Raw genomic sequence first — 230,686 nt, forward strand, 5'->3', positions numbered from 1 at the left:
ATGTTAGGAACAACGCGTAATGGTAACAAGTTTACCTATTTTCCTTTAGTAGAAGAACGAAAAAGTATTGAGGCACTTTCTAAGGAGATGTTGACCAAAGTGTGCAGCAAAAAAGTTGGCAGTGTTCTTGAATCAATAATTCATGATAGTATATTGAGCTTTGAGGATATCGATGAGTTAGAAATACTATTGAAAGAAAAACGAAAGTCAGCTGTAAAAGAAGTCCCCTGCAACTGTGTACCTGGACAATGTCAGTGTCACTTAGTTAGTTAAAGCAATACCAATAAAAAAATTACAAGGAGTGTTTACCAATGGAAAAAACAGTAACGATCAACGGAATGAAATGTGATGGTTGTGTGAATATCGTTAAAGAAAATTTCGAAAAAATTTCAGGTGTTCAATCTGCAAGTGTTGATTTAGAGAAAAAATCAGCTTCAGTAACAAGTGATAGAGAAATCTCAAATGATGAATTACAAAATTCATTGTCAGAAACAAAATTTACTGTTGCATAAAAAACTATACAAAAAAAGGGCCTTCTCTGAAAATATTTCAGATGAGGGCTCTTTTTGTACAGTAAAAAAATTGGGCAAAATCAGTTGCTTAATTTTTATCTTGACGATAAACCATCAAATAATTCATAAGCATAACACCGTTGCGGTATTTAACCTTTTGTTCCACTAATTCAAATCCAAGAGATTCAAAAAATGGTTTAGCTGTGATGGAAGAGTATACAGTAAGTTCTTTTGCTCCAGCTTTTAATGCATGATCCATTAAATCTGTAGCCAGCATTTTTCCTATGCCATAACCGATCCATTTTTTATCTACATACAATAAATCAAGTTCACCAGTATCCGTAATATTGCCAAACCCAATAACTTCCATTCGATTCAAAGCGACCATACTATAGCTTGACGAAAGTCTAGCATGCCATTTTTCATAATCAGGTTTTAGTTGAACCCATTGATCGATTTGTTGTTGTGTATAGTCTTTTTTATTGATTGCTTGAACAGTTCCGTTAAATATAGCAAGTATGTTTTCTAAATCAGATTTTTGATATTTTCTCAAACTGAATACAGTCATTATTCCTTCACTCCTATTCATTATGATTAGTTTAATCACATAATAGGAATATGTCAAAGTATAATTGACAGAATATAGTCTTTTTTAGAAAAAATATTCCTCTCTAGTCAAATCCACTAAATTTGTGAGGGGGGTTCTAGAGGATCAAGCAACTTTTTCATTGAAAGAAATGAATAGTAAGTATGAGCTGAGAGGAAAAGTTGAACTATATTCGTTTTCCTAACTTATTCTTATTTTCTTCGAGTATCCTGGATAGTCCGATAGTATTTTTCAGTTAAGCTACTATCTTTATTTGTATAGTAGTACAACTTATCTTTAGTCTTGATTTCTAAAATTGGTTTTTTATCTGTTAAAACAAGTAAATAAGCCGGTTCAGAATTAACCTGAAATTCTCCAGTTAAATAATTTTCTGTTGCTGTTCCGAAAATACGGAGTTTGTCTTTCGGGAGGTTATCAACCAATTTTACGGATTCAATTTCATTCCAAGCAATCTGTTTATGTTGACTTAATGGAGCGGATAATGAGATGCCGTTATGAGTTGTAGTCAATTCAAATGGATTACTCGAAAAATCACTGATCAGCATCGGGATACTTGCTCCAACTAGAGCAACCAAAACTAAAATTCCGGTTAGACCTAAAGTTAATTTTCCAACGGGTCTGCCTAAATTGACAGAGATATTCATCCCAACGCGATCTGGTACCATGATTCTTTTATCATTCGGATTAATATAGATTCCGTATTTCCAGTATTGATCTTCATCACTGTAACGGTATTCCTTCGCTTGTGCAATCAAGTCATCTTGTTTTTTTCTAGAGGAGAATAAATAATAAAAAGTGAAAATGACAAATACAAGTATAAGGATAGTGTAACCAATTGAAAATGCCATCATTTGTTCATAAGGAACTACTAGAGAACTAGTTGGCAAAAAAGCCAAAGGACTCAAAACAAATGCTGAAACAGCCATCAAAACAGACCAATGATGACGCATTTGGTCATTGACCTTTTGATTGATTGTTCCATTGCTTGTGACGGATTTAACTGGAAAACGTGCAATAAAATAATAAAAAAGTAAAAACATTCCCATTATAAGGAGAGAAATAAGGCAAATAAGCCAAGTGCCATTAGACAATCCAAGGGTTGTAAATGCATAAATACAACCTGAAAGAGTAATCAAAATGCTAGGTAAAAACCACCAAACAGAAATCAATTTACGATTTTTATTGGCTACTAACGTTGTATCAACTAAAATTGGGCTTGTTGGTAAAATCCAATTATTTTTGACTTTTACTGTCGTCATTTTACGAATATAGACAACTTGTAAGTAAAAAGAAGCCCCAATCATGCCAATGATCATTACCAGAAAATAGAGCAATGTCAAAGAATCATAAGGAATCAAAACAATCGGCAGAGCGATAATAGTGAAAACTAACGCCAATTGCAGCAATCTTTTTTTGTACGTTCTACTAACCAATAAAACTTGATCATCTTGCAGTTTATCTTTAGGTAAAGTCGTTTCTAAAAGAACATTCTTATGCGGATTTGCAGGAATTCTCCCAGCAAATGCCATTAAAAAGTTGACCCCAACAAGTAATAAATAAAGAAAAAAATTCATTTTCAACACACCTTTTACTGTTCAAATTTTTGATAAATCTGTTTCACTTTTTCTTGTACCATACTTTCTGAAAGTTTGTGAATAGAAGCTTCAGCTAATAAAAGTTCTAACGCTTTTGAAAAACGCTCCTGAAATGGCGGATCAATCGTTTGTTTTTCAGCCACTTTGGTTCCGTTTCTACGATCGGTTAAAATGTAGCCATCATTTTTTAACAACGTATAAGCCTTTGAAACAGTCATCATATTTACACCAATTTCGTCAGCCATTTGTCGAACAGATGGCAAAATTTCTCCAGGCCGCAGCTTATTTGTGGCAATACCAAGAATCAATTGGTTACATATTTGCTGATAAATCGGCATTTGGCTTTGAGTATCTATTTCTAATAACATATTTTCACCTCTTTTTTAATCCTTTGTATTACATATAATAATACAAGTGATGCAAAGAAGCAAATTTATCTTATCAAAAGCTTGAGGGATTGAAGATTCAGGCATATAATAAATAAGGAATAGGATGAATGAAAGGATGAATCAATATGTCAGTAATCGAACCAACAGTAACACAAAAATTTCACGATACCTTTGCGAAAAACAATAAACATAATGCCTTACAACGCGGGGTTGTCAAAAATGGTATTACCGCTTCAGCTCAAAATCAAAGTGCCGAAGTAAATAATGTCCCTGTATTTTCAGTTGACATCACAACTGGAAAAGTAGCAAATCAAAAACAAAGTGGACGTTGCTGGATGTTTGCTGCATTGAATACGTTTAGACATAAAATGATCAACAGTTTTAATTTAAAAGATTTCGAACTTTCTCAAAACTATACATTTTTCTGGGATAAATATGAAAAATCAAATTACTTCTATGAAAATATTATTGCAACAGCGGATCAAGAATTAGACAGTAGAAAAGTAGCTTTCTTATTAGCAACACCTCAACAAGATGGTGGACAATGGGATATGATCGTTTCTCTTTTCCAAAAATATGGCGTCGTGCCGAAAACAGCGATGCCTGAAAGTAGCAATAGCTCAAATTCTCGTGACCTAAACAATTATTTAAACAAAAAATTAAGAAAAGATGCAACAGTTTTACGTGAGTTGATCGCGAGCGGAAAAACAGCTGCAGACGTTCAAACAGCCAAAGAAGCAATGTTAGAAGAAATCTATAACTTTTTAGCAATTTCATTAGGAACACCTCCAGAAACATTTGACTTTGAATATCGTGATGAAGAAAAAAATTATCATCTAGATCAAAATCTAACACCACACTCTTTTTATGAAAAATATGTGGGTGTGAATCTTGATGATTATGTGAGTATAATCAATGCGCCAACAGCTGACAAACCATACAATCAAACGTATACTGTAGAAATGCTTGGAAATGTTGTAGGCGGCAAAGAAGTCAAATATATCAACGTGGATATGACTACATTCAAAAAATTAGCAATTGCTCAATTAGAACAAGGAGAATCTGTTTGGTTTGGTTGCGATGTAGGTCAATCTTCAACAAGAGATAGTGGGATTATGTCTCTAGATGCGTACGACATGAATGATTTATTCGATATCGATTTCACTATGACTAAAGCACAACGTTTGGATTTTGGTGAAAGCCTAATGACTCACGCGATGGTTTTAACTGGTGTTGATATGATCGATGGTGCGTCAACTAAATGGAAAGTAGAAAATAGTTGGGGCGAAAAAGTTGGCGATAAAGGATTCTTTGTGATGAGTGATGCGTGGATGGATGAATATACGTATCAAATCGTTGTTCGTAAAGAACTTTTGTCACCAGAATTACAAGAAATATGGAAACAAGAGCCAACTGTTCTAGCACCTTGGGATCCAATGGGCGCTTTAGCGTAGTAATGGTTTTTGTTTCGTGAAGAAGAGTCCAAAAATTGAAAAAATAAATGCGAGAGCGCGAAATAAAACGAAAGATCAGTTTTGTTTCGCGCTCTAAATCCGAATAAATCGTTTATTTAACGAAACAAAGGAATAGAATAAAACGCATAATAAATGAACTTTAAAAAGGAGTAAAACCAATTTATTTTAACTATATGTAAAATAATTGAGTTAGGTTATTGACTTTTTTTGAATATCAAGGATAATCATAGTTAGAAAGCGCTTTCTTTTTTGTTAGGAGTGAGACAGTGGAAAATAAGAAAACAAGAAATATTAGTTGGATGCTAGCAGCTATCTTTTTGGGATACACGTGTATTTATGTAGATAAAACGACAATTGGTATGTCACTAGTAACGATTGCAAATGATTTAGGCTTTGATCCGCAGCAAAAAGGATTAGTATTGAGTGCTTTTTTTCTAGGATATACGATCTTCCAAATACCGTTTGGCTATTTATCTAATAAGATTGGAACGAGAAAAATGATGATCACCTCCGTTTTTTTAGTAGGAATTTTCCTCTTTTTATTTGGATTCGGCTTTTCTTTATTATATTTGATTTTGATCCGTTTTATGACTGGAGCTGTGGCACATTCTGGTTACCCATCTTCAGTAAGTACGTTTATTTCACAAGAACTGCCTATGGAAAAGCGAGGTCCGGCACAATCCACAATGATTGCATCATCAGGTTTTGCAGCAATCGTAGGTCCATTATTGATTGCCCCGTTATTACTGCAAGTTGGTTGGCATAAGACATATTATTTTTTAGGAGTGGCTGTTTTATTGATTGCCGTTGTAATGTCTTTTGTAATTCCTAAAGATTTTGGGGGAGTAAAAGACCAGTTAAAAAATAAGAATGTTATTTCATTTCGAGAAGTGTTGAAGGACCGAAATGTGTTGATTTTGATTTTTGCAGCATTTTTTATCAATGCTGCGCTATATGGACTCAATGGCTGGATGGCGACATATCTTGTTGAAGCACACGGGTTGGCATTAACCCAAACAGCCTATGTAGCAGCTATTATTGGTTTTTTCACAATGGCTGCAGCTATGTTGGGCGGTCTTATAGTGAATAAATATTTTATTGGAAAAGAGAAAAATGTGATTTTTGTAGCAACGATCGGTGGGGGGCTTTTTTCTGTTCTAGTTTCAATTGTCGGAACATTTTTGATGAGTATGATTGCGTTAACATTCTCTGTGGTTTTTGCTAGTTTAGCATTTGCTACGCTAATGAGTATCCCGGTGAAACTATTTCCATCGGATGAAGTATCTGCAAAATATGCAACGATCAATGCAATTGGTGTATCAGGTGGTTTCGTTGCACCTACGATTATAGGGGCTCTAATCAAACTTTCAAATGGTACTTTCTTCAGTTCCTTTTTATTTATAGGAATTTCATTCGTTGTTGCAGGAGGAATTACCTTACTGGTTCAAAAAAATAACGAATCTTAGTTCAGGATTTTGAAAAAATGGAAAGGTTATGAGAAAATGTTTACAGGAATCACAAGTAAGTTTAAAGTAGGAAATCACTATTAGAATTGAATCCAAGAACTCATTTATTGATAAACTATGATATTCTTGTAGGCGTTTTAACTCATTGCCCTAAGTTGATTGGCACTTAACCATTCTTCAAAATCAGGTAGAAGTTAGTGAGGTGATAGCGCCCGATATTCAGATGTAAAATCGCCATTCTTTAACAAGCGCGTGATCTAAACATTCTCCTTAAATTCTGGCATAATTAAGCACCACAATAGTTTGAATAAAGAAAGAACGGTAATAGTTTTCAATGCCTAAAAAAAGATAGAAGTTAGGTATAATCTAAATTAGATGGAAGAGAATTACGGGAGAGACTAGTCATAGCACCGAAGGAATAAATGATCAGTGGCGCAAACTATTGATTGTGAAGATCTCAGGTAAAAAGGACCGTAATTGGACATCACTCTGGAAAGCGGAAGCACCGAAGGAGCAACTCTTCAATATGAAGACGAATCTCTCAGGTTTTTTACAGAGGAGCAGGCATTTTTTAAAGATGCCTGCTCCTCTGTTTTTATATCGTTATTTTAGTTTGGAGGTGTCTTAGTAAAGAACGAAAAATAAAAAGAAGCAAAGGAGTAGAAAAGATGGATTTAAAAACACCTTTATACGATGCACATCTTAAAGCAGGCGGGAAAATGGTTTCATTTGCTGGCTACATGCTACCTGTCCAATATAAAGATGGCGGTGTGATCAAAGAACATTTAGCCGTTCGAAATCAAGTAGGACTATTCGATGTTTCCCATATGGGGGAAGTTGTTTATGAAGGAAAAGATGCGTTAGCAAATTTGCAGTATGTATTAACAAATGATTTTAGTAATTTGGAAATTGGTCGTGTTAGATACACTTTGATGTGTAACAAAAACGGCGGTGTAATTGATGATTTACTCGTATATAAATGTAGCGCTGAAAAATATTTATTAGTGGTCAATGCAGCAAATAGAGAAAAAGATGTAACTTGGATGAAACAGCACTTATTCGGTGAAGTTGAGTTTTCAGATCAATCAGATCGGTTTGTTCAGATTGCATTACAAGGACCAAATGCCAAAGAAATTATTGGACAACTAACCAAAGAGGAAGAGATTCCTAAAAAGTATTATAGCTTTGTTGAAGACGCTAATGTTGGGAGTGTGTCCTGTATTTTGTCGCGAACAGGCTATACAGGTGAATTTGGATATGAATTATACTGTCGACCAGAAGATGGACTTAAATTATGGGACTTGTTATTAAAATCAGGTCAAAAATATGGCATTATTCCATGCGGATTGGGCGCTCGTGATACGTTACGATTAGAAGCTGGAATGCCGCTTTATGGTCACGAAATGACGGAAGAAATCACGCCACTTGAAACGGATCTGAGCTTTGCTGTCAAAATGAATAAAAAAGAATTCATCGGTAAACAAGCAATCCTTGATAAAGGAGAGCCCAAAATCACTAGAATCGGTCTACAGCTAACAGAAAGAGGAATCGCACGTGAAGGGGCGAATATTTATTTCAATGGTAAAAAAATTGGACAAATAACCTCTGGTACAATGTGTCCGTTTATTAATAAAGCTTGTGCGATGGCTTTAGTTGAAAAAGGCATCGTAGAAATAGGTTCACCTATTGATGTAGAGGTAAGGGGCAAGAAAATTACAGCTGAAGTTGTCGCAATACCGTTTGTAAAAAAATAATTGGAAGAAAAGGAGTCGTTTAATATGGCAAATACAGCAGAAATGAAGTTTTCAAAATCACATGAGTGGGTACTGTTTGATGGAGATAAAGTAAGGATCGGCCTTTCCGATTATGCACAAGATCAGTTAGGGGATATTGTTTTTATTGATTTACCAGATGAAGGCGACGAGGTAATCAAAGGTGAGTCATTTGCTGATATTGAGTCTGTTAAAGCTGTATCAGAAGCATATTCTCCAATCACAGCGACGGTTTCAGCAATCAATGAAGAGTTGATGGATAGTCCAGAACTGATTAATTCAGCACCTTTAGAGTCATGGTTGATCGAGGTGGAAGGAGTCGAAGAAATCGAAGACTTACTGAGCGCTGATGAATACAAGAAATTCTGCGAAGAATCTGAGGAGGCATAAGGAATGGGTAACTATCTTGGATCAACAGAACAACAACAACAAGAAATGCTAAAGACGATCGGCTTAAAAGAGATGAGCGATCTTTATCAAGTTCTTCCAAAGGAAATGATCGTAGAAAAACTAGATATTCCAGCAGGGAAGTCAGAGTTTGAAGTGCGACGTATTTTGGAAAACATGGGGAAGAAGAATAAAGTTTTCTCAAGTATTTTTCGTGGTGCAGGTGCGTATAATCACTATATCCCGGCTATTGTAAAACAAATCTCAGCGAAAGAAGAATTCATGACATCATACACACCTTATCAACCTGAAATCAGTCAAGGCTTATTGCAGTCGATTTTTGAATATCAAACGATGATTTGTGAAATCACTGGAATGGATGCTACGAACGCTTCTGTTTATGATGGTGCAACAGCGGCAGCAGAAGCAATCAATATGTGTTTAGAGAAAAAACGGTTGAAAGTGCTGATTTCAGAAACGACTAATCCCATGACGATCCAAACTGCATTGACCTATTTTAGTTCTAGAGATATTGAATTTATCATGATTCCAGAAAAAGACGGGCTGACCGATTTAGCTGTTTTACAAGAAAAATTAGATGATACAAGTGCTTGTTTCATCGTTCAACAGCCAAATTATTATGGCGGGATCGAGCCTGTGGAAGCGATAGCTGAAATGGTTCACACAGCAAAAGCTAAGTTCATTATGAGCGTGAACCCAGTTGCTAGTACAATTTTGAAAACAGCTGGCGAAGTTAATGCTGATATTGCAGTAGGAGATTCACAACCATTTGGGTTGCCGTTAGCTTTTGGTGGACCCTATATTGGTTTTATTGCTACCAAAGAAAAATTGATTCGAAAATTACCAGGTCGTATCGCTGGAGAAACGGTAGATGAAGCTGGTAACCGTGCGTTCGTTTTAACGTTGCAAGCACGTGAACAGCATATCCGCAGAGAGAAAGCAGCTTCTAATATCTGCTCAAATCAAGCACTTTGCGCGTTAACGAATGCTGTTTACATGAGTACGATGGGTGCACGCGGGATTCAAGAAGTAGCAGAGCAATGTTATAGTAAAGCACACTATTTTGCTGATCAATTAAGTCAAATCAATGGCGTAAAACGAAATAATGAGAACCCTTTTTTCCATGAATTCGTTACAACATTTCCAGTAGCAACTGAATCTATACTAGCTAAATTAGAAGAACATGATATTTTAGGTGGTTATCCTACAGAGCAAGGGTTATTATGGTGTGTTACAGAAATGAATACTAAAGAACAAATAGATGAAGCCGTTGAATTGGTGAAGGAGGTATGTGTTCAATGAAATTGATTTTTGAACGTAGCGTAGAAGGATATTATAATGAAATGATTTCACCTTGTGATGTGCCGACTACCGATCTCCCAGAAGAACTAAAACGTCAAACAGAACTGAATCTACCTTCACTTCCTCAACCGGAAATCAGCCGTCATTACACAGAATTAGCCAATGCAACTTTTGGAATCAATAATGGATTTTACCCACTGGGCTCATGTACGATGAAATATAATCCTAAAATAAACGACGAAATGGCCGCTTTTCCAGCTTTCGCTGCTATTCATCCATTGCAGCCGGAACATACTGTTCAAGGATCACTAGAAGTTTTTACCATGACAGAAATGCTGCTAAAAGAAATTACTGGAATGAATGCGATTACTTTTCAACCAGCAGCTGGAGCTCATGGGGAGTTTACGAGTTTATTGATGATCAAAGCATATCATGAAAAAAATGGTCAGGGGCAAAGAAATAAAATTATTGTACCTGATTCTGCTCACGGAACAAATCCTGCAAGTGTGGCGATGACTGGCATGACTACGGTCAACATTCCTTCCGATAAATACGGATGTGTCGATATCGAGGCCTTAAAAGCTGCAGTTGGAGAAGACACGGCCGGCTTGATGCTGACAAACCCTAATACAGCAGGGATTTTTGATAAAAATATTTTAGAAATCACAAAAATCGTTCATGATGCTGGTGGGTTGAATTATTATGATGGTGCAAATTTAAATGCCATTATGGGTGTTGCACGTCCGGGAGATATGGGGTTTGATATCATTCATTTAAATTTACACAAAACTTTTTCAACTCCGCATGGCGGCGGTGGACCAGGGTCTGGCGCTGTAGGGTGTAAAACTTTATTAAAACCATTTTTACCTAATTATTATCCAGTCAAAGAAGGTTCGCAAATCACTTTTACCAAACCGGAGTATTCAATTGGGATGGTTAAAGGATTTTATGGTCAGTTTTCGGTGTTCTTGCGGGCATTGACTTATATCTTATTTCTAGGATCAGAGGGGATCTCATCAGCTTCTAAAAGTGCAGTGTTGAACGCTAATTATATGCTCCATGAATTAAAAGATATTTTTGAAGTGCCATATGGTGAATCTTGTATGCATGAGTTTGTTATGAGTTTAGATAAATTGAAGAAAGAAACAGGTGTTTCAGCATTAGATGTAGCTAAAGGAATTCTGGATCATAATATGTATCCACCAACAATGTATTTCCCACTGACGGTGCCAGAAGCGTTAATGGTAGAACCTCCTGAAACTGAGTCAAAAGAACGAATGGATGATGCAATTGCAGTTTACCGTAAGCTTTATGAAGAGGCACATAAAAATCCAGAAGCCTTTCATGCTTACCCATTACACGCGCAAATCCATCGAGTAGACGAAGTAAGAGCGGCTAGACATCCAATTGTTCGGTATGATTTTAAAGCGAATTAAGGAGAGGAGAATAAAAAGGTGAAGTATGATTTGATTGTGGTCGGTGCGGGTCCAGGTGGTTATGTTGCGGCAATCAAAGCAGCTCAGTTGGGCATGAAAGTAGCGCTTGTTGAAAATGATCGTGTTGGTGGTACTTGTTTAAATAAAGGGTGTATTCCAACTAAAACATTATTACATTCGGCTGAAACAGTCCGTGAAATCAAAAACGCTAGCGAAAATGGTATCAAGGTCAGTAATCTTCAAATCAATATGGAAGAACTCTATGCGAAGAAAAATAAAGTCGTCGATAATCTAGTTCAAGGAATTGAAGGCTTAGTCAAAGCAAATAAAATCGAATTGATTTTTGGGAAAGCTCAAGTTATCAAAGCAGGTGTAATCAAAATAGATGAAACTACTTACGAGACCAAAAAAATCATGATTGCGACAGGTTCCACCCCAACTATTCCACCGATCCCAGGAATTGATCTACCAGGCGTATTAACGAGCAATGAACTTTTAACAGAACCAAATGATTATAAAAAAATGACTATTATCGGCGGTGGCGTGATCGGTGTAGAGTTTGCTATGATTTTTAATGAGTTGGGCTGTGAAGTAACGATTATTGAAACGGCGGCTACATTATTACCGAATTTTGATAATGAGATTTCAAAGAAATTAGCGTTGGTTTTGAAGAAACAAGGCATCAAAGTGGTTACAAAGGCCGTTGTTACAACTATTTTTAGAGATCAGTATTTGACATGTACTTACACTACCAAAGGGAAAGAAAATACTGTAGAAGCTGATGCAATTTTGATTGCTACAGGTCGGAAATCAAATTTTGAAGGGGTTTTTGCACCAGAGTTGAATGTGAAAATTGAAAATCAAAGCATTTGGGTTGATGATTATTTTGAAACATCCATCAAAGGTATTTATGCGATTGGAGATGTAGCGAGTCGTGGCATACAACTCGCACATTTGGCTTCTGCTCAAGGTGTGAATGCTGTTTTAGCAATGAATCAACTTCCTGTTGAGTATGACTTAAATGTTGTTCCTTCTTGTGTCTATACAACACCGGAAATCGCGTCTGTTGGTATCACAGAAACTAGGGCAAAAGATCAAAACAGTTCAGTAATAGTCGGCAAATACAATATGGCAGGCAATGGGAAGACGATGATTGCAGGGGCTTCTTTAGGCTTTATCAAAGTCATTGCAGATGCACAGAGCAAAAAAATTATTGGCGCACAGTTGATGTGTGATCGAGCAACGGACATGATCAGTGAGTTTACAACTGCGATTGTTAATGGATTAACGATTAATGAAGTGACTGCCATCATTCATCCGCATCCAACTTATAATGAAGGTATAGGAGAAGCGTATGAGAATCTTCAAGGTCTTGGAATCCACACAATTCCTAAAAAATAAAAAAATAGGACCAATAATCTGAAATCTTTGGTACTATAATAAGAGAAGCTTCTTATCCGTTAGTTTTGTTTGTATTATTGGTTTTTACAATGGCATCAGAAGCTACTAGCTTTAAATGAAAAGGAGAAAAATAATGCTGACAGAAAATCAAAAGAGATTTGCCGATAGCTTAGAAGACGAACTGATTCAAATTAGAAGACATCTTCATCAAAATCCAGAAATCGGTATGAAGTTGCCAAATACGGTTGCTTTTGTAAAAGAGAAGCTCACAGAGTATGGTTATGAGCCACATCCTTGTGGAGAATCAGGTATCACAGTTATCGCTGGTAAAAAGACTGGGAAAACATTTTTACTGCGAGGGGATATGGATGCACTACCGATTCGTGAATTAACTGATCTTCCGTTTAAATCTGAAAATGGCTATATGCATGCATGTGGTCATGATATGCATACAACGATGTTACTTGGAGCCGCTAAACTTTTAAAAAATTTCGAAGATGAACTTGAGGGTCAAGTAAAATTACTATTTCAACCAGGTGAAGAAATTCTTTCTGGCTCAAAAGACTGTATCGATAATCATGTATTGGAAAATCCTAAAGTAGATGCAGGGATGATGATCCACGTTTTTCCTTTTAAAGGATATAAAGCCGGACAAATCATGCCGACACCAGTTGGAACTTTTATGGCCAGTGCTGACTGGTTTGAAATCAATATCAAAGGACGAGGTGGGCACGGCTCTCAACCAGAGACATCGATCGATCCAATCAACGTAGCCGTTCATATTTATACAGCCTTACAAGAACTTTCAGCGAGAGAAATCGGTTCAGAAGAACGTTTTGTACTAACGATCGGTGAGTTTACTGGAGGTACCCCAGGTGCTTCGAATATTATTCCAGAAACAACCGTGATGAAAGGGACACTACGTACCTTAAAAGAAGATGTTCGTACACAAGTCAAAGAACGAATGACAGTCATGGCAGAAAATATTGCGAAAGCGTTTCGCGCCGAAGCGGAAGTGATCTTCACCAATGGTTGTACAACGAATGTGAATGATCCACAGTTGACGGCTTTTACGAAAGAATCATTAACAGAAACCTTCGGAGCTGAACGAATTGTTGCTATTCCAACATCAACTCCTCTTATGGGGAGTGAAGATTTTGGTGAGATCAGTCAATTGATTCCAACAACGACCGTTCTATTGGTGGCATCAGAAGAAAATATCAATCTTCACAATCCAGCGATTATTTTTGATGAATCAGTCTTAGTCGAGGGAACGAAAGTTTACGCAGATACAGCAATGTCCTGGTTGAAAAAAGACTAAAATTCGTGATACTTTTTAATAAAAAACGGGTAATGAAGCGGAGGAGAAAAAGTGGTCAAAACAGATATTAAAATTGCACAAGAAGCAACCATGTTACCTGTCACCAAAGTAGCAGAAAAAATTGGGTTGGATGAAGACCAGTTTGAATTATATGGAAAATATAAAGCAAAAATCGAAGTTGAAAAAATAACAGCCGACAAAAAAGGGAAAGTTATTCTAGTTACCGCCATCACACCAACACCAGCTGGTGAAGGAAAAACAACAACGGTTGTTGGCTTAGGGGATGCGTTAAATCGAATTGGCAAAGATGCAATTATTGCATTGAGAGAGCCTTCTTTAGGACCTGTTTTTGGGATCAAAGGAGGAGCCGCTGGCGGTGGCTACGCTCAAGTTGTGCCGATGGAAGATATCAATCTTCATTTTACCGGTGATTTTCATGCAATCGGTGCAGCGAACAACTTGCTAGCAGCTATTATTGATAATCATATTTTCCAAGGAAATGAATTAGGAATTGATAATCGCCGAATTACATGGAAAAGAGTAGTCGATATGAACGATCGTCAATTAAGACATGTGGTTGATGGTCTAGGTGCTAGGGTCAATGGTGTTCCTAGAGAAGATGGGTTTGAAATCACTGTGGCATCAGAAATTATGGCCATTTTATGTTTATCTAATGATATCGAAAATTTAAAAACAAACTTAGGTAATATTATTATTGGGTATACGTACGACAATCAGCCAGTTACAGCGAGAGAATTAAATGCCCAAGGTGCAATGACGGCTTTATTGAAAGAGGCAATCAAACCTAATTTAGTTCAAACATTGGAAAATAATCCTGCCTTGATTCATGGCGGACCCTTTGCAAATATTGCTCACGGTTGTAACAGTGTGATCGCAACCAATGCTGCTAGAAAATTAGCTGATTATGTTGTGACGGAAGGTGGTTTTGGTGCAGATTTAGGCGCAGAAAAATTTATCGATATCAAATGCCGAAAATCGGGTATTCGTCCTTCAGCTGTCGTTGTAGTAGCAACTGTCCGTGCGCTTAAAATGCATGGTGGCGTGCCCAAAAATCAACTTGGCGACGAAAATATTGCGGCATTAACAGCTGGATTGCCAAATCTTTTAAAACATATCGAAAATACAACGACTGTGTTTGGCTTACCAACGGTTGTGGCAATCAATAAATTTCCTACAGATACAGATGCAGAGCTTGATCTTGTGAAGAAAGAATGTCAAAAACGCAATGTGAATGTGGTTCTTTCAGATGTCTGGGCAAATGGCGGAGCTGGTGGAGAAGAACTAGCAAAAGAGGTTGTTCGTTTGTCAGAGCAAGAAAATCATTTCTCTTTTGCTTATCCAGATGAACTGTCAATCAAAGAAAAAATTAGTGCAATTGTGGAAAAAGTGTACGGTGGAAGCGCTGTAAGGTATGACCCGATTGCTGAAAGAGAAATCACTAAACTGGAAAAACTTGGTTTTGGTCATTTGCCAATTTGTATGGCTAAAACACAATATTCATTGTCAGACGATCAAACTAAATTGGGAAGACCAACTGACTTTACGATTACGATCAGTAACATCAAGATTTCGGCTGGAGCAGGATTTATCGTTGCGTATACAGGAACAGTGATGACGATGCCTGGATTACCTAAAAAAGCAGCTTATGAAAAAATTGACGTTGATTCTGATGGGAAAATTGTGGGTCTTTTCTAGAATGAATCCAACAATTAAGTGATAAACGAAAACCTCAATCATTTGATCAAGTACAGATCGAATGATTGAGGTTTTTAATGATAGTGGTTCAAAAACCGAATTTAGCGTGGGACAAAACTAAAAAAAAGTTTTGTTTCGCGCTCTAAATCCGAATAAACGGCGAGAAAAAAACAGATCCTTCGGAAATAAGCTGGAATTCACAAAAATTTGAAAAGCCATTTTCGTGAATTCCCTCTTATTTCTCGGAGCTAAACGCTTTTGTCTCGGCTTCCTCTAATTAAATAAACGGATATGTGTCTTGACACATAAGTGTTTCTCCCTTAAAATAAATAGTATCATACATGTCAAGACACATCGGAGGAGAGCATGAAAAAGAATTCAGTCAGACATTTAACGATTTCAGCTTTACTTGTTGCAATGGGGATCATCATTCCAATGGTTATGCCGCGAATCACGATAGGACCAGCTTCTTTTACATTAGCTAGTCATGTACCAGTATTTTTAGCGATGTTTTTTTCACCCGGAGTTGCAATTGCGGTTAGTTTAGGTACAGGCTTTGGTTTCTTTCTGTCGGCAACACCGATCATAGCTTTAAGAGCACTTTCTCATTTACTTTTTGCACTCATAGGGGCGTTTTATTTGGAAAAACATCCAACGATCGTTTTGACTAAAAATAAATTTGTTATATTCAATGGTCGTTTTCAATTATTTAATTTTGCAATTGGCTTAATACATTCTGCTGCTGAATTAGCTGTAGTAAGTGTTTTTTATACAATGGGAAATATGCCGGAAACTTATTATTCACAAGGGTACATGTACTCGATCTTTTTGTTGATGGGGATTGGCGGATTGATCCATAGTTTGATCGATTACAACATTGCTTATTTTGTAGCGAATGCATTAAGTAAACAATTTGATATTCCAATATTTAGTCAGGCTAAAAAATTGGAACAAGCAAAAGTAAACATCCTTCCCCAAGAGACAGAAACAATGGTATAAAAAAATGAGTAGCGGATTTATACGCTACTCATTTTTTTATATAGCAATTAAGGCAATTTAATCACTTGTTCCGTTTCTGGATCGAAGAAGTGCGCTTTATTGATATTGAATGCTAAATCGACCATCTCTTCAGGTTTATGGAAATCACGAGCATCTACTTTTGAGATGAATTCTGTATCGCCTAATTTTGTATAAAGCATTGTTTCAGCACCTAATAGTTCAGATACCACAACTTCAGAGCGAACCACCGCATCGTTCATTGTGTCTAAGGCAACTTGCTCGCTGTGAATATCTTCTGGTCTGATGCCAAAAATAACTGATTTTCCTTCATAACCTTTTTCAACTAATAATTTATTTTTCCCTTCTGGAATGATAAGTTCCAATCCATGTCCATCACGAATGACTCCGTTGTTTAATGTAACGTTAAAGAAGTTCATAGCAGGTGATCCAATAAAGCCTGCGACAAAGATGTTATTCGGTGTATTGTAGACTTCTTTTGGTGATCCGATTTGTTGGATAAAGCCGTCTTTCATGATAACGATCCGATCAGCCATAGTCATAGCTTCTGTTTGGTCATGGGTAACATAAACGGTCGTTGTTTCTAGACGACGATGTAATTTTGCGATTTCAGCGCGCATTGCGACACGTAATTTTGCATCTAAGTTGGATAAAGGCTCATCCATCAAGAACACTTTCGCGTCACGCACGATTGCTCGACCTAAGGCGACACGTTGACGTTGCCCACCAGATAAAGCAGCCGGTTTACGGTGTAAATATTCAGTCAGCCCTAAAATTTCTCCCGCATTTTCTACACGTTTTTTGATTTCAGCTTTGTCATATTTACGTAGTTTTAAACCAAAAGCCATATTGTCAAAAACAGTCATATGAGGATATAGCGCATAGTTTTGGAAAACCATTGCGATATCCCGATCTTTTGGTGCAACGTCGTTCATTACTTTATCCCCAATTGAAAGTTCACCTTCTGTGATATCTTCTAGTCCTGCGATCATTCTTAGTGTAGTTGATTTACCACAACCAGAAGGACCTACAAAAACGATAAATTCACGGTCAGCAATTTCTAAGTTAAAATCAGTTACAGAATAATTTTCTGCATTATCATATTTTTTATAGACATGTTTTAACGCCATTTCTACCATCGTCGTCACTCTTTTCTTTTTTATTGTATCCTTAGTATAAATGAAAGCGCTGTACATTCTCAACGGAAGGTTGCACAAGAAAGAATGCAATTTTTCGTCAAAGTGACAAAGAAGCAAACATTCCTTTAACTCTATAATGGAAGAGTTTGTTATAATAAGAAAAAGAAATGAATTGAGGGATCACGGATGAAAATTGCATTGATAGCACACGATCGTAAAAAAGAATTGATGGTCAAGCTGACCTTAGCGTATCAACCGATATTAAAAGAACACGAACTTTTTGCTACGGGAACGACTGGTTTGAAAATTTCAGAAGCTACTGGACTCCCTGTTCATCGGTTTAAGTCTGGACCATTAGGTGGAGATCAGCAAATCGGGGCAATTATTTCAGAAGATAAATTAGATATGCTGATTTTTTTACGAGATCCATTAGCAGCACAACCTCATGAACCTGATGTTACAGCGCTGATTCGTTTGAGCGATGTGTATGAGATTCCTTTGGCAACCAATATCGGAACGGCTGAAATTTTATTAAGAGGATTGCAAGCGGGGTTTGTCGACTTTAGAAATGTGGTTCACGAAACAGATAATAGACCATTATCGTTTTAACTATTTTAGTCAAAGTTTGTTGCAGCAATGTAGGGAATATGCTATATTTCACTTAGGCTTAGGCCTAAATAAATCAGAGTAGGAAATAAAGCGTTAAGTGCTGAAAGGATGGGATGTTGCCTTTCGGACGAAGAATACATAAGAATAGTGAAATGGCTAGACCAGTTTTATGATCTAGCTACACGAACTAGCTCTTCGGAAAAAAGATGAATAATGCTAGTGGCAAAAAGCGCCACAATCAGTATTCCCTATTTTTCTGTCAGAGCTGAACGAGTTCGTTCCGCTTTTCTGTATTCGCGGTTTTGTTTTCGCATTCGCTGCATATTTTGTGTAGCAGCTCTTAGAGGAGATGCTAGAAATGAAGAAAAGAAAAATTGATACACGAACCATTACGCTGATGAGTTTATTGATTGCGTTAATGGTAGTTTTCACACGATTTATTTCGTTTGAAACCCAATTTTTACGAGTTAGTTTGACCTTTATTCCAGAGTCATTGATGGGCATTCTTTTTGGGCCATTCTGGACTGGGATAGGCAGTGCCGTAGCGGATACAGTCGGTATGTTGTTATTTCCCAAAGGACCCTATTTTCCTGGGTTCACATTGAATGCATTTATTTCTGGTGCAATTTATGGGTTCTTTTATTACAAGAAGGAATTAACTTGGAAACGAGTAATCATGGCGACGTTATCAGTCACTTTGATTATTCACATGTTTTTGACCCCATTGTGGCTTGGACTGATGTACGGTGTGAATATTTCCAATCTTGCTTGGTGGGCACCTAGAATCGTGAAGAATATCATCTTTTTCCCGATACAAGTAGTTGCTACTTACTATTTAGGGAATAAAGTTCCTTATAAGCAATTTTTGAGTAAATCCTTAACAAATTTTAAATAAAAAGAACCTCAAACTATCCTACATCCCAAGGAAGTTTGAGGTTTTTTAATACCTATTCTACTTATAATTGATTTTTAAACTGAGCGTCATATAACGCATGATAATAACCATCTTCTTTATGGATCAATTCATCATGACTACCGATTTCAACCACAGAACCTTGATCCATGACTAAAATTTTATCTGCGTTTTTAATCGTGGAAAGACGGTGAGCGATTACGAAGCTTGTACGGCCATCCATCATCTGTAAGAACGCATCTTGAATGTTTTTTTCCGTCAACGTATCAACAGAACTAGTCGCTTCGTCTAAAATCAACATGGGTGGGTCACTGATCATTGTTCGAGCAATTGTCATCAGTTGTCTTTGGCCTTCGGAAATTTTGATTCCGCTAGCACCAATCAACGTATCTAAACCTTCAGGTAGACGGGTGACAAAATCAAAAATATAGGCTTTCTTCATAGCTGCTTCAATTTGCGCATCAGTTGCATCAGGTTTTCCATAAGTCAGATTATCCCGGATCGTACTATCAAATAACCAAGTGTCTTGTAGAACCATTCCAAAACTTTTCCGCAAGCTATCCCTTGTGACTTGGGTGATTTTGTGATCATCGATCGAAATTTGCCCGTTGTCTACTTCATAAAAACGCATTAATAAATTAACTAGTGTTGATTTACCAGCACCTGTTTTTCCGACGATAGCAATAGTTTCTCCTGGAAGAACCGTTAAGTTAAAATCTTGAATCAATGGATTTGATGGTGTATAAGCGAAATCTACATGATCGAACACCACTTTACCAGTAACCTCAGTTAACGCAAATGCATGTTCACCATCTGGTTTTTCTTCAGGTTGACTGATAATTTCAAAGGTCCGATCAAGTCCTGCTAAAGCAGTTTGAATTTGGGTTGTGATTCCAGATAATTCGATAAAAGGTTTAGAGAATTGGCTAGAATAAATCGTAAAACTAGAAATAACACCGATCGTGATAGCTTGATGACCACTTAACAATAACAAACCTCCAACAAGACCAATAGATAAGTAAGCTAAATGATCGATAAAACGTGACAGTGGGTTTGTTAGTGAAGATGAAAACTGTGCTTTTTGACCACGTACATATAACGTTTGATTCAAAGCTTCAAAGCGTTGCTGAGAAACATTTTCTTGCTGAAAGGCTTTGACGATTTTTTGATTACCAACCATTTCAGACACATATCCAGAAATTTCACCTACGATTTTTTGCTGAGCGGAAAAATTTTTCTGTGATGATTTTGCAACGACCCAATTAACTAGAAAAATAATTGGTGTCGCAATCAACACAACTGCAGTAAGGATTGGGCTTAATTTAAGCATAAAGAAAAATGCAATGATCACCACAGATAATCCTGAGAATAATTGGTTAAAAACAGCAGAGCTAGCCACAGAAATATTATCCATATCATTTGTAAAACGGCTGACAATATTACCATGAGAAGTTTGGTCATAATAATTTAAAGGCAGACGATTTAAATGAGCGAAGGCATCTTTTCTCAGTTCTGCAACTGAAAGATAAGAAACACGGTTACCTAAACGCTGAATCAACCATTGGCTGATCACTGTAATCACTAAAATAACAGCTAAAGTGCTCAGAAATTTCAAAAGAATCGAGAAATCAACATTACCTTTTGCAATCATTGTATCAACTGATTTTCCCATATAGTAAGTCATCAAAACAGTTGTTAATCCACTAAGAATACCCAGAATAACGGCAGCAATCATTTCCTTAGGATATCGGAGCAAATAGGGCATGAAACGAGTAAATGAACTAATTGTTGTTTTTTTCGTTGTCATGATATAGTTTCCTCCTCTTGTGAAGCAACAATTTCTTGGTAGGCTTCTGAATAGTGTAATAATTCTTCGTGAGTTCCTAGACCAACTTGTTTTCCACTAGCCAAAACTAGAATTTGATCCGCTTGTTGAATCGAACTGATTCGTTGTGAAATTAAAATCAGGGTCGTTTCTTTTAAATCTTGACGTAAAGCTGTTCGCAAGTTTAGATCTGTTTGATAATCTAGAGCACTTAAAGAGTCATCTAAAATTAAAACGTCTGGTTTATGAATCAAGGCACGGGCAATCGTTAAACGCTGTTTTTGACCACCAGAAAAATTTTTCCCGCCTTCGTATACGATTGTATCTAGACCGTCACTTAGGTTTTCAACGAAATCTTTGCACTGAGCAGTTTCTAATGCTTGCCAGCATTCTTCATCCGTCGCGTTTTCTTTGCCCCATTGAAGATTTTCTCGAATCGTTCCCGTAAATAAAACAGCGGTTTGAGGTGTAATTGCGATTTTTTTGCGTAGTTTATCTAGAGGCCAGTCACGGACATTGAGACCATCAACAAATAGATTTCCTTCGCTCGTATCATAAAAACGAGGAATTAATTGTGTTAAGGTGCTTTTACCACCGCCAGTGGGTCCAGTGATACCTAACACAGAATTTGCTGGAATCTTCAAAGAAATATCAGTCAGTGCTAATCCTGCAGATGGTTGATAGCGAAATGAGACATGATCGAATACAATTCCTGCTGTTTGTCCTTTTATAGAAATATCCTCATTATCTGATTGAATACTTGGCTCTACAGATAATACTTCACTAACTCTTGACGCAGAGGCAGAAGCACGAGTAAAAATGATAACCAAATTTGACACAACAATCAAAGCAAGCAACATTTGATTCATATAGTTGATCAAAGCCAATACCTCACCTTGTTGTAATCCACCAATTTCGACTTTGATACCGCCGAGATATAGCAAAGCTAAAATACCAAGATTCATTACTAGGGTAGTAGCAGGAGTTAATAAGGCTGAAATGTTAGAAACACGAATATAAATAGAAGAAAGATCATCCGTTACTTCATTGACATGCTTTTCTTCGGTTTTTTTTCTAGCAAAAGCCCGAATGACACGAACACCACTTAAATTTTGACTGATTTGTCTGTTTAACAAATCCAACTTTTCTTGTACTTTTTTATATAAGGGCACTGTCGTTTTTATAATGAAATAAAGAATAAGGCAAAAGATTGGCAGCATAAGTAGAAAAATCAATCCCATTTGCACATTGATATAAAAAGCCATTATGACAGAACCAATACTTAAAAAAGGTGCACGAATCACAAGGCGAATCAACATGGCTAAAGCCAATTGTAACTGATTGATGTCATTGGTCATACGCGTAATCAAAGTGTCAGTTCCAAAACTATTTAATTCCGCATGGGAAAGCTGGTTGATTTTTTTCATTAACTGATTTCTCAACTCTGTTCCAAAACCTTGAGACGCAACTGAGGAATAATATTGACAGATCATGACACAGATTAATCCAATCACAGACATCAAAAGCATCCATCCAGCCATTTGTAGCACATAAGATCGGTCATTATTTCTGATCCCTTGATCCACTAAACGAGCCATAAATAAGGGCAAAACTAATTCAAAACAAGCTTCTAAAAACTTGAAAAAAGGTCCAAGAATAATTTGCTTGCGGTATTTCTTTGCATAAGTAAGTAGACTGAACATGGGATTCCTCCTAAGTTTAAAAGTGTGCCGGCTCAATTATCTTTTCCGAGAAGTTAGTCTGCAAAACGAAAGACTACATGCTAACATCTTTTTGTTTTAGCTGAAAATAAACGGATAATGAGCGGATTATTCTTATAAAAAGATTTCTCTTCTATTGTATATCAATTTTTCTTGATAATAAAGTTGCTCGCACAAACCTATAGTTCTTTGATACAATAAATAGCAAATGCTTATTTAAAGGAGAAAATATATGAATGAATTTATTAAAATCGTTTTATTATTTTTTATCTACTCGTTTATCGGTTGGTTGTGGGAGACCGTTTATTGCTCATTAAAAGCTGGTAAGTTTGTGTATCGAGGCTTTTTATTAGGACCCTATTGTCCAATCTACGGTTTTGGTATTTTAGGCGTTCTCTATTTTTTAGAGCCACTAAAACAAAATATTGTCATTTTATATTTATTATCAACGATTTTAGTTACTATTTTGGAGTATATCACGAGTTACGGGTTAGAAAAGTTATTTCATGCTTCTTGGTGGGATTATAAAGATGTACCACTGAATATTAATGGGCGCGTCGCTTTGCCTGTTTCGTTATTTTGGGGAATCGGTTGTGTACTGATCGTACGTGTCATCCATCCCAAAGTGATGTTATTCGAACGATTTTTATCTGAAAAATTTGGTATTCTGCTACCAATTATTTTATTGCTCCTGATCGTGAGTGATTTGTTTTATACTTTAGTAAACATGCAGTCTTTTAAAAAAGTCACGGCACAAATCAGTACAGCGGTAGAAGATCGCAAACAAGAACTATCTGCTGTGTTGACTGAAAAACGGGATGAACTGTCTGCTAATCTAACCGAACTAAAACAATCTGTGTCAGAAGAATTCAATGAGCGCAAGCAGCTAAAAGCAGCTGAAAGAACTTCTTGGTTGGAAGAGTTTAAAGACACACCAACAATCAAAAAATTATTAACACATATGAGCTTCAATCAAAAACGGTGGGTACGAAATTATCCCAATTTAAAGTTGAAAAATGTGAAAAATCCTTCTGAAGTTCAACAAATCATCAATAAAAACAAAAAAAATAGTAAGTAATATGTATTGAGTATAACAGTCTGTTTTAGTGTTCCATAATTGATAGAAACCTTGATTTATATGGGTATTTATGAGACTATCAGAAATAAAATGAGGCGAATTAAAGCGAACAATGTTACAGGAAAAGGGCTGTTTTCGCTAAAACGTAACAAATTGTAACAGTATTGAAATAAAATAAGCCCTATAGATTAGTATAATAGGTGGAGTTGGATTTAGTTAGGAAAGGTGTTGGATTCAGTGAAAGTAAAAAAATTGATACCATTTTTAGCTGCTATCATGCTAGTAAATGTCGCTCTTCCAATTGGAGCCGCAGCAGAGTCATTAGACGAGCTGAAGGATAAAGAGGCGCAAGCTTCACAAACGGGAGCATCACTTAGCGAAGATATCAATACAGCTTTGAATGATGTTAATGAAAAATACGCTGAAATTGAAAAACTCAAATTAGATATTTCAAAAGCTGAAGAAACAATCAAAAACTCTGAAGCTGAAATCACAGTGACAGAACAAAGTATTGCACGCCGTAAAGAAGTCGTTGGAAATCGTATGAAAGATGTCCAGCTAAGCGGGGAACAACGTACATGGCAAGTATTATTAGATGCTGAAAGTGTATCAGATTTCTTTAATAAAGCGTATGCGATGACTATTTTACAAAATGCAGAAAAAGAAAAAATCGATCGTCTATCTGAAGATAAAGAAAAATTATCTGAGCTTCAAGAAACTGTAAAAAATAAACAAGAAGAATTACAAACCAACGAATCAAAATTACAGGATGAAGCATCAGCAATGAATGAACAAGTTGTAACCTTAAAACAGCAATTATCTGATAATCAAGAAGCGTTACAACAAATTGCCAGCCAAAAACAGACTGAAGAAAAACGAATCACTGATGAGAAAAAAGCAGCTGAAGCTCGCAAACAACAAGAGGCAGCTAAAGAAGCTCAAAGAAAAGCTGATATTGTTTCATCGTCAAGCTCAAGCAACAGTTCTTCATCAAGTAGTGAGTCAAGCGACAGTTCAAGCTCTAGTTCTAGCAGTGAAGAACAACCAGTCGTTACACCTCCATCTCAACCAGAAGAAGTACCAAGCACTGGTGGAGAGACGGGGAATGGTGAAGCAAATGGTCGTGTTCTATACATGCAATCAACAGCTTACTCATGGAGAGAAGCAGGTTCTGGCTTTATTACAGCAACAGGGATTGATCTTCGCTCACAAAGCAATGTGATTGCAGTTGACCCAAGCGTGATTCCGCTAGGTTCACTTGTTCAAGTAGAAGGCTATGGATTTGCAGTTGCTGGTGATACTGGCGGCGCAATCAAAGGCAATATCATTGACGTTCATTTCCCTACAGTTGACCAATGTTTAACATGGGGACGTAGAAATAATGTTAAAGTCACAATTCAATAAAACAATGAAGACGCTCATTGAGCGTCTTTTTTTTGTGGGTGGAACCAAAACTAAAGATTAGTTTTATTTCGCGCACTAGATACGAATAAACGGCGAGAAAAAACAGCTACTATGCTTCGATCACATCGAATTCTAAGTGCTAAAGCACTAAGTTTTGAAGGCTTCGGAAATACGCTGAAATTGTTGTAAAACACAGTGAATATAATGAACTGATGTTGCGCAATACTACTCGTTCACAAAAATTTGAAGAGCACCAAGTAGGTACCAACTATCATCAGTTCACAAGCTCACTGTGAAACTTGGCAATTTTCGTGAAGACCCTCTTATTTTTCTGATCTAAACGCTTTCGTCTCGACCTCATTTTGTAAGAAAAGCAATTTTTGTTAGAGAACTGAATGGAATCACAAGCGCTTCATTCTAATTATTAAAACAAATTAAAAAAAAAGTGAATGTAATGCATTAAAGAAAAATAAATGTTACACTTCAATAAAGAAAGTGAGGAATAACAATGATTCGTTTTGCAACAAAAGAAGACGGAGAGGCTATTGCTCCGTTAATTTTAGTTATTTTAAAAGATATGGAATTACCTTTATTGGAAATCATTCCAGAAGAAACGCTTTTGGCTGTCTTGGCTGAAGCAGTAGAAGATCCAATCTATCGTTATGGCTATAAACGAGGATTAGTGTATGAAGAAGATGGACAGGTTGCTGGAATTGCATTTGGTTATCCAAATGAAGATGAGCCAATAATTGATGAACCACTAAAAAAAGTTTTAAGTAAATACAATTTGGATGAAGAAATCAGAATATTTATCGACCCCGAAACATTGCCGAATGAATGGTATTTAGATTCGATTTCTGTCGATGAAAAATATCGTGGAACAGGAATTGGGTCTAAATTACTAGATGCTTTGCCAAAAATGGCTAAAAGAGATGGTAAAGAGATTATTGGATTAAGTGTGGATAAAGGAAATCCTAATGCTAAAAAATTGTATAGCCGTAAAGGCTTTAAAGATGTTACTGAGATGATGATCAGTGGCCATCTGTACGATCATATGCAGAAAAAAATCAGCGAATAACACTCGCTGATTTTTACTTTATATTAACAAGTTCCCCAACCAATGATTGGTTTATGATTCTGATTCTTTTTTTTATTATACAACCAATAATCTAAGACGGCAGCAACACAAATACATAACGGCGCATCTTCATCATCAGCAACTTCCAAGCTAAAGTAATTACCAGAAAAAAGAGTTGCTTTACTCATTTCCATCACTTTGCGATTGACTTGATAAATGGAATAACGATGATTCCTAATATCGCCTAAAACAGTCCAATGCATATGTTGAATATAATAAAAATCAGCATTTAAATTTAAGATTTTTCTTAGGACACCAACTTTTTCAAATCCTTTATACAAATCAAAACGTGAACCAAAGGCAAATGATGTCTGCCTGATACTAGCAACTAACTCACCACTCATCGTGTATAAAGAAAGTGCGTCTCCACGTGTTCCCCAGCGGCCAACAAGTAAGAAAATGGACTTGCCGTCTTCGTCTTTGACAAGGGTTCTTGTGACCTTACTCAATTGTTGTTCTTGAATAAAAAACTCAGACACCATATCTCACCTCTTTTCGTTATTGTTAAGCAGCTTGAACGATTATAAATCTTCCCTGATTGCTCGTAAAATCGCTTCACCTACACCATTATCTAAATTGGTAGAAGTAATATATTTGGCATGATCTTTTACTTCCAACTCGGCATTTCCCATTGCGAAACTAACGTCGGCCCATTGCAACATACTGACGTCATTAAAGTTATCACCGATCGTCATGACTTCTTTTTCGGAAATCCCACGTTCTTTTGCGACATGAGCCACTGCAATTCCTTTTTGTGCATTTTTATGATTGACTTCAATATTATTTTGAGCAGAAGAAGTAACAACTAAGTCTGCAAGTCCCCTGATTTGAGTACTTGCAGGAGCTAGTACTTTAGGTCCTTCCATGCTAAAACCAATGATTTTCAAAACTTCGATATCTTTTTGTTGAATCAAGGTACGCATATCTTCGATATAAGTAATATCCAACAATGATAAATGAGCTGCAGCCATCGCAATTGCTACTTTATAGGTCAAATGTGGCATTGTAGTGGCGATATGAGAAGCAAAATTTTCAATTCTTTTTTCTTGTTGTTCAGAGTATATCCCTTTATTAGTCGACACTTCAAAATAAATGTCATTGGCATCTAATATATCTAAGATGTCATTGGCTGTCTTTTTTTCGATTCCAGCAGTGAATAGTGAGTTACCTGCTTTATCAAAAACTTTAGCACCATTTAAAGTAATCATCGCGCATTCGATCCCAGCTTCTTCTAAAGCAGGTTTAGCCTCTGCGTATGCTCGGCCAGTGGCAACCATAAATTCGATCCCTAGACGTTCGGCTTCTCTAATAGCAGAAACATTGTCCTTTGAAATCCCCATTTTTGAATCCAGTAGTGTTCCATCCATATCTGAAGCAATCAATTTAATCATAAAATTTTCTACCCCTCGTTTATTTAACTTATCTATAGTTTACCATGTTTTTTCCATTTCAGTGCAGAAAAAATTCTCTTGTCACATCTTAAAAAATCAGATATGCTAAAAGTGTAAAAGAAAATTGTCAGAATAGAAGCTTTACTTATTAAGAGTTAAATATTGGAATCAATCTAATCAAGGAGGGCAACTAATGAAAGCAATCATTCATAATAGTTGGCAGGAAGTTTTAGAAGAAGAATTTACGAAAGAATACTATTTAAACTTACGAGAATTTTTAAAACAGGAATACAGCGTTCAAACGATTTATCCAGATATGTATAATATTTACTCAGCATTAGAACTAACGCCATATGAAGAAGTAAAAGTTGTGATATTAGGGCAAGATCCTTATCATGGACCGAATCAAGCACATGGCTTAAGCTTTTCTGTACAACCTGGGGTCAAAACACCACCTTCTTTAATGAATATCTATAAAGAACTTCAAGCAGATTTGGGGTATCCGCCTGTTTCACATGGTTTTTTAGAAAGTTGGGCGAAGCAAGGAGTCCTTTTATTAAACACTGTTTTAACTGTTCGCAATGGCCAAGCCTATTCGCACCGGGGACAGGGCTGGGAAAACCTTACAGATGCCATTATTAAAAAGTTAAATGAGCGTGATAAGCCAATCGTATTTATCTTATGGGGCAAACCAGCACAAGAAAAAATCAAGATGATCGATACAAACAAACATATTATCATCAAATCGCCGCATCCAAGTCCGCTAGCTGCTCATCGTGGTTTTTTTGGATCAAAGCCATTTTCTAAAACTAACCAAGCGTTACAACAATTAGGAGAGACTCCAATCAACTGGCAATTGCCTGATACAGTGTCATAAAACAGGACGCTCTGTTATAGTGCAGTATGGTAAGTTTGTGAAAATAATATCAGAATCAACATTTTTTACACTAATACAGCTATAAATAACTGTTATTTTCTTGGAGAATGGTGTATGATTAGATTGTATAAATAATCAGTTGGAGGGTATATCGTGGAATTATTCGATAGCTTAAAATTTAAAGTCATTCGCCGTAACATCAAAATTGTTTTCCCAGAAGCAACAGATCCTCGTATTTTAGGAGCTGCAGCTCGTTTGAAAGCAGAAGAGTTAATGGAACCTATCTTGATCGGAAAACAAGAAGCCATTGTTGAAGCAGCACATGCTCGTGGAATCAAGGCATCTAACTTTACGATTATCGATCCAGATAATTATGATGGATGGGAAGAAATGGTTACAGCGTTTGTTGAACGTCGTAATGGTAAAGTCACTGAAGAAGATGCACGCAAGATTTTGAAAGATGTCAACTATTTTGGAACAATGCTAACTTACATGGGCCTTGCTGATGGGATGGTCAGTGGTGCAATCCACTCAACTGGAGACACAGTTCGTCCAGCCCTACAAATCATCAAAACAAAACCAGGTGTTAGCCGTACAAGTGGTGCGATGATCATGGTTCGTGGCCGTGACCAAGAAAAATACATTTTCGCAGATTGTGCGATCAATGTGAATCCAACAGCGCAAGAATTGGCTGAGATTGCCGTTGATAGTGCAAAAACAGCTGAATTATTCGATATCGATCCAAAAGTTGCAATGATGAGCTTCTCAACAAAAGGTTCTGCTAAAGCACCTGAGGTTGATAAAGTTGTTGAAGCAACTAAAATTGCTAAAAGCTTAGCACCTGAACTTGAAATCGATGGAGAATTACAATTTGATGCTTCATACGTAGCCTCTGTTGCTCAATTAAAAGCACCTAATTCACCAGTAGCTGGACAAGCAACGGTCTTTGTTTTTCCAGAATTACAATCAGGAAATATTGGCTACAAGATTGCACAACGTTTAGGTAACTTTGAAGCAATTGGACCAATCTTACAAGGATTGAACAAACCAGTTTCTGATTTATCTCGTGGAGCAAATGAAGAAGATATTTACAAATTATCTATTATTACAGCTGCACAAACATTAATGAACTAATAAAAGCTATAGAGAACTAAAACAAAACGTTTAGCGTTATGTCTTAGTTCTCTAGTTTTTTTTGCAAAAATTCGGTATACTACACTACATAGAAATACGAAATGTTTAAATAGGCAGGTGAAAAAATGGATAGTAGGATCAATAATCCAAAAGAAACGGAAGCAATAGCAAAGATCATCGGTTCAGTCGCTGATCAAGGAGACACGATTATTCTTTCTGGCGATTTAGGTGCAGGGAAAACTACAATGACAAAAGGGATCGCATTAGGTCTAGGGATCGATCAGATGATCAAGAGCCCGACGTATACTATTATACGCGAGTATCAGCAAGGACGTTTGCCACTGTATCATATGGACGTCTACCGTATTGAAAATGGAGCAGACGATCTTGGTTTAGAGGAATATTTTGAAGGTGATGGCTTATGTGTTGTTGAATGGGGGAAATTATTAGGAGAATTTTTACCAGCTGACTATTTAGATATCACGATTGAAAAAGATCCAGAAGACATGGAAAAAAGAAAACTACTAATTCAAGCTTTTGGGGAAAAATCAGAACAGTTTTTAAGCCGTATTGAGCAAAAAATGGAGGAACGTACATGACAGAGGTTGAATTTACAATTCGAGAAGCAATTCCAGATGATGCTGCAGATATTCTACAAGCCTTAAGAATCGTTGGAAAAGAGACTCCCTATCTTGTAATGGATGAAAAAGGCATGGAAATGACGACAGACGAGATGAGTGAAAACTTGGCAAACTTGTATGAATCTCCCAATAACGTGTTGATGGTTGCTTTAGCAGACGGGAAAGTCATAGGAACGGCTTCTGTCAAAGCATCAGCGAAAAAGCGCATGGAACACATTGGAGAGATTGGTATCAGCATTTTAAAGGATTTTTGGGGCTTTGGTTTAGGGAGTTTAATGATGGAAGAACTAATTTCATGGGCGCAAGAAAGTGAAGTTATTCGCCGCTTGGAATTAACTGTCCAACATCGAAATCAACGTGCAGTTCATGTTTATGAAAAAATTGGTTTTACGACAGAAGCAATCATGCCTCGAGGTGCGAAAACGGATGACGGAGAATTTTTAGATGTTCATTTAATGAGTATGATGATTGATTGAGTTAAAAAGGATTGAACAAGAAAGTTTGTTCAATCCTTTTTTTGTAACACCTCGTTACTCAAATGTCACAGGTTACTTCTTCCTTTACTATGTAACCACTTTCTTCTTCTCTATATATTCTTACTTGGTAAAAGGCTATACTTAGGTCAGATAAAACACTTAAGGAGCTGAAGGAAATGTCAAAAGGAATTAAAATCGTGACTATCGGTGGAGGATCAAGTTATACACCAGAATTAGTTGAAGGCTTTATTAAGAGATATGATGAATTGCCAGTACGCGAGTTATGGCTAGTTGATATTGAAGCAGGAAAAGAAAAATTAGAAATCGTTGGTGCAATGGCTAAACGTATGGTCAAAGCAGCTGGGGTGGATTGTGAAGTTCATTTAACATTAGACCGTCGTGAAGCATTAAAAGATGCCGATTTTGTGACAACACAATTACGTGTAGGACTTTTAGATGCACGGATTTTAGATGAGCGCATCCCATTAAGCCATGGATTGATTGGTCAAGAAACAAATGGAGCTGGCGGTATTTTTAAAGCGTTGAGAACCGTTCCTGTGATTTTAGACATCGTAGAAGATATGAAAGAACTTTGTCCAAACGCTTGGTTGATCAACTTTACCAACCCAGCTGGTATGGTAACAGAAGCTGTATTACGTTATGGAAACTGGGATAAAGTTGTTGGATTGTGTAACATTCCAGTTAATGCAGTATTTGAAGAAGCAGCATTGTTAGGAGAAGACAATCGTGATTTATTCTTCCAATTTGCTGGGATCAATCATTTACACTGGCATACAATTACAGATAAAAACGGGAAAGACCGTACAGATGAACTAATTAAAGTAATGTACGGACAAGACGATGCAAAATCGATCGTAGCCAACATCAAAGACAATAATTTGATTTGGGAACAAGTTGAAAATCTACACATGGTTCCTTGTCCTTACCACAATTACTATTATTATACAGATAAAATGTTAGCAGAAGAATTAGAAGACTTCAAAAACAATGGCACACGTGCTGAAAAAGTCAAAGAAATCGAACATGAATTGTTTGAATTATATAAAGATCCAAACTTAGACTACAAACCAAAGCAATTAGCAGAACGTGGCGGTGCTCGCTATAGTGATGCGGCATGTGAAATCATCAACTCTATTCATAATGACAAACGTACAACAATGACAGTCAGCACGAGAAATAACGGTACAATCACAGATCTACCAGCTGAAAGTGCAGTAGAAGTAACCTGCACGATTACTGGCAAAGGTCCAGTTCCTTATAACTTTGGTAGCTTCAAACCACAAGAACGTGGCTTGCTACAAGTGATGAAATCAATGGAAGAATTAACGATTGAGGCAGCCGTTACAGGCGATTACGGTACATTGTTACAAGCATTTACAATGAATCCATTAATTACAAGTGGCGATGTTGCTAAAGAAGTAATGGATGAATTATTGGAAGCGCACAAGCAATATTTACCAGCCTTTTTTAAAGAAGGTAAGTAAGTAAAAAAACAAGATCACTCATTTTTATGAGTGGTCTTGTTTTTGTTTTTGGACTTCTTTTGCTAAATATTCAACTGTGTAAAGTGCAGGAACTTGCGAAGTAATATCGCTATCGCCAATTCTTTCTGTTGAAATATAATAAGGAATATTCACATCTGAAAGTGCGGCTATTGGTGATTTTTCACTATTTGTAATCGAAATGATCGAACTGTCATTTGTAATAAAATGATTCAGATAATTGATAATTGCTTCATTTTCCCCACTGACAGAAAGAGCAATCACGCACACATTTTTCGCCATACTTTTATTAAAAAAATTGACTGGATGATTGATCGGATCTTCAATATGAAAAGCCATACTAAAAATAGAAGAGAAATACAATGCACCATATTCAGCAATAATATTGGATGAGCCTGTTCCGATAAACAAGACAAGATCTTTTTCAGATAGTAATTTTGCTGCGGCCTGAATCCGTTCTTGATAAAACGCTTCAGTAGATCGCTGGATAAAATTAGTAAAAGAAGTTTCATCTACGGCGTGCGTCGTGACAGGTTCAGCTAAGGATTTTCGATATAAATTCAATTTGATTTTAAATTCAGAGAACCCTTCGCAACCAAATTTTCGGCAAAAGCGTAAAATACTGGCGGTGCTGCTATGGGTTTCTTTCGCTAATTCACGAATACGCATATAAACAACTTCATCAATATGAGAGGCAATATATTTATAAATTTCTAAGTCGATAGGACTCAAATCTGGACTGTGATCTAAGAATAACAAGATATCCACTACTTTCTTCTTAACTATTATTTAATTAAATCAATACTATAAACAAAATGACGAACAGGCAGACCAGAATAATCTTTATCAAATTGTTTGATGATGGTCATACCATTTTTTTCTGCAACTTTTCGAGAAGAGAGATTCGTCTCTCGAATGATTGAACAGATTTTTTCAGCTTTTAATTCATCTTTGGCATAAGCGATACATAGTTGGCTGGCGGAACTTGCATAGCCTTGATTCCAGTATCGCTTGTTCACTAAATAGCCGATTTCTAAGAGGGATTCATCTTCGACATCAGAATAGACAATCCCACATTGACCGATAAAGTCTTTACTTTTTTGATCGATGATAGCCCATAGACCAAATCCGTGTTCTTGATAGCTTTTCAAATTCCAGCTCAACCAATTGTTTACTTTTTCTTCTGTAAAAGCTGCTTCATAGGCATACATCGTTTCTTCATCTTGGAGAATCAAACATAGATCCTCAAAATCTTTGGATGTGAATTCTCTTAAATAGAGTTGGTCATTTTCGATTATTCTATTCTGCATCACTTGTCTCCTTTAATCCAATCTTACACTCATGATATATAAAGGGCCATATTCTCCATCAACGATTCTGTTTAGCCGTTGATACCCAGTTTTTTCATATAGACTTTGCGCTGCTATATTTTGTTTATTTACTGCAAGAATAATTTCATTCGCATTTGGAAAATGTAGATGAACAAATTCCGGTAATAACTGGAGCGCTTTTTTCGCATAGCCTTGTCCTTGGTATCTTTGATCCGTGGAGAAGGTTCTAAGTAAAAGTGCTTGCTCATTGCTTGTATATAAGGCAACATCCTTCTTTTCATCTAAGACAAAAAAATTCGTCAAGCGATCATTAGCGATTCCTATTATCGGATGGATAAACGGATTTTTCAAAGAAATCTTGATAGGCATTTCTGGCGTTCCTGTATAGCGCAATTGTTCGTCATTTAATTGGTATTGCTGGATCATCTTTGAAAAATCGTTGGTATATTTTTGTAAGAACATGATTCAGCACATCCTTTTTTGTCGTTTCCATTATTTTACCATAGTAACAGCTTTTATCAGAAAAAAAGAAGGTTTAAAACTCTAAATAGTGAAAGAAATGTAACAGTATCTTGGGATAATTTTGACAGACTCCTGGGAGTTTGAACTCACTATTTCTTTGTATACTAGGTTCATCAAGTAATAACTGCTGTAAATATTTGATTCACAGAGTCGCCCGTGACTTTAAATGAGAGGAGATGTCAAAGTGAAAGTAGAGGATGTTGCTTTGCAAAATAAGATGTGCGTAACTTTTGAGCAGCAAGATAAGGCAATCAAACAACAGTTAAAAATTATCGAAAAACTGCAACGAAGAGTAAAGGCAGAACAACGACGGAAAAATCAATTGGCATCTCAATTAAAAAAAATAACACAGCAGTAAAACACAAGGAGGAAATGAACAGATGACAGCATTAAGTGGAGTAGATGTAGTGTGGCGTTTTCGTTTAGCCGAAGATGAAGGAAATGAAAGTGCGTGGGGCTTAGCATACAGCACAGAGAATGGTTATTCAAAATCAAAAGAAAGTGAATCCACTGTTACGAAAGATGGCAGCGTGGTCACACCAGGAGCGACTGAAACAACAGTGACGGCAACAACATTGTATAAAATCGGTTCAACTCAAATCGACAAATTGGAAACGGCAATGGATGAAAACAAGCGTGTTCAGATTTGGCGTATTAATACCAAGGAAATTGGTACTGGCAATGATGAAGGCAAGTTTAAAGCAAAATATTTTGAAGGCTATTTTACTTCATTTGAAGAAACTGATTCAGCAGAAAATAAAGTTGAATACTCTTTGGAGTGGGCAATCGAGGGCGCAGGTAAGAATGGTTTTGCGGCATTAGAGCTAGATACATCAGAAGGTGGCGATTATGAATTTAAAGACACTGTAAAAGTGGAACAGAAAGCATAATCGCAATATTTTATAACTATTATGAAAGAGGTTAATTTCTAGCCTCTTTCACATTTTATAGAGTGAGACAATTATTGTAGTTTTTAAATTTTATTGAGCTTCCCAGGCTAGCTCTTCGGAAAAAAGATAAAAATAGAGTGAGATAAAAAGCGTCTCAATCAATTTTTCTTATTATTAAGTCAGAGCTGAACGAGCCTGTTCAGCAATTAAAACTATCTAGCTGCACAAATCAATCCTTAGGAAAATAGATAAATCGTCATTGAAACATAGGAACGTTTCAATGCCAATTTTCTAATTTTCTACAGGCTTAACCGATTTGTTCTGCTTTTAAAATTAGGAGGAAAAGATATGGAATTAGCAATGGACGAAAAAGTTTTTGGCTGTAAATTTGGCTATGGTTTTTTAAAAGAAATCAATAAACGTTATTCAGTAGAACGTGGTGGGATGCAGTTGAAATTAGGTGTAGGAGCAATTGTTTCAAATCTGCTTTTATCTGATGTAGATACTCTTTTTGAAGTTTTATTGATTGCAAATATGACAGAGAAACCTCGGATGACGGTTAAATTTTTAGAAGATTACGTTGAACAAAATGGTACAAAAAATCTGTTTGAAGAAGTGATCGATGAGCTAAAAAAGTCGGAATATACCGGGATGATGACCAGCAAGATGTTGGAAGAAGCACAAGCGTAACCACCGTAGATTTTGATGAAGTATACGAGCAAGTTCGATTAAACTGTTTACGTTTCTTGAAAATCGAGGATTTTAATGAAATAGATCGTTTGACGATTCCGAATTACGAACTACGTATGAAGGCCTATCAATTAAAACAGTTGGATCGACAATATGAGATTCATCTACAAGCTTGGGCAACTGTTATGGCGGGACAAACACGAAAAGGCAAACCTGTTTTTAGAACCTTTGATAAATTCTTCGATTATCGTAAAGCAGAAGAGAGATTATTAGGCAGACAAAAACATACTTCTCCTGATAAAGAAAAACTTCAAAATTGGATCGCCAATTTTAATTCATAGGAAAGGAGGAGGAAGATGGAACATAAACAAAATGTGACGACAGTTTTATCAGCAGTAGACAATAATTTTTTTAAAACATTAGCTAGCGCTGATGATGCACTTAACAACACTAAAGGAACATCAAATCGTTTATACGAATCTTTTACTAAATTAGCATCATATAATATCTCACCTCAGAGTTTCGAGATTTTCAAGCAAAGTGCACAAGATGCTTCAACTATGGTGGATAACCTTGGGGAAAAACTCAAAAAAAGATTTACTCCAGTTATTGAAAAGCCAAATTTGACAGGGATGATAGAGACTGTCGATAAAACAATTGCTGATATCAACAGCAAGCTGAAACAATTTCACATGCCTAGCTTGGGAAAAATGATGAGTGGAGACGACTCGGTTTTTGGGAATATTAACGGCAATATAGATAAAGTAACACAATCGTTTAGCGGAATGACTCAAAGTTTTGGTGATAAGCAGAAACAAATGATTTCAGGTATGTCAAACTGGAAACAAAATCTTACTGGATTTACAGAAAATACTAAATATCAAATGAAGTTATTTACGATGGCTATGCGGACAGAAGGTTCTCCCATCGATAAATTAGGTACCGCGTTTGATGCAGTTTCTACAAAAGTTTCAACAGGTTTTTCAAAAATGTATCAAAGCTCTGGAATGATGGGTTCAGCATTTAGGCAAGTTGGTGAAGGCTTCAATGGTGTAAAAGATTATATGAGTGGTCTACCTGAAAGTGCAAGATACCAAATGAAGCTCTTAGGGATGCACATAAGAAGTGAGCATCCAGCTTTGGCTGAATTAGGAGCCAAGTTTTCAGATATGTCTTCTCAAGTTGGTGGAACGATTTCTAATGTTACTTCTAAATTTGGTGCTTTGGGAGGGAAATTCACCGATACAATTACAAATTCCAAATTGTTAAAATCAACATTTAGCGGAATAGGAACAACCTTACAAGGGTCTGCTAATGTAGGAACAACAGCTATGACTTCTATGGTTCAGGGATTATCATCTGTTTTTGGATTTGCTTTAAAAGCCTTAGGACCAGCGGCTATTTTAGGTGTTGCTTTAGCTGGTTTTGGATTGCTAGACAGCCAGTTTGATGGTCAAATCGGCAAGATGATAGAAACAGCAACCACAAAAGGCCCAGCTATTATTGCAGGGTTTGTACAAGGAATTATAGAAAAGCTTCCAGAGTTGATGGAGACAGGTACGCAATTAATAGCCGGCTTGGCAGAAGCTATCGCTGTAAATCTACCTGTAATCATGCAAAGTGCAGTTGATCTGATTGGCGCACTAGTTCAAGGTGTAATTGAAAGCTTACCTACCTTGATTCCAGCAGCACTGATGTTGATTGAATCATTAGCCACTAGTTTATTATCGGCAGCACCACAACTATTATTGACGGGATTAGATTTGTTGATTGCTTTAGTCGATGGGATTTTAGCGAATAAGGATCAGATTGTTACTACTGTAACAACTATTATTGAAGCATTCACCACAAATATCACGAATAAATTACCAGAAATTATTAAAAAAGGTGTTGAGGTTTTAACAAAACTTGCAGAAGGGATCGCCTCTGTATTACCCACTTTGATACCAGTCGCTATAGAAGCAATTGCAACTTTAGTAGGAACACTATTAGAGCAGTTACCAACATTAATTGATGCAGCAATAAAAATTGTTGCAACGTTGTGCAAAGGATTATGGGATAATCTACCAGAAATTTTATCAGCAGCTGGTAAGTTGTTGGGGACTTTTGTTGAAGGGATTATTGGACTTTTACCAGATATTGCTAGTGCAGGATTGAGAATGGGTAACGAAATAATCAAAGAACTTACAGGAGTAGATTTATTTGAAATTGGTGGCAATATAATTCAAGGCTTGATCGACGGTATCGGAGGGATGGCTAAAGCAGCATTAGATGCAGTTATGAACATTGGTAAAAGTATTGGAGATGCATTTAAAGGTCTTTTCAAAATCCATTCACCATCTCGTTGGATGCGAGACGAAATCGGCGCAATGTTACCAGCAGGTCTAGCTATTGGTATTGAACGAAATGCTCATGTAGTTGACCAACCAATGGATAAATTAGCTTCTCAAATCATGCTGCCAAGCTTAGATAGCCTAGATCAACAGTTAGAAACGATTCAAGATGTATCTGTCCAATCCAGCAGCAAACAAATGATGATCCAAACTAAACAACCTGCAACCTTCAATATCAAACTCGGCAATCAACAATTCAAAGCCTTTGTTTCTGATATTTCAGAAGCAATGGGACAAGATTCTGCTATTAACTTAGCATTTTAGAAGGAGGGAAAACATGTATTATTTTGAAGACACAACTAAAAAAGTCCATAAAGATGATTTGATCCTTCCTTCTTCAGCCATGATGTATGATGGTGTTTATCTCGAAAAAATGATCGATGGTTATCGTACTTTAGCGGTAACAGGTAGAGAAATGCTGTCACTTACGGTAGAAACGCAAGAAACCCAAGTTGGAAGTATTAAATTAAATCAAAAATTACCCGCTCGAACAATTAAAGTGACCTATCAGTTGATTGGAAAAGATGCTAAAGAGGTTCAAAAAAAATACCATCAATTGATGCAATTGCTTTATAAAGAGTCGGCTGTTGAAATTCGCTTTAAAGATGAATTAGATTATCATTATCACGGACAATATATGACAACAGATGAAGTTCGTGGAGATACTAATAGTATCATTGCAAGCTTTGAAATTCTTTGTACCGATCCCAAGAAATATTCGGTGTTACTGAAAACGGACGGACCCATTACAACCTATTTACCCTATCAAACGATACCAGAAAAAATCAAAGTGACGATTGTCGCTTTTGGTCCTTTAAAGATTACAAACGGCGACCAAACAATTAAAATCACTAGCTACAATTTAAGCGCAGGCGATCAAGTTGTGTTTGATTTTTTAAAAGGCAAAGTTTTTGTAAATGAATTGGATCAAACTTTTTTACTCGATTTAGAAAGCGATTTTGAAAATTTTAGTATTAAAGAAGGTCAAACTGTTCAGTGTAATAATGGCAAAATGACCATCTCTTATCGGGAGGTACAGCTATGAATAAAAGCGTTTATTTTTTTGATGAGCGGCAACATTTACTCCGAATCGTTAAAGAAAATGAGCTGATAGAAGTCATCCAGGAAAAAGAAATTACATCGAGTAAAAACGAATTGATGAATGATACGCTAAATGTATCTACCGTATATGACGAAGAGCTGAAACAAGCGGTCTACATGGCTGTGAAAGAAGTAGCAACTTCATATAGTTTATATAGAATTATTTTAGATAGTGAAGAGGAAAATCTTTTATCCTTTGTAGGTATTAGTTTTGCACCTGACGAGTTAGATTCTTATGTTGTCAAAAATGTTCAAGTGAAAAATGGCTCAATTAAAAATACGATTCAAAAACTGTTGGCAGAAACAGAATGGCGTTTGGGTAAAATCGATTCAAATTTGCCTTCATTAACAGAAGATTTTAGCTTCCTATCTGTGCGTGATGCATTAAAAAATATTCAAGCACAAGGGTGCGAAATTCTGTTCAAATATAAAATCGATGGTATCGGTATTACGGATAAGTGGCTGGAAGTCTATCGTGAAATTGGGGAACAAAGCAAACAACGTTTTACCTATGGGGAAAAAGCGTTAAGCATTGTAAAAGAACAAGACCGTAATCAGGTTTACACAAGTTTAATCGGTCGCGGACGTGGCGAAGATGTGGGCGATGGTAAAGGCAAACGAATCGAATTTACTAATGTAGAGTGGAAAAAAGCCAATGGCAAGCCTTTGAATAAACCCAAAGGACAAAATTGGCTGGAATTTCCCGAGATGACCAAACAATATGGTATCCCGCTAAAAAATGGTGGGATGCGAAGACGGGAAAAAGTCATTACATTTGATGAAGAAGAAAGTCCAGAAAAATTGCTACAAAAAACATATGATTCGCTTGTTGAATATTCTCGTCCGCTCGTTCAATTTAAAACTGAGATTTTAGGTGGAGACACGATTGGTAATACCGTAACGATTCATCGTCATGATCGAAACTATCATTACCAAACTCGAATCTTCAAGGTGAAAATTGATCGTTTAACAGGGAAAGTCGAAGCAGGTTTAGGAGATAATATTAAGAAGAGCATTTCAAAAGTTACTTCGGATCTCAAAGGAAATGTAGATTCATTGGAAGAGAAAAAGATGACTTTTTATGATTCTGAAGAAATTTCCAAATGGCAAGATGATATTATTCGTGGTGCCAAAGGCGGTTCTATAAAATTAATGAATGGAATTGAAACAGGAAAATCCAATAACCGTGAACCTTATCAACAAGTCTTTATGGATGGAAATTCGTTAGAGAATAGTAAACATTTTTTAATCATGAACTCTGATGGCATAGGCTTTGTTAAAGATAAATTTACAAATACGCCTAAAACAGCTTGGACGATTGATGGAAAGTTTAATGCTGACTTTATTCAAGCTGGCACCTTAGAAGGCGTTACTGTTCAAACAAAGAAAGATAATGATTTTCAAATCAAATTACAGTCAAATGGAACCATTGCTTTTAGAAATCAAAAAAAGAATGAAGAAGAAGGCTGGATCGGTGCTGTAATAGATGGGAAAACGAAAGAACCAGTGGGTGTTGCCATTTGTCAAATTCCGGGATATAAGTTTTCAATTGGTTCAGCGGTTTCTAAAGAAGAAAGAGCACCGAGTGCGGTGTTTGAAATCCCTAAAGAATCAAACGCAAATAAGAAAATATGGCGATTACACGGTCAAGGAGAAATTAATGGTGACTTAAATATTACTGGCAATCTAAACATTAAAGGGAAATTGTTCCTAAACGGCAAAGAAATCACCAGTAATGGGAATGGCAGTGGTGGTAACGGAAGTACTGGTGGTGCATATCCGCCTGAGGTAAACACTCAAACAGATAAATTTGCTTGGGATTTGTGGAGCTTTCTAATCGCTAATGGTTATAGCCAAGCAGCTGCCGCTGGTATTTTAGGAAATGTTCAACAAGAAACTGGTGGAACGATGGACCCAAATACAGACCAAATTGGTGGACCAGCCTATGGTTTGGTGCAATGGGATGGCTCAAGTTATCCGCTAATTGGCAGCCCAACTTGGGATGGGCGCGAGTACGTTAAACGTTTGATTGGAGCGGCGGGTATCACAAATGATTATCAATCAACATTAGCGCAAGCTAAATTAATTGATTGGTGTATGTACAACGGACAGTGGATCGGTGCGGTTAATCCAACAAGTGTTAGCAGTTTTAAGGTGATTTCAGATCCAGCCAAAGCTGCTTATGCTTTTGAAATGAATTTTGAACGCCCTAAAAATGCACACCCAGAAAGACAGGGCTATGCACAAGAATGGTATAACAAATTTAAAGAATTAAAACCGTCAAATGGAGCAGGAAAAGCAGGACTGGATCATTTAGAATCCTTAGTTGGTCGTTATTGGGGGAATGGTCAATGTTATGCTGTACCAGCAGAATATTCAGGTTTTTTAGGAGGCTGTGGTTTGGGCGCTCAAACGAACTATCCTTTAAGTCATGTGATTGGAAATACAGAAGCGGCAGCTGATATTGGTAGCTCGTATGATTGGGCTGCGCTTGGCTGGAAAGTTATCTATCAACCTGAGTATAAAGACTTGATGACAGGTGCCATAATCAACTGGAAACGTGGCGGAAATATTGGTGGCTTCAACGTCGACTATACGTATGGACATACAGGCGTCATCAGAGGAGTAACTGCTGGCGGATTTCAGACGTATGAACAAAATATCGGAAAAGGTCAAATTATCGAAAGATACGACCGCGTATGGGTCGGGTCAAGCGAAATCAGTTCGATCGTAATCCCACCCAAATAAGCAATTTTTAGAAAGGAGTGAGCAAATGTCAATTATATATCCAATTTTTTTATCAATCACACAACCAAACGATAACATTCCATCAATCATGATTCGTCAATTCGATGAAGGAACGCAAGTTTTGGATGTGACCGTAACAGAGCACGGAAAACCAAAAGACATTTCAAATTTAACCCCATTTTTTTGCGTCAAACAAGGACATCATGCAGGTCTTGGTTTATCTGAGCAAAAAGTCACGAAAATCATTGATGCAAAAAAAGGTAAATTACAATACACATTAACTAATTACGATATGCAAAATGTCGGAGAAAATATAGCTTATTTCAGCTTTAGAGAACTTCAAAAAGATCTAAGTTGGCGACAACAATTTTCCACTCGAGATTTTGCTTACCAGGTTAAAGAAAGTATTTACGATGAAGGAATCAAAGATAGTAACTATATTTGGACGTTTGAAGAAATTTTACGCTATTTCACAGAATGGGTGAAAACCTGCCAAGAGATTTATGATGACTGGTATCTAGTCGCACAAGAAGAGCTACAGCGCATCATTGCGGAGTTTCAGACATGGATCACAACCAGTCAACAGCGCTATGATCAATGGACGGAAGTTCAACGAGCTACATTTGATCAATGGTTTGCTACAATCAAAGGGATTTTAGACGAAAATGTTGCAGGAAATCTTTTGAATCTGATTGAGGAGCTAAAACAAGCACATTTTACGTTGAAAAGTGGAGAGACAGGTGTTCTTAGAACGATTCGCGATGATAAGTTTAGCTTGAATCATACTGTAACTAAAGTCAGAACCGTTACTCATAAAAAAGAAGTATCGGCTTTGGTTATAGCTGAGATCGACAGTCAAAAGCAAAATACCTTCTTTATTCGAAAGGTGGGATCAGTATAATGGCTCATGAAGTAGAGATCAAAAAAGTGATGGAAACAGATGAAGCGGGCGTACAACGTCAAGTATTTCCCGAGACGCATGTTAGTGCAATCCTCGGTTTAGATAAAATCGAAACAGTAGGAGCCGGCGTAACGTCGATCAACGGAAAAACGGGCGATATTACATTAACGGCCAAGGACTTAGGGGTTCAAGGCACAAATATCACAATAGATAAGGTGGGAACAGTATGACAGATATCGTTGAATTAAAAAGTGATGGAGCTGTTGTTTATCCTAAAACACACGTCAGTGCAGTTGAAGGGATCACAACAATCAAAGGTGAAAAAGGAGATGCAGGTCCTGCAGGGCCACAAGGTGCAGTTGGAGCAACAGGAGCGGTTGGTCCACAAGGTTTAAAAGGTGCTACTGGAGCTACAGGTCCTCAAGGTCCAGCTGGAACAAACGCAACAACAACAGCTGCAGCAACACAAACAGTCAATGGACTAATGAGTGCCGCGGATAAGAAAAAATTAGATACATTACCAACAATAACATTTAGTAAGGTGGGAGCAGTATAATGGCAGATATTGTACAATTAGAAGAAAAAGGAAATTTACTTTACCCGAAGACGCATACAAGTGCGATTGATGGTTTTGATGAGACAGTGGTGAAAAAGACTGGGAATGAAGATATTGCTGGGGTTAAGAATTTTAAAGATGGTATACAAGTGAATAACCGTGAGATAGTTAATAAAACTTATTTTAAAGAAATTACTAATGCTGATAGAACAGGTAATGCAGCTTCGTTTGGTAATTTATACGGTAATATTTATAGAGTAGGCAATTTAGTCAAATTACAACTAAGAATTAATTTGATAAGCAATAACAATGATGGGCAAATGATTTACAAACTACCTAAAGGATACAAAATGATAGATCAACATGCAGAAAATTTTTATATTACGCCATGTAGTTGTATAATGTGGAATACAGTTAGCCGTTCTAAACTTTGGGGATTTGTCGAATGGAATAAAGGTGATAGCGGTTTAAGATTTTTTACTGGAGATGTAAATACCGGAAATTCTTACGTTGAAGCAACTTGGATTACAAATGATCCGTACCCGATTGATGATAAGTTTGTATAAATGAGGCGACCCAACTATTAGATGAAATCTAATAGTTGGGTCATTTTATTAGTAAATAATGGTGTTTCTTAGAATATTTTTTATAAAAATTTTTCTTGACCACTTCACAATATCTGTCGTAATATAGTTAGGAACCGAACTATTAAACAAGGAGGTAAATCATGGACAGAAAAATCGGTCTAAAAATCAGAATACTAGCCAACGAACTTAACCGAAAAGCAGCAGAAATTTTAAAAGAAGACGATGGCGAAGCCTCCTCAAGCATCCAAATGCGCATCCTCAACTTTATCCATCGACGCAATAGCCAACAAGTACCAGTCTATCAAAAAGACATAGAACAAGAATTTGATATTCGTCGATCCACTGCGACAGGTGTTCTACAAACAATGGAAAAACGCCTATTTATCCAACGAAGCAGTTGCAAAGAAGACAACCGCTACAAAACGATCATCTTAACTGAATTAGGGCAACAAAAAGTCAAAGAAAACATCGTGAAGCTACATAAATTCGATGAGTTACTCGTCCAAGGAATACCAGAAGAAGAATTAGTAATTTTTTTTAAATTATTGGACAAACTGTCTGAAAATAGCAAAAAAATAAATAAGGAAGGTGAACGGATTACATGATAAAAAAACTGATCGCCAATATCGGTGTCTATAAAAAAGAAAGTATCATTACGCCGCTTTATGTAACTGGAGAAGTAATTTTAGATATCATTATCCCATTGGTTATGGCAATGATGATCGATAACGGCATCGAAAAAGGCGATACCAAAGCCATTTTGATGTATGGAGCAATTCTATTTGTTTGTGCCATCATTGCGTTATTTTTTGGTGCGATGTCAGGTCGCTATGCCGCCGTTGCTTCAGCTGGATTTGCGAAAAATTTACGAGATCAATTATTTGTTCGCATCCAAGGGTTTTCTTTTTCAAACATTGATCGTTTTTCAACGTCTAGCTTGATCACACGAATGACAACGGATGTGACCAATGTTCAAAATGCGTATCAAATGATTATTCGACTTTTAGTCCGTAGTCCATTGATCATGATTTTTTCATTAGCGATGGCTTATAGTATCAACAAGGATCTGTCCTTGATTTATTTAGGTGTTGTACCGTTTTTGATGATCGGTTTAGCGCTAGTTATTTATTTTGCTCATCCTAATTTCAATAAAGTTTTTCGTATTTACGATAAATTAAATAACGTCGTTCAAGAAAATTTACAAGGAATTCGAGTCGTTAAATCTTATGTAAGAGAAGAACATGAAGACGAGAAATTTAGAACTGTTTCTAAAGATATTTACAAAACTTTCTCAAAAGCTCAAAGTATTGTTGCGTTTAATAACCCTATTTTACAATTTGCAGTTTATACATGCATGTTGTTGATTTCTTGGTTAGGAGCGAAATTTGTCGTAGGCAGTACATTGACTACTGGGGAATTAGTCAGCATGTTTACCTATACCATGCAGATTTTGATGAGCTTAAACATGCTATCAATGGTTTTTGTGATTGTACTTATTGCACGAACTTCAGCTGAGCGAATCACAGAAGTTTTATCGGAAGAAAGTGATTTGAAGAACAATGCCGATCCACTTTATGAAATTTCAGATGGCTCTGTTCGTTTTAACGATGTTTGTTTTAGCTATGCCAATGATCTTGAAAAACTAGCCTTGATGCATGCGAATATGGAAATCAAATCGGGTGAAGTGATCGGAATCGTTGGTGGAACGGGGAGTTCTAAATCAACTTTGGTTCAGCTGATCCCAAGACTATATGATGTCACACAAGGCTCTGTAGAAGTCGGTGGACATGATGTACGGGAGTATGACCTAAAATCATTACGAGATCAAGTTAGTATGGTTTTACAAAATAACGTTTTGTTTACAGGAACCATTAAAGAAAATTTACGTTGGGGAAATGAAGAGGCTACAGATGAAGACTTGATCAGAGTCTGTAAAATTGCTCAGGCGGATAGTTTTATTGAAGAATTTCCTGACAAATATGATACGATGCTTTCCCAAGGTGGAAACAATGTATCTGGTGGACAAAAACAACGGCTATGTATTGCTCGTGCATTATTGAAAAAACCAAAAATTTTGATTTTAGATGATTCGACAAGTGCGGTGGATACCAAAACAGATCGTTTGATTCGGGAAGGAATGCGCCAAGAAATTCCAGGAACGACAACCTTTATCATCGGACAACGTGTTTCTTCTGTTCAAGATTCTGATCGTATTATTGTGATGGATAAAGGCTTGATCGATGCCATCGGAACCCATGACGAATTACTTGCTACGAATCAAATATATCAAGAAGTCTATGAGTCTCAGGAGAAAGGATTTGGTGAAGAGAATGCGTGATGAACAAACAAAAGGGATTCGCAAAAGTCAAGATCCTTTGAAAACGCTAAAGCGACTGTTTTCATATATGGTTAAAAAATATAAGTTTCGTCTAGTATTGGTAATGATTCTCATTTTGCTAAGTACCTTCGCCAATGTTCGAGGCTCTTTATTCTTACAAGTTGTGATTGATGACTATATCACACCATTACTTGGACAAAGCAATCCTAATTTTTCTGGATTATTGAAGGCAATTACGACGATGGCGCTGATTTACGGCGTTGGGATCATTTCAAATTTAGGCTTTAATCTTATTATGGTTCGTATTAGTGAAGGAACACAAAAAACGATTCGAGATGAAATGTTTACCCATCTAGAAACATTACCGATTCGTTATTTTGATTCAAATTCTGATGGGGATATTATGAGTCACTTTACCAATGATACGGATACCTTGAGGCAGATGATTTCTCAAAGTATTCCTAATCTGATTGCCGCTGTAGTCAGCTTTATCAGTGTGTTTATTGCCATGTTTACCATCAGTGTGCCATTGACTTTAGTGGTGATCGTCTCTGTTTCTATAATGATCGTGACGATTCGAATGATCGCTGGGCGCAGTAGTCGTTATTTTGGCAAACAGCAACGGGATTTAGGAAGTGTAAATGGGTTTATTGAAGAAATCATGCATGGACAAAAAGTAGTGAAAATTTTTAATCACGAACCGCAAACAATCAAACAATTTAAAGTCATCAATGAGGAATTACGTCAGAGTGCTACTCAAGCGAATAAATATGCGAATAGTTTAATGCCGATCATGATGAATTTACTAAATATTCAATATGTACTTTTAGCGGTAGTCGGCGGCATTTTTTCTGTATATGGCGTTTCTGGTCTGACCATTGGGATGATCGCTTCTTTTCTTCAATTGAGTCGTTCATTAAATATGCCAATCAGCCAAGTCTCTCAACAAATCAATTTTGTGATCATGGCGTTAGCAGGAGCTGACCGTATCTTTGATTTGATTGATGAAGAACCGGAAGTAGATGATGGTTATGTGACGTTGGTCAATGTAAATCGTGAGTCAGGTACTCTTGTTGAAAGTGAAGCTAGAACGGGATTGTGGGCGTGGAAGCACCCTCATAACGATGGCACCGTTACGTATACTGAATTAACTGGAGATGTACGCTTTGAAGATGTCTCATTTGGCTATACAGATAAGCAACGGGTATTAAAAGATATCAATCTATATGCCGAACCAGGTCAAAAAGTAGCTTTTGTAGGTGCAACTGGAGCCGGTAAAACAACGATCACGAACTTGATCAATCGGTTTTATGATATTCAAGAAGGTAAAATTCGCTATGATGGAATCAATGTGAAAAAAATCAAGAAAAGTTCTTTACGAAGATCATTAGGGATTGTCTTACAGGATACTCATTTATTTACTGGCACGATTCGTGAGAACATTCGTTATGGAAAATTGAATGCATCGGATGATGATGTCATCAAAGCGGCTAAGTTAGCGAACGCTGAGGATTTTATCAATAATTTACCTAATAAATATGATACTGTAATCACAGGGGACGGTGACGGATTATCACAAGGACAACGCCAATTGTTGTCAATTGCGCGTGCTGCGATTGCTGATCCGCCAGTAATGATTTTGGATGAAGCAACTTCTAGTATCGATACAAGAACAGAAAAACATGTGCAAGCTGGTATGGATCGGTTGATGAAAGGCAGAACGGTATTCGTTATCGCCCATCGATTATCGACGATTCAAAATTCAGATGCGATCATGGTAATGGATCATGGACGTATCATTGAACGAGGCAGTCATGAAGATTTGCTTGAAGAAAAAGGGATTTATCATCAACTCTATACAGGCAAAGTTGAGCTTTCATAACAGCAATAAAAAACACCAACCATAAAATGGTTGGTGTTTTTTGATATGAACGTTTAAATAATACGCCAAGAGAGATTCGAACTCCCGACCGCTCGCTTAGAAGGCGAGTGCTCTATCCAGCTGAGCTATTGGCGCAAAATGTTAAGGCAACAGAATTTATTATAATGAAGATACATAACAAAGTCAATCATAAATTAGAAATAACAACAAAAAAATTTAAAAAGAAGTTTGTAGGAGAGAAAAGGCAAGTTTTCGTTGACTCAGTATTCTTATTTTGATACAATATTAATGTTGTAATTGTGGACTCCACAGCTACAACCGCACAGAACAAGTTTTTAAGCATGACACTAGTCATCACTTGGGATGGCGAGTCTAAGTCTAGAAGAAGGAGGTGCTGTATAGCATGTACGCAATTATCAAAACTGGTGGTAAACAAGTAAAAGTTGAGGTAGGTCAAGCAATTTACGTTGAAAAATTAGACGTAGAAGCTGGCGAAAAAGTTGTTTTTGACGAAGTTATCTTAGTGGGTGGCGAATCTACAAAAGTAGGAGCTCCAACTGTAGCAGGTGCAACTGTCGAAGGAACTGTAGAAAAACACGGCAAACAAAAGAAAGTCGTGACTTTCAAATACAAACCTAAAAAACACACTCACCGCAAACAAGGTCACCGTCAACCATATACAAAAGTTGTAATCAACGCAATCAACGCATAATTCTTTTAAGTTGCATAGGAAAGAAGGCCTATCAATGATTAAAAGTTCTTTTAAACGAAATGGCGCAGGCCAAATCGTTTCATTTGAAGTCTCGGGGCATGCTGAATCAGGTCCATATGGCAGTGATATCGTTTGTGCAGCAGTGTCTGCTTTAACGATCAGTACCGTCAATGGTATCGATGCTTTAGCTGGATTTGAACCGATTGTTGAAACCAACGAAGATGAAGGTGGTTACCTTTATGTTGAAGTGATTTCAAATGCTAATCAGGAACAAACTAACATTGCCCAAATTCTCTTGGAAAACCTTTTATTAGGTCTACAAGCAGTCGAGCAAGAAAATCTTGATTTTATTCAAGTCAAAACCATAAATGAAAAATAGGAGGTGCAGACTATGTTATTAAACATGAATTTACAATTATTCGCCCACAAAAAAGGTGGAGGTTCTACTTCCAACGGACGTGATTCAGAATCTAAACGCTTAGGTGCTAAAAGCGCTGACGGACAAACAGTAACTGGTGGATCAATTTTATACCGTCAACGCGGAACTAAAATTTACCCAGGTGCTAACGTAGGTATTGGCGGAGATGACACTTTATTTGCTAAAGTAGACGGTGTAGTACGTTTCGAACGTAAAGGCCGTGACAAAAAACAAGTGTCTGTTTACCCAGTAGCTCAATAATAATTGAACTAATCGGCTCTATCCCTTGTATGGCAAAGGGTAGGGCTTTTTTTGCTCTTTGTCAACTAATGTTGGTAAAGAAAATCCAAAGAATTAAATCGATTAGTATGATTCCTAGAGGAACTTTCCTCTAGGTTTTTTATTTTGTTGAAAAAGAATCGTACCAAAACATAAAGAAATTCTCAACTTGAAATTGTAAAAGCTACGAAAGCCGTATGGATTTCTTTTCAACACTTTAATATGATTATTTAAACATTCTAATGGTCCATTAGAATAAGGCAATTCTAGCGCATTTTTAATTTCATTTTGGTACTTCTTAAAAGTACCAATAGTCATTTGATAGTAGGAAGGAAGACGGCGGAAATCTTCGTCTAATAGTGTATGAAACCGATCAAAATCTCTTGTCTGTACGGCATAAAGAATGTCCTGTGGCCACTTTTCAATTCGTCATCATACGCAAGTAATCGATCAACGACTTCTGTTTCAGTTAAAAAAGATAAAGATACTTTTTCAGTCAGTAAAGAAGTAATTTTATATCTGACATGATTCGCAATCGAATGTCTTGAACGGACAAATTAACTTTGTGTGGTCCAATGGGTTTGACAGTTTTTACAGGTATAGCACTGCTTTTTTAGACGCATAATCATTGGCATATGATTGTATTGTTCAAAACGTATAATGGTTTCTTTCTTGCCATTTTTAACCACAATCGATTTCCCATTCCCATCTACCACTGAATAACCACATTTCTACAGGCATATGGAGCAGGTGAGAGAACAGCATTGACGATCAATGTCTTTGTATTCTGAAAAGTCTCGTAAGTGACCTCATTAATCATCAAATCTTTATCTGTCAATCGTAGCATTTTTTTGATAGAATCATTCATATAGCATATCGTCCTCTCAGTTGTTTATTTTGCGGTGATTTGATCATACTAGAGAATGATATGTTTTTTAATATCTAAAATGAAAATGGGACTGAAGAATTAATTCTGATTCATCAGTCCCATAAATTATAGAGCCCTTTTTTTGTTTGGAATAAACAGCACTTGAATGCCGTCTACTAAAAATTAGCAAATTGAGCCAGTTTTTCTGCAGTAGCATTTTTTGTTTGTCACTAAGGTGAGTATAAATTGAGTTGGTCATTTCTAGGCTAGCATGCCCTATTCGTTCTTGTACTTCTTTCATTAGTATGCCACCGACCATGGGTACTAATGTTAGGTAATGAAACGAAATTAGCTAATCGAGCAGAGCGTTGATACAGTGCTTGCCTATTTGAGTAATTGTTTGTCATAATCGGAAAATATGATGTTCTTATTCTTGATTCCATTCTAAAAAAAAACTATTTTTGCCTTAGTTGCCATTTCTTCAGTACTACACAAGTTTTGTCATCAAGAGAAATGGTCCTATTAGGTGATTTGTCTTTGGCGGAAAAAGATCATAACCTTTTCTCGTTTTAGATAATATCTTGTTTATGGTTAACATCTTACTGTTGAAATCAAATATCATTCCAACTCAAAGCCAACGCTTCACCACATCTAATACCAGTAAAAGCTAAAGTCCTGTATATTGTATAATCCCACTCAGCAAAATATTTGTAGAGTAATTTATCATTTTTTACTTGCTTTACTTTGTGATTCAGTACCACAAAATCCAGGCGTTAGAGTCAGCATGAGCGATACATTTTATCCTGACAGACGGTTAGCAGCCAGCGCAGATACAAATCCGGACGGTAATGTAAGCCCAGCGTTAGACTATTACAATGCAGGCATGGCAACCCCCATATGATGGCTAATGGTTATCTTGGATCAGTTACGTTGCTAGAAGCGGTAAACGTAACTATGTTGCTGTTGGTACTGATGATGGATGCATCGATATAACATGGGGTAGGGGTTTCTTTAATTAAACAGGAGTTACCACATTTGTATAAAATAGTGTTAACTAGGTATACTTGGTTGTAAAAATCAATCAATTGTTGTGAAATAGTTTTAAAAAGAGCAACTTCATTTTTTTGAAGTTGCTCTTTTTTTTAGAAAGAATGAGTAAGCTAACCATGCACTTAAAGATATAAATAAAATTTCACTAGCTTTTATAAGCAACTTACCTAGATCAAAATTAATAGAAAATTGTTTCTGTAGCTCAATCATCTCTTCTAGCTTTAAAGTTTCAGGGTCTTGCATTGGAAGGAAATTCAGTGTTAAGATATTTCCTATTATCCACATTAAAAAAATAACAAAATATAAATTTTTTATTTTTTTGTTATCAGTCATGACAACAGCCACCTTTATCTAGACATTGTTCTGACAATCTCAATTTTATAAGGTTTAATTGCACCTAAGGTTTGTGCAAATACACAATAGTTATTTCCAAATGCTACGCCAAAATTTTTGCTGTATCCATTCAACTCCCATTTGAAGTCGAAGATATCCGTCACTTTAACAGTAGTAAAATAGTTTCCGTTTGCTTGTCTTTTATAAGATACGGTGTATGAGACACCTCTTAATGCTGTATACAAGTGACCTCCAGGGAAAGTATGCGTGCCCGAAAATGAACCAGAAGCTCTACCTCCTCTGAAAGCCTCAGCCTTTAAACGTCCATAGTAAGAAGTCATAAGACTTTCGCTATCCACCATTCTTGCCCAAGTATCATCTTTATTATAATAAGTTGCTGGTGTGTAATTAGATCCAATTTTGTTCAATGGCACTATTGCTCGTCTCATGTAGTTAGCAGTTTGCCAATGACCAACTCGATCAACTATGGCAATTCCTACTTTATATGCTGCGATAGCTGCCGGGTACGGTGTAACAACTCTACTTTGCGGAAGGGTATCTAAACTTTCTACTTCACTCTCTAATTTTTCATCTTGGTCTGAGTCGTAATTTTCTAATTCAATTAGTGCAGATTTCAAAAATGAGTTGAAATCTTCAGCAGAATCATTTTCCGATGGAGCCTCGTAGTACATCTCAATAGTGCTATCAATGTAGTCTTTATTTGCAGGTTCTGATGCTGTAAGTTCTGCAATTAAATTGTTGTTCTCCTCATTAATTTCAAATTTTTCTTGTGCTTCTGCTATAGTTCCCAAACTTAATGCACAAAAAATCCCAAACACTAAAATAATTTTTTTCATACCAATTCCCCCTTTTTTATATTTAAAAGTATATTATGTTAAACTCTTAGTGTCAAATGCTGATTTTACTACATAGTTTTTCGATTCTTCGTTCAACTTCAACAACCTATACAACTCTGCAGCATCTTGAAAACATTAAAACTCCCACCGTACAGCACTGTACTCACTAACCATCTAGTGCAATTATTTGATCCATAATCCCCCTTTACGTATAGATACGTAGAAGAGGGAAGAAAATTATTTTATTTCGTTGAAAACAAAAAGATTATTCCTATAAAATGACCATACTTTTGAATAAAACCAACTTAAAATAGAAAACGTAAATTATTAAAAAAACTGATACACGGCGTTTTAAAATTTGGTAGATCAAACTAGCAGCACTAGACTTTAAAAGTGTCTGTTTACCCAGTAGCTCAATAATTTTTGAATTGAATGGCTCTATCCTTTATGTAATAGGGGGTAGGGCTTTTTTTTGTTAAACAAACACTTGAATGCCATCTATTAAAAATTAGCGAATTAAGCCAGCTTTTCGGCGGCTGCACTATTTTATCTTTCGCTAAGATGTATATAGATTGAGTTAGTTATTTCTATGCTTGCATGTCGCAGTCGTTTTTATGTTTCTTTCATCGAAACATTAGCTTCATATAACATTTAGGCATAGGTGTGTCTTTACCTATGAGTGCCGATGTTAGGCAATCCAACAAAAGCGGTAAAGCTAGTGGAACGTTGATATAAAGATTGTCTATTTAAATAATTACTTTCATAGTCTGAAAAATAATATTTTTATTCTTGATTTTATTCTGAAAGAAAAACTCTTTTGTCTTAGTTTTCATTTCTTCATCAAAGACTAAATCATTGCCTTGTTTGGGAAAAGTCTACGTCGTTCCATGTTAAGGCTAAAGTTTCACCGCCACGTATACCAGTAAACGCTAATACTCTATACATTGTCAGATCCCATTCAGCAAAATGTTCGTAGATTAAGTTTTCATTTTTTACTTTCGTAGCTTTGTTGTTCAAGAAGCGCTATTCAAAACAATACAAAGTTACTTTATGAAACGCTGATTTAATAGGTTTTACTGGAAAAGAGTAAAAGTAAGGTTATCTTTCAGTAGGAGCTTTGCATGTAAAACGTTGCAAAATAAGGAAATAACTCTAATAAATAGATACAAAGATTTCAATTTGAGTGTATCTAGTTTGTAAAGATGAATAGTTGGTGTATATTTTTTGGCAAACTATATACCCATTGGTTTGGGAGGTAAAATAGATATTAAAAATAATATACGATCTTTAGCAGAAAATGGCTGTTTGATTTATAGAGGAAACGTTGGTAAATTAAAAATGATTGATGCAGAACTGTAATGCTCCAGAATGACCAGATTTGTTCGGGTAGTGTTCAGCAGAAGGTTATCAGCACTCACAGGTAAAGACCTAGTTTACAGCCTGTGGGTGTTTTACATAAAGGCAAAAACGGTTTGACCGTTTATTACTCAATCGCTATGTTGTGATTGAGATGGTTATAGTATATAGACAATAGAGGTGAGTATATTGGAAATCACAGAAGATGAATATATCGGCTTAACAAGTACGGAAGGCATCCATCAAGATGATGTCGCAATGCTTATTGATAATAACGATACATTAGAAGAGCTTGTGTCAGATTTAAAAGAATATTTTAAATCTGATGCAAAATATTACGAAGATCGCAAGGTGTTTAAAACAGCAGTGGATCAGGCGATGGCTGCAGAAGCAATTAATTAATATCTGGGTACTTTGCGCCTACATAGTCATCGCTTATGCGGTGGCTTTTTATCTGTTTGGGAGATTGTTAAAAGATTTTTGATAGTTTGAACATGAAAATACATATTATACTAACGTTGTAAGATCTTACAAAAACAAACGTTAGGAGGAAAAAATTTGGCAAATATCGAATCAGTAATAAATTGGTTTAGGACAAGGGAAGGCAAAGTAACATATGACATGGCTTACCCTAATCGGTTAGGCCCAAACAGTTATGACTGTAGTTCAGCAGTGTATTACGCACTGATTGAAGCAGGGTTTCTTCCGAAAGGAACAGGAATAGGTAGCACAGAATCGTTGTATACATTAGAAGGGACATTGCTACAACGTATCTCACGTTCAGAGGTACGAAGAGGCGATATATTTATCTCAGGTGGCAAAGGAACAAGTGCAGGAGCTAATGGACATACAGGGGTATTTGTAAGTAATAGTCGAATTATTCATTGTAACTATGGATCAAACGGGATTTCAGAAACGTCAACAGAAGGCGGTTGGATGGGTGGTCCACCAAATGATTTTTACAGACTTAAAGGATCAACACCAGAACAAACAAAAAAAGGAGAGATAACTATGCAATGTTTATATACGAAACCATTAAGTGGAGGTTCATCAGGAATTTTTTATTTCAATGGCGTTGACACAGTACACATCCAACATATGGATACAGTGAAATTGTTAAAACAAATTTATAAAGCTAATAATGGTAAAGATATTCCAGAATATACTTGGAATTCAAAAGAGCCATGGTACACTAGATTAGAACAAGTTGCACCAAACCGTAAATAAAAATTTTCATGAACAAATGGAGAGATAGCTCGCCTACTATCTCCTGTTTATATTTTTCTAAGAACTTATTAACATTAAATTTCGAAGAAATTAAGGAGAATATTGACAGATAATCGAAAGTTTTAGTTCAATAGTTTTTAATATACTAATGTTGTAAGATCTTACAAATAAAATGAACAAGGAGGTATTTATGGCTACTCAAGAACAAACAGCTAAACAAATCTGGGACTATTTTCTAGGGCAAGGATGGACAAAAGAAGCTATAGCAGGTCTTTTAGGAAATATACAATCTGAAAGTAGTGTTATTGCAGATCGATGGCAAGGGGATATTATTGGAAATATGAACGGTGGATATGGATTAGTTCAATGGACACCAGCAACTAAGTATATTGACTGGGCAACTCAAAATGGGTTAGTTTATCAAGATGTGATAAGTCAGTGTCGACGTATTCAGTGGGAGGTTGAACGGAATATTCAATGGTTCCCTAACCCTGAACGTCTTGACTTAGTGAATATTTCATTTAGAGAATTTACACAACTTAAAAATGTAAAACTTGCTGCGGAATATTTTATAGCATTTTATGAACACCCGGAATATCCTAATCAACCAGCAAGAGCTAGACAAGCTGAAAATTGGTATAATTTATTAAAAAACACTAGTGGAGTAACACCAGAACAAACAAAAAAAGGAGAGATAAGTATGCAATGTTTATATACGAAACCATTAAGTGGAGGTTCAGCCGGGATTTTTTATTTCAACGGCATTGATACAGTGCACATCCAACATATGGATACAGTGAAATTGTTAAAACAAATTTATAAAGCTAATAATGGTAAAGACATTCCAGAATATACTTGGAATTCAAAAGAGCCATGGTACGCTAGATTAGAACAAGTCGCACCAAATCGTAAATAAGATTAAAAGTTTATAGTAGGAGAATAATTAAAGAAATAACTGCTTATTCTTCTTAATTGAAATAAAATAAATAATGCGGTCCCCTATAAGAGTACAGTTTAGTTACAATATTGTACCCTTATAGGGGTTGTTTTTCATGAACTTGAAGAAACAAAAAAATCAAATAATGGAAATGTCTTAATGCTTTCTAAATAAAGCGAGTAGGGAATAAGGTAGAATTGAAAAAAACAAAGAATTTATATGTTGGTATTATTTTAGATGATTCAATTAATTTTGCGAAGAATTAATACTTACTTTGCTAGACAATATTTTAAGGTTTGAGTATCTGTATTATTAGTTTTTTTATTTAAGATTAAAAAAATTTAACTTACGAGAATTTTTTTTATATGATAGCATAAACTCTGCTTCAAAAAATTAAAGGAGAGTGTTTTATGCCACAAAACAAAAAAGAAGGAATATTTTTTACAACAATTGTCTGTTTTTCTATGGTGATTTCAATGAGTGCCTATAATCTCTTACTACACGGACAATTTTCATTAAGTAATTTATTCGGTGGACTAGTGCCAGGATTTATCGTAGCGTTTATATTTGATGTCTTAGTAGTTTCATCGCCAGCTAAAAAAATTGCCTTTTCTTTGCCTGTCAATAAAGAGAAGAAAATTCAGCTGATCATTGCAGTTTCTAGCTGTATGGTTTTAGGAATGGTCTTTTTTATGTCAATGTATGGTGTTTTTATGCAGTTTGGTTTTACAGAAAATTTCTTGCGTTATTATGTTGATGCATTCGCTAAAAACCTTATTATGGCTTTGCCGCTACAGTTATTGCTAGTAGGTCCACTCTGTAGAATGATCTTAAGTATGAGTCGGCAAAGTAACTGGTTAAAAGAAACGAATGATTAAAAAAGCAAAACGAAATACTTACACAAAAGCATTTGTATAAACGTAGAGCGTAAGGCAAAAATGTATTTTGAGTTTTTGTCTTACGCTCTATTTTCTATTATATAAGAGAAATCCCGTTCCAAAGGGGTCTAGCTTTCCAAAATTGATATAAAATTGTTATAATTAATAGAATATTGATTAACAGGGAGGCCTTCAATAATGGAAATACATGAGCGAATTGTCAGGTTATTAAATTCAAGTACAGTATTTTTGATTTCAACAATTGATAAACGTGATTTCCCAACGGTTATTACTGTTTCAGAACCGTTATGGAGAGAAGGCTTGTTGAAGCTACAGTTTTATTTGGATGCTAATGGAGAAACCGTTAAAAATATTCGATGTAATCCCAATGGTTCTGTTTGTTGTTATGAGGAGATTGAACATGAAAGTCTGCTTTTAAAAGGGAAGTTTACAGTTGAACAAATTGAATCACTTGACGTAATCGAACCCAAACTATCAACTTACCAAAAAGAATTGAATCACTCAGAACCTGTTTTGGTGAACTTTGAGACTTGGACTGCTAGGATTCATATGGATAAAAAAACAAAAGACATTATTGTCTAGTAATTCTGTTGTATATCTAAATAATTACTAGAAAAGGGAGGTTTTGATATGACTCATAGAGTTATGTCACAGCCTCTCTTTTATTTTTTCTTAATCATTCTTCATCATTTATTCAAAAAAACTTATGTTTGAGTTAAGTTATTTTGAGTATAGTTAGTTATCATCAAATTTCAAAAAGAAAGGGGGAATGGTGATGTACGCTGTAAAAGTATTACATGGGTATATTGGTAAAGACGGACAACGTACAAGAGATAAACGGTGTGTTCGAATCTTTCAAACTAAAAATTATGCAAAAAAATTTGCCGATAAGATTGGCGGTCGAGTTAAAGAACTTGGCTAAATTAATAAACTAACAGGAAACGAGTACCCCGAAATGTAATTATTTCGGGGTACTCGTTTGTAGTGGCGCTTTAAATGTAAATATCAAAAACAGCGATTTCCGGAGGCACTCTAAAACGTGCTGGAATTTTTGTTGTGCCTAATCCTGTGTTGACGTATAACGTTGTATCATTTGCTAAGTTGTAAAAACCTTCAAAATATTTTTCCGCCATCACATTTTTGATCGTTAGGAAAGGTAGTTTAACTTGTCCTCCATGACTGTGGCCAGATAATATCAGCTGAACATTTTGATCAAGCGCTGAATCTGCTTTATCCGGTTCGTGACTTAGTAATATAGTGTACTCACTTTGTCGATCGGCAAGGGCATCATTGACAGAAGAGTTTCCCAGTAATGAATCATCCAATCCAGCGATATAAAGCGATTTTCCATTAGGTAATGAAACGTTAGTGCCGGAATTTTCCAATAGTTGAAAATCAGCTGCTCCGAGGATTTCTGGATAAACATGGGCCGCAGCTCCACCATAATCATGGTTTCCCCAAACAGCATATTTGCCTAGAGGAGCACTTAAACGACTTAAAGCTTTCGTCACTTCCTCGGCAGGACCGTATAAGGCGTAGTTATCAAATAAATCCCCAGTAAATAAAATGATGTCGGGTTTTTCGTTATTGACTTTTGTAACAATTTTTTCTAATTGCGCTGCTGGATATTTTTCTTGAATATGTATATCCGAAATTTGGATGACCTTGACAGGTTTTTGACCATCGTTGTTTCCAACTGTATAGTTACGGGTAACAATTCTTTTTGGTTCTATAAAAAAAGCGTAGAGAATTATACCAATAATGGCTAATAAAAATAAGTAAAAAAAGTATCTTTTTTTCATTCGAGACCTCACTTTCGACTTTCACTATAACGGAAAGAGATTAAAAAAGGGTAAAATATCGCGTATAGCGTAGAAACTTTAGAATAATTTAGAGGTTGTAGTTCTTCGGTGTTTTTCAAAATCATTATTTGCTATAATAGAGAAGAAATTATTTTTGAAAGAAGGATGAAAAAAATGATGGTAAGAATAAATAAATTAAGAGATTTAATGAGAAAAAATGATCTCTCAGGTTTTTTGATCACGAGTCCGTATAATTTACGTTATCTAACAAATTTTACTGGAACAACAGGACTTGCAGTGATTACTTTAGATAAAGCTTTTTTTGTCACAGATTTTCGTTATACAGAACAAGCTGCAGAGCAAGCGCAAGGTTTTGAAATCATTCAAAATGCTGGTCCGATCTATGATGAAGTTGTAGCAATCGCTGAAAAGGAACAGTTGGCTAATCTAGCGTTTGAAGAAACTTTTGTCAGTTTTGCGGAATATAGTTTATTGGAAGAAATTACACCTTGTGATCTAATTCCGGTAGCAGGTCTAATCGAAGAATTACGTGAAATTAAAGACGAAGAAGAAATAGCGATCATTGAAAAAGCCTGCAGCATTGCTGATCTTGGGTTCAAACATATTTTAACAGTGATCAAACCTGGTATGACCGAAATCGAAATTGCCAATCAATTAGATTTTTACATGCGTTCTTTGGGCGCGACTAGCGTGTCTTTTGAAACAATCGTTGCAAGTGGTCTTCGTTCGGCAATGCCGCATGGTGTTGCTAGTGAAAAAATCATCGAAAAAGGTGATTTGATTACACTAGATTTTGGTTGTTACTATCAAGGGTACGTTTCAGATATGACTCGAACCTTCGCGATTGGCGAGCCGAATAGTAAATTAAAAGACATTTATCAAATCGTTTTAGAAGCGCAGTTAAAAGTATTAGATGAAGCAAAACCTGGTTTAACTGGAATTCAATTAGATGCGATTGCTCGTGATCATATTGCTTCCTATGGATATGGCGAGGCCTTTGGACATAGCACAGGTCATGGTATTGGCTTAGAAATCCATGAAGGACCAAATGTTTCCTTTAGAGCAGATAAACAATTTGTTGCTGGGAATGTGATCACAGATGAGCCTGGAATTTATTTACCTGGTCTTGGTGGCGTTAGGATCGAAGATGATTTGTTGATTACTAAAGATGGTAACCGTGTTTTGACACACTCACCTAAGGAATTGATAATTTTATAAAAATATTTGTAACATTGGTAAGAAAAGAAGTAGTAGATATTCTAAATGGAAACTATTTTCTTTGATTAAACTGTTTTCGACTTGATTTCTCATAGTTTTTTTGGTAGCGAAACGAGCTGATTAATGATAAACTATGAGGGAATGGAAACTTAGATAGGTAATTGAATTATGACGAAAAATGGAATTCTCTGATTTTCCTATTTTCCTGTTGAGACAATACGAGCCTGCTACGCTTTTGCTTTGAAACATGCCAAGGAATACGACGAAGTTATGAGTTGATATTGATTGGTACAAGGAGACTGAAAGGACATTGCTTCCATTCGTTACCTAATGTAAAAAAGTACAAAGTTCAGCGAAGTGGAACGTTGTTACCTATATTATAAGGAGGATTAAAATGACTGAAGAAAAAAATCTAGTGATCAATACAAAAGATTCTTTAGGTGAAATTGTTATCGCACCAGAAGTAATAGAAGTCATTATTGGTATTGCAGCTTCTAAAGTAGAAGGTGTTTACGGCATGCGTGGAACATTTGCTAATAATGTAACAGAATTTCTTGGCCGTGCTGCTCACGATAAAGGCGTTTATTTAAGAGCTGAAGAAGAAGGTCTTAAGGTCGACATTTACTGTTACTTAAATTATGGTATCTCAGTACCTAAAGTAGCCTTAGAAATGCAAGATCGTGTAAAACAGCAAGTGTTGTTCATGACAGACATCGATTTAGTGGAAGTTAATATTCACGTAGTAGCAGTAGTTCCTGAAAAACTGCCTGAACCAAATTTTGATGAATTATTCCCGGAAGATGAGGAAGAAAATGAGTAAGCCAAGTTTCACTCGTCACGAGATTCGTGAAAAGGCGCTTCAAGCGTTGTTTCCTTTAGATTTTAATGTTGACTTAACAAAACAAGATGCAATTTCTTATGCATTGGAGTTAGATGATCAAGAAATCATTAGTGAAGATGGGGAAGAATTTGTCCCAACTTACTTAGATTTATTGGTGGGCGGCGTTTGTGATCGAAAAGCTGAACTTGACGAGGTTATCAAAAAGCATCTAGGTAACAACTGGTCGATCACACGTATTGCTAAGATGGATTTGATTATTTTACGCATGGCCATTTTTGAAATGCTTTACGTTGGGGATGTCCCTAACACAGTGGCTTTAGATGAAGCTATCGAGCTGGCAAAAAAATACAGTGATGACCGTTCAAGAAAATTCGTAAACGGTGTTTTAGCGAATGTGATGAAAGATATTGATTCAAAGTAGAGATACTTTGAATCTTTTTTCATTTAGAAAATATAAGAAATGATAAGTGTTAAGACCCAACAAATTATGCTAAAATAAAACAATACAGACAAAAATGAGGAGTGAGCTTATGGGAGAGTTAATCAACGGCCGCGAACTAGCAGATAAAATGCAGGCGCAAATCAAAGAAGAAGTGCAAGAACTTGAGAAAAAAGGCATTCGTCCAGGTTTAGTTGTTTTATTAGTTGGTGAAAATCCAGCTAGTCAGACCTATGTGAAAAATAAAGACATAGCAGCTGCTAAAATCGGGATCCGTTCAAAAATCGAACGTTTACCTGAAACGATTTCTGAGACTGAGTTACTTGCTGTGATCGCACAATACAATCAAGATCCAGAATACCACGGAATATTAGTTCAGTTGCCGTTACCTAAGCACATCGATGAAGAAAAAGTGTTGTTAGCTGTTGATCCCAAAAAAGATGTTGATGGTTTCCACCCAATGAATATGGGGCACCTATTTATTGGGGAACCAACGATGATTCCTTGTACGCCATATGGCATCATGAAAATGTTTGAAGCTTATAATATTGATTTACAGGGCAAAAGAGCCGTTGTGATTGGGCGAAGTAATATTGTTGGGAAACCAATGGCGCAACTGATGATGATGAAAAATGCTACAGTTACGATCGCGCACTCAAGAACCGTTGATTTGCCAGCAGTAGCGAGAGAAGCAGATATTTTAGTTGTCGCAATCGGCCGTGGTCATTTTGTGACAAAAGAATTTGTAAAACCAGGTGCGGTCGTGATCGATGTCGGCATGAATCGAGATGAAAATGGAAAATTGATCGGTGATGTGAAATTCGATGAAGTCTCACCTATTGCAAGCTTTATCACACCAGTGCCAAAAGGCGTTGGACCAATGACGATCACGATGTTGATGTATCAAACGGTAGAGGCCGCAAAAAAACAAAAGTAAGGTGAGAAGATGGAGCAGCAATATTTAACAGTTACAGCCTTAACAAAATATTTAAAACGTAAATTTGATGCTGATCCATACTTGGAACGGGTTTATTTGACTGGGGAAATTTCTAATTTTCGCCTGCGCCCTAATGCTCATCAGTATTTTAGTTTAAAAGATGATGGGGCGAAGATTTCCGCAATCATGTTTAAATCGGCGTTTCAGAAGCTGAAATTTCAACCAAAAGAAGGGATGAAAGTTCTTTTAGTTGGTCGTATTTCATTGTATGAGAGCGGCGGATCTTACCAAATTTATGTAGAGCATATGGAACCTGATGGCGTTGGAGCTTTATATCAAGCTTTAGCGGAATTACGTGAGAAATTAGGTAAAGAAGGTTTGTTTGAAGGACCAAAAAAAAGGTTGCCGAGATATCCTAAACGAATTGCGGTTGTTACAAGTCCAAGTGGTGCGGTTATCCGAGACATCATTACAACAGTCAAACGAAGATATCCGATTGCACAGCTTGTGTTATTCCCCACGTTAGTCCAAGGAGATCAAGCTGCTGACGATATTGTCCGCAATATTCAGCGCATTGAAGAATTAGGAACTTTTGACACAATGATCATTGGTCGTGGTGGCGGTTCAATCGAGGATTTGTGGCCGTTTAATGAAGAACAAGTGGCAAGAGCGATTTATCAGGCAAATACCCCAGTTATTTCGTCTGTGGGACATGAGACAGATGTAACGATTGCCGATATGGTAGCGGACGTTAGAGCAGCAACACCAACTGCCGCAGCAGAATTGGCCGTTCCTGTACTGAATGAAGAACTACTAAAAGTTAAAGATCGCCAAACGCGCTTAGAGCAAAGTTTTCTCTATCAATTACAACAAAAAAATGAACGATATCAACGTTTAAGAAATTCATATGTATTTAAGCAGCCAGACCGTTTATATGAAGGACAAACAATTAAATTAGATCGAATCACACAACGCTTGATTCAATCGATGGAAACTGTTTATCACCAAAAACAACGGACAGCCCAAGAAATTATTGCCCAGTTTAGACAACAAACACCCCAAGGACAAATCAGAGAAGGACAGCAGCAACTCAAGTATTTGAACCAATCGCTTCATGATCGTATGGAACAATACATGAAAGATAAAGAAAAACAATTTACTTCTGCTGTCCAACAACTGGATTTATTAAGTCCGTTAAAAATTATGGGCAGGGGCTATAGCTACACGACGAAAGAACAGCAAGTGATCAAGTCAGTCAATGAACTGCAACCAAAAGAAAAAATTCAAATCCACTATGTGGATGGGATAGTAGATACGGTGATTGAAAAAATAACACCCGCTGAAGAGGAGTAAAAAGATGCCTAAAGAAAAAGCAGTCGAAAAAACATTTGAAGAATCATTAATTGAATTAGAAGAAATCGTCCAACGTTTAGAGCGTGGAGATGTTCCTTTAGAAGAAGCGCTAGCTGCTTTTCAAGAAGGGATGGTTTTAAGCAAGCAGTGCCAAGATACGTTAGAAAAAGCTGAAAAGACACTGACAAAAGTCATGACAGAAAATAATGAAGAAGTCTCATTTGAAGAGAGTGAGGACAATTGATGGAAGCTTTCAATGATTTTCGTAAGCAGAGTTTACTGCTTATTGAAAAAGAAATGGAAAATTTCATCAAGGAATACACTACAAATGACCAGTTAAAAGAAGCAATGTTGTATTCGATTCATGCTGGGGGCAAAAGATTTCGTCCGCTTTTAGTGTTAGCTGCGATTCGTTCATTTAATAAAAATGTGCAGACGCATGATTATCAAGTTGCAGCAGCTTTGGAAATGATTCATACGTATTCGTTGATTCATGATGATCTACCAGCGATGGATGATGATGATTTACGCAGAGGCAAACCAACAAATCACAAAGTATTTGGTGAAGCTCATGCAATTTTAGCAGGCGATGGATTGCTTACCGCTGCGTTTCAACTAGTAGCACTCAGCCAAATCGAGTCAGATCAAAAAATATTGTTGATTCAGCTATTAAGCAAGGCAGCTGGTACACAAGGCATGGTTGCAGGGCAAGCTGGGGATCTACAAGGGGAAAAACAATCATTGTCATTAGCTGAGCTAGCGGATGTTCATGAAAAGAAAACTGGGGCTTTGATCGAGTTTGCTCTTTTAGCTGGTGGAATTTTAGCTGAGCAGCCAGAAGAAATTGTTGATTTATTAGGTGTTTTTGCCAAACATTTAGGGTTAGCTTTCCAGATCAAAGATGACTTACTGGATGCAACCAGTTCTGAAGAAGAATTAGGCAAGCAAGTTGGACGTGATGAAGTCTTAAACAAAAGTACTTACCCAAGTTTACTTGGATTAGAGGGCGCTAAAAAGGCGCTGGAAGAACAATTAACACTTGGCAGTGATACTTTAGCTACAATAAAACAAACCAGCTCGGAATTTCATTTAGAATTATTACAAGAATTATTAGAACAATTGCGGTTAGGATAGAAAGAGGGCACTTATGAAAAAAGAGCGCGTCGATATTTTAGCGTTTAATCAAGGGTTATTTGAAACAAGAGAAAAGGCCAAACGTGCAGTGATGGCAGGGCTTGTTTATAACGATAAAAATGAGCGATTAGATAAACCCGGTGAGAAAATTATGATTGAAACACCACTACAAATAAAAGGCCAAACATTGCCGTACGTTTCTCGAGGCGGCTTAAAGTTGGAAAAAGCATTAGAAGTTTTTGAAATAGACGTGACAGATAAGACTATGTTGGATATTGGGGCTTCAACGGGAGGTTTTACTGATGTGGCCTTACAAAATGGTGCTCGGTTAAGTTATGCATTAGATGTTGGGTATAATCAATTGGCTTGGAAAATTCGCCAAGATGAACGAGTAGTTGTGATGGAACGAACGAATTTTCGATATAGTAAACCAGAAGATTTTCAAGAAGGTGTACCAGATATTGCGACCATTGATGTATCGTTTATTTCACTGAAATTGATTTTACCGCCACTTCACAAAATATTGAAACCAAGTGGTAAAGTGGTTGCATTAATTAAACCTCAATTTGAAGCAGGTAAGGAATTAGTCGGTAAAAAAGGAATCGTCCGGGAACCTGAAACGCATATGTTGGTTTTAAACGATATTCTATCGTTTGCTCAAACACATGGCTATGTAATCAGTGGGTTGGATTATTCCCCTATTACTGGTGGAGAAGGCAATATTGAGTTTTTAGCTTATTTGACTTCTAGCGAAGATTCAGAGCCAGAAGATCTTTCAACAGAGATTACTGCAGTAGTTGAAGCGGCTCATAAGAAATTGAAAGGTTAGTTCGTAAAAACAGATTCTAAAATTGCGAATAGTGATCAAGAAGACTGAAGAAGGCGCTAAGCGTTCTTCAGTCTTTTTTTTATGCTTTCAAAATGAATAAAAATACGCTATGATAAAATGGAAATGCATCGAATAAAAGTGTTTCTGTTCAAGAGGTAGAGAAGGTGACACTGCTTTTTAATTCTAAGTGCTGAATCACTGAAATTTGAAAGACGGATCATTAGGAAAAGGAGTAAATTAGTATGAGAAAAAAAGATCGGCATCGCCTTATTACTCGTTTATTAGCAGATAAAAATATTCAAAAACAAGAAGACTTTGTGACTTACTTAGAAGAAAAAGGAATTGACGTAACTCAAGCAACGATTTCCCGTGATATTAAAGAAATGAAATTAATCAAAGTTCCTTCAATAGATGGAGGTTACCGCTATAGTGTTCCGGCCGAGACAAAGGAAGATACATCTATAAAACTAGAAAAATTGATGAAAGATGCATTTGTTTCAGTCGATCAAATGGAAAAACAGGTTATTTTGCGTACTATACCAGGGAACGCTGCGGCAGCTTCTAACTTGATCGAAAAACACTATAAAGAAATTGTCTTTGCCACAATCAACGACGATGATGGTGTATTGATCATTGCACGAACCGAAAAAGATGCTGAATTTTTAAAGAATGAATTTTTCCGATATTTATAAAATCGAGGTGAATATTAATGCTGCAAGAACTTTCTGTAAAGAACTTTGCGATCATATCCTCTTTGCAATTAGAATTTCAGATGGGAATGACAGTTTTAACAGGTGAAACAGGTGCTGGGAAGTCTATTATCATTGATGCAATGGGATTACTGACTGGTGGTCGTGGATCAAGCGATTATATTCGACAAGGCGCTTCTAAATGCACGTTGGAAGGTCTTTTCACGATGCCAAAAAATCAAGAGCTAGTGAACCTTTTAGAAGAATTAGGGATCGAAACAGATGATGAATCGATTGTGATTCAACGTGATATTTCAACCTCGGGTAAGAATGTTTGCCGAGTGAATGGTCGGATCATCAACATCTCTAATTTACGTAAAGTTGGTGAATTTCTAGTTGATATCCATGGTCAAAACGAACATCAAGAATTGATGCAAAGTGAAAAACATTTAGGTATGTTAGATGACTTTGGCGGCAAAGAGTTATTCAAGATAAAAGAGCAATATGAAGGAACGTATTCAGAATACCGTCTCATCGAAAAGAAAGTCAGGAACAGACAAAAAAACGAAAAAGAATTTGCTCAGCGTATGGACATGCTCCAATTTCAAAGTGATGAAATCGCTGCAGCTGAACTGGTTTTAGGTGAAGAAGAACAATTGATCGAAGAACGAAATAAGCTAGGCAATTTTCAAAAAATCGCAGATGCATTGGCAGCAAGCTATGAAGCGGTCAATGGAGATGGAGATAGCAGTCTAGATAAGATTGGTTATGCGATGAATGAATTGCTATCGATCGAGATGCTTGACCCAGAATACAAAGCGATATCTGAGGCGGTTCAAAATAGTTATTATCTTTTACAAGAAGCCAGCGGAGATTTGTCTCGGCATATTGATAGCTTGGAGTTAGATGAAAATCGTTTGAATGAAGTAGAAACTAGACTTGAACTTATTCGACAAATGAAAAGAAAATATGGCGAATCGATTGAGTCGATTCTTGATTATTACCAGGAAATTACACAGGAATTGGCAGATGCTGATTTCCTAGAAGGTCGCACGGGTGAATTAGAGTCATTACTTGTAGAAAAGAAAAATCAAGTAATTGAAAATGGCTTGAAATTGCGTGATGTTAGGAAAAAAATTGCAAAAAAACTAGAAAAAAATATTCTAAAAGAACTAAAAGAATTGTACATGGAGCGAACAGTGTTCGATATCCGTTTTACTGAATTACCAGAAGAACAGTTCAATGAAGAAGGACTGGATCAAGTTGAGTTTTACATCACAACAAATCCAGGAGAACCATTAAAACCCTTGGTAAGAGTTGCTTCTGGCGGAGAACTTTCTCGTGTGATGTTAGCATTAAAAACAATTTTTTCTAAATCACAAGGCATTACAAGTATTGTTTTTGATGAGGTTGATACAGGCGTTAGTGGCCGAGTGGCACAAGCAATTGCAGATAAAATTTATCAGATTTCTGAAAACTCGCAAGTGCTATGTATTACTCACCTTCCCCAAGTTGCTGCCGTGGCAGATTATCAATATTTTATTGAAAAAGAAATTATTGGTGAGCGGACAGAAACGAAGGTCAGAAGATTGAAACAAGATGAACGAGTAGCAGAAATTGCGCGCATGCTTTCAGGTAGCGAAATTACGAAGCTAACAACTGAACATGCAAAGGAATTATTGAATATGGCAGGAAATGAACGAAGAAGCTAACGAAGTAAAGTGATCTGCTTTTTTAGGATCTAAATCCGGTTAAATAGCGAAAAAAGCAGACTACACGTCATTTTGAAGACCATCAGCTTCTAAGAGTTGATGGCCTTCGCATCTAAACAATTTTGTCTCGTCTAGGTTCAAAGGATTATTCGTATTTGAAAGTTATAAAAAAATGGGAAGAAAAACGATGTCAACCATCAATTTCTCTTCCCATTTACTGTTTATTTAGTTGATTATCCTAAACTCATTATTGCAGTCAATATTGTTGAGCCAGCAATGGCAATCAGCATCAACCAAACAACGATTTTAGTGACTTTAGAAAATCTACTTGTCTTTTTATCGTTCAATGATTATACACATCCTTATTCTTTACTTTCTCTAGTTTACATCGTTTTACTAAAATCAGCAACTAGAAATTTTACAAAAGGTTTCGTTTTTTTAGCCGTCGAATCACAAAAATACATGTTGCAGTTGTGACAACAAAGATCCAAAAAAAAGCATCTTCCCGATTGGCGAACGGTAATTTTACATTCATACCGAAGATTCCTCCGATAATCGTTGGAATGGTCAAAACGATAGTTAGGGAGGTTAAAATCTTCATTACGTTATTCAGATTGTTCGAAACAATTGCTGAAAAAGTATCGCTCACTTTATCTACAAGTTTTAGTTGGATCTTAGTCGTCGTGGCTGCTTGTTTTGTTTCGACTAGAATATCGTGGAGCCGTGGTAAATGTGCTCTGGGATCAGTAAATATTCGGGCGTTGTAAAGCATATTTAAGACTTCTAAATTAGAGTTTATCGCGGATTCAAAATATACTAGGCTTTTTTGAATATCCATCATTTGATAAAGTTGACTATTTTCTGTTGAAACTTTTAATTCACCTTCAAGTTTATTTGTCTGATTGATCAATTCTTTTAAAAAACGATTATAGCTGGTCGATATTTGCCATGATAAATATAGAATCAGGGTCTCCTGAATGGGTAATTGACTATCTGGGACAGGACTCCTGACGGTTTGCTTTAAAAAATCTGCCGAATTATTGATAACGGTAATCACTTTTCCAGTTGTTGTTAAAATGATTGCAAACGGAAAAGTGTCTAATTGAGTGTACCCGCTAGGACTAATTGTTGCATGGGGATATTGAAGCAACATCAATGCGGGTTCCTCTAATGTATTTTGATGCAAACCTTCAAATCGAGAATTTTCGTTATCATCAAGCACACCTGTGATATAATCCTTAGGGAGTTTATAGGTTGTGACTAATTGGTCGATTTCTTCTTCAGTCGGTTTCTCAACAGCGAGCCAGACCGTCTCGTCCGTATCAGTTTGTGATGGAATCAGCTGACTATTTTCTATCTTTAAGTAATTAATCAAATTGTCACCTCTTTTTTTATAGTGCTACTCTATTTCTATTATAATAGAGTTGAGGTGTTTTTGGGGAAAGAAAGCCCTTATAAATTGGTATTATTTAGGCACGAACTTTTAAACGAAATGAAACATCAATGTAAAGAAAATAAAGTATAGTTAACACAGTGTGTTACGAAAGGAATTGTTAGGAAATGGTGTCGTTTTCAGTCATTATGCTATTTTGGTATGTTTTTCCATTAATTGTTTTATTTGCGTGCAATTTTATTATTTCAACATTTTCGTTGACAGAACGTTTTAAAGTAAAAGCACCAGATATCTCAATCCCATTTTTATTCATAGGATTAAATGAATTGTCCAAAGACAGTTATGGACAATCAATAGTGCCTTACATGGTTATCTCAGTTTTACTACTTGGTATTTGTGTAGCGGTCTTTCAAGCATACTATTATGGCGAAATCCTTTATGGCAGATATTTTAAGATGTTTTGGCGGTTAGTATTTCTTTTGAGCCTAATGCTATATGCAGTTCTTATTTTATTGAATATCATCCATTATTTTTCATAAAAATGAAATGGTGGCGGGCAGTAATTCTCCCACTACTCCCCACCATTTTTGTTTGTAATATTTTTATGAGAGTTTCAACATATAATTAATAAAGAAAATTCCTTATAAAGTCAATTACATAGGTATTGGTACCGTTTTTTTGGAAAAAATCTCGTACATTAAAATATTACAAACTTTTTAAATAACCATTAAAAGAAGGAAGATTTATTGTTTTTGGTGGTAGAAAGTGGCGGGATGTGGTAGACTGTTTCTATCAAGTGGAAAAGTGGGGAAAATTGGCTATGTTTATGGGTGAATTTCAACATAATATAGATGCCAAAGGCCGACTCATCGTACCAGCTAAATTTCGCGACCAATTAGGTGAGAAGTTTGTGGTAACTAGAGGAATGGATGGCTGTTTATTTGGTTATCCAATGTCCGAATGGGAACAACTAGAGGAAAAACTAAAAGAAATGCCTCTAGCGAAAAAGGATGCCCGTACATTTGTCCGCTTTTTTTACTCGGCTGCCACAGAATGTGAAATCGATAAGCAAGGTAGAATCAATATCCCTGCTGCACTTAGAACGCATGGTAGTTTAGAAAAAGCTTGTGTAATCATCGGTGTTTCAAATCGAATTGAGATTTGGGATGAAGCACGTTGGCAAGAATTTTCTACCGAAGCTGAAGAGAATTTTGATGAAATTGCAGAAACAATGATTGATTTTGGTTTTTAGAAAGAGGAGCATCATGACAGAGGATTTTCAACACTACACTGTTTTACTAAAAGAGACAGTTGACGGCTTACATGTGAAAGAAGACGGCATTTATGTCGATTGCACATTGGGAGGCGCAGGTCATAGTGAGTACCTACTCTCACAACTAAATGAACGAGGTCATTTATACGCGTTCGACCAAGATCAAAAAGCATTGGATTTTGCAGCTCAACGATTAAAAAAATATGTTGATAAAGGGATGGTAACCTTTATCAAGTCGAATTTTCGACATTTAAAACAAGAATTAGCCAATCATGAAGTTTATCATGTCGACGGTATTTTATATGACTTAGGTGTTTCTTCACCTCAGTTAGATGAAGCAGAGCGTGGTTTTAGTTATCACCAAGATGCACCATTAGATATGCGAATGGATCAAGAGGCAGAATTGTCTGCATACGAGGTCGTGAATAATTACAGTTATCATGAATTAGTGAAGATTTTCTTTCGTTATGGTGAAGAGAAATTTTCTAAACAAGTTGCGAGAGAAATCGAACGAGTTCGGGCAAAAGAACCAATCGAGACAACTGGAGAACTAGTAGAAATTATTAAATCAGCAATTCCAGCGCCAGCAAGGCGTAAAGGTGGACATCCTGCAAAACGAATTTTTCAAGCAATTCGAATTGCGGTCAATGATGAACTAGGTGTTGTTGAAGAATCTTTAGAACAGGCTATTTCCTTATTGAATATAAATGGTCGGATTAGTGTGATCACTTTTCATTCTTTAGAAGATCGAATCGTGAAAAGCATGTTTAAAGAATATAGCACAATGCAGGATTTACCTCCTGGATTACCTATAGTTCCAGAAGAGTTTCAACCAGAATTAAAAGTAATTACTAGAAAGCCGATTTTACCAGGTGAGACTGAATTGGCTGAGAATAATCGCTCACGAAGTGCTAAACTAAGAATTGCCGAAAAAGTTAAATTAATCTTATAAAGAAAGGGGTAACGACATGGCTGAGTTAAAAAAAGTGGATGATTTCCAATACGATATTCCAATGATGGATGAACCAGTCATAGGTCCTGAACATGAACCTAAAGTTCAAAAAAATATAGACCTACCCCAATCTCCAAAAAGGAAGTTGAGAAATATCTCACTTTTAGAAAAGACAATCGGCTTTTTATTGTTAGTAGCGATTATTGGAATAGCAATTCTCACCATTCAAGTACGTACTTCTATTACACAAATGACAAATAGAATCACTGAAACGCAAGCAACGATCCAAGAAAAAGAAGAGTCTGCTTTAAAATTGGAACAACAAAAAAATGAATTATCAAAAGCCGACAGAATCAAGGAAGTTGCAAAGAACAAAGGCCTTTCAGATAACCTTGATAATATAAGGAAAGTGAAATAAATGAGCATAAAAAATAAAATAAAGAATTTTGTCAAAAAGAAGAACTTAAATCCAATGAACAATCGTAAAAAAGTAGGCATTATTTTATTTGCTACGAGTATTGGATTGTTCTTTTTATTTGCCTTTAGATTAACCTACATCGTAGCTGTAGGGAAAGTCGCTGGCGTTTCGTTACCAGAAAAAACTGCAAATCTCTATCAAGGCAGCAAAGTTGTTAAAGCCAAAAGGGGTGCGATTTTAGATAGAAACGGTGAAGTAATTGCAGAAGATGCTACTTCATATTCTGTTTATGCGATTTTATCTGAATCTTATCTAGGTGAGGAAAATAAAAAGCTGTATGCACAGAAAAAGGATTTTCAAGCTTTAGCAGAAATATTGGATAGAAATACAGAGCTTACTAAAGATGAAGTCCTAAAATATTTAAATAGCGGTGTGAATGAAGATGGTTCTGTGAAGTTTCAAGTTGAATTTGGTATTAAAGGGAAAAACATTACTTTGGAAACCAGACAAAAAATTGAAGATGAATTGAAGCAGAATAAACTAGCAGGACTCTATTTTGAAGGACATCCAGCTCGGATTTATCCAAATGGCGTCTTTGCTTCCCACTTTATTGGTTATACAGATTCAGTTGATGCTGAAGATGATTCAAAAGGTTTAGTAGGGAAAATGGGCTTGGAAGAATCATACAACGATATCTTAAAAGGGCAAGATGGCAAAATCGAATACGAAAAAGATGTATACGGAAATCCATTACCGGGAACTGTTGCTAGTAAAAAAGAAGCAATAGATGGTAAAGATATTTATACAACTCTAGACAGTCGAATTCAAAGTCGTTTAGAGGTATTACTAGATCCAGTTGTTGAAGAATTTAAGCCAGAAGATATGACAGCTATGCTTATGAAGGCTAAAACAGGTGAGATACTTGCGATGTCACAACGTCCGTCGTTTAACCCTGAAACAAAAGAAGGTTTAGGCAAAGATACGGTTTGGCGTAATATATTAGTAGAAGATAAATTTGAACCAGGTTCTACTATGAAGCTTTTCACAGCTGCGGCTGCAATGCAAGAAGGTAAATTTAATCCCAACGCAACGTTTGCTTATCCTGCTGGGGGTTATAAACTAGATGATAGAACTGTAAATGATCATGATTTCGGTGCAGTGGGGCCACTAACATTCCGTCAGGCTATTTCTTGGTCTAGTAATGTAGGCATGCTTACGCTAGAGCAAATGATGGGTGGAGACAAATGGAAAGAGTATCTGGAGAAATTCGGATTTGGTAAATCAACGAATTCAGGGTTAGTAGGTGAATCAGCAGGAGAACTTCCCGGCGATAACTGGGTCGACCAAGCGATGTCTTCATTTGGTCAAGCAATCTCTGTTACAAATTTTCAAATGATGCAAGCTTACACAGCGATAGCCAATGATGGCTCTATGCTGAAACCGCAATATATCAGTAAAATTGTTGATAAAGGTACGGGTGAAGAAAAAGTAACACAACCAGAAAAAGTGGGTCAACCTGTTATAACACCTCAAGCAGCGAGTGATATTCGTACCTATATGATAGACACGGTAGAGGATCCAAATTATGGTATTGCTTATGATGTGTATAAAATACCAGGTTATCATATAGCCGCTAAAACAGGTACTGCACAGATTACTGGAGATAATGGTTACATGGCTGGTTTGACCGATTACACCTATTCAGTTGTGGAGATGGTTCCAGCAGACAATCCAGAATATATTTTATATCTTACAATGAAAAAACCTCAAACGTATACAAGAGAAGCGCTTGCTAAAATTGCTAATCCTTTGATGCAAGTAGTAATGGATTCAATGGATAGCGAGTCAAATGCAACAGTAGAACCTGCCAAATAAATGAAAAAGTAAATCAATACGAGTTGAATAATTAGGAGAGATATCATGGAGTGGACACAAATTTTTATTCCCATAGTATGTAGTTTTGCAATAACAGTAGCAGTGATGCCAATGTTTATCGGCTATTTCCAAATGAAAAAACAAGGTCAAACAACACGTGAAGATGGTCCAACTTGGCATAACGTAAAAACAGGTACGCCAACGATGGGCGGGTTGGTTTTTCTAGTTGCAAGTTTTATTACGTCGTTATTAGTGGGATTATGGAAACAAGAACTCACTCCTTCTTTACTGATTATTTTGTTTATTTTAGTTCTTTATGGGCTATTAGGGTTTTTAGATGATTTTATCAAAGTATTTAAGAAAAGAAATATGGGGTTAAATTCCCGTCAAAAATTGATTGGACAAATTATTGGTGGTTTGGTTTTTTATTTTGTTTATCGTTCTGAAGGATTACCAGATACATTAGATTTATTTGGTGTTGTTACATTACCATTAGGTATTTTCTATGGTGTGTTTGTCATTTTTTGGTTAGTTGGATTTTCAAATGCTGTGAATTTGACGGATGGTATTGATGGACTTGTTGCCGGTTTGGGTACGATCTCATTTGCTACCTATGCGATCATTGCTTGGAAACAGCAACAATTCGATGTAGTGATCATATGTTTAAGTGTGATCGGTGGATTATTAGGGTTCTTTCCTTATAATAGAAAGCCAGCTAAAATCTTTATGGGAGATGTTGGCTCACTTGCCTTAGGTGGGTTGTTAGCAGCCATTTCTATTATATTACGTCAAGAGTGGACGCTATTATTGATTGGTCTTGTTTATGTTTGTGAAACGGCTAGTGTTATTTTACAAGTTACCTCATTTAAATTATTTGGGAAACGAATTTTTAAAATGTCGCCGATTCATCATCATTTCGAAATGTGTGGCTGGTCTGAATGGAAAATCGATATTGTTTTTTGGTTAACGGGCGCTGTCTGTTCAGCTATTACACTATGGATCGTACTGTAAAGAAAGTAGAACATTGACGACATCTGACCTTAAGAAGCAGACTTTAGCAAGGTAGATAGTCTTTAACCGGAACAAAAAGCGTTCCAATTTCAGATTTCTAACTTTCTACAAAACTAATCGCTTCTTTCAGCTTTTCTAAGATAAGGGGAATTTATAATGAAAAAAATAACAGAGTATGAAAATAAAAAAGTCCTTGTTCTTGGACTTGCTAAAAGCGGTGTTAGTGCTGCGAAATTGTTGCATGAGTTAGGTGCATTAGTGACAGTCAATGACTTTAAACAATTTGATCAAAACCCGGAAGCCCAAGATTTATTAACCTTGGGTATTCGTGTTGTTACAGGCGGACATCCAATTGAACTTTTAGATGAAGATTTTTCGTTGATTGTAAAAAATCCTGGAATTCCATATACAAATCCTTTAGTAGAAAAAGCCTTGAGTATGAATTTACCTGTTCTCACGGAAGTGGAGTTGGCGTATCAAATCGCTGAATGTCCAATTATTGGAATTACCGGAACAAATGGTAAAACAACGACAACGACCATGATCGGATTACTTTTAAATGCAGACCGCACATCTGGAACTGCTCGTTTAGCTGGAAACATTGGCTATCCTGCTAGTGAAGTTGCCGAGGAGGCGGCTTCAACAGATGATATCGTGATGGAGTTATCAAGTTTTCAATTAATGGGTATTGAAACGTTCCGTCCGAAAATTGCTGTAATTACAAATATTTATGAAGCGCATTTAGACTATCATGGTTCAAGAGAAGAGTATGTGAAGGCTAAATGGGCAATCCAAAAAAATATGCAGGAAAGTGATTTTCTGGTATTAAATTGGAATCAACAAGAAATTCAAGAATTAAGTAAAACAACGAAAGTTGCAATCATTCCTTTTTCAACGAAAGAAAAAGTCCAAGGGGCGTATCTTTTGGATGGAAAAATATACTATAAAGATGAATATATCATGTTAGCAACAGAGTTAGGTGTACCAGGTCATCATAATGTTGAAAATGCATTAGCAGCTATTTCTGTTGCTAAATTAAAAGACATCTCAAATGATGTGATCAGACAAACATTAATGATTTTTACAGGCGTACCTCACCGCACACAATATGTGGGAGAAGTATTTGGACGGAAATTTTATAATGACTCTAAAGCGACAAATATACTTGCTACTGAGATGGCTCTAAGCGGTTTTGACCATTCATCACTTATTTTATTAGCAGGTGGTTTAGATAGAGGAAACAGTTTTGATGAGTTAGTTCCTTCATTAAAAGAAATCAAAGCAATTATTCTGTTTGGAGAAACAAAAGATAAATTGCACAAAGCCGCAGTCGAAGCGGGCATCCAAACCATCCGATTAACGGAAAATGTGCAAAGTGCTGTACGTGATGCCTATGATTTTTCTGAAAAAAATGATACTATTCTATTATCGCCTGCGTGCGCAAGTTGGGATCAATACCCCAATTTTGAGTTACGTGGAGAGGCATTTATAAACGCAATGCACCAGCTAAAAGACATAGAAAAGTGAGAGAATTATGAAGATATTGATAACCGGTGGCGGAACAGGCGGGCACATTTATCCTGCGCTAGCTTTAGTTAACCATGTAAAACAAGTGGAACCAAATACAGAATTCATGTACGTAGGATCGCAAGCAGGGCTAGAGAGTCAAATTGTTCCAAAATATAATATTCCTTTTAAAACGATTAAAATCCAAGGATTTCGTCGTTCACTTAGTCCTCAAAATATTAAAACTGTCTATCTTTTTTTGAGCAGTATTGGAAAAGCTAAAAAAATTATCAGAGATTTTCAACCGGATATTGTTATTGGGACGGGTGGATACGTATCAGGATCGGTCGTTTATGCAGCTAAGCAACTGAAAATTCCAACAATCATCCATGAACAAAACAGCATACCTGGGATGACTAACAAGTTTTTAAGCAGATACGTGACAAAAGTAGCTATTTGCTTTCCAGATGTTGCTGAGTATTTCCCTAAAGAAAAAGTTGTTTTGACAGGTAATCCCCGGGCTCAAGAAGTAGTAACGATTGAAAAAACAAATGTCCTAAGTGAATATGGGTTAGATCCCAAGAAGAAAACAGTCGTTATTTTTGGGGGCAGTCGTGGCGCATTGAAAATTAATCAAGCGTTTATCGAAGCATTTCCGCTTTTTGAAGAAAGAGAGTATCAAGTTCTTTATGCGTCTGGAGAGCGATATTATAAAGAATTACAAGAAACTTTAAATCTTTCCGAAAAGAAATTGACAAATATAAGCATTCAGCCTTATATTGATAAAATGGCAGAGGTCTTGGCTGCAGCTGATTTGATGGTTGGTCGAGCCGGAGCAACCTCTATTGCAGAATTTACAGCGTTAGGATTGCCTGCGATTTTAATTCCAAGTCCATACGTCACAAATGATCATCAAACAAAAAATGCCCAAAGCTTAGTTAGATCCGGAGCAGTTGAAATGATTACGGATCAAGAACTTACAGGTCCCAAGCTAGTAACTGAAATCGATGGAGTTTTATTGGATGATACGCGTCATCAATCGATGGCTGAGGCCTCAAAAAAAGAAGGCATCCCAGATGCTGCTGAACGACTTTACAAAGTGGTCAAAGAAATAACTTGATAGGGGGTGTAGAAGATTAGTAAGAAAAAGGATGTTTCAGAGGGACAAGAAGACCAAACAGTGGATACCACTGACCAATTAGATGAGCAAAATCTGACTCCATGGCAAAGAGAAAATTTAGAATATTTAAAAACACAAGGAGATCAACCAGTTTGGAGCCCATCTGTTGTAAAGAGTGAAACAGAAGAGCAAGAAGAAAAAGCTGATGAGGCTGAAGAAGCCCAAACGGAGGAATTCCCTTCGGATGAGCCTGAAACAGAAGAAAAACAAAAGAAAACTTACGAATCTTTTGCAGACCGCTTACCAAAGATCAAAAAAGTTCGAAATAAACGATTATTTCGCAGATTGACATTGATCGTCTCTGTCTTTTTGATTGCGATATTGATTGTCCTTTATTTCGTTTCTCCACTCAGTAAGTTGGGCAGTGTCAGCGTGACGGGAAGTGAAGCTGTCGATAGCCAGCAAATTATTGCTCAATCTAAATTAGAGAAAGGCCAGAGTTTGTGGGAGCAATTTGGAGACAGAAAAATTTATGAAGAAAAAATCGAACGTCAATTACCGCGTGTTAAAAAAGCGACGATCTCACTAAGTGGAATTAACTCATTTAATATAAAAATCACTGAGTATGAGGTCGTTGCGTTAGAATCTGTCGAAAATGTTTATCATCCTATTTTAGAAAATGGGAAAATTTTGCCAGAAGAAATGAAAGCACCGATAAGCGGCATGCCAGTTTTTCAAAATTTTAAAGAGCAGTCGGTTATTAAAAACTTAATGAATTCTTACAATAAACTTCCTGAGGATATGAAAAAAAATATTTCAGAAATTCGTTATGCTCCATCTAATGCCAATAAAGAATTGATCAATCTTCATATGAAAGATGGTAACCAAGTAATCGTAAATATCTCTCAATTAGTGGAGAAAATGGCGTATTATACGAAGGTAGCCGGTCAGATGGAGAAATCAGGAATCATCGATATGGAAGTTGGGATTTTCTCATATCCTTTTAATAATGAGGAGACTGAGGAAACCGTAGAAGAATCTTCACAGGCGTTAGAGTAAAGTTAAGAAAAATAAAAGAATAAAATAGTAGAATCTACTTTCTAAAAAGCCTATGTTTATGGTAAAATTGAAAGAAGTGAGTATTCATAAAAAAATATATATTTAAACGGGTGTTTTATGCCCGCTTACATATTGGAATTAATAGGAGGAGGAACCCCATTCATGGCAAAGACAGGAATGTATGTAGGCCTTGATATTGGTACAACGTCAGTAAAAGTTGTAGTTGCTGAGTTTATCGAAGGTCAAATGAATATCATTGGCGTAGGAAACGCAAAATCTGATGGATTAAATCGAGGGATCATTGTCGATATAGATAAAACAGTAAATGCGATTCAAAGAGCAGTAAGACAAGCAGAAGAAAAAGCGGGAATTCAAATTAAAAGTGTGAATGTGGGGTTACCAGCAAACTTACTTGAAGTTGAAAATTGCCAAGGAATGATTGCTGTAAGTAGTGAGTCAAAAGAAATCACTGATGAAGATGTAAGAAACGTAGCATCTGCAGCTCTGGTTCGTTCAACTCCTCCTGAACGCCAAATCGTAGCAATTTTACCTCAAGAATTCACAGTAGATGGATTCGAAGGAATTAAAGATCCTAGAGGGATGATTGGCGTTCGCTTAGAAATGTTCGGAGTGGTCTTTACAGGTCCGAAAACAATTATTCACAATACAAGAAAATGCGTTGAAAAAGCAGGTTTAACAGTTAATGAATTAGTTATTATGCCATTAGCGTTAACGGAAACAGTTCTCTCAGACGGTGAAAAAGACTTTGGAACGATCGTTATCGATATGGGTGGCGGACAAACAACAACTTCTGTGATGCATGATAAGCAATTGAAATTTACTCATGTGAATCAAGAAGGTGGCGAGTTTGTCACTAAAGATGTTTCCATTGTGTTGAATACATCCTTTAATAACGCTGAAGCATTGAAAATCAATTATGGTGATGCTTATCCAGAAAGAACATCAGTTAGTGAAGAGTTTCCAGTTGATGTGATCGGTAAATCTGAACCAGTAAAAGTTGATGAACGTTACCTTTCAGAAGTGATTGAAGCTAGAGTAGAACAAATCTTTAAAAAATCAAAAGAAGTATTGGATGAAATCGATGCATTGGAGCTTCCAGGCGGAGTAATCTTAACTGGTGGTGGTGCAAGCCTTCCTGGTGTTGTCGATTTAGCTCAAGAGATCTTTGATGCAAGCGTAAAATTATACGTGCCTAATCATATGGGGTTACGTAACCCAGTCTTTACAAATGTGATTAGTATCGTAGAATATTCTGCGCAATTAAATGACATTTATCATATTGCTAAGGGCGCGATTCCAGGTGAGAAGATCAAATCTTCACAACCAATTGCTGTTCAACAAGAAGTACAATATGATACTTATGCAGATACAACTCAAGATGATTACGATGATTCTGAAATACATGAATCGGGTGAAAAAGTTACAGGTAAGATCAAAGACTTCTTCTCAAACATTTTTGACTAACAATTAAAACAGGAGGAAACGATACTATGGAATTTTCTTTAGACAATAACATTAACAATGGCGCTGTCATCAAAGTTATCGGTGTAGGCGGCGGTGGCGGAAACGCTGTTAACCGTATGATCGATGAAAACGTCAAAGGCGTTGAATTCATCGCAGCCAATACAGATGTACAAGCCCTTAAAAACTCAAAAGCAGAAACAGTGATCCAACTTGGACCTAAGTATACACGCGGTTTAGGTGCTGGCTCTCAACCTGAAGTTGGCCAAAAATCAGCAGAAGAAAGTGAGCAAGTAATTTCAGATGCCTTACAAGGAGCTGATATGATTTTTATCACTGCTGGTATGGGTGGTGGAACAGGAACAGGAGCTGCTCCTGTGGTTGCTAAAATCGCCAAAGAATTAGGTGCATTGACAGTTGGTGTTGTTACAAGACCATTTAGCTTTGAAGGGCCAAAACGCGGACGCTACGCAGCAGAAGGTATTGCTCTTTTAAAAGAAAACGTTGATACATTATTGATTATTTCAAACAACCGTCTATTAGAAGTTGTTGATAAAAAGACACCAATGCTTGAAGCATTCCGTGAAGCAGATAACGTATTACGTCAAGGAGTACAAGGTATTTCAGATTTAATCACAGCGCCAGGGTATGTCAACTTAGACTTTGCTGATGTGAAGACAGTTATGGAAAACCAAGGAACTGCTTTGATGGGAATTGGTGTTGCTAGCGGTGAAGATCGTGTGATCGAAGCCACTAAAAAAGCTATTTCTTCTCCATTACTAGAAACATCTATTGATGGTGCTGAACAAGTACTATTGAACATTACGGGTGGCTTAGACATGACATTATTTGAAGCACAAGATGCTTCTGATATCGTGACAAGTGCTGCAACTGGTGATGTAAATATTATTCTAGGTACTTCTATCAATGAAGATTTAGGCGATGAAATCCGTGTTACAGTTATTGCGACAGGAATCGATCCTTCAAAAAAAGATCGTAAATCTCCACGTCAAAATAGACCTACTCAAATCCAAACAGTGCAACAAGCACCTGTTTTGGATATGGAACAATCAAAACCATCACAACCTCAACCACAAGAAGAGACAAGTGCTTTTGGTGACTGGGATATCCGTCGTGAACAAAACGTACGACCTAAAGTCGAAGATACGACATTTGAAAATGTTGAGAAAAAAGATTTTGAAACATTTCATCGTGAAGAACCATCACAAAGCAATGACGATGAGTTAAATACACCACCATTTTTCCGCAGAAAAAGATAGGAGCGACTTTTGATCATGCTAGTTGATAACTTAGAAAAAATAAATCAAGAAATTCGGCTAGCATGCCAAAAAGCAGCGCGGTCAGACAATGATGTAACGATGATTGCCGTGACTAAATCAGTGGGAAATGATAGTGCCAAGGAACTTGCTGAACTTGGTATCAAGAATATGGCTGAGAACCGAGTCGATAAATTACTGGAAAAAAAAGAAGCCCTTAAAAATTTTTCGTCTATTAAGTGGCATTTGATTGGTAATTTACAGCGTAGGAAGGTAAAATCAATAATAAATGAGATAGATTATTTTCACGCTTTGGACAGTTTAAAATTAGCAGAAGAAATTCAAAAGCGATCAGAGAAGCAAATTTCCTGTTTCGTTGAGGTGAATGTTACTGGTGAAGCAAGTAAACACGGGTTCAGATCAGAGGAAGTTTTTGATTTTATAAATCAATTAGCTGAGTTTGATCGCATAAAGGTCGTAGGATTAATGACTATGGCGCCGTTGGATGCTTCTGAACAAGTTCTTCATGAAGTGTTTTCTCAGCTAAAAAAACTGCAATTAGCAATAAATAATCAGCATCTGTCATATGCACCGTGTACAGAGCTTAGCATGGGAATGAGTAATGATTTCCCAATCGCTATTGAAGAAGGTGCAACTTTTGTACGAATCGGAACAGCAATATTTAGAGGTGCGTAAAGGAGGGGAATCTATGTCAATTTTTAGTAAAAATGCGTTATCGAGCTTTTTTGGATTATCTGGTGAAGATGAATATGATAATTATGATGAATACGAGGAACAAAAGGTTGTCAACGAACAACCAAGACAGACGGTTCGACAAACACAAGCACAGGTACAAAGACCGACTGCAACTGAGCCTTTAACTGAAAAACCATCTGCTCGTTATCGTTCAACAGAAACGCATCAAGATAAAAAAGAAAGCCGTCAGGAAACAGCATTTAATGAACAAAAGGTTGTCTCCATGCGTAGTTCTAATAACTCAAATTCTAAACGATCGCAAGATACACATAATTCAAGTAAACCTGGAAAAATTACAATAATTGAACCACGAGTTTATTCTGAAGCAATGAATATTGCTAAACATATTATTGCAAGTGATGCTGTATTGATTAATTTTCATTTAGTGGAAGAGAATCAAGCAAGAAGAATTGTTGACTTTCTTACAGGAACTGTTTATGCATTAGACGGAGACATTCAACGCGTAGGCGATGAAATTTTTCTTTGCACACCATCAAACATAGAAATCGATAGTGCCACTGCACAATCGTTAGCTAAGAAACAAATGTTTGATTTTTAGTTAGGAGGTAATGAGTATCGCTCTATTTATATTTCTATTATATAAAGGTGTTCAAATCTATTCAGGTGTTTTAATCATATATGCATTATTATCTTGGTTTCCAGGAGCATATGATTCTACGTTTGGCCGTTTGATTTCAAGAATTTCTGAACCTTACTTAAGTTTGTTTGATCGATTGAATTTGAGCATAGGTATGGTTGGTTTTAATGTAATGATTGCAATCATTGTGTTGAATTTAGCTGCGAGTGGACTGGGACGGATTTTACAATCAATCTTGTATTAATAAAAGAAAGGATGGTTTATCTATGAACGCAAATGTGTATCAACATTTTCGAAAAGATGAACATCCTTTTATTGATTCTGTAGGAGATTGGTTAGAACAAGTTGAAAGTCAATACGCTCCTTACTTATCAGATTTTTTAGATCCTAGGCAAGCTTATATTTTGGAAACGTTGATACGACAAAATAGTGAGCTTGAATTTCAGTTTTACGGTGGATATGAACAAGCTGAACGAAAACGTTGTCTGATTTATCCTGATTATTATGAACCAAAAGAGGAAGATTTTGAAGTAGAAGTATTAGAAATCGTTTATCCTGTAAAATTTTCTACATTGTCTCATGGTAAGGTGTTGGGTACCTTACTTAATACTGGGATCAAACGAGAATATTTTGGTGATATCATTTCTGATAGTGACAGATGGCAAGTGTTTGTTGCGAAGGAAATAGCAAATTTTATTGTAACTCAGGTAGAAAAAATCGGGAAAATTTCTGTAAGATTAGAAAAACGAAAATATACAGAGATCATACGTCCTAAAGATGACTGGACACACGAACGAACAACAATAAGTTCGCTACGTCTGGATAATTTGATCTCTAGCGTATATAATATATCTAGACAGAGATCAAAACAATTGATTGAATCTGGAAAAGTAAAAGTGAATTGGACGGAAAATACAAGACCAGATTTTCTAGTGGATCTGTTAGATATCGTATCTATTAGAGGTTTTGGCCGAATCCAAATTCAAGAGTTAGAGGGAAAGACGAAAAAGGACAAGTTTCGTTTGTTACTGGGAGTTCTACGAAAATAATCCAAAGAGGTGAAGGAATATGGCATTAACTCCATTAGATATTCAAAATAAGAATTTCTCTACAAAAATGAGAGGTTACAACCAAGACGATGTCGATGATTTCTTAGATCAAGTAACGAAAGATTATGAAGATTCTCTTCAAAAAACACGTGAACTTGAAAAATCATTAAAACATGCTGAAGAAAAATTACAATATTTCAATGAATTAAAAGATGCATTGAATCAATCGATTATTGTAGCGCAAGATACTGCGGATAAAGTAAAAACGAGTGCGAATAAAGAATCAGAGGTAATCGTTACTTCGGCTGAAAATACAGCGAACGAAATGATTTCTTCTGCTGAAAAACGCTCAAGCAATCTTATTACATCTGCTGAAGAAAAAGCCAAAGAAATTCTAACGGATGCGACTGATCGAGCTCGTCAATTGGCTGCTGAAACAGACGACTTGAAGAAGAAAACACGTGTCTTCCACCAACGTTTAAGTTTGATGTTAGAAGCACAACTAGAACAAGTGAAGAGTGAAGAATGGAATGAATTATTAAAACCATTCTCAAGTTACGTAAGTGATTCCCATACTGTTATCAAAGAAGTACTGGCGCAAGAACTTGATAAAAGTGACGACGTAGTTGCAGAGTCAGTTACAGTTGCTGAAGAAGAACCAACACTTGAACAAGCTGCAATGGATCCAAAAGCAATGCTTGATTTATTAAATAAAGATCCTAAATAATTTCGTATATAAATAGAACAGAAAAGTCAATAACCATTCTTTTAGCGAGTCAATGATAGTGAAAGTTTGACAGATCCTGGTATTGAAAAGATCCTCTATTTTACTCAAGTTTGAATCAAGTAAAACTTGACGAGTGATTTCGTTAACAATTAACAGAGGAAATAATTGAGTTGATCGATTGTTTTAAATTTGGGTGGTAACGCGAGTACTTTCGTCCCTTGGGATGGAGGTACTTTTTGTTTTGCTGTGAATCACCACGATTGGCTCTGCCAGAGTGGATGATGAACAGTACTTGGCGAACCTAGTGAGAGAAGTTTCCATACTAGTGAATCACAAAAACAGAATGAGTAGCTAATATACAATACAAGTTAAGTTCTGACTTCGTAAGAGCTAAATTCAAAGAATACACGAAGAGATGAACAGTACAAGGCGTGTGAAGTGAGAGAAGTTTCCTTACTATTGAACCACCAAAATACCTGTTGAAAAACTTAGTAAGGATTAGTTTAAACTAGTTAACACTGTAACTTATTTTTCAATCAACATTTAGAAATGAAAGCGAGGAAATGATAATGAAAATGAAAGAAACATTACAATTGGGAAAAACAGCTTTTCCAATGCGTGGAAATTTGCCAAACCGTGAGGTAGAATGGCAAAAAGATTGGGAAGAACAAAAGATCTATGAAAAACGTCAAGAATTAAACGAGGGCAAACCAACATTTGTTCTTCATGATGGACCGCCATATGCTAACGGGAATATCCATTTAGGTCATTCATTAAACAAAATCAGTAAAGATATCATTATCCGTTCAAAATCTATGTCAGGATTCCGTTCGCCTTATGTCCCTGGTTGGGATACACATGGGTTACCAATCGAACAAGTACTAACAAATAAAGGGATCAAAAGAAAAGAAATGACATTAGCGGAGTACCGGGAAAAATGTGAAGAATATGCACGTTCGCAAGTAGACACACAACGTGCTGATTTCAAACGCTTAGGTGTTGCTGGAGATTGGGAAAATCCTTATGTTACATTGGACCCATCATACGAAGCAGCTGAGATTCGCGTATTTGGAAAAATGGCTGAAAAAGGCTATATCTACAAAGGATTAAAACCAATTTACTGGTCTCCATCAAGTGAGTCTTCATTAGCTGAAGCTGAAATCGAATATAAAGATGTAAAATCTGCCTCTATTTATGTAGCCTTTAAAGTCGTTGATGGTAAAGGCATTTTAGACACAGATACATCATTTGTGATCTGGACAACAACACCTTGGACGCTTCCTGCAAACTTAGGAATCTCAGTAAATCCTGATTATCAATATATTGTAGTAAAAGCTTATGGCAAAAAATACGTTGTTGCTAAAGATCTTTTGGAAACTGTTAAAGAAGCAATCGGCTGGGATGATGTTGAAGTACTTGAAACGATTTCTGGTAAAGATATGGAATGTATGACAGCACAGCATCCATTTTATGATCGTACATCATTAGTGATGTTAGGGGATCATGTAACATTGGATGCGGGTACTGGATTAGTTCATACAGCACCTGGTCATGGTGAGGAAGATTATATCGTAAGCAAAAAGTATAATTTAGACATTCTTTCACCTTTGGATAATCGTGGTGTCTTTACTGACGAAGCACCTGGCTTTGAGGGAGTTTTCTACGATAAAGCAAACCCAATGATTACAGCATTACTTGATGAAAAAGACGCATTATTAAAATTGGATTTCTTTACACATAGTTATCCGCATGATTGGCGTACAAAGAAACCTGTTATTTATCGTGCAACGCCGCAATGGTTTGCCTCAATCGATAAATTCCGTCAAAATATCTTAGATGAAGTAGAAAAAGTTGATTGGATTCTTCCTTGGGGAAAAACACGTTTATATAATATGATTCGTGACCGTGGCGACTGGGTTATTTCTCGTCAACGTGCGTGGGGTGTTCCATTGCCAATTTTCTATGCTGAAAATGGTGAAGCAATCATTACGCCTGAAACAATCGATCATGTAGCCAATTTATTTGCTGAACATGGATCAAACATCTGGTTCAAACGTGAGGCAAAAGAATTACTACCAGAAGGCTTTACACATCCAGGATCTCCAAATGGTGAATTTACAAAAGAAAATGATATCATGGATGTTTGGTTTGATTCGGGTTCATCTCATGAAGCTGTCTTGCGTGAGCGTCCAGAACTAACTTTCCCAGCTGATATGTACCTAGAAGGCTCTGATCAATACCGTGGTTGGTTTAATTCAAGTATTACGACAAGTGTAGCAATCAATGGCGTAGCACCTTATAAAGCTGTTTTATCGCAAGGTTTTACGTTGGATGGCGAAGGCCGTAAAATGAGTAAATCTTTAGGTAACACAATTTTACCTGATAAAGTGATCAAACAAATGGGTGCGGATATTTTGCGTTTGTGGGTAAGTAGTGTTGATTATGAAGCGGATGTACGCGTTTCAATGGACATTTTGAATCAAGTTTCCGAAGTTTATCGTAAAATCCGTAATACAATGCGATTCTTATTAGCGAATACGAGTGATTTTGAACCAAAAGAACATACCGTCTCTTATGAGGAATTACGTTCTGTGGATAAATATATGATCGTTCGTTTAAATCAAGTAATTCAAGAAATTCGTGAAAAAGGCTATGAAAAATACAATTTCATGCAAATCTACCGTTCAGTGATGAATTTCTTAACAGTTGATCTATCTTCATTCTATTTAGATTTTGCCAAAGATGTTGTCTACATTGAAGCAGAAGATAACTATCAACGTCGTTGCATGCAAACTGTGTTCTACCAAACAGCTGTTGCATTAACCAAATTGTTAACGCCAATTATTCCGCATACTTCTGAAGAAATCTGGAGCTTCCTAAAAGAAGAGGAAGATTATGTTCAGTTAGCTGAATTTCCAGGATATGAAGAGTTTGCGAACCAACAAGAGTTGTTAGACACTTGGGCAGCGTTTATGGACTTTAGAGATAATGTACTAAAATCTTTAGAAGAAGCACGTAATTCTAAATTGATCGGTAAATCGTTAGAAGCTAAAGTAACAGTTTATCCTAACGAACAAATCCGCGAGCTATTAACAGCTGTCGATGCAGATGTTGCTCAATTATTGATTGTTTCTGGTTTTGAGGTGGCTTCTTTAGCAGCAGAAGTTCCTGAAAATGTTGAAAAATTCGATGATATGTCGATTCTTGTGGAAAAAGCTGCAGGTGAAACGTGTGACCGTTGTCGTGCAGTACGCACAGATGTTGGTGAGGATGAAAAATTACCACATTTATGTGGACGTTGTGCTAAAATTGTTGAAGAAAATTATCCAGAAGCGGTAGCTGAAGGATTCGAAGAATAATTAACTTGTTAACAAAAAAGTATTAAGTAGAAATTGTTTAATACTTTTTTTGGCTCTTTGTCAACTAATGTTGGTGAAGAAAATCTAAAGAATTAAATCGATTATCATGATTCCTAGAGGAAACTTCCTTTAGGTTTTTTTGTTTTCTTGAAAAAGAATTGTGCCAAAACACAAAGAAATTCTCAATTTGAAATTGTAAAAGTTACGAAACCCGTAAGCATTTCTCTTCAACACTTTAATATGATTATTTAAACATTCTAATGGTCCATTAGAATAAGGCAATTCTAGCGCATTTTTAATTTCATTTTGGTACTTCTTAAAAGTACCAATAGTCGTTTGATAGTAGGTAGGAAGACGGCGGAAATCTTCGTCTAATAGTGCATAAAACCGAGCGAAATCTCTTGTCTGTACGGCATAAAGAAAGTCCTGATAACAGGTGTAGCCACTTTTCAACTCGTCATCATACGCAAGTAATCGATCAACGACTTCTGTTTCAGTTAAATAAGCACGGAATGAAGAACGCCAAAGGCGTTTTTCAAAATCAAGTTTCGATTGATTTTTTTGAAGAAGTTTCCAGTATTTCTTCAAGTGTCGATACTTTTTCGCTTCTGTATTTCCCTGATGAAGAAACGTGTTCATTCTCTGAATACGGTGTTTTAAAAAGGTTCGACCGATGAGTTGGACAATATGAAAGCGATCAAGAATAATCTGAGCCATCGGAAATAACTTTTTGACGAGAGAAAAATAAGGTGCATACATATCGCAAACAATATACTTTACCGTTTTACGAACAGACAAAGGAAATCGTGAAAAATAACGCTCTAGAAAAGGAAGCTGACGGTTTTCAACAACATCAATTAACTGCTTTGTTTGCCCATCCATCATGATGAAACTCATAGAAGCCGCGACTTGCTTAACTGATTTGAATTCATCAAAACAAAGGACTTCAGGTAAGGTAATTGATTTTTTTCGGTTCATAAAATCGTTTCAAGACACGGTAAACAGAGGAAACTGAGACCTTCTTTTGACGCGCAATTTCACTCATCGAAGTGGTTTTTCTGAGCCGATCGGCAATAGATAGCTTCACTTTAGTTGAAATCGAACAATGTTTTTCAACAAGACTCGTTTCAGCAACGAACGATCGATTGCAGGATTGACAGAAGAAACGGCGTTTCTTCAAGCGTAGATACGTTTGATACTCCGAAACATCATTCAATAAAATCAGACAGCTTGTAAAGCCCCAACGAATAATCGCGACTTTATCTTCTGCTTCACAATGTGGACAAGCGTGAGCTGAATAATCGAGCGTACCAGAGAAGACCTGACAGATTCTTTCTTTGATTCGTTCTTTTTTTAAGCCATTTTCATTAAAAGTGATGTTTAAGTCTAGAATATCTAAGGTTTCTTTGATAAGATTTGTATAGGACATCTTGTTTTCCCTTTTGATTGGTTTTCGTCGACTTAATTCTAAAGGAAAACAGGATGTCTTTTCTATTATTTTGCATTAAAAAAGATGCCGGTGATTTCTCACCAACATCAGAAAGTATAGAGTCCTTTTTTTGTTACCTATTCAAGTTTATAGTAGAAATCAAAAATAAATAAAAATGGTCAATAGTGATAAACAGTTTCAGTCAATCATTTTTATACGCACGTAATGGTTTTTATTTATTTTTTTAATAAAAAAACACCAAAGAAAAATGTAAGCGCTCCAAAGAGACACCCTGTTGTATTTTTCTTTGGTATACTCTTTTTATAAACATAAATAAAACAAAATAGAACTAGGTTTTTTTTTCTCAGAATTAGTCATTATGAGAAAGAAAATTTAGTTCTTTTTGTTATAAATAAACGGTTTTGTTCGTTAAATTCTATTCTAATACAAAGAAAACGAAAAGTCTATAACAAAAAAACAAAAGTTCTTTAATTTTTATCGTTTTATTATTGGGTAAAAATGAAAAAAATATGAAAAAAACGGTTTTTTGTGATTTCTAGCCGTCAATTCTCTCGTCAAACGAAGGAGGAACTTACGATAACTAAAAAAGGCGAAAATATTTATAAGCGAAAAGATGGCCGCTGGGAAGGGCGCTACCGAAAAGGGCGAAATGAACAAGGAAAACTGCTCTACGGCTACATTTACGGTCAAAAATATAGGGAGGTCAAACAAACCTTAGAACGTCTAAAAGCACGCCAGACTTTTTCAAAGCAGCTTACGACCCAATTTCAAGGGACAGTAGAGGAATGGCTCGTGTACTGGTTGGATCACTTAATCGTTCGTCAAATCAAACAGTCGACCTATGCGTCGTATCAAACAAAAATGCGCAAACATATCTTGCCTTATATAGGAAAGAAAAAATTACTTCATATTGAGAAAAAAGACATCACAGCGTTAATGCTTCTTTTATCGGATAAAGAATTAAGTCTGACCACGATCCATAATGTCTTGACGATCTTTAAAAGTGCCATGAATAAAGCCTACTTTGAAAAAGCCATTCCAGAAAACCCGTGTGACGGCATTGTCCTGCCAGCGATCCGGAAAAAAGATATCGCCATTTTAACTCGGGAACAACAACGAATATTAGAAAAAGCTGCCCTGAAAGAGCCAGGGTGCTCACCGATCATTATCGCGTTGTACACCGGCATGCGGATTGGTGAAATCGGGGCTTTAACGTGGTCCGATATCAATTTAGAAAGCAAAACGATCCAAGTGGTCCGCACAATCCAGAGAGTGTCTGTGCCAGGAAAAACAACCAAGACAGAGATTGTATTTGATCTGCCCAAATCAAAAAGTTCGGTGCGGAAAATACCGATTGCCCAAAATTTACTTACTTACTTAACAAAGAAAAAAGCGGAGGCGGTCAGTACCTATGTGATCAACTATAAACACTCATACGCAGAACCTAGACTGATCAATTATTGGTTTAAAAAGACCCTTGCCAAAGCTGACATAGAGCCGATCCATTTCCACGCTTTAAGGCATACCTTTGCGACACGGTGTATTGAAAATGGAAGCGATATTGCCACCTTAAGCCGTTTACTAGGCCATCAATCGATCAAGCTGACCTTAGATACGTATGCCAGTTCTTTATGGGAAACCAGAGAAAAGGCCATTTCCATTCTGGATGCCGAACTGAATTTAGAAGAATAACCGTCAAAAAAAGCGTCATCACAGCTAAAAAAGCAGCGTGTTATAACGACTAGAGCATTTCTTCTTATAATGACTAATTCTGAGAAAAATAATAGTAGAAAAGCGATTGTTTTCTATCTACGTAGTATAGCAAAAAAAAATAATAGAAGAAAGGCGGACGAATTAAATGAGTACGATTGGTTTATATCAATATGAAAATTCCTATTCATCATATATAGAAGTACTCAAGGAAAAAGAATGCACCTTCTATCCATTAGAGAAAGAACTAGACAAAGACAAACAAACAACACTAGAAGCAGTGATTCTCGATCATTCGGTAGGCAACAGTGGGGAATCCTTGGGAAAAATTTGTGAGTTACTTTTTCGTCTTAAAGAAAGTGAAGTCCCGCTGATCTTTATCCTATTACAACAGAGTACGCCGATGGAGCGGTTGATTTATTTACAATTGGGGGCGACGATCGTCTTTGATAATCAGATCAAGCCGAATGAATTTGGAATCATTGTTTCCAATCTCCTCCAACCAAGAGTGGGGTTGAGGCAAGCTGTTTTAGAAGAAAAGGTAGGGAGCGGACTTCAATTAAACGTCTATAATCATTCTATCCGTTTAGAAAACGAGCAGGAAGTCCTTCTGACACCGCTAGAATATAAGCTAGTAAGTTACTTGAAAAGTAAAAAAGAACAGGGGGCGACCTATGAAGAAATTTATCAAGTTTTGTGGCAACAGGAAATGGGCAATCAACGCTACCGCGTAGCAAATTTAGTCTTTCTCATTCGGACTAAGATAGAGAAAAGTACAGCCCATCCTAAGTATTTAAAAACGATCCGCACGATTGGGTATGTTTTTTGTAGCGGATGCTTTGAGTAAAACTGGTTTTAGAAAAAGTAAAATAGCTAGAAGTATAGATATTATATTGCTTCTAACTTAGATGGAGGTTTTTATGAAAAAGTTTAAAAATAGCTTAATTGCAGGTATAGTAATTGGAGTTATCGGAGTAAGCGGTCTTTTTTACGAACCAGCATTTGCTCATGATCTAGATCCAGAAGAAATAAGTGAAGTGTTTACAGGAGTAGAATCCCCTTTGACAAGAGTAGCGGGATTTGATTGGACGATTTTTGATAGTCCAGGGGAGCTTGAGGGAGCTGTTTCACAGACGAAGAACACAGCAGTTCCCATAGATGTCTCAGGACTCACAGGAGATAAAAAACTAAAAAGAGATTATTATATGGTTTTTGGAGGGGTTGATAAAAATGATAAAAAAGCCTCTTTTGAAGCTGGAACAGCTGGAACAACTGGGAAACTTTTAAGTCAAACGGGTGTGAATTTCCCATCAGTTGTTGGAGGGAAAGGTCCTACGGACGTAATGGTTGGTTATGGATTTGATTATATTAATGAATATCCTGGAGGTGGGAATTTAGGTTCTGGATTTGATTTAGCATTACCGTTCGTTGCTAATGGCAAAGTAGCCTGGGCCACAGGGGATCCTGCAAGTTCTACTGTTACCCCTAGTAGAATTACTCCTTCAGTTAAAATAGGTACTATTGAAAAGTTAATGACGAATAATGCAAAACATGAAATTTATGCTTATGGTTATTTAAAGCTTTACGATAGTACAGAAGCATTAAGGTTAAAAGTTCCTGTTCGAATCTCTGGTAAACCTGTGAATAATAAGGGTAGGATTCGATTTACTATGAAATATTATAATACAGAATCAGTTAACCGGTTATTTGGATCAACATATGGTGTACATATGGATATTCAAGGTAAGCACACAGAGTCTATGATGTATTCACTAGGAAATAATGAAGGTCTTTATTTTAAACAAGAGACAAACAAGGTAGCAACAAGACTTCTTGATGGGGAAAATTATTATTTATATTTTTATCGAGGAAATTATGGAGATAATTCAACTAATCCTCCTGTTTCTTTTATTGGAAATGATGATGCTTATGCAATGATTTCTAATTATTTTAGACGAGACTGGCGGGTTATGTACCCAATAAAAGAAACAGTTGATATTGCAGCAGATACTCAATATCCCTATCTGAATCATCCCGGCTGGCTTTATTTATATCCTCAAGCGATACTGAGACCAAATGAAATCGGGTCATCCGATTTGGAAATATCTGTCACAGAACAAAAAGCTAGAGCTGTGATGTATAAGTATGTCGATGATGCAGGTAAAACGCTTGAGTCAGTGACCGATACATTATTTACAGGAGACACTTATAATCCACTCGATTTTAAAAAAGAGTTCACCGGATACAAATTTGACCGAGTGGATGATCCGGGAAAGGGTTTGGTTGGGAATACACCTATCACGATTACATTTCATTATAAAACGGCTAGAACGGCTACGATTAACTATCTAGATGACAAAAATCAGGTGATAGAAACTAAAAAGGAAACACTGTATGTAGGAGATACTTATAATGTAGAAACCTATAAAAAAGAAATCACGGGGTATACATTTGTGCGAGTAGACCCGGCTAGTGGCACAGTCGGGGCGGAGGATCTCACACTGAACTTACATTACAAAGCCAACATGACTGGTAGTCAAACCATTACGTTTGATGACGTGACAGCTGGCACCACAGAGGTCACAACGACTGAAATTGGGCATGAGCTTAAGGTGAATATTAAGACGAGTTATACAGTAGAAGTAAAAGGGTGGGAAAACATCACCTTAACTGCACCAATTCCGAAAGGTTTTGTTTTTAAACCTGGTTCCTTTATGGAAGGAAAAAAATCAATTCCAGATGATAAGCTAACGATTGGGTCAGGGACACTTTCGTTTAATATGGGAAATTTTGCCTCAACGCTCACCCCAGGTCGTTATTATAAAATGCATACCTATAGCCTCATTGCGTCAAAGGATGCCCCACAAGGAGTTCCAATCAAGTGGCCGGCGACTGCGGCTGGAACAGATTTGACGGTAACATCGGAAGGACAATTGACTGTACTAAAAAAGCAGCCAATCACAGTCACTTTTAAAAGCGACAAAGGAACGGAGCTTCATGAGCCAATTGTGACAGAAACGTATGAAGTAGGCAGTAAAGTGGATCTGACCAAACTTCCAGCTGTCACAACAGCGGTGAAAAGCCTAACAGACAAAGGGTATCTCGTGACACGTCCTGCCAATGAAACAGCGCTCACTGTGACCGAAGGCGGTACGACCGCTGCCTATACTTTTCAGTATAAAACTACTATAACAGCGACAATCAACTATCTAGATGACAAAAATCAGGTGATAGAAACCAAAGAAGAAACACTGTCCGTAGGAGATACTTATAATGTAGAAACCTATAAAAAAGAAATCACGGGGTATACATTTGTACGAGTAGACCCAGCTAGTGGCACAGTCGGGGTGGAAGATCTTACACTGAACCTGCATTACAAAGCTAACATGATTGGTAGTCAAACCATTACGTTTGATGACGTGACAGCCGGTACCATAGGAGTCACAACGACTGAAACTGGGCATGAGCTTAAGGTGAATATTAAGACGAGTTATACAGTAGAAGTAAAAGGGTGGGAAAACATCACCTTAACTGCACCAATTCCGAAAGGTTTTGTTTTTAAACCTGGTTCCTTTATGGAAGGGAAAACATCAATTCCAGATGATAAGCTAACGATTGGGACAGGGACACTTTCGTTTAATATGGGACGTTTTGCCTCAACGCTCGCTCCCGGTCGGTATTATAAAATGCATACCTATAGCCTCATTGCGTCAAAGGATGCCCCACAAGGAGTTCCAATCAAGTGGCCGGCGACTGCGGCTGGAACAGATTTGACGGTAACGTCGGAAGGACAATTGACCGTACTAAACAAGCAACCGATCACAGTCACCTTTAAAAGTGACAAAGGAACGGAGCTTCATGCGCCAATTGTGACAGAAACGTATGAAGTGGGCAGTAAAGTGGATCTGACCAAACTTCCAGCTGTCACAACAGCGGTGAAAAGCCTAACAGACAAAGGGTATCTCGTGACACGTCCTGCTAATGAAACAGCGCTCACTGTGGCTGAAGGCGGCACGACCGCCGCCTATACCTTTTCCGGTACCCTTAGTTTAACCTCGGTCCCAAAAGTTTTAAACTTTGGTACGATTCGGTACACGACCAAAACCCAACGAGTGGAGAATCCGTCCTACGTGGATCCTTTAGTGGTCAGAGATACCCGTTCGGACAAAGCAGATGGCTGGACCATGACCGCTGAGGTCACGACACCGATGACCAATGTCGACAACAAGTTATTGAAAAACGCACTGCGCTATGTGTATAAAGGCAAAGAACAGACGCTGAGTTCAGATGCGCAAGTCGTGTATACCGCAACTACTCCCACGATCCCAGAAAGCTATTCTGTCAGTGAAAACTGGGGAACGACCAAAGGAAGTGACGGCGTGAAGTTTCAGTTAGACTCGTCAGAAACCGTCTATACCGGTGAATATACTGGCGTGATCACGTGGAAGATCATGCCGGGACAGCCATAAGGAAAGGGGAGTGATTTAATGAAGGAACAAAAAAACGTTATTTTATTCACGAGCCTGTTGGTTGCCTGCTTTTTATTTATAGCGGGAGATGTATCGGCGGCAGAGGGGCAGATCACGGTCGATGGGAAAATCTCATTCTATGAAGAAGAGGAACGTCCAACTCGAATCAGTGAGACAGAATCTGACTTACTGGTTAAAAAACCAGAAGGACGAAAAGGTCTCTTCCCTCAGACAGGAGAACTCCTTCAACACTATGGAGGATGGCTTGTATTCCTTCTGCTTCTTGTGTTATGGCTTCTATGGAGACGGCATCGAAAGGAGGCGAAACAATGAGACGGTATTTGAACCTCAGCCGACTGCTGTTCCTAATGGGGGCTATGGCGGTAGGCTTGATGGGAACCATTGTCCATGCGGACACTTCTCTTGAACAGTCCGGGACGGTTTCGGTGGTTGACGGAGGTGCCTCTCTCCAAGATCCGGAGAATCCGGAAGTCCCGACAGATCCGGGACCTGGGACGGCTGAATCAGGACCATTGCGGATCGATTATGTGTCGCCACTCCAGTTTGGCGAAAGAAAAATTCGTGAAACAGATCGGGTGTATCCCGCGTTAGCCCAACAGTTTTATACAGACATCGGACCTAGAGGCAGCTATATTCAACTAACGGACCAGCGGGCTCTTAGTACGGGTTGGTCCTTACAGGTGAAACAAGAAACACAATTTCGCAACCCCATCATTCAAGAAGCAGGAGAACAAGAACTAAAGGGCGCCGTGCTGTCCTTAGACAAGGGCTGGGCCAATTCCAGCAGTTCCAGTGAGGCTCCTGTGGTGACAAGAGAAACCATTGCCCTGAACACTATAGGCAGCACCTATGAAGTGGCGACAGCCGCTGCGGGGACAGGCCAAGGGGTTTGGACCATTTCGTTTGGGGCTTCTGATACCAACACGGGGCATCAAAAGCCAACCTTGACCCCAGTCAAAGACGAAGCGGGGCAACCGATTCTAGAGAAAGAGTCCAATAAACCCGTCTACCAAAATTCAGCGATTACGCTGACGATTCCAGAAACGACCGTGATTCATCCGGTCCATTATGAAACGAAGATAACTTGGCTCTTAGCCGAGTTGCCTTAATAAATGAAAACAGAAAATAGGAGGAAACAAAAATGAACGCAATGACAAAAGGAACTTTAGCAACAGTGACTCTTTTAGCATCAGTACTATTAGGGGGAATGAGTGTTTCTGCAGCAGAAGAAGAAACGCCCAAGCCAACACCAGAGACAAAACTTGATTCAAAAGGGAAAACAATTGTAGAAGAAGGGGTGATTGGTCCAGAAGATCCAACCCCAGATCCAGAAAAACCAGATGAAAACCTTCCAGAAAATCCAGATATTTCAGTTAACCCAGATTCTGGTTCATTAGTGTTGCAACGTGTGTCAGTGATGAACTTTGGGACGATCAAAACCTCTGGTTCAGAAATAAAGGCCAATGCGGCACCGATTACATTATCAGAAGGAGAAACACGTGGTGCGATCGTTGGCTGGTCAGACGTTCGTTCAGGCGGGACTTACGGCTATACGATCACGGCGGAATTAACAAAACAATTTACCGGTGTGACCCCTGATACATCAAACGCCTTAACAGGAGCGACACTTAATTATACAAATGGAATGGCTGTCCCAGCGGCATCAAATGAAAATGTAGTGCCCTCAAATGTAGCGACAGCGTTCGAACTAGATAAAGATAGTGGGGCTAAAACAGTCGTGACAGCTGATAAAGCAAAGCTTGAAGGAAAAGGCTCTTACGTGATGGAATTTGGTCAAAGTGATAAATATACAGGAACGGATGGCACAAAAGGCACGGATAAAACAGCTGTGACGTTGACTGTTCCTGCTACCGTAGCCTCAAATATGGTGTTAGATACGTATAATGCCGTTGTAACATGGAAGATCGTTGCAGCAGTTTAACCAACATCAGCTGTAAAAGAAAGACATTCAGGTTTAAGTAATTGGACTGACCCTGTTCATTCGTTATCACTCGTGTGCAGGGTCAGAAAAATACTTAGAAGCCTGAATTTTTTATGAAGAATACTATGATATAGAAATAGATGGAAGCGAAACGTTCGCTTTAGTACATAACAACAAAAACACAATTGAAGGAGAGCCAGTATGACTTATTTAAACAAACGAATCACCTTTTTGATCTTTATTTTAGCTATTTTTGGGTTTTTATCCCCGCAAACAGCACAAGCAGAGAATAAACCAAACGCTGCAGGAGCGGCAGGTTTTAGCTACAGTATCCATTTTCCAGAGAATCAGATGGAAAAAGACATAGGGTATTACCATTTAAAAATGACCCCAAATCAAAAACAAACTCTGTCGATTACGTTAAATAATCCCAGCGAGGAAAACGTGGAGGTGGCAGTGAGTTTAAATAGTGCCAAAACCAACCCCAATGGAGTGATTGAGTACGGAGACTCGTCCTTAAAAAATGATCCGTCTTTGGCCTATGATTTCAAAAAAATCGTTTCAGGACCAGATAAAGTCGCATTAGCAGCAGGGGAAACAAAAGAGGTCGAACTGACGATTCAAATGCCGGAAACCGCGTATGAAGGGGTACTTTCTGGCGGAATCCAGCTGATGAAAACGGGCCAAGATCAAGCGGATGAAACAGATAAAGGGTCAAAAATCATTAATCAGTATGCGTATGTGATTGGAGTTTTACTACAGGAATCAGACAAACCTGTCACGCCGGAACTGGCATTAAACACTGTTATGGCCGGGCAAAGCAATTACCGAAATACGGTGTATGTTCATTTTTCAAACATTACAGCAACGTATGTGAATGATCTGACTGCAGAGGTGCAGATCACGTCAGAAAAAAGCAAAGAGGTCCTTTACGAACGAAAACAAACGGCGATGCGAATGGCGCCCAACTCATTTATTAATTTTCCTGTCAGTATGAATGGCGAAAAAATGGTTCCAGGAAAATACAAAGCGGCCATCTTAGTTACGTCAGGAGATCAAAAATGGACGTGGGATAAAGACTTTACGATTACAGATAAAGAAGCGAATCAATTTAACGAGCGAGATGTAGGCTTAGTTCAGAAAAAAGGACTGGACTGGACGATGATTGGCTGGATCGTGGGAAGCATTGTGTTCTTTACCGCGCTTTTATTTGGTGTGATGGTTTTCTTTAGAAAGAAAAAAGAAGCAGAGACAAAGAAACGAAAAAAGAGCCGTAAATGAACAGGAGCTGAAAACAGATGACAACATTGGATTATGTATATACTGGAGGCATCATTTTAGCGATCTTGTCCTTGATAGGGGCAAGTCTGTTTCTTTACAGATTCTTTCTTAAACAACGACAACTAAAGAAGCTTCCCATAAAGAAACTCAGGAATAAGAAGAAGCAGAGGCGTATCCGGCGTATCCGTCAAGAACTGTTGGCTCAAAAACGCCAAAGTATTCGTGCTTTTGTCCTGTCCTTGGTTCTTTTTCTCAGTTTCTCAGTAGGGGCAATGGGTCTATCCTATTACCAGTCAATGACGTTAGGAACAGACGATTCCGATTCCTTAGTGAAAGGGTACTACTTGCTTCGTGATTTTAAGAAGGAACTGGCAGAAGTTGAGGCCAAACAAGAAGACAAAGAAAAGCTGCAGAAAAACATTCGGTATTTAGGCACGTCAATGGCGAGTTACGGGACTAAAAAAGCGAGTTCAGTGAATACGGAAGAAGGGCAATTAGTGTTGAACCGTTATTATAAAGCATTAAAAGAATTAGGCATGAACGTCAGTACGCAAACGAATAATTTTTATGAAAATCCCTCTTTAGTCGAAGAATTTTTAACAGATAGTGCCAAGGTAGAAACCTATGAAAAAGCAGCATTTACCTATTATAAAGTAGATGAGTCCCTTCTCAAAGAAAGCAAGTAGTCCGTATGGCGAAAAAAAAGAATACCCAAAAAAGAAAGAGGCGTAGAGACAGGGTTCAAAGACGATATAAGACGTCATTGAAACAAATGGGTAAAGACTTGTGTGTCGCTGTCTTTTTTGGGCTTGGGAGCACCTTGATAGTGTGTTCTTTTTTCTTTAGCCTCATGAAAGTAACAGGATATGGGATGAGTCCGACAGTCCGAAATGGCGAATATGTACTGGTGAAGAAAACCAAAGAGGTCAGACGATTTGATTTGGCGGTTTTTAATAACGGATCAGGAAAAAGACAAGTTCTTCGGATCATTGGACTTCCAGGAGAGAGTATTGCCTTTAAAGAGGATGAGTTATTCGTGAATGGTCAGCCGATGGATGAGAAGTTTATCGTGGATGAAGTGAATGAAAGCCAAAGAAATGGCAAGAACTATACAGAGGACTTTACACTAGGCTCATTTTTGATAGAAAAAGGAACGATCCCAGCGGGGTATTATTTTGTGTTGGGAGATAACCGTCCCTACGCGACAGACAGCCGTCATTATGGATTGGTTTCAAAAGAAAAGGTGATTGGATTTGTTTATAATAGCAGATGATGGAGACGAGAATCTATTATCAAGTTTAAATCAGGAATAAACAATAAGGAGGGACTTAATGGTTCAAGTTATTTAGGTAGCTTTACTCTATATTTTATGATGTTGGTGAGAAATCATTGACATCTTTTTTTGTGCAAAATAGTTCAAAAATGTCGCTTATCTTTTTGAATGCTACTTCCAACAATTTCTTCTATCTGTTTGTAAAACCGTAAAGTATATTATTTGGGGTATGTATACTATGCAGAAAAGAGATTTTTTGAAGGTTTAGCCAACTATCTTAAAGTGCTAAAAAGAAAGACCTATGATTTTTGTGATTTATACAATTTTAAACTAAAAATTCCATTATGCATTGCCACTGTTTTTTCATACATGTAGAAAAGAGGCTGAGAAAAAAGCGTTTAGCTCTGAGAAATAAGAGAGAGTAGCTTTTTTCTCGCCTTTTATTCGGATTTAGAGCGCGAAACAAAACTAATCTTTAGTTTTGTCCCACGCTCTTACAATGACAGAAGGTATCTTTTCATGTTGTCTTTTTATTTAGAAATATGTCGATGTTTCTTTGTACTTTTTAAAGCTTTCCTCGTTCACGATACCAAATATCAGGTTGCCAATCCCAGGTAAAATTATCTTGTTTTAATAAATCAAATGCAGCCTCAGGCCCCATAGTTCCTGCTGGGTAATTAGGGAAGTCTACAGAGGTTTTATCCCAAGCTTGACGAATAATATCTACAATACGCCAAGCTTGAGCCACTTCATCCCAGTGTGAGAAGTTTGTACCGTCGCCGTTTAAGCTATCCAATAGTAACTTTTCATAAGCTTCTGGGCTATTGCCTGTTGTCTCCGCACTATGGCGGTAATCTAATTTTACAGGAGTTGTTGTAAACCCTTGACCAATTTCCTTACCATTTAAGGTCATTGAGAAACCTTCAGTAGGTTGAATATAAATTGTTAGGACATTTGGCGGTAAGTCTGTTTTTTCACCACATTTATCGATATCGTCTTTGAAGACATTGACTGGTACTTGCTTGAAGACGATGTTGATACGTGTGCCTTTTTCTGTTAGACGTTTACCAGTACGGATATAAAATGGCACACCTGACCAACGGAAATTATCGATTAGGAATTTGCCAGCAACAAATGTTTCAGTTTGAGAGTGTTCATCTACATTCGGCTCTTCACGGTAACTAACAAATTCTTGATCATCAAGTTTACCTTGACCGTATTGCCCACGAACGAAATTTTCCAAAGCTTCTTTTTCAGAATAAAGACGAATTGCTTGTAATGCTTTGACTTTTTCAGCGCGAATTTCAGCTTCTGAAAAAGCAACAGGTGGCTCCATCGCTAATAATGCTACAACTTGCAAGATATGGTTTTGGACCATGTCTTTTAAAGCACCGCTGTGTTCATAATAGCCACCGCGGTCTTCAACTCCAAGACTTTCAGCAAATGTAATTTGAACATTATCGATATAGCGGTTATTCCACTGTGACTCAAAAATGTTATTTGCAAAGCGAATCGCAGAAATATTTTGGATCATTTCTTTTCCTAAATAGTGATCGATTCTAAAAATATCTTTTTCTGGGAAAACAGCACGAATTTCTTCGTTTAATTGATAAGCAGAGTCATAATCTGAGCCGAATGGTTTTTCGATGACTAAACGATCAAATCCGTTATCTGTTAGAATTTCTTGTGATTTTAAGTGTTGTACGATTGTTCCAAAAAATTGAGGTGCCATTGCTAAGTAGTAGATATGATTACCACCCAGTTCGTATTTATCGTTTAAAGTATCAGATAATTTTTTTAAAGTATCGTAATGCTCAGAATCATTGACATTGTGGGATTGATAGTAAAAGTGACTTGAAAATTCTTCTGCCTCTTTTACAGTAGGATTAAGATCTTTAATCGTTTCACGAACAATTTCACGGTAGTGATCGTCAGACCAGTCTCTTCTTGCAGTGCCGATAACCGCAAAGTGGTTCGCTAAATTTCCTTTACGATATAGACGGAACAAAGAAGGGTAAAGTTTTCTTTTTGCTAAATCGCCAGTGCCGCCAAATATAGTAAATAAAGCTATCTTTTCGTTCATTTCATTTCCCCGCTTTCATAGTGGTGTTTTTTATAATCGATCAACAAAAATTGTACTTGCTGCTTTATAGCTGATTGCCAATTCTTTTTTATTATTGCTGATACTGATTGGGCCTTCATATGCGGCAATTTCATTGATTGTATATTCTTCATGGATTTGTAAGTCGATTGATACTAAGTAGTCCAGTAGTTCTTTTTCATCTAATACACGTGCGATTCGAATTGTAGTCCCAACAGGGTAGTCTATTAAAGTTTGACGCTTTTCTTCGTGGACAGGCTGATCATCTCCAGGTATTACACCACCATGAGGGCAAAATTTGGGTTGATTCAAGTACGCAGACAAACGATTGGCTAATGTTTGTGAGGTAACATGCTCTAATACTTCTGCTTCATCATGAACTTCATTCCATGAGTAGTTTAAATGTTCCACTAAAAATACTTCCCATAATCGATGTTTGCGAATAAGCGTACTCGCTTTTTTTAGTCCTAGATCTGTTAGTTGGACACCTTGATAAGGTGAATGTTCAACTAATTTTTCCTTCACTAGTTTGGAAATCATCTCACTCACTGATGCCGCTGAGACATCTAGACCAGAGACGATTTGTTTATTGTTGATTTTATTTTCATCGCCACCTAATTCAAAGATTAGTTTTAGGTAGTCTTCACGATTGGGGGTCATATATTTCATCCTTTCAAAGAAGCCATCAGAATAAGTTTATCAGAAAATTGTTTTTTTGACCATTTAATAATATGTTAATCTTAAAAAAATGGATATTTTATTTTTTTGACTATTAAAATATGGAACAAACGCATAATTGATAACGTTTTCTAGAAAAATTTATTTTGATCTTCTGTGGATAAGTTTTTTACGTGGTTTTATAAAAAACGGATTGTTAAAAATAGATTAGAATTTATGGTTTTTGAGAAAAATAGGGATTCTGTCTCGCTTTTAAATACGAGGGCTCTTGAATATTCTTTTATGCGTGCTTAAACCTAAGGATTTATAAAAAGTCATAGGCTATCTTTTTATTTATGATAGAACGGGACTTTTAATGGTACTTTGCTTTATAATAAAAGTATCATTTTCAAGGAGCGAACAAGACGTGAAACAACATCAATATATTTTATCAATAGATCAAGGAACAACGAGTTCAAGAGCCATTCTCTTTAATCATGATGGACAAGAAATCGCCAAAGCACAAAAAGAATTTACACAGTATTTTCCCAATCCTGGCTGGGTGGAACACGATGCGAATGAAATTTGGAATTCTGTTCAGTCAGTCATTGCTGATGTGTTGATTGAGTCAAAGTTAAAGCCTAATCAAATTAAAGCAATTGGGATTACCAATCAACGTGAAACAACGGTTGTATGGGATAAAGATACAGGAGAGCCGATTCATCGAGCAATTGTTTGGCAATCTAAGCAAACGAATGAACTGGCCAACGAACTGAAGGAAAAAGGCTATCAAGAGTTTATTCAAAAACGGACAGGTTTGATTGTTGATTCTTATTTTTCTGCAACTAAGGTGAAGTGGCTGTTGGAAAATGTGAAAGGGGCTAAAGAAAAAGCCCAGTCAGGGCAGTTACTATTTGGAACAATTGATACATGGCTATTATGGAAACTTACAGGTGGAAAAGTCCATAAAACAGACTACACGAATGCCAGTCGGACAATGTTGTTTAATATCCATTCCCTTGATTGGGATCAGGAGATTTTAGCTATTTTAGCTATTCCGAAATCAATGTTGCCGGAAGTTTGCTCGAATTCAGAAGTTTACGGATATACTGAAGATTATCATTTTTATGGAGAAAATATTCCAATTGCCGCAATGGCAGGTGATCAACAGGCTGCACTTTTTGGACAAGCAGCGTTTGAAAAAGGTATGGTCAAAAATACGTATGGCACGGGTGCCTTTATTGTGATGAATACAGGTGAACAAGCTATTTTATCTGAAAATGGGTTATTGACAACGATTGGATATGGTATCAATGGCAAAGTTAACTATGCTCTAGAGGGAAGTATTTTTGTTGCAGGCTCTGCTGTTCAGTGGTTACGTGATGGCTTGAAGTTGATTGAAGAATCTGGAGAATCTGAAGTTTTAGCAAGTCAAGTACCAGATTCGGATGGAGTGTATGTTGTACCGGCTTTTACTGGTTTAGGTGCTCCATATTGGGATCAAGAAGCAAGAGGATCTGTTTTTGGATTAACAAGAGGAACAACAAAAGAACATCTGATTCGAGCAACACTAGAATCAATTGCTTATCAAACCGCAGATGTAATCAAAACAATGGAAAATGATTCTAAGATTGCTATCAAATTGCTAAGAGCGGATGGTGGTGCGTCTAAAAATAAATTGTTGATGCAGTTTCAAGCAGATATTATCAACAAACCATTTGAAGCAGCGGATTTCTCTGAAACAACAGCTTTAGGTGTTGCCTATTTAGCCGGTTTGGCTGTTGGTTTTTGGAAGGACTTAGCTGAAATCAAAGCATTTGCACATCAGGGAAAACGATTTGAACCGCAAATCACTAGGGAAAAGCGAACTGAACTGTATACTGGCTGGAAAAGAGCAGTACACGCAACCATGGCGTATAAGAGCACAGAATAACTCACAATCAAAGCAAGAAAGGAGTTTGGGATGGATTATCAACCAAAAGTTTGGCAAGATTATACAAACGACTATCACGAACTTGCTCCTGACGTGTGTCTGCAGCCATATATACAATCTTATTGGTTTAGTTATGTGACTTCATCTAGTATGCCAGATAGAATTATTCCGGATTTATGCTCGGACTTGATTGTGAAACTAAATCCTGAATTAGATGTTTTACAAATTAATGTATGTGGTCCGAGTACGCACTTTTTTTATTCTAATTCAGATCAGGTAACTATTTATTTTGGGATTCGGTATTATTTAGGTGGTATGTATCCTTTTTTTAATCAGTCTTTTAAAGGATGGAAGAATCAGTTTTTTGAATTAGGGATGGTCGAAAAGGAAATGATGGTAGCGTTGAGAGATAAATTGTCTGGTAAGCATTCACTTAGCGAGTTGGTTAAAAGTGCGGATCAGTATTTTTTAGAACGTTTGAATCGTTTATCTGCAAAAACAGTCTCAGTGCCGATTCGAATGTTTATCAAAAACCAACCTAATTTACTTAGCTATGCTGAAAATACAACGAGAAGTTTGTTATCTGAAAGAAGTTTACAAAGACTGTTTAGAGAAGAAACTGGACTGTCTCCTTACGAAGTATTTGATGTTTTACGTTTTCAACATGTTTATCAGGAACTAATCAAACAGCCAGATATAAGTCATCTGGACTTAGTTGAAAAATATGGCTTTTTTGATCAAGCTCACTATACTCGTAAATTAAAAAAAATGACTGGGTTAACACCCCAAGCGATTCGTCGCCATGTCGGAATTTTACAAGACAAGAAGTGAACAGAGGACTATAATCAAGGAAAAAGGACGGAGGCTATATTATGAAATTGGATATGGTTGGAATCATTGTCGAGTCGATGGAACAAGCAATTTTATTTTACGAACGTTTAGGTTTTGAGGTTTTAGGAGAAAAAAAGGCTGATTACGTAGAAGTGGATAATAAAGGCATGCGAATTTCATTAAATACTAAAAAAATGATTGAAGGAATTTACGGTTACCCGCCAAAAAGTGAAGGGGATAAAATTGAACTGGCTTTTCTTTGTGATTCTCCTAGAGAGATCGATCAATTATGTGAAAAAATGAAAGGCTTTGGTTATGACATTTTTAGAGAACCGTGGCAAGCATTTTGGGGGCAATATTACGCAATCATCAAAGATCCAGATGGAAATCTGTTAAGCTTATTTTGTAATGATCAAAAGGAACAAGTCGATGAAAAATAAAATCCAGTACTTAAAAGATACGGCTAAAACATGGCCGGGAGCAACGGTTGATTATCGAGAAGATTGGGATTGCGATTATTTTGGGCTCGAGAAGAAATGTTTTTGCATGCTTGGAACAAATAAAGCAGGTGATTGGGTAATGACAGTCAAAGGGGATCCAGAAGAAAACGAGTTGTTGCGCGAGCAATATTCAGATGTAGTTCCTGGCTATTATGCCAATAAAACACATTGGAATTCTTTTTTACTGGAAAATTCATCTTTTACTGAGGAACAATTGGCTAGTTTTTTGAGGAAATCTTATGAGTTGGTATTAAGAAAGTTGCCAAAAAAAGTACAAATGAAGTATGAATGATCAGAGATTTAGAACGTGGGATAAAACAAAAAATCAGTTTTGTTTTATCCCACGTTCTAAATCAGAATAAACGGCGAGAAAAAGTAACTACTCGATCGCATGTGTTTCTAAATGTCAAGGAACTAAGGTTTGAAGAGCACCAAGTAGGTACCCATTATCGTAAATCTCTCGTAATTCTTGGAGCTAAACGTTTTTTTCTTGTCCTCTTTTTGTTAAATTAACCTTGATGTAGATAAAAATTAACCAATGTGATAATCCATAAATGCGCAGGATAAAATACATAGAATAAATATTTAAAGAAAGGATTATTGCTGCCTTTTTCTCCATTATACAAATGAATAAAAGGAATCACAGTAATAAATAGAAATTCAGGATTTCCTTCAAGCTGTACTTTGATCATCTCGAAAGAATAATCAGGTAATCCAAGCAAGGGCATGATAAGTAAAGGAATAGCAAAAATCAGATAGGAAATGTCACGTTTTTTAGCATTATCTCTGAAGAAATAACTGAGTAACATAAATGGAATAACGACAAATCCTCCTTCTGCAGGGATTAAACCTAAGAAAATGGCTACTGTTAAAAGAATTGCTAGAATCGTTGCTGAGATTCTTAAGAAAGGTTCTTTCACGTTTTTGGCAAAATCAATCAGCGATAAAATAGTCACACCAACCGCTAGTGTTAGAAAAATATTGTTGTAAGAAAAATACATTGGTTCTTTGATAACGAGTGTATTGATCACTGTATTTCCTATAAACATGATTGTGGCCCAGCCGTAAAGACGAAGCAGATAGTTTTTTCGGTTTCTTGTGTAGTGAAAACCTTCAACTGCCATAAAAGCAAAAAATACAGCAACACAGCGCGTCAACATATGGATGGGGGCACCAAATTGTGGTGGTAAAAATGGAACAAGATGATCAAGGAGCATCAAGCCCATCATAATTAGTTTTAATTGATTTCCGTTCATTTCATTCTCCTAAATAAGTGTTATTTTTTAACTTTTTTTAGTATAAATAAAATCTCTGTTTTTGGCGTGGGAATCAACGAACAAATGTCTTACAAAATTGAGAGTAAGAGGTAAGATGATTATTTAATCTAGATATTCATTTTGACTACGTTAAAATCATAAACCGATTTTGCGTAAAGATAAGGAAAAAATTAGATGGATATCATATATTTTTTTACCCTAATACAGTAATCAAAGTTTAAAATTTACGCGTAAATTATGTAGAAAATCCTGATAAATTAAAATTTTCAATAATTGGCTATTGACTAAATTTGTATTTCGTGATAAATTATTTAGAAATAAATGAGAATTAAATGAAAGGACAATGATCAGAATAGTAGGTGAATCGATTTGTTTTAGAGAGTTTCCGTTTGCTGCAAGGAAATAACGAATCATCATCGAACACGCCTGTAAGTTGTTTTTCTGAAATAAGAAGTTTAGTTTAGCGAAGTTTGATTCGTTTTCTAGATGAGTAGGAAAAATCGGTGAGTCCGTTATCACTCCTTAGTTTATCGAACTAACAGAGGTTTTTACTGTGAAGTAAAAACAAATCTGAGGTGGGACCACGTGAAAAATTTCTCGTCCTCTTGGCTTATTTGCCAAGGGGGCGTTTTTTTTATTTAGTTTCATAAGTTAGTATCGTAGAAAAATATAAAATCTGATTGTAGCAGAGAATGACACGATCAAATTTATTTAATAAGTTATCTAAAAAACAAGGAGGGAATTTAATGAAGTGGAATCGTAGTTTACCATCAGGGACAAAAGATAAATTATTCCGAGAAGCAAACGGCGCTTATCAATTAGAAAGACAAGTCAATGATATCTTGAAAAAAAGAGGATATCAGCGAATCGATACACCGGTAATCGAGTTTGAGGACGTATTTTACAGTGAAGAAAAAAATGAGAAAGAATTCTATCGTTTTTTTGATAAGCAAGGGCGATTACTTGTTCTGCGACCTGATATGACAATGCCAATCGGCCGAGTGATTGCAACGACGGGGATTCATCCGCCACTTAAATTATCCTATAGTGGAAAAGTGTTTCGCTCAAATGATGATATGTTGGGGGAACAAAATGAACTGACTCAGGCTGGAATTGAATTGATTGGTTATTCTTCTTTAAAAGCTGAAGTTGAATGTATCACTTGTGCGGTTGAACTTTTAGAAACTCTGAATGTACCAAACTTTCATTTTGAATTAGGTCACGCACAAATTTTCCGTTTTATTGTGACGTCACTAGGAATAGAGAATGATGCAAAATTAGAACTTCAACTCTATTTTAATAATAAGAGTTTAACTGATCTCCACCGCTTTGTAGAAAAATTTCCAAGTGAATTAGATGCATTTATTTGTGCAATTCCAAGACTATTTGGTGAGGCAGATGAAGTGTTGGCAATGGCCAAAGAACTGTTACCTAAGGAGTCACAGATTATACCGATCATCGATGAATTAGAAATGCTAATGCGCACGATTAAGACCTATCATCAAAACATTTCATTGACTGTAGATTTAGGTTTGGTTGCTTTAATGGATTACTATACAGGTGTTTTATTTAGTGGATATGCCGATTTAGTACCCGATATTTTTTTGCGTGGCGGACGATATGACCATTTAGCAGAACAATTCGGGCATTCGACAATTCCAGCTGTTGGATTTGGGATCAATTTAGATACTTTAGTCACTTTGCAATATCAGCTTAATAATCTTGCTTCATTGGATCAACCAACAACGTTAGTTCACAGCTCTTTAGCACAGTTGGCAAAAGCGGACTTACTAGTCAAAAAGGATCCTGGCTATCAATTATCATTATTTGAAACAGTAGAAGAAGCTCTAAATTATGGAGAAAAATGGCAATATCAACAAGTAATTGAAATAACTCAAGATAAAATTCATGTAATCAAGGTAGGTGATCAAGAGTGACACAATTGACGATTGCATTAACAAAAGGACGTTTGGAGAAGGAAACATTAGCACTATTTGAACAAGCAGGAATCAATAGTTCATTTATGCATGATAAGCAACGAAAATTGATTTTCACCAGTCCAGATCAACGTTTTAAATTTCTTTTAGTGAAAGCAGCTGATGTGACAACGTATGTTCGTCATGGTGTGGCGGATCTTGGAATTGTTGGAAAAGATGTATTGATCGAGCAACCTGTTGGTTATTATGAAATGCTAGATTTAAAGATTGGCGTATGCAAGTTTTCCGTGGCATCAACAAAAAATTATCAACCGAATGATTATAAACGAAAACGAATTGCAACCAAGTATCCAACTGTTGCATCTGAACATTTTCGTAAAAAGGGCGAGGATGTTGAAATCATTAAGATCGAAGGATCAGTAGAAATTGCACCTGTTTTAGGACTGGCAGATGCAATTGTGGATATTGTTGAAACAGGCACAACACTAAAAGAAAACGGCTTGGAAATTTTTGAAGATATCTGTCCAGTTTCAGCTCGAATAATCGTAAATAAAGCCATGCTGAAACGGAAGCGTCAAGTAATATTTCGGCTGTTTGATAAATTAGAAGCTGTAATTGGAAGGAGTGATGGAACATGAAATGGCTAGTGGGGGAAACAACTGAAATTTTAGCGGCCTTAAATGAGGATGCAGAGCTGACTCAAGAGGATAATCAACATGTAGAAGAACAAGTCCGCCAGATCATTAAGCAAGTTATTGAAAATGGCGATCAAGCACTAAAGGAGTATTCTAAAAGGTTTGATCAAGTTGAGTTAGAGGACTTATTAGTATCAGAGGAAGCAATTAATTTAGGGTATCAGCGAGTAGAAGATGAAGTGATCGAAGCTTTAGAAGCAGCGAAAGAAAACATTATTAGTTATCATAAAAAACAAAAGCAATATGATTTTATGGACACAGAAAAAAGGGGCGTTTTACGAGGACAATTGGTATTGCCGCTGGCTCGTATCGGTGTGTATGTACCAGGGGGAACGGCCTCTTATCCGTCTTCTGTATTGATGAACGTTCTGCCTGCAAAAATTGCAGGGGTTAAAGAAATCATCATGGTCACACCACCTTCAAGCAATAGTATACCTGATGTGATCTTGGCAGCTGCAAAGATTGCAGGAGTAGATAAAATCTTTCAAATTGGCGGAGCGCACAGTATTGCCGCACTTGCTTATGGAACACAAACAGTACCCAAAGTAGATAAAATTGTAGGGCCTGGCAATATTTATGTAGCAACTGCTAAAAAGCAAGTATTTGGTGTAGTGGGAATTGATATGATCGCAGGTCCATCTGAAATTGGCATTTTAGCAGACCAAACAGCAAATCCCACTTATATTGCAGCGGATTTGCTGTCTCAAGCAGAACATGATACGCTTGCCAGAGCGATATTAGTGACAGATTCAACTAAGCTTGCTGAGCAAGTCGAAAAAGAAATTTACAGACAATTAGATACATTACCTCGTAAGAAAATAGCTGAAGTGGCGATCAAAAATCATGGATTGATCATTATTGCATCAACAGTCGAAGCCATGTTTACAATTATGAATGAGATTGCACCAGAGCATTTAGAAGTACAATTAGCTGATCCAATCAGTTATTTACATGAAATAAAAAATGCTGGATCAATCTTTTTGGGAGAGTATGCATCAGAACCAGTAGGCGATTATTTCTCAGGGACAAATCATGTCTTGCCAACAAGTGGTACAGCAAAATTTTATTCGCCATTGGGTGTGTATGATTTTGTAAAGTATAGTCAGGTTACCTACTATACAAAAGAAGCCTTGGCACAAGCGAAAGATGCGATTGCTCTTTTAGCAAGAAAAGAAGGCTTGGAAGCACATGCTAGAGCAATTGAATGTCGTTTTGACTGATCGTATAAAATAGATTTTTATATTGGGGGAAAAGGAATGAGAACAGCTAATTTAAAAAGAGAAACTGCAGAAACAAAAATCGAGTTGACACTTGATTTAGATTGTCAAGAACCTGTCAGTATTCAAACTGGTGTTGGATTTTTTGATCATATGTTGATTTTATTTGCCCGTCACAGTCGTATTTCTTTAGAAGTAACAGTAGAAGGTGATTTAGAAGTAGATAGTCATCACACGGTAGAAGATGTTGGGATTGTTTTAGGCCAGTGTATTCGAGAAGCTTTAGGAGATAAAGTAGGAATCAATCGCTACGGGACAAGTTTTGTGCCGATGGATGAGTCTTTAGGTATGGCTTCTTTAGATTTAAGTGGGCGATCTTATCTAGTGTTTGATGCAGCGTTCGATAATCCTAAGCTTGGAGAGTTTGACACAGAGTTGACAGAAGAATTTTTTCAAGCATTGGCTTTTAACACTCAAATGAACCTTCACTTAAAAATTTTACATGGGAAAAATACCCATCATAAAATAGAAGCATTATTTAAAGCGACTGGCCGAGCGCTAAGAGAGGCAATTACTCAGAATCCTGCCATTCAAGGCGTCAACTCAACGAAGGGAATTTTGTAAATGATTATTATCATTGATTACGATACTGGAAATACCCGCAATGTTCAAAAGGCCTTAGATTATGTTGGTTTAGCAAATAAAATTTCCGCTGATCCTCATGAAATAAAAGCAGCAGATGGTTTGATTCTGCCTGGTGTCGGGGCTTTTTCGTTAGCGATGACAGAATTAAAAGAGCGTGGATTAGTTAATGTGATAAAAGAAACAGCTCAAAAAGGCACACCTATTTTAGGAGTCTGTTTGGGGATGCAACTGCTTTTAGAAGGCAGTATGGAAAATGGCTTTACAGAAGGCTTAGGATTGATCGAGGGGATCTGTGAAAAATTGCCGGACGATCCTGATTTACCTGTTCCTCATATGGGCTGGAATAAACTAGTTGTAACCGAAAAAACGTTATTAACAAAAGAGGTAGATGAGCAGTATGTTTATTTTGTTCATTCTTACTATACGGATTGTGAGCCTGATGTGATCGATGCATTGGTTCAATATTCAATCAAAATACCTGCAATGATTTCAAAGGGAAATATTTACGGAACGCAATTTCATCCAGAAAAAAGTAGTGAGGCCGGTCTTGCAATTTTAAGAGGATTTAAGGAGGTAGTAGAGCATGCACGTTTTACCCGCAATTGATATCAGAGAAGGAAAAGCTGTTCGACTAGTTCAAGGTGATTTTTTGCAAAAAACGATCGTCAATCATCATCCAGTAGCGCAAGCAAAAGAATTTAAAGTAGCGGGTATCCAGATGATGCATGTGGTTGATTTAGATGGTGCTTTGATGGGGAAAGCTTCCAATGCTGCTTTGATCGAGCAAATGAAAAAAGAAACGGGCTTAAAAATCCAAGTTGGCGGAGGCATCCGCACATTGGAACAAGTAGATACTTATGTAGCGCTTGGAATCGATCGAATCATTATCGGTTCTGCTGCGTTGAGAGATCCCAAATTAGTTAAAGAAGCTGTTTTGAAACATGGAGATAAAATTGCCGTCGGTATCGATGCTAAGAATGGGAAAGTCGCCATTAGTGGCTGGCTGGATGTTAGTGAAACAGATTATTTACAAATGGCTAAGGAAATGGCAAAGATGGGTGTTAAAACGATCATCTACACAGATATTACTAAAGATGGAACCTTGGCGGGCCCCACTTTTGAAGATTACATGAAGCTATCAGCAGTTGTGCCAGACGTGCAGATTATTGCTTCTGGCGGTGTCAGCAGCAAAGAGGACTTAGTGAAATTAGCCGAATTAGGGTTATATGGAGCGATCGTCGGAAAGGCTTTTTATAATGACGCTATCACTTTAGCCGATATGTTGGAGGTGGAGACCAATGTTAACTAAGCGCATTATTCCTTGTTTAGATGTCACTGATGGACGAGTGGTCAAGGGCGTTAATTTCGTTGATTTACAAGATATCGGAGATCCAGTGGCGATCGCACGAGCCTACAATGAACAAGGCGCAGATGAACTCGTTTTTTTAGATATTACGGCTACTAGTGATGACCGCGAAACGATGATGGAAGTGGTTGAACGAACAGCAGCAGAAGTATTCATTCCTTTGACTGTTGGCGGAGGCATCCGCACGGTTTCTGACATGAAAAAAATGCTGCAAGCGGGAGCTGATAAAATCTCACTCAATTCGGCAGCTATCCAACAACCAGAGTTGATCAGAGAAGGCGCTGAAAAATTTGGCTCACAGTGTATTGTTGTGGCAATCGATGCTAAGCAAACAGGAGAGTCTTGGTCTGTTTTTGTTAAAGGTGGGCGTGAAGAGACTAACTTAGATGCGATAGAATGGGCAAAAGAAGCTGTAGCGTTAGGTGCTGGTGAGATTTTACTGACAAGTATGGACGCAGATGGTACAAAAAATGGCTATGATCTTGCATTAAATCAAGCCGTAAGTTCTGCTGTAAATGTGCCTGTGATTGCATCAGGTGGTTGTGGTAATGCAGCAGATATCGTGGAAGTATTTGAACAAACTAAGGTAAGTGCCGCTTTAGCTGCAAGTATTTTTCATTATGGCGAGGTAAATATCCCAGATGTGAAAGAAGCATTAGCGCTCAAGGGAATGGAGGTACGTCGATGAAACCAGATTTCACGAAAGGACTACTACCCGCAATTATTGTAGAAGCAAAAACAAATGAAATCTTGATGCTTGCGTACATGAATGAAGAGAGCTATAAAAAAACACTTAAAACTGGAACAACTTGGTTTTATTCACGTTCCCGTCAACAATTGTGGAACAAAGGAGCAACCAGTGGCAATATCCAAAAAGTAAAAAGCATCGTTACAGATTGTGATAAAGATACCTTACTTATTACTGTTGAACAAACAGGATCCGCTTGTCATACTGGCAAACATAGTTGTTTTTTCAATGTAATTAGCTAGGATAACGGAGGGAAAAGAATGATCGAGACACTCTATGAAGAAATACAAGCTCGTAAAGTAGACCCTAAAGAAGGTTCTTACACGAATTATCTATTTGAACAAGGCTTAGATAAAATTTTAAAAAAAGTTGGGGAAGAAGCAACAGAAGTCATTATTGCAGCTAAAAATGATGAAGCAGAATTAATTTCTGAAACATCGGATTTAATTTATCATATGTTAGTTTTGTTAGCTGAAAAAGACATTAGTTTAGAAGCTGTCAAAACGGAATTAAAAAAACGAGAAGGAAAATTAAGTAAAACTAAAGAACGCAAACAAATCGATGAATTATAAAATAACTAAAAAAAAAGAAGCGTCCCACATAAAACAATTACGGGGATTGCTTCTTTTAATTTTCAATTGGACAATCTAAAGAATCCGTTGCTTCCAAAACATAAGTAGCATCATCTGCTTCATCATAAAGGGAGGCAGGTTTATCATTCAAACACTGAACAATCAAATGATACCCATATTCATCTTGGGCGACTAAGCGTTTATTCGTCAACTCTACTAACATGTAACTTAATTTTTTGCCATCAATAATGATCTGCAAATCATTTTCAATTTGCAAGGTGTGCTGAGTCGCTTTTGCTTTATTAACAAACCACCAGCTACCTAAATAACTTTTATATAAATTAGGGATATCTGCATCGGTCTGCAGTCTCTCTTGTTTCTTTTTCAAAAACAATGAGCCGGCAATACCTGTAATAAGTGATGCACCTAAAAATAATGACCAATGTTTTTTCATACTATCAATCTCCTTCAAAACAATCATAGCACGAAATTAAAAAACAAACTATTCGAAAATCTTTTCCTATAAAAAAACTTAATGAAGTCCGTATCATTTTTTATTTTGAACGGATTTTATACACATCTTTTCTATTATATAATGGAGGATTTGTTTGAAAAGTTTGACGATGCTTTTTCATCTAAAATATGGTATTGTTTTGAAGAAAGGGTGTTACAATGATTACATATCCGAACGTGCATTTAGCACATTTTATTGATAGACCAAATCGTTTCATTGCAGAGTGCCGTTTACAAAAAACAGGTGAAATGGTAACGGTTCACGTGAAAAATACTGGACGCTGTAAAGAATTATTTTATCCAGAAGTTGAAGTTGCTTTGACGTATCAACCTTCTCCTAAAAGAAAAACCGATTATGATTTGATTGCCGTTAAAAAAGGCACAGATTGGTTTAATATCGATAGCCAAGTTCCAAACGCATTAGCGGCTAAAGCAATCAAAGATGGTATAATTACTTTGCCAGATTTAAATGGAAAAATTGTTTCAGTAAAACGAGAAAAACGTTTTGCCCACTCAAAATTTGATATATTGGTAGAAACAGATACTGGCAAACAAGCATTTGTTGAAGTGAAAGGAATGACTTTAGAAAATCACTCATTAGGTGCTTTTCCTGATGCGCCAACATTGCGAGGTTTAAAGCATGTGACCGAGCTGATTGAAGCGATGAAAGAAGGGTATCAAAGCTATGTATTGTTTGTCGTTCAATTTGAAAAAATTGAACTGGCAACGATTCACACAGACATGCAGCCAGCTTTAGCACAAATGATTTTATCAGGGCAAAAACAAGGATTAAGCGTCATTGCTTACAATTGTAGCGTCACTCCTGATACAATAGCAATAGAACATCAGGTGCCATTTGATGTCACAAAAATGTTTGAAGATCCAAATTCAGAAAGGTGAGGGTAAATATGATTCACTTAGGTATTATTGGAACAAACTGGATTAGTCATCAATTTGTCAAAGCAGCATTGGAAACAAAGCGCTATGATCTGACAGCCGTCTATTCACGAAAGTTAGAAACAGCACAAAAATTTGGTGAAGAATATGGTGATGTTGAATATGCAACGGATTTAAACACATTTTTCGGTATTGCACATATGGACACAGTCTATATTGCTTCCCCTAATTCACTTCATTTTGAGCAAGCCAAACAAGGGATTTTAGCAGGGAAAAATATTATTGTTGAAAAGCCAGCATTCTCAACGCCAGAAGAAATGGCAGAAATCATTGCCTTAGCGAATCAGAAAAAAGTTTTCTTTTTTGAAGCGGCTCGCAATATTCATGAGAAAAGCTTCAAGAAAATTCGCGATTTATTACCTTTAAAAAATCAAATTACAGGCGCAAACTTTACCTATATGAAATATTCTTCACGCTATGACCAAGTACTTGACGGAAAAGAGCCAAATATCTTTTCTCCACATTTTTCAGGAGGTGCTATGGCCGATCTTGGTGTTTATTTAGTTTATGCTGCTGTGGGTTGGTTTGGTATGCCGAATGAAAGTCATTATTTTGCAAGAAAAATTCCAACAGATGTTGATGGAATAGGTACGGCAATTTTAAGATATGACTTGTTTGACGTAACATTACAAACAGGTAAAAATGCGGATTCATTCTTAGATTCTGAAATTTATTTTGAGGGTGGCACGTTGATTTTAGATAGTGTGAATGCCATTTCTAAAGCAGAGTTTTATGATCGAAACCATCAAGAACGTGATATTATATCTGTCACAACCGAAGAGAATCCAATGATCGAAGAAGCCAATGATTTTGCAGATGTACTTGAAAATCCTAATGATCCAACAATGGGTGTACTTTACGAAGAATGGGTGGAATTATCACGTAATGTGAATAAAGTAGTAACAACTTTGAGAAAAAGTGCCGGCATTGTTTTTGATGCGGATAAAGAATAAACAGCTTTAATGAGGAAAGGACTATTATGACATTTATCAAAAATTTACCAGAAGCTTTGCAAGAACATTGGCAAGCTTCTGGTTTTAGCGAGCCATCATTGATTCAAGAAAAAAGTTTTCAGCCTTTAAAAGACAAAGAAAATGTTTTGGGAATTTCTCCAACAGGATCAGGAAAAACCTTAGCTTACGTTTTACCCTTACTTTTAAATGTAGAAAAAGATCAAGGGAATCAATTATTGATCTTAGCACCTTCACAAGAATTAGCGGTGCAAATCAGCCAAGTTGTACGTGATTGGGCGACATTGCTTCAACTAAAAACACAAAGTCTTATCGGTGGTGCGAATGTTGGTCGTCAAATCGAAAAATTAAAAAAGAAACCAGAAATTTTAGTAGGAACTCCAGGCCGTGTATTGGAATTGATCAAAACAAAGAAAATCAAAAGTCATTTGCTAAAGACTATTGTGATGGATGAAGTGGACCAACTATTCCATGAAAAGGAATTGAATTTGACCAAACAAATTCTGGCAAGTGCGCCAACAGAATTTCAATTAGTTTTTTATTCAGCAACAGCCGATCGTGTGGCAGAAGAAGCACAGAAATTAACGGATCAATTGTTGATCATTGATGTAACGGATGAAGATCAATCAGCCGGAGTTGTGAATCATTATTTCATGGCCTTGTCTCCTAGAAAGAAAAGCGATTATTTAAGAAGCTTAGCTTATACAGCAAATTATCGGGCGATGGTATTCTTCAACCAAGTTGTTGATCTAGGTTCAGTGGAAGAAAAATTAATCTATGAAGGATTGGCAGTAGTTGGACTTGCTTCAGATCAAAATAAAACATTACGTAAATTAGCCATTGATCAATTTTCTAAAAAAAGAGCCGTAATGCTTCTGACAACAGATATTGCTGCTAGAGGATTGGATTTTGATGCAATCCCATTTGTTGTGAATGCTGAAGTTCCTTTGTCAGAAGAAAGCTATATCCATCGAGCTGGACGTGTTGGACGTATGGGAGCTGCAGGTTCTGTCATTACATTTGTTAATGATGCAACCAAAAGAGACTATCAACGATTGATGAAAAAAATAGAGCTTCCTTCAAAAGAAATTTTTCTTTACGATGGTGCAATCCATCTAACTAGAAAAGAAAAAAGTTCGGCTGAAGAAAAAACGACAAGTTCAAAAGTGACAGTTAAGAAAGAACAACCAACAAAACAAATCCCAACGAAAAAAACAGCAAAACCTAAAAATCGTCCAAAAAACAATAAAAATAAAGGCGCTAGACGGAAATCGTCTAAACCTGAGTAATCGTTAAAAGGTAAGAAACGTCATGATTTAAGGAGGCTATCCATGAAATCTAGAAAAGACGAGATTTTAGCAGTTTTAGAATTAAAAAAAGAAGGCATGACGGCGGCCGATGTCGCTAGTCATCTTTCAATCGATCGAAGCAATGCTAGTCGCTATTTAAGTGAATTGTTTAAAGAACACAAAATCGTTAAAAGTGATGGCCGGCCAGTCATCTATTCAGTTGTAACCGAAGAAGACAAAGTTCACGTGGATAATTCCAGCGAGGTGACTTTTGATAACTTAGTAGGATCCCATGATTCTTTGAAGGTCAGCATCCAACAGGCAAAAGCAGCGATATTATATCCGCCGCGGGGCTTACATACAATTATTTTTGGTGAAACTGGAACCGGAAAATCACTATTTGCTGAATGTATGTATCATTTTGCGGTTGATTCTAAAACACTGGCAGCTGATGCTCCGTTTGTTTCTTTCAACTGTGCAGATTATGCTCAGAATCCTCAATTACTTTTTGGCCATATTTTTGGGGTTAAAAAAGGGGCTTATACTGGTGCGAATGAAGACAGTCCAGGTTTAATGTCAAAAGCTGATGGGGGAATTCTTTTCCTTGATGAAATTCATCGCTTACCACCAGAAGGGCAAGAAATGTTGTTTACGTTTATTGATAAGGGGATTTATCGTCCGCTTGGTGAAAGCGGTCAAACTTATGAGGCTTCTGTTCAAATCATTGGTGCAACAACGGAATCTTCTGAAAGCTTTTTGACAACCTTTAATCGTAGAATTCCTATGGCGATTACGCTACCTTCATTAGATGCACGCTCACTTGATGAGCGTTATGACATTATTTCATTATTTATTAAACAAGAAGCAAACCGCTTAAATCAACGAATCGATATTAAAAGAGAAGCAATCCTAGCCTTTATGCTGTACGATGCGGAAGGCAATATTGGTCAAGTAAAACGAGATTTAAAGCTCGTTTGCGCCAAGTCATTTCTTCATTACCGCACACATGATGAATCTAGTTTAGTGATCCAAAAACGTGACTTGCCACTGCAAGTACAAAAAGGCTTATTAAAAATCAAAGAGGTTTCTGATCGTCTAGACCGATTTGTTGACAGCAAAAGCAATTATCTGAGTTTTGAGCCAGGCACTAATGAAGTGGTTTGGTCCCAAGATCCAGCTCGAGATATGCAAGTCTATAATGAAATTGAAGAAAAAGTTGCGACATTATCAGCGAACGAATTGGAGAATGTCAATTTAGAACAGCTGATCTCAAGCGATATGGATGCTTATTTTCAAACCTACGTGGATGAATTAACGCAAAATCCTGTGCATAAAGAATTGTTGCCGGAACCAATTTGGAAATTGACAGATCATCTATATGATATCGCAGAAAAAAGATTAGAACGTACCTATAATGAAAAAGCCCGTTTTGCCTTTGCATTGCATTTACAAAGTACGATCGAACGAGTTAGAGAAGGGCATGTTATCGTTCATCCCAATTTAAATAACGTCAGAAAAAAAATGAAAAAAGAATTTCAAGTAGCAATGGATCTATCTGCTATCATCGAAGAAGAAAACAATATAGAAATTCCTTTTGATGAAATCGGTTTTATTAGTATGTTTTTATCCATCAATGTTGGCAGTAAAGAAAAAGTCCATGCCAATAATGTTGGGGTAGTAGTTCTGATGCATGGGGATTCTACGGCTTCCAGTATGTTGAAAACAGCGCAGGAATTACTTGGAACAGAAACCGGTGTTGCAATGAACATGCCACTTACGATGGAAGTTCAAACCATGTATGAACAGCTAAAAAGCTTTGTCATGAACCATCGTGATAAACTCGTAAATGGTATGTTACTTTTAACGGATATGGGCTCACTGAACTCTTTTGGAAACCTGATTTTTGAAGAAACAGGTATTCGGACAAAAGCGATCACAATGACGAGTACGATGATCGTTTTAGAAGCGATACGTATGGCAAGTGTGGGACGAAGTTTAGAAGATATTTATCAAAATATCCAAATGTCTTTTGAAGGTATTATTAGAGAGCAGTTCAGAAGCAGTCCGCAAAATCGTGAAGATATTAAGAAAGCAGTAGTTGTGACCTGTTTCACTGGAGAAGGCGTAGCAGCAAAATTATATCAACGCATTTTACCTGTGATCGATGAAAACAAAGTAGAAATCATCCAAATGCAGTTTTTAGAACGAGAAGCATTTAAAAAGCACATTGATAGTTTAATGGAAGATTACGAAATTAAAGCGATTGCTGGAACAGTTGATGTTGAATATCAGAACATTCCCTTCTTTTCAGCTTATGATATTTTTGATGATGAAAAATTGAATGTGTTGAAACGAATTGCAGGTGATGAAGTCCCAACGGAGAAAATCGTAAAATCGTTAGGTGGCACGATTACAGCAGTAGATTCCCTACAAAAATTGATTGTCATGTTACAAAAAACAGTACATCAAATTCAAACAGATATGCATATTATAGTAGAACCTGGTGTTGATGCAGGGATCGTGATTCACTTAGCCTTTTTGATAGATGCGATATTAAAAGGGGAAAAATCAAAAGAATTTGATAATCTTACTGAATTTATGAAAAAGAATCGTCTAGAAACAGATGTCACTAGAACAAATTTAATGACGATCGAAAAGGCTTATCGCTTAGCCTTTACCGAGTCAGATATTGCACACTTAACACAATTGTTTTTAGAAAACAGAATTGAATTAGTTACAGAATACAAACAAAAATAAGTAGTGTGTATTTAAAAAAATAATAGTGTGTACACAAAATGTATAGACCAAAACCGTTATAATATAAGGGTTTTGGTCTATATTTTTTTGGCACGATTCTTGCTTATATAAAAGTGTAAGTAAAATTAAATTCAAAGGAGTGGCAAAAATGACTAAAAAAACAATCATGCTTGTCTGTTCAGCAGGAATGAGCACAAGTTTACTTGTAACAAAAATGCAAAAAGCAGCAGAAGATCGTGGAATGGAAGCAGATATCTTTGCAGTATCCGCATCAGATGCAGACAATAACTTAGAATCTAAAGATGTAAACGTATTACTTTTAGGCCCGCAAGTTCGTTTCATGAAATCTCAATTTGAACAAAAACTAGCACCTAAAGGAATTCCTTTCGACGTAATCAACATGTCAGATTATGGTATGATGAACGGCGAAAAAGTGTTGGATCAAGCAATTGCTTTGATGGAACAATAATCAATAAAATAAAAATGAATGGGGTTTTAGAATATGGAAGATCAACAAAATTTAGAAGCAGTTATGGGATTAATCATGTATGGAGGAAATGCTAAAAGCGATGCAATGGAAGCGATTGCTGCGGCTAAAGCAGGAGATTTCGAATTAGCAGATAAAAAAATCGTTGATGCAGAGGAATCTTTAGTTCAAGCACATCATTCTCAAACAGGAATGCTAACACAAGAAGCACAAGGCAATCATATTCAAGTAACTTTATTGACTGTTCATAGTCAAGATCACTTGATGACAGCGATCGCTTTTACTGATTTAGCAAAAGAGATCATTGATTTATATCGTCGTATGGATAACGAATAAGAGAAATAAAATAAAAAACGAACCGTTTAGATACGGAACATTAGTCAAAACTGATTTGAAGAGCATAATAGCTTTTTAGATAAATATTGTTTAGGGGGATTTACAAGAAATGGACGGATTTGTTCAATGGATGGAAAAACATTTTATGCCAAAAGCCTCAGTAATTGCGGCTCAACGCCACTTAGTGGCCATTCGTGATGCGTTTGTCGTTACGATGCCATTAATGATTTTAGGAGCACTAGCGGTGCTTATCAATAATTTACCAATTCCTGGATTTCCAGAATTAATGGATAAATTATTCCCAATGATCGTCAATGACGCACCAATTTGGAAAAGTTTCGGTGGCAACATTTGGAATGGAACATTTGCTATTTTTTCAATTTTAGTTGCCTTTTTAGTAGCATATAACTTAGTAAAATCTTACGGTAAAGACGGAATTGCGGCAGGGACAGTTTCAGTTGCTTCATTCTTTGCAGTTGGTGGATTAAGTGGAACAGATGCTACAGGATTATTTATTGCTCTAGTTATTGCACTTATTTCAGGAGAAATTTTCCAAAGATTAGTTGGAAATGATAAATTAGTCATCAAAATGCCGGATGGTGTACCACCAGCGGTTGCTAAATCATTCGCAGCATTATTACCTGCAATGATCACAATCAGCCTATTTAGTTTGATCACATCAATTTTATTAGGCTTTGGAGTTGAAAATATCGTAGTATCATTCTACGAAGCAGTTCAAAAACCATTTATGGGATTAGCGAACAGCTACCCATCAGCATTATTATTAGCATTTATTACACCTTTCTTATGGTTCTTTGGGTTACATGGTGCGAATATGGTCGATCCATTGATGCAAACGATCAATGTACCTGCAATCGATGCCAACATCAAAGCATTAGAAGCAGGAGAAAAAATTCCTTATATCGTGAACAAGCCTTTCTTTGATTCATTTGTAAACTTAGGTGGAACAGGTGCTACATTAGGATTGTTGATTGCAATCTTCTTAGTAGGACGTAAAAACAAACCATTTAAAGTAATCACAAACTTAAGTTTAGCACCAGGTATTTTTAATATTAATGAGCCAGTGATGTTTGGACTACCGATCGTATTGAATCCGATCATGTTTATTCCATTTATCATTACGCCGATGGTTCTTGTAACAACAGCATATATTGCAACGTCAACAGGTCTTGTTCCAGCTGCGACATTTATGCCACCATGGGTAACACCGCCAATTATTGGTGGATTCTTAGCAACGAAGAGTATTGCCGGCGGAGTATTAGCTGCAGTGAACTTGCTAATCTCTGTATTGATTTATATTCCGTTCGTTAAAGTCGCAACGGATCAATTCTTAAAACAAGAATCAGCAGCGTTAGCTCAAGAAGAACACACACAAGCTTAATGATAGAACGAATAGATAAAATTTCCTCAAGAGAAAGCCACGTTTGGCTCGATTTTTGAGAGATTTTATCTATTTTTCAAATAAAATTATTTTAGGAGATGATGAATATGAATTATCAGTTTCCAGAAGGTTTTTGGTGGGGATCTGCAGCAAGCGGACCTCAAACAGAAGGTGTCTTTGAAGGTGATGGAAAAGCTCAAAATATATGGGATTTTTGGTACGAAGAAAAACCTGAAAAATTTTTTAATAGAGTAGGGCCAGATAAGACTTCCCAGTTTTATAAAAAATACCAAGAAGATATTCAATTAATGAAAGCGACCGGCCATAATTCTTTTCGAACATCGATCCAATGGAGTCGACTGATTCCTGATCCAAAAACGGGCCAAGTTAATCCAAAAGCCGTCGAATTTTATAATGACGTAATCAATAGCTTATTAGAGCAAGGCATTGAACCTTTCATGAATTTATATCATTTTGATATGCCAATGGTATTGCAAGAACAAGGTGGTTGGTTGAATCGTGATGTTGTCGATCAGTATGTGTTTTATGCTAAAACTTGTTTTGAATTATTTGGAGACCGTGTGAAAAAATGGTTTACACATAATGAACCGATCGTGCCGGTTGAAGGTGGTTACTTATATGGCTGGCATTATCCAGAAGAAGTAAACTTAAAACACGGGGTTCAAGTTGCGTATCACGAAGCATTAGCTAGTGCGAAAGCGATTGAAGTATATCATAATATGAATTTAACTGGAGAAATCGGAATCGTTCTTAATTTGACACCAAGTTATCCTAGAAATCCTGAAAATGAAGAAGATGTTAAAGCTGCTCGTTTCGTCGATGGGTTGTTTAATCGGTCATTTTTAGATCCTGCTGTAAAAGGTCATTTTCCTGAAGATATAGTAGCATGGGTCAAAGAACAAGATTTGATGCCGGAAACAACTCCTGAAGATCTAGCTGTGATCGCTGAAAATACAATCGATCTTTTAGGTGTAAATTATTACCAACCTCGTAGAGTAAAAGCCAAAGAATCACCAATAGAAATATCAAGTAATGGTATCTTACCAGAAGATTTTTATGATGTGTATGATATGCCAGAGAAAAAAATGAACCCATATCGTGGTTGGGAAATTTATGAAAAAGGCATTTATGACACCTTAATGAACTTGAAAGAAAACTATGGCAATATCCGTTGTTATATTTCTGAAAATGGCATGGGTGTTGAAGGGGAAGAACGTTTTGTGAATGCTGAAGGAATGATCGAAGATGATTATCGAATCGAATTTGTAACAGATCATCTAAAATGGGTGCATCAAGCAATTCAAGAAGGAAGCCAAGTTCAAGGATATCATATGTGGACATGTATGGATAACTGGTCGTGGTTGAATGCCTATAAAAATCGCTATGGGTTTATAGCGGTTGATTTAGACAATGAAGCAAATAGAACGATCAAGAAAAGTGGTTACTGGTTCAAAAATCTAACTGAAAATAATGGCTTTAACTAAAAATAAGACAGATTCTTATAATCGACAGAAATGTCTTTATAACAGTAAAGAAAGCGCACACAAAATATAGTGTGTAGCGTATAGATTAGTAGTGTGTGCACAATCTGTATAGACCAAAACCTTGTTATGACTAGGTTTGGTCTATATTTTTTTTGGCACGGTTCTTGCTTTATAGAAAGGTGTAAATACAATTAATTTAGAAGGAGTGTAATAAAATGGCTAAAAAAACAATTATGTTAGTATGTTCAGCGGGAATGAGTACAAGTCTATTAGTAACAAAAATGCAAAAAGCAGCAGAAGATCGTGGAATGGAAGCAGATATCTTTGCAGTATCCGCATCAGATGCAGACAATAACTTAGAAGCAAAAGATGTAAACGTATTACTTTTAGGTCCACAAGTTCGTTTTATGAAATCTCAATTTGAACAAAAACTAGCACCTAAAGGTATCCCATTTGACGTAATCAACATGTCTGATTATGGCATGATGAATGGTGAGAAAGTCCTTGACCAAGCGATTGCTTTAATGGATAACTAAAAAGTAAAAATAAAAAATGAACGGAGTTACAAACGTGGAAGATCAACAAAATTTAGAAGCAGTCATGGGTTTGATTATGTATGGAGGGAATGCCAAGAGCGATGCAATGGAAGCGATTGCTGCAGCCAAAGCAGGAGATTTTGAATTAGCAGATCAAAAAATCGTTGATGCAGAGGAATCTTTAGTTCAAGCACATCATTCTCAAACAGGAATGCTAACACAAGAAGCACAAGGCAATCATATTCAAGTAACTTTATTGACTGTTCATAGTCAGGATCATTTAATGACAGCGATTGCTTTTACTGATTTAGCAAAAGAGATCATTGATTTATACCGTCGTATGGATAACGAATAATCTGTGTTATTTTCTTTTTTGAACGGAAGAAAATAGAGGTTAAAGTTTTTTGAACGGGACTTTAACAACTACTTTGTTTTAAGGAGTTTAATCGCTCTTTAGATAAATATTATTTATAGGAGGAATTAAAAAATGGATGGATTAACAGCCTGGATGGAGAAGTACATTCTGCCTGTAGCCGGTAAAATTGGTGCTCAGAAACACTTAGTAGCATTACGTGATGCGTTTATCGGAACAATGCCGGCAACAATGGCGGGGTCGATCGCAGTTATGATCAACGCGATAATTCGTGACCTGCCGCAACAATTTTTCTCTGACTATGCAGCAAACCTTGCAGCAGACAAAGGGATCTTTGCAGTTATTAATGTTATTATTGGGATCAACGGGTTTGTTTGGAATGGTACTTTGGCAATTGCGGGTTTGATTTTTGCCTTTTCTTGGGGGTATAATTTAGCAAGAGCATACAAAGTAAACGACTTAGCTGGTGGTATCGTTGGTTTGGCAACATTGATTCAAGGAATCGCATTTTCTTACTCTAATACATTAGAGACAGCAATTCCTAAAGAATTAATGAATACAATCAATGAAAACTCAGCAACAAGTGGTTGGTCAGCAACAGCTGAAGGCTTAACGGCTGGTGGTTGGGGTTGGTTAAAACTAGATCACTTGAATGGGAATGCATACTTCACAGTCATGATCATGGGTGCAATTTCTGTAATCATTTTCTGTAAATTAATGTTGGCGAACATCACAATCAAAATGCCTGATTCAGTTCCGCCAGCAGTATCAAAAGCTTTCGCTGCTATTTTACCTGCAACGATCGCATTATATGTTATTGCAATTATTAACTTTGTAGTAGGGAAATTAACGGATGGACAATTGATCATCGATCTTGTTCAAAAATATATTGCGGAACCATTCTTGGGGTTATCTCAAGGTCTGGGTGCAGTATTGATCGTAACAATCTTCGTTCAAATTTTCTGGTTCTTCGGTATCCATGGTCCAAACGTATTGGCACCAGTTTTAGAAGGTATCTGGGGACAAGCACAATTAATCAATATCGACATTTTCCAAAAAGGCTACAAAGGCTTAACTGGTACGCCAGCTGTCTTGAAAGCTATTGATGATGGAAAAGCTTATATGTGGGTTCGTGGTTCATTTGATGCATTTGCATGGTTTGGGGGTTCAGGTGGTACGATCGTCTTGATTATTGCTATCTTGCTATTCTCTAAACGTGCAGATTACCTAACTGTTGGTAAATTATCATTAGGACCTGGTATTTTCAACATCAACGAACCAATCATGTTTGGTTTACCGATCGTATTAAATGCAATCATGTTTGTACCATTCTTAGTAGCACCAGTTGTTGCAACAACAATCGGCTGGTTAGCAACATACTTTGGATTAGTCGCACCAGTATCACAACAAGTAACTTGGGTTGTACCGCCAATCTTGCTATCATTCTTAGCAACAGGGGCCGATTGGAGAGCACCAATCGTAACGATTGTCTGTATGGTTGTTACATTCCTTATCTGGACACCGTTTGTTATTGCGGCTAATAGAATGGAACCAACTGATTTCGAATAAAATTAAATAGTCTGTTACTTTCACTTCTAATGAGGTGAAAGTAACTGCTTTATTAAGGAGAGCTTAAAATGATCACAATTGCTAGTGCAATGCAACAAGAAGAAATCAAAAAATTATTAGAGAACTATGATGGTGGCGATTTTACATACACTTTCAAAGAAAAAAAAGGAATCAAATTAGCATTTGATGTCACAGGAGACAAAGAAGAAGCAGCGAAAAAAGCAAAAGAAATTATCAAAGCACAACCTTGGGGCGGTGTCTTGTTCTTCCAAGCAGCTGCAGTTTAAAAAGATTGGATGGATGTAAAATGGTAAGAAATGGTTTGTTCATATGCAGTATTGGCTTAATTATAATTTTATATGCGCTTAATCCTGCATCAATGCAATATGATTTGTTAAGTATGACTACAGGTATTTTCTTAGTGGTTGTTGGAGGGTATTTTTTCTTCAAAGGCAGAAAGAAAGAAGAACAAAATAAGAAAGATAGCAACGAGGTGAAAAGATAATGGAAATTATAAAAAAAATGAATATTCCAGCATCTGTTTTTTATGACCAAGTCATGGATTCTGTTTTGTTTGATATACGTAAGCATACGGGCAAAAGTTTAACAAGAAAACAGTTAAACAACTTTGAATATGTTAAGGAATTTTCAAAAAATAGCCGAGCACGTATCAAAGTAGAAAAACTTGTTGAAAATACATCTTACCATTTTCGAACATCTACAACAAAAAATGATTTCTTGGTTCAATATGATATTAAACCATTAGATGAAAAGTCGTGTGAGATTCATTATAATGAGAAAATGGAATCATATGGTTTTTTACAAAAAATGAATGATGCCGTACTTGGCACTATCCTTATGTTTTTTAAAAAACGCCAGTTTACTAAAATGTTAAAAATGATGGAAGAATCATATTGATGAGAGTGTCAAAAAGGCACTCTTTTTTTTTGCATTTTTTTACACACAAAACGCACAGTGTAATTCGTGTGTAAAGTAGTGTGTTGAGAAAGCGCTTTATAATCATCAGGTTTTGGTCTAGATCAATTTGGCATGATTTTTGCTTATTATAAGAATGTAAGATTATATTGATACAACATTTTGGGGTCTAGATTGTTTATTGTTTTGGTTAGTACGGATTTGCTTTAGAAAGTGAAAGCTTTTTAAATAAAAAAATTTTGGGAGGACAAAAAATGAATGGATTAACAGCGTGGATGGAACGGTACATTTTACCTGTAGCTGCGAAGATTGGGGCACAGAAGCATTTAGTGGCACTTAGAGATGCATTTATTGGTATGATGCCGGTGACGATGGCTGGCGCTATTGCAGTTTTACTAAATGCGTTTATGCGTGACTTTCCTAACACGTATTTAGGAGAAGGAAATGCAATTACTAGTTTCTTTACACCGGTGATTGCGATAAATGGCTTAGTGTGGACGGGGACTTTAGCGATCATGGCCGTTGTTTTTGCCGCATCTTTGGGTTATAACGTTGCTAGAGCGTATGATGTGGATGCTTTATCAGGTATGCTCGTATCATTAGCGGCATTTTTTATTGGTTTACCACAAAGTGCAACAGCAACTGTTACTTTGGCTGAAAAATTACCAAAGAATATTGCCCAACTTTTTACGGATGCGGGTGCCACGGTTAATACGGTTGATGGTGTTAGTGCCGTTGATGCAGGTGCTTGGGGGTATTTCCCATTTAGTAAATACATGGGTGGAACAGGTTTGTTTACAGCAATGATTTTTGGTTTTATTTCTGTTATTATATTTGCTAAATTGATTAAGAAAAATATTGTTATTAAAATGCCTGATTCAGTACCACCAGCAGTTTCAAAAGCATTTGCTGCGATTATTCCTGGTGTCACTGCTTTATATGTTTCCGGGTTGATTTATCATGTATTTGAACAATTAACAGGAAAATTACTGATCGACTGGATCTCTGAATCGATTCAAACGCCATTGCTCGGTTTATCTCAGGGCTACGGAGCTGTTCTTTTGATTGTGTTGTTAGTGCATGTTTTGTGGTTCTTTGGACTCCATGGAACCAATATTATGTCACCCGTTTTACAATCGATATATGGTGTAGCGATGGTTGATAATACAAACGCTTATCAACAAGGACAAGAGATTCCTTACAAATGGGTTGCTGGTTCTTTTGAAGCTTTCGTTTGGCCAGGTGGGGCTGGTGTGACACTGGTATTGATTATTTCAATCTTACTTTTATCAAAACGTGCTGATTACAAAACAGTTGGAAAGCTTGGCATCGGACCTGGTTTATTCAATATTAATGAACCAGTCATGTTTGGGATGCCAGTTGTATTGAATCCAATTATGTTGATTCCATTTATTGTAGCACCGTTAGTAACGGCTACAATTGCTTACTTTGCAACAATGGCCGGATTGGTGAATCCAGTTGTCGTGAATGTGATTTGGGTAATGCCAACGATTATTAGTGGTTTCTTAGCAACAGCTGGTGATTGGCGGGCAATTGTCTTAACGATCGTCAATTTGGCTGTGGCATTTGTGATTTGGGCTCCATTTGTTATTGCAGCGAATAAAATGGATCCAAATCTAGGGGAGCCAGAAGAATAACGGTAAGATCCATTTAAATTTAGTTAGTATAAGTGAATAGGAGTTGATGAGACTAGGACATGACTACCAACGTTATATCCTAGTCTTTCTCAATGACAGAGTTCACTTTCTTCTGGACATCATTTTGTATAGGAGTACAATGAAAAGTAAATAGTTACTTTTAGTTAGGGTGGTCACAGTGGAAAAAGAAGTACGTCTTATGGGTGAAGAAAAAATTGATGAGATATTTGATTTAGCGGCATATGCTTTTAATGCTGAGCCAACAGAAAAACGAAAATTACGTTTCAAGAATATTGTTACCCATTCTTTGAATTATGGGTATTTTTCAGAGGATACCTTAACAAGTCAAATTATTTCTACACCATTTAAAGTAGCATTTCATGGAATAAGTTATCAAATGGCCGGAATCGGTTGTGTTTCGTCTTATCCTGAATATCGGGGACAAGGCGGTATTTCAATGATTATGAAACAGCTGTTAACAGAGTTAGCTGAAAATAAAGTTGAACTTGCTTACTTAGCCCCATTTTCGTATCCTTTTTATCGAAAATATGGTTTTGAGCAGATATTTGAGCAAATAAGTTATACAGTCAAAGCGGAAGATTGGCCAAACGTGAAGGCCACACCGGGCAAAATGAAACGAGTTACCTATAAAGAAGCCAAAAATGTTTGTCAGCAAATTTATTCTGAGTTACCAAGTAACCAAAGAGGAGCAGTGATTCGTGATGATTGGTGGTTTGGTTACGCATTTGGTCTAGATGATAAGAATCGATTTGCGCTCTATGAAGATGAGTTGGGAAATCTTCAGGGATACTTGATTTATCAATCCAGTGCAGAGCGTTTTGTTATTAAGGAATGGGGCTATGTAACAAATCAAGCCTTTCAATCGCTCGTTCGTTTTATTGGTTCACATAATGGAGCATCACGAGAATTTCATTTAGAAACAGGTTCTGATGGCACAAATCTAAGTTATCTAATGCCGTCTCCTTTAGTAGAAATGAAAATAACGCCTTTTATGATGGCGAGAATCGTTGATTTAGAAAGCTTTCTTGATAAATATCCTTTTACAGAAGGAGATAAAGAAACATATTATATTAAAGTTGAAGATGAGTATGGTCCATGGAATAAAGGCATATGGGAATTGGAAATAACTAAAACGGGTCTGAGTACTGTCAGGAAGCTTGAACAAATTCCTGAATCATTAACAGAAAATGAAGTGATTAGCAGTACGATCCAAGTTTTGACCCAACTTTTTATGGGGTATCGTACAGGAAGTGAATTATATTTTTATGGGAAAATCACAGGACAAGAAAAGCTGATTCAAACATTGGGTCAGCGCTTAGTAGAAGGCAAACCGATTTTAGCAGACTACTTTTAAAAAATAGGCGAAGTGAGTTTGTTGTTTCAATACTCACTTCGCCTATATGACTTTAAGCTTTGTTTTTATCATCTTTCGCTATTTCTTCTGAGGTTTCTTCATGATAGTCTTTTAAAGCTTCTTTAAAAATCTCTTCTTTTTCCTGCTTATAATTATCTTGGCGTTCAGCAAAGACTTTTTCTTTTGTTTTATCAGTCATACATGTTACCTCTGCTTTCTTTTTATTTACCGTAAATGGTATAATTCAACCTTAACATCGATAGATAGACTTTGCGAGTTTTTTGACCATAAGCAGATGATTAGCGGAACTAGCTGATAGTCCTTATAATATAAATTAAAGGTACGTATAAAAGTTTAAAATGAAAGGCAGTGAATAATTATGAGTAAAACAAAAGAAGAAAAAGTTGCTAGAAATGGCAAGATTGGGAAAACATTAGCTGTTGTTATAGGCGGACTTTATGTAGTCAAAATGCTAAAAGGCAAAAAGAACGTAAAGAAATAAACTATTTTGGAAAGTGATCTTGATTTTTGTGTCAGGATCGCTTTCTTTTTATTTTTCATTGACACTGAATGAAAAGACTTCTAAAATAAATAAGTACATGTTCTCGTAGCTCAGTAGGATAGAGCGATCGCCTCCTAAGCGATAGGTCGCTGGTTCGATTCCAGTCGGGAACGTAAAAAACACCTGTCAAACGTTGATTTGATAGGTGTTTTATTTTATTTGTGCCAATAATAGTTAACTGAAACTATCTTTTTCAATAGGTAAATGACGAACAACTAATTCAATTCACTGTTCTTTAAAAGTGAACCTAAAGACGACCAATCATACTCAATAGCAGATTCAAGTTTTTGATTATAAAAAATAGCTGCAGGGTGAAAGATTGGAAATAGCATATACTCTTCACTTGTTTTAGCAAGTTTATTAGTCTCGTTTGAATAGGCTAAGATGGGTGAGTGGAGCAACTGTCCATGATAGTTTGAAATTTTAAACGTATTCCCTAAAAGCCGTTGTAAACCAATATTTCCCATGGGGGCCAGAATTTTTGGCTGAATTGTCTGTATTTCGTAGTCTAATAATGGCGCATATGCTAGTACTTCGGTTTTATTAGGTGTTCGATTTGGGTATTTGGTTTCGATGATTCCGGTTTTTTTATTGAGTCGTTTTTTTATACTAAAAGGTCTGCTTCTAACTGCACTCGTAATGTAAATATCGTCTCGGTTTAAATCGGATTCAGCTAGCCAACCATCTAGTTTTTTTCCTGATCTGCCACTAAAAGGGATTTTCGTTCTTATTTCTGTTTCCCCCGGAGCTTCTCCAACTAACATTAAGACTGCATTCTTAGGTCCTTTTCCGGGAAGAAATCCTTCTAAATTGTGTCCTTGCATTTTTTGTTCGACTGCTTCAACTAGTTTTTTAGGATAATGCATGATTGCATGTCTTCTCTCTAAAAAAACGCACTGATTGATTTAATCAGCACGTCTTTATTCTTTTTAAGCCCAATCGCCATTGCGGAAGATTGGAACGCGTGTGCCGTCTTCTCTAATACCATCGATATCCATTTTGTCAGATCCAATCATAAAATCAACATGAGTATGACTGCGGTTTAGACCAGCATCTTTTAATTCTTCTTCGCTCATTTCAGTTCCGCCTTGTAGATTAAATGCATATGCAGAACCAAAAGCTAAATGGTTTGAAGCATTTTCGTCAAATAGAGTATTGAAGAAAGTGATTCCTGATTGAGAAATCGGTGAGGGGTCCGGAACCAAAGCAACTTCGCCTAAATGACGAGCTCCTTCATCTGTTTCAAGTAATTTTGCTAATACTTCTTCGCCTTGCTCTGCAGAAAAATCAGTCACTTTACCATCTTTAAATGTAAATTTCATACCAGAAATAGTCGTTCCGGCATAACTTAATGGTTTAGTGCTAGAAACGACGCCATCAACGTGACGGCTATCAGGAGCAGTGAAAACTTCTTCTGTTGGCATGTTTGCCATGAATTTTTCACCACGTACGTTATCACTGCCAGCCCCTTCCCATAAATGATTTTTTGGCAAGCCAATCACTAAGTCTGTTCCTGGCGCAGTATAATGTAAAGATTTAAACTGTTCTTTGTTTAATTCATCTGCTTTTGTTGCAAGTTTGTTGTCATGAGCTTTCCATGCAGCCACAGGATCTGTTTCGTAAACACGAGTTGTTTTAAAGATTTCATTCCAAAGCGCATCAACTTGTTGTTCAGAATTTTCTAGGTTAGGAAAAACTTTAGCTGCCCATTCTTTACCAGCTGCTGCAACAACTGTCCAGCTGACTTTGTTCGCCTGAGTGGCTTTTCTTAAGTTGACTAGAGCTTTACCAGAAGCAGATTGGAAAATAGCTACGCGATCGGTGTCTACACCTGCAAGTGCATCAGGATTAGCTGAAACAACACTGATGCGGCTAGCCCCTTTATTGACCCAGTCATCGGTTTGGTCTATTTTATATTGAGGGATATTTTCTAAATGTTGTTCATCTGCATGGAGTAAAAATTCACGTTGAACAATATCATCAGTCCATTGAACAATTACTTCACCAGCGCCTAATTTATATGCTTCTTGTGTAATCAAACGAGCCAAAGGTGCTTGATCAACACTGATTTGTAAAACAATGCTTTGACCTTTTTGAACATTGACACCTGTTTCAACAATCAGTCTAGCGTATTTTTTTAATGTTTCATTAAAATTTGGTAATGTCATAGAATAACCTCCTAGTTTTTCATTCATGTAACCGTTCATATCATAACACGTACAGTGTGCGAACTCAAACAAACGAGCAGGTTCAGTACCTTATTTAATTCTGAAAAAAAGCTCTTGAAAGTCCCGTATAATCAAATAAATAAAATACTATAATTCGAAGGACTAGTATTTTGCAGAATAAACAAATCGTGTTACAATAACTATAGTATTTATATGGAAGCGTTGTAAAGGATAGGTAGAGGGGATTGAAAGATTATGGCAAGAAAAAAAACAATTACTAAAGATCAGATTTTAAATGCTGCATACGAAGTAGTGGCCACTGAAGGCTTTTCGAAATTCACCGCACGAAACATTGCAACCAAAATGAAATGCTCAACACAACCTATTTACTTAGAATTTAAAAATATGGATGATTTAAAAGAAGAGTTATTTGAAAAGATTCATCAATATTTGGCGAAAGAAGTATTTCCTGTCACACATACAGGCAATACCATTGTGGATCTAGCGCTAAATTATATTCACTTTGCTAAAAATGAAAGTAAGTTATATCGCGCGTTATATTTAGAAGAATACGGCGGCGGAAAAAGAATGCAGGAATTTTCATACAGTTACTTTTCTAATTCGGTTAAACAAGATTCTGAATATGAAAAACTGAATGATACAGAAATCAACTCTCTTCATATGGGAACCTGGATTGTTGCAACGGGAATTGCAGCATTGATGACTTCTGGTATCATTCATCCAAGTGATCAACAAATCGAACGTTTGATGAGAGAAGCAATCGATCAGATATTAGAGCGGGATGAACCAATCGATATCGATAGTTAATGTCAATTAAAAGAGGAGGCGATAAGAAAACGTTTTTGGTTTTCTTATCGCCTCCATTTGTTTAAATTTTTTGGTTCTAATTACTATTTTGTAGCTTCTGCTAATTTCTTAGCAAAGGCTTCGAGATTTTGAATATCTTCTTCTTCAGCAGCTAGATCGACTTTTACACTATCTGCTCCTTTTGTAGCACCGATTTTTGTGAAAACAGCATCAAAGTCATCCACTGATTTACAGAATTCATCATAAAAAGTATCGCCAGAACCACAAACACCATACGTTTTTCCAGATAAATCGATTTCTTGTAATTCTTCATAAAAGTCTACGATTTCATCAGGCAATTCACCATCACCATATGTATATGTCGCAACAACACAGATGTCAGCATCTTCAAAATCTTCTGGATCAACTTGTGTGCACTCATTGATTTCAACTTCAATATTTAAATTTTCAAAAGTTTCAGCAACGATATCTGCGATTTCTTCTGTATTTCCAGTCATACTTGCATAAACGATTTTAGCTAAGGTCATTAGATTTCCTCCTTCAAATAATACAACCTTGATTATATCAGAAGAATGAAGGTTGTGTAAATTACAAAATGGCGAGTAGATTCTAAGAAGTTGCTTCTATAACGCTGTTTATAAGAGGTAAGTGGCTGTTAAAAAAGTGAAATCTATTTTTAACAACTACTTTTCAGTGAAATTTTCACAAATTATGATAAAATACTCTTATATAAAGATTATCTAGCTTTCTGGGTTAGTCCCAATGAAAGATAAAATAGGCTCATTAAAAAGTATCGCAAACCGAGTAACTTATTTATCTATGAGACTAAACGAGCCAGCTGTGCTTTTATATTATTTAGCTTCAAGAGCTAGCCACTGATCCCGTTGATTCCTAAGAGTTAAAGTTCTAAGGAGTGAAGGATTCGTGAAAAAAGATAAAAATAATTGTGGTAAAGAGCACCGCATTTATTTTTCTGTCAAGGCTGACCAAGCTCTTTCAGCTTTTAAATTTTAGGAGGACGATATTAAATGATTACACTAAAATCACCAAGAGAAATTGAAATGATGGATGAATCTGGAGAATTACTGGCTGATGTTCATCGTCATTTACGAACATTTATCAAACCAGGTGTTACGAGCTGGGATATTGAAGTATTCGTTAGAGACTTTATTGAAAGCCACGGTGGAATTGCCGCACAAATTGGGTTTGAAGATTATAAATATGCAACATGCTGCAGTATCAATGATGAAATTTGTCATGGCTTTCCTCGTAAAAAACCATTAAAAGATGGCGATTTGATCAAAGTAGATATGTGTATCGATTTAAAAGGTGCGGTATCTGATTCTTGCTGGGCTTATGTAGTAGGTAAATCAACGCCTGAATTGGACCATTTAATGGAAGTTACGAAAAAAGCATTATATCTAGGAATCGAACAAGCACAAGTCGGTAATCGTATTGGCGACATTGGACATGCAATCCAAACATATGTTGAAAGTGAAAATTTATCTGTCGTAAGGGACTTTGTAGGGCATGGCATTGGTCCAACTATTCATGAAAGTCCGGTTATTCCTCATTATGGTGAGCCTGGCAAAGGGTTACGTTTAAAAGAAGGAATGGTTATTACGATCGAACCTATGGTCAATACAGGAACTTGGCGTATGAAAATGGATCCAAATGGCTGGACAGCATATACTTTAGACGGCGGCATCAGCTGCCAGTTTGAACATACATTGGCTATTACGAAAGAAGGACCAAAGATCTTGACTTCTCAAGGAGAAGAATTGACCTATTAATCAATTAGAGGAGAATTTTATGAAACTGGTGGACAAGGTAAAGAACAATGAAAAGTTAATGCGTTTCATTGAAACAACACAACATCGTATGATTGATTCAGAGATTGGAAATACGTCGGTCGTTGTGGCGTACTATTTACTTTTGTCCCTGTTTCCTCTATTGATTGCGGTGGGAAATCTCCTGCCGTATTTACATATTGATCCAAACGAAGTGCTACCATATATCGCTGAAGCAATTCCAAAGGCCATTTTTGATGACTTAAAACCCGCAATCCAATCCCTGTTGACACAACGTTCTGGCGGCTTGCTTTCGATCTCTGCATTGGCAGCTTTATGGAGTGCTAGTCAAAGTATCAACGCACTGCAGACAGCAATGAATAAAGCCTTTGGTGTTGAGCAACGTAAAAACTTTATTATTGTCCGCATAATGTCTTTGCTTGTTATTCTATTGTTCATGATAGCAATTGTCGGTGTTGTCGGTGTTTTAGGTTTAGGCAAAACGATTTTAGATTTATTACAACCAATATTCCATTTTTCAACTGATTTTATTGATACCTTTCAAGCGTTGAAGTGGCCGGTCACGTCATTGGTCTTACTTGTTATTATGTGTTTGATTTATCGTGTCGTTCCTAATGCGAAGCTGAATTTTCGTTCGATTATCCCAGGTGCTGTGTTCGCGACTGTGGGCTGGATGTTATTGTCACAAGCATTTGGTTTGTATATTAAATACTTCAGCTCAAAAATCGCCAGCTATCAAATTATAGGAAGTTTTATTATATTGATGTTGTGGCTGAATTTTGCGGCAACGATCATTATTTTAGGTGGTATCATCAATGCCGTGGTCAAAGAATATATATCGAATGAAAAAATTCAGCACCGCTATGGTTTGATTAACCGACTAGTGGATAAAATAAAAGAAAAATTAAAGAAATAGATCGAATACTTTTGATTCAATAACCGAGTCTTAGGTTTAGTTTTCATATCTAGTGGAAACACCTGTTCCAACTTGTAAATGTGGAATGATTCGGTATAATATACGATGTACATTAAGAAAGTAGGTTCATCATGTCGATGTTTATTTATGAAATTGTTATCCGTCTATTTCTGACGTTTATTTTATCGTTGATTACAACGCCAATCGTTAAATTGCTGGCGTTTAGAATAGGAGCATATGATGCTCCAGGGGAAAGAAGGATAAATACTAAAAATATGCCAACGGCTGGCGGGTTAGGGATTTATTTTGTTTTTTCATTTTCTTGCTTGGTTATGTTTCAGTCGATTATACCGTTCAATTATATCTGGCCGATCATTTTAGGGGCAGGAATCGTTGTTGCAACGGGGTTGATAGATGATATTTATGAATTGTCTCCGAAGAAAAAAACGCTGGGGATTTTGCTTGGTGCATTAGTCATCTATTTTGTGGCAGAGATTCGAATTGACGCTGTCACATTACCTTTATTAGGGCACATAGATTTGCGTTGGTTTAGTTTACCTTTGACGTTGTTTTGGATATTTGCCATTACAAATGCGGTTAATTTGATTGATGGTTTGGATGGACTCGCTTCAGGGGTTTCGATTATTAGTTTAACAACAATCGGAGTTATCGGTTACTTTTTTCTTCATGCTAAAACTGTCTATATTCCTATTGTGATTTTTGTTTTGGTTGCAAGTATTGCAGGATTTTTTCCGTATAATTTTTATCCAGCTAAAGTTTTTCTAGGAGATACGGGCGCTTTATTTTTAGGGTTTATGATTGCAGTTATGTCTTTGCAAGGGTTAAAAAATGCAACGTTTATCACGGTAATCACCCCCATGATTATTTTAGGTGTACCAATCACAGATACTGTTTATGCGATTATTCGCCGCTTAATGAATAAGCGACCGATTTCATCAGCAGATAAAATGCACTTACATCATCGTTTGTTGTCACTTGGTTTTACTCATAAAGGTGCTGTGATGACAATTTATGGTTTAGCATTGGTCTTTTCGTTCGTAGCGTTGCTATTTAGCTATGCAAGTAATGTTGCGTCGATTTTATTGATTGTTTTTAGTGCGATTGGGTTAGAATTATTTATAGAAATGATTGGACTGGTGGGTGAAAACCATCAACCGCTGATGTATATTTTGCGCATGTTTGGAAATCGAGAGTTTCGTCATCAGCAGTTAGAAAAAAGATTAGGAAAACATTCTAAGAAAAAGTAAAAAATTAATAGTAATCTTTGTTGGGGTTTTAAGCTGTGGTATAATTTATTGGTTGAGTAAAATGAGAGAGCGGGACAAAACAGTGCAAGTTTTGCTCCGCTCTCCTAGAATTCAGTAGCGGATCAAAATGACTAGAAGCATTTACCGCTTCACTTTTGGTGAAGCTAGGCTGAGTTAAACGAGGATTGGCTTGATTGATCTGATTTTAAATGAGGTGCAAAAATATGAATGATAGAATAACGATTTCCATTGTTACTCACAATAGCCGTCATATTTTTGATGTGCTTGATAATTTAAAAATTGAATTAGGTCTAGAATCAAATTATGACATACATATATTTGACAATGCTTCCGAGCAAAGTTATATAGATAAACTTGAACGTTACCGTCCATTTATTTTCTTGCACAAAACTGAAGAAAATAAAGGTTTTGGATATGGTCACAATCAGGTTTTGAAAAAGGTTGATACCTGTTATGCTGTCATCTTTAATCCCGATGTTTTGATTAGAAAAGATGCGTTGGATAAAATGATTTTGCGGATAAAAGAAAATGAGCAGTTGGCAGCTGTTTGTCCTAAGGTCTTGAACTCAGACGGTACAACACAATATTTAGTACGTCAAAAACTTGATGTATTCGATTATATGCTGCGGTTTGTTCCGTTTCAATCAGTCAAAAAGTTATTTGATAAGCGGTTAAGTTATTATGAATGCCGTGATTTACCAGATAATCAAACAACCTATATCAAAATGGGTTCCGGCTGTTTTATGTTGATTGATGTTGATAAGTTTAAAGAGATTGGCGGTTTTGATGAGCGGTACTTCATGTATTTTGAAGATAATGATCTTTGTTTGAGCTTTGGAAATGCAGGTTATAAAATTTTGTATACACCATTTGAAACGGTGATTCACTTATATGAAAAAGGTGCACACAAAAATAAGCAATTATTTAAAATATTTTTACAATCAATGATTAAATTTTTCAATAAATGGGGCTGGAGGTTTTTCTAGTGGAGAATAAGTTGGTTATGACGATCGTTTTATATCAATCTGAATTCTCAAAAACACCCAGTTATGCTTATATAAAAAAAGTGATATCGGAAAAAAAATCAGCGTATCTATTTATTTACGATAACAGTCAAAACGCACAAGATGATGAATTGTTTTATCTGGAAAATGTTTGTTATGTTCATGATGGAGCGAATCCGGGATTGGCTAAAGCGTATAACGCAGGAGGTCGGTATCTTAGAGAAGTTCATGGTGACTTGATGTTGTTATTGGATCAAGATACTTTGCTTGATGAGAGTTATCTTGAAACGCTTTTAGGTTTGCCGTTAGATAAAGGGGTTGGAGCGTACGTTCCGATTGTCAGTTCTCATGGTAGACAAATATCTCCAGTTTTCTCTGACAAATATGTTGGGCGAAAGTCTGAGTTTCCAAAACCTGGTATCTATTCAGAAAGACTTATGAGCATTAATTCAGGAACCGTACTTCCAACTGCGACACTAAGTAGTATTGGTTCATTTAACTTGGATTTTCCTTTGGACTTTTTAGATCATTGGCTTTTTTGGAAGATTCATCAATTAGATAAAACAATCAGCGTTTTAGATCATCATTTGGTACATGACCTATCTGTGTTGGACTATCGAGCAATAAACAGCAAACGATATGAATCAATCATTAGCGGAGAAACGCTATTTTATAAGAAATATGATCAAGATAAATTTTACAATCACAGAAAACACTTGCTTTTAAGAACGGTCAAACAATTTTTGCGGGTCAAGAATCGTAAAATTTGGCGGCGGACGTATTTAGAGTATCGATCACTAATGAAAGGAAAATAAATGATCTCAGTTTGTATTGCCACATATAATGGAGAAAAATATTTAGAAGAACAGCTTGATAGTATTTTGCCTCAAATGGACTCTTGTGATGAGCTGATAATATCAGATGATGGATCTAAAGATACAACATTGGATATTATCAAGCGTTATATAGCACAAGATCATCGGATAAAATTCTTTAGAGGGCCAGGCAAAGGTGTGATTGCTAATTTTGAATTTGCGATCAATCAAAGTCAGGGTGAATTTATTTTCTTAGCAGATCAAGATGATGTCTGGCTGCCTGAAAAAGTTCAAACGACATTAGATTTTTTTGCTGCTCAACCTAAAATAGATTTAGTGATCAGCGACTTAGTAATCGTAAATGAACATTTGGAAGTGATCGAGCCTTCGTATTTTGAGTATCGAAAAGTGAGATTAGGCTTTCTTCACAACATCGTAAAAAATAAATATATTGGTGCAGGCATGGCTTTTCGCAGCAGGTTAAAGACAAGAATCTTACCAATTCCTGCCAAAGTTCCTATGCATGATATGTGGATTGGTTTGATTGCGGCATATAGAAACAAGAGCGCATTGATACCTCAAAAGCTTACCTTGTATCGTAGACATAGCAACAATGCGAGTGAAATCAATACAAAAGCCAGTTTTTTTCAACAATTGAAATGGCGTTGTGCAATTAGTTATGTACTTTTCAAAAGAATATTTTTTAATTCATAGAAAACAGCTACTTTACAGTTTTGTAAAATATTCTTAAAATGAATGACAATCATAGCCAATAATGCAATAATAACAGATAGTGAAGTTAGCAAATAACAATAAAATAAATTAGTATAAGGAGTTTTTTTCATGAAAGGGATCATCTTAGCTGGAGGAAGTGGAACCAGACTTTATCCATTAACGAAAGCCACATCAAAACAATTAATGCCTATCTATGACAAACCAATGATCTATTACCCAATGTCAACATTGATGTTAGCAGGTATCAAGGAGATTCTGATCATTTCGACACCTGATGATACACCTCGCTTTGAAAGCTTATTCGGTGACGGTAAAGATCTAGGTATTCATATTGAATATGCGGTTCAAGAAAGTCCTGATGGTTTAGCACAAGCATTTATTATTGGGGAAGAATTTATTGGCGATGATAGTGTGTGTTTAGTTTTAGGCGATAATATTTATTATGGCGGCGGTCTATCAAATATGTTGCAGCGTGCAGCATCAAAAGAAAACGGAGCCACTGTTTTCGGATATCATGTGAATGATCCGGAGCGTTTTGGTGTAGTTGAATTTGATAACGAGATGACGGCTCTTTCAATTGAAGAAAAACCTGAGAAACCAAAATCAAATTATGCGGTTACTGGTTTATATTTTTATGACAACGATGTAATCGAAATCGCTAAAAATATCAAACCTTCTGATCGTGGTGAATTAGAAATCACCGATGTAAACAAAGTTTATTTAGAAAAAAATAAATTATCTGTTGAAGTGATGGGACGTGGGTTTGCGTGGTTAGACACAGGAACTCATGAATCACTTTTGGAAGCATCAACTTTTATTGAAACAATCGAGAAACGTCAAAACTTAAAAGTAGCTTGTTTAGAAGAAATTGCGTATCGAATGAATTATATCACGAAAGAGCAATTGATTGAACTTGCGCAGCCATTGAAGAAAAATGGGTATGGACAGTATTTATTAAGGTTGGCAGAAACGGACTAGGGGCGAATAAAATGAAAGTTATTGAAACAAAATTACAAGACGTAAAAATCATTGAAATGGACGTATTTGGCGATCACCGCGGCTTTTTTACAGAAAGCTATTCTAAAGAAAAATTTGCTGAACAAGGATTGGATTTTGATTTTGTACAAGATAATCATTCTCTTTCAAGTGAAGCGGGCGTATTGCGTGGCTTGCATTTTCAAAAAGGCGAAGCAGCTCAAACAAAACTGATCCGTGTTGTGACGGGTGCGGTTTTAGATGTGATAGTTGATATCCGTAAAGGCAGTCCAACTTATGGTCAATGGGAAGGTTATATTTTGTCAGAACATAACCATCGTCAATTATTGGTACCTAAAGGTTATGCGCATGGCTTTGTAACGTTGACACCAAATGTTAACTTTATGTATAAGTGTGATAATTATTATAATGCACCTGCAGATGGTGGGATTGCTTTTGATGATCCAGATTTAGCGATTGATTGGCCAATTGATATTCAAAAAGCCATTACATCTGAAAAAGATAAAAATCACCCAACATTAAAAGAATTTGAATCTGAGAATTCTTTTGTTTATGGTATAATCTAAAAAAATTAGGAGCGATCTTGAAGATGAAAAACATCATTGTTACTGGTGGAGCTGGCTTTATCGGATCAAACTTTGTTCATTATGTAGTGAACAATCATCCAGAAGTCCATGTCACCGTATTAGATAAATTAACGTATGCAGGGAATAAAAAAAATCTTGAAGGACTACCAGCTGATCGTGTTGAATTAGTTGTCGGCGATATCGCAGATGCTGAATTAGTCGATCGATTAGTTAAAAAGACAGATGCTGTAGTTCATTATGCGGCAGAATCTCATAACGATAATTCGCTGAATGATCCATTTCCGTTTGTACAAACAAATATTATCGGTACGTACACTTTAATTGAAGCTTGCCGGAAGCATGACGTACGTTACCACCATGTTTCGACGGATGAAGTTTATGGTGATTTGCCGTTACGAGAGGATTTGCCAGGACATGGCGAAGGTCAAGGGGAAAAATTCACTGCGGCAACTCCTTATAATCCTTCTAGTCCTTACTCTTCAACAAAAGCAGGTTCAGACTTGTTAGTAAAGGCTTGGGGACGTTCGTTTGGCTTAAAAGCAACAATTTCTAATTGTTCAAATAATTATGGACCTTACCAACATATTGAAAAATTTATTCCACGCCAAATCACTAACGTATTGAGCGGAATCACACCTAAATTATATGGTGCTGGTAAAAATGTTCGAGATTGGATTCATACAAATGATCACTCTTCAGCTGTTTGGACGATCTTAACCAAAGGAAAACTAGGTGAAACATACTTAATCGGGGCAGACGGAGAAGAAGATAATAAAGCCGTAATGGAATTAATTTTAGAATTGATGGGTCAACCCAAAGATGCATACGAACACGTAAATGATCGTCCAGGTCATGATCTGCGTTATGCAATCGATTCTTCAAAACTTCGTGAAGAATTAGGTTGGACGCCTGAATTCACTAATTTCCGTGATGGTTTAGCAGATACAATTAAATGGTATACAGAAAATTCAGATTGGTGGGAAGCAGATAAAACTGCTGTGGAAGCCAATTATGCTAAAAACGGTCAATAATAAGTAGGTATTATATTTTCAAGGATACTTTACATCAAATTTTAACCGAATAAGATTAAAATAATGAGTTGTTGAGCGTGGAACAAAACTAAAAATGGTTTTGCTCCACGCTCTAAATACGAAACGAAAGCTAGGCAAAAGAAAATACAACTTATTTTTCATTACCAAATTAGCTTCTGTTTCTATTATCTGGCTTCACGAGTTAATCTTTCTTAAAGAGATAAGAATTGAAAGTGAGTAAGAGTGTCACAATCAATTTTTTCTACTTTTCAGTTAAAATGAGACAAGAATGCTATTTGTTTTTAAATTTACGAGGAGGAAACAAGAATGATACTTTTAACCGGTGGTAATGGACAACTTGGTACAGAGTTACGTCATTTGTTAGACGAGCAAGGAATGGAGTATGTTTCCACAGATTCCAAAGAATTAGATATTACAGATGCAGAGAAGACAATGGCATATATCACAAATTTAAAGCCTGAATTGATTTATCATTGTGCAGCTTATACAGCCGTGGATAAAGCAGAAGACGAAGGCAAAGAATTAGACGAGAAAATTAATGTTGATGGTACACGTAATGTAACAGTTGCGGCAAAAGCTGTTGATGCAACCTTAGTTTATATCAGTACAGATTATGTCTTTGATGGGACTAAAAAAGACGATGTGTATAAAACGGATGATCAAACGAATCCTCAAAACGAATATGGGCGCACAAAATTATTGGGCGAACAAATCGTTCAGGAAGTCATGGAAAAATATTACATTATTCGTACTTCTTGGGTGTTTGGTCAGTATGGACATAACTTTGTCTTTACAATGCAAAAATTAGCAGAAACACGTGATCAATTAACTGTTGTTGATGATCAATTTGGTCGTCCAACTTGGACAAGAACATTAGCTGAGTTTATGGTTTTTGTTGTAAAAGAAGAGGTTCCTTATGGCGTTTATCATCTATCGAATGACAATAGTTGTAATTGGTATGAGTTTGCTAAAGAAATTTTGAAAAATACAGATGTGGAAATTTTACCAGTAGATTCAAGCAAGTTCCCACAAAAAGCGACTCGACCTAAATATTCTGTAATGGATCTTAATAAGACTAAAGAGCTAGGTTTTGAAATTCCAACTTGGGAAAAGGCACTAGAAAGTATGCTGGAATCCATTTCAAAATAATAAAAAAATTAAGGGATAGAAAGGTTTGAGGATTTTTCTATTCCTTAGATAGTTGATTGGGGTGTTGGTTTTTAATTTTTCTTATTGAGAAGAGGGAATATTAAAAATAACAAAGCACAGTGGATTTTCTATTTAAGTCTAATTTTTTAAGGCAAACGCGCTTTATATCACCTTCACGCCAGTGACATTTGATAAAATTGATGGATATTAAGCACGATATATATTTTAACAGCAAGTAATTTAGAATCTAAATATAGTGGAAAATCGATGAATCAAGTCGCTTTTTTTGAGTATTACTTTGCTGTTTATATTTATTTTTATACAATTCTTAATAGTTACTAACTGGTAAAGGAGGAGTTACTTTGCGCGTTCTTTTAGTTATTCCTGCATATAATGAAGAAGCAAACATTTTAAATACAATTATGTCTATTGAAACGTTTAAAAAAGAAAATAGTCATAATTATTCTTATACTATTGATTATGTGGTGATTAATGATGGCTCAACAGATAAAACTCAAATTATTATAGAAAAAAATGAAATCAATGCGGTTCATTTAGTTATGAATTTAGGAATCGGTGGAGCTGTCCAAACAGGGTATAGATATGCAGAGGAAAATGATTACGACATTGCTGTTCAGTTTGATGGGGATGGACAGCACGACATCAACAGTTTAGATTTGGTCGTACAACCTATAATCAAAAAAGAAGCCGATTTTGTGATTGGATCAAGATTTTTACCAAATCAAAAAGCTGACTTTCAAACAACCTTTATGCGTCGTGTTGGAATTAAAATTCTCTCTTTTTTAATTTATCTATCGTCTGGGCAAAAAATTTATGATGTGACCTCTGGATATCGCGCTTGCAATAAAAGGATTATCGGATATTTTTCAAAAAAATATCCGACGAGTTATCCTGAGCCAGAATCCACTGTACATTTGCTTAAAAAGAAATTCAAAATCAAGGAAGTTGCTGTTAATATGATGGAGCGATCTGGTGGACAATCCTCGATTCGTTCATTTACTTCGATCAAATATATGTTTGAAGTGAGTATTGCGATTATTGTTTCAGGTTTTATGCGGGAGGGAGACTAATGAGCTCAATCTTAAGAATTGAAATGCTGATTTTTTCATTACTCTTTTTTGTTTATATTATTCGCTCGATCAATAAGAATATTTTCTTGCTAAAAAATGCGATTAGATGGTTGTTTATATCTGCTGGGTTAGTGATTTTTGCTATTTTTCCTAAATTACCAGAATGGTTAGGAAATTTGTTAGGATTTGAAACAACTTCTAATTTTTTATTGATTGCAGCAATCTTTGTTTTGCTGTTTATTGAAATCAAAAATTCTGTTTTATTATCAAAACAGCAAAATCAAATAAAATTGTTAATCCAAGAACTTTCAATGTTGAAAGATAAAAAGGAGAAAAAATAATGTTTTTATTCCTAGTATATGTTGTTTTATCAACTTCAGGTTTGATTTTAGTAAAATTAGGCTCGCAAGCAAATTCAATTCAGATTACGAATGCTGTTTTTTCCTTTTCGATGTCTTTTACAACGATTATAGGATTTTTATGCTACATGTTTAGTTTTGTTTTATGGATGGTTATTATAAGTAAGTCGGAAGTTTCTTATATTGTTCCAATGGGTGTTGCGTTTACAAATATTGCTGTGTTAATAGGATCTAAACTTATTTTGCAAGAACAAGTTTCACTTGGGACAGTTATTGGGACATGTGTGATTATTTTAGGGATTGTTATCATCCAAATTGCTAAATAAAAAGCCTTTAAAATCAACGTTTTTAGTTTAAATCTTAAGAAAATACTTACATAACTTGAAAAAAGTGCGCATATTCTTTAAACTAATAATGTTATGCAACTTATTTTTAGTATAAATATAAAAGCGATGGAAATAGGAAAGGAAAAGAGTCAATGATACGAGAAACACTATCCATTTTTAAAAATATTTTTGAAAATAGAAAACTGTTAGTACAGTTTTCGTTTAACGATTTTAAATCAAAATATGCAGGTTCTGCACTAGGAATCGTCTGGGCATTTATTACACCGCTGGTCACAGTGTTAACCTATTGGTTTGTTTTTTCGCAAATACGACCTCGAGGAGCTAACGAGGAATTTCCGTTTATTGTTTCTCTCGTTACGGGCTTGATTCCATGGTTCTTTTTCTCGGATTCATTGTTGTCTGCAACCAACGTTTTTAAAGAATACAGCTATCTTGTAAAAAAAGTAGTTTTTAACGTACAGATCTTGCCAACATCGAAGATCTTATCAAGCTTATACACGCATCTATTTTTTATAGTGATTGGTTTTGGTATTACGTCGCTTAGTGGTATTTACCCAACACTGCAAAGTGTACAGTTAATTTATTATCTATTCTGTCTAATTATCTTTTTGACAGGTGTAACTTGGCTGACAGCTTCTACGCAACCATTTTTACCAGATATTATGCAATTTATTAATGTAGCGATGCAAACGATTATGTGGACATTGCCAATTTTATGGCAGCCTTCAGGATGGATTGAACAAGTGCTGAAATTAAATCCACTATATTATATTATCCAAGGGTATCGTGATTCATTCACAGGTGGCGCTTGGTTTTGGGAACATTGGCAATATGGCTTGTATTTCTGGGGCTTTACAATAGTTCTTTTATTAATTGGATCTACAGTCTTTAGACGTTTGAAACCACATTTTTCAGATGTATTATAATAAGTAATCAGTTGTGCTAAAACATACTGAGATATTGGATCGATAAATACAAGGAGATTAAACAATGTCAGAATATGCAATCGATATACAGAATATAACAAAAACATATAACATGTATAAAAAACCGTCTGATCGTTTTAAAGAAGCACTTAGTCCGACGAAGAAAACGTATCATGATCTTTTTTATGCGTTAAAAGATGTCACTATGCAAATTGAAAAAGGTGAGATGATCGGATTTGTTGGAGAAAATGGTTCTGGTAAATCAACGATCCTTAAAATAATTACAGGTGTCTTAACGCCAACTTCTGGGTCTATGAATATCAACGGAAAAATTTCGGCGTTATTAGAATTAGGCTCAGGATTTAATCCAGAGTATTCCGGTTATGAAAATATTTTTCTAAATGGAATGGTCCTTGGTTTTTCTAGAGAAGAAATGCAAGAACGAGTAGATGACGTTATCAAGTTTGCTGATATTGGGGATCATTTGTATCAACCTGTAAAAACTTATTCAAGCGGGATGTTTGTTCGCTTAGCTTTTGCTGTGGCAATCAATGTTGACCCTGATATTTTGATCGTAGATGAAGCTTTGGCAGTAGGTGATTTAGAGTTTCAATTGAAATGTATGGAGAAGTTCACTGAAATCAAAAATTCCGGTAAGACGATTCTTTTTGTCTCTCACGATGTGAATTCCGTTCGTCGGTTTTGTGACCGGACATTCTGGTTAAAAAATGGAGAAGTTGTTGAACACGGGGATACAATGGACGTAACAACCAATTACGAAAATTTCCTGAAGAAAAAATCGATTAAAACTGTTGATCGTGAAAAAACAATTCAAAATGAAGAAACTGTTCCAGATATTATCGAGATTGACAAAGCTACCTTGTTAAATTTTGCTCTGGAGCCTTTGGAAATCGTCACTCAAGATGAGAAGGTCATTGTAAAATTAGAATATACCGTTAAAAATGATACGATCAAATCACCTGTGTGTGGTGTCGCAATTCGTACAGTCGATAATAATTATGTATGTGGATTAAATACATTGCTGGATGGAGTCAAAATCCCTTGGAAAAAAGGTAAAAATGTCTTTTATCTGGAATACGGAAAAATGTCTCTTTTAACAGGCGAATATTATTTCGATATTGCGTTTTTTGAAGAACACGCCACAGTACCTTTGGTTTATAAAACAAAATACCTGAACATGTTTATTACCGGTCGCTATGCAGGCGAAGGCATTGTCATTTTAGATCATGAATGGAAGGATACTATTAAAGATGAAATATGATTTTGAAATGGAAGTTGACGAAAGTACTAGTGTTGGTAAAATCGTTGCCCAAATTAAAGAAAATAGTCGAGTATTAGAGTTTGGTCCAGGTAATGGGCGAATGACAAAATATTTGATGGAAGAAAAAAATTGTTATGTTGCAATCGTTGAGCTTGATAAAGAGCTGTATGATCATGTTAGTGAATTTTCTAATGACGGATTTTATGGCAATATCGATGAAGAAGCTTGGTCAAAATATTTTGAAGGTCAAACTTTTGATTACATTATATTTGCAGATGTGTTAGAGCATTTAATGAATCCTAAAAATGCGCTTATGAAAGTAAAACCCTTTTTAAGTGCAGAAGGTCAAATCTTGATTACTTTCCCGAATATTGCACATAATTCTGTTTTGATCGATCTATTCAATAATAAATTAGATTGGCGTGAAACAGGATTATTAGATGCAACACACAAGTCTTTCTTCGTTCAAAGCGGTTTTGAAAAACTTTTTGAAGAAATTGGTTTATTTATTGCTAAAGAAGATTTTACAATCAACGAAGTTGGGTATAATGAACTTGAATCTAACTATGAAGACTTGCCAGTGGAAGTCCGTGCTGCTTTTAAAGCACGTCCATTTGGGGAAGTCTATCAGTATTTTTACGCACTTTCTGCTGAGGTAGTGGATCTTCCAATCCGCGCAATACCAGAAAATTCAAGCTATAGAAAGAATATTCACTTCTTATATGATTGCGGTGAGGAAGAACAAAAAGAATTTGATATTCAACTTAATAACGTATCAGGTGAAAATAAAACATTTACGATCGATATACCAAAAAATATCAAATTATTGAAAATTTTCCCGAGCCTGACAGGAGTAGTAGTTGATATAGAATTGACTGTTGCTGAGACGATAGTACAACCGAGCGCGACAAATGCCGTTTATAATAAAGAAACACAGTATTTTTTCTCTGACAATCAAGTACCAGTCATTGAAATAGATGATAAACAGATTGCTGGAAAAACAATGACAATCACAGTTGATTACAAATACGAAGGCAATTTTTCTGATACGGTTCACGGATTGATCGATTACTTACTTGAGCAACAAGCGGAAAATAATCCGCCAAAAAATACAGAATTAATGGTGAGTGAAAAACAAATGACAAAGTATAAAAAGGTTTCAATCAGTAAATTTGATTCATTCGTTTCACTTAATATCGATGATATCGTTCGTCATGTTGAGGAGAAAAAGACTGTAATTCGTGGTTGGGCGTATTCGAAAGAAGACAAGTTACCGATTGACTTTAAAATATCTGCTGAAAAGACTGTTGAATATTCTGTAACTAGAGAATACAGAAGAGACGTTATCGACATGTTTGAACTAAAAGGTGATCAAGAGTATGGATTTGTGATTGAAGTAATCGATTCTGAAGATCAGCCAACTTATACATTGAATGTTTCGGCTAATAACGGCCGTAAATTACAATATCGCTTAGAAAAACCAAATATGATTCAACCAGGTAATAAAATCCAACGTGCGATGCGTTCTTTACAGACACGTGGACTGATTGGTTCGATGAAATGGTATTTCAAACGTCAAGAGCAACAAGAAACACCAGTGGATCCATCCGCTATTTTAGAAGAAATCAAGACCTTTGAATTCCAACCTAAAATTTCTGTCGCAGTCCCTGTTTATAATGTGGAAGAAAAATGGTTAGATGCATGTGTGTCTTCTCTTCAAAATCAATATTATGAAAACTGGGAGCTATGTTTAGCAGACGATGCTTCACCAAGCGACTACATCAAACCTTTACTTAAAAAGTATGCGGATGCAGATGATCGAATCAAAGTGATTTACCGTGAAGAAAATGGTCATATATCAGAAGCTACAAATTCAGCATTAACTATTGCAACTGGGGACTATATCGGATTTATGGATAATGATGATGAACTAGCACCACAAGCATTATATGAAGTAGTCAAAGCATTAAATGAAGATAAAACAATTGATTTTATCTATACAGATGAAGACAAAGTCACTGAAAGCGGCAAACGTTTCAATGCATTCTATAAATCAAAATGGAATTCTGAGTTGATTTTAAACCATAATTACATTACGCATTTTGTGGTAGTAAAACGTTCTTTATTGGAAAAAACAGGCGGTTTAAAAACGGAGTTTAATGGTGCACAAGATTATGACTTTGTTTTACGTGCGACTGAAAATGCTGAAAACATCGCACACATTCCAGGTATGATGTATCATTGGCGTGCGATTGAATCATCAACTGCTTTGAATCCTGAAAGTAAAGGGTACGCTTATGTTGCAGGGCAACGTGCGGTGCAAGCAGCAATGGATCGTCGCAATATTAAAGCAAATGTTGAAATTGCTGAGTTTTATGGTTCATATAAAATCAATTATATTTACGATACAATACCAAAAGTATCGATTGTGCTTACCAATGATACTGATGACATCAATGATTATCTGAAAAAATTACTGGAAAAAACAATTTACGAAAACTATGATATCATCTTACCAAAATCGATGAAAGCAACAATCAAATCATCTAGTAATAAGATCGTTTATAGTGATGGTCAAACAAGAGATGAATTGGTTCAATCAAGTACTGGTGAATACACGGTTCTTTTAGACGCTGGTTTAGTTCCAACAAAAAGCAACTGGCTTGTTGAGATGATGAATATGGTGCAACAACCGACAGCTGGGATTGTAACAGGAAGAGTAGTGGATCATCGTCATCGTATTGAAAATATTGGCATGTCTATTGATACAGAGAAAAAACGTCTGATTTATCCAGAGCAAGGGACTCCTGGTAAGAGTTTAGGTTATTATTATCGTATTGCTTTACCAAGAAACGTTCAGGCTGCCTCTGAAACATGTATGATTTTTAGAAAAGCGGATTATCTTGCGGTTTCAGGTATTAATGAAGAGTTGGGTAAAGATGTTATGGGTGCAGATTTATCCTTGAAAGTTGCTAAAAAACTAGACAAAAAAATTATCTACTGTTCTTATGCGATCTTCAAAGCAGAAGAAAAAATTCAAAATCTTGATAAAAAAGGGATTTTCAAAACTTTAACTGATAAATGGTCTGAGCAAGATTTAGTCGACATTTATAAAAATCCAAAACGTCAGTAAGATTAGACCTTTAATTATACGGAGAACCATTATTCTTGCCACTTTGCTTGCATAGAGATAATGGACACTACACTTACGTTTCGATCGCAACAATTGCTAAATGCTAAAGCATTAAGCCTTGAAGGTCGGACCTCTAAATACAAGGAGAGCAAAACATGAACGATGAGATAAAGATCATTATTGATAGTATCTATCGAGAGAAACAAACAAACAACTTAACGATAACTGGCTGGGCTTTGAATACAAATTCAAAGTCCGCACCAGTTATTTCAATCAACAATCAAGAGCAAGTATTGTCTTATGATATCAAGCGGGTTCTAAGAGAAGATGTTAACCAAATTTATGAGGTAGATGCAACTGTTTTTGCAGGATTTGAAATAAAACTAGAAGGCATCCAAAATAAAAATAAATTGGAAGTCCGTTTTGTTTCAGAGGATCTAGAGTCGAGCAAAACAGAATGGATTGACTTAGCGAAAAAACACCCTCTAATTCCTGGTACTGAGGATAAGATGGCAAGGTTGATGATAAAAGTACATAAAGGCATCAGTTACCTAAAAAGAAATGGCATAAAAAGTACAATTCAACGAGTAAAAATCGAAAAAATCAGAAATCAGTCGTCTTACCCAAGTTGGTTGGAAAGAAATGAGCATTTCGATTTTGAGAAAATCAAGGCTGAGATCAGTTCATTTGATTATCAACCTAAAATATCGATTGCCATGCCAGTTTATAATGTAGAAGAAAAATGGTTGCGTCGTTGTATTGATTCTATTTTGATCCAAGATTATTCAAATTGGGAACTTTGTATGGCAGATGATGCTTCGACAGATCCTAAAGTGAAAGAACTTTTAACGGATTATAGTAATTCAGATGAACGGATCAAAGTTGTTTTCAGACCTGAAAATGGTCATATCAGTGAAGCGACAAACTCTTCATTAACACTCGCTACTGGAGAATTTGTGGCATTATTAGATAATGATGATGAACTACCGAGAATCGCTTTTTATGAAGTGGTTAAAGCATTGAATGAAAATCCTGAATTGGATCTACTGTATAGTGATGAAGATAAAATCGATATGGAAGGAAACCGTTCAGATCCATCATTTAAGCCAGATTGGTCGCCAGACTTATTATTAGGAACAAACTATATTTCTCATTTGGGTGTTTATCGTAGAACGATTCTTGAAGAAATCGGTGGTTTTAGAAAAGGGTATGAAGGCTCTCAAGATTACGATCTAGTCCTTCGATTTACTGAAAAAACAACAAGTGAACGCATCAAACATATTCCTAAAGTTTTATATCACTGGCGTATGTTACCGACATCAACTGCGGTTGACCAATCGTCAAAAGGTTACGCATTTGAAGCTGGCCTAAGAGCGGTTCAAGATGCTTTAGTTCGTAGAGGAATCAAAGGCCATGCTACTCATGGTCGGGCAAATGGATTATATGATGTTTATTATGATATCGAATCCGAAGAGTTAGTTTCGATCATTATTCCAACTAAAAACGGGTATAAAGATGTTAAACGTTGTGTCTCTTCAATCATTGAAAAAACGACCTATAAAAACTATGAAATCATTATCGCGGATAACGGCAGTACAGATGAAAAGATGAAAGAACTTTATGATTCATTTAAGCAGCAACTTGGTGTGCGTTTTCGTATAATTGTGATCGATATTCCATTTAACTTTTCGAAAATCAATAATATTGCAGCAAAAGAGGCAAAAGGTAATTATCTCTTATTCTTGAATAATGATACCGAAGTGATCAATGCTGATTGGCTTAAACTAATGGTTTCTTTTGCTCAGCAAGAACGAATCGGTTGTGTTGGTGCAAAACTATTATATCCAAATAACACGATCCAGCATGCTGGTGTGATTTTAGGATTGGGTGGAATTGCAGGTCACGGACATTATGGCTATCCACATGGAGATTTAGGCTATTTTGGGAAATTAGCTTTGAACGTTGATTATTTAGCTGTGACAGCAGCTTGTCTATTGATGAAAAAACAAGATTTTGAAGCTGTTTCTGGTTTTGATGAAGACTTCACTGTAGCGTTTAATGATGTCGATCTTTGTTTAAAGGTAAAGGAATTAGGTCGAGATAACGTGTGGCTTCATGAAGCAGAACTTTATCATTTTGAATCTCAAACAAGAGGATATGATGATAAAGGGAAAAAGAAAAAACGTTTTGAAAAAGAAAAAGTGATGATGGAACATAAATGGTCGACGTTGATAGAAGATGATCCATTTTATAATCCTAATTTGACAAGAGAAATACCTAATTTTTCATATAGAGACTAGGCGTATAAAACGCGTTTTGTATGATACTGGAAATGGAGTAATTTATGGACAAATCAATGGCGATGCACAGAGGAAGAAAGCAAAAAAATAGTATCAAAATAAAGATTATAGAAAGCCTAGATAGTCTAATCAAGGCAAGATTTATAATTGTATTCATTATTTTTGTACTTATGTTACTGTTTAAAGTTCATGGCAGTTCTATCAATCTGTGGGATCAATATGTTTCTGATTATAGTGATGGAGCTGATTCAGGGTTAATCTTTGGAACGCCAAGACAAATCCGCTCTGATGAATGGTTAGTTCAAACACCTTATAGTTTATCGCAAACACAAACTGGCTTTAGAGCACATAATGAAGTAATCACACTTAACGGACAAGATATGACTGTAGGATATAATTCGCCAGCATTTACTTTGGCTACTATTGCTAAACCTTTTACTTGGGGATATGTGTTATTAGGAAAAGAATATGGACTTTCTTGGTATTGGGGAATTAAGTTAATCGGACTAGTTCTATTCTCTTTTGAAATTGGCTTGATTTTGTCTAGAAGAAACAAATACATCGCTCTTTTAACAAGTTTGTGGATACCGTTCTCCTCAGCTATACAATGGTGGTTTGTTTCACCGGTCGGTGATTTGGTTTTCTTTATGTTAGGCTTTTTGACAGCGATCTATAATTATTTTTATTATCATGAAAATAAACCAAAAAGAATGGCATTTTCCATTATATCCGCAATCTGTGCATCTGGTTTTATTTTAGTTTTGTATCCTGCTCTGCAGGTACCTTTTGGGTATTTGATTTTATTATTCTTAGTAGGATTCTTCTTAGAGTTTAAATCAAAACTTGTATTGGATAAATTTGATGGCCTATTTATCGGTTTGGCTGTTTTGATTACACTGATTCTTGTTGGTGGTTCGATTTTATTTTCCTGGGATTCAATATACGCAGTTATGCACACAATTTATCCAGGAAATAGAATAAGTACGGGTGGCGATTTTGATAAAAAAGATATCTTTTTATTTTTAATGAATTGGAAAATGAGTTTTACAGATGTCAGTTATAGTAATAATTCCGAATTAAGTGGTTTTTATCAATTCTTTTTTGTAATACTACCACTGGCACCTGTTCTTTTTTATAAAAAAGTTAAGGATAATTATTACGGTTTTTTACTATTTATTTATAGCTGTATTCAATTATTATGGGTCCTTGTTAAATTTCCAATGTCATTTGCTAAAATCACTCTATGGTCATTTGTACCAGAAGAGCGTGCATTACTTTCATTTAGCTTCACTGCAGTGTTGTTGAGTGTGTGGTTTATATCCTATATTTGGGAACAGAATAAGATCGATAAAATTGCTATTATCGGAATAATAGCGCTGAATGCTACTGCTTATTTCTATGCTTTATACAGAGGTAACTTACGGTTATATCTAAGTAAAACAGAAATTATTATTATCCTAGTAATGAGTATATTGATACTATCAAGCTTGCTTCTTAAGCGAAAAGGATTGTTTTCAATTTTATTTGTTAGTGTCATATTATTTACAGGTTTAACCGTCAATCCTATTGCAAGAGGTGTTGCACCTATCTATGACAAAAAAATTGGGCATAAAATCACAGAAATAAATCGGACAGATCCTAATCAATTATGGGTGGGAGAACGATTGATGTATAGTTATTTGCCAATGTTTGGGGTTCATACATTCAATGGTGTTGCTTTTACTCCAGATATGACGATGTGGAAAGTATTGGATGCAGACGGTAAACAAGAAAAAATCTATAATCGATATGCTCATATTCATGCAGATATTACAAATGAAAAACCAGATCTAGAGTTATTAAATTCAGATGCTCTACTCGTTCGTTTAGATAGCGAGAGTATCAAGAAAATTGGAATCAAGTATTTGGTAACGTATAAAGAAATTAATAGTTTAGCAACAGATGATGTGAAGTTTGATAAACTTTATGGACCAGATAAAGATGGAGCATATATTTATAAGGCTATATATTAGCAGACATTAAAATCATGAATGGAGGCATAAACATAAAATGGAAAAACTACTTAGCAAAGTAAGCAATCTAATTTTAATTGCCACAATTGCCAGTTCTTATTTATTATGGACTGCAGGCCTGAATACAGAAACAATGATGAAATTTTACTCACACTACGAATACAGTTTATTAATCTGTTTGATTGTTATTCTTTTACTTAATATAAAAAAATTAGATAAGACTGATTTCTTGCTGATTGGTACGAGTGGGGTTATCTTTATCTTTTATACGCTGACATCTTCAATTCGTCATAGTAATCGTTTTATCAATGCTAGCATTATGGTCATTATGCTATTGATATTATGTTATAGAAAAACGAAATTTGATAAAATTGATTTTGGAATTTTAGGTGCGATCATCGCTACTTTTTTTGGAATCACTTTATATAGAATTTTTACTGAGCTTCCCAAAATCGTTGCGCCGCATTCTATTTGGCAACGTGGTAATGAGTTTGACTCTATTTGGATTAACAGTAATACAATTGGAGCATCAGTGCTGTTTATGGTAATGATGCTATCTATTATTATAAAGCAAGCGTCAGGAAGTTTGATAAAATGGTTGGTAATACCTGTCTATGCTGCAGGAATAGCAGCAATTTGGGTTTGTCAGGCAAAGACGGCTTTCGCGGTTTTAATTTTATTTATTGTAATAGATAACCTACTGCCTAAACGATTCATTAAAAGTAACTGGCTGTGGTTGACTCTATTTTCACTAGTCCTAATCTTATTTCCGTTCATTTTTTATTATTGTGCTAACCTATCAACAATTAAATTTTTTTCAGGTAGAGAAAATTTATGGAAAGAATTTTTTGATTTTTGGTTTGTAAATAAGCAAAATGTCTTAATTGGGATGAAACCGTATGTCTTCCATTGGAAAAACTTAGGCATGCACAATAGTTACTTAAGTATCTTAAATAATCTAGGTATTCTAGGATATACGCTATTCTCGTTCTTTATTTTTGGTCAATTCTATTTTATGAGAAAAAAAGGAAGCTATTCAACTACTCAAATCAGTCTTGCTATAGCTTTTTTATGTGTGTTTGTTCTTTCTACTATGGAGGATATTTTGGTCTCTTATCATTGGATTCCATTGGCTTTTAGTTTTTTTGGCATATTAATTCAAAAAAATGGATCACATTTAAATAATGAACAAGACTTATCTCATAGAAATAAAAGAAGAAAACAACTGTCATAAGGGTAGTAACAGATTAAGGTGTTTTTTTTTAAGAGATATGATATTATTAGGGATGTAGCATTTATAAATAGCAATCTCAGTATTTTTAATGAGAAAGGAATAAAGTAATGGTAACTAAGAATGAATGGAACAATGCAAAGAGAATAATAATTATTATTTTTGATATTTTAGTATTTCATTTTTCCATTTTTGCAGGGTTTTGGCTAAAATTTGGAATGAATATCCCACAATATAATTTCGTGTCATATGAGCATTCAGTAGTGTATATCACAATTATTTTTGTTTTTTTAAACTTGTTGTTAGGAACATACGTATTTTATAATCGAACGGTCAATGACATCGTGTTTGTAACCGTGATAGGCCAAGTGCTGACTATCTTGTCTATTATGATTGTCGGTTTTGTTGGGCGTTGGTTCTCATTTCCGCGCTCAGTGTTGATTTATTCATTTATTGTTGGAATGATTTTGTTAAGTTTGTATAGAATGTTTATCTATTTTGTATACTTACGCATCAGTGAAGAAAAACGTGTTGTTATTATAGGATCAGCTAAAAGTACAATATCCGCAACGGCTAACTTTTTAACACACAAAAATAAAAAGCACAAAGTTGTTGATGTGATCCAGGCTAATTATTTTGAAAATTTAAAAAAAATCTTATCTAATGTTGACATTGTTTACATAGCAAGTCATATTGATGAAGAAGAGAAGCTAGATATATACGAATTAGTTATTGAACATGAAAAGAAATTATTTTTAAATACAAGCTTTGAAAATCTTGTTATGTTAAAACCTAATATGATGAATTTTGAAGATGAAAGCATCATTGAAGTATCTGATTTTAAAATTAAACCAGAATATGATTTCATAAAACGTTTATTTGATCTTGTAATAGCATTGTTATTATTAGTAATAACGTCTCCTATTATTTTGATTACAGCGATTTTGGTAAAAGTAACTTCAGCTGGACCTGTTGTTTACAAGCAAACAAGAATTACTTTAGGTCAAAAAGAATTTTCTATATTAAAATTTAGAACAATGTCAGCTACGGCAGAAGTAAATACTGGGCCAGTCTTGTCTTCAAGTAATGATAGCCGTGTTACGACTGTTGGAAGATATTTGAGAGCTCTTAGAATAGATGAATTGCCTCAATTGTTCAATGTTTTAAAGGGTGACATGTCTATAGTTGGACCACGCCCAGAACGTCCTTTTTTTGTAGATCAATTTAAAGAAGAAAATAAACACTATTACTTAAGACATAATGTACGAGCGGGCATTACTGGATATGCTCAAGTTTATGGGAAATATGCTTCTGACTATAATAGTAAATTAAATTTTGATTTACTTTATATCAAAAACTATTCAGTGTTATTAGATATGAAAATATTGTTGCAAACAATTAAGATTCTTTTTGATAAAATTTCATCAAAAGGTGTTGATGAAGAAGAACAAAGAGAAATTGAAAAAAACTTATTTTCTAAAAACAACATAAAGGTTTGGAATTAGCTTGGGAAATGGAGAATAAAAACTATAATGTATGGATAGATTTGTTTTTTGAATCTATCCATATTTCTAAATTAGGCTAATTTAAGTGGAGGAAAAAATGAGTAAAGTACATAATAATTCAGAAAAAACACCCAAAAAAAGAGTTTTGGTTTTTGGAATGAGTAATCTTTTGGGTGGCGTAGAAACATACATGTTAAATTATTACAATCATTTAGACCGTTCAAAGATACAAGTAGATTTTGTCACAATGTATCCAACAATGTATTTCGAAAAAGAAGTGGAAGCTAAAGGGGCTAAAGTATACCATGTAACTGAAGTTAAAAAAAATCCTCAAAAATTCATTTCGGAGATAAAATCTATTTTATTAAATGGCAACTACGATATTGTTCATATAAATATGCTTTCAGCAGCTAATATTTTACCCGTTACAATAGCTAAAAGTATGGGTGTGAAAAAGATATTTGTTCATTCTCATAATGCGAATACACCTAATGGTTTGTTAAGAAAAGTAATGCATCAATGGAACAAAAGAAAAATAGTCAGATTAGCAACTGATTATCTAGCATGTTCAAGAAAAGCAGGAACATGGTTATTTGGAGAGCAACTTGAGGACCAGTTAGTAATCATTCCAAATGCAGTAGAAATTGATCAATTCAAATTTGACTCAGACATTCGTTCTGAAGTTAGAAAAGAATTGAAAATAGATGAAGATCAGTTAGTTATTGGACATGTAGGAGCATTTAGAGAACAAAAGAATCATGATTTTCTTATTGATATTTTCGCAGCAATTCATAAAAGGAATGACAAAGCTGTGTTAATCTTAGTCGGCCAAGGAGAGCTCCAAGAAAAAATTCAAAATAAAGTTAAACAATTAAATTTAGAAGATAATATTAAATTTTTAGGGGTTAGACAAGATTCTAATCGTTTATACCAAGTCATGGATGTTTTCGTGTTACCTTCATTATTTGAGGGGCTTCCAGTTGTAGGGGTTGAAGCACAAGCCGCAGGGTTACCACTTATTGTGTCAGATCAGGTGACAAGTGAGCTAGAAATAACAAGTAACTGTCAATTCTTAACGATTGATGATCCTGAGCTATGGGCAGATGCTGTTTTAGCAATCGAACCTAGTGATAGAGATATGTCAGAGGTTTTTTCAAAAAATGGCTATGATATTGATGTGGCCAGCAGAATTTTAAATGATTTATATTGTGAATCAAAATAATGAATATGGTGAGATGATAAAATGAAAGTTGAAAAAATTAGTGTTCTCATGTCCATCTATAAAAATGAGAACCCAAGCTACTTTAAGGAAGCAATAAATAGCGTTTTTGAGCAGACATTACAGCCAGAAGAGATACTATTAGTAGAAGACGGGCCTCTGACAGACGAGTTGAATGCAATGATTTCTGAAATTAAATCAAAAGTCGGCAAACAATTAACAATTGTCCCTTTGGCAGAAAATGTGGGATTGGGAAAAGCATTAGCAGTTGGAGTTGAATCTTGTCGCAATGAATTAATTGCACGTATGGATTGTGATGATATAATGATTCCAAGTCGTTTAGAAGAGCAGTTTGAAGAAATGAAAAAGAATGCTTCATTAGCTATTGTAGGTTCTAACATAATAGAATTTCATGATGAAATCGATAATGTTTTAGGCTATAAAAAAATGCCTGCAAGTAATGAAGAAATTCGTGAATTCTCCAAAAAAAGAAACCCATTTAATCATATGACTGTTATGTTCAGAAAAGAGTTAGTAATGAGGGAAGGAAATTATCAGCCCCTAAAGGGATTTGAAGATTATTATTTATGGGTTCGATTATTAAAAGCTGGCTATACTGCTAAAAATATCCAAAAAGACTTAGTATATGCTAGAACTGGATTAGATATGTATGCTCGTAGAGGAGGATTTAATTATTTGATACCAGGTCTAAAAGCTAGAAAAAAAATTTATCAAGAAGGCTTAGGGAGTTTTAGAGATTATCTATTTGTCTCTTCAGTCCATGTATGTGTCAGTTTGATGCCTAATAAGATGCGCGGCTGGTTTTATGAGAAAAAATTACGGAATTGATTATTAAAAGAATGATAAAAATGATGGGGAACAACCTATAGAGAAGGAGAAAAAGATGGAAGACAATTTATATGTAGTAGAAGGTCTTAATTTTTTTAAAAGGAATTGGAAAAAATATATACTTGCTTTTGCGCTCAGTTTATTATTAATTGTTGCATTATTTTTTTACAGTGTACGTTCTAATAAAAATGACCAAAGTGTAAATCAAGATAAGAATTATACATTTTCATTTATTTTAGAAAATAAGGATGGCTATATTTTCTCTAAAAATGAAATGATCAAGGAAATATTTGCAAGTGAATATGCGAAAACTCATTCTGATATAAGCGCAGAAGATGTTATGGGGTCACTAACTATTACTTATACTGATAATAATGGAAAAATGCTTGTTGAGACACCTGACAAAGAGATTGCTACGTCTTTGTACAAGTTTATTGAAGATTCGAGTTCACGATTTTTTATTGATAAAAGAGCGTATATACTATCTAATAAAGTTGATTTGAGTAAGGAAAAAGCTTTTGAAGGAATCAGTAAAAAGAAAATGATTCTTTATGTATTGCTTATTGTGATTCTTACTTTTATTATTGGAACAATTATTGCAAGTATATCTGAAAAAAGAGATAAAAAAATTTCTCAAAAGTTTACTTTAAAAGATAGCAATGAAATTATCGACGTGACTCCCCTTAGAGAGCAAACAAATGAAGAAATTCAGAAAAAATTGACGAATCTTATTAACAATCCACCGTTGAATAAGATTGTTGTGATGAAAGATCAGAAGTTTTTAAATGCTAGTGAGTTGAATAGTTCGGTCTATCTAACAGATAGTTTGGATCAAGTAGAAAACTTGCCATTTATTCCAGAATTAGTAGTTATTATTTGTGAGAAAAACTCAACCGAAAAAGCATGGTTTGGCTACCAAAAAGAGTTAGCAAAGAATTATTCTGAGAAAGTAAATTGTATTTATATCTAGATGGAGTGAAGAGATGATACCTTATATATTATTATTTGTCAGCCTGATTATTCTTTCACTCCTTGAGTTTTTTAGCAAAAAGAAAATTTTTTTCATAATTGCAATGATAGAAATCATTTTATTTGCAGGATTGAGATATGAAACGGGTTATGATTATCTATCATATAAAGCTTTTTTTGAAAGGGTTCGGAGTTTTGGGGATATATTATCAGGTGGTATTGATGCTGAACCGGGTTACTTATTAACAAATTATATTGTAAAAATGTTTGGAATGGATTTTACAGTGTTCATTTTAATCTATTCTGTAGTGACTTTAGCATTATTAGGTTTGTTTGTTTACAAAAATGTTAGCTACCCAACAATGATTCTAGTGTATTATGTTTCTCGTTTTTATTTTGTGAGAGATATGGGGCAAATAAGAGCCTCTCTTGTAGCGATTATATTTCTTTATTGTTTACCGGCAATCAAAGAAAAGAATTTACCGAAAGTAGTTCTCTTGTCACTTTTAGGAGCATGCTTTCACATTGTTGCGCTATTTATTATACCTGCCTATTTTTTTGTAGGAGTAATAAAAAAATTAACCTTTCAAAAAGTGTTGATTTTGACAATAATTTCAGCACTCATAGGAGTATTGTTCTTTTTCCCAGATTTATTTTTATGGGCAATTCCATCAAGATATGCTGGTTATTTTGCAGGTAAGTATATTACTGGGAAGTGGATACTTAATCCTATATTTATTATGCAAATTGGGATTACAATAGCTTCAATACTATTTGTGAAAGGTAAAAATAAAGAATATAATGATAGTTTTAATACGTTATTGAGCTTATATTTTCTATCTACATTATTTTTAATTGTTTTTGGTCCATTAGCAACAGTAGGTGGAAGGATCGGGACAATCTTTGCTACTGCAGAGATCTTAGTAGTACCTCAACTTTTCCGCCATATGTTTAAAAATCAGTATTTGAATTTGGCCTGTTACTATATATTTTGCGCATTAGTCTTTTACTTGATATTTATTTTATCAAATACTTATCAAGATTTTATTCCGTATCAAACCGTGTACCATGCTTTGTAAAAGAAAGGAAGTAACAATGAATAAAAAAACAAATAATAAATATTTAAAAAGCGGCATTATCTTATGTTCAATTGCTTTATTTTCAGGTGTAGGATTTATTGATGAACGTTACAATGTCTCTGCAGAAGAATCATTAGTTTCGAGTGATAGTAGAACTACTGACGGGAGTTCAACAAGTCAATCTGAACAGACCTCGCAAAGCACTGCGGCATCTGAAACTAGTGACTCTACTTCTGATAGTACAATTGAGACTTCCGAAAGAAATATTACGGAGGAAAACAATAAAGAGTTAGGTAATGCTTCAAAAACAGAAGACGGGGAATATATATTTAACCCTAATGATCGTTCTGATTTAGCAATAACGCTTCGTGCTGCAGCTGAACCTCGTTCACTGATTTCTGCAACAGAAGCTAACCGCCCCTCAAAAGATTTTGTGGATATTTCTTCTCATAACGGATCACTATCAGTCGCTGATTTTACTGAGATGAAAAAATATGGGATAAGAGGTGTCGTGATTAAGTTAACAGAGTATACGACCTATTTGAATCCAGAGGCGAAAACACAAATTGAGAATGCTAAACGTGCTGGTCTAGTTGTTTCTGCTTATCATTATAGCTGGTTTACAACAAAAGCTGGGGCTGAACAAGAGGCGGTATATTTTGCACAAAAGGCAGATCAACTTGGCTTGCCTAAAAATACATTAATGGTCAATGATGCGGAACAAACTGAGATGACAGCAGGTAACGTTACTGAAAATTCTATTGCATTTCAAAAAAAGTTAAATAGTTTAGGTTTTTCTCGTGTTGCACATTATTCAATGTTTGACTGGTTCAATCGTAAAATACTTGATGAAGATAAGTTGGGGCCTGGAAATAGTTGGGTAGCAAGCTATCCCTACAATCCATTAGCAACGAATCTCTTACATACAGGAAATGCAGCATGGCAATGGAGTTCTGAGCTAACTTTTCCTGGAGTTTCTGGAAGATTTGACATAAATGTATCTTATAATAATTTGTTTTTACAAGCAACTGGTGATAATGGTATAAATCTAGCAAATTATCATACTTCTGCTCCAATACAAGTGTATACAACAGATAATATTTGGTATTATAATGATATTAATGAATTTTCTGTTAATACTCAAGCTGAAAGATTGCCTAAAGACACAATTTTAGACATTATTTCAATAGAATATAGTAATAGCGGTTATCCAAGATTAGTGACTAATAAAGGCTATGTTTCGGCAAATAAAATGTATTCTAAACCAACTATCAGTAATATATCTAGTTACGTTACCAAACCAGGGAAATATGCGGCGCTAGGAAATATCTGGTATTACAATGATAAAGACAGTTTTACGCAAGAAACCCAAGCTGGGCAAATTGCTAAAAATACTGTTTTTGAGGTGACGGGTATTGTCTTCAGCAAAACTGGTTATCCAAGATTGGTGACAGATAAAGGCTATGTTTCAGCTAATAAAACCTATGTTAACCAACTTGTAGAAAACTATTCGGATTATTATATGACTCCTGGAAAAGTAGTGACAACAACAAATACTTGGCATTATAATAACAAGGATAGTTTTACACAGCAGACACAAGTAGAGCCAATATCCAAAAATACTGTTTTAACAGTAAAAGATATTGCTTATAGTGAAACTGGTTACCCAAGGTTAGTAACTGATAAAGGCTATGTTTCTGCAAATAAAGGATTTACAACACCTATTGTCAACAATCATTCGGATTATTTTTTAAAGACTGGTAAATTTTTGACGTCACAAAATATCTGGTATTACAATGATAAAGATCTTTTTGCTACTGAAACACAAGCAGAACCTTTAGCAAAAGGGACAATGATTGAAGTAAAGGACATCGTATATAGTAAAACAGGTTATCCAAGATTAGTAACGGATAAAGGGTATGTTTCAGCTAATAAAGCCTATCTATCTGAAGCAATCAGTAATTTGAACAGCTATATTACTGAACCGATAAAAGTTGTTACGAGAGAAAGTACCTGGTACTACAATAGTAAAGATGAGTTTTCTACTAAAACTCAGGCTGAAAAATTGCCGAAATACACACTACTAGATGTTAAAGACATTGTTTACAGTAAAACAGGTTATCCAAGATTAGTAACGGATAAAGGATATGTTTCAGCAAATAAAAACTATACCACTCCAGCAATTAGTAATATTGACAGCTATATAACTAAGCCAGGAAAAATGAAAGCTAAAGCAAATATCTGGCACTATAACAATAAAGACAACTTTATGGTTGAAACACAAGTTCAGCAAATAGCAAAAGGTACCACATTTACAGTAAAAGAAATTGTCTACAGCGAAACTGGTTACCCAAGACTAGTTACAGATAAAGGGTATGTTTCAGCGAATAAGGTATATGTGGAAATAGTAAAATAAATAGTTTAACTATCAAAAAATCAAGACAAGTTGGTGTATCTAAGTGAAAAAAGTATTGAGTAATATATTTTTTACGGCTATGTATCAAGTAGTAATATTGATTGTTCCACTAGTAACGATGCCGTATGTGTCAAGAATATTCGGAACAGAATTGCTTGGTATTAATTCATTTGTTATTTCAATTGTTGGTTTTTTGAACATGATCATCTTAATGGGGATGAGCCAGTTAGGTACGAGAGAAATAGCTAAAGCGGATAAGAAGGATCGAGGCACAGTTTTTTTCCAATTATGGTTTATCCAATTGGCAAGTGGTTTGATTGTAACGAGTCTCTATTTATTGATTGTTTCAATATTTGTTGGGAGCAAAGGCGTTTATTATATTCAAATTCCTTACTTGATTGCTTATGTTTTAGATATTTCTTGGTACTTCCTTGGTATTGGTGAAGTAAAAAAAGTAATTGTTAGGAACACGATCGTTAAATTTGGCTCTTTGATTTTGGTATTTCTACTTGTAAAGAGCAGTTCTGATTTACTATTGTATATGGGAATCAATAGTATTAGTACTTTTTTAGCAAATATCTTCTTTTGGATAAGCTTACTTACAGAATTTAAAACGTATGGAAAAATAAAAAAATCATTTTCTTTTCCTTATTTGAAACAAGCATTGTTTTTGCTTATCCCGTTATTTGCGATTCAAGTGTATAATACCTTTGATAAAACATTAGTAGGATTGTTATCAACAAAGACAGAGCTTTCTTTTTATGATCAATCTCAGAAAATTGTTCGAATTGTGTTATCAATCGTTACATCAATCAGCTTAGTTATGATGCCTTTGATGGCTAAAGTGGATACAGGAGATAGCGAAGACAGTTCTAAGCTACAGTTATTGTTGAAAAAATCTGTTGAGTATACAACATTAATCTCCCTATTACTGACGGTTTTACTAATGTGTAATTCTCGTGATTTTGTTCAGTGGTTTTTTGGAAATGAATTTATTCCAATGACCTATAATATGATATTTGTTAGTTTGATTATTGCACCAAATGCATTTGGTGGTGTTTTAGCGAATCAATTTACTTTAGCAAAAGGTTTGTTGAAGCATTATTCGATACCCTTTATTGCTGGTGCTGTAATAGATGTTATCTTAAATCTTATATTAGTACCAAAATGGGGAGCAAATGGCGGGACCATTGCGTTGATTGTTACCGAGTTTTTTGTTTGTATTTTTAGAGTCTATGTTATTCGTAAATGGTTAGATATTAAAGATATTTGTTCTGAGTTTTTTAAATATATTGTTATATTCGCGTTAGTTTTAGTGTTAGGATTTTTAATTCCTAACTTTGTAGCATCGTTGTTCTTGAATATGCTTATTCGTTCAAGTATAGTGTTTATTGTATTTCTTATTTTGATTTTTCTTTTTCAGACAAATATATCTGAGGACTTTAAGGTTCTTTTAAATAAGGCGAAAAAGAAAACTTAAATAGACATAACTTGGAGGGTTACTTTTGAAATCAGATAGTGTTGTAAAACAACTGCAAAAAAAAGAATTGGAAATATTAAAATTTGTGGATAAATTTTGTCAAACACAAGACATTCCATACTTTTTATCAGCAGGAACTTTGTTAGGTGCGATTCGCCATAAGGGGTTCATACCTTGGGATGATGATATTGATTTAGGTATGACGAGGGAAAATTATGAGCGTTTTGTAAAATTGATTCCAGAAGCTTTAGAAAATACGGAATATATGCTACAAACGTATCAAACAGATGCCGGTTACCCATTACCATTTTTGAAAATCATTAATTTGAATACTACTTTAGTTGAAAATAATGCTAAAAATGGAAATGCTCAAAATGGTGTTTTTATTGATATTTTTCCATTTGATGTAGTACCTGATAACAGGTTTTTAAGATGGATCCAAATTAAAAAATGCAAAATGCTAACATTTGTAATCCATACGAGAATGAATTATTATACCCGTGCTCAAACACCACTAGGTGGAATAATTTATAATATGCTAAATCTTTTATGGGGAAGGTATTCTGTAAGGGGGCTTCTTGACAAACGACAAAAAGAAATTGAAAAATATAACCATTCGAATAATCGAAATATGTCGATTGTCACTGCTACAACGGAATTTAAGACAGAAACTTTAGATAAATTAGAGATAAATGATGTAATTAAAATACCTTTTGAAGATGGTATGTTTTTAGCAAATTCAAACTATGAACAAATGCTGGAACAATCTTATGGAGATTATATGAAGTTTCCTCCTGTAGAAGAACGAGGAACAAAACATGATATTGTTTATTTAGAAATGGATGATTTTGAGTTTGGAGATCGAACATATAAAAAGAAAAAATAATCGTATTGAACAAGATCATAGGAGGGATAACATGCAAGGTCTCATTTTAGCTGCTGGATTAGGAAGCAGAATGAAAGAGTACACAAAAAGTACAACCAAAAGTATGGTTGAAGTTAATGGAAAGTCATTAATAGAAAGAATGCTACGCCAATTAGATAATCTGGATTTAGAAAGAATCGTGATTGTAGATGGTTATAAATATGATGTAATGGAAGAGTATGTCAAATCAATCCAAATCAAGACTCCAGTCGTATTTGTAACAAACCATGATTATGATAAAACAAACAATATTTATTCCGTTTATCTGGCTAAAGAATTAATGTGTCAGGAAGATACGATTTTACTAGAATCAGACTTGATTTTTGCAGATCAGCTTCTTGATGAAGTCTTAGCTTCTGATTTTAAAAATCTAGCAGTTGTATCAAAATTCGAATCTTGGATGGATGGTACTGTTGTAAAAATGGATGAAAACAGTAACATTACGGACTTCATTGATAAGAAACGTTTTAATTTTAATGAAACAAGAAGCTACTACAAAACGGTTAATATTTACAAATTTAGTAAAGAATTTTCAGAATCTATTTATTTTCCATTTTTAGAAGCTCAAATGAGTGCCTTTGGGAAAGACGAGTATTATGAGACTACGTTAAAAACAATTACTCAGTTTGATGCTACTTTGGTTAAAGCCTTAGACATTGAAGATGTTCCTTGGTATGAAATTGACGATTTACAAGATTTAGATGTTGCTAGCTCTCTTTTTAATACGACTCCATCCAAAAAATTAGATGCCTTTCAACAAAGATATGGTGGTTACTGGAGATATCCCAAAGTAATTGATTTTTGTTATTTGGTGAATCCGTTTTATCCGCCTAAAAGAATGGTTGATGAGATGAAATCAAACATGGAACGCTTGATTATTGATTATCCTTCTGGCCTTAAAGTGAATTCATCATTAGTAGCAAAATTTTATAACGTTCCAGAAAAGCATGTAGTAGTAGGAAATGGTGCTGCAGAATTGATTAAGTCTTTGATGGAAAAAAATGGCGGGAAATATGGGATTATTGCACCTACTTTTGAGGAATATCCAAATCGCCTAACGAAAGACCAAATTGTTAAATATTACCCTAAAGATAAAAATTTCCAATATACTGCAAATGATATCATGGCTTTTTATTCAGAAAATCCAATTGATTATTTAGTTTTAATCAATCCAGATAATCCTACTGGGAATTATATTCCAAAATCAGATGTGATCACATTATTAGAGTGGGCAAAGGCACATGAAATAACTATAATATTGGATGAATCGTTTAATGATTTTGTTGATTTTGAAGAGGTAGCATCTTTAATTGATCGAGAAATCTTGATGCAACATCCTAATTTAATTATTATAAAAAGTATCTCCAAATCATTTGGAGTTCCAGGTGTACGTCTAGGCTTCTTGATGACGAGTGATGAATCATTAGTCAGTTATATTAAATCAGATGTTTCAATTTGGAATATTAACTCATTTGGAGAGTTCTTCTTACAAATTTTTGAAAAATATAAAAAAGATTATCTATCAGCATTAGATTTATTTTATAAGATCCGTAAAGATTTCCATTCTGCAATGGCTGATGTATCAGATTTTGAAGTAATCGATTCACAAGCTAACTATTTTACTTGTCGTCTTACTGGCAAAGTGAGTGCTCGAGAATTGGCTACAATTCTATTAGATCAAGACAAAATCTTTATCAAGGACTTATCTGGAAAAGATGGTTTTGAGGGAGAATACGTAAGAATTGCAGTGAAGAAAAGTGATGAAAACAAAAAAATTATTGAAGCTTTAAAACGGATATTGAATTACTAGAAAGTAGATCTATAAAGGAGAACTGAAATCATGGTTTTATTGTTACCTATGCAAACTAGCTATTTGAATACTAGTGGACATATTTACGACTCAGAATTCATCAATTTAGTCCAACTCTCACAAGGAAGTGTTAAATTTGATGAACGAACTTTATTTTTAAATCAAGAAGAGAAGGATTTTTTGAATGGTCAAAAAATTGTTGAGATCTCTGATTCTATTGTTGTTTTTAAAAACAAAGAGAAATGGGGATTAATCGCTAATCTACCAAAAGAGGAGTACATCAAAGGCAACGTTAAAAGTCATGAATTGGTTCTTCCTTCAACGGTTCAAGGAATGCTCAGTAATTTTCACGGATATAACGGTGAAGCAGCTCCAGTTTTATTAGGACACGAAAGTTTTATTGATTTAGAGATTTTTGTTAAAGTAAATGAACCAGATAAACGGCATGCAGTTAACGATTACGAATTGTTTATTTATCAAGGGGAAAAGGCTGCAAAACTTCTTTCACAGTATCAGGAATTGGACCAGCTGTTTATCGGTGATGGGCATCATAGATTGTATACAACCTCCTTGTCAAAATTTAAACAAACTGTTTTTGCTTGTGTCATGAGTTTTGATTACTTGGATATCTTACCAATCCATCGTTTATTGGGAGAAGTATCTGATGAGATGTATTTACATGCCTTAAATTTTTTAAGTAAGAAATTTGAATTAGAAAAAGTAACGGCTGATTCAGTTTTGCCTAAAGGACATGTTAGAATGTCAAGAGGGCGTGATCACTATTTGATTCGTTTAATTGATTTAGCATCTGATGCTTTTTGGAATAATGATATTTATCGATTAAACACTCAAATCATTTCCCAAGCTTTTCGTAGTTTTGATCAAGCAGAGATTCAATATATATCAGAAGAAATGCTGAAAAATTCCGAATCATTTTCTGAACAAGATGTTATACTTGAAACGCACGCACTTTCTAAAAAAGAATTTATTGAAGCTGCTAAAAACGATACGGTTTTACCACCAAAATCGACTTGGGTTTATCCGAAGTTTCCTTCTTTTTTACTTATGAACAAATATCAATAATTTGGAGGTAAAATCATGAAAATTTGTATTGTTGGCTTTGGAAATATTGGAAGTGCATTAGCTGGGATGCTTTCTTTAGGCGGCCATGATGTTCGCGTATTTACGTCTGTACATTTAGGGCATAATTGTCCATTTACGTTAAATGAAATGGGTTCAGCTAAGGAAATGAGGACTTCAATTAATTTAGTTACGAATGATTTAGGCGTTGCTGTTAAAGATGTGGACATGATTATCGTTACTTACCCATCTTTTATGTTGGAGTCATTTGTTAAAAATGTTTCAGTATTTCTAACAAAACCAATTCTTTTTGGTGTTGTTCCAGGAAGTGGTGGAGCTGAGTATATAACTAATCAAGTGTTTACACAAAAGCATGTAATTTTTGGTTTAGACAGGGTTCCTTATATTGCTCGATTAATTGAAAAAAATCATTCAGTTGAGTTTTCCAAGAAAGAGTCTGTCAATGTAGCTGTAATCCCCGAAAAAGAAACAGTTACTGTCGCAAAAATTTTGGAAGATCTCTTACAATTACCAGTCTATCCGTTGAAAAATTATTTAGAAGTCTCTTTGACGCCTTCTAATGCGATTTTACACACTTCTAGAATATATAGTATGTTCAAAGAATATAATTCAAACATCACTTATACCAGAGTTCCTTATTTCTACAGAGATTGGACTTTGGATTCATCTGAAAGTTTGATTGCTTTAGATAAAGAGCTAAGAAGTATCATTTTAAGTATGAAAGAATTAGAATTGTCAGAAATTAAAACGATTCGCGAGCATTATGAGTCAGAATCAGTTGATGCAATGACGGAAAAAATAAGAAGTATTTCTTCTTTTAAAAATATTCCGTCACCCATGAAAAAAGTATCAGATAAAAAATTTGTTCCAGATTTTTTGTCTAGATATTTCATAGAAGATATTCCGTTTGGTCTATTGATTATTAAAGGATTTGCTCTAATCACGGGGGTAGATACTCCAGAAGCTGATCAAATTATTTTATGGAGTCAAAAATGGCTAGATAAGGAATACTTAATTGATGGTGGGAAACCAGGGTGTGATTTTTTGTTGTCAGGCGTTCCTCAGGCATACGGAATTGATACACTAGAAGAAATGTATCGTTTTTACAAATCTTGATGACTTAATAAGAGTATCTAGATAGAAAAATTATTTTGAGTAAATGAGTAGAAATGGAAGTGTGATTATGAACAATATACTTATAACGGGTGGAGCTGGATTCATAGGATCTGCGCTAGCTAATTATTACTGTAAAAATCATAATATTATTGTTGTTGATGACTTGTCTATGGGCAATGAGAAAAACCTAATTAAGTCAAAGAACATTACTCTTATAAAAGGGAGTGTAACGGATCAACAGTTAATGGCACAGTTATTAGAAACTCAGCAGTTTGACTATATTTTTCATTTAGCAGCTATCGCAAGTGTTGCTGATTCAGTTCAAAGGCCTCTTGAGACACATCATGTAAATTTTGATAGTGTATTGTATTTGTTGGAACTAGTCAAAAAACAGACAGGTTTAAAACGTTTGTTATTTACATCGTCGGCAGCTGTCTATGGAGACGAACCAACTTTACCAAAACAAGAAGAGTCCGTTATTAGGCCATTGACGCCTTATGCTATCGATAAATTTTCTGCTGAGAAATATGTAGTTGATTATTGTCATTTATACGGTGTACCAACAAGTGCAGTTAGATTTTTTAATGTGTATGGTCCAAATCAAAATCCTAATTCCCCTTATTCAGGAGTTATTTCAATTATAATGGATTGCTATAAACAGCTTTTGAAAAATAATAATACTTCTTTTACCATGTTTGGTGATGGGAATCAGTCAAGAGATTTTATATATATTGATGACGTGATTAAAGCATTAGATTTGATTGTAAGCTCTGATGAAGCTTTAGCAGAAGTTTATAATGTTGGAACTGGTAACAGTGTTACCTTGAATAACTTAATCAGTATAATTGGTGAATCGTTAAATAAAGATTTATCAATAAATTATGAGAATGAACGTGATGGTGATATACGAGAGTCTTTAGCAGATATATCTAAAATTAAAAGTATTGGTTTTCAACCTGAATTTGATATTAAAAAAGGCCTTCGAAAATATATTAAACATGAACTAAATTTAGATTGATTTTTTCGTTTCTGTTGATTTAGTTCCTTTCAAAGTTATTATCTTAAAATTTAGTACAAAAATACGGATATAAAAAGTTTTGAAGGATATTTTTTATCTTTAGCGTTAAATTCATTATGCTTATATTGATTTATATATTAAGTATTATGAGAGAATAAAGGAGAATGTTTATGGATTTGAAAAATAAACAAATTAAGGAGCAATACGAGCATAATAGAACTATTAAATTTATATCCCTACTACTAATTTTTTTTAGTTTTGTTATAGTAGTTTTTAGTTTTCGCTCTAATCCATTTTCCCACTTGTTGAATGGGCATGACTCATCAATGTTTATCTATTTTGGAAGAGGAATAAAGGATGGATTTGTTCCTTATAATGATATGTTTGATCATAAAGGAATATTTTTATTTATATTTCAATATCTGGGGATTGTATTAGGTTTTGGTAATGATTCATTAGGTATCTGGATTTTAGAATGTTTATTTTATGGACTATCATTAATATATATTTATAAAATACTAATGTACTTTATTAAAGACACAATCGTATCAAGTACTACAATTGTTTTGTATACTGGTATTATCTTATCTTCGTTCGATTTTGGTAATTATTCCGAAGAATTTGCTTTACCGTTTATTACAATATCATTATATCTTTTTGCAAAAATTTGGTTGGAAACTACTAACAGTTCCTGGAATCTTTTCTTTATAGGAATTTGTGGAGGAATTACTTTCTTTATTCGACCTAATATGATTGCTTTGTGGATAGTTTTCTGTTTATTGCTTTTGATAAGGAATGTTTTTAAAAAGGAATATTCAGTTTTACGTAAACAAATTTTATACATCTTTATGGGCGGTATGCTTATTTGTTTGACAGTTTTAGTCTATAGTTTAATTAATGAGAATTTAAAAGAAATGGTTTATCAAACTTTTATATTAAATGTTCAATATTCGTCATCTTCCGTTGGTGAAAAAATACTTACAGCAAAATCATTTTTTCAATTTATGACAGATTATGGAATTTTGGCATTCATGTTTCCTTTTATTACACTATTGATAGTTAACCCTCAAAACTTACAAAAAAAGTTTCGAGTATTTTATGTAATCTTATTTATCTATTTATTGGTTAATTTTTTTACAGTTATTATGTCTGGTAGATTCTACACTCATTACTTTATAACTATGTTTCCCGGACTGATTTTGGCCACTGGAATCGGTTTTGATTGGTGCTTACGCCAATTTGATTTGGCGTTAAATAAAAAAATTATTTGCATTTTATTATTGTTTGTGTTGACGCTTAGCCATTCAGAAAGTGCTTTTAAGGACTATGTTAAACAAACTAATAATAACATTCCTAACGAAAAAATAGATTCTTTGGTAGCTAAAGAAGCCGAGTATATTAAAATGCATTCAACTAAGTCCGATAGAATTTATGTTCATAATATTAGTGCTAGTATATATAATATAAGTGATCGGTATTCTAATTCAAAATTTTTTAAATTACCTTCTTTGGATTATTTGAAATTTCGTAATTTAAAGGAAGAATTTACGGATAAATTATATGAAAATCCACCTAAATTTATTGTTGTTGGTAGACAAACATACTTAAATAAAGAAACACTGACAGATACTAAATTGGATAAAACTGTTGTTACTGCTGTGAAGGAAAACTACCAAGTAATTCCTGAATATGAAGAGACAGATTATATGGTTTTTCAATTAAAAAGCTCTAATTAAATAAGAAGAAGTGAATAATTAAAATAGCATATTGTATAAGGCGAGATAAGTGATTCTCGTCTTTTTTGAAATAAATGAATCTTTCAATTGTTTGATACTCATTGTTAGTAATGCTACAATATCTTCAATTGGAGGTAACTTATGACAAAAATAATCGCCCACCGAGGCAGCAAAGGAACCCATCCAGAAAATACCTTAGCAGCATTTAAAGAAGCTGTTCGTGTTGGTTCTGATGGGATCGAGTTAGATGTTCAGCTATCAAAAGATAACCATCTAATCGTGCTTCATGATGAAACAATCGATCGTACCACGAATGGTCATGGAGATGTTGGCAGTCTAACATTATCAGAGTTAAAACAATTCGATGCCGGTAGTTGGTTTGAAAAAAATCCAATGGTTCAAGAAGTCCCAACTTTAGAAGAAGTGGTAATGTTACTAAAAAAAGAGAACTTTCAAGGATTGTTGAATATTGAGATTAAAACAGACAAAATCCATTATGAAGGAATCGAAAAGATTATTGTTCAGCTCATGAAGTCGCAGCGTTGGTCTTTTGATTATATGTATTCGAGTTTTTATTTTAAAAGTTTGGAAAAAATATGGGATATAGAAAAAAATCATAATATTGCTTCAGTATTTGGTATGTCAGAAGAAGATGAAAAACATGCACTTCAATCAGTGTTTATTGAAGGTATCCATCCTAAAATTGATTGGGTGTTGGACCATTTAGATGATTTGGCAGATTTTCCAAAAGCAATTCGTCCTTGGACTGTCAATGAGGAAGAAAAGATGAAACTTTGCTTTAGTTATCACTTGGCAGGAATTCACACAGACTATCCAGCTAAAGCATTGCAAATACGCAAATTGATACAAAATAAAGGATGAAAAGATTGAAAAAAGTATTAGTAATCGTAGGACCAACAGCAGTTGGAAAAACCTCTTTAAGTATTGAGTTAGCTAAAAAGTTAAATGGAGAAATCATTAGTGGAGATTCAATGCAGGTTTATAAAGATTTAGATATTGGTACAGCGAAAGTAACTGAAGAAGAACGTGCGGGTATTGTGCATCATTTGATAGATTGTCGGGAACTGTCTGAGACATACTCTGTAGCAGATTTTCAAAAAGAAGGACGTCAGGTAATTGATTCGATTTCTGCAAAAAGGAAATTGCCCATTGTCGTTGGTGGAACAGGATTGTACGTTCAAGCATTACTTTATGACTTTGAATTAGGGGCAAAAGATGAATCAACTGAAATTCGAGAGAAGTATGAAAAATTTGCTGAAGTAAATGGAAATCAACGCTTATGGGAGTTATTGCAGAAAAAAGACGGCCAAGCAGCTGAAAGTATCCATTTCAATAACCGTAAAAAAGTAGTTCGGGCGCTGGAAGTCTTTGATAAAACAGGATTTAGTATTTTAACCCCAAAAGATGAACCCAAAAAATTATATGATTATTTCTTGGTTGGATTGGAAACTGACCGAGCGGTACTTTATGATCGAATCAATATGCGTGTTGATATAATGATGGCACGTGGACTTTTAAAAGAAGCAAAACTACTTTATAACATGCAAACACAGCAATCAATTCAAGGGATCGGCTATAAAGAGTTTTTTCCTTATTTTGAAGGGAAAGAATCTTTAGATGAAGCAATTGAACAAGTAAAGCAAAATTCTAGAAGATATGCGAAGAGGCAATTGACTTGGTTTAGAAATCGCATGAATGCCAGCTGGTGGGACTTAGTACAAGCGCCTGACACTATTTTAACTTTAGAACATAAAATAGAGAATTGGCTGGAATCTTAGGAAGGATAAAAAATGGATAAAATAGCAGAAAAGGTTATCTTAGTGGGGGTAGAAACAGAGGGGAATTACACTCGGTTTGAAGGTTCAATGAAGGAATTAAAAAACTTAACTAAGACCGCACAAGGAGAAGTTGTCTTTTCTTTAACGCAAAAGCGTCCACGAATCGATTCACAGACCGTGATCGGTAAAGGGAAAGTAGAAGAATTAATGCAGTTAGTTGATGCCTATGAAGCAGATATTGTCATTTTCAACCATGAATTAACACCAAGACAAAATCAATTGATTGTCGAAGCCGTCGGTGTAAAAGTAATCGATCGAGTACAATTGATTTTAGATATTTTCGCGATGAGGGCACGCTCAAAAGAAGGGAAATTACAAGTTGAGCTAGCTCAACTGAATTATTTGCTCCCTCGATTGGTAGGACAAGGGAAACAATTATCTCGTTTAGGTGGGGGCATCGGAACTAGAGGTCCAGGAGAAACCAAGCTTGAATCAGACCGCCGACATATTCGTGATAAAATCATCGCAATCAAGCGTGAGCTAAAGGAAGTATCAGCCCATCGTGAGCGAAGCAGACAAAAACGTCAATCATCCGATTTGTTTCAAATTGGTTTGCTTGGTTACACGAACGCTGGAAAATCAACGATTTTAAACTTGCTGACAACGGCTGGCACTTATTCAGAAAATCAATTATTTGCAACGCTTGATCCTTTAACTAAAAAATGGCAACTACCGCAAGGAATGATTGTAACACTGACAGATACTGTAGGATTTATTCAAGATCTTCCAACCCAGCTGATTGAAGCGTTCCAATCGACATTGGAAGAAAGTCGAGGCATGGACTTGTTATTACATGTGGTCGATGCAAGTGCCGAAGATCGTTTACAGCATGAACAAACGGTTGTCGACTTACTGAATGATCTGGATTTAGAGAAGATTCCAGTTTTAACAGTTTACAACAAAAGTGATCAAGTCGATGAAGCGGACTTTGTGCCAACTCTGTTTCCTAACATATTAGTTTCGGCTAGGAGCACATTAGGGAAAGAGGAACTTACAAAAGCTGTTAGAGAGAAGATGATGGAATTATTAGTTCCATATGAGTTGGACATTCCTTCAAACCAAGGGCAGCAATTAAGTGAATTGAAACGTCATACCTTACTTTTATCGGAAACATTTGAAGAAGAGGAAAATGTGTATCATGTTAAGGGATTTGCTAAAAAGGACTCTAAATGGACACGTGAATTAGATGAATAAATAACGAAATCATTTTTTATAGGTAGACGAATTTAAAACGACAATTATCTATTATATAACTGAGTGGGAGAACCTTTGTGATGGTTTTCTTACTCAGTTTTTTATTTATTTAGTATAGTTATTTAACTTATGTAATGATATACTAAATAAAAAATGAGAGGTTAAGACGGTATCTAGATTTGCAAAAGTTTATTAAAAGTAATTATTGGTTTTATGTTGGTCTATTCGTTTTGGCAATTTTATATCTTACGAATTTTAACATGGATATGGGTTCAGACGACTGTTGGTTTATGAAAATTTCTCAAGAGTATAGTTTGAGTGAGTTTCTTCAATGGAGTTATAATAATTGGTCTGCGCGTCTGTTTCCAGAGGCGATGCTATACTTGATCTTTTTGGTTCCTTTGATTATTCATCATTTAATCAGTGCTTGCGCTTGGTTACTATACAGTTATTCTTTGGTACGGATATTTGAAGGTACTGTTAGCCGTAAAATTTTCTAGTTGCATTTTTATCACTTGGATTTATCAATGTCTGGGGCATGAAAGATTAGATTTTTTGGATCACTGGAGCGATTAATTATTTATGGCCATTAGCATTAGTGATGTTTTCGCTGATTCCTTATGCGGATTATTTTTTTAGAAATAAAAAAACGTCAATTCGGGTATACATATTGCCTGTACTTATTTTTTCCTTTTCAAATGAACAGTTGATTGCTTGTGTTATTGGCGTTGTGTTGTCTTATCATAGTGCAATGTTGATAAAGAAGCGAAAAGAGAACTATTTTTTGTATATTCCAACTGCATTTTTTACTACTGGATTCTCGTTTATGTTTTTAGCGCCGGGAAATAAATTGAGGATGCAAAAAGAAATAGCGATGTGGATGCCGGATTTTAATGAACTATCACCATTTGCAAGAATATTAAGAGGAAGCTCATGGTTATTTGAAGGTTGGCAAACAAAATTATTACTTCTGTTTATTGTTATTCTCATAGTTTCTCTGGTTATTGATTCTTCAAAATTACTAGCTAAAGTAGTAACCGGATATACAGTGTTTTTGTTGTTATTGAACTATAATTTTCCCAATATATTTACGAACTTTCAACTTATCAACGAAGGGAATTGGATCAGTCAATTAAAATTAGGCAACATTTTAAGTTGAATCTTATTGAATGCTATTTTGCCTTATATATTGTGGGGAATTTTTTTTAGTTTAGTTGCTGCGTTGTCTACATCTGTTTCTAAACAGAGAATATTTATTGGTCTAAGTTACAGCTCTGCTTTATTTTCTTCCGTATTGATGTGTTCATCTGTTTTTCTACTGATTATTTTATTTATGCTCTATTAGCAAGTTCAAATAAGTGGAAGTCAAACTGAAAAAAATGGTTGCTGTTTTATGCTTGTTTTATACCTCTAATCAATTTATTGTGTGTACTTTTTTTAAGCTGAATATAATTAGAACTATATTTATGTAAAGGTATCCTTGAAGATACCTTTTTTATTTACCTATAAATTTTTGCCGATGGCTTTGATATAACAGGTTTTTAGTAGAAATTATATTTTTATGTTAGAAAACCTAACATAAATCATTGACAACAGAAAAAAGTATTGATATTCTATATCTAATCTATCTAGCTAAGCAGGCTAGCTTCTCGAAAAAAAGATATAATCTGTTTGTGAAAAACTCAAACAAACCTATTTACCTATTTTTCTATCGAGACTGAACAAGCTTGCTACACTTTTAATCGAAGAGAGGGGGGTGGATATGAGAGAAAAGGAACTGAGAAGGTCAATGTCAGTTTTTCCAATTGGTACAGTTATGAAACTGACTGATTTATCAGCACGGCAAATACGTTATTATGAAGAGCAAGATTTGATTCATCCTGAAAGAAGCGAAGGAAATCGACGTATGTATTCACTAAATGACATTGATGTATTGCTTGAAATCAAGGATTATTTATCTGATGGTCTAAACATGGCTGGAATCAAACGTGTTTATGAAATGAAGCTGGAAGAACAAATGCATGCCCAAGAAACAAACAAACCGCTGACCGATGAAGATGTTCGGAAGATTTTATATGATGAACTTATTTCTCAAGGCGGACTTACTCAACAAAATCCATTCCAATCCAGAGGCCCAAAATTGTAACAATTAGCTTTACACAAAAAATGAAGGACGTGAAGGAAGACGATGACGAAGAAACAAAACACAGTAGAAGATATCAAACGAATAGCCGATGAAGAAAATGTTCGATTTTTACGATTAATGTTTACAGACATTATGGGAACAATCAAAAATGTGGAAGTTCCAGTGAGCCAATTAGATAAAGTGTTAAGCAATAAAATGATGTTTGATGGGTCTTCTATTGAAGGTTTTGTGAGAATTGAAGAAAGCGATATGTATTTATATCCAGACGTATCCACATGGATGATTTTTCCGTGGGAAAGCACACATGGGAAAGTTGCTCGTCTGATTTGTGATATTTATAATCCTGATGGAACACCATTTGCTGGAGATCCTCGTGGTAATTTAAAACGGGCATTAGCAGATATGGAAACGTTAGGTTTTACTTCATTCAATCTTGGGCCTGAGCCGGAATTTTTCTTATTCAAATTAGATGAAGATGGTAAAATCACAACTGACTTAAATGACCGAGGTGGTTATTTTGATTTTGCACCAACCGATCTCGGTGAAAACTGCCGTAGAGATATCGTTCTTGAACTTGAAAGTCTTGGGTTTGAAGTTGAAGCTTCTCATCATGAAGTGGCGCCAGGTCAGCATGAGATTGACTTTAAATATGCTGATGTTATCGAAGCCTGTGATAATATCCAAACCTTTAAATTAGTCGTTAAAACAATTGCTAGAAAACATGGCTTACACGCAACATTTATGCCAAAACCATTGTATGGCATCAATGGATCAGGAATGCACTGTAACATGTCATTGTTTAAAGGCGATGAAAATGTCTTCTACGATGAAAATGGTCCGATGCAACTAAGTCAAACGGCTTATCATTTTCTTGGTGGATTATTGAAACATGCTCGTGCTTATACAGCCGTTTGTAATCCAACGGTTAACTCATATAAACGTTTAGTACCAGGATATGAAGCGCCTGTATATGTTGCTTGGAGTGGTCGCAATCGTTCGCCGTTAGTTCGAGTTCCTGAATCGCGTGGCTTATCTACTCGTTTAGAGTTACGATCAGTTGATCCGTCAGCAAATCCATATTTAACAATGGCTACACTTTTACAAGCGGGATTAGATGGAATCAAAAATGAAATTGATCCACCACAAGCGGTTGACCGCAATATTTATGTGATGAATGAAGAAGAACGAAAAGAAGCGCAAATCCATGATTTACCTTCAACACTGCATAACGCTATTAAAGAATTACGTAAGGATGATGTAATGATCAATGCGTTAGGTGAGCATATTTATGTGAACTTTGTTGAAGCGAAACGTATGGAATGGGCTGCTTTCCGTCAAACTGTTTCTGAGTGGGAAAGAGAACAATATTTAGAGTTATACTAAGAGCTACGTGGATAGACCAGAATCTGGTTTATCCACATTTTTTATATTGTTCGGTTAACACTGAAGAAGTATGTTATAATTATAATTGAGAATCATTATCAATTGAACTTGAAAAGGAGAGGGAATCATGATCGTTCAAACTGTTGCGTTTACTATAAAAAAAGAAGGAAAAGAAATTTTCGAAGCTAAAACAAGTAAAGATGTCGCTTCAATGGTAGGATTTTCAGGTTGTGTATCAAGTGAATGTTGGTATACAGAAGATAAGGATAACTGTGAATTTATGTTGGTTTCTAAATGGCAGAGTAAAAAAGATTTTCAAAACTGGTTAAAACGTCCAGAGCACTTACAAGAACATCGAGAGGCACATAAAAATAAAGACAGCAAACCGTCTATCGTTATAGAAAAAATTAGAAAAAGCTACGAAGTTTTTGCTTAAAAATAGCAATTAGAATCTGGAGTAATTTATTTACTTTGGATTTTTTTTTACTTTATACCACGCCTTCATTCAAATAAGTGTAAAATTAATAAAAAAGCGGGTATAGTAGAAGTTAGACAAACATTAAGGAGAATAGAAATGAACAAATTAAATTTTTCTCCAGCTAACTTTGAAAAGCTTCAGCAACAGGGGTGGGACAAAGCCGCTCTAGTTACCTACATAAATAATATAAATGGAAATAAACTGAACGCCAACCAAGAAATTTTTTTAGTTGGTTCTGAAATCTACACAGAAATGTTAAAAAAAAGTCAGCTTTCAGATCAAGAAAAAGTTATACTAGTCATCGATCATCTGGGTGGATACCTGAATGATTCAGGTGATTTACAGTTTGCGTCAACTGAATATAAATTTTATGATCAAATGCCGCCAGGGGCACCTTTTTTCGATTACTATTCAAAAACTGTACAACGTGCTTATCCAAATGGTTTGATCATAGCACAAGCAGATAAAAAATTAACAAAAACAGCCCTCAAGAAAAAATACGCAAATGAAACGAAAATCCATCAATTTAGAAATCAATTAGATAAATGTATTATTGAATATGTGGAAGACTACAAAAAATGCTACAATTTAAAAAATGATGAAGTTGCAATCAAAACGATTCTTAAAGATAATTGGTTTTATGCAGATCCGCAATATCATAACCGTGCTCATATTGATATAGAGATTTCGGCTGGTGATCTTAAAAAAGGAAGTAGAACCCTTACTAATAAAGGGTTATTAAAAAAAATCAGAAAACGAGGGTTTTATCGAAAAATTTTATCGGGAGATTATCATAGTGAATTTATTTTAGATGAACAGGGTCAACTTTTAAGCCAATGGAAAGAACAAATCAAAGAAAGAGACTACTTAGAATGTGCAATTGCAAATGGTGAATCGTTCAACTATGGTGAGCGCCCTAGATTTGATCAATATCATACACACGATAAACTAGATGGAAATCCTCCTCGATACTTTGATACAAATAAGCGGACTCAACTTAAACAGAATTGGATTTCGCCAACCGATAATTGGTTTTATCAAGCGGTTAGACGCTTAGCAGAAAAGGGGGTTCGGTATAAAAAACGAACGAACAAAATCTAAATCAAAAGCCATTAAAGTTGGGAGTATAGGTTCCTGACTTTTTTATTTTTCACAAAAATTCTTTTTATTTTAAAGAAAGAAAGCAAAATAATCAATAAGTTTGTGAAATATTTTCACAAACTGTTTCAAAATTGAGCAGCTTCCGTTATAATGGAGAAGAATATGCGTGCAACTATTCTACTTTTAGATAGAAGGATGATGACTATATAATGCGAAAAATGAAGACGATGGATGGAAATACAGCAGCAGCATATATTTCATATGCGTTTACTGAATTAGCCGCTATTTACCCAATTACACCAAGCTCAACGATGGCTGAACTTGTCGATCAGTGGTCGGCAGAAGGCAAGCAAAATATTTTTGGACAACCTGTTAAAATTGTTGAAATGCAATCAGAAGCAGGTGCGGCAGGCGTAGTCCACGGATCGTTGAAAACTGGTGCATTAACAACTACATACACTGCTTCACAAGGATTATTACTGATGATACCGAACATGTATAAGATTGCTGGAGAGTTGCTTCCGTCAGTCTTTCATGTTGCTAGTCGTGCTGTGACAACAAATGCGCTGAACATTTTCGGTGACCACGGAGATGTGATGGCTGCTCGTCAGACAGGGTTTGCTATGTTATGTGAAAGTAGCGTCCAGGAAGTCATGGATTTATCAGCGGTCGCTCATTTAGCATCGATTGAATCAAGTGTTCCATTTATCAACTTCTTTGATGGATTTCGGACTAGTCATGAAATCCAAAAAATCGAAGTATTGGACTATGATGAATTAGCACCATTACTGGATCAAGAAAAACTAAGCGATTTTCGTAGCAGAAGCATGAATCCAAATCATCCTTCCGTTAGTGGAACGAACCAAAATCCAGATATCCATTTCCAACAACGTGAAACGATCAATAGCTATTATGAACAAATTCCAGCTATAGTTAAAAAATACATGGATGAAATCAATGAGCTTAGAGGGACGAATTATGATTTGGTCACTTATTACGGAGCTGAAGATGCAGAAGAAGTGATTGTTTCAATGGGGTCAGCTGCCCAAGCAATCGAGCAAACGATCGATTACTTGACGAAGCAAGGTAGAAAAGTTGGCTTCTTAAATATTCATTTGTACCGTCCGTTTCCAATAGAGAACTTTTTAGAAAAAATGCCTAAAACTGTTAAGGCAATCGGAGTGATGGATCGTACGAAAGAACCAGGAGCCGGCGGTGAGCCGCTACTTTTAGATGTTCAAAGTGCGATGTATGAGTCGGATTTGCGTCCAATGATTATTGGCGGCCGTTATGGATTGGGATCAAAAGACGTCTTACCAAACCAAATCGTTGCGATTTATGATGAGTTACTAAAAGATAAAAAAGCAGCAAAATCGAGGTTCACGATCGGAATTGTAGATGATGTGACGTACACTTCACTTGATTGCGGGGAAGCTCTCGATTTGACCAATCCAAAAACCTATCAAGCAAAATTCTGGGGATTTGGCTCAGATGGTACAGTTGGTGCAAATAAGTCAGCAATCAAAATCATTGGGGACCATACGGATAAATATGCTCAGGGATTCTTTTATTATGATTCAAAAAAATCTGGTGGGTTGACAGTTTCTCATTTACGTTTTGGCGAGACACCGATTCGTTCGACTTATTTGATCGAGCATGCAGATTTTGTTGCATGTCATACTGCAGCTTACTTAAATACGTATGATTTAGTTAAGGGATTGAAAAAAGGGGGAACCTTTTTACTGAATACAGTTTGGAATGACGAACAATTGGAACGATTCTTACCCAATAAACTAAAGCGTTACTTAGCTGAAAACGAGATTAATTTTTATACGATCAATGCCGTTAGACTAGCTAGTGAAGTTGGATTAGGTGGTCGAATCAATACAGCGATGGAAACAGCTTTTTTCAAATTGGCAGAGATCATGCCATTTGATGAGGTACTACCAATCTTAAAAGAAGAAGCATTTAAAAGTTATGCAAGAAAATCGATGTCTGTTGTTGAAAAAAATGTTCAAGCAATTGAACGCACTGTTGAACTTCTGCATAAAGTTGAAGTGCCACTTGAGTGGAAAACAATTGAAGTAAAACCAAAAGTCCGTAAAGCAAACATTACTGATTATGTTCATGAAATCGTAGAACCAATCAATCGTCAAGAAGGAAATGATCTTGCAGTCAGTGCATTTATGAAAAATGATATGGCGGATGGGCGGATGCCGCTAGGTACGACCGCTGTCGAAAAACGTGGTATCGCTGTAGAAGTACCAGAATGGAATAGTGATCGTTGCACAATGTGTAATGAGTGTGCGTTTGTTTGTCCGCATGCTGCGATTCGTCCATTTTTGGCAGACGATGAAGAAATGGCAGAAGCACCAGAAGGCTATATCGTCAGAGAAATGCGCGGAGCCGATGGTCTAAAGTATCGTATTCAAGTTTCTGTAGAAGATTGTACAGGTTGCGGACTTTGTGTGGACGCATGCCCAGCCAAAGGCAAAGCTTTAGTTATGAAACCTTACGAAGAGCAAAAAGAACAAGCCATGAACTGGGCATTTTCTATGACGTTGAAACAAAAGGAAAATCCAGCCAAACCAAATACTGTTTTAGGAACGCAATTTAACAAACCACTATTAGAATTTTCAGGTGCTTGTGCTGGTTGCGGTGAAACACCCTATGTGAAATTATTAACGCAAATGTTTGGTGATCGAATGATGATCGCAAATGCTACAGGCTGTTCTTCTATTTGGGGTGGAGCAGCACCTGTTGCTCCTTATACAACAAATGATGAAGGACAAGGTCCTGCTTGGTCTAACTCATTATTAGAAGATAATGCAGAATTTGGGTATGGAATGCTTTTAGCTAGCCAAACACGTCGTGAACATTTAGCGATGAAGATGAGTGAAGCGATGAATGTTGCTTCTCCAGCGTTAAAATTATTAATGGAAGATTGGATCAAGCATATGCACACGGGTGAAGGCACGCAACAACGTGCTGCCAAACTAAAAGCTGCATTACTAGATGAAAAAAAGGATCAACCTTTATTAGAAATAATCTATGCAGACAACGATTTGTTTGTGAAAAATAGTCAATGGATGATTGGTGGAGACGGTTGGGCTTACGATATTGGTTATGGGGGGATCGATCATGTTCTTGCCAGCGGTGCCGACGTTAATATGCTAGTTTTAGATAATGAAGTCTATTCTAATACTGGTGGACAAACCTCAAAAGCAACACCTGCCTCAGCCATTGCAAAATTCTCGGCAAGTGGTAAATACGTTTCTAAAAAAGATTTAGGCATGATGGCAATGACTTATGGCAACGTTTATGTAGCTCAAATTGCGTCGGGTGCTAATCAAATGCAGACGATCAAAGCTTTTGAAGAAGCTGAACGTTTCCCAGGGCCATCTATTATTATCGCTTATACGCCTTGTATTACGCATGGGTTAGTGGGTGGAATGAGTAAAACTTTGGAAGAAGCAAAAGAAGCAGTTAATTCCGGTTATTGGTCATTGTATCGCTATAATCCAGAACTAAGGGAGTCAGGAAAAAATCCAATGACTTTAGATTACAAAAAACCAAATTTTGAAGCGATGCAGGAGTTTATGCGTAAACAAGTTCGTTTCTCTTCATTAGAAGCTACACAACCTGAATTTGCAGGTAAACTTTTTGAAAAAACGGTTGATGATGCGAAAAATCGTTTTTATAATTATGCAAGGATGGCTGGTCAAGAAGAAAAAATCCGAGCAAAATTAGAAAAAGCAACAGAAGAAGTAGTGGGTGAAAAAGCACCTCGTGTAAAAAAAGAGCGAGTAGTCGATCCAGAAGCTGATGCAAGAAGAGCAGCTAGACGAGCTGAACGTGCAGCAAAACGTGGAAAGATAGAAGAATAAACAATTCTTTTGATTTGGAATGGAAGAAGGCAGAAACTTGATTCTACTTCTTTCATTCTTTTTATTTAAATTTTTCTATCGTTCATACTCATCCTGTAACCAAGGAAAAGATTATGGTATACTTATTAAGAAATCTTCAGAGAGAGGTGAGGTTTATGATGTCTTTTCAACTTAGTCAATTATTTGATTTAAATTATTGGCGGCAATTGATCTCATCTGATTTCTTGTCCCGTGATTATATTATTAATGTTATAGATATTTTGGTAGTATGGTACCTTGTCTACAAATTGATCATGCTCGTTAGGGGAACAAAAGCCGTCCAGCTGTTAAAAGGGGTCGCTGTTTTTATTGTGATCCGAATATTAAGTGAAATTATTGGTCTACATACATTATCTTGGCTGATGAACCAAGTAATTATGTATGGTGTAATTGCTGCTGTTGTGATTTTTCAACCAGAAGTTCGGCGAGGCTTAGAACATCTCGGTAGAAGCTCATTCTTCCGTACAACTAGGTCAGAGCAACAAGAAGATGAAAAAATGATTCTCTCCTTCGACAAAGCCATTCAGTATATGTCGAAACGGAAGATTGGTGCTTTGATCACAATAGAAAGAAATACTGGTTTAGATGAATACATTGAAACGGGTATTCCTTTAGATGCCGACATTACTGGAGAATTATTGATCAATATTTTTATTCCGAATACGCCACTACATGACGGTGCTGTAATCGTAAAACAAGGGAAAATTGCTGTAGCAAGTGCCTATCTGCCTTTATCAGAAAGTAACTTGATTCCCAAAGAATTCGGTACCCGACATAGAGCAGCTGTTGGTATTAGTGAAGTAAGTGATGCTGTGACGATCATTGTGTCAGAAGAAACAGGAGACGTCAGTCTGACGCTAAACAATGATTTGATTCCTAGACTGACACAGGAAGAGTACCTAAAAATCCTTAGAGCAGAATTAGTACCAAAAGAAGAAAACAAAGATAAAAAAAATCTTTTGCAACACTTTCTTGACGGTGTATCGAAAGGGGCGAAAAAGAAATGAAAAAGCCCTCCCAAAGCAATTGGTTTTCAGGATTATTAGCATTACTGTTTGCCTTGTTGCTATTTTTCAATGCTAATTCATCTGGGAATATATCGAATATGTCTGGTACAAACCAAGTTTATGATGAAATGCTTTATAATATACCGGTTCAAGTAGAGTATGATCAAGCCAAATATTTTGTTTCTGGTTATGAAGAAACCGTGAACGTCCATTTAAGCAGCGCAAATCGAATTCAATTGAATTTAGAATCAAATGAAGATACTAGAAATTTTCAAGTAGTTGCTGATTTAACTAAAACACCGCTTGGTACTTCGGAAATTCAATTAAGAGTTAAAGGATTAAGTACAGCTGTAACTGCTGAGATCGAACCAAAAACAATCACTGTAACAGTTGAGAAAAAAGTAACAAAATCATTTGACGTAGAGGCCCAATTGCCAGAATCAATCGAAGCTGAAGGCTATAAAGTAGAGAAAATTTCAGTAAGTCCTAAAACAGTGGAAATCACGACGGGAGAAGAGACGGCTAAAGCAATCTCTCGTGTCATTGCTCCACTATCAAATGTCAAACAATCTGTTGATACAATCAAACAAACGGTCAACGTCCAAGCAATTGATAGTAAAGGACAAGTGTTAAGTATTGAAAATCCGGCGCCTCAAGTAAAAGTTGTCGTTGACTTAACATTACCTTCAAAAGAAGTTGGACTGACAATCAGCCCAACAGGATCACCGCCTTCAGGTGTTGAGCATTTTACATTTAATCTTTCGGAGCAAAAAGTTGAAATTAGAGGGACAAAATCAGTTTTAGACGCAATCGATACAATAGAATTACCTGTTGATGTGACGAATATAAAGTCATCAACTAAACAAAAAATAAAGATTCCAACAAACTCAGAGTACATTGTTTCACCTGAGGAAGTAGAAGTGACAATCAATCCAGTCTTTGCTGGTTCCGATACAAGTTACTCTGAAACGACCGGACAAAGCACGACAACATCTTATTCAAGTCAAGTGTTGCCACCACCGTTACCGTCCAGTGAAAGACCGATAAGTTCTTCAAGTACAACAAGTTCGTCAAGTTCGACAAGTACTGAGAGTACTACCGAAGATAATCTAGAAAACGGGAGTAGTTCAGTTCCTGCAAGTTAAAGTAGATTGACCTAAGAAAATCAGTTATTCCTATGTGGGTTACTTAGTAGAATAACGGATGATATCTTAGTAAGTAGAAGGAGAGTTATGATGGGTAAATATTTTGGAACAGATGGTGTTAGAGGAATTGCAAATAAGGAACTAACACCAGAATTAGCATTTAAATTGGGCCGTTTCGGCGGATATGTATTAAGTCAACATGAAGATTCTACACGCCGACCAAGAGTTTTAGTAGGACGTGACACACGTATTTCAGGTCAGTTACTAGAGCAAGCCTTAATTTCAGGACTTTTGTCTGTAGGAATCGAAGTATTTCAATTAGGCGTTATTTCAACACCAGGAGTTGCTTACTTAACAAGATTACAAAAAGCATCGGCCGGTGTCATGATTTCAGCTTCTCATAATCCAGCAGAAGATAACGGCATTAAGTTCTTTGGTTCAGATGGATTTAAATTAGTAGATGATCAAGAACTTGAAATTGAAGCATTACTAGATGCACCAGAAGACAATTTACCTCGTCCTTCTGCTGAAGGCTTAGGTACGTTAGATGAATTTCCAGAAGGATTATTGAAATACTCTCAATTCTTAGTACAAACAATTCCAGGAGATTTATCTGGTTTGACTGTTTGTATTGATGCGGCAAATGGAGCAACAGCAACTTCTGTCAATCGTTTATTCGCAGATTTAGAAACTGATTTTTATACAATGGGGACAAGTCCTAATGGGTTGAACATCAATGATGGTGTTGGCTCTACTCATCCTGAAAAATTAGCTGAAATGGTTGTTGAAAAAGGTGCTGACGCAGGGCTTGCATTTGATGGTGACGGTGATCGAATCATTGCAGTTGATGAGTTAGGGAATATTGTTGATGGAGATAAGATCATGTTTATCTGTGCAAAATACCTTGCTGAAAAGAACCGTTTGAAAAAAGATACGATCGTTACAACCGTTATGAGTAATCTAGGTTTCAGAAAAGCGGTAGAAGCAGCTGGAATGAAAGACGTGATCACTCAAGTTGGGGATCGTTATGTTGTTGAAGAAATGCGTAAAAATGATTATAATTTTGGTGGAGAACAATCAGGACATATGATTTTCTTGGATTACAATACAACTGGTGATGGGATGCTTTCAGGTATTCAGTTATTGAATGTCATGAAACAAACAGGGAAAAAATTATCTGAGTTAGCTTCAGAGTTGACTGTTTATCCACAAAAATTAGTGAATATTCGGGTAACAGATAAACATGGGGCAATGGATGTTCCTGCAATCAAAGAAGTTGTTGAATTAATGGAAGCAGAAATGAATGGCGATGGCCGTATTTTAGTTCGTCCTTCTGGGACAGAGCCTTTATTACGTGTGATGGCTGAAGCTCCAACACAAGAAAAAGTGGATTACTATGTAGATAAAATTGCTGATGTCGTGAAATCTGAGATTGGTATAGGCTAATAAAAAATGATTGGAATGACCTGTATGCATGGAAACATGTATACGGGTTATTTTTCTGGTCGAAAAAACGAATAATGATTGGTATATCTTGATGATTGTTCGATAATATTATTGACAGAATAAACAGAAAAAGGTACTATGTTTGAGAATTGATAGGGAAATAAATCAGGATACAGCCTATTTTTTCACAAAAAATGATAGATAGAAATAGTCAGAGAGGAGCAATAAGATGGGAAACCATTTAGTTTTGCAAACAGATTTTGGACTTGGCGACGGGGCAGTAAGTGCGATGTATGGTGTCGCTCATATGGTAAGTGATGAGATCATCATTGGCGATTTGACCCATGAAATTCCTCCTTATGATATTTGGGCGGCGTCTTATCGTCTGTATCAAACAGTAAAATATTGGCCCAAAGGAACTGTTTTTGTTTCTGTTGTTGATCCTGGTGTAGGAAGTACAAGGCGAAGTATCGTAGCAAAAACCAAGTCTGGACATTATATCATTACGCCGGATAATGGATCTTTAACACATATTTCCCATTATCAAGGAATCAAAGAGATACGGTCGATCGATGAAGTAACAAGCCGCTTACCTCATTCAGAAGAAAGTCACACGTTTCATGGCAGGGATATTTATGCTTATAATGGGGCGCGTTTGGCTAGTGGTGAGATTTCGTTTGAAGAACTTGGCAGTATTGTTGGGATCGATTCCATCAAAGTATTGCCATTGATCGAAGCGAAGCATAATGAACATATTTTAGAAGGAAGTATTGATGTTTTAGATATTCGTTTTGGTTCTTTATGGACAAATATTCCCTTGGCATTTATGAAAGATGAAAAGATTATGCATGGGGATCAATTACAAGTAACAATTTATCATCAAGGGAAAAAAGTGTACCAAAATATTATGAAATTTGCTAAATCTTTCGCAGATGTGAATATTGGTGAACCTTTAGTTTATGTGAATTCATTGGTAAATATTGGGGTAGCAGTCAATCAGGATTCGTTTTCTAAACTGTATCATATTGGTACGGGAACAGACTGGACGATCCAGTTAAGAAAAGCACCGAAGATCATTTTTGAATAGGAGTGGGAAATATGAAAAAAGATTTTTCAGTAAAAACAATTGTAGCAATCGGCATTGGATCAGCGGTGTTTGTTATTTTAGGTCGATTTGTGGTGATTCCAACAGGATTTCCCAATACAAACTTAGAAACAGCTTATCCGTTTTTAGCACTAATTTCTGTTATTTTTGGACCTGTTGCAGGCGGTTTGATTGGCCTAATTGGTCATACGCTAAAAGATTTTACAACGTATGGCAGTGCATGGTGGAGTTGGATCATTTGTTCTGGTATTATAGGAGTGATCTATGGTTTTGCAGGGAGAAAAATCGATCTTCAACATGGCGAATTCAATAAAAAAGACATTATTTATTTTAATATTTATCAAGTGATTGGAAATGTTGTAGTTTGGGGTTTGATTGCACCGACATTAGATGTGTTGATTTACAGTGAACCAGCTAGTAAAGTATACACACAAGGCGTGATTGCTGTTGTATTAAACATTATTGCAGTAGGGATCATCGGAACATTGTTGATGGCAGCTTATGCTGCTACGCGAACTAAAAAAGGGAGTTTAACAAAAGATTGATTATGTAGTAAAATGAAACTAGTACAAATATAATTTCTGAAATAAAATTAAGGGCGAGAAAAAGCAAGCTTGATTTTCAAAGCGTACCAGCCTTTTCTTGTTCTTTTTTACATAGAATGAGGGAGCGTCATCGATGAAAAAACCACTGATAACTTTTGACAATTTTACTTTCCAATATCATAGTCAGGCGGAACCTACATTACACACTATTGATTTAACGATCTATGAAGGGGAGAAAGTCTTGATCGTAGGGCCGAGCGGTAGTGGTAAATCGACTTTTGCACAATGTATCAATGGATTGATTCCTTATAGCTATGAAGGGGAAATAACAGGAAATGTAACGATCCGTGATAAAGAATTAACAAAGACCAGTCTATTTGATTTATCTTTTGACGTTGGAACAGTTTTACAAGATACAGATGGTCAGTTTATCGGATTAACAGTGGGAGAAGATGTTGCGTTTGCTTTAGAAAATGATGAAGTATCGCAAAGTAAGATGAAAGAGGAAGTCGATCATTGGACTAAAATCGTTGAATTGAATGATTTTTTACAGCATCGACCACAAGATTTGTCTGGCGGACAAAAACAGAGAGTATCGATGGCTGGTGTTTTGATAGATGAGGCACCGATTTTGGTATTTGATGAGCCACTAGCTAATCTTGATCCTAAAGCAGGCAAAGAAACGATTGGGTTGATTGAAGAAATCCATCAAAAGACGAAAACCACTATTTTGATTATTGAGCATCGCTTAGAAGATGTTTTATATCGTTCTGTGGATCGTGTGATCGTGTTTAATGATGGACGAGTTGTCGCAGATTTACCAGCAGATGAGCTACTAAAAACGAATATATTATCGGAACAAGGGATTCGAGAACCTCTTTATATAACAGCGATGAAATATGCTGGCGTGGATTTAGAAACGGTTGAGCATTTAGCTGACATTGAAAAAGTTCAAGCACCAAACTTGAAAGTACAAATGGAAAAATGGATGAACAAACAATCTCAAGCGATAGCGCAAGAAACGTTACAACCATTATTGGAATTGGAAAATATTACGTACCAATATAACCGAAATGATCGATCTGTTCTAAAGGATGTTTCGGTTACATTCAATCGTGGAGAAATGCTGAGCATTGTTGGGAAAAATGGTGCCGGTAAATCCACTTTAAGTAAAGCTATTTGTGGATTTGTTACACCGCAATCAGGAAAAATGAGTTGGTTAGGACAAGATTTTACTCAGTTTTCTATTAAAGAACGAGCAGATAAGATTGGCTTTGTCATGCAAAATCCTAATCAAATGATTTCAAAGAAAATGATTTTTGACGAAGTTGCTTTAGGTTTGATCTTGAAAGGAACGCCAAAAGCAGAGATAAGCGAACGTGTTGAACATGTTTTAAAAATATGTGGTCTATATTCGTTTCGTCATTGGCCGATTTCAGCACTTAGTTTTGGTCAAAAAAAACGAGTCACGATTGCGGCAATTTTAGTTTTAGAACCTGAAATGATTATTTTAGATGAACCAACAGCAGGTCAAGATTTTAAGCATTATACTGAAATGATGACCTTTTTAGAAAAGCTAAATGACTTGGGTGTAACAATTGCTATGATTACTCATGATATGCATTTAATGTTGGAATATACAAATCGTGCAATTGTTTTGTATGATGGCAAAATTCTCGCAGATACAACACCAGTTAAAGTGTTGACGGATTCTCAATTAGTGGAACGTGCTTCATTGAAAGAAACAAGTTTATTTACTTTTGCGCAACATCTAGGTATGAAAGAGCCGTTTTTGTTTACAGAAAGCTTTATGGCTTATGATCAGGAGGTGCGTTTGAAATGAATGAACATCAAATGTTAGGCTATATTCCTGATAGTACAATGATTCATAAATTGAATGGAACGGCTAAATTGATTTTTTTGATTCTGTTGTCGGTTGCTTGTATGACAACGTATGATACCCGTTTCTTGATGGGGATGACGCTATTTTCATTGGTTTTATTTAAGCTATCACACATTAAGTGGCACCAAATTTCATTTGTTGTAAAATTTATTTTTGTGTTTTCGTTACTGAACATTATTGCGGTGTATCTATTTTCGCCCGAATATGGAGTAGATTTATACCATTCTAGAACCGTCATTTGGGAAGGGATAGGTCGTTTTACATTAACACAAGAGCAACTGTTTTATGAATTTAATTTAGTTTTAAAATATTTTTGTACGATACCGTTGGTGCTGATTTTTCTATTGACGACCAACCCAAGTGAGTTTGCGTCCAGTTTAAATCGGATCGGTGTTAGCTATAAAATCAGTTATGCTGTAGCATTGGCCATTCGGTATATTCCAGATATTCAAGAAGATTTTGTCAATATCTCTTTAGCACAGCAAGCACGTGGCTTTGAGATGTCTAAAAAAGGTAAACTAACACAACGATTGAAAGGAACAGCCCAAATTGTTTTTCCATTGATACTCTCTAGCTTAGATCGAATTGAAACAATCAGCACAGCGATGGAATTGCGTCGTTTTGGGGAAAAAAAGAAAAGAACATGGTATGCTGAACGACCTTTTCATACCTCTGATTTTATTGTTATTGGATTCGCTATTTTATTGACTGTTTTAAGTTTTGCTTTATTCAAAGTCAATGGCGGTAGATTTTATAATCCTTTTAATTAACACTATTTGAAGAGATTGTGGCGAGAATCGTTGCTTTTGCTCCAATGTTTTATTCGAATTCTATATGGTTGGGATATGACTCGCAGAGTTATGGCCCAATCATTTTTTTATCTTTTTTTTGACTAGACCAATTTAGAGTTTTTGATAAAAGTGTTGACACATATATAGGGTTCGTTGTATGATTAATCCAGTTTCTATTTGAAAAAATATAAAGGAGGTTGGTTAGACCAATATGGAATAGCGCCAGGCCTGAGTATTCAGGTGACGAGGAAAGAGCTTATCGAAAGATTCGGCGGATAGCTCTAGGGACTGCACTCTATAAGTTGGAAAGAAAAAATAATTGCAAAATTATAACAAAAATTCAACTATGCAGAATAGAAACCTATGATAAAGATTTGGGGAAATAGAATGTGCTTGGAATAAAAAATACGAAGTCTGTTAAATAAAAATGACGAAAACATATTTTTTATCGATCCGCTTCTTTTTTCTTGAGCAATGACCTAAGACAATTGAGAAAGTAGGAAATGAATAGTATGTGTGGAATCGTAGGAATTATTGGTAAAGAGAATGCAACAGATATTTTAGTCCAAGGATTAGAAAAATTGGAATATAGAGGATATGATTCTGCTGGAATTTTTGTAACTGGAAAAAATACAGAAGATCATTTAGTAAAATCGTTAGGAAGAATCGCTGATCTACAGCGTAAACTCAGCCCAGAAGTTCAAGGTACAGTGGGAATTGGCCATACACGTTGGGCAACTCATGGAAAACCAAGTGAAAGAAATGCCCATCCTCATACATCAAGCAATCACCAATTTATTTTGGTACACAATGGTGTGATCGAAAATTTTGATGAAATAAAACAGGAATTTCTTCAAAATAAGCAACTGGAGGGCGAGACTGATACGGAAATCGCGGTTCATTTGATCGAGTATTTTGCAGAAGCTGGAATGACAACCAAAGAAGCGTTTAAAAAAGCTTTAACAGTGATTAAAGGCTCGTATGCATTTGCGTTGATCGACAAAATTAATCCAGATACAATTTATGTCGCTAAAAATAAAAGTCCATTATTGATTGGTTTAGGTGATGGGTTTAATGTTATTTGTAGTGATGCGATGGCGATGCTTGCGGAAACAAATCATTTTGTTGAAATTGCGGACGGTGAAATAGTGATCGTCAAAGCTGATAAGATAGAGATCGAAGATGAACAAGGTAATTTAGTTTATCGTGAGTCATATGAAGCTCAATTAGATTTAAGTGACATTGAAAAAGGGACATATCCGTATTATATGCTAAAAGAAATTGATGATCAGCCAACGGTTATGCGCCGAATTAGTCAGGAGTATACGAATACACTTGGCGATGCTGTAATTGATGAAAAAATCATCGAAAAAATAACGGACAGTGATCGTATCTATATCGTTGCTTGTGGGACTAGCTATAATGCTGGTTGGGTTGGCAAAGCACTTCTTGAAAGGATGACTCATATACCAGTTGAAGTTCATCTTTCAAGTGAATTTGGCTATAATATGCCGTTATTATCTGAAAAACCATTTTTTATTTTCTTAAGTCAAAGTGGAGAAACAGCTGACAGTCGTCAGGTATTGGTGCAAACCAATGAACTTGGTTTGCCATCACTGACACTAACAAATGTAGCCGGATCTACTTTATCTAGAGAAGCCGACTATACATTACTTCTTCATGCAGGACCGGAAATTGCTGTTGCTTCAACAAAAGCTTATACTGCACAAATTGCTGTTTTAGCAGTTCTTGCCAAAGCAGTGGGAGATAATAAAGGAAATCAGTCATCGTTAGACTTTGACATCGCTCATGAATTAAGTGTGATTGCAGCGGTTATGGAAACGATCATTGATGAAAAAATGGTTATCAGCCAATTAGTAGAAGACTATCTATCAACGACGAGAAATGCTTTTTATATTGGACGAGGTGTGGATTACTACGTATCAATGGAAGCTTCATTGAAGTTAAAAGAAATTTCATACATTCAAGCTGAAGGTTTTGCAGCTGGGGAGTTAAAGCATGGTACGATTGCACTGATTGAAGAAGGAACACCCGTTTTTGGTGTAATTACGGATCAAAAAACAGCGGCACATACTCGTGGAAATTTAAAAGAAGTTGAAAGTCGCGGCGCTCATAATTTTGTAATTGCCTTAGCATCATTAGCTAAAGTGACCGATCAATTGATCATACCAGATGTGTATCCATTACTAAGTCCTTTAGTTAGTATTATCCCGACACAATTGATTGCTTACTTTGCCACATTGCAAAGAGGCTATGATGTAGATAAACCACGTAATTTAGCCAAAAGTGTTACGGTAGAATAAAAACGAAAAGAAGTTGAGATACTAACTTTTAGAGTTAGAGTCCAACTTCTTTTTTCTAATTTATTGGTATTTTAACGTAAAATGTTGTTCCACTCTTTTTATCACTACTGACATCTAAAGCAAAAAGATGTCGTTCAGCGATTTCTTTAGCAATTGCTAAACCTAATCCTGTACCATCTATTTGATCATTCGAACGAGCTTGACGGAAACGTTGGAAGATTTCTTTTTGTTCTTTTGGAGAGATATAGGAGTCAGGATTATGAATGCTGATGACCATGTTGTTTGTTTCTACTTTAGACTGAATAGATATAATGGCTTGATTTGGCGAAAATTTGAGTGCATTTTCGATCAAAATAACAAAAAGTTGGCGAATCCTGCCGTAATCACCATTGACAATAATAGGTCGACCTACTAAATCTTCCAATAGTAATTCTTGGTCTTTTTCTGATGATTTCAAACGCAAACTTCTTAAACTATCTGATAAAATATCGTTGATCGAAACTGGTTCCATTGTAATGCTAAATTCAGGATTTTCTAGTCTGGATAGTTCTAACAAATCATTGATTAACCGTTCTAAAACAATAGACTCTGCTAAAAGCTGCTGATAATACTGTTCAATTTTTTCTGGTTGATCGATCACCCCGTCATTTAGTGATTCAAGAGACCCACGAATGACGGTTACAGGTGTTCGTAATTCATGAGAAATTGTGGATAGAAAATTTTTCTGAGCCTGTTCGCGATTTTCCCGTTGAGACTTGGCTATAGCAAGACGGTTCTTTAAAATAGTTAATTTTTCTCCCAATTGTCCTATTTCATCATTGGTATCAACGTTTAGTGTATCATCATAGTTTTCGATAACAAGTTCTTCTGTGAAGTGACTCATTTTATTGATTGGTGCTATAAATTTTTTCGATAAAAGGATTGACAGTAAAAGTCCAATAATCCAAGCGATTATAATACTGATAAATAGCAATAAAAACCCTTGATTTTCCTCTTTATGAACACTAGAAATCGCTGAATGAAGTAAAACAACGGCTAGAACATCGCCACTGCTATTTTTAATTGGTGCACCTACTGTAACGGTTGGTTCTCCAATAAAGTTGCTGAAGGCATTGCTAGTAGTCGTTTTACCATTATAGACTTTCTTGATGACATCCTGTGCATTGTCGGGTAATTCCTCATATTCTTTGCTGTGCATGCCGTGACCTACAGTGATGGTATCAGCATTTTCATCAACGATCCAAATATCATCTATTCCGAATTGATCCATAAATTTAAGGAACGAAGAATACCCCATACCCATTTTCATTGAGGTGCGAGAACCCATCATACCATGCATAGAACTGCTATTGTCCGTTGTTTCTTCTTCCGTAAAATAATCATTTAAAGCTTCTGCGATAACTGTTGCACGCCGAGTCATTTCTTCGGTATGGATAGTAACCGTTTGTCTGGAAAATAATGTACTAAATGCGACACAGATCACCAATGAAAAAAGAAACAACGTAAGTGAAAAGTAAAGGATGAGTTTTCTAGTTAGTTTATTTTTCATTTTTACCCTCAAATTTATACCCTTGGCCCCAAACTGTGGTGATTTCCCAGTTTGAATGAGCGACTTCGTCTAATTTTGCCCGTAAACGTTTGATATGAGTATCCACAGTTCTCGCATCACCAAAATAATCGATGCCCCATAAACTGTCCAACAAATTATCTCTTGAAAATACTTTTTCTCGGTTATCTAAGAGTAACCACAGCAGTTCTAATTCCCTTTTTGTTAACATAATTTCTTGTTGTGCAATCGTGACTTTCTTTTCTTCTAAGTAAACGATCAAGTTATCATAAGTCAGTTGCTTCATTGTAAGCTGATTTTCATCTGTTCGTTCGATTCGTCTTAGAATTGCCCGAATTCGTGCCATCACTTCACTTGGGGAAAATGGTTTTACAATATAATCATCTGCTCCGATATCTAATCCCATGATGCGATGATAGTCTTCACCTTTGGCTGTGACCATGATGATCGGCACATCTGATGTTTCTCGTATCTTTTTACAAACATCGAATCCATCGAGTTTTGGAAGCATGACGTCTAATAAAATCAATTCGATCGTATGGCTAAAAAATGCATCAAGGGCTGCTTGTCCATCGGAAGCAACGATTGGCGAAAATCCTTCTTTTATAACATATTCTTTTAAAACTTCTGTAATTTGTGAATGATCATCAACAATCAAAATAGTTTTCATGAAATATCCTCCTAGTTCATTCTTTTATTATAGTCAATAATTATCTATTTTGGGAATTTATTTTCGACACATATTTGACACAATTATTCATTAAACTAAAGGAAAGTTAATGATATGTTATTGAGCTTCGCAGGCTAGCTCTTCGGAAAAAAGATAAAATCTGATTGTGGCAAAGAGCGCCACCCTCCTATTTTCCTATTTTTCTGTCAGAGCCGTACGAGCCTGATCAGCTTTTATATTATTGAGCTTCGCAGGCTAGCTCTTCGGAAAAAAGATAAAATCTGATTGTGGCAAAGAGCGCCACCTTTCTATTTTCCTATTTCTCTGTCAGAGCTGTACGAGCCTGATCAGCTTTTATGTTATTGAGCTTCGCAGGCTAGCTCTTCGGAAAAAAGATAAAATCTGATTGTGGCAAAGAGCGCCACCTTTCTATTTTCTTATTTTTCTGTCAGAGCCGTACGAGCCTGATCAGCTTTAAAATTAGGAGGAATCAAGAAATGAAAAAGATAATTAGTGGATTATTTGTAGCAGTGTTTGTAGGAGGATTAAGTTTTGTTACTGTTAGTGAGGCAGTTAAAAGTCCAAATTCTAACCATAGGTATGATAAAAAAATTGAACTAGAGCAGGAAATGGATGCAGATGAATTGAAGAAAAAAGAAGAGAACGAAATTAAAAAAAATAAAGAGGAATCTAGGGAATATTTCTATAGTAGAAAAGAAAATCATCGTGGAAATTATAGGGGAGAGATGAGACAAAGACATCATGGTGAAATGAATAATTCTTGTTGGTAAGACGTGAAAAAGTGCTGAATAAAAAAATATTCCCCTATCTGAGAGATAGAGGGAACACAAATCAAATTACACACAATAATAAAATACCATACTTTCTCATAATTCTCAACAATTTCGATTTTTAGATAAAAAAATGAGAGATTTTAGATAGGAAAGATATTTTAGTAATGAGATTCTGTTTTCCTTTAAAATAGTTAGAAAAAATCATTGCTTTCGAAAAAGAAGCAATGATTTTTTCGGTAGTTCTATTTTATAAAACTTTTACAGCAAAGTCAGGAGAATAAGAAGCAATTGTTGCGACTTGTACAACATCGCCTGGAACAGGTGCATGAATGTATGAACCATCACCAGTCGAAATCCCTACGTGGTAAGTTCCGCCATGACTGCCCCAAAAAACTAAATCCCCAGCTTGGGCTTCTGCTACTGAAATTGTAACCCCAGCTGTTTCTTGGTCAACAGTGGTTCGACCGATAGTACGTCCAGCAGAGGCAAAAGCGACTTGAACTAAGCCTGAGCAATCAAATGCGTCAGGACCTGCTGCGCCGTAAACATATGGTTTACCTAAATGCGTTTTTGCTGCAGCGACGATAGCTGAACGTGTATCTGGTTGTTTTGCTTGCTCTGCTTTTTGTTTACTGACTTGAGCGATTTTTTCAGATAGCTGAGTTTCTTGTTTAGATCTTTCTGACTCTTGCTTTGAAATACTTTTGCTGTCTGATTCGAGTGAAAGTCGTTTTTGCTTTAATTCCGTTAATTGTGATTTTTTCTCGGTTGCGGAATTTTCTTTGACAGTTAGCGGTGAAAAGTGTGCCTTAAGTATCACGGTATGGTCATTATCAGGTTCTGATGTTTCAGAAATCGTACCAATTGGTTCAAGTTTCTCTAATTGATCAAGGTCGACTTGGATTTTTTGGATTTTTTTCTCTACGGTAGAAAGCTGATTATTATTCTCGATTTTTTGTTCTGATAATTTCTGTTTGGTTTCTTTTAATTGCGCTAATTTTTGTGAAGATTCGGTAATCATGTTTTCTTGCTCGGATGCTTCCGTAGACGTTGCAAAAGCATGGTCACTGAGTAATAAACCAGCAGAAAGCGTTAAACAGCCGAGAAATAATTTGGTTATGAATTTATTTTTTTTCAAAAAAACTCTCCTTATGTATTCAATTTTTATATTAATTCGTCAAGATTACTTAAAATATTCTTTTACTATTTTAAGACCAGTTAACATTTAAACATAATAAGCATAAAAAGTATGTAAAAGGTGGGTTAAATGTTTGTTTCCTGATTTACAAAAAAAGTACTTTTATTTCAATTAGGCAGATTGCTGTAATATAAGTAAGATTAGATTTCAATAATGTCTGTTTTTGAAATTTTATACTGCTGAAAACCAATTTCTTTATGTGGTAACACACGCTTCTTTTTTATTGACTATCTTTTTTCCTGATTTTGATTTAAAATAGTTCATACAGTAAAAGAGCATGAACATGTGGAAAATGGGGGCAGGGCAATGAAAAAGGAAACAGTGTTTGAAATCACGCATCAATCGATTTTAGAAACCGCTAAGGAGCTTTTTTTAACAAACGGGTATAAAAATACGTCTACTCGTGACATTGCTAAGGCTGTAAATATCACACAGCCGGCTTTGTACTATCATTTTTCAAATAAAGAAGTTTTGTTTATTGAAATCAACAAACAAATTGGCAGTCAGCTGAAACATGAAATGGGACAAATACAAGATGAGCCTGATTCACTTGAAAACAAATTGATAAAATGTACGAATGCATTGCTGAATGTTTACCATAGAGATATTTTTTCGTTTATCCATCAAAGCGCCGCTGAGATGGAACAAGAAAATAAACAGCAATTGTTTTATATACTGAATGACTATTATTTAAAACCATTACAAGCTATTTTCGAAACTAGTCAAACACCCTTAAACACTATGGTATCATCGAAAAAGGCCGCCCAGTTTTATCTTATGAGCCTGTCGTTATTATTTTCAACGATCCACCAAATTTCTACAGAAAAAGAGCGTTCAGAACAGATTTCTGAACTGATGAGTATGGTTTTGCATGGTGTTTTATCTTAAAGAATTAAAATGTTTTTTATCAAGAGATAAAAAAATATTGTTTAATTCTTTTTTTCATGGTAGAATTTTTATCAAGTGATAAAAATGTTTGTTTTATTTTTTTAAGCATTTTTTTATCAACTGATAAAAAAGAGGTGGAGTCAATGTTTTTGGGTTTAGAAGAGATGAAGTATTTTAAGCTTAGGTACACATTAGTGATAGGTGTCATTGTATTGGTCGCGTATGTGGCTTTTATGCTTTCTGGTTTAGCCAATGGGCTTGCTCAAGGTGTGAGACAAGGTGTTGATCAGTGGGATGCAACGAGTATTATTTTATCTGAAGATGCGAATAAGAGTTTGAATGCTTCAAGTTTGGTTATGGATGATTTAAATCAGGTGGAAGCAGATAAAAAAGAACCACTTGGACAATACGCAGGTGCTTTAAATAAAGTCGGTCAAAACAAAGATGTGGATAAGATCAATATTTCTCTTTTTGGTGTGACTGAAAATAGTTCAATCAAACCTAAATTAGTTGAAGGACGATATTTTAAGAATTCGGGTGAAATCATCATTCCACAAAACTTGGTGGACAAAGGAATTATGCTAGGAGATAACGTAAAAATCGGAAAGCTAGATAAAGAGTTGAAAGTTGTTGGTATCACGAAACAAAACAGCTTTAGTATCGTACCATTGATTTATACATCGTTAAATCAATGGCAAGAGCTTAAATTTGGCAAAATCATTGAAGGAACTAAAGCCCCTATCAATGGAATTGTTGTCCGTTCTACTAAAACAAATGATATCAAGTTGCAAGATACAGACGATCATTTGGCAAAATATGAAATTAACGCATTTATCGAAAAATTACCTGGCTATAGTGAGCAAAACCTTACATTAAACGCGATGATCTATTTCCTATTTGTGATTACTGCAGCAATCATTGGAATTTTTATCTACGTGATGACTTTACAAAAAACAAGTTTATTCGGCGTAATGAAAGCGCAGGGAATCTCTAATGGGTATATTATCAAATCGATCATAGCTCAGACGTTCATTTTAGGCGTGATCGGTGTCTTGATTGGTGTGGTCTTGACCTTGCTGACAAACATTGTTTTACCTTCTGCGATGCCGTTTGAATTAGATAGTATGAATTTACTGGTTTATAGTATAGTGTTGATTATCGTTGCTGTACTAGGCGGTGTTTTCTCGATCCGCACAGTGACTCACGTTGATCCAATGAAAGCGATAGGAGGGTAAGAAAATGACTGATATTTTATTAATGGATGATATTCGTAAAGATTTTGGTAAAGGTCATGCAAAAGTTGAAGCATTAAAAGGAATTGATTTAAACGTTAAAGCTGGAGAATTTGTCAGTATCATTGGCCCATCAGGTTCTGGTAAAAGTACCTTTTTGACAATTGCAGGTGGCTTACAAACACCTACGTCTGGAACTATTATGATCAACGGCAAAGATTTTACCCATTTAAATGAAAAAAAACGCTCGCGATTACGTTTTGAGGAAATAGGGTTTATTTTACAAACGTCTAATCTAATCCCGTTTTTAACGGTAGAAAATCAATTTAAATTAGTCGACAAAATTGAAAAGAAAAAGACTGAAACAAAGCGAATCAATGATTTATTAACCTCTTTAGATATTGCTGATTTAATTCACAAATTTCCAAGAGACTTGTCGGGAGGAGAACGACAACGTGTGGCTATTGCTCGCGCATTGTTCAATGAACCAAGTTTGATTTTAGCAGATGAACCAACAGCGAGTCTAGATACGGAACATGCATATGAAGTTGTAAAAATTTTGGCAAAAGAAGCACATGAAAAACAAAAAGCAACGATCATGGTCACTCATGACCCTAGAATGATCGAATGGAGCGACAATGTTTATCGTATTGAAGATGGTGAACTGACAAAAGAGTAGTAAAACAGTAGAAAAGAAGGGAAATAAACAAAAAAAGTTTATTTCCCTTCTTTTTAAATTTAAGTGTTATAAAATTTGATTTTAGGTTATGATGATAGTGGAGAAAAGTAAGTGGTTGAATATACATGTAATTGGTATAATAAAACACAGAGTCAAATAACAGAAAGTGAGGCAGCACAATGGATAATCGAGTAGAAGTAATGACATTTTCACAATTAAAAAAACTTGTGGAAGAATTGGAAGCCAATAGCGCGATTAATGATAATACCAAAGTATTTATCGATACTGGTTGGGATAGTGTTCAAGAAGTTGAGCCAAATGCTTTTCATGTAGAAGACGTTGTGGAATTCAAAGTACAAGATGAGTTGACAAAAGAATTCTATGTTGGCTATACGTTGGTAGAAAAGGCAGAACGAATGCAAGCAGAAGGTCAAGCTGAAGTAGCTGTCATTATTAGAAATTTATATTAGAATTTTCGTGATTTTTAGTATATTTCGTTTCAAGCAAAATTTTTTCCTTTTTAAGGGATACACACTATTTCCCATTTACTATCATTTATTTCGGTAAGTGTTAAAATATGGGAAATAATCATTAGGAAGGTGGCGTTTCTTTTGACGAATCAAATTCCATTTCCAAAAAACTATGAACGGTTTATTGAGCTGGGACAAGAAGCAGTAAAACAAGATAATTTGATTGAAGCAGTTGATTATTATGAACAAGCTTACGCAATACGACAGGACTTTCCGTTGAATTTAGTGTTGGTAAACATGTATTTAGAAATAGGTGAAAACGAGCAAGCTTTATCGTTAGCTTCAGAAATGAAAGAAAAATATTTTGCTTATTTAGATTATTTGGAGATTTATATCCAAATTTTGATTCAAAATAATATGTTTATCCAAGCACATAGCATTATTAATGAACGAATTTTAATGGAACAAAGCGGAGAAATGAGAAAATTGATTTCTTTAAAAAAGAAAATTCGTCATGTTGAATTGATGTATCAGCAATTTGAAGTTGGCAAAATCAAAGAATTAAAAGAAGAATTGAATCATTTGAACAGGCATAATTACTATGAACAATTAGCAATAGTAAAAAAAGCTGGACAGTTGCCGCATGATGAATTTATTGTGATCGGGAAAAAAATCTTGTTAGATGAGCAAGTACATAATTTAGTTCGATCGTGGATACTGGAAGAACTTGTAAGCCTACACGTAAAAGAAGAAGTTGAATTTTTATGGAGGGATAACAAAAAATATACAGTTATTCCAGCAGCTGTAGGTGGACCGCTGGATTGTGCAGCCTATCAAAGAATTCTTCTTTTTTTAGAAAAAGAACTAATCAATGATAATCCAATTTTATTGGTGGATATCATGGAAGAAATACGGCTGCATTTTGCACTACTTTATCCGTTAGCAGATAAAATCATTGAGGACCCGAGGCTATGGGCTATAAGTTATATCATCTCGTATAATCATTCTATTGCCCAGAAATATCAAGTTGATAAAGACGGATCAGAAATCGAAAAAATTCAGATGATTCAAAGCAAGATTCGTTTTGAACTTGAAACGATGGTTTTGTAAAGATAAAAAGAAAAGAGTAAAGGGCGACTTCAAGCCTATTTACTCTTTTTTAGATAGAAATCAGCTGCCTATTTATTTTCTAGAGCTATAACTAATAAATAATAGCAGTAAAAATGAGAGCAGAAAATATAAAATTATACCACCTTGAATAAAGGTGATGATTAAAAATAAGAGCTGATAATCAATAGCTGTAAATTGATTAAAATAACGGTTCAAAATAAATTCTGTGAGTGCTAAAAGAAGTGAAATAACTAATAGCCTTGTATGATGCTGACTCAATCCTATTCACTACCTAACTATGATATTTATCAAAGAACCATAATAACACAAAAAAATAGTCTTTTTTTATCAGATTTTAAATGGATTCAATAGATAAATGAGAGAATATAAAAAAATGTCCATAATTTGAATCTTATTGTTAAGTAGAGATTGTGACAAATAAAAAAACACTATTCACTTGTAGTGTTCAGGGGGATGTTATCTTGTTTATAGCGACATCTGATTTTAAATTATGCTATAATTCTACATGTAGCAGTAAATCAATGGTTCAAAAAATGACGCGCCCTGAGGGAATCGAACCCCCGTCTCAAGAACCGGAATCTTACGTGATATCCACTACACTAAGGGCGCAAGCACGTTTACTAGTTTAGCTGATATTTTGATAAATTACAAGGGGGAGGACAAAAATAATGAAATTTGAGCAACATCAATCACAACAACAAAAACAAGTCCAAAAACTTGCAATGACCCAACAATTACAACAATCGATTCAGATTTTACAATACAATTCAGAAGAACTTTATGCCTACATAGAAGCCAAGTCGCTAGAAAATCCTTTGATCGACATTCAAACCGAGACAAATTATGGAGATTTCCCCAGCTCTAACAGCCGAACTTATACTAATGAAGAAAACAATTACTTAAATCAAATTCCTGATAACCACATGTCGCTTTTTGAATATTTGATTGATCAAATCCATTTAAATTATCGGGATACCTATCTACGAACACTGGTTTTATTTTTAGTTGAATATATTGATTTAAATGGCTATTTGATGATTGATCTAGAGGAAGCGTCTCTAAAAACAGGAGCCAAAGCAATCGAAATGTTGGATGCTTTGACATTGATTCAGCAATTAGATCCAGCAGGAGTTGGTGCAAGCGATTTACGAGAATGTTTGTTACTGCAGGTAGAACGTGATGATACAGCGCCAGACCTAGCCTATATTGTAATTGAAGAAGAGTTTGATCATTTGGCTAATCGTAAGTGGGGTTTGATCGCTAAAAAATTTGATGTAGAGCTGTCAGAGATTCAAACGATTTTTGATTACATTCAGACCTTGACCCCAGCCCCTGGAAGTATGTTTGAATCAACTTCTGGCTTATATATACGCCCAGATTTAACATTACGAATCAAGGAGAATCAATTAAAGGTTCTTTCCAATAAAACAGGTACGCCAACAATCCAGTTCCAACAAGCTTATTTTGAACGAATGGAAGCAACAGATGATAAAGAAGTTCAAGAGTACATCAAGGAAAAGAAAAACGAATTTGAATGGTTAGAAAAAACGATCATTCAACGTGGTGATACTATTTTAAAAGTGGGCACAGAAATTGTCCAACGCCAACAGCAATTCTTTTTTAAAGAAGATCGTCCGCTAAAACCGATGACCTTAAAAGAAATTGCAGAATCATTGAAAATTCATGAATCAACCGTTAGCCGAGCAGTCAATGGCAAATATTTAGAAACAGAATTTGGTGTTTTTGAACTTCGCTCATTTTTTTCGCATGGCTTATCAAATGAAACCACAGGAGAAGAAACCTCAACAAGCAGCATCAAAAAACAATTGCAAGCTTTAGTTGATAATGAAAATAAAGCAAAACCACTTTCAGATCAGAAATTGGTAGATTTGTTGAAAAAACAAGAAATCGAAATTTCTCGTCGTACTGTAACCAAGTATCGGGAGGCTTTGGGAATCCCAGCTTCATCTAAACGAAAACGATATGATGATTAAAAAAAGCATCTAACTTTTGAGGATAGCTCAAAGAGTTAGGCGCTTTTCTTTTATCATAGATTAAGGTTGCCAAACCAAATGTTCAGAAGGTAATCCATCTTCGACTCCTTGCCAAACAGAAACGAAATGATATTTTTCTAAAAGATGCTTTGATGCACCATTTTTTGGATCGATAATGGCATAAATCGTAGCAGCAGACAATGTTTTCGATTGTTCTATAAAGTCCAATAATATCGCAATTATTTGTGTGGCATAACCTTTGCCCCAGTGTTCTGGCAACAACATATAACCGATTTCTATTTTATTTTCCTCATCCCAAGACAATTTACCAAAACCAATATAGGTTTCTTGATCAAAAATTTTGTAGTAACCAGTCTGGTCATTATGCGCTTTATTATAAGCTAAAATCTTTTTGAAATTTTCAATGGCTTCATTTTCAGGTTCTGCTTTTTCAGTGATATAACGCATGACACGAATATCTTTTGTGAGAAGGGAGTAAAGTTGTTGATCGTTTTCTTGATAGAAATCGAATGTTAAATCTTTATGAATGGTCATTCTTTTCACCTATTTTCTTTGGATTTTTATCTAATCAATATAATAAAAAAACTATATCCAATAATATTGGGTACAGTTTTCAGTAAGCCACCTGACGGATTCGAACCGTCGACCCCCACCTTACCATGGTGGTGCTCTACCAGCTGAGCTAAGGCGGCAATATTAGTAATACAGATAACAGATTACCGTAGATAGTAAGGTTTGTCAATCAATTTCCACATCCAATAGCTGATCAAGATTTTTTCCAAAATTTGTTATATAACGAAAGCACAATTTGAGTCTATATTTAATTATCTTATTGACACAATTAAGCCCCTATTGATAAACTGAAACAAAGGGGAGAAAATAAATATGTTTATTGTTTGGGGTAGCAAAGGATTTGAAAAAGATTTAGGGGATACAGTGATTCAATGTGACTGTAGTCATTGTAACAACGAAGTAATCATGCAGGGAAAACAAATTGGACGAAAATTTACGTTATTTTGGATCCCAATTTTTAACACATCATCAAGTCATTACTTACTATGTCCAATTTGTGGATATGGAAAAGAAATGTCTAAAGATGTCTTGGAGCAGTACCTAGTTAGTCCTAGAGAAACAATTACTGAGTAAATAATAAAAAAAGATTTGACATGTAATTTATTTTCCAGTAGAATACAACGTAACAACAAATGAATAACAGTCCGTTGAAGAGAAGAGTAAATTTGGACGTGCTTTTGTAGAGAGTCTCGGTTGGTGAAAAGAGATAAGCGCATAAGAGTTGAAGATGGTCTCAGGAGGATAAGCTGTTGATATGTAAGCAGCTTCGGGAAAGCATCCGTTATCAAAGCGACAAGTTATAAGACTTGGTCTAAGAAAAGTAATCATGATTACTTTAAAACAAAGGTGGTACCGCGATTATTCGCCCTTTACTAGCAGCAGCTGGTAGAGGGCTATTTTTATGTTCATCAAGATTAAAAGTATAAGATTAACGGAGAAAATATTGATTCTTCAAACAACTAAATAATTAAAGCAATGAGATGGAAAGTACAGATAAGACGATATCTAACAGAGAGCTTGGGTAGCTGAAAACAAGCGGTAAACGAAATCTGGAAAATGGCCATTGAGCAGCGCTTCGAGTGAGAAATTCATAAGACAGCGACGGATGCACCCGTTAATGTGCTAGAGTATAATCGATCATTGATCGACGTACTTGATGAGGATATCTATGTGAGTGGATATCAAATAGAGGTGGTAGCACGCAAAAGCGTCCTCAAATGTATAATTTTATACATTTGAGGACGCTTTTTTCTTTTTATAAATAATAATAATGGAGGAACGATGCATGAGGAAAAAGTTTTTGAATATAGTGTTGATTTTGACGGGACTAGTCGCAATTACGGCATGCGGTCATGATGGAAATTCTGCTGTAAACAAAGAAAAAGAAGCAAAAATCATTCGAGTTGGGACTTCACCCGGTCCGTATAGCGAATTATTTTTAGAAGCAGTCAAACCCATCTTAGAAAAGGAGGGTTATCGGATAGAGCAAACCGAATTTACAGAACTAATCCAAGCAGATGTAGCCTTAACAGAGGGAGCAATTGATGTAAATGTTGACCAACATACTGCTTATCTGAATAACTTCAATGAGAACAAAGGAACTCATTTGGTTGGAATTACAGCGATTCCCACTGTTCCAGCAGGGGTGTTTCCGGGGAAAAGGGATACGTTAGATGAAGTAGAAGAAGGCGATAAAATAGGTATTCCTGATGATGCGTCAAATACTGCACGAGCCTTCAATCTTTTGCAAAAAGCAGGTTGGATCAAATTGAGAACAGGAATTGATCCAGTCAAGGCAACGAAAGAAGATATTGTTAATAATCCTAAGAATCTAGAACTGATTCAAATGTCATCGGCTCAAATTCCTAGAAGTTTAGCAGATCTAGATTTTGCGGTGATTCCAGGAAGCATTGTCTATAGTGCCAAGCTTGATCCAAAAGACAGTCTACTTTCAGAAGATGTGTTAAAAGACTATGAGTTAGTCGCAACGGTCGATGAAAAAAATTCAGAGAGCGTTTGGGCACAAGCTGTGGTGAAAGCCTATCATTCAGACGAGTTCAAAAAATACTTGAACGAACATAACCAAGGAAATTATTGGTTTATACCGAAAGAATTACAGGAGGAACAAAAATGATTGAATTAAAAAATATTAATGTCACCTTTTTTCAGAAAAAACAACAAATCGATGCAGTGAAAAATGTCTCCCTAACGATTGAAAAAGAAGATGTATTCGGCATTGTTGGCTATTCAGGGGCAGGAAAAAGTACCTTAGTTCGAGTAATCAATTTGCTTCAAAGGCCAAGCTCAGGCGAAGTTATTATCAACAATAAAAATATTCTTAGTTTTTCACCTAAAGAACTAAGAGCGCAGCGTAAAAATATCGGCATGATTTTCCAGCATTTTAATTTGATGAAGGAACGAACAATTTTTGCCAATGTTGATTTTTCTCTAAAGTATTCTGGCCTTTCAAAAGAACAACGAAAAGAAAAAATTGAACGATTGCTTGAACTAGTAGGACTTTCAGAGAAAAAAGACGCTTATCCTAGCCAATTATCAGGCGGGCAAAAACAACGGGTTGCCATTGCTAGAGCATTAGCCAATGATCCGGAAATATTATTGTGTGATGAAGCAACTAGCGCATTAGATCCTAAAACAACGATTCAAATTTTAGACTTATTAAAGAAGTTAAACAAAGAGTTAGGTTTGACGATTGTTCTGATCACGCATGAAATGCAAGTTGTGAAAGAAATTTGCAACAAAGTCGCTGTGATGGAAGATGGACAGGTGATCGAAGAAAATGATATTGTGTCGATTTTCAGTCAACCTAAAGAAGCCTTGACGAAGGACTTTATCCGAACGGCAACACATATCGATCAAGCGCTAGAAACAATTATACAGCATCCAAGTTTGACAAATCTGAGTGGAAATGAAGTGTTGGTAGAATTTTCTTATGTAGGGGAGCAAACAAGCGAACCGCTGATTGCTCAACTTTATAGCAAATATCATGTGGTTACGAATATTTTATATGGAAATGTAGAAATCTTGCAGCAAGTACCAATTGGCAATTTGATCGTCATTCTTTCGGGAGAAGAACACCAACGAGAAAAAGCATTGGACTTTTTACAAAAACAAGGTGTAAAAATCAAAGTGTTGAAAAAGAAAGAACCAGAAGAAAACATCATACCTTTACATGTTATCTAAATTAAATATAAAAAGGAGCGAATTATATGAAAGACGTTTTACAAAATTATTTTCCTAATGTCTTATTACTAAAACAAGAATTTATTGATAGCACGATCGAAACACTATACATGGTTTTTTGGACAGCGATCATTGCTGGAATTTTAGGAACGCTACTTGGTGTTGTACTTGTTGCAACAGGGCCAGAAGGCATTTTAAAGAATAATGTTCTTTATAATATTTTAGAAAAAATTATCAACATCTGTAGATCCATTCCCTTTATCATCATGTTGGCATTGATCCAGCCGATCACTCGTTTTTTAACAGGAACAACGATTGGAACAACGGCTGCTTTAGTCCCGTTGGTGATAGGGGTGATTCCATTTTTTGCACGTCAAATCGAAAACGCCTTATTAGAAGTTGATCCAGGTGTGATCGAAGCAGCGGAATCAATGGGAACAAGTCCTTTGGGAATTATTTTTAGAGTTTATTTAATTGAAGGCTTACCAAGTATTATCCGCGTTTCATCTGTTACAATCATCAATTTAATTGGTTTAACCGCAATGGCTGGCGCAATTGGCGCTGGTGGGTTAGGCAACTTAGCAATTACCAGAGGTTACAACCGATTCCAAACGGATGTGACAGTTGTCGCAACATTGATTATCTTAGTTTTAGTATTTGCCAGTCAGTTTATAAGTAACACATTGATTAAGAAAACATCACATTAAAAAAACGAAAAGAGGAAATTTAAATGAAAAAAACAATTAAAATTATTGGATTAGTTTTAACAGTTGGGTTTGCATTAGCAGGATGTTCTGCGGGGAGTGCCAAAAGTGAAAAGAATGAAGTCGTAAAATTAGGTGTTGTTGGTGCGAATAATGAAGTATTAGAATCAGTAAAGGAACGTTTGAAAGAGGATGGAATCGACCTTCAGCTTGTTGAATTTTCTGATTATACGCAACCAAATGCTGCATTAGCAGAGAAAGAAATTGATTTGAACTCATTCCAGCATCAGATTTTCTTAGATAACTATAATGCAGAACACAAAACAGAGCTTGTGTCGATTGGGAATACGGTTAGTGCGCCATTAGGTATTTATTCTTCTAAAATTAAAGATGTCAAAGAGTTAAAAAAGGGTGCTGAAATCGCAATTCCAAATGATGCGACAAATGGCGGTCGAGCGTTATTGTTATTACAAAGTGCTGGGCTAATTAAAGTGGATCCTGCGAAGAAGCAAACACCAACCGTAAGTGATGTTACAGAAAATAAATTAGATTTAAAAATAACAGAATTAGATGCATCACAAACGGCTAGAGCACTTCAAGATATCGATGCATCGGTGATCAATAGTGGAATGGCTGTAGATGCTGGTTTTGTCCCAACAAAAGATGCGATTTTCTTAGAACCTGTGGATGAAACATCAAAACCTTATGTCAATATCATTGTTGCACGTAAAGCAGATAAAGAAAATAAAACATACAATAAAGTAGTCGACACCTATCAACAAGAAGAAACAAAAAAAGTCATCGAAGAAACATCAAAAGGGTCAAGTATTCCAGCATGGGAAACATTCGGCAGAAAATAAGAGGAGGACGATAAAATGACTATAGTAACGAAACAATCGATCAAAGAAGAAATTCAGCAAAATGCAGATGAAGTGATCGCTTTAAGACGTCATTTCCATCAATATCCGGAAGCTAGTTTAAAGGAATTTGAAACAATCAAACGAATCAAAGAAGAACTGAACAAGCTGTCTATTCCATTCGAAGAAGTAGGAGAAACTGGAGTACTTGGAACAATCGTCGGAGGAAAAGCTGGTAAAACAATCATTTTAAGAGCTGATATTGATGCTTTAGAATTAGAAGATGCAACAGGGAAAAAATACCAATCTAAAAATCCTGGGTTAAATCATGCATGTGGTCATGATGGTCACGCTGCAGCATTGTTAGGCGCCGCAAAAGTTTTGAAAAATCATAAAGACGAGTTTGCTGGAACAATTAAATTAGCCTTTCAACCAGCAGAAGAAATTGGTGCTGGCGCTTGTCAATTTGTCGATGGTGGTTTTGTAGATAATATCGATCAAGTTTTTGGTATCCATTTAGATTCAAGTGTTCCTGTGGGGAAATTAGTCGCGACTAAAGGAGCCACAAATGCTTCTTGTGATATATTTAAAATTGAAGTTGAAGGCTTAAGCAGTCATGTGGCGCAACCAAATGTTGGACGGGATGCTGTATTAGCAGCGGCAAGTATTGTCGTAGAACTACAGAAAATAGCTGCAAGAGAAGTTAGTCCGTTAGATCCTATTGTCGTTGGAATCGGCGTACTTGATGCTGGAACTAGATATAATATTGTGGCCAACCATGCTAAAATAGAAGGAACAGTCCGAGCATTTAGTCATGAGACACGTGCATTTGTTTTAAAACGTGTGGAAGAGATTGCAAATCAAATTGCGGAAGCCCATCGAACAAAAATTTCGTCTTTTACTATTCATGATGCAGCAGGACCTTTGATCAACGATGATGCTGCAACTGAATTAGCACAAAAAGTAGCAGCAGGAATAGTTGGAAATGAGAATGTCGTTACAGATCATACTAAGAGTTTAGGTGCAGATGATTTTGCTGATTTTTTACTCAAAGCACCTGGCGTTTATGGTCGAGTAGGAACACGAAATTTAGACAATCCGGATACACAATATGGCCATCATCATGAAAAATTTGATATCGATGAAGCTGGATTGGCGTTAGCAACAGAATTTCATGTGCGTTATGCACTGACGTATTTAAATTCAATCGGATAGTAACATGTAAAAGCATAATTATTGAAGTATTATAGACTTTAATAATTATGTTTTTTATTGCACTTGGAAAAAAGAAACGTCTAAAGATAAAAATAAAACGATTCAGCACATTGTACAAAGAGGATAGAAGATATAGCAACATTCTTGCTTTTCAAAACAATTATGTTAAACTATTTTTTGTAAAGAAAGGTGATTAAGAATGTTTTTTCTTTCAGATAAATTTGTGAAAAGAAGTAGCTCCCGACAAATGAATGTGATGAAGCATTGTTGTGGAGCCTAATAAAATGAATGCTTCATCGTCTAAATAAATACTGAATTTTTGAGACTAAGTTGTAGTCTTATTTAGTGTTGCTTTTGACGATGATCTTGATTTTTATAGTGCTAATCAAAGGACAACGTGTTTCGTGCGTTGTCCTTTGTTGATACTGACAAGGGATAGATAGGTGGGGCCTATTCGATCGCTTGTTTTTTTGATTTGATAAATAAACGACCTTTCAGCTAAACGTACGAAATTGATGTTTAAGCAGCTTTAACTATTGAATAGATAAAACAGATATTTACTATGATTTACAACGAATGAACAGCAAAGAGATCAAAAAAATCTTTGTGAAAACGGAAAAGAGGAAAAATTATGAATCTATTAACAATCGAACACTTAACACAACGATTTGGTGAAAAAATTCTTTATGAAGACGCATCGCTTCGCGTCAATAGAGGAGACCATATGGGGTTAACAGGTCAAAATGGTGTAGGAAAATCAACCTTAGTCAAGATTTTAACAGGTGAAATTTTGGCAGACGATGGAACGATCGTATGGCAAAATAATACAAAAATTGGTTACTTGGATCAATATGTTGAAGTCATTGGGAACAGTACAATCAATGAATTTCTACATCAAGCATACAAACCGTTATACGAAATCGAAAGCAAAATCAATGAACTATACACTGAATATGGTGAAACTGGTGCAGAGAAATTATTAGAACGAGCTGGGAATTTACAAACTCAGCTAGATGAAAGTGATTTTTATCAAATCGATACAATCATCAATGATCTTGCCAATGGTCTGGGAATTGAAGCAATTGGATTAGACCGTCCAATGAATGAATTAAGTGGTGGGCAACGATCTAAAGTTATTTTAGCGAAGCTACTCTTAGAAGAACCAGATGTTTTACTATTAGATGAACCGACAAATTATTTAGATGATACTCATATTCAGTGGCTAATCAATTATTTAAATGGTTTTGATGGAACCTTTATTTTGGTTTCTCATGATTTTCATTTTTTAAATGCTGTGACAAATTGCATCTGTGACATTGAATTTGGCAAATTAACGAAATATACAGGAAATGTGGAAAAATCATTTGCTCAAAAAGAACAAAACAAAGAAAGCTATTTAAAACAATACCATGCCCAACAAGCAAAAATAGAAAAGGCGGAGGCTTATATTCGAAAATACAAAGCAGGGAATCGTGCAACCATGGCGAAAAGTCGTCAAAAGCAATTAGACCGAGTGGAGCGTATGGCACCACCAGGTAGTTTAGTAAAACCACAAATTCAGTTTCCCTATCAACCGATCGTGGCAAGTTTAGCATTGATCACAGATGAATTAGTGATTGGGTATGCTGAACCTTTATTAGCACCGATCAATCTATCTGTTCACAGTGGAGAAAAAGTGGCAATCAAGGGTTTTAATGGGATTGGTAAATCAACCTTGATCAAAACATTAACGGGTAAAATCAACCCAATCAGTGGTGAATACCAATATCCATCAAATACAAGGGTTGCTTACTTCTCACAAGATTTGACGTGGGAAAATGATTATTTGACCCCTTTAGCTTATTTAAGTGATCGATTTCCTAAAAAAACAGTGAAAGAAATTCGCACATACTTAGCAAAATGTGGACTACCAGATAAGTTAGTAAATCAGCAATTGCGTTTATTAAGTGGCGGAGAGCAGACGAAAGTAAAACTAAGTGAATTGACGATGGATACAAGTAACATTATTTTCTTAGATGAACCAACGAATCATATCGATGCAGCAGCAAAAGAGAGCTTACGTCAAGCAATTCAACAATTTCAGGGAACGGTCATTATTGTTTCGCATGAAGAAGAATTTTATACAGATATTACAGATCGTGTAATCAATATCGAAGAATTGATACAATGAAAAAAACTGCTTCTGACCTTTTAAACAAGGTCAGAAGCAGTTTTTTATTTCATCAATCCATCATGAATTTTATCTAAATTCCATTTCATCATAGCGTAATAACTATCGCCATCTTCGCCTTTTTTAGCAATGGAATCAGTGAAAATCGTACTGTAAATTGGTAAATCTGTTTCTTTTGACACACGTTCCATGCTACGTTTGTCTACACTTGTTTCAACAAACAAAGCAGGGACTTTTGTTTTGTGGATTTGATCGATGATTTGTTTCATTTGATCAGGTGTTCCTTGGCTTTCTGTATTGATTTCCCAAATATAGGCAGCTGTTAATCCGTATGCTTTAGAGAAATATTTAAAGGCACCTTCACTTGTAACCAGTAGTTTTTTATTTTCTGGAATATCTGCGAACTTTTCTTTTGCTTCTTTGTCTAAAGCAGCTAGTTTTTCAATGTATTCTTTCGCATTTTTTTCATAGGTTTCTTTATTTTTAGGGTCTTTTTCACTTAATGTGTCCCTGATTGATTCCACATAAGAAATACCGTTTTGGATATCTAACCAAGCATGTGGATCTTGCTCATTTTCTTGCCCAGCACTGGTTAAATACATTGGTTCGACTTGTTTACTTACGGAGAAAAAGTCTTGATCTTCTTTTTTCTTAGCTGTTTCCATCAGCTTGTTGAACCAACCATTTCCGCCTGTTTCTAAGTTAAGTCCGTTGAAGAATAAAACGTCTGCTTCAGAGGCTTTGGCAACATCTTCTGGCAATGGTTCATATTCATGCGGGTCTGTTCCAACAGGCACGATACTGTGTAGATTGACTAAATCTTTTCCAACATTATCGACCATATCGGCAAGAATCGAGTTCGTTGCAACAACATTGATTTTTTCTTTGTCTGAGGTATCTGCAGACTTAGACTGACAAGCAGCTAGTAAAAATAAACTAGCGAGTGCTGTGATAAAAAGTATTTTTTTTCTCATAAAGTTGGTTCCTCCGTTTTTAGTTTATTGACAAAAAATAGTCCTTTTTTAGGTGAAAATAGAAACGCGATAACGAAAAATGCTGCAGCGGTTAAAACGATTGTCGCACCTGATGCTAAGTTATACGAATAACTAAAGAATAAGCCGATGATTGAACTTAGAATTCCAAAAAGTGAAGCTAAGGTAATCATTGTAGGCAGGTGGTTGGTCAGCAAGTAGGCAGTAGCAGCAGGTGTGATCAACATGGCGATCACTAAAATTGTTCCAACTGTTTGTAAAGAAGAAACAGCAACTAATGTTAATAAAAACATCAGAGCGTAATGGAAAAATTGAACATTTAATCCGTATGCTTGTGCCATTGTTGGATCAAAAGAAGTAATTTGCAATTCTTTATAGAATAATCCAACAAAAATCAACACGATGATCCCAACAATTGCGGTAATCAAAATATCAGAATCTCGAACCGCTAAAACATTTCCAAAGAGAATGTGATAAAGATCAGTCGAGCTTTTTGCGAAAGAGATCATAATGATTCCTAAAGCAAAAAATGAACTGAAAACGACACCGATCGCTGTATCATTTTTCAATTGACTTTTTTGCGTAATAAACCCAATCAATAAAGCAGCTAAAATACCAAAGATCGAAGCGCCAAAGATATAATTGACACCAAACATATAAGAAGCCGCTACCCCAGGAAGTACAGCATGTGAAATTGCATCCCCCATCAAGGACATTCCTCGTAAAACAATAAATGAGCCAATGATTCCTGAAACCAATCCAACAATGATCGAAGTGATCAAAGCGTTTTGTAGAAATTGGTAACGAACCAACCCATCAATAAAATTTGCTATCATGCGTCAGCCACTCCTTTGATAATAATATCGCCCATTGTGTCACCGTATGCTAATTGAATGTTTTTATTGGTAAAAGTTGTTACAACAGGGCCATTTGCGATTAGTTTTTTCTTCAAAATGATTACATCGTCAAAATAATGAGCCACTTTATGAAGGTCATGATGTACGATCAAAATGGTTTTTCCAGCTTCTTTTAATTGTTTTAAAATATCCATGATGACTTTTTCACTCGTCATATCTATGCCTACAAATGGTTCATCTAAAATAATGATATCTGCTTTTTGTGCAAGTACTCGAGCGATGAATACTCGCTGTAATTGTCCACCTGATAATTCACCAATCTGACGCTTAGCAAATTCTTCTAATTGAACTGTTTTTAGTGACGCTAAAGCCTCTTCTTTTTCTTTTTTCCCAGGACGCTTCATGATTCCAAGTTTTGGATAAGTTCCTAAAAGAACGACCTCTAATACATTGATAGGGAAAGACAAATCTAATGCACTACGTTGTTCGACGTAAGCGATTCTTTTCTTTTGAGTATTAAGAGGTTGGTCTCCTATAAATACCGTTCTAGAATCTGCCTTAAGCAATCCTAGCATGCCTTTTAGAAAAGTAGATTTTCCTGCACCATTTGGACCGATGATTCCAGTGATTTTCCCAGCAGGAACTTGTAAAGAAATATCGACTAAGGCTTTTTGACCTTGATAACTAACTGTTAAATGTTCGATTGTAAGATTATTATTATTTATAGACATAAAAAAACCTCCTTTTTAGGTTTGCCTTAAAATAAGTATATGATAAACTTAAATTAAAATCAATCCATTTTTTAGGTTTGCCTAAAAACGATACGAAAAAAGCTAGGAAACAAGTATTGTCTCCCAGCTTTTGTCAGATCATTGACTAATTATAAGGTCCTAATAAGTTAAAACTAGTACTCGCTAATTCTCCTTGATTTTTACCTTTAGAGGGTTGATTTGAAAGGAGAATCACTGCATTTTTTCGATCTTTTGAAATCATTGCGGTTGATTCAAAACCTTCTTCTGCTCCATGTCCTTTGATATAATTAGGGTAATTATAAATACCGCCCATATATTTTTTTAATGTATCAGAAGTCCAGAGTTGATCTATCGTTTTTTGATCAATAAACGTTCCTTCAAGCAAGTTTGAGTAGAATAAGTAGAGATCGCCAACACTCATCCCGATATTTCCTGTACCAACTTCTTGGTCAAACAGTAAAGGGTCGTCGCTAATCTCAGATGTAACACCTGTTTCATCTGGTTTTTTATAGGCGTACGTTCGGTTTAGTGAGTTTAGGAAATCATCATAAAAAAATGTATTTCGCAACTGTAAATTCTTGATAAAGGTTTGCTCAAAAAGTGTGCGATATGATATATTGGTTAATTTTTCTAAAATCCCAGCTAAAATTCGATAATTGACTGCCTCGTATTTGTATTTACCATAAATACCCATTGCAGCATTTGAAATCGAAAAGCGAAGGAATTCATCATCAGACATTCGAACTTTAGGTTGTTCTTTTTGATACAATCCAGAACACATAGAAAGTAACTGACGGATTGTTATTTTGAAACTATCTGCTATATCAGGATAGAATTTGTCTAGGGTATCATCAAGAGATAGTTTTCCTGCTTGAACTTGCTGTAAAATTAAAACAGCAGTCATACCTTTTTGAATGGAACCAATTTGAAAATTCGATTGATACGTGTTTGGTAATTTTTTCGCTATATTTGCATCTCCAAATCCTTTTTGTAAAATAATTTGCCCGTTGTGAATAACTAAAGCAGATCCAACAAATTGATTTTCTGTTAACTTTTGATCAATCCCTTTAGCCAAATCTGAATCAGGGCGTACCTCTTGATTGAAGTTTTCTGCTTGTTGGGCATCTTTAGTGAGTATAGCCGATGATTGCGTGGTTTTGCTTGTCGACTCATTTGTAGATTTAGTAGGACTGGTATGATTTTGAAAAAATAAAAGATATACTTCTAAGCCGACAAGAAAAATTAAAATAAATAAAACGATTGTTGGTATCAAGAGATTACTTTTTTTGCGATGTTTGTTTTGATGCATGAGTCGATCACCTCCGAGTATCCTTTATTTTTGCTCATTGACTATAGAAAATCAAGGTGATCCTAAGCGATTTGACGAACAGTTTTGTAAGCACGAAATTTCTTCGTTTAATCGTCGAATTTTTTTCAACTATTTGTCACAAGTTAGAAAAAGATCCATGATTTTTTTTAGAATCAGTGGTAAAATAGAATATGAAGTTTCAAATTAGTAAGAATAGAAAAATATCTAGATCACGGAGGAAATCATGACCCAAAAATACCAGGATAAAACATTACGAATCTTTAGTTTGAATGCCAATCGTCCTTTAGCAGAGAAAATTGCTGAAGTTGTCGGGACTGAACTGGGAAAAAGCACGGTACGCCAATTTAGTGATGGAGAGATTCAAATCAATATTGAAGAGAGTATTCGTGGGGACCATGTTTTTCTTGTTCAGTCGACCAATCTTCCAGTCAATGATAATTTGATGGAATTGTTGATCATGATTGATGCATTAAAACGAGCAAGTGCTAAAACAATTAATGTGGTGTTACCTTATTATGGATATGCCAGACAGGACCGAACAGCTAAACCAAGAGAACCGATCACAGCGAAATTAGTTGCTAATCTATTGGAAGAAGCTGGTGCTACACGAGTGCTGACATTGGATTTACATACAGTTCAAGTCCAAGGATTCTTCGATATTCCAGTAGATAATTTATTTACGATGCCGCTATTTGCGCATAATTATCGCCAGCAACAATTGACAGGTGAAGACATCGTAGTCGTTTCACCTAAAAATAGTGGTGTACAGCGTGCCCGAAGTTTATCTGAGTATTTAGATGCAACACTAGCGATCATTGACCAAGATGAAGTTGATGGTGTGCGCTCAGGATATGTTATTGGAGAGGTCAAAGGCAAGACGTGTATTTTAGTTGATGATATTTTAAATTCAGGTAGTACGATGACAACTGCCGCTGAGATTTTAAAAGAGAATGGCGCAAAATGCATTTACGCCTGTGCTTCTCATGGTTTATTGTCTAAAGGTGCTAAAGAGACGTTAGATGCTTCACCAATTGAACAAATTTGTGTGACTGATTCTGTATTTATCTCTGAAGACCGTAAACCAGAAGCCTTGAATATCGTTTCTTGTGCTGAACTGATGGGTGAAGCAGTAAAAAGAATTCATGAAAATACACCAATGAGTCCGCTATTTCGTTTAGAAGAAAAATAATAATAATAATCTGTTTAAACCAAGAAAGAAGTTCAGCTATTGCTTTAGACTGAACTTCTTTTTAGTATTTATTTTGATTGATTAAAACGTACTTATGACAAATGTTACGAGTAAAAGAAAGGGACTAAACATATGAACGAACAGAAAAAGGGTATTTTGTTAGGATTTATCGCTTATGTATTTTGGGGGATCATTCCAATTTATTGGAAGTTGCTGCCAACAGTTGATCCTTTAGATATCTTATGTTATCGGATTGTCTGGTCATTTTTATTTATGATCGTTTATATTTTGATTACAAAAAAATGGGCATTATTTTTAGCCGAAGTCAAAATTGTATTACAGGATAAGAAAAAATTATTTGCTATTATTTGTGCAGCTATATTGATTTCAGTGAATTGGTTTACCTTTATTTACACAGTTAGTCAAGGACATGTTACTCAAGCTAGTTTGGGGTATTATATGAATCCTCTAGTGAATGTTTTGCTAGCAACATTGATTTTGAAAGAAAAATTGAGTCGTTCAGGAATGATCGCTTGTGGACTAGCTTTGGCAGGTGTTCTTTTATTAACGATCCAAACGGGAGAAATTCCTATTGCCCCCTTAGTTATGGCTGTAACGTTTAGTTTTTATGGCTTGATCAAAAAAGGCGTGACGGTAAGCTCATATACTGGTTTGACGATTGAGACCTTTGTCATTTTTCCAGTTGCTCTGATTTATCTAGTTTTCTTTTCACGACAAGGGTTTATGAATTATGAAGTATCCACTAATGTATTGTTGATGGGAGCAGGTATCGTTACAGCGATTCCGTTATTACTTTTCGCACAAGCGGCAAAACAAATTTCTTATATTATTCTAGGATTCATTCAATATGTAGGGCCAACATTAATGTTGATATCTGCACTATTTCTATACCACGAACCTTATTCAGTAGATCAATTTATCGCATTTGGTTTTATTTGGGCAGGGATAGCAGTCTTTACGTATGGCAATATTTATACGTATCGCAAGGAAAAACGCTTTGTTAAATAAGTAGTGTAAGAACCAATCTTTGAGGAACAGTGTGAGGTATGTTAAAATAATTCCAATTAAAATGATTCAGAAAGGACGAGTTCAGTGGAACCCATTTATTTAGATCACGCAGCAACAACTCCAACACATCCAGCAGTTATTGAGATAATGGCCAGTGAATTGGCCAATACGTTTGGTAATCCGTCTAGTATCCATACATTTGGCAGAAAGGCGCATCGTGCATTAGAAGATATCCGGCAAGTGATTGCAACAAGCCTTAAAGTCAAACCTCATGAAATCATCTTTAATAGCGGTGGTACTGAAGGAGATAATACAGCAATCATTGAAACAGCACTTTCTAGAAAAGCGCAAGGAATGCACCTGATCACAACGGCAATTGAGCACCCAGCTGTTTTGGAAACAATGAAGTATTTGGAAGGTCTAGGATTTGAAGTAACCTATCTGCCTGTTGATGAGCATGGAGAATTGGCAATGACAGATCTTGAAAATGCGTTACGAGAAGATACAACATTGGTTTCTGTGATGTACGGCAATAATGAAATTGGCAATTTGTTACCAATCAAAGAAATTGGAGAATTACTAAAAATTCATCCAGCAGTTTTTCATACAGATGCTGTCCAAGCATATGGTTCTGAACTGATTTCACCTCATGAACTTGGGGTCGATTTGTTAAGTATTGCGGCTCATAAAATCAATGGGCCAAAAGGTGTCGGTTTCTTATTTAAAAATGATGCTATTTCATTGCCTTCATTTTTACATGGTGGGGAGCAGGAAGAAAAACGTCGAGCTGGAACAGAAAATTTAGCTGGTATTGCAGGGATGGGCAAGGCGGTTGAGCTTTTGACTGAAAGTGAAAAACAACGACGACATGAAAAATATGCTGAGTTTGAACGTATTATTTTAACACAATTAGATAAAGCGCAAATTTCTTATCAAATCAATGGTAATCCTGAAAATAAGCTAGCTCATATTCTGAATTTACGATTTCTAGATGTTCCAAGTGATTTATTATTGATGCACTTAGATCTTCAAGGTGTAGCAATCTCGACAGGTTCAGCTTGTACTGCTGGAACAGTAGATCCTTCTCATGTTTTAGAAGCGATGTATGGTAAGAATCATCCTGCAATCAAGGAATCTGTTCGAATCAGTTTTGGATTAGGCAATGATGAAGAGCAAATTCAACGATTCACAGCAATATTAATTGAAACAATTCAAAAAATTAAGCAGTAATTTAAGAAAAATAGGATTAGAACTAGTAAAAAGAAAGCGTACCAACTATAATAAAAGAGACAATAAATAAAGAGGTGGAGAAATGGCATTTAAAGAAAAAGCAACAGTAGAAGGTTGTACGGTATTTTATAAGGTAAATGAACAAGCAAAAAAATACACATTAAAAGATAATGGTTTCACTGAAACGAATTCAGGAAATTTTCAGTTGATTCGTCCCTTGGATGCAACACCCCAAAGTAAAGAAGGCTTTAAATTAAAAATTACGATCGCTGAAGATTTGAAAACACTGAAAATGTCAGTGACAACGGCAAATGGCTTGAAATCTATGAATATCTTTAAGAGCGACTCTCATGAAATGAGTCAGGAAAAGTTTTATTTCTTGATGGATGGTATGATTAGCCGTGATGTTTTGGAAAAAGCTTGAATTTTGAAAATAAGACAAGATCGAAAAAGATCAAGTCTTATTTTTTTGCTTTCAAAATGAAGAAAATTTTTGAAAAGAAGAAAGTTGTTCACTCTTAATGCCTTTACTTCTTCTAAAATACTAGTATAATAAGTATCACTGAAAAGTTACGACCTTCAAATCGTAGATGCATTCAGAATCTAAATTGAAATGATGGTGATCAAATGACAGATAACAGCAAAACTCGTGTCGTTGTTGGCATGAGCGGAGGTGTAGATTCTTCTGTTACGGCGTTGCTTTTAAAAGAGCAAGGCTATGACGTCGTGGGTATCTTTATGAAAAACTGGGATGACACGGATGAAAATGGTGTGTGTACAGCCACCGAAGACTACAAAGATGTAGCGAAAGTTGCCGATCAAATCGGTATTCCTTATTATTCAGTTAACTTTGAAAAGGAATATTGGGATCGTGTATTTGAATATTTCCTTAAAGAATATCGATTGGGACGGACGCCAAATCCTGATGTAATGTGTAATAAGGAAATCAAATTTAAGGCCTTCTTGGAGTACGCGATGCAATTAGGCGCAGATTATGTAGCAACTGGACATTATGCCCAAGTCGAAAGAAAAGAAGACGGCACCGTACGTATGTTACGCGGTGTAGATAATAATAAAGACCAAACTTATTTCTTGAGTCAATTATCTCAAGCGCAATTAGCTAAAACGATGTTCCCATTAGGCGGCATGGAAAAATCAGAAGTTCGCGCAATTGCAGAACGCGCTGATTTAGCAACAGCGAAGAAAAAAGATTCAACAGGTATCTGTTTTATTGGAGAAAAGAACTTTAAACAATTTTTAAGTACCTATTTACCTGCTAATAAAGGAAATATGGTTACTTTAGATGGGGAAATCAAAGGACAACACGATGGTTTGATGTATTATACGATCGGTCAACGCCAAGGCTTAGGTATTGGTGGTGGCAAGGGCTCACAGGAACCTTGGTTTGTAGTCGGGAAAGATCTAGCAACGAATACATTATATGTTGGACAAGGGTTTCATCATGAACAATTATATGCAACGCATTTAGATGCAAGTGAAATTCATTTCACTGTTGATACGGAAATGCCAAAAGAATTTGAATGTACGGCGAAATTCCGCTATCGTCAAGATGATATACCCGTTAAAGTTGTCCTAACTGGTGATGGAACGACAGCCAAAGTAATCTTTTCTGAACCTGTTCGTGCAATTACGCCAGGTCAAGCTGTTGTCTTTTATGACGGTATGGAATGTCTTGGTGGGGGATTGATTGATCAAGCCTACCAAGAAGAAAAAGTATTACAATATATCTAAAAAAAAAACGAGTAGAGAGAATTCCTACTCGTTTTTTTGATTGGAATGTTGTACATAAGCTCTAGATTCTGGTGAAACAACCAGATAAATCATCGAAACGAATTCAACCACACGAAATGCTAACATGATCATTTTAGGAAACATGCTGACCATCATCGGAGGGTAAAAATACATGAGAAAGATGAATGGGATAAAGAGTATTGAGGCTATATATCCTTTTTTACCACCAGTCATTAATCCGGCAATCACAATAATATAAATGAGAAAAACAAAAATCTGATACCAAACATCCGCTCCAAAAGTTCCATTTCCTTCAACCACAGCTTTTAACGCCATGATCAATGAAATGACAAGCAAAATATTATTATATAAAAGTAAATAAATCGCAATCGAGTTCCAAAATACAGGTTTTTTCATCATAAGAAACGTTCCTTTCTGTTCTTTCCATATTTTAGCAAATGCTATTTCTATTCGCAATCAAATAAAAGAAAAACAACGTTTATTCTTTCACTTAGAATAACTTATGGTAAAATTAAAATAATGAACGTTTAAACAAAAAACTATTTCACAAGCACTTAAGTTGAAAATTTTATACTAAGTGACTAGAATAGCTCTTGTAGAAAGAATTGGAGTGATCAAACAATGTACCAAGTTGTTACAATGTACGGCGATAATGAGCCTTGGTGGTTTTTTGAAGACTGGAAGGAAGATATCGAAGAAAATAAAACATTTAACTGTTTAGAAGATGCGGAACGTTACTACATAAAAAAATGGCAAGAACTTTCTTCAACATATGAGTACATAAATACAAAAGTTAATTATTTAGCAGCTTTTTGGAGTGAAGGTGACGAGCGTTGGTGTGAAGAATGCGATGAAGATCTTCAACAATATAAGGGATTGGCTTTGCTGAAAGATTTGCAAGCTGTGACATTTGAAAGTGGCGATGATTTTCATGAGCGCCATAATGATTGTGCAAAACCGAAATGTTGTAAATCTAGCCTTGTTTAGAACGCTGAGAGAAAGGTAAGAGATTAAGATACTAGAATAGTATCTTAATCTCTATATTTTCGTTTTCTGAAAAAATAAATGATTGAAAAAATCAAGAAGTCGAAAAAGAGCGCTTCGAAATGCCAAGGGGAATTTCCCATGACTTCCCTAAAAGGTAGTCCACCAGAAATAATTGGGTAGTAATGGAATTGACTATCTGGCATAAAATTGACTATCATTCCTAAAATAAATTGAATCAAATGCAAAAACAACAGAACGAACATAGTATAGACTAATGAATCTGAAACAGTTTTTTTCTCTAATTCATCTAGGTTTCCTTTTTTTACCTGAAGCAGTACACTGATAGCATTAAAAACAGATGCTATCGCAAATAATGCGGCAACTATAAAAATAATCATTATAAGTATTTGTATATATATCATTTATTTTCCTCCTCTAACTGAAAAATTTTTTCGACAGGCATATCAAAATATTTTGCTATTTTTAAAGACAATGCCAAACTTGGGTTATACTTCGTTTTTTCAATAGCATTCATTGTTTGTCTAGACACGCCTAAATCAGTGGCCATCTGAATTTGGGGTATCTTTTTACTTTCACGTATTTCTTTAATCTTATTATGAACGTTCATGATTATAAGCTCCTAATTTATGTAAAGATATCTTTACTTAATTGTAGCAGAGTCGAATTGAAGAGTAAAGATATCTTTACTTGTTTATCAAAAAAGAAAAGCAACAAAGATTCTTTAGAAAGTTGCTTTTCTTTATGTTGGTATAAATCAATCTTCACAAACCCATTTTCCATCTTCCATATTACAAGAGCCATTTCTTGAGTCATTATTTTCGATCACTTCAATGATCGGAGCTTCTTTTTCTTTGATTGACTGAATTGCTTGGATGATTTGCTCTATTGGCTGGGCACCGCTGATCAAGTATTTTCCATTAACAATCAAGGCGGGGACGCCTGTAAGTTGGTAAGCATTTGCTAAACGAAAATCGTCTTCAACTAAAGCTAAAGTTGTGGGATCAGTAAAAGCTTGTTGCCATTTTTCAAAATCAATCGAACTATCTTTAACAATCGATTCAATCACAGTAATATCATCAATATTTTGACTATTAACGAATAAACCTGTTTGCAATGCATCAAAAATAGCCCAATAACCAGTTTCCCCGCCAACGACACCCGCTGCCTTTGCAGCAAGTAAACCGTTCATAGAAGTTGGAAAAAGAAAATCAGCTTCTTGCATTCCTTCAATATTAAACCGATGAAGATCATCATTTTGATTAGCATGAACCCAATGCGATAAAATCTCGCTTTTCGCATTTTCTCTAGAACCAAACATTCGCTCATGGTCTTCTTCATTTCTAGCTAAAGCAAAAGAGCGGTGAATAATCTTTATTTCGGGCATCTTTTTTTGGACTTGTCTCATTCTATAGGACATGGGAAAACAAAAACTGCAGATAACGTCGTGAAAAAATTCAATTGTGATCATAGTTTCTCCTTGATAATCATTATTTTTTATACTTACAATTAGTAAGTATAAAGTTCTTCTATTTACATTTCAATTAAAAAGCTTAAATTAGAGGCGAAAAGAATATACAGAGTGTGGTAAAATCAACGTATTGACATTTTTGAGATGAATACAATTTACATAAGGAATACAGAAGGTGAGTGAACGAAATGGCAAACAAACAACTAATTATTGCTGAAAAACCTAGTGTTGCCAAAGATTTAAGTAAAGTACTAGGCGCAAATCAAAAAAATAAAAGTTATTATGAAGGACCTAATGTGATTGTGACTTGGGCATTAGGACACCTGTTAGGCTTAAAAATGCCAGAAGATATCAACAAAGAATGGCAATCTTGGCAAATGGAAACTTTACCAATGGTGCCAAAAAATATAGGAATCAAACCATTACCAAAAACTGGCCATCAATTAAAAGCAATCAAACAATTAGCGAATAGAAAAGATGTTACAGAAGCGGTTATTGCAACAGATGCAGGACGTGAAGGAGAACTCGTCGCACGTTGGATCTTAGAGTATGTTCATTTTAATAAACCAGTCAAACGTTTATGGATCTCTTCTCAAACAGACAAAGCAATCAAAGATGGTTTTAAAAAATTAAGACCAGCTAAAGAATATGATAATCTGTACTATTCTGCTTTGGCTCGGGCAAAAGCTGACTGGTTAGTTGGATTGAACGTGACTAGAGCATTAACAGTGAAATACCAAGATAGCTTATCGGCAGGACGTGTACAAACACCGACATTATCTTTAGTTCGTCAACAAGAAAAGAAAATCGAAAGCTTTAGACCACAAGCTTATTTTTCAGTGGATTTGCAAGTCCAAAAAGAAAAAGCTAAACTGGTTCAAAGTAACCCATACGCATTTAAAGAGCGAAACGATGTAGAAGCCTTTGTAAAAAAATTAAGTGAAGGCAAAGGAAAAGTAACGGATATTCAAGAAAAGAGTAAATCAGAACAAGCACCACTCCCTTATGATTTAACTGAAATCCAAAGAGAAGCCAATCAACGTTACCAATTTTCAGCGAAGAAAACATTATCGCTCGTTCAAAGTCTCTACGAATTCCACAAAATTGTGACCTATCCAAGAACGGATAGCAAATATTTAACCACAGATATGAGAGCAACGATGAAAGAGCGTCTGCAAGCAGTAAGTGATTTTGCACCAGAAGTCAAAACCTATATCAAAGACGGCGGACAAGTCAAACTGACTAAAGTCTTCCAAAATGAGAAGGTGACAGATCACCATGCGTTGATCCCAACAGAACAACGCCCACGTTATGAAAAATTAAGTGGCGATGAACAAAAAATCTATAATATGATTGTCACGCGTTTCTTAGGAATGTTTGCTGAATCCCATCGTACAAAACAAACAAAAGTAACCGTAAGCTTTGGCAAAGAACAATTTATCTTCCGTCAAAGTAAAGTTGAAGTTGCTGGTTGGAAACAAGAAAAAGAAGAGGTTGTTCCATCTGTTGACTGGACATTAGGAATGGTGATTCCACCAAATTTCACTATCAATAAAGAACTAACTGCACCACCAAAACCATTGACTGAAGGAACTCTTTTAGGGTTGATGGAAAAACACAGCTTGGGAACTCCAGCTACACGAGCTGAAATCATTGAAAAACTGATTAAATCAGAATTAATGGAGCGCAATACCAACGGTTTAAATGTGTCACCAAAAGGTAAGCAACTACTTGAACTAGTCAACCCATCATTAGTAACCCCAGAGCTAACAGAAAAATGGGAAAAAACATTAGAAGCTATCGCTAAAGGAAAACAAAGCAGTACGGTTTTCTTAAAAGAAATCGAGCAAGACACTAAAAAGCTTGTCAATGAGATTAAACAAAGCGAAAGCAAATACCAAGATTTTTCTATCACGCAAAAGAAATGTCCAGATTGTGGTTCAAACTTACGTGAGAAAAATACGAAAGACGGTAAAATCTATGTTTGTTCTAATAAAGATTGTAACTATCGCCGTAGAAAAGATCCAAAAGTTTCGAATCACCGTTGCTCACAGTGTCACCGAAAAATGGAAATCATCGATGGAAAAAATGGTTCATATTTCAAATGTAAATACTGCTCAATTACTGAAAAAATGCAAGACAAAAAAGAACGCAACAAGAAGCTTACAAAACATGAAGAACGTAAGTTGATGAAGAAATATTCACAAAAAGAAGAACCAGAAGAAAGTGCATTGGCACAAGCATT

Annotated in this window: 221 protein-coding genes, 4 tRNA genes, 3 pseudogenes, 2 riboswitches and 4 other annotated features (2 of these 234 cut by a window edge); of the genes and pseudogenes, 185 read left to right on the plus strand and 43 right to left on the minus strand. The window is 35.8% G+C overall.

Features of this window, described 5'->3' with window-relative positions; genetic code table 11:
- Positions 1-273, plus strand: partial view of a CopY/TcrY family copper transport repressor gene (locus tag I583_RS01505; protein WP_010762782.1) — the 3' portion only. The gene continues 174 nt to the left of window position 1, outside the view; the window shows 273 of its 447 coding nt (coding positions 175-447); its start codon lies beyond the left edge, outside the window; its stop codon occupies positions 271-273.
- A gap of 38 nt (positions 274-311) precedes the next feature.
- Complete coding sequence (locus I583_RS01510) at positions 312-512, plus strand: heavy-metal-associated domain-containing protein (RefSeq protein WP_010762783.1); 201 nt, start codon at positions 312-314, stop codon at positions 510-512.
- Between the two features lie 88 nt (positions 513-600).
- Here I583_RS01510 and I583_RS01515 read toward each other — a convergent pair whose 3' ends face one another.
- The 3 genes from I583_RS01515 to I583_RS01525 form a co-directional block, all read right to left on the minus strand.
- Positions 601-1,080 carry a GNAT family N-acetyltransferase gene (locus I583_RS01515; protein ID WP_010762784.1) on the minus strand — a complete coding sequence of 160 codons (480 nt, stop codon included), beginning with the start codon at positions 1,078-1,080 and terminating at the stop codon, positions 601-603.
- A gap of 230 nt (positions 1,081-1,310) precedes the next feature.
- Positions 1,311-2,693 (minus strand): DUF5808 domain-containing protein, encoded by a 1,383-nt coding sequence (locus tag I583_RS01520; protein ID WP_010762785.1) that lies wholly within the window; start codon positions 2,691-2,693, stop codon positions 1,311-1,313.
- A 14-nt stretch (positions 2,694-2,707) separates the two neighbouring features.
- On the minus strand, positions 2,708-3,082 hold the full coding sequence (locus I583_RS01525; RefSeq protein ID WP_010762786.1) for a GntR family transcriptional regulator: 375 nt from the start codon (positions 3,080-3,082) through the stop codon (positions 2,708-2,710).
- Between the two features lie 146 nt (positions 3,083-3,228).
- Here I583_RS01525 and I583_RS01530 point away from each other — a divergent pair, with 146 nt between their 5' ends.
- The 10 genes from I583_RS01530 to I583_RS01575 all read left to right on the plus strand — a co-directional run bounded on the left by I583_RS01530 (position 3,229) and on the right by I583_RS01575 (position 16,399).
- Positions 3,229-4,557, plus strand: a complete 1,329-nt coding sequence (locus I583_RS01530; RefSeq protein ID WP_010762787.1) for a C1 family peptidase — start codon at positions 3,229-3,231, stop codon at positions 4,555-4,557.
- A gap of 287 nt (positions 4,558-4,844) precedes the next feature.
- A complete protein-coding gene (locus tag I583_RS01535) occupies positions 4,845-6,044 on the plus strand; it encodes an MFS transporter (RefSeq protein WP_010762788.1) in 1,200 nt (399 codons plus the stop codon).
- A 379-nt stretch (positions 6,045-6,423) separates the two neighbouring features.
- Positions 6,424-6,528: riboswitch (glycine riboswitch) on the plus strand.
- A 184-nt stretch (positions 6,529-6,712) separates the two neighbouring features.
- On the plus strand, positions 6,713-7,798 hold the full coding sequence (gene gcvT, locus I583_RS01540; protein WP_010762789.1) for a glycine cleavage system aminomethyltransferase GcvT: 1,086 nt from the start codon (positions 6,713-6,715) through the stop codon (positions 7,796-7,798).
- A 24-nt stretch (positions 7,799-7,822) separates the two neighbouring features.
- Positions 7,823-8,206: a glycine cleavage system protein GcvH gene (gcvH, locus tag I583_RS01545; RefSeq protein WP_010762790.1), complete on the plus strand. Its 384-nt coding sequence runs from the start codon at positions 7,823-7,825 to the stop codon at positions 8,204-8,206.
- A 3-nt stretch (positions 8,207-8,209) separates the two neighbouring features.
- Positions 8,210-9,526 (plus strand): aminomethyl-transferring glycine dehydrogenase subunit GcvPA, encoded by a 1,317-nt coding sequence (gene gcvPA, locus I583_RS01550; RefSeq protein WP_010762791.1) that lies wholly within the window; start codon positions 8,210-8,212, stop codon positions 9,524-9,526.
- Entirely contained in the window at positions 9,523-10,962 is a 1,440-nt protein-coding gene (gene gcvPB, locus I583_RS01555) for an aminomethyl-transferring glycine dehydrogenase subunit GcvPB (protein ID WP_010762792.1), read from the plus strand. The genes gcvPA and gcvPB overlap by 4 nt, the downstream gene beginning before the upstream one ends.
- Positions 10,963-10,980: 18 nt before the next feature.
- On the plus strand, positions 10,981-12,363 hold the full coding sequence (gene lpdA / locus I583_RS01560; RefSeq protein WP_010762793.1) for a dihydrolipoyl dehydrogenase: 1,383 nt from the start codon (positions 10,981-10,983) through the stop codon (positions 12,361-12,363).
- Between the two features lie 133 nt (positions 12,364-12,496).
- A complete protein-coding gene (locus I583_RS01565) occupies positions 12,497-13,684 on the plus strand; it encodes a M20 metallopeptidase family protein (RefSeq protein WP_010762794.1) in 1,188 nt (395 codons plus the stop codon).
- Positions 13,685-13,735: 51 nt separating this feature from the next.
- Complete coding sequence (locus I583_RS01570) at positions 13,736-15,400, plus strand: formate--tetrahydrofolate ligase (RefSeq protein ID WP_010762795.1); 1,665 nt, start codon at positions 13,736-13,738, stop codon at positions 15,398-15,400.
- A gap of 366 nt (positions 15,401-15,766) precedes the next feature.
- Positions 15,767-16,399 (plus strand): hypothetical protein, encoded by a 633-nt coding sequence (locus tag I583_RS01575; RefSeq protein ID WP_010762796.1) that lies wholly within the window; start codon positions 15,767-15,769, stop codon positions 16,397-16,399.
- A gap of 47 nt (positions 16,400-16,446) precedes the next feature.
- Here I583_RS01575 and I583_RS01580 read toward each other — a convergent pair whose 3' ends face one another.
- Positions 16,447-17,556, minus strand: coding sequence for an ABC transporter ATP-binding protein (locus I583_RS01580; protein WP_010762797.1), 1,110 nt, complete (start codon positions 17,554-17,556; stop codon positions 16,447-16,449).
- A 186-nt stretch (positions 17,557-17,742) separates the two neighbouring features.
- Between I583_RS01580 and mgsA the strand changes: the two genes are divergently transcribed.
- A complete protein-coding gene (gene mgsA, locus I583_RS01585; protein WP_010762798.1) occupies positions 17,743-18,165 on the plus strand; it encodes a methylglyoxal synthase in 423 nt (140 codons plus the stop codon).
- A gap of 72 nt (positions 18,166-18,237) precedes the next feature.
- Positions 18,238-18,361: riboswitch (THF riboswitch) on the plus strand.
- A gap of 162 nt (positions 18,362-18,523) precedes the next feature.
- Positions 18,524-19,060: a folate family ECF transporter S component gene (locus I583_RS01590; RefSeq protein ID WP_010762799.1), complete on the plus strand. Its 537-nt coding sequence runs from the start codon at positions 18,524-18,526 to the stop codon at positions 19,058-19,060.
- A gap of 61 nt (positions 19,061-19,121) precedes the next feature.
- Here the strand turns inward: I583_RS01590 and I583_RS01595 are convergent, their stop codons facing one another.
- Both I583_RS01595 and I583_RS01600 read right to left on the minus strand, forming a co-directional pair.
- Positions 19,122-20,885 (minus strand): ABC transporter ATP-binding protein, encoded by a 1,764-nt coding sequence (locus I583_RS01595; RefSeq protein ID WP_010762800.1) that lies wholly within the window; start codon positions 20,883-20,885, stop codon positions 19,122-19,124.
- Positions 20,882-22,606 (minus strand): ABC transporter ATP-binding protein, encoded by a 1,725-nt coding sequence (locus I583_RS01600; protein ID WP_010762801.1) that lies wholly within the window; start codon positions 22,604-22,606, stop codon positions 20,882-20,884. Before I583_RS01600 ends, I583_RS01595 begins: the two co-directional genes overlap by 4 nt.
- A gap of 250 nt (positions 22,607-22,856) precedes the next feature.
- Between I583_RS01600 and I583_RS01605 the strand changes: the two genes are divergently transcribed.
- The 3 genes from I583_RS01605 to I583_RS01615 all read left to right on the plus strand — a co-directional run bounded on the left by I583_RS01605 (position 22,857) and on the right by I583_RS01615 (position 26,184).
- Positions 22,857-23,702, plus strand: coding sequence for a putative ABC transporter permease (locus tag I583_RS01605; protein WP_010762802.1), 846 nt, complete (start codon positions 22,857-22,859; stop codon positions 23,700-23,702).
- 228 nt (positions 23,703-23,930) lie between these two features.
- Entirely contained in the window at positions 23,931-25,106 is a 1,176-nt protein-coding gene (locus tag I583_RS01610) for a 3D domain-containing protein (protein WP_010762803.1), read from the plus strand.
- Positions 25,107-25,614: 508 nt separating this feature from the next.
- Positions 25,615-26,184, plus strand: a complete 570-nt coding sequence (locus I583_RS01615) for a GNAT family N-acetyltransferase (RefSeq protein ID WP_010762804.1) — start codon at positions 25,615-25,617, stop codon at positions 26,182-26,184.
- A 23-nt stretch (positions 26,185-26,207) separates the two neighbouring features.
- On the opposite strand, the gene I583_RS01620 is transcribed toward I583_RS01615, so the two are convergent.
- Complete coding sequence (locus I583_RS01620) at positions 26,208-26,723, minus strand: LURP-one-related/scramblase family protein (protein ID WP_034683006.1); 516 nt, start codon at positions 26,721-26,723, stop codon at positions 26,208-26,210.
- Positions 26,724-26,765: 42 nt separating this feature from the next.
- Positions 26,766-27,635 carry a Cof-type HAD-IIB family hydrolase gene (locus I583_RS01625; RefSeq protein ID WP_010762806.1) on the minus strand — a complete coding sequence of 290 codons (870 nt, stop codon included), beginning with the start codon at positions 27,633-27,635 and terminating at the stop codon, positions 26,766-26,768.
- Positions 27,636-27,828: 193 nt separating this feature from the next.
- On the opposite strand from I583_RS01625, the gene I583_RS01630 reads away from it, so the two are divergent.
- The 5 genes from I583_RS01630 to I583_RS01650 all read left to right on the plus strand — a co-directional run bounded on the left by I583_RS01630 (position 27,829) and on the right by I583_RS01650 (position 32,268).
- On the plus strand, positions 27,829-28,512 hold the full coding sequence (locus tag I583_RS01630) for a uracil-DNA glycosylase (protein WP_010762807.1): 684 nt from the start codon (positions 27,829-27,831) through the stop codon (positions 28,510-28,512).
- Between the two features lie 153 nt (positions 28,513-28,665).
- Positions 28,666-29,646 carry a phosphate acetyltransferase gene (pta, locus tag I583_RS01635; RefSeq protein WP_010762808.1) on the plus strand — a complete coding sequence of 327 codons (981 nt, stop codon included), beginning with the start codon at positions 28,666-28,668 and terminating at the stop codon, positions 29,644-29,646.
- A gap of 125 nt (positions 29,647-29,771) precedes the next feature.
- A complete protein-coding gene (gene tsaE / locus I583_RS01640; RefSeq protein WP_010762809.1) occupies positions 29,772-30,245 on the plus strand; it encodes a tRNA (adenosine(37)-N6)-threonylcarbamoyltransferase complex ATPase subunit type 1 TsaE in 474 nt (157 codons plus the stop codon).
- Positions 30,242-30,763 carry a GNAT family N-acetyltransferase gene (locus I583_RS01645; RefSeq protein ID WP_010762810.1) on the plus strand — a complete coding sequence of 174 codons (522 nt, stop codon included), beginning with the start codon at positions 30,242-30,244 and terminating at the stop codon, positions 30,761-30,763. The genes tsaE and I583_RS01645 overlap by 4 nt, the downstream gene beginning before the upstream one ends.
- A 176-nt stretch (positions 30,764-30,939) precedes the next feature.
- A complete protein-coding gene (locus I583_RS01650; protein WP_010762811.1) occupies positions 30,940-32,268 on the plus strand; it encodes a 6-phospho-beta-glucosidase in 1,329 nt (442 codons plus the stop codon).
- A gap of 24 nt (positions 32,269-32,292) precedes the next feature.
- Here I583_RS01650 and I583_RS01655 read toward each other — a convergent pair whose 3' ends face one another.
- Genes I583_RS01655 through I583_RS01665 form a run of 3 tightly spaced genes read right to left on the minus strand, consistent with a single transcriptional unit; the run spans position 32,293 to position 34,079 of the window.
- On the minus strand, positions 32,293-33,045 hold the full coding sequence (locus I583_RS01655) for a MurR/RpiR family transcriptional regulator (protein ID WP_034683009.1): 753 nt from the start codon (positions 33,043-33,045) through the stop codon (positions 32,293-32,295).
- 26 nt (positions 33,046-33,071) lie between these two features.
- The gene (locus I583_RS01660) at positions 33,072-33,596 is read right to left on the minus strand and encodes a GNAT family N-acetyltransferase (RefSeq protein WP_010762813.1); all 525 of its coding nucleotides are present in this window, start codon (positions 33,594-33,596) and stop codon (positions 33,072-33,074) included.
- A gap of 12 nt (positions 33,597-33,608) precedes the next feature.
- Positions 33,609-34,079 (minus strand): GNAT family N-acetyltransferase, encoded by a 471-nt coding sequence (locus I583_RS01665; protein WP_010762814.1) that lies wholly within the window; start codon positions 34,077-34,079, stop codon positions 33,609-33,611.
- 244 nt (positions 34,080-34,323) lie between these two features.
- On the opposite strand from I583_RS01665, the gene I583_RS01670 reads away from it, so the two are divergent.
- The 14 genes from I583_RS01670 to I583_RS01735 all read left to right on the plus strand — a co-directional run bounded on the left by I583_RS01670 (position 34,324) and on the right by I583_RS01735 (position 48,225).
- On the plus strand, positions 34,324-34,497 hold the full coding sequence (locus I583_RS01670; protein ID WP_010762815.1) for a hypothetical protein: 174 nt from the start codon (positions 34,324-34,326) through the stop codon (positions 34,495-34,497).
- Positions 34,498-34,519: 22 nt separating this feature from the next.
- Positions 34,520-35,029: a phage major tail protein, TP901-1 family gene (locus I583_RS01675; RefSeq protein ID WP_010762816.1), complete on the plus strand. Its 510-nt coding sequence runs from the start codon at positions 34,520-34,522 to the stop codon at positions 35,027-35,029.
- Between the two features lie 348 nt (positions 35,030-35,377).
- Positions 35,378-35,719: a tail assembly chaperone gene (locus tag I583_RS01680; RefSeq protein WP_010762817.1), complete on the plus strand. Its 342-nt coding sequence runs from the start codon at positions 35,378-35,380 to the stop codon at positions 35,717-35,719.
- 56 nt (positions 35,720-35,775) lie between these two features.
- Positions 35,776-36,060, plus strand: a complete 285-nt coding sequence (locus I583_RS01685) for a hypothetical protein (protein WP_010762818.1) — start codon at positions 35,776-35,778, stop codon at positions 36,058-36,060.
- A gap of 15 nt (positions 36,061-36,075) precedes the next feature.
- Positions 36,076-38,376, plus strand: a complete 2,301-nt coding sequence (locus I583_RS16915; protein ID WP_010762819.1) for a phage tail protein — start codon at positions 36,076-36,078, stop codon at positions 38,374-38,376.
- Positions 38,377-38,389: 13 nt separating this feature from the next.
- A complete protein-coding gene (locus I583_RS01695) occupies positions 38,390-39,157 on the plus strand; it encodes a distal tail protein Dit (RefSeq protein ID WP_010762820.1) in 768 nt (255 codons plus the stop codon).
- Positions 39,154-41,961, plus strand: coding sequence for a phage tail spike protein (locus tag I583_RS01700; RefSeq protein WP_010762821.1), 2,808 nt, complete (start codon positions 39,154-39,156; stop codon positions 41,959-41,961). Before I583_RS01695 ends, I583_RS01700 begins: the two co-directional genes overlap by 4 nt.
- A 25-nt stretch (positions 41,962-41,986) precedes the next feature.
- Positions 41,987-42,862, plus strand: coding sequence for a phage baseplate upper protein (locus tag I583_RS01705; RefSeq protein ID WP_010762822.1), 876 nt, complete (start codon positions 41,987-41,989; stop codon positions 42,860-42,862).
- A complete protein-coding gene (locus tag I583_RS01710) occupies positions 42,862-43,092 on the plus strand; it encodes a hypothetical protein (RefSeq protein ID WP_010762823.1) in 231 nt (76 codons plus the stop codon). The genes I583_RS01705 and I583_RS01710 overlap by 1 nt, the downstream gene beginning before the upstream one ends.
- Positions 43,089-43,418: a collagen-like protein gene (locus I583_RS01715; protein ID WP_010762824.1), complete on the plus strand. Its 330-nt coding sequence runs from the start codon at positions 43,089-43,091 to the stop codon at positions 43,416-43,418. Before I583_RS01710 ends, I583_RS01715 begins: the two co-directional genes overlap by 4 nt.
- Complete coding sequence (locus I583_RS16250; protein WP_010762825.1) at positions 43,418-43,984, plus strand: hypothetical protein; 567 nt, start codon at positions 43,418-43,420, stop codon at positions 43,982-43,984. Before I583_RS01715 ends, I583_RS16250 begins: the two co-directional genes overlap by 1 nt.
- A 161-nt stretch (positions 43,985-44,145) precedes the next feature.
- The gene (locus tag I583_RS01725) at positions 44,146-44,610 is read left to right on the plus strand and encodes a MarR family winged helix-turn-helix transcriptional regulator (RefSeq protein ID WP_010762826.1); all 465 of its coding nucleotides are present in this window, start codon (positions 44,146-44,148) and stop codon (positions 44,608-44,610) included.
- The gene (locus I583_RS01730) at positions 44,607-46,343 is read left to right on the plus strand and encodes an ABC transporter ATP-binding protein (protein ID WP_010762827.1); all 1,737 of its coding nucleotides are present in this window, start codon (positions 44,607-44,609) and stop codon (positions 46,341-46,343) included. Before I583_RS01725 ends, I583_RS01730 begins: the two co-directional genes overlap by 4 nt.
- Entirely contained in the window at positions 46,336-48,225 is a 1,890-nt protein-coding gene (locus I583_RS01735; RefSeq protein WP_034682605.1) for an ABC transporter ATP-binding protein, read from the plus strand. Before I583_RS01730 ends, I583_RS01735 begins: the two co-directional genes overlap by 8 nt.
- A gap of 61 nt (positions 48,226-48,286) precedes the next feature.
- Here the strand turns inward: I583_RS01735 and I583_RS01740 are convergent.
- A tRNA-Arg gene (locus I583_RS01740) sits at positions 48,287-48,360 on the minus strand.
- Between the two features lie 171 nt (positions 48,361-48,531).
- Positions 48,532-48,609, plus strand: a sequence feature (ribosomal protein L21 leader region).
- Between the two features lie 19 nt (positions 48,610-48,628).
- On the opposite strand from I583_RS01740, the gene rplU reads away from it, so the two are divergent.
- The 3 genes from rplU to rpmA are packed head-to-tail and all read left to right on the plus strand — an operon-like array spanning position 48,629 to position 49,616.
- The gene (gene rplU, locus I583_RS01745; RefSeq protein ID WP_010762829.1) at positions 48,629-48,937 is read left to right on the plus strand and encodes a 50S ribosomal protein L21; all 309 of its coding nucleotides are present in this window, start codon (positions 48,629-48,631) and stop codon (positions 48,935-48,937) included.
- A gap of 34 nt (positions 48,938-48,971) precedes the next feature.
- Positions 48,972-49,316: a ribosomal-processing cysteine protease Prp gene (locus tag I583_RS01750; RefSeq protein WP_010762830.1), complete on the plus strand. Its 345-nt coding sequence runs from the start codon at positions 48,972-48,974 to the stop codon at positions 49,314-49,316.
- 12 nt (positions 49,317-49,328) lie between these two features.
- Positions 49,329-49,616 carry a 50S ribosomal protein L27 gene (gene rpmA, locus I583_RS01755; RefSeq protein ID WP_010762831.1) on the plus strand — a complete coding sequence of 96 codons (288 nt, stop codon included), beginning with the start codon at positions 49,329-49,331 and terminating at the stop codon, positions 49,614-49,616.
- Positions 49,617-49,730: 114 nt separating this feature from the next.
- On the opposite strand, the pseudogene I583_RS17110 reads toward rpmA, so the two are convergent.
- The 5 genes and pseudogenes from I583_RS17110 to I583_RS01770 all read right to left on the minus strand — a co-directional run.
- A pseudogene (locus I583_RS17110) lies at positions 49,731-50,107 on the minus strand (transposase); the annotation flags it as partial.
- Positions 50,099-50,502 (minus strand): annotated as a pseudogene (locus tag I583_RS17115) (ISL3 family transposase); the annotation flags it as partial. The pseudogenes I583_RS17110 and I583_RS17115, both read right to left, overlap by 9 nt.
- Positions 50,503-50,569: 67 nt before the next feature.
- Complete coding sequence (locus I583_RS16825) at positions 50,570-50,803, minus strand: hypothetical protein (protein WP_167584546.1); 234 nt, start codon at positions 50,801-50,803, stop codon at positions 50,570-50,572.
- 815 nt (positions 50,804-51,618) lie between these two features.
- Complete coding sequence (locus tag I583_RS01765; RefSeq protein ID WP_010762833.1) at positions 51,619-51,885, minus strand: hypothetical protein; 267 nt, start codon at positions 51,883-51,885, stop codon at positions 51,619-51,621.
- 14 nt (positions 51,886-51,899) lie between these two features.
- Positions 51,900-52,742, minus strand: a complete 843-nt coding sequence (locus tag I583_RS01770; RefSeq protein ID WP_010762834.1) for a hypothetical protein — start codon at positions 52,740-52,742, stop codon at positions 51,900-51,902.
- Positions 52,743-53,966: 1,224 nt separating this feature from the next.
- On the opposite strand from I583_RS01770, the gene I583_RS17050 reads away from it, so the two are divergent.
- The 7 genes from I583_RS17050 to I583_RS16830 all read left to right on the plus strand — a co-directional run bounded on the left by I583_RS17050 (position 53,967) and on the right by I583_RS16830 (position 58,083).
- The gene (locus I583_RS17050; RefSeq protein ID WP_279625106.1) at positions 53,967-54,101 is read left to right on the plus strand and encodes a hypothetical protein; all 135 of its coding nucleotides are present in this window, start codon (positions 53,967-53,969) and stop codon (positions 54,099-54,101) included.
- 186 nt (positions 54,102-54,287) lie between these two features.
- Positions 54,288-54,500, plus strand: a complete 213-nt coding sequence (locus I583_RS01775) for a hypothetical protein (protein ID WP_010762835.1) — start codon at positions 54,288-54,290, stop codon at positions 54,498-54,500.
- 156 nt (positions 54,501-54,656) lie between these two features.
- Complete coding sequence (locus I583_RS01780) at positions 54,657-55,325, plus strand: peptidoglycan amidohydrolase family protein (protein WP_010762836.1); 669 nt, start codon at positions 54,657-54,659, stop codon at positions 55,323-55,325.
- A gap of 190 nt (positions 55,326-55,515) precedes the next feature.
- Entirely contained in the window at positions 55,516-56,241 is a 726-nt protein-coding gene (locus I583_RS01785; RefSeq protein WP_010762837.1) for a phage tail tip lysozyme, read from the plus strand.
- A 431-nt stretch (positions 56,242-56,672) separates the two neighbouring features.
- A complete protein-coding gene (locus tag I583_RS01790; protein ID WP_010762838.1) occupies positions 56,673-57,140 on the plus strand; it encodes a DUF2798 domain-containing protein in 468 nt (155 codons plus the stop codon).
- Between the two features lie 198 nt (positions 57,141-57,338).
- A complete protein-coding gene (locus tag I583_RS01795) occupies positions 57,339-57,743 on the plus strand; it encodes a pyridoxamine 5'-phosphate oxidase family protein (protein WP_010762839.1) in 405 nt (134 codons plus the stop codon).
- Positions 57,744-57,936: 193 nt separating this feature from the next.
- Complete coding sequence (locus I583_RS16830; protein ID WP_010762840.1) at positions 57,937-58,083, plus strand: hypothetical protein; 147 nt, start codon at positions 57,937-57,939, stop codon at positions 58,081-58,083.
- 70 nt (positions 58,084-58,153) lie between these two features.
- Here I583_RS16830 and I583_RS01800 read toward each other — a convergent pair whose 3' ends face one another.
- Complete coding sequence (locus I583_RS01800; protein ID WP_010762841.1) at positions 58,154-58,963, minus strand: metallophosphoesterase; 810 nt, start codon at positions 58,961-58,963, stop codon at positions 58,154-58,156.
- A gap of 174 nt (positions 58,964-59,137) precedes the next feature.
- On the opposite strand from I583_RS01800, the gene I583_RS01805 reads away from it, so the two are divergent.
- The 10 genes from I583_RS01805 (at position 59,138) to recN (ending at position 68,136) form a co-directional block, all read left to right on the plus strand.
- On the plus strand, positions 59,138-60,202 hold the full coding sequence (locus tag I583_RS01805; RefSeq protein WP_034682607.1) for a M24 family metallopeptidase: 1,065 nt from the start codon (positions 59,138-59,140) through the stop codon (positions 60,200-60,202).
- A gap of 394 nt (positions 60,203-60,596) precedes the next feature.
- The gene (locus I583_RS01810) at positions 60,597-61,022 is read left to right on the plus strand and encodes an Asp23/Gls24 family envelope stress response protein (protein WP_010762843.1); all 426 of its coding nucleotides are present in this window, start codon (positions 60,597-60,599) and stop codon (positions 61,020-61,022) included.
- Positions 61,015-61,464 carry a transcription antitermination factor NusB gene (nusB, locus tag I583_RS01815; RefSeq protein WP_010762844.1) on the plus strand — a complete coding sequence of 150 codons (450 nt, stop codon included), beginning with the start codon at positions 61,015-61,017 and terminating at the stop codon, positions 61,462-61,464. Before I583_RS01810 ends, nusB begins: the two co-directional genes overlap by 8 nt.
- A gap of 109 nt (positions 61,465-61,573) precedes the next feature.
- Positions 61,574-62,419 (plus strand): bifunctional methylenetetrahydrofolate dehydrogenase/methenyltetrahydrofolate cyclohydrolase, encoded by an 846-nt coding sequence (locus I583_RS01820; protein WP_010762845.1) that lies wholly within the window; start codon positions 61,574-61,576, stop codon positions 62,417-62,419.
- 9 nt (positions 62,420-62,428) lie between these two features.
- Positions 62,429-63,772: an exodeoxyribonuclease VII large subunit gene (gene xseA / locus I583_RS01825; protein ID WP_010762846.1), complete on the plus strand. Its 1,344-nt coding sequence runs from the start codon at positions 62,429-62,431 to the stop codon at positions 63,770-63,772.
- Positions 63,773-63,776: 4 nt separating this feature from the next.
- The gene (locus I583_RS01830) at positions 63,777-64,016 is read left to right on the plus strand and encodes an exodeoxyribonuclease VII small subunit (RefSeq protein WP_010762847.1); all 240 of its coding nucleotides are present in this window, start codon (positions 63,777-63,779) and stop codon (positions 64,014-64,016) included.
- Complete coding sequence (locus tag I583_RS01835) at positions 64,016-64,906, plus strand: polyprenyl synthetase family protein (RefSeq protein ID WP_010762848.1); 891 nt, start codon at positions 64,016-64,018, stop codon at positions 64,904-64,906. Before I583_RS01830 ends, I583_RS01835 begins: the two co-directional genes overlap by 1 nt.
- A 13-nt stretch (positions 64,907-64,919) precedes the next feature.
- Positions 64,920-65,735, plus strand: coding sequence for a TlyA family RNA methyltransferase (locus I583_RS01840; protein WP_010762849.1), 816 nt, complete (start codon positions 64,920-64,922; stop codon positions 65,733-65,735).
- A 242-nt stretch (positions 65,736-65,977) separates the two neighbouring features.
- A complete protein-coding gene (locus I583_RS01845) occupies positions 65,978-66,427 on the plus strand; it encodes an arginine repressor (protein ID WP_010762850.1) in 450 nt (149 codons plus the stop codon).
- A 17-nt stretch (positions 66,428-66,444) separates the two neighbouring features.
- Complete coding sequence (recN, locus tag I583_RS01850) at positions 66,445-68,136, plus strand: DNA repair protein RecN (RefSeq protein ID WP_010762851.1); 1,692 nt, start codon at positions 66,445-66,447, stop codon at positions 68,134-68,136.
- Between the two features lie 233 nt (positions 68,137-68,369).
- Here recN and I583_RS16390 read toward each other — a convergent pair whose 3' ends face one another.
- Both I583_RS16390 and I583_RS01855 read right to left on the minus strand, forming a co-directional pair.
- Positions 68,370-68,483, minus strand: a complete 114-nt coding sequence (locus I583_RS16390) for a DUF4044 domain-containing protein (RefSeq protein WP_071865902.1) — start codon at positions 68,481-68,483, stop codon at positions 68,370-68,372.
- A gap of 71 nt (positions 68,484-68,554) precedes the next feature.
- On the minus strand, positions 68,555-69,511 hold the full coding sequence (locus I583_RS01855) for a magnesium transporter CorA family protein (RefSeq protein ID WP_010762853.1): 957 nt from the start codon (positions 69,509-69,511) through the stop codon (positions 68,555-68,557).
- Between the two features lie 185 nt (positions 69,512-69,696).
- On the opposite strand from I583_RS01855, the gene I583_RS01860 reads away from it, so the two are divergent.
- From I583_RS01860 to ileS, 17 genes are all read left to right on the plus strand, one after another.
- Entirely contained in the window at positions 69,697-70,068 is a 372-nt protein-coding gene (locus tag I583_RS01860; RefSeq protein ID WP_010762854.1) for a DUF3397 domain-containing protein, read from the plus strand.
- Positions 70,069-70,349: 281 nt separating this feature from the next.
- On the plus strand, positions 70,350-70,781 hold the full coding sequence (gene mraZ / locus I583_RS01865; RefSeq protein WP_010762855.1) for a division/cell wall cluster transcriptional repressor MraZ: 432 nt from the start codon (positions 70,350-70,352) through the stop codon (positions 70,779-70,781).
- 13 nt (positions 70,782-70,794) lie between these two features.
- A complete protein-coding gene (gene rsmH / locus I583_RS01870; protein ID WP_010762856.1) occupies positions 70,795-71,754 on the plus strand; it encodes a 16S rRNA (cytosine(1402)-N(4))-methyltransferase RsmH in 960 nt (319 codons plus the stop codon).
- Between the two features lie 16 nt (positions 71,755-71,770).
- Entirely contained in the window at positions 71,771-72,172 is a 402-nt protein-coding gene (ftsL, locus tag I583_RS01875; RefSeq protein WP_010762857.1) for a cell division protein FtsL, read from the plus strand.
- Positions 72,173-74,047: a peptidoglycan D,D-transpeptidase FtsI family protein gene (locus tag I583_RS01880; RefSeq protein WP_010762858.1), complete on the plus strand. Its 1,875-nt coding sequence runs from the start codon at positions 72,173-72,175 to the stop codon at positions 74,045-74,047.
- A gap of 45 nt (positions 74,048-74,092) precedes the next feature.
- Entirely contained in the window at positions 74,093-75,058 is a 966-nt protein-coding gene (gene mraY / locus I583_RS01885) for a phospho-N-acetylmuramoyl-pentapeptide-transferase (RefSeq protein ID WP_010762859.1), read from the plus strand.
- Between the two features lie 156 nt (positions 75,059-75,214).
- On the plus strand, positions 75,215-76,585 hold the full coding sequence (gene murD / locus I583_RS01890) for a UDP-N-acetylmuramoyl-L-alanine--D-glutamate ligase (RefSeq protein WP_010762860.1): 1,371 nt from the start codon (positions 75,215-75,217) through the stop codon (positions 76,583-76,585).
- A 7-nt stretch (positions 76,586-76,592) separates the two neighbouring features.
- Complete coding sequence (murG, locus tag I583_RS01895) at positions 76,593-77,684, plus strand: undecaprenyldiphospho-muramoylpentapeptide beta-N-acetylglucosaminyltransferase (protein WP_010762861.1); 1,092 nt, start codon at positions 76,593-76,595, stop codon at positions 77,682-77,684.
- A 60-nt stretch (positions 77,685-77,744) separates the two neighbouring features.
- On the plus strand, positions 77,745-78,743 hold the full coding sequence (locus tag I583_RS01900) for a cell division protein FtsQ/DivIB (protein WP_010762862.1): 999 nt from the start codon (positions 77,745-77,747) through the stop codon (positions 78,741-78,743).
- A 162-nt stretch (positions 78,744-78,905) separates the two neighbouring features.
- Positions 78,906-80,228: a cell division protein FtsA gene (gene ftsA / locus I583_RS01905; RefSeq protein WP_010762863.1), complete on the plus strand. Its 1,323-nt coding sequence runs from the start codon at positions 78,906-78,908 to the stop codon at positions 80,226-80,228.
- Between the two features lie 26 nt (positions 80,229-80,254).
- Positions 80,255-81,505 (plus strand): cell division protein FtsZ, encoded by a 1,251-nt coding sequence (ftsZ, locus tag I583_RS01910; RefSeq protein ID WP_010762864.1) that lies wholly within the window; start codon positions 80,255-80,257, stop codon positions 81,503-81,505.
- A gap of 15 nt (positions 81,506-81,520) precedes the next feature.
- Entirely contained in the window at positions 81,521-82,198 is a 678-nt protein-coding gene (locus I583_RS01915; RefSeq protein ID WP_010762865.1) for a YggS family pyridoxal phosphate-dependent enzyme, read from the plus strand.
- Between the two features lie 13 nt (positions 82,199-82,211).
- A complete protein-coding gene (locus tag I583_RS01920; protein WP_010762866.1) occupies positions 82,212-82,817 on the plus strand; it encodes a cell division protein SepF in 606 nt (201 codons plus the stop codon).
- A gap of 10 nt (positions 82,818-82,827) precedes the next feature.
- Entirely contained in the window at positions 82,828-83,100 is a 273-nt protein-coding gene (locus tag I583_RS01925; protein ID WP_010762867.1) for a YggT family protein, read from the plus strand.
- 22 nt (positions 83,101-83,122) lie between these two features.
- Positions 83,123-83,905 carry a YlmH family RNA-binding protein gene (locus tag I583_RS01930; RefSeq protein WP_010762868.1) on the plus strand — a complete coding sequence of 261 codons (783 nt, stop codon included), beginning with the start codon at positions 83,123-83,125 and terminating at the stop codon, positions 83,903-83,905.
- 19 nt (positions 83,906-83,924) lie between these two features.
- Positions 83,925-84,632, plus strand: a complete 708-nt coding sequence (locus tag I583_RS01935) for a DivIVA domain-containing protein (RefSeq protein ID WP_010762869.1) — start codon at positions 83,925-83,927, stop codon at positions 84,630-84,632.
- A gap of 569 nt (positions 84,633-85,201) precedes the next feature.
- A complete protein-coding gene (ileS, locus tag I583_RS01940) occupies positions 85,202-87,991 on the plus strand; it encodes an isoleucine--tRNA ligase (RefSeq protein WP_010762870.1) in 2,790 nt (929 codons plus the stop codon).
- A gap of 129 nt (positions 87,992-88,120) precedes the next feature.
- Here the strand turns inward: ileS and I583_RS01945 are convergent.
- Positions 88,121-89,420 (minus strand): annotated as a pseudogene (locus tag I583_RS01945) (ISL3 family transposase).
- Between the two features lie 549 nt (positions 89,421-89,969).
- Here I583_RS01945 and I583_RS01950 point away from each other — a divergent pair.
- The 9 genes from I583_RS01950 (at position 89,970) to lepB (ending at position 100,137) form a co-directional block, all read left to right on the plus strand.
- On the plus strand, positions 89,970-91,133 hold the full coding sequence (locus I583_RS01950) for a tyrosine-type recombinase/integrase (RefSeq protein WP_010762873.1): 1,164 nt from the start codon (positions 89,970-89,972) through the stop codon (positions 91,131-91,133).
- Between the two features lie 166 nt (positions 91,134-91,299).
- A complete protein-coding gene (locus I583_RS01955; RefSeq protein ID WP_010762874.1) occupies positions 91,300-91,998 on the plus strand; it encodes a winged helix-turn-helix domain-containing protein in 699 nt (232 codons plus the stop codon).
- Positions 91,999-92,071: 73 nt separating this feature from the next.
- Positions 92,072-95,620: a MucBP domain-containing protein gene (locus I583_RS01960; protein WP_016249888.1), complete on the plus strand. Its 3,549-nt coding sequence runs from the start codon at positions 92,072-92,074 to the stop codon at positions 95,618-95,620.
- An 18-nt stretch (positions 95,621-95,638) separates the two neighbouring features.
- The gene (locus I583_RS01965) at positions 95,639-95,953 is read left to right on the plus strand and encodes an EF2685/EF0750 family sortase-dependent surface protein (RefSeq protein WP_010762877.1); all 315 of its coding nucleotides are present in this window, start codon (positions 95,639-95,641) and stop codon (positions 95,951-95,953) included.
- Between the two features lie 59 nt (positions 95,954-96,012).
- The gene (locus I583_RS01970; RefSeq protein WP_244264874.1) at positions 96,013-96,750 is read left to right on the plus strand and encodes a WxL domain-containing protein; all 738 of its coding nucleotides are present in this window, start codon (positions 96,013-96,015) and stop codon (positions 96,748-96,750) included.
- A gap of 32 nt (positions 96,751-96,782) precedes the next feature.
- Positions 96,783-97,583 carry a WxL domain-containing protein gene (locus tag I583_RS01975; protein ID WP_010762035.1) on the plus strand — a complete coding sequence of 267 codons (801 nt, stop codon included), beginning with the start codon at positions 96,783-96,785 and terminating at the stop codon, positions 97,581-97,583.
- 201 nt (positions 97,584-97,784) lie between these two features.
- A complete protein-coding gene (locus I583_RS01980) occupies positions 97,785-98,864 on the plus strand; it encodes a WxLIP family cell surface protein (protein WP_010762034.1) in 1,080 nt (359 codons plus the stop codon).
- Between the two features lie 17 nt (positions 98,865-98,881).
- Positions 98,882-99,550, plus strand: a complete 669-nt coding sequence (locus I583_RS01985) for a hypothetical protein (protein ID WP_010762878.1) — start codon at positions 98,882-98,884, stop codon at positions 99,548-99,550.
- Positions 99,551-99,636: 86 nt separating this feature from the next.
- The gene (lepB, locus tag I583_RS01990) at positions 99,637-100,137 is read left to right on the plus strand and encodes a signal peptidase I (RefSeq protein ID WP_081635857.1); all 501 of its coding nucleotides are present in this window, start codon (positions 99,637-99,639) and stop codon (positions 100,135-100,137) included.
- Between the two features lie 565 nt (positions 100,138-100,702).
- Here lepB and zwf read toward each other — a convergent pair.
- Together zwf and efaR are read right to left on the minus strand one after the other, a co-directional pair.
- The gene (zwf, locus tag I583_RS01995) at positions 100,703-102,220 is read right to left on the minus strand and encodes a glucose-6-phosphate dehydrogenase (protein ID WP_010762880.1); all 1,518 of its coding nucleotides are present in this window, start codon (positions 102,218-102,220) and stop codon (positions 100,703-100,705) included.
- A gap of 30 nt (positions 102,221-102,250) precedes the next feature.
- On the minus strand, positions 102,251-102,898 hold the full coding sequence (gene efaR, locus I583_RS02000; protein ID WP_010762881.1) for a transcriptional regulator EfaR: 648 nt from the start codon (positions 102,896-102,898) through the stop codon (positions 102,251-102,253).
- A gap of 424 nt (positions 102,899-103,322) precedes the next feature.
- Here efaR and glpK point away from each other — a divergent pair, with 424 nt between their 5' ends.
- Genes glpK through I583_RS02020 form a run of 4 tightly spaced genes read left to right on the plus strand, consistent with a single transcriptional unit; the run spans position 103,323 to position 106,451 of the window.
- The gene (gene glpK / locus I583_RS02005; protein WP_010762882.1) at positions 103,323-104,828 is read left to right on the plus strand and encodes a glycerol kinase GlpK; all 1,506 of its coding nucleotides are present in this window, start codon (positions 103,323-103,325) and stop codon (positions 104,826-104,828) included.
- A gap of 30 nt (positions 104,829-104,858) precedes the next feature.
- Positions 104,859-105,659 (plus strand): helix-turn-helix domain-containing protein, encoded by an 801-nt coding sequence (locus I583_RS02010; protein WP_010762883.1) that lies wholly within the window; start codon positions 104,859-104,861, stop codon positions 105,657-105,659.
- A gap of 41 nt (positions 105,660-105,700) precedes the next feature.
- Positions 105,701-106,099, plus strand: coding sequence for a VOC family protein (locus tag I583_RS02015; protein ID WP_010762884.1), 399 nt, complete (start codon positions 105,701-105,703; stop codon positions 106,097-106,099).
- A complete protein-coding gene (locus I583_RS02020; RefSeq protein ID WP_010762885.1) occupies positions 106,089-106,451 on the plus strand; it encodes an MmcQ/YjbR family DNA-binding protein in 363 nt (120 codons plus the stop codon). The genes I583_RS02015 and I583_RS02020 overlap by 11 nt, the downstream gene beginning before the upstream one ends.
- Before the next feature lie 217 nt (positions 106,452-106,668).
- On the opposite strand, the gene I583_RS02030 is transcribed toward I583_RS02020, so the two are convergent.
- Entirely contained in the window at positions 106,669-107,415 is a 747-nt protein-coding gene (locus I583_RS02030) for a TraX family protein (RefSeq protein WP_010762887.1), read from the minus strand.
- 355 nt (positions 107,416-107,770) lie between these two features.
- Positions 107,771-108,044 (plus strand) — a binding site (T-box leader).
- Positions 108,045-108,182: 138 nt separating this feature from the next.
- Between I583_RS02030 and hisZ the strand changes: the two genes are divergently transcribed.
- The 9 genes from hisZ to hisE are packed head-to-tail and all read left to right on the plus strand — an operon-like array spanning position 108,183 to position 114,616.
- Positions 108,183-109,373 carry an ATP phosphoribosyltransferase regulatory subunit gene (gene hisZ, locus I583_RS02035; RefSeq protein ID WP_010762889.1) on the plus strand — a complete coding sequence of 397 codons (1,191 nt, stop codon included), beginning with the start codon at positions 108,183-108,185 and terminating at the stop codon, positions 109,371-109,373.
- A complete protein-coding gene (gene hisG, locus I583_RS02040) occupies positions 109,370-110,011 on the plus strand; it encodes an ATP phosphoribosyltransferase (RefSeq protein WP_010762890.1) in 642 nt (213 codons plus the stop codon). The genes hisZ and hisG overlap by 4 nt, the downstream gene beginning before the upstream one ends.
- The gene (gene hisD, locus I583_RS02045) at positions 110,008-111,288 is read left to right on the plus strand and encodes a histidinol dehydrogenase (RefSeq protein ID WP_010762891.1); all 1,281 of its coding nucleotides are present in this window, start codon (positions 110,008-110,010) and stop codon (positions 111,286-111,288) included. The genes hisG and hisD overlap by 4 nt, the downstream gene beginning before the upstream one ends.
- 36 nt (positions 111,289-111,324) lie before the next feature.
- The gene (hisB, locus tag I583_RS02050) at positions 111,325-111,909 is read left to right on the plus strand and encodes an imidazoleglycerol-phosphate dehydratase HisB (RefSeq protein ID WP_010762892.1); all 585 of its coding nucleotides are present in this window, start codon (positions 111,325-111,327) and stop codon (positions 111,907-111,909) included.
- Positions 111,910-112,536, plus strand: a complete 627-nt coding sequence (gene hisH / locus I583_RS02055) for an imidazole glycerol phosphate synthase subunit HisH (protein WP_010762893.1) — start codon at positions 111,910-111,912, stop codon at positions 112,534-112,536. It abuts the gene before it with no gap.
- The gene (gene hisA, locus I583_RS02060; protein ID WP_010762894.1) at positions 112,514-113,239 is read left to right on the plus strand and encodes a 1-(5-phosphoribosyl)-5-[(5-phosphoribosylamino)methylideneamino]imidazole-4-carboxamide isomerase; all 726 of its coding nucleotides are present in this window, start codon (positions 112,514-112,516) and stop codon (positions 113,237-113,239) included. Before hisH ends, hisA begins: the two co-directional genes overlap by 23 nt.
- Complete coding sequence (gene hisF / locus I583_RS02065; RefSeq protein ID WP_010762895.1) at positions 113,229-113,984, plus strand: imidazole glycerol phosphate synthase subunit HisF; 756 nt, start codon at positions 113,229-113,231, stop codon at positions 113,982-113,984. Before hisA ends, hisF begins: the two co-directional genes overlap by 11 nt.
- Positions 113,981-114,286, plus strand: coding sequence for a phosphoribosyl-AMP cyclohydrolase (hisI, locus tag I583_RS02070; protein ID WP_010762896.1), 306 nt, complete (start codon positions 113,981-113,983; stop codon positions 114,284-114,286). Before hisF ends, hisI begins: the two co-directional genes overlap by 4 nt.
- 18 nt (positions 114,287-114,304) lie before the next feature.
- Positions 114,305-114,616 carry a phosphoribosyl-ATP diphosphatase gene (gene hisE / locus I583_RS02075; protein ID WP_010762897.1) on the plus strand — a complete coding sequence of 104 codons (312 nt, stop codon included), beginning with the start codon at positions 114,305-114,307 and terminating at the stop codon, positions 114,614-114,616.
- A gap of 55 nt (positions 114,617-114,671) precedes the next feature.
- On the opposite strand, the gene I583_RS02080 is transcribed toward hisE, so the two are convergent.
- Positions 114,672-115,070: a DUF4828 domain-containing protein gene (locus I583_RS02080; RefSeq protein WP_010762898.1), complete on the minus strand. Its 399-nt coding sequence runs from the start codon at positions 115,068-115,070 to the stop codon at positions 114,672-114,674.
- Between the two features lie 221 nt (positions 115,071-115,291).
- Between I583_RS02080 and sfsA the strand changes: the two genes are divergently transcribed.
- The 16 genes from sfsA to I583_RS02160 all read left to right on the plus strand — a co-directional run bounded on the left by sfsA (position 115,292) and on the right by I583_RS02160 (position 131,280).
- Positions 115,292-116,029, plus strand: coding sequence for a DNA/RNA nuclease SfsA (sfsA, locus tag I583_RS02085; protein WP_034683027.1), 738 nt, complete (start codon positions 115,292-115,294; stop codon positions 116,027-116,029).
- A gap of 8 nt (positions 116,030-116,037) precedes the next feature.
- A complete protein-coding gene (locus tag I583_RS02090; protein WP_010762900.1) occupies positions 116,038-117,039 on the plus strand; it encodes a Gfo/Idh/MocA family protein in 1,002 nt (333 codons plus the stop codon).
- A 26-nt stretch (positions 117,040-117,065) separates the two neighbouring features.
- Positions 117,066-118,346, plus strand: a complete 1,281-nt coding sequence (locus I583_RS02095) for a DEAD/DEAH box helicase (RefSeq protein WP_010762901.1) — start codon at positions 117,066-117,068, stop codon at positions 118,344-118,346.
- A gap of 42 nt (positions 118,347-118,388) precedes the next feature.
- Entirely contained in the window at positions 118,389-121,103 is a 2,715-nt protein-coding gene (locus tag I583_RS02100) for a sigma-54-dependent transcriptional regulator (RefSeq protein WP_010762902.1), read from the plus strand.
- A 148-nt stretch (positions 121,104-121,251) separates the two neighbouring features.
- Positions 121,252-121,572: a PTS sugar transporter subunit IIB gene (locus I583_RS02105; RefSeq protein WP_016249890.1), complete on the plus strand. Its 321-nt coding sequence runs from the start codon at positions 121,252-121,254 to the stop codon at positions 121,570-121,572.
- 33 nt (positions 121,573-121,605) lie between these two features.
- A complete protein-coding gene (locus I583_RS02110) occupies positions 121,606-121,926 on the plus strand; it encodes a PTS lactose/cellobiose transporter subunit IIA (RefSeq protein ID WP_016249891.1) in 321 nt (106 codons plus the stop codon).
- A 109-nt stretch (positions 121,927-122,035) separates the two neighbouring features.
- On the plus strand, positions 122,036-123,328 hold the full coding sequence (locus I583_RS02115) for a PTS sugar transporter subunit IIC (protein WP_010762904.1): 1,293 nt from the start codon (positions 122,036-122,038) through the stop codon (positions 123,326-123,328).
- 107 nt (positions 123,329-123,435) lie between these two features.
- Positions 123,436-124,833, plus strand: a complete 1,398-nt coding sequence (locus I583_RS02120) for a glycoside hydrolase family 1 protein (protein ID WP_010762905.1) — start codon at positions 123,436-123,438, stop codon at positions 124,831-124,833.
- Positions 124,834-125,048: 215 nt separating this feature from the next.
- On the plus strand, positions 125,049-125,369 hold the full coding sequence (locus I583_RS02125; protein ID WP_010762906.1) for a PTS sugar transporter subunit IIB: 321 nt from the start codon (positions 125,049-125,051) through the stop codon (positions 125,367-125,369).
- A gap of 34 nt (positions 125,370-125,403) precedes the next feature.
- Complete coding sequence (locus tag I583_RS02130; RefSeq protein ID WP_010762907.1) at positions 125,404-125,724, plus strand: PTS lactose/cellobiose transporter subunit IIA; 321 nt, start codon at positions 125,404-125,406, stop codon at positions 125,722-125,724.
- 153 nt (positions 125,725-125,877) lie between these two features.
- Positions 125,878-127,311, plus strand: coding sequence for a PTS sugar transporter subunit IIC (locus I583_RS02135; protein WP_425268402.1), 1,434 nt, complete (start codon positions 125,878-125,880; stop codon positions 127,309-127,311).
- 68 nt (positions 127,312-127,379) lie between these two features.
- A complete protein-coding gene (locus I583_RS02140) occupies positions 127,380-127,598 on the plus strand; it encodes a hypothetical protein (protein ID WP_010762909.1) in 219 nt (72 codons plus the stop codon).
- A 20-nt stretch (positions 127,599-127,618) separates the two neighbouring features.
- The gene (locus I583_RS02145; protein ID WP_010762910.1) at positions 127,619-127,816 is read left to right on the plus strand and encodes a DUF3188 domain-containing protein; all 198 of its coding nucleotides are present in this window, start codon (positions 127,619-127,621) and stop codon (positions 127,814-127,816) included.
- Positions 127,816-128,229: a DUF3284 domain-containing protein gene (locus I583_RS02150; protein WP_010762911.1), complete on the plus strand. Its 414-nt coding sequence runs from the start codon at positions 127,816-127,818 to the stop codon at positions 128,227-128,229. Before I583_RS02145 ends, I583_RS02150 begins: the two co-directional genes overlap by 1 nt.
- 272 nt (positions 128,230-128,501) lie before the next feature.
- Positions 128,502-129,905, plus strand: coding sequence for a PTS sugar transporter subunit IIC (locus I583_RS02155; RefSeq protein ID WP_010762912.1), 1,404 nt, complete (start codon positions 128,502-128,504; stop codon positions 129,903-129,905).
- A gap of 178 nt (positions 129,906-130,083) precedes the next feature.
- A complete protein-coding gene (locus tag I583_RS02160; protein ID WP_010762913.1) occupies positions 130,084-131,280 on the plus strand; it encodes a GNAT family N-acetyltransferase in 1,197 nt (398 codons plus the stop codon).
- Between the two features lie 52 nt (positions 131,281-131,332).
- On the opposite strand, the gene I583_RS16835 is transcribed toward I583_RS02160, so the two are convergent.
- Entirely contained in the window at positions 131,333-131,479 is a 147-nt protein-coding gene (locus tag I583_RS16835) for a hypothetical protein (protein WP_010762914.1), read from the minus strand.
- 180 nt (positions 131,480-131,659) lie between these two features.
- On the opposite strand from I583_RS16835, the gene I583_RS17055 reads away from it, so the two are divergent.
- Positions 131,660-131,782 (plus strand): hypothetical protein, encoded by a 123-nt coding sequence (locus tag I583_RS17055; RefSeq protein ID WP_010762915.1) that lies wholly within the window; start codon positions 131,660-131,662, stop codon positions 131,780-131,782.
- Between the two features lie 99 nt (positions 131,783-131,881).
- A tRNA-Arg gene (locus I583_RS02165) sits at positions 131,882-131,955 on the plus strand.
- Positions 131,956-132,057: 102 nt separating this feature from the next.
- Here the strand turns inward: I583_RS02165 and I583_RS02170 are convergent.
- Both I583_RS02170 and I583_RS02175 read right to left on the minus strand, forming a co-directional pair.
- Positions 132,058-132,708: a uracil-DNA glycosylase gene (locus I583_RS02170; RefSeq protein WP_010762916.1), complete on the minus strand. Its 651-nt coding sequence runs from the start codon at positions 132,706-132,708 to the stop codon at positions 132,058-132,060.
- A gap of 63 nt (positions 132,709-132,771) precedes the next feature.
- A complete protein-coding gene (locus tag I583_RS02175; protein ID WP_010762917.1) occupies positions 132,772-134,010 on the minus strand; it encodes an aminopeptidase in 1,239 nt (412 codons plus the stop codon).
- A 255-nt stretch (positions 134,011-134,265) separates the two neighbouring features.
- On the opposite strand from I583_RS02175, the gene I583_RS02180 reads away from it, so the two are divergent.
- Entirely contained in the window at positions 134,266-134,838 is a 573-nt protein-coding gene (locus I583_RS02180) for a TetR/AcrR family transcriptional regulator (protein WP_010762918.1), read from the plus strand.
- Between the two features lie 83 nt (positions 134,839-134,921).
- On the opposite strand, the gene I583_RS02185 is transcribed toward I583_RS02180, so the two are convergent.
- Positions 134,922-135,365, minus strand: coding sequence for a flavodoxin (locus I583_RS02185; RefSeq protein ID WP_010762919.1), 444 nt, complete (start codon positions 135,363-135,365; stop codon positions 134,922-134,924).
- 501 nt (positions 135,366-135,866) lie between these two features.
- Between I583_RS02185 and map the strand changes: the two genes are divergently transcribed.
- The 50 genes from map (at position 135,867) to glmS (ending at position 197,449) form a co-directional block, all read left to right on the plus strand.
- The gene (gene map, locus I583_RS02190; RefSeq protein WP_010762920.1) at positions 135,867-136,631 is read left to right on the plus strand and encodes a type I methionyl aminopeptidase; all 765 of its coding nucleotides are present in this window, start codon (positions 135,867-135,869) and stop codon (positions 136,629-136,631) included.
- A 19-nt stretch (positions 136,632-136,650) separates the two neighbouring features.
- Complete coding sequence (locus tag I583_RS02195) at positions 136,651-137,565, plus strand: YihY/virulence factor BrkB family protein (RefSeq protein WP_010762921.1); 915 nt, start codon at positions 136,651-136,653, stop codon at positions 137,563-137,565.
- A gap of 131 nt (positions 137,566-137,696) precedes the next feature.
- On the plus strand, positions 137,697-138,833 hold the full coding sequence (locus tag I583_RS02200; RefSeq protein WP_034682614.1) for a glycosyltransferase family 4 protein: 1,137 nt from the start codon (positions 137,697-137,699) through the stop codon (positions 138,831-138,833).
- Between the two features lie 224 nt (positions 138,834-139,057).
- Complete coding sequence (locus tag I583_RS02205; protein WP_010762923.1) at positions 139,058-139,840, plus strand: glycosyltransferase family 2 protein; 783 nt, start codon at positions 139,058-139,060, stop codon at positions 139,838-139,840.
- Positions 139,840-140,673 carry a glycosyltransferase gene (locus tag I583_RS02210; RefSeq protein ID WP_010762924.1) on the plus strand — a complete coding sequence of 278 codons (834 nt, stop codon included), beginning with the start codon at positions 139,840-139,842 and terminating at the stop codon, positions 140,671-140,673. The genes I583_RS02205 and I583_RS02210 overlap by 1 nt, the downstream gene beginning before the upstream one ends.
- Positions 140,674-141,387, plus strand: a complete 714-nt coding sequence (locus tag I583_RS02215) for a glycosyltransferase family 2 protein (RefSeq protein WP_010762925.1) — start codon at positions 140,674-140,676, stop codon at positions 141,385-141,387.
- A gap of 129 nt (positions 141,388-141,516) precedes the next feature.
- Positions 141,517-142,386: a glucose-1-phosphate thymidylyltransferase RfbA gene (gene rfbA, locus I583_RS02220; RefSeq protein ID WP_010762926.1), complete on the plus strand. Its 870-nt coding sequence runs from the start codon at positions 141,517-141,519 to the stop codon at positions 142,384-142,386.
- A gap of 11 nt (positions 142,387-142,397) precedes the next feature.
- A complete protein-coding gene (gene rfbC / locus I583_RS02225; protein WP_010762927.1) occupies positions 142,398-142,970 on the plus strand; it encodes a dTDP-4-dehydrorhamnose 3,5-epimerase in 573 nt (190 codons plus the stop codon).
- A gap of 23 nt (positions 142,971-142,993) precedes the next feature.
- Entirely contained in the window at positions 142,994-144,022 is a 1,029-nt protein-coding gene (rfbB, locus tag I583_RS02230; RefSeq protein WP_010762928.1) for a dTDP-glucose 4,6-dehydratase, read from the plus strand.
- Between the two features lie 327 nt (positions 144,023-144,349).
- Entirely contained in the window at positions 144,350-145,192 is an 843-nt protein-coding gene (gene rfbD, locus I583_RS02235) for a dTDP-4-dehydrorhamnose reductase (protein WP_010762929.1), read from the plus strand.
- A gap of 362 nt (positions 145,193-145,554) precedes the next feature.
- Positions 145,555-146,283 (plus strand): glycosyltransferase family 2 protein, encoded by a 729-nt coding sequence (locus I583_RS02240; protein WP_010762930.1) that lies wholly within the window; start codon positions 145,555-145,557, stop codon positions 146,281-146,283.
- A complete protein-coding gene (locus tag I583_RS02245; RefSeq protein WP_010762931.1) occupies positions 146,283-146,624 on the plus strand; it encodes a DUF2304 domain-containing protein in 342 nt (113 codons plus the stop codon). Before I583_RS02240 ends, I583_RS02245 begins: the two co-directional genes overlap by 1 nt.
- Positions 146,624-146,968 (plus strand): hypothetical protein, encoded by a 345-nt coding sequence (locus tag I583_RS02250; RefSeq protein ID WP_010762932.1) that lies wholly within the window; start codon positions 146,624-146,626, stop codon positions 146,966-146,968. The genes I583_RS02245 and I583_RS02250 overlap by 1 nt, the downstream gene beginning before the upstream one ends.
- A 152-nt stretch (positions 146,969-147,120) precedes the next feature.
- Positions 147,121-147,915, plus strand: a complete 795-nt coding sequence (locus tag I583_RS02255) for an ABC transporter permease (protein ID WP_010762933.1) — start codon at positions 147,121-147,123, stop codon at positions 147,913-147,915.
- A 64-nt stretch (positions 147,916-147,979) separates the two neighbouring features.
- Positions 147,980-149,197 carry an ABC transporter ATP-binding protein gene (locus tag I583_RS02260; RefSeq protein WP_010762934.1) on the plus strand — a complete coding sequence of 406 codons (1,218 nt, stop codon included), beginning with the start codon at positions 147,980-147,982 and terminating at the stop codon, positions 149,195-149,197.
- On the plus strand, positions 149,187-152,330 hold the full coding sequence (locus I583_RS02265) for a glycosyltransferase (protein WP_010762935.1): 3,144 nt from the start codon (positions 149,187-149,189) through the stop codon (positions 152,328-152,330). Before I583_RS02260 ends, I583_RS02265 begins: the two co-directional genes overlap by 11 nt.
- Positions 152,331-152,485: 155 nt before the next feature.
- Positions 152,486-154,630 carry a glycosyltransferase family 2 protein gene (locus I583_RS02270; protein WP_010762936.1) on the plus strand — a complete coding sequence of 715 codons (2,145 nt, stop codon included), beginning with the start codon at positions 152,486-152,488 and terminating at the stop codon, positions 154,628-154,630.
- A gap of 44 nt (positions 154,631-154,674) precedes the next feature.
- Complete coding sequence (locus tag I583_RS02275; protein WP_010762937.1) at positions 154,675-156,642, plus strand: DUF7657 domain-containing protein; 1,968 nt, start codon at positions 154,675-154,677, stop codon at positions 156,640-156,642.
- Positions 156,643-156,679: 37 nt separating this feature from the next.
- Entirely contained in the window at positions 156,680-157,876 is a 1,197-nt protein-coding gene (locus I583_RS02280) for an EpaQ family protein (protein ID WP_010762938.1), read from the plus strand.
- 107 nt (positions 157,877-157,983) lie between these two features.
- On the plus strand, positions 157,984-159,378 hold the full coding sequence (locus I583_RS02285) for a sugar transferase (protein ID WP_010762939.1): 1,395 nt from the start codon (positions 157,984-157,986) through the stop codon (positions 159,376-159,378).
- A gap of 97 nt (positions 159,379-159,475) precedes the next feature.
- Positions 159,476-160,600, plus strand: a complete 1,125-nt coding sequence (locus tag I583_RS02290) for a glycosyltransferase family 1 protein (protein WP_010762940.1) — start codon at positions 159,476-159,478, stop codon at positions 160,598-160,600.
- Between the two features lie 21 nt (positions 160,601-160,621).
- A complete protein-coding gene (locus I583_RS02295) occupies positions 160,622-161,446 on the plus strand; it encodes a glycosyltransferase (protein WP_010762941.1) in 825 nt (274 codons plus the stop codon).
- Positions 161,447-161,501: 55 nt separating this feature from the next.
- Positions 161,502-162,416 (plus strand): hypothetical protein, encoded by a 915-nt coding sequence (locus I583_RS02300; RefSeq protein WP_010762942.1) that lies wholly within the window; start codon positions 161,502-161,504, stop codon positions 162,414-162,416.
- A 13-nt stretch (positions 162,417-162,429) separates the two neighbouring features.
- Positions 162,430-163,494: an EpsG family protein gene (locus I583_RS02305; RefSeq protein WP_010762943.1), complete on the plus strand. Its 1,065-nt coding sequence runs from the start codon at positions 162,430-162,432 to the stop codon at positions 163,492-163,494.
- 16 nt (positions 163,495-163,510) lie between these two features.
- Positions 163,511-165,910, plus strand: coding sequence for a DUF5776 domain-containing protein (locus I583_RS16255; protein WP_010762944.1), 2,400 nt, complete (start codon positions 163,511-163,513; stop codon positions 165,908-165,910).
- A 43-nt stretch (positions 165,911-165,953) separates the two neighbouring features.
- Positions 165,954-167,390, plus strand: a complete 1,437-nt coding sequence (locus tag I583_RS02315; protein WP_010762945.1) for an oligosaccharide flippase family protein — start codon at positions 165,954-165,956, stop codon at positions 167,388-167,390.
- A gap of 25 nt (positions 167,391-167,415) precedes the next feature.
- Positions 167,416-168,276, plus strand: a complete 861-nt coding sequence (locus tag I583_RS02320; protein ID WP_010762946.1) for a LicD family protein — start codon at positions 167,416-167,418, stop codon at positions 168,274-168,276.
- A gap of 31 nt (positions 168,277-168,307) precedes the next feature.
- On the plus strand, positions 168,308-170,125 hold the full coding sequence (locus tag I583_RS02325; protein WP_010762947.1) for an aminotransferase class I/II-fold pyridoxal phosphate-dependent enzyme: 1,818 nt from the start codon (positions 168,308-168,310) through the stop codon (positions 170,123-170,125).
- 30 nt (positions 170,126-170,155) lie between these two features.
- A complete protein-coding gene (locus I583_RS02330) occupies positions 170,156-171,208 on the plus strand; it encodes a DUF1015 family protein (protein WP_010762948.1) in 1,053 nt (350 codons plus the stop codon).
- A gap of 15 nt (positions 171,209-171,223) precedes the next feature.
- Positions 171,224-172,342 carry an NAD/NADP-dependent octopine/nopaline dehydrogenase family protein gene (locus tag I583_RS16260; protein ID WP_010762949.1) on the plus strand — a complete coding sequence of 373 codons (1,119 nt, stop codon included), beginning with the start codon at positions 171,224-171,226 and terminating at the stop codon, positions 172,340-172,342.
- A 67-nt stretch (positions 172,343-172,409) separates the two neighbouring features.
- A complete protein-coding gene (locus I583_RS02340; RefSeq protein ID WP_010762950.1) occupies positions 172,410-173,360 on the plus strand; it encodes an NAD-dependent epimerase/dehydratase family protein in 951 nt (316 codons plus the stop codon).
- 170 nt (positions 173,361-173,530) lie between these two features.
- Entirely contained in the window at positions 173,531-175,096 is a 1,566-nt protein-coding gene (locus I583_RS02345) for a glycosyltransferase family protein (protein ID WP_010762951.1), read from the plus strand.
- Positions 175,097-175,237: 141 nt separating this feature from the next.
- Entirely contained in the window at positions 175,238-175,978 is a 741-nt protein-coding gene (locus I583_RS02350) for a glycerophosphodiester phosphodiesterase (RefSeq protein WP_010762952.1), read from the plus strand.
- 5 nt (positions 175,979-175,983) lie between these two features.
- The gene (miaA, locus tag I583_RS02355; protein ID WP_034682615.1) at positions 175,984-176,895 is read left to right on the plus strand and encodes a tRNA (adenosine(37)-N6)-dimethylallyltransferase MiaA; all 912 of its coding nucleotides are present in this window, start codon (positions 175,984-175,986) and stop codon (positions 176,893-176,895) included.
- Positions 176,896-176,907: 12 nt separating this feature from the next.
- Positions 176,908-178,149, plus strand: a complete 1,242-nt coding sequence (gene hflX / locus I583_RS02360; protein WP_010762954.1) for a GTPase HflX — start codon at positions 176,908-176,910, stop codon at positions 178,147-178,149.
- A 179-nt stretch (positions 178,150-178,328) separates the two neighbouring features.
- Positions 178,329-178,649: a hypothetical protein gene (locus tag I583_RS16725; RefSeq protein ID WP_143139978.1), complete on the plus strand. Its 321-nt coding sequence runs from the start codon at positions 178,329-178,331 to the stop codon at positions 178,647-178,649.
- A gap of 59 nt (positions 178,650-178,708) precedes the next feature.
- Positions 178,709-179,308: a DUF6056 family protein gene (locus tag I583_RS02365; protein WP_279625127.1), complete on the plus strand. Its 600-nt coding sequence runs from the start codon at positions 178,709-178,711 to the stop codon at positions 179,306-179,308.
- A gap of 603 nt (positions 179,309-179,911) precedes the next feature.
- Positions 179,912-180,295: a MerR family transcriptional regulator gene (locus I583_RS02370; protein WP_010762956.1), complete on the plus strand. Its 384-nt coding sequence runs from the start codon at positions 179,912-179,914 to the stop codon at positions 180,293-180,295.
- 42 nt (positions 180,296-180,337) lie between these two features.
- On the plus strand, positions 180,338-181,678 hold the full coding sequence (gene glnA / locus I583_RS02375; protein WP_010762957.1) for a type I glutamate--ammonia ligase: 1,341 nt from the start codon (positions 180,338-180,340) through the stop codon (positions 181,676-181,678).
- 127 nt (positions 181,679-181,805) lie between these two features.
- Positions 181,806-182,114 (plus strand): antibiotic biosynthesis monooxygenase family protein, encoded by a 309-nt coding sequence (locus tag I583_RS02380; protein ID WP_010762958.1) that lies wholly within the window; start codon positions 181,806-181,808, stop codon positions 182,112-182,114.
- Positions 182,115-182,252: 138 nt separating this feature from the next.
- Complete coding sequence (locus I583_RS02385; protein ID WP_010762959.1) at positions 182,253-183,257, plus strand: DUF3114 domain-containing protein; 1,005 nt, start codon at positions 182,253-182,255, stop codon at positions 183,255-183,257.
- A gap of 209 nt (positions 183,258-183,466) precedes the next feature.
- Positions 183,467-187,144: a pyruvate:ferredoxin (flavodoxin) oxidoreductase gene (gene nifJ / locus I583_RS02390; protein ID WP_010762960.1), complete on the plus strand. Its 3,678-nt coding sequence runs from the start codon at positions 183,467-183,469 to the stop codon at positions 187,142-187,144.
- A 158-nt stretch (positions 187,145-187,302) separates the two neighbouring features.
- Positions 187,303-188,190, plus strand: coding sequence for a diadenylate cyclase CdaA (gene cdaA, locus I583_RS02395; protein WP_016249893.1), 888 nt, complete (start codon positions 187,303-187,305; stop codon positions 188,188-188,190).
- A complete protein-coding gene (locus tag I583_RS02400) occupies positions 188,187-189,335 on the plus strand; it encodes a CdaR family protein (RefSeq protein ID WP_010762962.1) in 1,149 nt (382 codons plus the stop codon). The genes cdaA and I583_RS02400 overlap by 4 nt, the downstream gene beginning before the upstream one ends.
- 90 nt (positions 189,336-189,425) lie before the next feature.
- The gene (glmM, locus tag I583_RS02405; protein WP_010762963.1) at positions 189,426-190,781 is read left to right on the plus strand and encodes a phosphoglucosamine mutase; all 1,356 of its coding nucleotides are present in this window, start codon (positions 189,426-189,428) and stop codon (positions 190,779-190,781) included.
- Positions 190,782-191,010: 229 nt separating this feature from the next.
- A complete protein-coding gene (locus tag I583_RS02410) occupies positions 191,011-191,868 on the plus strand; it encodes an SAM hydrolase/SAM-dependent halogenase family protein (RefSeq protein WP_010762964.1) in 858 nt (285 codons plus the stop codon).
- Between the two features lie 11 nt (positions 191,869-191,879).
- Positions 191,880-192,431 (plus strand): ECF-type riboflavin transporter substrate-binding protein, encoded by a 552-nt coding sequence (locus tag I583_RS02415; protein ID WP_010762965.1) that lies wholly within the window; start codon positions 191,880-191,882, stop codon positions 192,429-192,431.
- Between the two features lie 133 nt (positions 192,432-192,564).
- Complete coding sequence (locus I583_RS02420) at positions 192,565-194,274, plus strand: ABC transporter ATP-binding protein (RefSeq protein WP_010762966.1); 1,710 nt, start codon at positions 192,565-192,567, stop codon at positions 194,272-194,274.
- A complete protein-coding gene (locus I583_RS02425; RefSeq protein WP_010762967.1) occupies positions 194,271-195,104 on the plus strand; it encodes an energy-coupling factor transporter transmembrane component T family protein in 834 nt (277 codons plus the stop codon). The genes I583_RS02420 and I583_RS02425 overlap by 4 nt, the downstream gene beginning before the upstream one ends.
- A gap of 533 nt (positions 195,105-195,637) precedes the next feature.
- Positions 195,638-197,449, plus strand: a complete 1,812-nt coding sequence (gene glmS / locus I583_RS02435; RefSeq protein WP_010762968.1) for a glutamine--fructose-6-phosphate transaminase (isomerizing) — start codon at positions 195,638-195,640, stop codon at positions 197,447-197,449.
- A 55-nt stretch (positions 197,450-197,504) separates the two neighbouring features.
- Here the strand turns inward: glmS and I583_RS02440 are convergent, their stop codons facing one another.
- The gene (locus I583_RS02440) at positions 197,505-198,998 is read right to left on the minus strand and encodes a HAMP domain-containing sensor histidine kinase (RefSeq protein WP_010762969.1); all 1,494 of its coding nucleotides are present in this window, start codon (positions 198,996-198,998) and stop codon (positions 197,505-197,507) included.
- Positions 198,988-199,686, minus strand: coding sequence for a response regulator transcription factor (locus tag I583_RS02445; RefSeq protein ID WP_010762970.1), 699 nt, complete (start codon positions 199,684-199,686; stop codon positions 198,988-198,990). The genes I583_RS02440 and I583_RS02445 overlap by 11 nt, the downstream gene beginning before the upstream one ends.
- A 497-nt stretch (positions 199,687-200,183) precedes the next feature.
- Here I583_RS02445 and I583_RS02450 point away from each other — a divergent pair, with 497 nt between their 5' ends.
- Entirely contained in the window at positions 200,184-200,477 is a 294-nt protein-coding gene (locus I583_RS02450) for a hypothetical protein (protein WP_010762971.1), read from the plus strand.
- Positions 200,478-200,727: 250 nt separating this feature from the next.
- On the opposite strand, the gene I583_RS02455 is transcribed toward I583_RS02450, so the two are convergent.
- Complete coding sequence (locus I583_RS02455) at positions 200,728-201,618, minus strand: C40 family peptidase (protein ID WP_010762972.1); 891 nt, start codon at positions 201,616-201,618, stop codon at positions 200,728-200,730.
- Between the two features lie 366 nt (positions 201,619-201,984).
- On the opposite strand from I583_RS02455, the gene I583_RS02460 reads away from it, so the two are divergent.
- The 5 genes from I583_RS02460 (at position 201,985) to I583_RS02480 (ending at position 206,057) form a co-directional block, all read left to right on the plus strand.
- A complete protein-coding gene (locus tag I583_RS02460; protein ID WP_010762973.1) occupies positions 201,985-202,566 on the plus strand; it encodes a TetR/AcrR family transcriptional regulator in 582 nt (193 codons plus the stop codon).
- A 143-nt stretch (positions 202,567-202,709) separates the two neighbouring features.
- A complete protein-coding gene (locus I583_RS02465; protein ID WP_010762974.1) occupies positions 202,710-203,801 on the plus strand; it encodes an ABC transporter permease in 1,092 nt (363 codons plus the stop codon).
- 4 nt (positions 203,802-203,805) lie between these two features.
- Entirely contained in the window at positions 203,806-204,477 is a 672-nt protein-coding gene (locus tag I583_RS02470) for an ABC transporter ATP-binding protein (protein ID WP_010762975.1), read from the plus strand.
- Between the two features lie 179 nt (positions 204,478-204,656).
- Positions 204,657-204,947 carry a hypothetical protein gene (locus I583_RS02475; RefSeq protein WP_010762976.1) on the plus strand — a complete coding sequence of 97 codons (291 nt, stop codon included), beginning with the start codon at positions 204,657-204,659 and terminating at the stop codon, positions 204,945-204,947.
- Between the two features lie 141 nt (positions 204,948-205,088).
- Complete coding sequence (locus I583_RS02480; RefSeq protein ID WP_010762977.1) at positions 205,089-206,057, plus strand: tetratricopeptide repeat protein; 969 nt, start codon at positions 205,089-205,091, stop codon at positions 206,055-206,057.
- Positions 206,058-206,615: 558 nt separating this feature from the next.
- Here I583_RS02480 and I583_RS02485 read toward each other — a convergent pair.
- Positions 206,616-206,687: transfer RNA gene (locus I583_RS02485), tRNA-Arg, on the minus strand.
- A 59-nt stretch (positions 206,688-206,746) separates the two neighbouring features.
- On the opposite strand from I583_RS02485, the gene rpoN reads away from it, so the two are divergent.
- Positions 206,747-208,072, plus strand: coding sequence for an RNA polymerase factor sigma-54 (gene rpoN, locus I583_RS02490; protein WP_010762978.1), 1,326 nt, complete (start codon positions 206,747-206,749; stop codon positions 208,070-208,072).
- 60 nt (positions 208,073-208,132) lie between these two features.
- On the opposite strand, the gene I583_RS02495 is transcribed toward rpoN, so the two are convergent.
- A complete protein-coding gene (locus I583_RS02495) occupies positions 208,133-208,627 on the minus strand; it encodes a GNAT family N-acetyltransferase (RefSeq protein WP_010762979.1) in 495 nt (164 codons plus the stop codon).
- 85 nt (positions 208,628-208,712) lie between these two features.
- Positions 208,713-208,785, minus strand: a tRNA-Thr gene (locus tag I583_RS02500).
- A gap of 193 nt (positions 208,786-208,978) precedes the next feature.
- On the opposite strand from I583_RS02500, the gene I583_RS02505 reads away from it, so the two are divergent.
- The 7 genes from I583_RS02505 to I583_RS02535 all read left to right on the plus strand — a co-directional run bounded on the left by I583_RS02505 (position 208,979) and on the right by I583_RS02535 (position 216,813).
- Positions 208,979-209,239, plus strand: a complete 261-nt coding sequence (locus I583_RS02505) for a hypothetical protein (protein ID WP_010762980.1) — start codon at positions 208,979-208,981, stop codon at positions 209,237-209,239.
- 65 nt (positions 209,240-209,304) lie between these two features.
- Positions 209,305-209,539, plus strand: a binding site (T-box leader).
- Between the two features lie 93 nt (positions 209,540-209,632).
- Positions 209,633-209,884: a binding site (T-box leader), on the plus strand.
- 67 nt (positions 209,885-209,951) lie between these two features.
- Positions 209,952-210,800 (plus strand): MetQ/NlpA family ABC transporter substrate-binding protein, encoded by an 849-nt coding sequence (locus I583_RS02510; RefSeq protein WP_010762981.1) that lies wholly within the window; start codon positions 209,952-209,954, stop codon positions 210,798-210,800.
- Entirely contained in the window at positions 210,797-211,867 is a 1,071-nt protein-coding gene (locus I583_RS02515; RefSeq protein WP_010762982.1) for a methionine ABC transporter ATP-binding protein, read from the plus strand. The genes I583_RS02510 and I583_RS02515 overlap by 4 nt, the downstream gene beginning before the upstream one ends.
- 26 nt (positions 211,868-211,893) lie before the next feature.
- Positions 211,894-212,574 carry a methionine ABC transporter permease gene (locus I583_RS02520; protein ID WP_010762983.1) on the plus strand — a complete coding sequence of 227 codons (681 nt, stop codon included), beginning with the start codon at positions 211,894-211,896 and terminating at the stop codon, positions 212,572-212,574.
- A 23-nt stretch (positions 212,575-212,597) separates the two neighbouring features.
- Entirely contained in the window at positions 212,598-213,431 is an 834-nt protein-coding gene (locus tag I583_RS02525; RefSeq protein ID WP_010762984.1) for a MetQ/NlpA family ABC transporter substrate-binding protein, read from the plus strand.
- 15 nt (positions 213,432-213,446) lie between these two features.
- On the plus strand, positions 213,447-214,643 hold the full coding sequence (locus I583_RS02530) for an amidohydrolase (protein ID WP_010762985.1): 1,197 nt from the start codon (positions 213,447-213,449) through the stop codon (positions 214,641-214,643).
- Positions 214,644-215,274: 631 nt separating this feature from the next.
- Positions 215,275-216,813, plus strand: coding sequence for an ABC-F family ATP-binding cassette domain-containing protein (locus tag I583_RS02535; protein WP_010762986.1), 1,539 nt, complete (start codon positions 215,275-215,277; stop codon positions 216,811-216,813).
- A 44-nt stretch (positions 216,814-216,857) separates the two neighbouring features.
- On the opposite strand, the gene efaA is transcribed toward I583_RS02535, so the two are convergent.
- The 4 genes from efaA to I583_RS02555 form a co-directional block, all read right to left on the minus strand.
- Positions 216,858-217,787: an Mn/Fe ABC transporter substrate-binding lipoprotein EfaA gene (gene efaA / locus I583_RS02540; protein WP_010762987.1), complete on the minus strand. Its 930-nt coding sequence runs from the start codon at positions 217,785-217,787 to the stop codon at positions 216,858-216,860.
- Positions 217,784-218,641, minus strand: a complete 858-nt coding sequence (locus I583_RS02545; RefSeq protein ID WP_010762988.1) for a metal ABC transporter permease — start codon at positions 218,639-218,641, stop codon at positions 217,784-217,786. The genes efaA and I583_RS02545 overlap by 4 nt, the downstream gene beginning before the upstream one ends.
- On the minus strand, positions 218,638-219,393 hold the full coding sequence (locus I583_RS02550; RefSeq protein ID WP_010762989.1) for a metal ABC transporter ATP-binding protein: 756 nt from the start codon (positions 219,391-219,393) through the stop codon (positions 218,638-218,640). Before I583_RS02550 ends, I583_RS02545 begins: the two co-directional genes overlap by 4 nt.
- 145 nt (positions 219,394-219,538) lie before the next feature.
- Entirely contained in the window at positions 219,539-220,723 is a 1,185-nt protein-coding gene (locus tag I583_RS02555) for a serine hydrolase domain-containing protein (RefSeq protein ID WP_010762990.1), read from the minus strand.
- Between the two features lie 244 nt (positions 220,724-220,967).
- On the opposite strand from I583_RS02555, the gene I583_RS02560 reads away from it, so the two are divergent.
- From I583_RS02560 to mnmA, 5 genes are all read left to right on the plus strand, one after another.
- Positions 220,968-221,933 (plus strand): ribose-phosphate diphosphokinase, encoded by a 966-nt coding sequence (locus I583_RS02560; protein ID WP_010762991.1) that lies wholly within the window; start codon positions 220,968-220,970, stop codon positions 221,931-221,933.
- Positions 221,934-222,065: 132 nt separating this feature from the next.
- Complete coding sequence (gene rarD / locus I583_RS02565) at positions 222,066-222,962, plus strand: EamA family transporter RarD (protein WP_010762992.1); 897 nt, start codon at positions 222,066-222,068, stop codon at positions 222,960-222,962.
- 84 nt (positions 222,963-223,046) lie between these two features.
- Entirely contained in the window at positions 223,047-224,192 is a 1,146-nt protein-coding gene (locus I583_RS02570) for a cysteine desulfurase family protein (RefSeq protein ID WP_010762993.1), read from the plus strand.
- Between the two features lie 82 nt (positions 224,193-224,274).
- A complete protein-coding gene (locus I583_RS02575; RefSeq protein WP_010762994.1) occupies positions 224,275-224,616 on the plus strand; it encodes a DUF1831 domain-containing protein in 342 nt (113 codons plus the stop codon).
- A gap of 203 nt (positions 224,617-224,819) precedes the next feature.
- Positions 224,820-225,944, plus strand: a complete 1,125-nt coding sequence (gene mnmA / locus I583_RS02580) for a tRNA 2-thiouridine(34) synthase MnmA (RefSeq protein WP_010762995.1) — start codon at positions 224,820-224,822, stop codon at positions 225,942-225,944.
- A gap of 24 nt (positions 225,945-225,968) precedes the next feature.
- Here the strand turns inward: mnmA and I583_RS02585 are convergent, their stop codons facing one another.
- Positions 225,969-226,364 (minus strand): hypothetical protein, encoded by a 396-nt coding sequence (locus I583_RS02585; RefSeq protein WP_010762996.1) that lies wholly within the window; start codon positions 226,362-226,364, stop codon positions 225,969-225,971.
- 222 nt (positions 226,365-226,586) lie between these two features.
- Between I583_RS02585 and I583_RS02590 the strand changes: the two genes are divergently transcribed.
- Entirely contained in the window at positions 226,587-226,952 is a 366-nt protein-coding gene (locus tag I583_RS02590; RefSeq protein WP_010762997.1) for a DUF1033 family protein, read from the plus strand.
- Positions 226,953-226,996: 44 nt separating this feature from the next.
- Here I583_RS02590 and I583_RS02595 read toward each other — a convergent pair whose 3' ends face one another.
- The 3 genes from I583_RS02595 to I583_RS02605 form a co-directional block, all read right to left on the minus strand.
- The gene (locus I583_RS02595) at positions 226,997-227,374 is read right to left on the minus strand and encodes a hypothetical protein (RefSeq protein ID WP_010762998.1); all 378 of its coding nucleotides are present in this window, start codon (positions 227,372-227,374) and stop codon (positions 226,997-226,999) included.
- Positions 227,371-227,580 (minus strand): helix-turn-helix transcriptional regulator, encoded by a 210-nt coding sequence (locus I583_RS02600; RefSeq protein WP_010762999.1) that lies wholly within the window; start codon positions 227,578-227,580, stop codon positions 227,371-227,373. The genes I583_RS02595 and I583_RS02600 overlap by 4 nt, the downstream gene beginning before the upstream one ends.
- A gap of 147 nt (positions 227,581-227,727) precedes the next feature.
- The gene (locus I583_RS02605; protein ID WP_010763000.1) at positions 227,728-228,441 is read right to left on the minus strand and encodes a DsbA family oxidoreductase; all 714 of its coding nucleotides are present in this window, start codon (positions 228,439-228,441) and stop codon (positions 227,728-227,730) included.
- Between the two features lie 188 nt (positions 228,442-228,629).
- On the opposite strand from I583_RS02605, the gene I583_RS02610 reads away from it, so the two are divergent.
- Positions 228,630-230,686 carry the 5' portion of a DNA topoisomerase III gene (locus I583_RS02610; protein ID WP_010763001.1) on the plus strand. It continues 25 nt past the right edge of the window, so 2,057 of the gene's 2,082 nt are visible here — the first part of the coding sequence; it begins with the start codon at positions 228,630-228,632; the stop codon falls past the right edge of the window.

Origin of the sequence: Enterococcus haemoperoxidus ATCC BAA-382 (genome assembly GCF_000407165.1) — a bacterium.
Taxonomy (GTDB): domain Bacteria; phylum Bacillota; class Bacilli; order Lactobacillales; family Enterococcaceae; genus Enterococcus_L; species Enterococcus_L haemoperoxidus.

Bases quoted from the DNA above. Each gene is read 5' to 3' on its own strand.
- lepB (WP_081635857.1), top strand. From the start codon at position 99,637: ATGGGTAAAGACTTGTGTGTCGCTGTCTTTTTTGGGCTTGGGAGCACC.
- I583_RS01790 (WP_010762838.1), top strand. From the start codon at position 56,673: ATGCCACAAAACAAAAAAGAAGGAATATTTTTTACAACAATTGTCTGT.
- I583_RS01970 (WP_244264874.1), top strand. From the start codon at position 96,013: ATGGGAACCATTGTCCATGCGGACACTTCTCTTGAACAGTCCGGGACG.
- I583_RS02415 (WP_010762965.1), top strand. From the start codon at position 191,880: ATGAAAAAAGATTTTTCAGTAAAAACAATTGTAGCAATCGGCATTGGA.
- I583_RS01975 (WP_010762035.1), top strand. From the start codon at position 96,783: ATGAACGCAATGACAAAAGGAACTTTAGCAACAGTGACTCTTTTAGCA.
- I583_RS02090 (WP_010762900.1), top strand. From the start codon at position 116,038: ATGATTCACTTAGGTATTATTGGAACAAACTGGATTAGTCATCAATTT.
- I583_RS01700 (WP_010762821.1), top strand. From the start codon at position 39,154: ATGAATAAAAGCGTTTATTTTTTTGATGAGCGGCAACATTTACTCCGA.
- I583_RS01725 (WP_010762826.1), top strand. From the start codon at position 44,146: ATGGACAGAAAAATCGGTCTAAAAATCAGAATACTAGCCAACGAACTT.
- I583_RS01955 (WP_010762874.1), top strand. From the start codon at position 91,300: ATGAGTACGATTGGTTTATATCAATATGAAAATTCCTATTCATCATAT.
- glmM (WP_010762963.1), top strand. From the start codon at position 189,426: ATGGGTAAATATTTTGGAACAGATGGTGTTAGAGGAATTGCAAATAAG.
- I583_RS02175 (WP_010762917.1), bottom strand. From the start codon at position 134,010: ATGACATTACCAAATTTTAATGAAACATTAAAAAAATACGCTAGACTG.
- I583_RS02400 (WP_010762962.1), top strand. From the start codon at position 188,187: ATGAAAAAGCCCTCCCAAAGCAATTGGTTTTCAGGATTATTAGCATTA.
- I583_RS02420 (WP_010762966.1), top strand. From the start codon at position 192,565: ATGAAAAAACCACTGATAACTTTTGACAATTTTACTTTCCAATATCAT.
- I583_RS01530 (WP_010762787.1), top strand. From the start codon at position 3,229: ATGTCAGTAATCGAACCAACAGTAACACAAAAATTTCACGATACCTTT.
- I583_RS01705 (WP_010762822.1), top strand. From the start codon at position 41,987: ATGTCAATTATATATCCAATTTTTTTATCAATCACACAACCAAACGAT.
- rfbB (WP_010762928.1), top strand. From the start codon at position 142,994: ATGAAAAACATCATTGTTACTGGTGGAGCTGGCTTTATCGGATCAAAC.
- ftsZ (WP_010762864.1), top strand. From the start codon at position 80,255: ATGGAATTTTCTTTAGACAATAACATTAACAATGGCGCTGTCATCAAA.
- I583_RS02020 (WP_010762885.1), top strand. From the start codon at position 106,089: ATGAAAAATAAAATCCAGTACTTAAAAGATACGGCTAAAACATGGCCG.
- I583_RS02215 (WP_010762925.1), top strand. From the start codon at position 140,674: ATGATCTCAGTTTGTATTGCCACATATAATGGAGAAAAATATTTAGAA.
- I583_RS02200 (WP_034682614.1), top strand. From the start codon at position 137,697: ATGTCGATGTTTATTTATGAAATTGTTATCCGTCTATTTCTGACGTTT.
- murD (WP_010762860.1), top strand. From the start codon at position 75,215: ATGAAAAAAATAACAGAGTATGAAAATAAAAAAGTCCTTGTTCTTGGA.
- I583_RS02350 (WP_010762952.1), top strand. From the start codon at position 175,238: ATGACAAAAATAATCGCCCACCGAGGCAGCAAAGGAACCCATCCAGAA.
- I583_RS16830 (WP_010762840.1), top strand. From the start codon at position 57,937: ATGTACGCTGTAAAAGTATTACATGGGTATATTGGTAAAGACGGACAA.
- I583_RS02300 (WP_010762942.1), top strand. From the start codon at position 161,502: ATGGAAGACAATTTATATGTAGTAGAAGGTCTTAATTTTTTTAAAAGG.
- I583_RS02260 (WP_010762934.1), top strand. From the start codon at position 147,980: ATGTCAGAATATGCAATCGATATACAGAATATAACAAAAACATATAAC.
- hflX (WP_010762954.1), top strand. From the start codon at position 176,908: ATGGATAAAATAGCAGAAAAGGTTATCTTAGTGGGGGTAGAAACAGAG.
- gcvPA (WP_010762791.1), top strand. From the start codon at position 8,210: ATGGGTAACTATCTTGGATCAACAGAACAACAACAACAAGAAATGCTA.
- I583_RS01715 (WP_010762824.1), top strand. From the start codon at position 43,089: ATGACAGATATCGTTGAATTAAAAAGTGATGGAGCTGTTGTTTATCCT.
- I583_RS02140 (WP_010762909.1), top strand. From the start codon at position 127,380: ATGATCACAATTGCTAGTGCAATGCAACAAGAAGAAATCAAAAAATTA.
- I583_RS01615 (WP_010762804.1), top strand. From the start codon at position 25,615: ATGATTCGTTTTGCAACAAAAGAAGACGGAGAGGCTATTGCTCCGTTA.
- I583_RS02170 (WP_010762916.1), bottom strand. From the start codon at position 132,708: ATGCATTATCCTAAAAAACTAGTTGAAGCAGTCGAACAAAAAATGCAA.
- efaR (WP_010762881.1), bottom strand. From the start codon at position 102,898: ATGACCCCCAATCGTGAAGACTACCTAAAACTAATCTTTGAATTAGGT.
- I583_RS01510 (WP_010762783.1), top strand. From the start codon at position 312: ATGGAAAAAACAGTAACGATCAACGGAATGAAATGTGATGGTTGTGTG.
- I583_RS01920 (WP_010762866.1), top strand. From the start codon at position 82,212: ATGTCAATTTTTAGTAAAAATGCGTTATCGAGCTTTTTTGGATTATCT.
- I583_RS01605 (WP_010762802.1), top strand. From the start codon at position 22,857: ATGAATGAATTTATTAAAATCGTTTTATTATTTTTTATCTACTCGTTT.
- I583_RS01965 (WP_010762877.1), top strand. From the start codon at position 95,639: ATGAAGGAACAAAAAAACGTTATTTTATTCACGAGCCTGTTGGTTGCC.
- I583_RS01810 (WP_010762843.1), top strand. From the start codon at position 60,597: ATGACTGAAGAAAAAAATCTAGTGATCAATACAAAAGATTCTTTAGGT.
- glmS (WP_010762968.1), top strand. From the start codon at position 195,638: ATGTGTGGAATCGTAGGAATTATTGGTAAAGAGAATGCAACAGATATT.
- I583_RS02285 (WP_010762939.1), top strand. From the start codon at position 157,984: ATGGTAACTAAGAATGAATGGAACAATGCAAAGAGAATAATAATTATT.
- I583_RS01960 (WP_016249888.1), top strand. From the start codon at position 92,072: ATGAAAAAGTTTAAAAATAGCTTAATTGCAGGTATAGTAATTGGAGTT.
- I583_RS02470 (WP_010762975.1), top strand. From the start codon at position 203,806: ATGACTGATATTTTATTAATGGATGATATTCGTAAAGATTTTGGTAAA.
- I583_RS02275 (WP_010762937.1), top strand. From the start codon at position 154,675: ATGGACAAATCAATGGCGATGCACAGAGGAAGAAAGCAAAAAAATAGT.
- I583_RS01845 (WP_010762850.1), top strand. From the start codon at position 65,978: ATGAGAAAAAAAGATCGGCATCGCCTTATTACTCGTTTATTAGCAGAT.
- I583_RS01665 (WP_010762814.1), bottom strand. From the start codon at position 34,079: ATGTTCTTACAAAAATATACCAACGATTTTTCAAAGATGATCCAGCAA.
- I583_RS01710 (WP_010762823.1), top strand. From the start codon at position 42,862: ATGGCTCATGAAGTAGAGATCAAAAAAGTGATGGAAACAGATGAAGCG.
- I583_RS01925 (WP_010762867.1), top strand. From the start codon at position 82,828: ATGAGTATCGCTCTATTTATATTTCTATTATATAAAGGTGTTCAAATC.
- I583_RS02595 (WP_010762998.1), bottom strand. From the start codon at position 227,374: ATGATATATATACAAATACTTATAATGATTATTTTTATAGTTGCCGCA.
- rfbD (WP_010762929.1), top strand. From the start codon at position 144,350: ATGATACTTTTAACCGGTGGTAATGGACAACTTGGTACAGAGTTACGT.
- rarD (WP_010762992.1), top strand. From the start codon at position 222,066: ATGAACGAACAGAAAAAGGGTATTTTGTTAGGATTTATCGCTTATGTA.
- map (WP_010762920.1), top strand. From the start codon at position 135,867: ATGATTACACTAAAATCACCAAGAGAAATTGAAATGATGGATGAATCT.
- I583_RS02385 (WP_010762959.1), top strand. From the start codon at position 182,253: ATGAACAAATTAAATTTTTCTCCAGCTAACTTTGAAAAGCTTCAGCAA.
- hisZ (WP_010762889.1), top strand. From the start codon at position 108,183: ATGAAGTGGAATCGTAGTTTACCATCAGGGACAAAAGATAAATTATTC.
- I583_RS02145 (WP_010762910.1), top strand. From the start codon at position 127,619: ATGGTAAGAAATGGTTTGTTCATATGCAGTATTGGCTTAATTATAATT.
- I583_RS02030 (WP_010762887.1), bottom strand. From the start codon at position 107,415: ATGAACGGAAATCAATTAAAACTAATTATGATGGGCTTGATGCTCCTT.
- I583_RS01565 (WP_010762794.1), top strand. From the start codon at position 12,497: ATGCTGACAGAAAATCAAAAGAGATTTGCCGATAGCTTAGAAGACGAA.
- rpmA (WP_010762831.1), top strand. From the start codon at position 49,329: ATGTTATTAAACATGAATTTACAATTATTCGCCCACAAAAAAGGTGGA.
- I583_RS02265 (WP_010762935.1), top strand. From the start codon at position 149,187: ATGAAATATGATTTTGAAATGGAAGTTGACGAAAGTACTAGTGTTGGT.
- I583_RS02370 (WP_010762956.1), top strand. From the start codon at position 179,912: ATGAGAGAAAAGGAACTGAGAAGGTCAATGTCAGTTTTTCCAATTGGT.
- I583_RS02525 (WP_010762984.1), top strand. From the start codon at position 212,598: ATGAAAAAAACAATTAAAATTATTGGATTAGTTTTAACAGTTGGGTTT.
- I583_RS16255 (WP_010762944.1), top strand. From the start codon at position 163,511: ATGAATAAAAAAACAAATAATAAATATTTAAAAAGCGGCATTATCTTA.
- I583_RS01675 (WP_010762816.1), top strand. From the start codon at position 34,520: ATGACAGCATTAAGTGGAGTAGATGTAGTGTGGCGTTTTCGTTTAGCC.
- xseA (WP_010762846.1), top strand. From the start codon at position 62,429: ATGGAGCAGCAATATTTAACAGTTACAGCCTTAACAAAATATTTAAAA.
- I583_RS02585 (WP_010762996.1), bottom strand. From the start codon at position 226,364: ATGATGAAAAAACCTGTATTTTGGAACTCGATTGCGATTTATTTACTT.
- I583_RS02495 (WP_010762979.1), bottom strand. From the start codon at position 208,627: ATGACCATTCATAAAGATTTAACATTCGATTTCTATCAAGAAAACGAT.
- nusB (WP_010762844.1), top strand. From the start codon at position 61,015: ATGAGTAAGCCAAGTTTCACTCGTCACGAGATTCGTGAAAAGGCGCTT.
- I583_RS01595 (WP_010762800.1), bottom strand. From the start codon at position 20,885: ATGACAACGAAAAAAACAACAATTAGTTCATTTACTCGTTTCATGCCC.
- I583_RS02325 (WP_010762947.1), top strand. From the start codon at position 168,308: ATGCAAGGTCTCATTTTAGCTGCTGGATTAGGAAGCAGAATGAAAGAG.
- I583_RS02410 (WP_010762964.1), top strand. From the start codon at position 191,011: ATGGGAAACCATTTAGTTTTGCAAACAGATTTTGGACTTGGCGACGGG.
- I583_RS02150 (WP_010762911.1), top strand. From the start codon at position 127,816: ATGGAAATTATAAAAAAAATGAATATTCCAGCATCTGTTTTTTATGAC.
- I583_RS02345 (WP_010762951.1), top strand. From the start codon at position 173,531: ATGGATTTGAAAAATAAACAAATTAAGGAGCAATACGAGCATAATAGA.
- I583_RS17055 (WP_010762915.1), top strand. From the start codon at position 131,660: ATGAGTAAAACAAAAGAAGAAAAAGTTGCTAGAAATGGCAAGATTGGG.
- I583_RS01800 (WP_010762841.1), bottom strand. From the start codon at position 58,963: ATGAAAAAAAGATACTTTTTTTACTTATTTTTATTAGCCATTATTGGT.
- I583_RS01600 (WP_010762801.1), bottom strand. From the start codon at position 22,606: ATGTTCAGTCTACTTACTTATGCAAAGAAATACCGCAAGCAAATTATT.
- hisI (WP_010762896.1), top strand. From the start codon at position 113,981: ATGAAACCAGATTTCACGAAAGGACTACTACCCGCAATTATTGTAGAA.
- I583_RS01625 (WP_010762806.1), bottom strand. From the start codon at position 27,635: ATGATTAAATTGATTGCTTCAGATATGGATGGAACACTACTGGATTCA.
- I583_RS16250 (WP_010762825.1), top strand. From the start codon at position 43,418: ATGGCAGATATTGTACAATTAGAAGAAAAAGGAAATTTACTTTACCCG.
- I583_RS02510 (WP_010762981.1), top strand. From the start codon at position 209,952: ATGAGGAAAAAGTTTTTGAATATAGTGTTGATTTTGACGGGACTAGTC.
- I583_RS01840 (WP_010762849.1), top strand. From the start codon at position 64,920: ATGAAAAAAGAGCGCGTCGATATTTTAGCGTTTAATCAAGGGTTATTT.
- rsmH (WP_010762856.1), top strand. From the start codon at position 70,795: ATGACAGAGGATTTTCAACACTACACTGTTTTACTAAAAGAGACAGTT.
- I583_RS01575 (WP_010762796.1), top strand. From the start codon at position 15,767: ATGAAAAAGAATTCAGTCAGACATTTAACGATTTCAGCTTTACTTGTT.
- nifJ (WP_010762960.1), top strand. From the start codon at position 183,467: ATGCGAAAAATGAAGACGATGGATGGAAATACAGCAGCAGCATATATT.
- rpoN (WP_010762978.1), top strand. From the start codon at position 206,747: ATGAAATTTGAGCAACATCAATCACAACAACAAAAACAAGTCCAAAAA.
- I583_RS02550 (WP_010762989.1), bottom strand. From the start codon at position 219,393: ATGTCTATAAATAATAATAATCTTACAATCGAACATTTAACAGTTAGT.
- efaA (WP_010762987.1), bottom strand. From the start codon at position 217,787: ATGAGAAAAAAAATACTTTTTATCACAGCACTCGCTAGTTTATTTTTA.
- I583_RS02080 (WP_010762898.1), bottom strand. From the start codon at position 115,070: ATGAAAAAACATTGGTCATTATTTTTAGGTGCATCACTTATTACAGGT.
- cdaA (WP_016249893.1), top strand. From the start codon at position 187,303: ATGTCTTTTCAACTTAGTCAATTATTTGATTTAAATTATTGGCGGCAA.
- mraY (WP_010762859.1), top strand. From the start codon at position 74,093: ATGGAGTGGACACAAATTTTTATTCCCATAGTATGTAGTTTTGCAATA.
- I583_RS01590 (WP_010762799.1), top strand. From the start codon at position 18,524: ATGAAGAAAAGAAAAATTGATACACGAACCATTACGCTGATGAGTTTA.
- I583_RS01520 (WP_010762785.1), bottom strand. From the start codon at position 2,693: ATGAATTTTTTTCTTTATTTATTACTTGTTGGGGTCAACTTTTTAATG.
- mnmA (WP_010762995.1), top strand. From the start codon at position 224,820: ATGACAGATAACAGCAAAACTCGTGTCGTTGTTGGCATGAGCGGAGGT.
- I583_RS02250 (WP_010762932.1), top strand. From the start codon at position 146,624: ATGTTTTTATTCCTAGTATATGTTGTTTTATCAACTTCAGGTTTGATT.
- I583_RS02445 (WP_010762970.1), bottom strand. From the start codon at position 199,686: ATGAAAACTATTTTGATTGTTGATGATCATTCACAAATTACAGAAGTT.
- murG (WP_010762861.1), top strand. From the start codon at position 76,593: ATGAAGATATTGATAACCGGTGGCGGAACAGGCGGGCACATTTATCCT.
- I583_RS02600 (WP_010762999.1), bottom strand. From the start codon at position 227,580: ATGAACGTTCATAATAAGATTAAAGAAATACGTGAAAGTAAAAAGATA.
- I583_RS01515 (WP_010762784.1), bottom strand. From the start codon at position 1,080: ATGACTGTATTCAGTTTGAGAAAATATCAAAAATCTGATTTAGAAAAC.
- gcvPB (WP_010762792.1), top strand. From the start codon at position 9,523: ATGAAATTGATTTTTGAACGTAGCGTAGAAGGATATTATAATGAAATG.
- hisA (WP_010762894.1), top strand. From the start codon at position 112,514: ATGCACGTTTTACCCGCAATTGATATCAGAGAAGGAAAAGCTGTTCGA.
- I583_RS01915 (WP_010762865.1), top strand. From the start codon at position 81,521: ATGCTAGTTGATAACTTAGAAAAAATAAATCAAGAAATTCGGCTAGCA.
- I583_RS01935 (WP_010762869.1), top strand. From the start codon at position 83,925: ATGGCATTAACTCCATTAGATATTCAAAATAAGAATTTCTCTACAAAA.
- I583_RS02505 (WP_010762980.1), top strand. From the start codon at position 208,979: ATGTTTATTGTTTGGGGTAGCAAAGGATTTGAAAAAGATTTAGGGGAT.
- glnA (WP_010762957.1), top strand. From the start codon at position 180,338: ATGACGAAGAAACAAAACACAGTAGAAGATATCAAACGAATAGCCGAT.
- I583_RS01650 (WP_010762811.1), top strand. From the start codon at position 30,940: ATGTCAAAAGGAATTAAAATCGTGACTATCGGTGGAGGATCAAGTTAT.
- I583_RS02450 (WP_010762971.1), top strand. From the start codon at position 200,184: ATGAAAAAGATAATTAGTGGATTATTTGTAGCAGTGTTTGTAGGAGGA.
- tsaE (WP_010762809.1), top strand. From the start codon at position 29,772: ATGGATAGTAGGATCAATAATCCAAAAGAAACGGAAGCAATAGCAAAG.
- I583_RS02530 (WP_010762985.1), top strand. From the start codon at position 213,447: ATGACTATAGTAACGAAACAATCGATCAAAGAAGAAATTCAGCAAAAT.
- I583_RS01835 (WP_010762848.1), top strand. From the start codon at position 64,016: ATGGAAGCTTTCAATGATTTTCGTAAGCAGAGTTTACTGCTTATTGAA.
- I583_RS02330 (WP_010762948.1), top strand. From the start codon at position 170,156: ATGGTTTTATTGTTACCTATGCAAACTAGCTATTTGAATACTAGTGGA.
- I583_RS01680 (WP_010762817.1), top strand. From the start codon at position 35,378: ATGGAATTAGCAATGGACGAAAAAGTTTTTGGCTGTAAATTTGGCTAT.
- I583_RS02460 (WP_010762973.1), top strand. From the start codon at position 201,985: ATGAAAAAGGAAACAGTGTTTGAAATCACGCATCAATCGATTTTAGAA.
- I583_RS02195 (WP_010762921.1), top strand. From the start codon at position 136,651: ATGAAACTGGTGGACAAGGTAAAGAACAATGAAAAGTTAATGCGTTTC.
- I583_RS02545 (WP_010762988.1), bottom strand. From the start codon at position 218,641: ATGATAGCAAATTTTATTGATGGGTTGGTTCGTTACCAATTTCTACAA.
- hisB (WP_010762892.1), top strand. From the start codon at position 111,325: ATGAGAACAGCTAATTTAAAAAGAGAAACTGCAGAAACAAAAATCGAG.
- I583_RS01785 (WP_010762837.1), top strand. From the start codon at position 55,516: ATGGCTACTCAAGAACAAACAGCTAAACAAATCTGGGACTATTTTCTA.
- I583_RS01985 (WP_010762878.1), top strand. From the start codon at position 98,882: ATGACAACATTGGATTATGTATATACTGGAGGCATCATTTTAGCGATC.
- I583_RS01880 (WP_010762858.1), top strand. From the start codon at position 72,173: ATGAGCATAAAAAATAAAATAAAGAATTTTGTCAAAAAGAAGAACTTA.
- hisE (WP_010762897.1), top strand. From the start codon at position 114,305: ATGATCGAGACACTCTATGAAGAAATACAAGCTCGTAAAGTAGACCCT.
- I583_RS02290 (WP_010762940.1), top strand. From the start codon at position 159,476: ATGAGTAAAGTACATAATAATTCAGAAAAAACACCCAAAAAAAGAGTT.
- I583_RS01660 (WP_010762813.1), bottom strand. From the start codon at position 33,596: ATGCAGAATAGAATAATCGAAAATGACCAACTCTATTTAAGAGAATTC.
- I583_RS01580 (WP_010762797.1), bottom strand. From the start codon at position 17,556: ATGGTAGAAATGGCGTTAAAACATGTCTATAAAAAATATGATAATGCA.
- I583_RS02605 (WP_010763000.1), bottom strand. From the start codon at position 228,441: ATGATCACAATTGAATTTTTTCACGACGTTATCTGCAGTTTTTGTTTT.
- I583_RS02125 (WP_010762906.1), top strand. From the start codon at position 125,049: ATGGCTAAAAAAACAATTATGTTAGTATGTTCAGCGGGAATGAGTACA.
- gcvH (WP_010762790.1), top strand. From the start codon at position 7,823: ATGGCAAATACAGCAGAAATGAAGTTTTCAAAATCACATGAGTGGGTA.
- rfbC (WP_010762927.1), top strand. From the start codon at position 142,398: ATGAAAGTTATTGAAACAAAATTACAAGACGTAAAAATCATTGAAATG.
- I583_RS01695 (WP_010762820.1), top strand. From the start codon at position 38,390: ATGTATTATTTTGAAGACACAACTAAAAAAGTCCATAAAGATGATTTG.
- I583_RS16260 (WP_010762949.1), top strand. From the start codon at position 171,224: ATGAAAATTTGTATTGTTGGCTTTGGAAATATTGGAAGTGCATTAGCT.
- I583_RS02520 (WP_010762983.1), top strand. From the start codon at position 211,894: ATGAAAGACGTTTTACAAAATTATTTTCCTAATGTCTTATTACTAAAA.
- I583_RS01860 (WP_010762854.1), top strand. From the start codon at position 69,697: ATGGTGTCGTTTTCAGTCATTATGCTATTTTGGTATGTTTTTCCATTA.
- zwf (WP_010762880.1), bottom strand. From the start codon at position 102,220: ATGAACGAAAAGATAGCTTTATTTACTATATTTGGCGGCACTGGCGAT.
- I583_RS02180 (WP_010762918.1), top strand. From the start codon at position 134,266: ATGGCAAGAAAAAAAACAATTACTAAAGATCAGATTTTAAATGCTGCA.
- I583_RS02100 (WP_010762902.1), top strand. From the start codon at position 118,389: ATGAAATCTAGAAAAGACGAGATTTTAGCAGTTTTAGAATTAAAAAAA.
- I583_RS16835 (WP_010762914.1), bottom strand. From the start codon at position 131,479: ATGACTGATAAAACAAAAGAAAAAGTCTTTGCTGAACGCCAAGATAAT.
- I583_RS01735 (WP_034682605.1), top strand. From the start codon at position 46,336: ATGCGTGATGAACAAACAAAAGGGATTCGCAAAAGTCAAGATCCTTTG.
- gcvT (WP_010762789.1), top strand. From the start codon at position 6,713: ATGGATTTAAAAACACCTTTATACGATGCACATCTTAAAGCAGGCGGG.
- I583_RS01805 (WP_034682607.1), top strand. From the start codon at position 59,138: ATGATGGTAAGAATAAATAAATTAAGAGATTTAATGAGAAAAAATGAT.
- I583_RS02305 (WP_010762943.1), top strand. From the start codon at position 162,430: ATGATACCTTATATATTATTATTTGTCAGCCTGATTATTCTTTCACTC.
- I583_RS16915 (WP_010762819.1), top strand. From the start codon at position 36,076: ATGGAACATAAACAAAATGTGACGACAGTTTTATCAGCAGTAGACAAT.
- ftsL (WP_010762857.1), top strand. From the start codon at position 71,771: ATGGCTGAGTTAAAAAAAGTGGATGATTTCCAATACGATATTCCAATG.
- I583_RS02155 (WP_010762912.1), top strand. From the start codon at position 128,502: ATGAATGGATTAACAGCGTGGATGGAACGGTACATTTTACCTGTAGCT.
- I583_RS02465 (WP_010762974.1), top strand. From the start codon at position 202,710: ATGTTTTTGGGTTTAGAAGAGATGAAGTATTTTAAGCTTAGGTACACA.
- I583_RS02380 (WP_010762958.1), top strand. From the start codon at position 181,806: ATGATCGTTCAAACTGTTGCGTTTACTATAAAAAAAGAAGGAAAAGAA.
- I583_RS02425 (WP_010762967.1), top strand. From the start codon at position 194,271: ATGAATGAACATCAAATGTTAGGCTATATTCCTGATAGTACAATGATT.
- I583_RS02340 (WP_010762950.1), top strand. From the start codon at position 172,410: ATGAACAATATACTTATAACGGGTGGAGCTGGATTCATAGGATCTGCG.
- recN (WP_010762851.1), top strand. From the start codon at position 66,445: ATGCTGCAAGAACTTTCTGTAAAGAACTTTGCGATCATATCCTCTTTG.
- I583_RS01795 (WP_010762839.1), top strand. From the start codon at position 57,339: ATGGAAATACATGAGCGAATTGTCAGGTTATTAAATTCAAGTACAGTA.
- I583_RS02280 (WP_010762938.1), top strand. From the start codon at position 156,680: ATGGAAAAACTACTTAGCAAAGTAAGCAATCTAATTTTAATTGCCACA.
- I583_RS01645 (WP_010762810.1), top strand. From the start codon at position 30,242: ATGACAGAGGTTGAATTTACAATTCGAGAAGCAATTCCAGATGATGCT.
- I583_RS02205 (WP_010762923.1), top strand. From the start codon at position 139,058: ATGAATGATAGAATAACGATTTCCATTGTTACTCACAATAGCCGTCAT.
- I583_RS01630 (WP_010762807.1), top strand. From the start codon at position 27,829: ATGAAAGCAATCATTCATAATAGTTGGCAGGAAGTTTTAGAAGAAGAA.
- I583_RS02555 (WP_010762990.1), bottom strand. From the start codon at position 220,723: ATGCATCAAAACAAACATCGCAAAAAAAGTAATCTCTTGATACCAACA.
- I583_RS02185 (WP_010762919.1), bottom strand. From the start codon at position 135,365: ATGACCTTAGCTAAAATCGTTTATGCAAGTATGACTGGAAATACAGAA.
- I583_RS02475 (WP_010762976.1), top strand. From the start codon at position 204,657: ATGGATAATCGAGTAGAAGTAATGACATTTTCACAATTAAAAAAACTT.
- I583_RS02135 (WP_425268402.1), top strand. From the start codon at position 125,878: ATGGAGAAGTACATTCTGCCTGTAGCCGGTAAAATTGGTGCTCAGAAA.
- I583_RS01730 (WP_010762827.1), top strand. From the start codon at position 44,607: ATGATAAAAAAACTGATCGCCAATATCGGTGTCTATAAAAAAGAAAGT.
- I583_RS02255 (WP_010762933.1), top strand. From the start codon at position 147,121: ATGATACGAGAAACACTATCCATTTTTAAAAATATTTTTGAAAATAGA.
- I583_RS02560 (WP_010762991.1), top strand. From the start codon at position 220,968: ATGACCCAAAAATACCAGGATAAAACATTACGAATCTTTAGTTTGAAT.
- I583_RS02440 (WP_010762969.1), bottom strand. From the start codon at position 198,998: ATGAAAAATAAACTAACTAGAAAACTCATCCTTTACTTTTCACTTACG.
- I583_RS16825 (WP_167584546.1), bottom strand. From the start codon at position 50,803: ATGAAAGAAGTACAAGAACGAATAGGGCATGCTAGCCTAGAAATGACC.
- I583_RS01980 (WP_010762034.1), top strand. From the start codon at position 97,785: ATGACTTATTTAAACAAACGAATCACCTTTTTGATCTTTATTTTAGCT.
- I583_RS02245 (WP_010762931.1), top strand. From the start codon at position 146,283: ATGAGCTCAATCTTAAGAATTGAAATGCTGATTTTTTCATTACTCTTT.
- mgsA (WP_010762798.1), top strand. From the start codon at position 17,743: ATGAAAATTGCATTGATAGCACACGATCGTAAAAAAGAATTGATGGTC.
- I583_RS01765 (WP_010762833.1), bottom strand. From the start codon at position 51,885: ATGACTGATAACAAAAAAATAAAAAATTTATATTTTGTTATTTTTTTA.
- I583_RS02590 (WP_010762997.1), top strand. From the start codon at position 226,587: ATGTACCAAGTTGTTACAATGTACGGCGATAATGAGCCTTGGTGGTTT.
- hisH (WP_010762893.1), top strand. From the start codon at position 111,910: ATGATTATTATCATTGATTACGATACTGGAAATACCCGCAATGTTCAA.
- I583_RS01820 (WP_010762845.1), top strand. From the start codon at position 61,574: ATGGGAGAGTTAATCAACGGCCGCGAACTAGCAGATAAAATGCAGGCG.
- I583_RS02535 (WP_010762986.1), top strand. From the start codon at position 215,275: ATGAATCTATTAACAATCGAACACTTAACACAACGATTTGGTGAAAAA.
- I583_RS02010 (WP_010762883.1), top strand. From the start codon at position 104,859: ATGGATTATCAACCAAAAGTTTGGCAAGATTATACAAACGACTATCAC.
- I583_RS02115 (WP_010762904.1), top strand. From the start codon at position 122,036: ATGGACGGATTTGTTCAATGGATGGAAAAACATTTTATGCCAAAAGCC.
- I583_RS02015 (WP_010762884.1), top strand. From the start codon at position 105,701: ATGAAATTGGATATGGTTGGAATCATTGTCGAGTCGATGGAACAAGCA.
- I583_RS02095 (WP_010762901.1), top strand. From the start codon at position 117,066: ATGACATTTATCAAAAATTTACCAGAAGCTTTGCAAGAACATTGGCAA.
- I583_RS01930 (WP_010762868.1), top strand. From the start codon at position 83,123: ATGAACGCAAATGTGTATCAACATTTTCGAAAAGATGAACATCCTTTT.
- I583_RS02575 (WP_010762994.1), top strand. From the start codon at position 224,275: ATGGCATTTAAAGAAAAAGCAACAGTAGAAGGTTGTACGGTATTTTAT.
- I583_RS01750 (WP_010762830.1), top strand. From the start codon at position 48,972: ATGATTAAAAGTTCTTTTAAACGAAATGGCGCAGGCCAAATCGTTTCA.
- mraZ (WP_010762855.1), top strand. From the start codon at position 70,350: ATGTTTATGGGTGAATTTCAACATAATATAGATGCCAAAGGCCGACTC.
- I583_RS02105 (WP_016249890.1), top strand. From the start codon at position 121,252: ATGACTAAAAAAACAATCATGCTTGTCTGTTCAGCAGGAATGAGCACA.
- hisF (WP_010762895.1), top strand. From the start codon at position 113,229: ATGTTAACTAAGCGCATTATTCCTTGTTTAGATGTCACTGATGGACGA.
- rfbA (WP_010762926.1), top strand. From the start codon at position 141,517: ATGAAAGGGATCATCTTAGCTGGAGGAAGTGGAACCAGACTTTATCCA.
- ftsA (WP_010762863.1), top strand. From the start codon at position 78,906: ATGGCAAAGACAGGAATGTATGTAGGCCTTGATATTGGTACAACGTCA.
- rplU (WP_010762829.1), top strand. From the start codon at position 48,629: ATGTACGCAATTATCAAAACTGGTGGTAAACAAGTAAAAGTTGAGGTA.
- ileS (WP_010762870.1), top strand. From the start codon at position 85,202: ATGAAAATGAAAGAAACATTACAATTGGGAAAAACAGCTTTTCCAATG.
- I583_RS01830 (WP_010762847.1), top strand. From the start codon at position 63,777: ATGCCTAAAGAAAAAGCAGTCGAAAAAACATTTGAAGAATCATTAATT.
- I583_RS02120 (WP_010762905.1), top strand. From the start codon at position 123,436: ATGAATTATCAGTTTCCAGAAGGTTTTTGGTGGGGATCTGCAGCAAGC.
- I583_RS02270 (WP_010762936.1), top strand. From the start codon at position 152,486: ATGAACGATGAGATAAAGATCATTATTGATAGTATCTATCGAGAGAAA.
- I583_RS02110 (WP_016249891.1), top strand. From the start codon at position 121,606: ATGGAAGATCAACAAAATTTAGAAGCAGTTATGGGATTAATCATGTAT.
- I583_RS02515 (WP_010762982.1), top strand. From the start codon at position 210,797: ATGATTGAATTAAAAAATATTAATGTCACCTTTTTTCAGAAAAAACAA.
- I583_RS01770 (WP_010762834.1), bottom strand. From the start codon at position 52,742: ATGAAAAAAATTATTTTAGTGTTTGGGATTTTTTGTGCATTAAGTTTG.
- I583_RS01525 (WP_010762786.1), bottom strand. From the start codon at position 3,082: ATGTTATTAGAAATAGATACTCAAAGCCAAATGCCGATTTATCAGCAA.
- I583_RS02295 (WP_010762941.1), top strand. From the start codon at position 160,622: ATGAAAGTTGAAAAAATTAGTGTTCTCATGTCCATCTATAAAAATGAG.
- hisD (WP_010762891.1), top strand. From the start codon at position 110,008: ATGAAATGGCTAGTGGGGGAAACAACTGAAATTTTAGCGGCCTTAAAT.